This is a genomic window from Streptomyces sp. SDT5-1, from assembly GCF_052245995.1.
In the GTDB taxonomy this organism is placed as follows: Bacteria; Actinomycetota; Actinomycetes; order Streptomycetales; family Streptomycetaceae; genus Streptomyces.
Genome location: NZ_CM125963.1, coordinates 6,980,331 through 7,207,089 on the forward strand (window position 1 = coordinate 6,980,331; position 226,759 = coordinate 7,207,089).

The window sequence follows — 226,759 nt, forward strand, 5'->3', positions numbered from 1 at the left end:
CAGGCCGGATCGGGTGCCATCAACCAGTCCGGCGCGACGGCCTGCGACCGAGACATCTTTGACAGGGGAAGCCGGCTGTCAAGACACACACCTCCGGAACGTCCGCCCAGCTCACCGCTTTGATGTCACCGAGGTTCGGAACCAGCGGCCAATGCCGGGACAGGATCCGGGCCGGACCTGGATCGATCTCGGCGTGCCAGGCGACGGAGCCGCCGAGGACGGCCTGGACGCCGAGGTCGAGGCCGCCGTAGCCGGAGCACATGCTGCCGATTGGTGGTGCCGTGTCGAATTCGCAAGTGGTGCCAGGCGGCTCGAAATTCTTGTGTGAGACGCGACCTGTGGTGTCTGTCATGAAGGGACGCTCCGATGTGCCGGCCGAGCCAAGTGTCGTGTGGCGGGCGCAGGAGGTGGCGGGCAGTCGGTGTCCGGGCGGTGGGGGAGGCTGCGAGAGCGCGCGGCCTCGACCTGAGCCGAAGTCGGGGAGGCACGTTGATCCGAGAGAGCGGACCCCGGCTCCGTACCGCGGGCGATACACCAGCGACGCCGTAGGTCATCGAGGGGGCCGAGAGCGTGCAGCGCGTAGCCGATCAGCTGGCCCGGAGCGAGAGCTTCTTGTACGGCGAGCGCCCGCACCTGCTGGGCAGCGCTCGTGGCGGTGCGCGCGAGGGAGGCGGTGACCAACTGCTCCCCGACGTACTCGGCGGCACCCCCGCCGGCCAGGGGATCGCACAAGTGCCGCACTCGTTCGGCGTCGAGCGTGTTGTCGACCAGTGCGCCGCGTCGTTGGGCCTCCCACAGCACGGTCAGCTGGTCGATGGGCTCTCCGCGATGGTGCAGTGCTCCCAGAGCACGATAGATCTGTTGGTGCCCTGGTTCGGCAAAGTCGTCAGGGCGCAACCACCGCACCACGTCCATCAACTGATCCGGACGGGAGGCGAGACAGCCGAGGAGGAACTCCTCGTTGGCCAGGGCCTGGTCCGCAACTGGCTGGGGTGGGACGAACTGTGGGGCGACCGAGTCCGGCGGTGATACCGGACGTGGATCGGTTCCCCAGCGGTGGGCCAGCTCGGCAAGGACGTCGGAGAGTACCTGGGCGTGATGCGCTGTCTCCTCAGCTGTGCCGTTGCGCCGATCGGTGAGTGCGGCCTGATGCAGGCGGTCGGCGTGCAGCGCGACGCTCCGGTGGATGGCGCCCTCCAGCACCATCCGGCCGTACACCGGGGCATTTTCGGGGCGCGGGCAGGCGGACACCAACAGGTGCGGGAAGACGGCGGTGAGCCCGGGGACGTGGTGGGTCGCCTCCTGAACGGTGTCGGTGACCCAGGCCAGAGGCACCGGCCCGTCGCCGGCCGAGTTCGTCGCTGGGTGATCCTGCGACCGGAGCTTGAGCATGGCCGCGTACAGCGCCGCGTGGACCGGGCGCTCGAAGTGCTCCGGGCGCAGCCAATCGGCGAGGCGGCCGAGCTGGCCCGGGTCCAGGAACACCGCACCCAGGACGGCCTGCTCGGCATGGACGAGCGGAGTCACGAGCGCGCCTGGCGCGGGTTCCGCCGCTGAGGGTGGAGAGCGGCGACGGCCCGGTCGGCAGCGGCCAAGTCGACGGCGAACCGGTCGAGTTCGTCGGTGAAGGTCGGATCCGAGGCGCGGAGTGCACCGGAAGGGGCCATCAGCCACCAGCTGGTGCCGTGTCGGACAACGGGGGCGCCGGCGAGGTGATGGGATCGGCGGGTGGAAGGCCGGGCGGGGGTGGGATCGGGCATGGTGGTACCTCAAGAGGGGGCGGGGCCGGATGAGTTGCAGGTGGGCACGTCTGGTCTCGTCCGTGTCGGGCGAGCCGGCAGCGTGGTCATGCGGCCGGGCCGAAGTCGTCGCGGTGCAGTGTCTTGGCGAGCGCGCGGTTGGTGATGGCTGCGGTTTCCTTGGCGGAGGCGGAGCCGAGGGCATCGGCGTTCGGTTCCCGGTACCAGGGCTTGAGGTCGAGCAGGGCGGGGCGGATTCCGGTGGCGAGCAGGAGTGCGGAGCCCTTGGGCAGGGCGCGTATCGCGTCGGCGGGCAGTACGCGCTCCTGGCGGGTGGACACGGATGTCGACTTGCCGGATTCGCTGGTGGACACCGAGACGGTGCGTACCTCGTGGTCGCCGACGAGCCGGGAGAGCTTGTCGGCGAAGTCGGCGTCGTCGATGCCGGATCCGACGAGTTTGATGGTCGCGGCGGACCAGAGGGCGTCCATGCCAGCCTCGCCCCACACTCGTACGCCCTGGCGGTAGGACTGCAGGATCGTGACGGGGATGACACCTCGGCTGCCGAGGTGTGAGTAGAGGTCTGGGAGGTCGGCGATTTTGCAGACGTTGGCTGCCTCGTCGAGGATCGCGAGCATCGGGGCGTCGAGACGTCCGCCGTCGCGCTCGGCCTGGAGGACGGCCTCGCGCATCACCGCGTCGGCGGCGGCCGCGATGATCGCCGAGGCCGACCCGCCACCGTCCTTGGACAGCAGGAACAAGGTGTCCGTGCTGATGGCGAATGCCTCGGGCGTGAACTCCCGGACCTTCTGCGTCCCGCTCGGCGGGGTGACCCACGCCGCGATGTCCGGGTTGAGGAGGCAACTCGCGTACTGGCGGGCCGTTTCGAAGATTCCGTCACGCGTCTCGACGGCACCGGCGACGGTGCCGTGGAGCTGAGCGGCTACCGCGTCGAGCCCGGCGTCCTGGAGCAGGTCGATCGGGGTGCGGTCGGCGGGCGAGGCGAGCCAGGCCAAGGCATCAGTGATGGGCCGATGGCCGCGGGCGGCCGCGAGGAAGAGTGCGGTGAGGGTGTTCGCGGCGGCGGTGGACCAGAAGTCGCCCGCACTCGACTCGTTCACGGACGCGGTGACGAAGTGACCTGCCAGACGCCGGGCCCCAGTGAGATCGCGGGCGTCGGCGAGGATGTCCCACCACACCTCCTGCGGTGCGTGCGCGATCTGCTGCGGGTCGAACGTCCACACCGTTCCGACTTCGGCACGGGCGGCGGCCGTTGCGGTGAATGCGTCCCTGGCTGCCTTGTTGGAGGTCAGCAGGACCGGGCCCGGCGCGCGCAGGATCGCGGGTATGGCCAGCCCTGAGGTCTTCCCGGAGCGTGGCGCCATGATGGCGACGATCACGTCTTCCCAGGAGGAACGCACCTCTTGGCGTCCAGGGGAGAGGGAGCCGAGCAGGACCCCGCGGTCGTCGGGCGCGACGCCCTTGGCCTTCGTGCTCTTCAGGCTCGGCCGGAGCTCGACCGCCTTCGCCGCAATCTTCTTCGGAAGCAGATCGGCAAGGTCCCGATGGGAGGCCAGGCCCGTCGGATTGCCGCGATGCCGCAGCCACACCTTCACGCCGAGCAGCGCGGCGGCCAGGAGGACGAGCGTGGGAAGGACGTAGCAGCCGGCGATCACGGCTGGGCGGGCGAGGTGCGGCCAGACCTGGTCGGGGTGCAGCACGGACTCTGTGGGGCGGTAATCGACCCATGGGCCGCTGCCGAAGGTGTCGTTGAGGAGATTGCCGAAGAGCCAGGCCAGGCTTCCACCGGTGATGCCGAGCGCGGCGACGGCGATCAACAGGTACAGCAGGACGTCGGTGCCGGTGGTGGTCGAGGGTGTGCGGCTGGTGTGTGAACGTGGCAAGGCGCGGACCCATGAGGCGGTGTGGGGCAGGGGACGTGGTGGTGCCGGCGGCCTCTTCTGCTGATCACGAGTGGTGCCTCCTTGTGGCTGTGGGAGGGCGCTGTGCCCGAGTGACCCATCAGCGGCACCGGCCTGGCGTGGGAGCGGGCAGTGGCACGGCCGATGGTGTGTCGAGCGGCGCGGTGGCGGCATCGGGGCGCCGGGTGGTGGCTGGGGCGTAGTGGTTCGCGGCCTGGGCCTGCCAGCTCGGCCGTGGTGGCCGGTCGAGTGCCCGGAGCCGGTCAGTTGCGACGTGCAGATCCTCGCCGAGCGATACCAGCGTGGCGGCGGCATCGGTGAAGTCGTCTGCGAGGTCCCAACCGGCATCGGTGCCGGTCTCCTTCGCCTTTTCGGCGGCGGCTTCGAAGAACTCGCTGAGCCGGACCAGGACACCGTCGTCGGCATCGAGAACATGCTCGGTGAGACCAGCCGCAGCTTCAGCCGTTTCGGTGCCGTTGAGCTGGTCGGTCAGGTTGAGGATCTGGTGGCCGTACAGGAGCCGCCCCTGAGGGTCGGACGGTGTCCTCGTGACGCCGACGATCAGTTCGGGGCTGACGTCGACGCGGTAGCCGACTTCGGTGAGCATGCGAGCGGCGTGACTGGCCCTCTGGTTCTCGCGGGACTCACCGATGTCCCAGGGCAGTCGGTACCAGAAGGAGCGGATGGATTGTTCGTACTGGAATCCGGCGCGCTGCAGGAGGACGCGGGCGAGTCCGTCGCCGCCCTCGGCGATCACGTTGCCGTCGTCCTCGCGGGTGATGGTGACATCGGTGGCGGGCATGGTGTGCAACTCCGGCGTGGGGGCTCAGAAGTAGGGGTTCTCTGTCGGCCGCTCGCTCGTGGCAGCGGCCTCCAGTAGTTCGGGCAGGTCGGCGGGGTCGGCGCCGCGTTGGTCGATCCACCACCCGGCCCGGACCACTGGCTGTACGAGGTCCTCGATCGCTTCCCACTCGGCCGTGCTGGTCGTGCCCTCAATGACGAGCGCGGTGTAGGCGGCGGAGACGAGCTGATGGCGGCACCGGGCAGCCCAGGAGACGGCCTTCTCGCTGCCCTCCAACGGCGGCATGCGGTACTGCTCGGACCATGCCTGGGCCGCGCTCTGCTCAATAACCCGCTGATTGGCGAGCCACTCGGCCTTCGTGTCCGCGTCCTCGTCACGGGTGGCACGCCAGCAGTCGGTGCAGTCGCGCCCGGCGAGCCAGCGGGCGTACGCCGCCCGCCGGTCAGCGGGACGGCCGGAGAGATCGGCCTCGGAGGTGTGACCGCAGGCATGGTCGATGGTCCACAGTGTCTTGATGGCCATGGGTGGGACTCCTTAGAGAGAGGCTTCAGCGGCTGCGCTTGGGCGTGGGAGGGGTGTTGGGGGCAGGCGCTGCTGACGGCATCTGGCTTCGCACCGTGCTTGCAGGGAGGTGCGGCGAGGAGAGGCCTGCTGCCCGGGGGCGGTCGGCCGGCCAGGTCTCCGGGTGGGTCTCGGATGCCTCCGGGAGCCGCTCGCGAGCGGATGCGCCCGGTGTGGGTGGCAGGACTGCTTTGGGGTTGACGGCGACCGAGAGCCCGGCGTTCTGGAACTCGTGTGTGGCAGCGGCTACCGCGCGCACTGCCGTGTCGTGCGGGGTGCCCTCAGGGAGCAGATAGACATCGAGGGACTCGGAGTACTCGAAGTCGTGCTTGCGTAGAACTTCGTGGAGGAACGGGCGGTCGTCCGCGACGGCGGCGGCTACTCCGTGGGCCGATGTTATGCCGAAGGCGACATCGGGATCGAGCTGCAGATGCACTGGGGGCGACCTTCCGTGCGGGCGCTGTGTCAGCGGGTGTGAGTGGGCGGGGCAGCTGGTACGGAAGGCCGATGTGCCGCAGCGGAGGTCGGCGGGCAGGACATCGCGATTCCGTTGCGGGCGGGGGACGAGGCAGTTGCGGTCCTGGCCCGTGCAGAGACGCCGCGGGTGGGGGAGCCGAATGTCGCGTCGAAGGAGACGCTGTGGTGCGCTACTCGAAGAGACTGAACTGCTTGCGCGGCAAAGCGCTTTGGGGAACGGGCCGGGTCCGGCAGCGCGTAGAGGTGGCTTTGTGGAGACCACTCGAAGCCGATCCGTCGCAGGACGTGGTCAGTGACTGGGTGATCGTGTGACGTGAAGGCCACGACGCCATGGTGGGCATGGTGGGTGACGGCGATGTGCGGCAATGGGATCGTCACGAGAAACGCACCTTGCGGAGGGCCGGAATGTGGAACGACCCTGAGGGTGCGATTCACTTGGGGGTTTGGCGTTGCCGGAGATCTGCGCTAGTTCGGGCCAGCGGGTCAGCGCTACGACCCTTGGGGCGCTCCCATGACGGAGTAGCAGGCGGCCTTCTTACGCGCCGCGAACCCGCAGGGCGCGCGCTTCAGTGCCTGCCCGGGCCGCCAGGAGCCGACCGTTCGGCCCCGCGGGCAGGAGGAAGCGGCCCCCTCGGCCGTGGCTGTGAGTTCCTCGGCCCCAGGGCCAGTTCCTGCGCGAGAAGAGGTCGCCCCGTGCGGTCGAGGCGAGCGTCATGGCGTAGCTGTCCAGAGGTGTCCACGAGCGGAGCGGGAGGTGACTCCTGCCTCCTCTCGAAGCTCGCGCCGGGCGCACGCGGCCGCATCCTCGCCGGCCTCGCGTCGGCCGCCGGGCAGGAACAAGGAACCGGCCGCCATGCCGAGGGAGTACGAACTCGAGATCGTGACCTGCTGCTCATCGTCGATCGCGGCGACCACGGAGGCGTCACGGCTGGGGGCTTCGTTCATGGAGTTCGATCACTGTGGCGTGCCACCTGCTCAGCGCCCACGATGCTGGGGGTTGGCGGTGCCACTTGGCCGTCCGGGGACGTTGATGTCATCGGCTGATGTCACTCGGCAGAACGCTGGCGCGTTGCCAGTCGCCGCAGCCTACGGTGGCGCTGTCCCGCTGCGCGTTGCTGTTCCCAGAGTCTCCGTGCAGCTCCCGCAGATGGATGCACCACATGCAGTCGTCGCCGTCATGGGCGATCCGAGCCAGTAGACACCGGTCAGCTCGGTCATGACGTCCTGTGCCTCGATCTCGTTCACAGCCATGGTTGGCCCAATGACGTGTGCTCGTGTGGTGGCACTCGACTGGGCCAACCTTCACACCATCGGGAATTCGCTGCGCCGCTTTTGGCCGGGGCCCCAGGGGGGGGCGGCGAGGGAAACGATGTGGTCGCCCGTCGACTCTCGCAGTCGAGGATTTCTCTCCCCGCTTGGAAGTCACCTGCGGTGTACGGAGCCGTCGCGATTTCTTCCGGCGTAGGTTCAGCTGCCGTCGGGCTCTGCGTCCTCGGACTGGATCTGTGCTCTCATGCCCTGGAAGCTGGCGATGCGCTCGTTGGACTCGATCCTGAGGCGCTCCGTCTCAGCGTCCAGGGTGTTCTTCTGGCGCTGAGTGGTCGCCTCCAGCTTCGCTTTGGCGATGCCAGCGGCGGCGGTGAACGAGGCCGCCACAGCACCACCTGCCAGGATCTCATTGAGTAGCTCGGGTACAGCCTGGCGTTGGAGCGCCTCACCGGCATGCTCGACATGATGCTTGCGTGGCTTGGGATCACCCGGAAGCCTCACCATGCCAAGGAGGTTGCCGCCATCGCTTCCGGACCACAGCCATGGGTCGGCATCCTCTGGCCCTGCCGGGGAATCGCTCTCCCTCTTGCCTGCTTCCCGGGCGCGTGCCTCGTCGAGAACGCGCTTCAAGGTGGCATTGAATTCGACTAGGAGCTTTGCGTCTGGTCCGGCTTCCTTGAGCACTTGCATCGCGGGCGAGCCCGCCTCACGCCACTCGCGTCGAGCCGTATCGCTCAGTGCCGCCTTCAGCGTGGAGGGCTGGGGCAACGCGTCAGCCCGAATCAACGCTACTTCCAGTAGCGCTTCGACGATGAGTTGTTCCGCTGGCGTGCGAGGAAGATGTGTGTCAGCCACAAGCGTAGTCTGCCCCAAGTCCCCTTGCGGGGAAGCCCAGTTGTGAACCTTTGGGCTCGCGAGCCGCTTCATACCCCGATGCTTTCGGTGCCTGCCGGGTCGATGTCAGGCGTCGGGCTCGGCGTCCGCGGACTGAGCCTGAGGCCTCATGGCCCGGAGGTCCTCGATGCGCTCGTTCGACTCGATCCTGAGGCGTTCCGTCTCGGTGTCCTGATCGTTCTTCCGGCGCTGGGTGGTTGCCTCCATCTTCGCCTTGGCGATGCCTGTAAGAGCGGTAAAGGAGGCGGCCACCGCTCCGCCCGCCAGGACTTCGTTGACGATCTCAGGCTCGGCGCCGCGCTTGAGTGCCTCATCGGCGCTCTCAATGATGGACGCGCCATCGCTGTAGGTGACGTTCATTGAGCTGTCGGTCACATGGAAGATCACGCCATCGTCGTTGATGCCGTTGGCGTTGCCGACGACGAACGTGCCCGTCACGTCTCCCGTTCGGGTGCGAGGGCCCTCGTCGTCATCCTCCGAGTTGAGGGGTTGGTTCTCTTCAGCCACAAGAACAGTTTGCCTCAAACTCCCGTCGCACTGGAGCCGTTGGCGGCGTTCACTTGCGCCGCCCAGGTCGATGGTCCGGAAGGCCTGGGTGTCGCTCGGGCTGTAGTCCCTGAAGAGGCGGCTCTGCCCGAGCTGTCCGTACGACATCGCGTCGAGGGTGGATTTGGGCTTCGCCCGAAGACTGCCCCGCTGGCGTCCCTGATGCCGTAACGACCGCTACCTCAAGTCCTGCTCTGAACCCCCCAGTTCGCTGCATGCCCCAGCCACCTGGAGGAGATCATGTCCGGCATGAGCGGCGACAAGACGAAGAAGCGGCCCTGGTGGCACTGGACCCTCGCGGGCGCGGGCGCGGGCGCCTTCATCGTGCTCCTCGTTTGGGGCCCCTGGTGGATCGAAGGGCACCACCTCCGCGACGACAAGGGTGACCTGTACTCCAGCGCCGGGATCATTGTCACCGGCTTCCGCACCACCCTCGTCGCTATCGCTGCTGGTGGCTTCACCGCAGCCGGCCTCTGGTACACGCACAAAAAGCACGAACTTGAAGCCGACAGCCAAGTCACTGAACGCTACGTCGAAGCCGTCAAACTCCTTGGCTCCGACAACCTTCACGAACGCCTCGGCGGCATCTACAGCCTCGAACGCATCATGAAGGACAGCTATAGGGATCACCCAACCATCGTCGACGTTCTCTCGGCATTCATACGCACCAAGCTGCCGGAGGACCTGATTAAGGGGGTGGCCCCGGTGGTGCGTGGGTTCCCGCGGGAAGGCATGGTGATACATGGGGTCAAGCTGTTGCCCTCCGAGGAGGGAGAGCCGAAACGGCTCTGGCGGTTCTCCGAGGACGTAAAGGCCGCGTTAGACGTGCTGAATCGCCGGAGATTGGAGGATCGGAAAAAGTACAAGACTGATCTTGCTGGGGTGCAGCTTCAGGACTACGACTTGACCGGGGTGGATCTGCGGTACGCACACCTTGAGGGGTGCGGGCTCCCCGGCCATCTGACGGACACAGGTCTGTGTGGGGCGGCACTAAGGAAAGCGGACCTCCGGGGCGTGAGTCTGAGACTTGGGGATCTCACCGAAGTGGACCTGCGCGAGGCAAACATGGAGGGGGCGGACCTGAGTGGCGCAAGACTTGTCGGGGCGGACTTGCATATGGCTAACTTGTTCGGTGTGAAACTTTGCAAGGCGTTGTTGGTTGACGCAAATCTGGAAGGGACCTGTTTCAGGAAGGCGGACCTGAGCGGGGCAGATCTACAGAATGCAGACTTGCACGTGGCGGACCTGCGTGGGGCAAACCTTGAGGGTTCTCTCATGGCTGGGACGGACCTGACGATTGTTGCGGGGATGGAGCTGGAGCAGATCCTTCTCGCGTGCATCTATGAGTCAACTAAGTTGCCTGGCGAGGCGATCCGCGCCGATAGGCGCATTAGGGCTCGTATCGCACAATGTGAAATGAGGAGACGTGACGGCCTTGCGCCTCCACAATGGACGCCTGCAGAAGTCTGATGAGTCGGGCAACGCCTCGCTGCCCCACAAACGCAAAAATGCGGCCCCTCCGCCGAAACAGAGAGAGCCACTTGAGTTGTCGGGCGCGACCCGATACGAGATTGGATCTCCCGCAGGGTCAGGCCTTGTTGGGCACGACGTACGTGAACACCGAGGGCGCCCAGCACGGAGAGGATGACGGTGACAGGCCGGGCTGGGTGAGGCCATGCGGAGCCTGCGCACTCTGTTTTCTCAACTCTCCTGTGCTGCATGCCGGCTGTCAGTGTGAGGTGCAACAATCGGCACGTATTACAGGCACGAGACCCTTGACAGCTCATTGGCCCCTTCGGGGTGCGGCAAGAAGGAAAGTCCAGTTCACACACGTCTGGCTAGGGTGTGGGGCATGTCGTCGACGCCGAACCCCACGCACCCGCCGGTGCCTTTGGATGTTGCTGAGCGGACGTGGCGGCTCGTGGTCGACGAGGCCCACCATGTGCGGGCGAGTCCGGAGGAGGTTCGGCTGGCGGCGGTGGTGACGTTGGCGCGGGCCTCCGGTGGGCGAGCGCGGGTGGGGGAGTTGTACGCGCTCACGGTCGAAGACCTCGACGTTGTGGCCGGCCGGATCAGCGTGGTGCATCGGCGTCCGGGGCCGGCGGCCGGCCGCACCTACCGGCAGACGTACGCGCTCGACAAGGACGCGCTCACCGTCCTGAACCGGTGGTTGGCCGTGCGGGAGCGGGTGCAGTACGGGCCGATCGAGGGTGACCGGGTCCGGGCGCTGTTCGTGACGGTGCGGGCCGCGCATCGCCACGGGGTGCTGTACCACGCGGGGTTGCCGATCCATCCGCGCGGCATGCAGCAGTCGTGGGACCGGCTCATCGGGCGCCTGAACGCCCGGCACGCCGGGGAGGACGGCTTCCCGCTCCCGCGCCGGTTCGAACAGCTACGCCGTGCCTGGCGGTAGGCAGCCGCCTGCTGGGCGGGTTCGAACGTCCACGCAGGGTGCGGCGACGCGGCCGGGACAGGGGGAGTGGGTCAGGCTGCCATCCGGAAGTCGGTGTCGAAGAGTTCACGCTCGCGGGGATGCAGCAGGTGCTGGGTGATGAAGGAGCGGCCCGCGACCTTCCACAGCCCGCGTCCCTTGGTGAGTGCGGAGATGGCTTGCGTCTCGACACCTGTCAGCCCCAATAGGGCCGATGAGGCGGCGAGTTGGTCGGCCTCCTGGCGGTAGATGATGCGGGTGGAGCAGTCGGTGAGCAGGCCCTCGGCGAGGGCGCGTCCGCGTGATCCGGCGTCGCCTGCGGTGAGAAGGTCGGAGAGGCGGTGGATGATCATCATGTTGGCGATGCCGAGGCCGCGGGAGAGTTTCCACTGGCTCTGCATGCGTTCGAGCAGGGCGACGTGTCGCATGACGCGCCAGGCCTCGTCGTAGATGACCCAGCGGCGTCCGCCGGTGGGGTCGGCGAGGGCGGATTCCATCCAGGCCGAGGCGCAGGTCATGGCGAGGACGAGGGCGGTGTCGTCGCCGGCGCCGCCGAGGCGGGACAGGTCGATGGAGAGCATCGGGGCGTTCGGGTCGAACTGCACGGTGGAAGGGGCGTCGAACATTCCGGCCAGGTCGCCGTGGACGAGGCGGCGCAGGGCGTGGGCGAGGTCCTCGGCGGCGTGTCCGAGGCGGCTGGGTGTTTCGTCGAGCGCGGCGTCGAGGAGTTCAGGGGAGCCGAGAAGGTGTGCCACGTCGCCGAGGAGTGGTGTGGTGCCGGTGGTTTCGGCGTGTGCGACGACTTGGTCGAGTGCCACGTCGAGGGCGGTGTGTTCCATGGGGTGCAGTTCGCGGCGCAGAACGGTCTTGGCGAGTGAGCCGAGCAGGAGCAGGCGACGCTTGCGGACTTCGGCGTGCCAGTCCTCCTTGCTCACTCCGGCCGGACGTGCGGGCGCGTCCAGTGGGTTGAGGCGGCCGGGCAGGCCGGGGCCGAGAGTAATGCTCTGTCCGCCCAACTCCCGTGCCACATCGGTCCATTCGCCCTTGGGGTCGCAAGGTACGTAGATGCGGTAGCCGAAGGCGACGGCGCGTACCGCGAGGGACTTGGCGAGTGCGGACTTGCCCATGCCGATGACGCCGGCGAGCAGGATGTTGGGGTTGGTGAATCCGTCGAGGCGTCCGTAAAGGGCGAACGGGTCGTAGGTGAAGGCGGCTTCGGCGTGGACGTCGCTGCCGACGTAGATACCCTGGGCGCCGAGGCCGCCTTCGGCGAGGAAGGGGTAGGCGCCGGCGGCGACCGCGGTGGTCATCCGGTGGGCGGGGAGCTTGAGTGTTCCGCCGCGGGCAGAGGACGGGCCGGGGCGGCCGGTGGGTGGGTAGGTGGCGCGCAGGTCGGGGGCGAGTCCGGGTGCGGTCTGGCGGGGTTCGGGCCTGGCTGCCCTGCGGGCCTGGTCGCGGGCGCTCGCGAACTTCGTGCGGGCGGTGCGGGCGGTACGCCGGTCGGACTTGCGGGGGACGAAGAGCGGGCTGGCGCTGGCGCGGGTGGTGCGAGAGGGCATGGCGGTGGTGCTCCGGTGGTCAGTGGCGGGTCAGGCCGGTGAAGGGGTCGCGTAGATCGGTTGGGGTGTGATCACGGCGAACGCGGGCTGAGGTATTCAAGTGGCGCTTGCAGACGGTCAGCTCGGGGGCACCTTCGGGCAGCCGGGCCCGGCAGACCTCGCGGGTGGGGAGACTGCCGGTCTTCGGGTGCGGCGCGGCATGAAAGGCGGTGTGGAGGTGGTCGGCTGCCTGCCACAGCCGGATTCGGCATGCCCTGAGGTGATCGCCCTCTGCTGCGGCGACGGGGGTGGTGCGTTGGGCGTGGGCGTCGAGCAGGTCGTACAGGGCGATCACGTGGGCGTGCAGGGCATCCAGTTCGGCGCGTCCGGCGGCGATCGGGGCGACGGGCATATTGATGGCCCGGTGGAAGTCGAGCGCGGCGGTGGCGAACGGGACGAAGTCGGGAGCCAGGTCGGGCAGGGGCTCGGTCGGCATGAGGGGGCCCTTCGATTGAGCGCGGAGAAGGTGGTGCGCGGTGCGCTACGAGCGGGCGAGCGGCAGAGCGGCGTGAGTGAAGGCTTCGGCCTGTTGCCAGGTGAGCGGGCGCAGGTCGACGAGCGCGGCGACGGCTGCGGTCTCGATGGCGGCGCAGGCGGCGTTGAGCTGTTCGTCGCTGTCCGCGCTGACGGTGAGCAGACCGGTCAGGGCGATGTCGGCGTGCCCGGCGATGAGCTGGCGTTCGCGTTGCTTGATGTCGGCGTACTCGACCGAGTCCTCCTCGGAGTCGACCTGTCCCTTGCGGGCGCGTTCGGCCGCATCGGCGATGACGGTCGCCTTCTTGCGCTGCACGTCCTTGAGTGCGGCATCCAGGCTCTCGGGGCCGTAAGTGAGGGAGAGGCTGCGGCGGACCCCGGTGGTGAACAGGATCTGGTGCAGAAAGCCGGAACTGGTCTCGATGCGCGGCCAGTTCTCGATCCAGAACGTGGCGTGGTGGGCGGAGTCGGTCTGGATGCGATCCGGCTTCTCGACCAGGACCACGGGCCCGGCGGCGGCCGGGTCGGCCTGTGGACGGCCGGAGGAGGACCAGCGGTCCAGGGCGGCCGAGGACTGGGGGTCGTACGCGGTGCGGATCACGGCGGCGATCTCTGTAGCGGGCAGCCAACCGGACGGCATGAGGCCGCTGTTGCGGGCCGACTGGTCGAAGGTGACGGTGAGCTGGGACAGGACGGCGAAGGCGCCGGTCAGTCCGCCACCGGCCTGGTTGATCAGCCGTCGGGCCGCCTTGAGGTCGAGGGCGAGCGCGACGTACGCCTCGTGCGGAGCTGCGGCCGGGCCCGCGGCGGCCAGCAGGTCGGAGTAGATCGGCCCGGCCAGCGGGGTCTCGGCGTCGCCGTGCTCGTTCCAGTACCGGTTGAGGGCGTCGCCGGAGTCGGGGACGGTGCGCTCCAGGACCTGGACGCGGGCGATGTGCCCGGTGCGGGCGAGTGCGGCCAGGGTGCGGCCCCAGCCCGAGACGTTGCCGGACTGGCTGGTGGGGTCGAGGAGAGCGAAGGCTCGCGAGGAGACCTTGACTACGGCGGTGAGGGTGCCCTGGTGCGGATCGTGGATCGCGCCCAAGTATCCGCCTGGGGCGGTGACCACCCGCAACGAGGCGGCCGTACCCGGCAGATGCAGGAGTCCTTCGCGCTGGGGCCGGGTCGAGGGCCGAGAAAGCCAGAGGAGCTGGCCACGGAAGCGGCGCAGCGTGTAACGCATCGCGATCGGTGCCCAGTCGGCGAGTGCCCGGCCTCGATGGCGGATGAAGACGCCGGCCAGCACGAGCGCCCACAGCGGGGTGAGCGTCAGAGCCCCGGTCACGCCGGAGTAAAGCAGCACCGCAAGCAGGAGCAGCCCGGTGGCCGCGACCACGATCAGTTGCGCTGCGGAGAGGCGGAGCAGCACGCCTCGCCGGGAGCGGTGCGGGAACTTCACGGTATGGGGGCTGTCGGGATGGGGAGCGTCAGAGCGCATGGTGAAGCCGTCCTTGGAGGGCGAACAGAAGCGGACGAAGGAGAGAGGGGGCGAATGGGGCGGCCGGACCCAGGCGGGCGTCGGCCGCCCCGTCAGCGCCGGGCTAGGAGCCCGATCCGTTCGGCGGCGAGGGGTAGTTCCACTGCCGCGGCGTGGCATCGCCTTGTGGAGGTGGCCCGCTGCTGCGGTGCGGCGCCGGCGGATCCACGTGCGTGATCTGCGGTGGCGCGACGGACGCACCCGGCGGAGTGGGCGCGGATTCGGAAGCCTCCGCGCCCGGGCGGCGGATCAGCGGCTGACCGCGGTCACCGGTGGTGGCAGGCCGCCGGATGAGCGCCCGGCCCTTGTCACCGGAGGCGTTGGGGTCTTCGCCGAAGCGGAAGTGGGTCTGCTTCGGCGCATCGTCACCCGCGTCACCGGCCGGATTGATGCCTGAGCTCCCCCCGCCCGAGCCCTGGCCCGGCACGGTGGCCGGCCCCTGCGGAGCCCTCCCACCGGTGCCCGCCTGCATGGCGAGCTGCCCGGCGGTCTTCGCCGCCCCGGCCGCCACGGCCATGCCCGCGACACCGGTGCGGTGCAGATCGTCGTGGCCGCCACCGTCGGCCGCCCAGTGCACGAACTTGTACGTGGCGTACGGACACAGCAGCACCAGCACGAGAACGACCATCCCCGCCAGCGCATCCGACAGCGCGCCGAGCCCGTCGCTGGCCTGCGACTTGCCCATCGCGGAGACACCAATGAGGAACACGATCGTCATCAACAGCTTGGAGACGATCAGAGTGCTGGTGGCCTCGATCCAGCCGCGCCGCCACCGGCGCGCTACCTCCCAGCCACCACCCGCCCCGGCGAACACGGCGAGGGTGACCAGGACGAGGATGCCGACCTTGCGGGCGACCATCACCGCCCAGTACAGGAACGCGCCGACGGTGCAGCCGAGCGCGACGAAGGCCGGCGTGCCCCAGCCGAGCCCGTACATCGCCCCCAGCTCGTTCACCCGAACCACGCGGCGCATGGCCTCCTCGATGGAGGTGCCGGCCGCCTCGAACAGCCCGGTGCTCAGGGCATCGACGACGGTGAGCGCGATGGTGCTGCAGGCGATCGCGGCGAACGCGAACAGCACGCCGATGACCGTGCCGGATACCGCCTGAGCCAGGGCCCGCTCGTCGCGGCGCCAGGCGGCCCGGGTGAGCTGCATGCAGAACGTGCCGACGGTCAGGATCAAACCGATGGGCAGGATCAGCTCGTAGTTGTGCCGGAACCAGGCGGCGTTCAGGTCGATGGCGGTGGTCTGGTCGACGGCCTTGGTCGCCAGATTCGCAGCGGCCTGGGCCATCTCGCCCATCGACTTCGCGATCCAGGCACCGATCCCGTCGGTGACGGCCTCGCCGGTCGCGCCGGCCACACCGCCCACCGCGTCGCACACCGTGTTCATCAGGGGAAGGTCGCAGGCCGCCATCAGGGCACCTCCTTACGGGAGTTGAGGGCGCTCACGGCGCGACGTTCGGCAGGACAGCGGCCAGGGCGCAGTCCTGGTGCGGACGGCACTGAACGGCGAGGGTGGTGGAGCGGGACTCGACACCGCCACCGGAGCCCTTCCAGGTCAAGGTCTGCTTGCCGGTGACCGTGACGGCGTAGACGTACGCCTCGGTGATCGCGCCGGGATCCTGGTCGAGTGCGGTCTTGAAGGACTGCGGGAAGTGGCCTTCGTCGATGGTGGCACTGGCACGCTGCCGGTTGTCGTGCAGCCGCGACCACAACACCGCGCTGGGCACCTGGTCCTTCACCGAGGACCAGTCGGCGTACTTCTTGTCGTCCGTCATCCGGCGCTGGAGTGCGGCCAGGTGTTCAGCTCGGGAGAAGGAGCGGGTGTCGTACGTCCACAGGGACTTGGCGGCGGCCTTGGCGTAGGCCACCGGATCGCTGGTCTTGGGAGGCACGACCACCGCCGCAGTGGCGTGCGATTCGGTGGCCGGGGAAGTGGGCGTGGCAGAGGGCGACGCATGCGGGGAGGCCTTCGTGACGGCGGGCCCGTCGGGGCTCGTGAGATACGCGAACAGCCCTGCAACCGCCAGCAGAACGACCAGAACACCCGCACCGATCGCCGACCGTCGAACCACGGAGGACGGGCCCCGATACAGCCGTTCCTCGCCTGAGGCGAGACGCTTCTTCGACATCAGTGGACCTGCGTTCCCATCGCCGAGAAGAACGCCACGATGCCGTTGGCGGCGCCGAGCAGCAGCGCACACCCGGCCGCTACCACTGTGCCCTTCTTGCCGTTGGCCTCGGCCTGATGACCGCCGCTGTGGTGGCCCCAGGCCCAGACGATCGCGGAGATCGCGAGCGCGCCGACCACGGCTATGATCCCGAACAGATTGATACTGCCCACGACCTGCTTGAGGACGTTGAGCCCGGGAAGACCGCCCTCGCGCGGCGTTACGCCAGGGTCGTAGGCCAGGATCTGGGCGTGCTGGATGAGCTTCACTGGAACTCCAGGTCGGATTGTGGGCGTACGAGGCCCCGGAACGTGGGTGGAGCGGAGAGGTGCGGGGGAGGGAGGAGCCGGTCAGACGACCCGGCGGGCGGCGAGGACATCCGGTCGCCAGTCGGCCAGGGGCGAGATCTTTACGACGTCCCCGGTGTGCGGCGCCTGCAGGATGAGGCCGTGACCGACGAACATCCCAACGTGCTCAGGGACTTCGGCCGTGCCATGGGTGAACAGCAGATCGCCGGGCTTCAGCGCGTCGACGGTGACCTCCTTGCCCTCCTTGACCTGCGTGTACGTGGTCCGGGAGAGCGACACACCACCGGCCTTGTACGACGCTTGCATCAAGGACGAGCAATCACAGCGCCCCATCGGGTCACGTCCATGCGCATTACTGCACTCGCCACCCCACTGGTACGGCGTGCCGAGCTGGCCCAGACCCCAACGGATCGCTGTGCGCACCGACTTGGGCGCATTGGCAGGGACCTTGTAGCCCTTCGGTACGGAGCCGGTCGGGATCGCGCCGAACTGCCCCCCGTCCGCGCCGATTCCACACGCGTCGGCGTCCGAGTCGACTGACTGATCCTCGGGGCCCGTTCCGGCATGTGTGCCGGAGCCTGCTGTGGCGGACTGGGGCGCTGCGAGAGCCTTCTGTAGCGCCGTCGCCAGCGGTTCCCACTTCGCATACGCGCCGGGGAAGCCGCTCTGCTGGACCGCCTGTGCGGCCTGGGCGATGGTCATTGACTGCCACCCGGGAACCTTGAGCAGCGACTCGTAGAACTTCGTCGCAGCGTGCGCCGGATCCCGGACCTGCTCGGCGGACCCCCAGCCCTTGCTGGGCCGCTGCTGGAACAGACCGAGCGAATCGCGGTCCCCGTACGCGAGATTGCGAAGCCCCGACTCCTGCAAGGCGGTTGCCAGGGCGACGGCCTGGCCGCGAGAGGGAACCTTGAGCGCGACGCCGGCGCCCAAGATCGCTTTCGCGTTCGGTATCTGCTCGGCCGGATCCTCGAGACCGGGGACGAGGGCCGAGTGTTTCCCTCCGCGCGCGAGAGCCGATTTCACCTGCTTGCTGATCGCTGTGGCATCCACATCTCGCGCCCCATTGGAGGAACAGGCGGTGGATTCGGAGGCATGGGAACCGGCCATGGCGATGGCCGCAGGACCGATAAGGAGGAGCGGACCGAGAGCCACGGCCCCGATGATTACCGGGGTGGCCTTCACGTCCTGCCCCCGGATATCGAGTGCTTGAGCACGAGAGGCACCGCGGAAGACGGGCTCACCCGGGCGTGCTGCATCAGCAGCTCCTTACTCATAGACGGCGTGACACAGGCGTTCTCGTCGATAAGGCCACCCGTGCCGAGCCGATCAAAACTGTGTTGCTCCGGAAGCCAGGGCGAGGCTGATCAGGAGCGGGGAGTGAATAGATCCCCGCTCCTGAACGCCCTTCAATGAGGAGCGGCAGCCAGCCGCCCTCCTAATCTCACAAGCCACATAGAAGGCAACTCCCGCCGGGATGTCGGATCGATCGTCGAGTTCCGAAGATGTGAGCCCCTGGACGAATCGTCAGGCAACCGCACAGTTCAACTGGCCCGGAGCAGCGTCCCGTCCGCCCGATGAACATGGCGAGACTGTAGAGACGAAGGGCGGTCGCGCCAAACGCCCCCTTGAAAAGGGGGAAACGCTGGTTCGGGAGCGGCGAGAACGGCATTAGGTACGGCCGTGAACCCCAACTAATCTTCCGCTCACTGTGCAGCTGGCGTGCCCCCTACCTGCTGGAACCCGCCGCATCAGCGCACGCAATCCGATTTGCGTGCCCGCCGCTTCCGCGAAATGAGAGAAACACGCAATGTCTTACAACCTGCATCGAGGCGACGCACTGACCGCACTGGCCGGCATCCCCGACAACAGCGTCGACGCAGTCATCACCGACCCGCCCTACAACAGCGGCGGACGCACCAGCGGTGAACGCACCGGCCGCAGCGCCCGCGCCAAGTACACCTCCGGGGACGCCGAACACGACCTCGCCAATTTCCCCGGCGAGAACCGAGACCAGCGCTCCTACGGCTACTGGCTCACCCTCCTGCTCACCGAGTCATACCGGGCAACCATCGAGTCCGGCAGCGCGCTCGTCTTCACCGACTGGCGACAACTGCCCACCACCACAGACGCCTTGCAGGCCGCGGGCTGGACGTGGCGCGGCATCGCCAGCTGGCACAAGCCCGTCGCCCGCCCACAGAAGGGGCGACTCAAGCAGTCCTGCGAGTACATCGTCTGGGGCACCAAGGGCCCGGTCGACGCGCACCGCAACCCGGTGTACCTGCCCGGCCTGTACACCGCGAGCCAGCCCCGCAAGGAGCGCGTTCACATCACCCAGAAGCCCGTCGAGGTCATGCAGGAACTCGTGAAGATCTGCCCGCCCGGCGGCACGGTCCTCGACCCGTTTACCGGATCGGGCACGACCGGTGTTGCTGCCTTGCTCGAGGGCCGGAAGTTCGTCGGAGTGGAACTGTCCGACCACTACGCGGCCATTGCGGAACAGCGCCTTCGAGGCGTACCCACGCAGGATGACTTTGAGCTTGCCGGGCCTGAGAAATGACACCAAGAACAGGGACGCGTGCACGGTACGAGACAGGGCAGTTACTCCGTTCAGTCAATGGAGTAACTACACTGTCGTGTTGGAGAGTTACTCGCCCTCGATGCTGCGCCGGGTCATCCGTGCGGCACGGTCGAGGTCGGCGCGGGCGGCGATACGTACATCGACGGCGTCACCTTGCAGCCCAAGGTTGCCGAGTCCGCGAAGATCCCGGGTGAAGCCCTCACGCAATTCCACAACATCCGGGTTGAGACGCAGATTCACCACGAGCACCTTGTTACGCGGCTGAATGCGCACGGTGGCGACGTTCTTGATGCGCCGGTAGGAGAAATAGTGGAGCTGGGCCTCGCGTACCACGCCGCGGTGTGAGAGCAGCAACGCGTCGAGATCTGCGTACAGCTCGCGCAACTCTGATGGCGACGTGGCGAGGTAATGTTGGACCGACTTGGCAGTTGACGATCCTGTGCGCGTTGGCGTCGACATCTTGCCCCGAGCAATGGTCCGACTGCCGCCGGCCGCTGTGGCGAGCTGCAGAGCCACCGAGTCGCCGAAAACCCGGTACATACAAGGTCAATCCGGTGCGAGATCACCGCCACCGCCACCGTCTCGTGGTACGTGAACGCGCCGGCGATGCACACGACCCGTGGGGCGCTCCAGTCGATGCCTTGGGCGACTCCTTCGCCGAGCTTGTCCCTGACCAAGGTCTCGAACTCGTGGTGATGGTCCCGGAGCCAGCACAAGTACGAGAGCCCCTGAACGACGACGGCCTCGTCACGAGTTCGTTTGTACTCCACTTTACCGAGCACAGAAACTTGTGCACCGGCTCTGAACTGCGACGATTCATAGACTAGATGTCCGTGATGGCTAGTTGGGGCCGTTGCTGTAGCTCTTCCGTGCGGCCTCATAGGGCGGCTCGTCCACCAGGACGATGGACGAGTCCTGGGGCGGTCAACGGGACAGGATCAAGTTGCTGATCCCGAGAGCGGTCGCGGGCTTCGAAGCCAGTGACGCGCGGGGCTGGGGGCCGGCCTGAGTGCATTGCTTTCGTTGGCTGAGGTCATTGTCAGTGCCTGCCCTTAGCCTCCAGAGGCCAAGTCCCAGACATAGTGGGGGCGTTCACAGGCCCTGGGGAGGGTTCGTGCGTGCGTGCGAGGGCTGCGGTGAGCCATTGCCAGCGGGGAAACGGGCGGACGCTCGGTTCTGCGCCAGTGCGTGCTACTGGAAGAAACAGCGGGATGATCGAGCGGCGCAACGCCAACCGATTACGTGCCAGGCGCAGGGGTGCAACGAGGTTTTCACCCCAAGCCGGTCAGACCGGATCTATTGCTCCCGGGCGTGCAAGGTCCGGGTCAGCAGTCTCAGGGCCCGACCGAAGGTGTTAGCGAGGCTGAAGCACGAACGTCAGCAGCGGCGCCGCGGGCGGAGATGCGAGCGGTGCGACGGCCCGATCCCGGAGACGCGGCAGAACGGGGCAAGGTTCTGCGGTTCTGACTGCGCCGTCGGGTATCACCCGGTGCTGAAGCGGAAGCAGGTGATCGTTCCCCTGGAAGATTGCGTGTGGTGCGGCGGGGCGATCACGGACGACAAGCCCATCAACGCGATCTTCTGCTCGGACGTGTGTCGGGACGAGGTCCGCAGTGCTTCGCGGTATCGATTGTCGCGTGCCGACTATCACGAGTTGATCAAGAATCGCCGTTGCATGGAGTGCGACACCCGGATCCCTGAGTCCTCATCCATCCGGGCCCGATTCTGCCCGGGGCGGACCTGCTTCCAGCGCTTCAACATCCGGCGTTGGACCAAAGCCAACCGCGACCGTGTGAACGAACATGGACGCAATAGCTCCCAACGCCGTCGCGCCCGCTTGTTGCAAGTCGTAGTCGAGAGTTTCTCTCATCAATCGATCTTCGAGCGCGACGGGTGGGTTTGCCAGCTGTGCGGTGAGACCGTCTCTCCGGGGGCGAAGTGGCCCGACCCCAAGAGTGCCAGCCTCGATCATGTCATCCCTCTGGCCCGGCAGGGGGATCACACTCGAGCCAACGTGCAGCTTGCGCATCTCGTGTGCAACTTACGAAAGGCGGACAAGTTACTTGACGACTCTGCGTGATAAGCGAGATCGCGGCAAGGCCCGAAGATCACACTCCGTCGGCATTCTCGAGAATCTTTCCCTTGTGTTCCTGACCCCGTCCGGACAGGATTCCGATATCGCCATGACTTCCCGCCGTATCAGACGGTCTATCACTACTGGCGGCAGTGGCGGATCGAGGGCCGCTGGGAAGAGATCCTTACCGTGTTGCGGGCTCGGGAGCGTACTGGTCAAGGGCGTGAAGCAACTCCGAGCGCCGGGGTGATGGACAGCCAGAGCGTCAAAGCCACCGAGCGGGGTGGCTGGCATGGATACGACGGCGGCAAGAAGGTCCTGGGGATCAAGCGCCACCTCCTGGTCGACACCCTCGGCCTGGTCCTGGCGGTCTGCGTCAGCCCGGCGAACGTCAGTGATCGGGACGGCGCTTCGGTGCTGCTCGCCCGGTGTGCCGGGAAGTTCCCGCGGCTGCGGCACATCTGGGCAGATCAGGGTTACCGCGGCCGGGACTTCCTAGCCTGGGTCCAGGACGAAACCGGGATCACCATCGAGATCGTGCAGCGCAAGGACGGCGGCTTCCGCAGCCCCTGGGCCAAGGCCGATGCTCCACCGCTCGCGGTGCCAATGATTGCCGTGGTTCCTCGCCGCTGAGTAGCCGAGCGGGGTTTCGCCTGGCTGGGCCGATACCGGAGACTCTCCAAGGACTACGAGTACCTGGCAACCAGCCAGGAGAACGCGATCTACCTGGCCACGATCATGCTCCTACTCCACCGCGCCTGAGGAACCCTGCCCTGAGCGGGGTTTTTCAGACACCCACTTACTGAGTGTTTGGCACTGTTTCACAGCGATACATCGCGATTTGGTGGTCCCCGTCGATTGAGGCTGGAGGGGCTAGCGGGTAGACGGTTTGCGATGTGGCAGCAGAGGCATGTTTCGTTCCAGCACCTCCTGTCTCCTCCCAACTCGGCCCGGATCCTCGGCCTTTACCCCCTGGCCGGTCCGCTCGTCGCGCGGTACATCGGAAACATGGCTCCGCGCGACGGCTATCCCAGCGATCTGTCCGAGGAACGCTGGGAGTTGATCGCACCCGTCCTCTCCGCATGGCGGGCCCGGCGTCGTCGTGACGCTCTGGACATCGGCCGACCGCCCGAGCACGACCTGCGGCAGGTCATGAACGCGATCCTGTACGTGGACCGCACCGGCGTCCCCTGGTGTTACCTGCCCCACGACTTCGCCCCGTGGCCCACGGTGTACGGCTACTTCGCCAAATGGCAGCAGGACGGCGTCTTCGAGCAGCTCACCGGGCTGCTGCGGCGCCTGGTCCGCGAGGCGGAAGGACGCGACGGCGAACCGTCCGCCTGCGTGCTGGACTCCCAGACCGTCAAGACCTCCGCCAACGTGCACCTGGCCGACCAGGGCACCGACGCCGGGAAACGGATCATCGGCCGCAAACGCCACCTGGGCTGCGACACGATCGGCCTGCTGCTGACCGTGCTGGTCACCGCCGCGAGCGTCTCCGATACAGCGGCAGGTGTGACCCTCCTGTCCCGGATCGCCGCCGCCCACCCCAGCGTCAGAAAGGCCTGGGTGGACGCCGGCTACCGCACCACAGCCATCAACCACGGCGCCCGCCTCGGCATCGACGTCCACCCCGTCCAACGCGACCCCGGCACCAAAGGGTTCAAGGTCATTCCGAGACGGTGGACCATCGAACGGAGCATCGGCTGGCTCATGCACCACCGCCGTCTCGCCCGTGACTACGAGCGGCACCCGCACCGCTCCGAAGCCATGATCCACCTCGCGATGATCGACCTCATGGCCCGCAGACTCACCAACGAAGCCACGATGAACTGGCGCGGAACCTGACCAGGGATCAAACACCAATCAGCGAACCAAACACTCAGTTAGATGACACTCCTGCCCTGATTCTTCACCGGGCCGGTGTGCCGCAGAGATCAGTGACCGTGCAACGAGCCCTCTGTCGGTGACAGTTCGTACAGCTGTCTTGCGACAGAGAGCTGTAGATGAGGGGGTTCAGTGTCAACGATGGGAAGCGCCAACGGTCGTGGAGAGGCTGATTTCAGTGCTAGGACCCGACGTCTGCTCGCCCAGCGTGCTGCGTTCCGCTGCTCGAACCCCAGGTGCGGGGCGCTCACCATCGGCCCGGGGGCCACGGCAGAAGATGTCACCGACACGGGCACAGCTGCTCACATCTTTGCTGCTGCGGAACGCGGGCCCCGAGGGGTTGGCGGCCTGTCGGACGCAGAGCGATCCGACATCTCAAATGGAATTTGGCTGTGTGCGGCCTGCGGTCGTTTGGTGGATTCGAATGCAGGTAACGGATTCTCCGGATCGCTGCTCCGGAGCTGGAAGGACCTTCATGAACATCGCATTCGTATGGAGCAAGGCGGGCAATCTCAACCGTTCGGATGGGTTCAAACTTTAGAGGTCTTAAGTCACTACATCTTGATGCCCGGTGTAGTGAGGTTCTCGAAGTTGAACCTCCTATTCGGGATGAATAATTCGGGTAAATCGAAGCTGCTGCATATTCTTCGAGCGCTGAGCTATCCGCATTTGCTGATGGACAACCCTGCGAATCTTTCATGTGTCATCACTTGGTTCGATCCAGAGCTCCGGAAGGCGCTGGTTGAAGTCCGGGGCAGGTGGCTGGAATATCGGGTCGATGATCGTCGGGTGGCGCTGCCCCCTCGGCCTTATCGAGTACTTTCGTTGGGGCCGGAGGCCTATAATGGGCGATTTTTCAGGTGGAAGGCCTCCTCGGTTTCTGGGATTGCTGAATTCCTCGGAGTTGATCTTTGGGTAGCGCGAACCGTAATTTCAAATATGCCCAGTATGCTCCCAGGTGTGATAGATTGCGTCGCCTTTTGTGGGGATGATGTGAGGGTGTCCTATAGGGCAGACGCATTCGATCAGGAGAAAATAGGGAGCGTTGCAGTCTGGTTCTATGCCCTGGCTGTCTTCGCGGAGCTCCAAGCCCGAGTGGAGCCAACTATCCTTGTGCTGGATGAACCATTCGTTACCCTGCACTATGCAGCGCAACGGCACGTGCTGGATCTATTCGAGTCTGCGACGTGGACTTTCCAAGTGATCATGGCCGAGCACAGCTTGGTGGCCTACGAGCGTCGGCGTCATGGCTGGAGCACTACGGTGCTGGTGCCTGAAGGGGAGAGTCGGTCCCGCATCTCGCAGAAAAATGAGGACATCGAGCGCATCGGAGACGGGTGAGTGGCCGTGGCTAAACGTCGCTAGGGCGGGCCTTCTGCGGGGTGCCCAGGGCTCCAGGCGGACAGCTCTGCTGCTCGCAGAAAGCTAGTAGTGACGGGCGTCAGTCGAATTCAGTTCTCTGCTGGCGTGCCACGCGCGCTGGACGCCATCGAATCGGCTGACGGGGTTGCGTCCAGTGATCGCGACGTCTTTTCAATGCATATTCACGCCAGCACAAGCTGGGAAGGGTTGTGCGTCACACGGAAACTGTTCGTCGCCTGGCGCGAGTAAGGGCCACATAGAGCATGCGGTGATCCTCGTCCGTGGGAGTAAGTCCTCGAGCGAGTGATTGGATATCAGAATCCTCGAGTCGGACGCCAACGTGTTCCCATTCGCGCCCCTTGGCCTGGTGGCACGTGAGTCCGAGAATGTGCCTCACCGGATTCTGTAGGCGGGTTCGCAGGCTGTCGAGTCGCTCAAAGTGTACGCGATGCCTGCGAGGCATGCGTATATCCGACTCCGCGGCAATCGCAGAGTGGAGTTCAGTTAGGGCAAATTCGAGAGAATCGTCGCTCGTAAGTATCTGCAGGACTGTCTGAAGCCGTGGCTGCAGACGAGCGACGGATTCACGGCTCGCGATGCCTAATGTCGTGTATGCGTCACCGAGGTAGACGGTGTTCAAGCCGAACGTCTGGTTCGTCATCTCGTTGAGGAGCAGTGTCGCGGCAGCTTCTGGCGGTCTGCCAGTTGCTGACCTGAAGGCGAGCGGGAGCACGTGTGTGGAGGCCGCCCAGAGGGACCGCCACTCCCGGGCGAGGACCACATGTACGTTGTTCAGTTCTCCCGTTGGGATCAACACGCCTTTACCCGCCCTGAGTTCGGTGCTGAGGGACTTCTGCTCGGGGGAGGCCCAGCGGAATGAATGATGGAGGTAGCGCTGCTCAAAGCCTTCGGCTGCTAGGAAGCTTGGTACTGCGTCCGGCCTTGCGCCACGGAATCCATACAGGGCCTGCCAAGGGTCGCCGACCAGCGTGACATCCAGGCCGGCCTCGATCGCGAGTTTGACCACGCTCAAGTCGAGCAGGTTGGCGTCAAAGACTTCGTCCACGATCAGCGCGCGCGTGGTTGCGGCCAGGTGGCGGACCAGGGCACTTCGAACCATTTCGTCTGCCATTCCGGTTTCCAGTACCGTGCGGACGTCGTCATGAGTGCACTCGCCCGCCTCGACGGCTGCCGTGAAAGCGGCTGGGTCGACGGCATGTTCGCGCGGCGCGGCACGGACCGTTGTCGCACGCACCTCGTTGCCGTGCATTTGGATTATCGGTTGGCGGCGAGAGTCGCTGTGGGGAAGCCGCGCGCGCCATGAGTCGTGGACGAGCAGGTTGTGGTGCCCACCTGGCCAATGAACGATCTGTTCGTGCAGAAGGTGGGTAAGGAGGTCGCACATGATGGTGTCCAGCGTGACGATCCGGTGAGGCCAATGAAGGGCTGAATCGCCCCATCGGGTAAGGACACGGCTCCGCAGTTCAGCCGTGGCTGACCTTGTGAAGCTGACGGCGACGACTGCACGTGGGCCAGCGACCGGTTCGAAACGCTGAATTCCATACCGATGCGCCGAGACGGTGGTCTTTCCTGAACCGGGGGCTGCCTCGATGTACAGGCAGTTGGAAGTGGCGCCGATGGCAATGAGCTGCTCGGTCGTCAGGCTGCCCGTGCCGGGCTCAGGAGATGCCATGGTGTAGGGACCGTTCGTCTGGTGGGCTAGTACGGAAGGTCACTGTGGGCACGGTCAGGGGAGACGGAGTTTGACCGCCGGGCTGTAGAGAGGTCGTTCCATAGCTGATCTGCCAACGTGCGTCCCATCTCTGGATCGTTGAACTCCGCCGGTTCCGGCATGTTCGAGGGCTCAACGAGATCGGGTCCCCAGTCCGGCCAGAGATCTTCGGGCTCGAATGTGATAGACGTCAAGGAGAACGGGTCGTCAGCCTCGTCTTCGGGGTACCAGTCGGGTGGTTCCGGGACGGCCTGAGCCTCTGGGTACAGGAAAGCGAACAAGTCCTGCAGGTGAGGAGGTACGACGATGGGTTTGCCCATGTCGTTGGCCTCCATCAAGATGCCGGCGAGGGCGAGTGCGAACTCACCCTTCTTCTTGGCGGCCGGTCCGGCCGGGGTAGGCCAGCCGCCCGTTCCCACCCGTCGGCTCATGAACGCCTGGTAGATGCTTTCCTTGGTGATGATGTCGAGGCCGACGTGGATCTCATCGAGAGCCTGGGCGAGCAGGCCCTCGTTGCCCTCGGTGATGGAGGGCTCGAGCGTGGGATGGCTGATGAACGCGTCGACCACCGACGGATCGTGATCCGTCAGCCACTTAGGTCTCTCAGGTAGGCCGTCCAGAGGTTTGTCGCTGTCTCGAAGTATGGCCAACTTGGTGCACAACTCCTGGCCGCGTGTTGCGAGTAGGCGCACGGTCCAGGAACCGACCTTGGTGCCGACAGGCACGATGCTCAACGCTTCGATGAAGGACTGCCGGAGGGTATCCCGACCGGCCCACGCACGTCCGAACTCTCGGAGGATTGCTGCTTCGGTTACCCCTTCGACGAGCACCAGGCGTTCGGCGAACAGTGCGGCGGACCGGTTCGTATCCAGATGGAGCCGGGCCATGCGCAGAGTGCGCGCACGATCAGGCATTGGGATATGGGCGATGGTGCGGCACACCCTGCCTTCAGGAGCCTGGCGCACCACAACCAGCTGCTCCGGGTCGCATGAGGTGATGACGTCAGGTGCGTGGCTGGAAAGGATGACCTGCAGCTCTGGACGTTCCTTGACGGTTCGCCGTAGATAGCGCGTGAGCGCGTGCTGAAGCTGCGGGTGAAGATGGGCTTCGGGCTCTTCGATCACGACCGTGGCGTGGAACGGTGTACTGGGGAAGAAGGAGTCGTCGTTCGACTCGGCCTCGGCGCCGGCTTGCAGGAGGCGATCGCGGGCATGCTGAGCCGCTTCCTCGTCCGACTCAGCGTCCTCGGCCTCCGCGTCAGGCTCGGCAACGACTGGAATACGGGACGAATCTGGGATGGCAGCCAAGGTCACCGCGATGTGAAGCAGATTGACGTACCCGAGGCCAGACACCTCCAGAGGGCGCGCAGTCGAACGCCCTTCCATGACCGCGAGCATCAACTCAAGTACGCGAGCGAGGTACGCATCATCTATCACCTGGCCACGGACGTACGGGAACTGAGGGTTCACACCAGCCGACAATTCTGCGAGATGCCCGCGGATGCGCTGTTCGACGGCCTCGATGACGCTGTCCTTGGCCAGCGCTTCCAGAAGGTGGGAGGCGCGCACGCGCAGGGGCACGAGACTGCGGCTCCCATTAGACCGCTGTTGTTGGGCACGGAGTAGTTCGATCAGGATGCGGACCTCGCGGCGGGCGAGTTCGTCCAAGGGATGTCGTGCAGCCGGCAGGTAGATGAGCTTGAACGGCTCCAGGTCGTCAGCTGAACCTCCGAAGGCCTCCACCTTCGGTTTGATTACTCCCATTCGCCGCTTCAGCGACACGCTCCACTGCTTCGATACCGTGTCGGGCTGCGCGTGGCGCTGATAGGGATGCAGTAGCCCCAGAGCGCTCTCGTCCTCTCCGGGCGGGCTCATTGAGTATGCGATGTCGATCGAAGGCGAGACGTCGTCAGGCCCGAGCGCAGATGAGGCATGCCGTGGCAGAAACGGGAAACGACTGGGGTGCGCCAGGTATAGCGCGTCGGTGAGAGTGGTCTTACCTGCGCCGTTGGCGCCGATCAACACGCTGAAGCGGCCCGGTAGGTCGCATGCTAACTGGCCCTCAGCACTCGCTCGTAGACCGCTGACCGATACACGACTCAGGTACACCACGACTCCCTAGAAGCTTAAATGTTCGATAGAACATCATTGCTCACCTTTCGGACCTAGGGGAGGCCTACTCAGAGATCGAGGCGGTACGAGGATTCGATCGCCATCGCAGCAGGGTCAGGCCTGGTTCGTGCGGCTGGAGTCATGATTCGACCAAGGGTCGATGGTGCGGCTGGCTGATGCAATGGCGGGCGCCGTCGAGGTGAAGTCCGTGACTGGCCGTCGGTTTCTCCAGCGCCGCACCTTGCAAGGGGTCCATACGCTGCTGACCTCATGCGGCTTTCCTGCGCGCCCCGGCGAGAGGGGCTGTCGGGCGCGACGATCGGCGGCTTCTGGGCGTCACGGCGCTCCGTCTCTGGGTGAGGCATGTGAGGCGATAGATGTGGCTGAGTGGCAGCTCGATGCCGTGTTGAAGGCTAGGTGACTACCCGTCAGGCAAGTCAGCAATTGGTCAGCGTCGGTGCGACCAGAGTCGGCGACACCTTGCTACACGTGCACATTGCTCCCCCGTGCCTGTGCCCATCGTGACCTGTGTCTTTGCAGGTCAGGTGAGTACTCGTAGACTGGCCGTGCGCACGTATAGGAGAACCAGTCGTACCACTCGACGGCATTGCCGACGGAGGCGGCGAGGAGCTGTCTGACGGGGTGGGCGGGTGGCGCCGCGGTCTTGATCGTGTCTGTCATGATCCTGACGCTAACCACGGAAAGTGCCTGTTCACGAGTGGTTTGACGGAGTCGACACATTGATGTCACCCGGACCGCACCGCCGCGGTCGGAGAGCCGGGCGGGCCGCAGATCGATGGCGGCCCGCTCCCAGTGGTGGCACTGAGTGCCGCCATCGGGGTGCCAGTTCTCGTTCGTGCAGTCGGGGGCGCGCTCACTGCTGAGGTGCTTGAGGGGCCTGCATTTCTGCTCGGCCGCTGGAGGCGTGCGGAGGGGATTCAATGGCAGGGGGCTGGATTAGCGGCACTGGGTGTGCATACTGTGAGGCACTGAGTGCCAGGTCCGACATTGCACTCCGGCCGAGGGGCACGATCTGCTCCGGGCGGCGGTGCATGGGCCGTTCCGGTGTGTCGGTGGGCGCTTGGCCTCGATGGCGGCGGGCGCGCGATCCTTCCATGTACAAGTTCAGGCGCTCGTCCATGCGTATTTCCAGTCGAGTTGGAGGCAGGCCAATGACGGCAAGAACGGTGAACGGAGCGCCCTTGTGATCGTCGGAGTCCTCAAGGAGGCGCGGGCGGGTGAGAGCCGGGTCGCGGCCACGCCCGCCACGGTCGAGCAGATCCGCAAGCTGGGGTACGAGGTCGTCGTCGACGCGGGCGCGGGCCTTGCGTCGAGCTTCGCCGACAGTGCGTACGAGGCTGCGGGCGCGAGCATCGGCGACGCGGTCGGGGCGGATGTGGTGCTCGGAGTGAACGCGCCGAGCACTGCTCAGTTGGACGGGGTGCGTGCGGAGGCGACGGTGATCGCGCTGTTCTCGCCGGCCTTCGACGCGGAGATGGTCGAAGAGCTGGGGCGGCGACCGTTCACGGCGTTGTCGATGGACGCGGTGCCGCGGATCAGCCGGGCGCAGTCGATGGACGTGCTGTCGTCGATGGCGAACATCGCCGGATATCGGGCGGTGGTGGAGGCGGCGCACGAGTTCGGGCGGTTCTTCACCGGGCAGGTGACCGCGGCGGGCAAGGTGCCGCCGGCGAAGGTCCTGGTCGCGGGTGCGGGTGTGGCCGGCCTCGCGGCGATCGGCGCGGCGGGTTCGCTCGGCGCGATCGTCCGGGCCACCGACCCGCGTCCCGAAGTGGCCGAACAAGTAAGCTCGTTGGGCGGTGAGTACCTGTCGATCGCGTCGCGGGAGGCCGAGGTCTCGGCGACCGGTTACGCGAAGGAGATGGGCGACGACTACAAGGCGCGCGAGGTCGAGCTGTACGCCGCGCAGTGCCGCGAGGTCGACATCGTCATCACCACCGCGCTGATCCCCGGTCGTCCCGCGCCGAAGTTGATCACTGCCGAGATGGTGGCGGAGATGCGGCCGGGGTCGGTGATCGTCGACATGGCGGCAGCCAACGGTGGCAACGTCGAGGGCACCGTGAAGGGCGAGAAGGTCGTCACGGAGAACAGTGTGACGATCATCGGCTACACCGACCTGGCGGGCCGACTGCCCGCGCAGGCCTCGCAGTTGTACGGCACCAACCTTGTCAACCTGCTCAAGCTGATGACCCCGCAACAGGACGCGCAGCTGGTCCTCGACTGGGACGACCCGGTCCAGCGCTCCATCACCGTCGTACGCGAGGGCGAGTTGGCGTGGCCGGCTCCGCCGGTGCAGGTCTCGGCGGCCCCGGCTCCCGCGGCCTCGGCGCAGCCCGCCCAGGAGAAGCAGCCGGAACAGGCGCCCATGACGGCGAGGCAGCGGTTCGGCGGGGTTGCCGTCGGGGCCCTCGCGTTGTTCCTCGCGGCCGCGTTCGCGCCGCCTGCGCTGCTGCCGCACGTCACCGTCTTCGTCCTCGCGATCGTGATCGGTTACTACGTGATCGGCCATGTCCACCACGCGCTGCACACGCCGCTGATGTCGGTGACGAACGCCATCTCCGGAATCATCGTGGTCGGCGCGATGCTGCAGATCGGGCATACGAGCAGCACCGCCGTCATGGCGCTGTCGTTCGTCGCGATCCTTCTGGCCACCATCAATGTCGTCGGCGGCTTCGCGGTGACGCGTCGCATGCTGGCCATGTTCAGCAGGAGTTGAGATGACTGCGACCATTGCCGCACAGGCGGCCTACCTCGTCGCCGCACTGCTGTTCATCCTGGCGCTCGCGGGCCTTTCGAAGCATGAGTCGGCGCGCCTCGGCAATGCGTTCGGCATGCTGGGCATGGGGGTCGCGCTGGTCGCGACGCTCGTGCTCGCGACGGCCGGCGACCTCAGCGCCGCAGGCATCGGCCTCCTCGCCGTCGCGATGCTGATCGGCGCCGCGATCGGCCTGCAGCGGGCGCGCCAGGTCGAGATGACCGGGATGCCCGAACTCATCGCGCTGCTGCACTCGTTCGTCGGTCTCGCCGCGGTCCTCGTCGGCTGGAACGGATTCCTGGGCGTCGAGAACCACCCGGGCGGCGCCGAGGCCGCCTCCCTGGACGCGCTCGGCACGCTCGGCATCCACCACGCCGAGGTGTTCATCGGGGTGTTCATCGGCGCGGTGACGTTCACCGGCTCGATCGTGGCCAATCTGAAGCTCGCCGCGAAGATCGACGCGAAGCCGTTGATGCTGCCCGGCAAGAACGTCCTCAATGTCGGCGCGCTCGTGCTGTTCGCCGCGCTGACGGTGTGGTTCACGATCGCGCCCGCCCTGTGGCTGCTGATCGCGGTCACCGTGGTGGCGCTGGCGCTCGGCTGGCATCTGGTGGCATCGATCGGCGGCGGTGACATGCCGGTCGTGGTGTCGATGCTCAACAGCTATTCGGGGTGGGCCGCGGCGGCCTCCGGTTTCCTCCTGGAGAACGACCTGCTGATCGTGACCGGTGCGCTGGTCGGTTCGTCGGGTGCGTACCTCTCGTACATCATGTGCAAGGCCATGAACCGGTCGTTCCTGTCCGTGATCGCGGGTGGATTCGGCATCGAGGCCCCGTCGGGCTCGGACGTGGACTACGGCGAGCACACGGAGATCACCTCCGCCGGTGTCGCCGAACTCCTCGAGTCGGCGAGGTCGGTGATCATCACGCCCGGGTACGGCATGGCCGTGGCGCAGGCGCAGTTCCCGGTCGCCGAGCTGACGTCGAAGCTGCGGGCGAAGGGCGTGGACGTGCGGTTCGGTATCCACCCGGTCGCGGGGCGGCTCCCGGGGCACATGAACGTGCTGCTGGCCGAGGTGAAGGTGCCGTACGACATCGTCCTGGAGATGGACGAGATCAACGACGACTTCGCCGAGACGGACGTCGTCCTCGTGATCGGTGCCAACGACACGGTGAATCCGGCCGCGGCCGAGGACCCGGGCAGCCCCATCGCCGGCATGCCCGTGCTCAATGTGTGGAACGCGAACAAGGTCGTCGTGTTCAAGCGGTCGATGGCCTCCGGATACGCGGGAGTTCAGAACCCGCTGTTCTTCCGGGAGAACACCTCGATGCTGTTCGGTGACGCGAAGGACCGTGTCGAGGACATCCTGGGCGCGTTGGGTTCGCAGAGCCGACACGCGGGCGCCGGCGCTTCGGCGAAGGCGGCTGTGTGACCAGGCGGCGGTTCGCAAGGGCACAGCCGAGTCCTTGAGCCCCGCCGGACGACAAGAAGCCCCGAACCGGCCCGGTCCACGCACACCCAGCCGTGAACCGGGCCCGCGTCGAGCCAGGGGGCCAGCGCGCCATGGCTTCTGGAACGCGTCAGTTCAGGGACGGCTCGCTGGTGGCGGGCTTGCCCTCGCCGATGTCCGAAACGTCGACGTCGGCCTCGCACCCCTCCGGCATCTTGTCGGCCGACGTCGCGCACCTCGAGGAGTCAACGCCGGGCTTCGACCGATCCGCGTCTGGCTGACTCTTCTTCTCGGCGGACGGTGAGACGCCGGGTGAGGGGCTGCTGTCGGAAGAAGCCGAGCAGGCCGTCGATCCCAGCACGGTGCACAGGACTAGGACGGCAGAGGCTGCGGCGGTGCGAGTGCGCATGAAATCCCCCCCCCAACGCGGACGCTCTGGGCGTCCATCTCATCAGTTGCCCAACCATGCCACGTACGCTGCGCAGACGGGGTGGGAGAGCAGGCAATGTGTGGTCCGGGCTGAGAATCCGGAGGCGGAGGTTCTCAGCCGACGTGGACGTGCGGGCGGCGTTCGCGGTCCGGTTCGGCCTCGCGCAGGACCTCGCGGGTGACCGGGGCGATCTCGCCCTGGCCGAAGAGGAAGAAGCGCAGGAAGTTGGCGAGGGGGTTGCCCTCGGTCCACTCGAAGTAGATGTGCGGGGTGACGCCGGTGAGGTCGCGGGTGTGCAGCAGGAGGGCGGCGAGGCCGTTGGACACGGAGGAGGCCTCCACGGTGAGGACCCGGAAGCGGTCGTGCAGGACCTCTCCGCGCACCGTGAGGCCGGCCTCGAACTCGGACGGGTCGGTGATGGTGACCTCGACGAAGATGAAGTCCTCGGTACCGGAGATGTCGTTGTCGGCGCGGATCTGGTCCTTCTTCGCCCGGTACTCGTCGGCGTCGCGGTTGTCCGGCTCGTTGGCGATGAAGCGCGGCGTGCGCTTGCAGACGTCCCGTATGAAGCGCTCCGCCATGTCGTCCAACTCGACGTGCGTGACACGGAGTTCGAAGGCGCGGCCGAGGCGGGAGAGCAGGGAGATGAGGATGATGCCGGCGATGAAGCAGGCGCCGATCTTCACACCGTCCGGGCGCTCGATGATGTTGACGACGGTGGTGTAGAGGAAGACGGCGGCGATGACACCGAAGCCCACGGTCCAGCCCCGCTGGCCGGCCTTGCGCGCGGCGATGGTCACGGCGATGGCGGCGGAGCAGATCAGGACCAGGACACCGGTGGCGTAGGCGCCGCCCTGGGCGTCCACGTTCGCGTCGAACAGCCAGGTGACCAGGAACGCGACGAGGGTGAAGACGATGACCATGGGGCGCACGGCGCGGGCCCAGTGCGGGGCCATGCCGTACTTGGGCAGATAGCGCGGCATCAGGTTCAGCAGACCGGCCATCGCGGAGGCACCGGCGAACCACAGGATGAGGATGGTCGACGCGTCGTAGACGGTGCCGAAGGCGTTGCCGAGGTACTCGTGGGCCAGGTACGCGAGGGCGCGGCCGTTCGCCTTGCCGCCCGCCTCGAACTCGTCCTGCGGGATCAGCACCGTCGTGATGAAGCTCGTACAGATCAGGAACACGCTCATGATCAACGCGGCCGTGGTGAGGAGCTTCTTGGTGTCACGGACGCGACCCGCGGGCGCGGCCTCGGTGTCCTCCGGACCGCCCTTCACGTGCGGCATCACCGCCACACCGGTCTCGAAGCCGGACAGGCCCAGGGCGAGCTTGGGAAACACGACCAGGGCGACGCCGATCATGACGAAGACGTTGCCGTGCTCCTGGGTGAGGGCCGCGGTCCAGTCGGTCACGACATGGCCCGCGGTCACGACGTGCCACAGGCCGGTGATCACCACGACGACGTTGAGCGCCAGGTAGACGCCGACCAGGGCCGCGGCGACACCGATCGCCTCCAGGAAGCCCTTGAGGAACACCGCGCCGAGCAGCGCGATGAGGATCATCGTGATCAGCACCTGCTTGTCGTGCAGCGCCGATTCCAGATGCGGGTTCTCGACGAGGTGCGTGGAGGCGTCCGCTGCCGACAGCGTGATGGTGATCAGGAAGTCGGTGGCGGCGAAGCCGAGCAGCGTGAGGACGAACAGCTTGCCCTTCCAGAAGGACAGCAGCCGCGACAGCATCGCGATCGAGCCCTCGCCGTGCGGGCTCTCCTCGGCGACGCGCCGGTAGACGGGAAGCGCGCCCGCGAGCGTGACGACGACCAGGACGATCGTCGCGACGGGGGAGAGGAGTCCGGCGGCGAGCGCCGCGATGCCGGGCTGGTAGCCGAGCGTGGAGAAGTAGTCGACACCCGTCAGACACATGACCCGGTACCAGGGCTGCCCCTGGTGCTCCGCCGCGTCGGGCTTCGGCACGGAAGGCCGCCCCTTGCCCATGTCCGACAGGCCCTCCAGCATCCACGCGCGCAGGCGGCCGGATCGAGGGTGGTGGGTGGTCGACATGGAGGGTCCTTGCAGTTCAGAGACGTTCACTGGGCCGTGTCGGGGTACGGCCGGGCAAGCCTAAGCAGCCCGAAGGAGGCCCGGAGCCCCACAGGCGTCAGGGAACCGTCAAGATGGCGCGCGGGGGCGTCGTGTGCGTCACACCGGCCGAGCAGGGGCGGGCGGCGTCGCGGTCCTGACACATGCGTGTGCCCTCCCGCAGGGCGGGAGGGCACACGTGGGTGACCGGTCTAGCGGTCGTTGTCACGCAGGGAATCGCGCATGCCTTCGGCCTTGTCGCGGGCGCGGTCGACGCCTTCCTTGGCCTTGCCGCGGGCCTGGTCGGTCTTGCCCTCGGCCTTCATCCGCTCGTTGCCGGTGACCTTGCCGGTCATCTCCTTGGCCTTGCCCTTGGCCTTGTCCATGGCGCTGTTGTCGCCCATGACATCTCCTTGCGTGGGTTGTGCTGGGGGGATTGCCGTAACCGTATGAGCGCGAGGCGGAGGGCGCATCCGGAGCGGTTACCGAGAGTTGCCGAGGGGGAAGTGGCCCTTACCCTCGGGCGTGGGCGGGCCCGAGCGTCCCGGACATCCACTTCGCCGAGCGGGTGATGATCTCGGCGAAGTGGTTCGAGAGGATCTCGTAGTGCTGGCCCGGGTATTCGACGAGCTCCTTGGGGTCGGGGATGCGCGCGAACATCTCCCGTGCCTCCTCGACCGGCGCCACGGTGTCCTCGTTCGCGAGGATCATGAGAGTGGGCCGGGTGATGCGTTCCGCGTAGGCGCGGACCTCCATCTCGAAGAGGTGGTCCAGGGTCGAGATGGTGATGGCGTTCTTGAAGCTCGGCAGGTTGTGGATCATGTTCTCGACGAACTCCAGGCCCTCCTCGTCGCTGAACATGACGGGGTCGCCGGGCGCGGGCTCGCCGTGCAGCCGGATGGTGTGCGCCGGCTCGCCCTTGGCCCGCGCCAGCCGGTCGACGGGGATGAGTGCCTCCAACTCGGCGAGTGTGTCGGCAGGTTGGAGCGTTCGGGCGCTCCAGCCGCTGACCGGCGGGATGACCGCGCAGACGGCCTGTACGCGGGTGTCGGTGGCGGCGACGAACAGTGAGTTGGCGCCGCCGATGCTGATGCCCCACAGGCCGATGCGGTCGCCGTCGATGTCGTCGCGCAGGGTCAGCTGCGTGATGATGTGCCGCAGGTCGCGGCACTGCTGCCAGGGGTCGAACTGCTGGCGGGGCTCGCCGTCGCTGTAGCCGGTGCACCGGTGGTCGTAGGCGAGACAGGCGAGGCCCCGTGCGGCGAAGCCCTCGGCCTGGAACCTCATCGACTCGGCGGGGCCGCCGAGGCCGCTCTGGAGGATGACGACGGGCAGCGGCCCCTCGGTGTCGTCGGGGCGGGTCAGGAACCCCCGCAACGTGATGCCGTCAACGGTGAACTCGATGTCCTCGACGGTGGGCATGGTGTCTCCAGGTGGGTGTAGGTGTGTACGTGTGCGGGGTCAGCGGTTCGCGACCGGCAGGTCGTCGGGCAGGAAGTCGGCCTGCTGGAACGAGCGCGGGTCGGCCGACGCGCGGAAGACGGGCCATACCTCGGCGCGCATCTCGTCCTCGTAGGTGGCGATTTCCCCGGTCAGGTCCGCGCCGCCGTCGACCACCCGGCCCAGGGCTCGGGCCAGGGACGCGGCGTCGCGCAGCGCGGTGTTGGCGCCGGAGCCGAAGGACGGCGGCATCGCGTGGATGGCGTCGCCGAGGAAGGTGACGCGGCTCGTCTCCCAGGTGTCGACCGGGTCGAGGCGGCGGATGGACGTCGGGGCGAGGGTGGCCCTGTCCGCCCGCTCGACCAGCTCGACGACGCCGGGGTGCCAGCCGCGAACCGCCGCGCGCATCACGGAGTGCAGCTCGTCGACGGAGGCGTTCCACAGGTCGGGGGCGCCGGCCCGGCAGGGGTTCTCGTCCGTGAAACCGCAGTGGACCATCATGTACGGCTCCACGTGGTCGATGTCCGCGCCGGGAGCGAGTTCGGCGACGGCCTCGGCCACGAGGCGGCGCGGCTGCCAGGCACCGAAGGAGCAGTTCACGCCGTCCGGCGACGAAGCAAGCACGAAGCCGTCGAACAGGGCCGGCGGCAGCGAACCGACCAGGTCGTCCGTGAGCGGGACGCGAGCGGCGACGCTGCGCAGACCGGTGTCGACCGTCGGTACCTGCGGCAGCTTGCGGCGGCGGACCGGGGAGTGGATCCCGTCGGCGGCGACGAGGACATCGCCGGTGGCCGAGGTGCCGTCGGCGAACAACAGCCGCACTCCGGCGTCGTCCTCCTCGTAGCCGGTGACCGTGCGGTCGAAGTGGACGATGTCGCGCAGCCCGGTGTTCATGATCTGGCGCAGGGCGCGCCGGTCGACCGCGGTGTGCGGCCGGTCGGAGTCGTTGGGAGGGCCGATGTGCGGGCGGGCGCCGATCTCCTCGCACTGGCTGTCCAGCATGACGAACGCCTCGCGGCGCGGCCTCACGCGCGACGTCTGGAGGTACAGCTCGTAGAGGTGCTCCGGGAGACACTGCTCGAGCGCGGCGCCGCCGACGGCGTTCATGTGCAGCCGGTAGCCGGCTTGCACGATGCCGGGCGCCGACTCGTAGAGCGCGCAGCTGATGCCCGCCTTCCTGAGCCCCTGCGCGAGGCAGAGGCCTCCGATTCCCCCACCGGAGACGAGTACGTGGAACGGCGACATCAGCGGCCCTGCCCTTCGTGCGTCGTGAATGCGTCGACGCGGCGGGGCGGAAGGGCCCGCCGCGGTCGCGGAGCCCGGCGCGGCTGCGTCATCGGGCTCGCGACACCTAGTCTTGCCCCGCCCGAAGCCATCGGGGAAGCCGAATCTGCCGATGCCCGTCATAGATGAAACCGATGCCGTTCGACGGAGTGTGCCGTGAGCCCGGACCTCAATCTGCTCGTCTCCATGGATGCCCTGCTGCAAGAGAGGAGCGTGACCCGCGCCGCCCAGCGCCTCGGCCTCAGCCAGCCCAGCCTGAGTGCCGCCCTGGCCAAGCTGCGCAGGCACTTCGACGACGAACTCCTGACCCGCGTCGGCAACTCCTACGAGCTGACCGCCCTGGGTGAACGCCTCGCGGAGCAGACCTCGTTGGCGCTGGGCTGGACGGACCGGGTCTTCCAGACCAGGGCCGACTTCGATCCCGAGCATTCGGAGCACGAGTTCACGCTGGTCGTCGCGGACTGTCATCTGCCGCTGTTCGCACGGGTGTTGGCCGACCTCGTACAGGAGCAGGCGCCGAACGTGCGCCTGACGTTCCGCCACAGCACGGCGCAGTTCGTGAACCGGGCGTCCGAACATCTGCGGTCCGTGGACGCGATCGTGCTGCCCCAAGGCGTCCTGGTGAACATGCCGATGCTCCAGCTGTACCGGGACCGCTGGGCCTGCGTCGTCTCCTCCGAGACCACCGACCGCCCGCTCGACCGCGAGCAACTGTCCACGCGGCCCTGGGTGTTCGCCTACCAGCACCCGTTCTCCGCGCTGTCGATGATGCCGCGCCTGGCCGAGGAGGGCGTCCGGGTCCGGTCCTCGATCACCACGGAGGACTTCCTGGCCGTGCCCCACCTCGTACGGGGCAGCGAACGCATCGGCCTGATGCCCGAACGCCTCGCCCGGCTCACCCCCGCCGACTCCGGGGTGGCCATCGCCGAGCTCCCCTTCGAACTCGGTGACCTGCTGGAATCCCTGTGGTGGCACCCCGCCCACGAGCGCGACCCCGCCCACGCGTGGCTGCGGCGCATGGCTTCGCGGGCGGGGCGCGTCGTCGAGCGGTCCTGACGGGCCGCCGAGTCCGGGCTCGTCAGCGTCGGTGCTCCGCCGTCGGCCTGGGCGACGATCCTGGCGCCCGCGTCGCTGTGACGGCGTCGTCCCGGTCCGCCGTCCGGAACAGCCGACCCGGCCACCAGAACCACCGGCCGAGGTCGAGGGCGAGGGCCGGGACCAGGACCGTGCGGACCAGGAACGTGTCCAGGAGGACGCCGATGCCGACGATCACGCCCATCTGCGCCATGGTGACCAGTGGCAGGCCCGCGAACACGGCGAAGGTGGCCGCGAGCACGATGCCCGCCGAAGTGATGACACCACCCGTGCTGGTCAGGCCCTCCAGGACGCCGCGGGTGTGGCCGAGCCGGGTGGCCTCCTCCTTCACGCGGTGCATGAGGAAGATGTTGTAGTCGATGCCGAGGGCGACCAGGAACACGAAGCCCATCAGCGGGATCGACCAGTCGATGCCGGCGAAGCCGAGGACGTGCTCGAAGAGCAGGTTCGAGGCGCCGAGCGCGGCGAGGAACGACAGCACGACCGTCGCCAGGAGCAGCAGCGGTGCCACCAGGGCGCGCAGCAGCCAGATCAGCACGCCCAGGACGACGAGCAGCACGACCGGGATCACCGTGCGCAGGTCCCGGTCGGCGGCCCGCTGTGTGTCGAGGGTCTGCGCGGTCGTGCCGCCGACGAGCGCGTCGGCGCCTTCCACCGCGTGCACCGACGAACGCAGCGCGTCGACCGTGTTCTTGGCGGCCTCGCTGTCGGGGGCGTCCTTCAACACCACGGAGAGCGTGGTGAGTTGACCGTCCGGGGTGCGGTCGCCGTTCTCGACGCGGGCGACGCCGGGCGTCTCCGCCGCGGCGGTCCGCACCTGCGCCGCGCGTTCCGAGGCCGTGACGATCTTCGCGGGGTCCGAGGCGCCGGACGGGAAGTGCGCGGCGATGTGCTCCTGGGCGATCACCGACTCCGGCTTGTCCTGGAACATCTCGGACTGGCTGAGGCCCATGGTGATGCCGAGCGCGCTCAGGGCGAGGACACCGGTCGTGGCCACCGACATCATCCACGACCAGCGCGGCCGCCGGGCGAGCGCGCCACCGATCCGCGACCACACGGTGTGCGGCTTGCGGGCCGGGGTGCCGAGGCGCGGCACGAACGGCCAGAACACCCACCGGCCGCAGATGACGAGGAGCGCGGGCAGCACGGTCACCATGGCGAGGAACGCGCACACGACTCCGACCGCGCCCACGAGCCCCAGCGACCGTGAGGAGTTGATGTCGGCGAACGCCAGACAGGCGAGGCCCACCGCGATGGTGCCCGCCGACGCCAGGATCGCGGGACCGCTGCGCCGCAGGGCGACGCGCATCGCCGCGTGCCGGTCCTCGGTGCGGTGCAGCTCCTCGCGGTAGCGGGCGATGAGCAGCAGCGCGTAGTCCGTTCCGACGCCGAACACGAGGACCATGAGGACGCCGGCGCTCTGCGGATCGACGGGCAGGCCCGCGTACTTGGCGAGCAGATACGTCGTCGCCTGGGTGAGCGCGGCGGCGAAGCCGACCGAGAGCAGCGGGAACAGCCACAGGATCGGGCTGCGGTACGTGAGGAGGAGCAGGGCCGCGACGACGAGACCGGTGGCGATCATCAGCGTGGAGTCGAGGGTGTCGAACACCGCGACGGAGTCGGTCAGGGAGGCGGCGGGGCCGCCGACCTCGACATCGACGCCCGGCGGCGCGTGGGCGCCCGCCACGTCGCGCAGCTCGTCGACCTTGTCGGTGATGCCGTCACCGCCGTCCATGGGGACGACGGTCATCAGGGCCTTGCCGTCGACGGAGGGGAGCGGCGGAGCGATCCGGTGTCCGTCGGCGACGAACGGCGCGAAGTCGGAGACGTCCGCGCGTGCCTCCTTGCCCGCGGCCTCGACGGCGGCGCGGTCGGCGCCGGTGTAGACGACGACCGCGGCGGTCAGCTCGTCGGTGCGGAACTTCTCCAGCTCGGTGTTGACCCGCGCCGACTCCGCGCCCTTCGGCAGAAAGGCGTTCGGGCCGGTCTCCTCGACGTCGCCGAGCTTCCCGGCCAGGGGGCCGAGCGCCACGGCGACGATCAGCCAGGCGACGAGCACCAGCCATTTGGAGCGGCGTCCGCCGGGCGCGGTGGAGAGCCGCTTGATCCAAGCGGGCATGAGTGGTCTCCTTCAGGTGAGAGGTGGGTGTCTTGCGATGCGCTCGCGGGGCGTTGCTTCTCGTGCGTGCGGCCGGGAGTTGCCCCTCCCGGCCGCACCAGTTCCTGTTCCGCGGGTGCGGCTATTCGATCTCGCGCATCATCCGCTCCATCGACGCCAGTGACGCCTGGGCCTGCTCCTGCTGCTCCAGGGAGCGGCGGTGCAACTCGATGTTGTCCTCGAGGAGTTGCTGGTACTTGAGGGCCATCTGCTTGTACTGCTCCTCGCGGGCGGCCAGCATCCGCGCGCGCCACGTGGCGGCGATCTGCCAGACGACCACGATCAGGAAGAGGAAGGTGCCGGCGGCCCCGGCCACTCCTGCCCAGTCTCCGCCGTTCATCCCGTGCGCTCCTTCTGTGTCTTCTGCGTTGTCGGCCCGCCCTCGTCGGTGAGGCTCGGCGCGGCCGCCGCGATCACCTCGGGGGTGAGCGTGTACGTGAACGGGGTCAGCTCGTAGAACTTCATCGCCTTGCCGCTCTCCGAGAGCTCCAGCGTCCCGCTGACCAGACCGGCGGCCTCCAGGCGCTGCAGGTGCATGTGCAGCAGCGGGCGCCCCATGCCGATGTCGCGGGCGAGCGCGCTGACATAGTTGCGCCCCTGCGCGAGCGCCGCGACGATCCGTAGCCGGTGCGGGTTGCCGAGGGCGCCGAGCACCTTCAGCAACTCGTCGCCCGTGGGGGTCGACCGCTGTGTCATGCCGCCCCCTTCAGCCGTGCCGGAAGCCGTGTCGGACATCCCCAAACTCACCCTTCGCCGTGCCACCTGTCAAAGAAATCTGACACATATCAGGGACGGATGAGGGATCGATGGGGGGGAGGTCTCAGGGTTGCCTCAGGGAGCCGCCAGGGTCATTTGGTATACCATTTTGAATCGCACAGGAACGACGCAAGGAGAGACCCATGCGCGAGGCGGCAGCCCCCTCGGAACCCGCGAAGCTCGTCGGAGCCACGCTCGCCGACGGACGGCTCGTCGACGTCCGTATCGACGGTGGGCGGGTCCGCGAGGTCGTCGAGCATGTCGCCGGCGGGGCTCCCGCGCCCGGGTCCTTCGACCTGGGCGGCGCGCTGCTGCTTCCTGCGTTCGTCGACGGGCACGCGCACCTCGACAAGACGCTGCTCGGCGCTCCCTGGCGGCCGCACCGGGCCACCGACACGCTGCGCGAGCAGATCATGTCCGAGCGGGCCTCCCGCACCACGGAGCCGGTCCCGGTCGCCGAGCGGGCCACCGCGCTCGCCCGGCGCATGATCGCCATGGGCACGGGGCACGTGCGCTCGCACGTCGACGTCGACCCCGACGTCGGCCTCGACAACCTGCACGCGCTGCTCGGCGTGCGCGACGTGTTCCGCGACCGGCTCGGCCTGCAGATCGTGGCGTTCCCGCAGAGCGGGGTCGTCGCCGCGCCCGGCGTCGCCGACCTCCTGGACGCCGCGCTCGCCGAGGGTGCCGACCTCATCGGCGGCCTCGACCCGGTCGGCTTCGACGGCGACGCCGCGGGCCAGCTCGACGTCGTCTTCGGCCTCGCCGAACGGCACGGCAAGGGCGTCGACCTCCACCTCCACGACGGCGGCACGACCGGCACGGGGCAGCTGCGCGACATCGCCGCGCGCACCGCGGCGCTCGGCCTCGGCGGACGCGTCGCGGTCAGCCACGCGTACTGCCTCGGCGCCGTCGACGACGCCGAACTCGACCGCACCGCCAAGGCCCTTGCCGACGCGGGCGTCGCCATCATGACCAACGGGCCCGCCGGGCCCATGCCGCCCGTGCTGCGGCTGCGCGAGCACGGGGTGCGCGTCTTCGCGGGCTCCGACAACATCCGCGACACATGGTGGCCGTACGGCACCGGGGACATGCTGGAGCGGGCGACGATCATCGGCCTGCGCGACGGCCTGATGACGGACGAGGAACTCCGCGTGGCGGCCGACCTCGTGACGGTGGAGGCCGCCGCCGCGCTCGGCCTCGACGGCTACGGCATCGCCCCGGGCACCCGCGCCGACCTCGTCGCGATCGCCGCCTCATCCGTCCCGGAGGCCGTCGCGGACCACCCGCGCCGCGTCCTGGTCCTGCACGACGGCAAGGTGGTCGGCCCGGAACCGACGGACGCCTACCCGCACTTCGCGAGCCGCATGTCTCGGTGAGCCACGCGGCGGTTCCCTCTCTCGTCGCTGTCGCGGTCTCGTCCTGAATGACGGCAGGGCCATCGGTCTGGAACTGGTCGATGGCCAGCCGCGCTTCGCGGCCTCGTGTCCGGGTGAGACCCGAGGCGCGCAGCCTCATTCGAGGCCGTCGCGGCCTCGTCCCGCACGGCGGCGGGGGCGCGGGCCGGAAGCGGTCGACCGCGAGGTGCGGTCGGCCCTGGACAGGGCACCGCCCGACCGCACCTCGCGGCGGTCACCTCCGGTCGGCGACCGAGGCGGTGGCCCCGCAGGGGGCGTCCGAGATGGCGGCCCGCCGGGCAGCGGCCAAAGGGGCGGGAGGCGTCACGCCCCCGCCGCCCGCAGCAGCTTCGCGATCTCGGTGTAGCCGCGGCGTTCCGCGTGGTCGAGAGGGGTGACGCCGTCGCGGTCGGCGAGGGTGGGGTCGGCGCCGGCGTCGAGGAGGAGGGCGACGACCCGTTGGTGGTCGCGGGCGCCGTCGCCCAGGATGATCGCCTCCAAGAGGGCGGTCCAGCCGAGGTCGTTGACGTGGTCGACGTCGAGGTCCGTGGTGCGCAGCACCTCGCGGACGTAGTCGACGTGGCCGTGCTCGCCCGCCGGGATGAGTGACGTACCGCCGTACCGGTTGACCAGCGTGTAGTCCGGGTCGGCGGGGACGAGGGCGCGGGCCATGGCCACGCTGCCGGTCACCCCGGTGACCAGCCACGCGCTGTCGTCCTGGTCGTCCTGGGCGTCCGGATCGGCGCCCGCCGCGACGAGCGCCTTCGCCGCCGCGACATGGTCGTCGAGCGCGGCGAGCAGCAGCGGGGTGCGGCCCTCGCCGTCCCGGACCTCGGTGTCGGCGCCCGCGCGCAGGGCCGCGCGGACCGCGTCCGTGTCGCCGTCGTCCGCGGCCCGCAGCAGGTCGGCGGAGGCCTCGGGCGACCGCCCGGTGTCGGGCGCGGCGTCCGGCGCCGCGGTGCACGCCGTGGCGAACACCAGCGCGCCGGCCGCGATCAGTCCGCCTCGTCCGATGCGCATCGTGGTCCTCCGTCGGGTGGGGCCGTTCCGGTACCCCGATCCTCCGCCCCGCCGGGCCCGCGCGCCGCGGTCAACGGGAGGACCCCGATGTCGTCCGATCGGTCGATGCGACCGCCTCCCGGGCCCGCCTCACCCCCGCTCGTAGGAGATGACGGCCGTCGTGACCAGGCACGGGGCGGGCGGCACCATCTCCACGCGCAGGGTGCCGCGCGCGGCGTCGTAGTCGATGCCCTCGGTCTCGAACGTGCCCTTGCAGACGCTGCGTTGCGGGATCGCGAACGCCGTGGAGACGCGCCCGGTGACCGGCTTCCCGTCCAGCGGGCGGTCCAGGGTGACGTCCAGGACCTCCTTCGCGGCGTCGTTCGACGCGCACATCAGATGCGTGGCGTCGGTGAAGTCGCAGCCCTGGATGTTCGTGACCGGCTTGTCGAGCGAGATCTGCCCGGCCTGCGGGAGGTTCGCGCCGGGGGCGGGCGCGGCCGCGTTGAGGACCGGCGCGGGGAACACCTGGAGGCGGCTCATCGTGCCCCACTCGCCGGAAACCAGCCACTGTCCGTCCGGCGACACGGCCGCGAAGGAGTTGTTGAGCAGCTCGCCCGGGTCCAGGGCGTGCTCGTAGGTGGTGCGTTTTCCGGCCGGATCGGTGACCGCGAACATCTTCTTCGTCGCCGTGTCACCGCCCTGGTACGCGTCGAAGGCGTACCCGCGCGCCACGTCGGGATCGCCGACGTGCGTCCAGCCCTTGACGCGCAGCGACAGCGGGACCGACGCCAGGCCGCGGTACAGGAGCGAGCCGTCGGCGCGGGACGCCAGGCCCTGACCGTGCGTCAGCGTGCCGACGTGCGCGGTGCCGGTCTCGGTCCAGGTGGGCGTGGCGTACGCCGTGGTCGCGCCGAGTGTCAGGGCGCCCAGGGCCGTGCCGAGCGTCAACGCGAGACGTCTTCTGTACCGCTTCGTGTGCCGGGTCATGGGGTTCACCCTGCCTCATGGCCCGTACACGCAGTGGGGGTTCGCGCAGGCTGGCGCATTGTCGCCGTACGCCCGCGCCCACCCTCGTCCGGAGATGTAAAGGGTTGTAAAGGCGCCGTATAGGTGGAGTGACCTCAAACTCCCCTGCAATGCCCGGTGATTACCTGGCTGACGTGTCGTCATCACGCTGCGTGGCGGAATGAACTCCTCAGGGGTGTGACGCGTCTTACCCAAAACGAGACCTGGAAATTGGCTGGAGGTGTGACGCCGGAGAGTCACCATGCGCTTGACTTGGCGCACCCCCAACTAGGAGAGCTCATGCGACCGTTCGCACTGAACTATGCCCGCCCCACGCGAGAGGCAGAGGTCAGGGCACCGTACCTGTACGACGCAACGCTGCAGCTGAACGTGCTGGCCGACGGCGCAGTGGCCGCGCGCGACTACGCAGTGTTGCGAGAGTTCGCGGCCACGACCTCCACCGCGGGTTCGAAAACCCATTTCGACGACTGAACGGCCCAGCCGAAATGACCGTGCTGATCCTGACGAGTGAACAGGATGTGACGGCCGACATGGCCGTCGTCGAATTGAACGCCAATGGAATCCCGGTCCTGCGGCTCGACCCCGCCGAACTGCCCGGCGGCGCGGGCCTGTCGGGGGAGTTCGCGCACGGCGCGTTCCACGGGTACCTCTCGGTCGGCGGCCGGGTCGTCAGCATGGGCGGACTGCGCTCCATCTGGGTGCGCCGCCCCGGAACGCCCGCCGCCCGCGCCGGATCCGCATCCCCCTGGCTCACCGAGGAGACCTCCCAGTCCCTGTACGGCATGCTGCGGTGCACCGAGGCGCGCTGGATGAACCACCCCGACTCCGCCCGCCAGGCCCGCCACAAGCCGTGGCAGCTGTGGCTGGCCCGCGCCTGCGGACTGCCGGTGCCCGCCACGCTCATCACCACGTTCCCGCGCGCCGCCCGCGAGTTCGCCGAGCGCTACCCCGACCTGATCGTCAAGCCGGTCTCCGGCAAGCACCCCGACGACGGGCTCGCCGTGCCGACCACCCGGGTGCGCCCCGGCGAGGACTACGCGGACGTGGCCAACGGGCCGACGCTGCTCCAGCGCCGGGTGCGCAGGGCCGCCGACATCCGGCTGACCTGCGTAGGCGACCGGCTCTTCGCGGCGCGCGCGGCGAGTTCGCAGGAAGGGCCCGTGCCCGGCGACGAGAGCGGCGTGGACGACGTGCGCTTCGACGCCGCGGCAGGGCCCTGGCGCCCGATATCCGTGCCCCGGCGCGTCGCGGACGCGGTGCGGACCTATCTGGCCCGCGCGCAACTGGCGTACGGGGCGTTCGACTTCGCCGAGGACGCCGACGGCATCTGGTGGTTCCTGGAGTGCAACCAGTCGGGCCAGTTCGGCTTCATCGAGATCGAGACGGGCCAGCCCATCGGCCGCGCCGTCGCCCAGTGGCTCGCGGGCGAACCCCTCGGGCCCGTGCCGCCCGCGGGCGAGGACGGCGAGCGCACGCTCGGCGCGGGGTGTGGCTGACACGACTCCGCGAAGATCTTTACGCGGCGGCGGGGGAGGGGTACGAGAGGAGCATGACCGACGCCACCACCGTAGTCACCAGGCAGGGCACCCTGCGCGGCCGCACCGAGGACGGCATCGCCGCCTTCCTCGGAGTTCCCTACGCCGCCGCCCCGTTCGGCCCGCGCCGCTTCGCCGCGCCGCAGCCCGCCGAACCGTGGACGGGCGAGCGCGACGCCACGTCGTACGGGCCGACCGCGCCCAAGGCCCCGTACGCGCCGCCGTTCGACGCGCTGATCCCGGAGACCTCCCAGGACGGCGAGGACTGCCTGAACCTCAACGTATGGACCCCCGAGCCGGGCTCCGGCGCCCGCCTGCCCGTCATGGTGTGGCTGCACGGCGGCTCCTTCTCCAACGGCTCCGCGAACTCCTCCGGTTACCGGGGTGACGCCTTCGCCCGCGACGGCGTCGTCTTCGTCGGCGTCAACTACCGGCTCGGCGTGGACGGCTTCCTGCACCTGCCGGGCGCGCCCGACAACCGCGGGCTCCTCGACATGATCGCCGCGCTCGAGTGGGTGCGGGACAACATCGAGGCGTTCGGCGGCGACCCGGACCGCGTCACCGTCTTCGGCGAGTCCGCGGGCGGCGTCGCCATCGGCCGGCTGCTCGTCGAGCCGCGCGCCCGCGGCCTGTTCGCGCGCGCGATCCTCCAGAGCGGGGCCTGCCACCACTTCGTACGCCCCGACACCGCGCGCCGCATCGGGGAGCGGCTCGCCGCGAACCTCGGGATCGAGCACAGCGCGGAGGCGTTCGCCGCGGTGCCGCTGCCGGAGCTGATCGCGGCGCAGGGCGCGCTCTCGGACGAGTTCCGGCGGCGGCCCGACCCGGCGGTGTGGGGCGACGCGGCGCTCAACGGCATGGTGTACGAGCCGATCGCCGACGAGCACGTGATGCCGGGGCCCGGCCTCGGCGTGGACATCCTCGTCGGCAGCAACCGCGAGGAGAACCGGCTCTACATGGTGCCGACCGGGCGCTTCGACAGCATCAGCGAGGGGCGGGTGCAGCGGGGCGCCGAGGCCTTCGGCGCGGACCTCGCGGGGTACCGGGCGAGCCGGCCCGACGCGAGCCCCGGCGAACTCCTCGACGCCATCGTCACCGACTGGTTCTGGCGGATCCCCGCGGTGCGGCTCGCCGAGGCGGTGCCGGGCTCGCACGTGTACGAGTTCGCGTGGCGGTCGCCGCAGTACGACGGGCGGCTGGGGGCCTGCCACGCCCTGGAGCTCGGCTTCGTCTTCGACCGCGCCGACGACCCGGACTACGCGGCGCTCGCCGGCAAGGACACCCCGGCGGAGCTGGCCCGCGAGGTGCACGGCGCGTGGGTCGCGTTCGCCGAGTCCGGCGACCCGGGCTGGGCGGCGTACGACCCGGCGGGGGAGCGGGCGACGATGGTGTTCGACGCGGGCGCGAGCCGGGTCGAGGCGGACCCGCGGGCGGCCGAGCGGAAGCTGTGGGAGGGGGTGCGCTGAGGGCCGGGAACGCCCACGGAGTGGCGCGATAGTGTGCCCGGGTGACGACGCATTCGAACACCCCCGCAGGTTGGTACCCGGACCCCCAGGGCACGCCCCAGACGCTGCGGTGGTGGGACGGCGCCCAGTGGACCGAGCACACGCACGCCGCGCAGGCGCAGCCACCGGCCCAGGCGCAGGCACCGGCCCAGGCGCCGCAGCAGCAGGCTCCGGCGCAGCCGCAGTTCGCGCCGGGGCAGCCCCAGCAGCAGCCGCAGCAGTTCGCCCAGCCGCAGCCCCAGTCCCTGCACGAGCAGCAGGCGCGGGCGCGTGCCGCCGACGTGCAGCGGCAGGTGCAGCAGCAGGCGGGCGTCGCCGGGGCCGGACAGGGCGGCGGCACGCTGTTCACCGAGCCGGTCCTCGTCGTGAACCAGAAGGCCAAGCTGATCGAGCTGACGAACGAGTACAGCGTCATGGATCAGCACGGCAACCAGCTCGGCTCCGTCGTCCAGGTCGGCCAGAGTGCCATGAAGAAGGCGCTGCGGTTCGTCGCCAGCGTCGACCAGTTCATGACGCACCGGCTGGAGATCAGGGACGCGTACGGGCAGCCGCACCTGGTGCTCACGCGGCCCGCGAAGTTCATCAAGTCCCGGGTCCTCGTGGAGCGTCCCGACGGCTCGCCGGTCGGCGAGATCGTCCAGCAGAACGCCATCGGGAAGATCAACTTCGCCATGAACGCGAACGGTCAGCAGATCGGCGCGATCAAGGCGGAGAACTGGCGGGCCTGGAACTTCGCGATCGTGGACCACGCGGACCAGGAGGTCGCGCGGATCACGAAGACGTGGGAGGGGCTGGCCAAGACGATGTTCACGACGGCGGACAACTATGTGCTCCAGGTGCACTACCAGTTGCCGGAGCCGCTGTTGAGCCTGGTCGTCGCGACGGCTCTCACCGTGGATACGGCGCTGAAGCAGGACGCGCGAGGGTTCGGGTGAGCCGCTACGCGGTCACGGGGCTCTGCCCCCGCGGGCTCTCGTTCAACTGCGGGGCTTGAACGACCTGTGCTTGATGGGCGTGGGTCAGCAGGACCACCCCGCCCGTCGCGAGGACCGCGCCCGCTCCCGCCAGCGACCAGCCGGCCACCCCGCCCTGCAGATGCTCGCCGAGCAGGACCAGGCCGATGACGGACGCCGCCACCGGGTTCGACAGGGTGACCATCGCCAAGGGGGCGCCCAGGCCGCCGCGGTAGGCGGTCTGGGACAGGAGCAGGCCGCCCGCGGCGAAGGCCGCCACCAGGAGGGCCACCGCGATCACCCGGACGTCGAGCAGCGGGCCCGAGCGGTCCGTGACCGCCACCGTCACGGTCTGGGTGAGCGCCGACGCGACGCCCGACGCGACGCCGGACGCGGTCGCGTGGCGCAGGCCCGGCTTCGCGCCGCGCCGTGAGAGCACGCCGATCAGCGCGGCCGTCACCCCGGCGACGCCGAGCGCCTCGGGCAGCGAGAGCGTGTCGTCCGGGGCGGGGCCCGATGCCGTCACGAGCAGCGCGCCCAGACCCGCGAGGGTGAGGACGGTGCCGCGCCACTCGCCCGCCGTGACGTGCCGCCCCGCGACCCGCGCCCCCAGCGGCACCGCCGCGACGAGGGTGAGCGCGCCGAGCGGCTGGACCAGGGTGAGCGGCCCGTACTTGAGCGCCGCGACGTGCAGCAGCGCGGCCGAGGCGTTGAGCCCGACCGACCACCACCAGGCGCCCGTCCCGAGCAGCCGCAGCACGCCCGAGCCGGACGTGGCGGCCAGCCGCTCCTGGGCCACGGCCGCGGCGGCGTAGGCCACGGCGGAGACCAGGGAGAGCGCGACGGCGAGCAGGGTGGCGGTCATCGGGCCGCTCCGCTCATGGCCGATCCGGTGCCGGGCGCGGAGATCATCTCGACCGGTATGCGCGTGGGGGTCGCCGCGGCGAGCACATCGGCGGCCATGAGCCCGTCGGGGGCGGGCGTCCACGGCGTCGGCGTGCGGCGGGACTCCACGATGTGCGGGGCCGTCGCCGGGGCGGGCACCGGGAACAGGTGACGCCAGAAGCCGGTCGCGTCGATCGTGCGGGGCAGCCGGATCACCGCGAGCGCGGCGCCAAGCAGTGCGGTCGCCACGATGGTGTCGAGCCAGTAGTGGTTGGCGGTGCCGACGATCACCAGCAGTGTGACCAGCGGGTGCAGCAGCCACAGCCAGCGCCACCGCGAGCGGGTCGCGGCGATCAGGCCGATCGCGACCATCAGCGCCCACCCGAAGTGCAGCGAGGGCATCGCGGCGAACTGGTTGGCCATGGTGTCCGTGGCGGGCTTCGCGGCGTACACCGAGGGCCCGTAGACCTGCGCCGTGTCGACGAGGTGGGTGGCGGCGAGGAGCCGCGGCGGCGCCAGCGGAAACGTGAGGTGCAGCACGAGCGCGGCCGCGGTGAGCGCGGCGAGTACGCGGCGCGTCCACAGGTAGTGGCGCGGGCGGCGCAGGTACAGGAAGACCAGCAGCGCGATCGTCGCGGGGAAGTGCACGGAGGCGTAGTAGACGTTCGCGGCGTGCACCAGGACGTCGCTGCTCAGCAGCACGTCCTGCACCGCGCCCTCGCCGGGCAGGTGCACGGCACGCTCGAAGCTCCACACGTGGTCGGCGTTGTGGAACGCCTCGGCGGTGTGGCCGTTGGCCAGCTGCCGCCCGAGCTTGTAGACGAGGAAAAGTCCCACGACCAGCAGCAGCTCGCGTATCAGGGGTGGCCGGGCGGCGTGCTGCCCCGGCTCCCGCAGGTTCCCGTTCATCGATACGCCAGTGTACCGATACGCTGGCGTACCGGTACACTGGCGTATCGATAGGCCGGTGTGATCTCATCGACACTGCCGCCGACCCGAGGAGTGAGGGCCATGACGACGCGAGACCGGGCCACCGAAGCCACACCCATGGCCTCGCGCCGTTCCAAGATCAGCCCCGAGCGGGCGCAGGAGTTCTACGACGTGGTGCTCGAGCAGCTGCGCGCGCACGGATACGCGGCGCTCACCATGGAGGGCGTCGCCGCGCAGGCCTGTTGCAGCAAGTCGACGCTGTACCGGCAGTGGAAGACGAAGCCGCAGCTGGTGGCCGCGGCGCTGCGGGCGGGTCGCTGCGCGAAGTTCCGCACGGCCGACACGGGTACGCTCGCCGGTGACCTGGCGGCAGCGGCGCGCAACGCGGCGGCGCAGGCCAAGCCGGACACGGCGTTGATGCAGGCCCTCGGGCACGCGGCGCTCCAGGACGACGAGCTGAAGGGCGCGCTGCGCGAGGCGCTGATCGAGCCGGAGCTCGCGTCGGTGGAGGCGATGGTGGAGCGGGCCGTGGCGCGCGGGGAGATCGCCGCCGACCATCCGGCGCTGCCCTATCTGGCCGCGCAGCTCTTCGGAGTCATGCGCAGCCGCCCGATCCTGGAAGGGCGCGACGCCGACGCGGACTATCTGGTCCGCTTCGTCGAGAGCGCGCTCGTTCCGCAACTCGGCCTGACCCCGGAGGGTCGGGCCACCTGAACGGGAGGCCGCCGGTCGCAGGGATGACCGACCGGCGGTCTGCCCGCGCCGCACCGTGGGGACGGGGGCGGCGCGCACCCCCGGCCGGGCGGGTTCCTCCTTGAGCGGAGGGGGGCCCGCCCGGCCGCATGAGTGCGAGAGGTGGGCTCAGACGTTCTTGCCGCTGTCGCCGTCGCTGGTGACCTCGGCCTTCTTGATGCCCTTGACGATCTCGTCGATCGCGGAGGCGTCCGGGCCGTCCGACGACTTGTCGCTCCCGGTGCCGGGGACGTCGACGCCGGCCCGCAGCACGACGAGCTTGTCGGGGTTCGCGGGGGAGGGGAAGGCGACGGACTCCACCCAGGCGTCGACGCCCGACTTCGTCTTCACGCTCCAGCGCACCCGGTAGCCCTTCTGCCCCGCGACCGTGACCGCCTTCGCGAACACCTGCTTGTGCCCGGTGATGCCCTCGTACGTCTTGCCGCCGTACGACGACTTCGCGTTCGCGGCGATGTCCTCCTTCGCGGCGGCCTTCGCCGTCTTCGCGTCGAGCTTGAGGCGCTTCGCCGACGACGTGGAGACGCCGCCCTTGACGCAGGTCTCCTTCGCCGCGTTCGGGCACGGGTAGGGGCCGACCGTGACGCCGGCGAGGCCCATGCCGTCGGTGCCGGTCCAGTTCTTGATGACCGGGATCGCGACGCCGTTGCCGACGTCCGTCGCGTAGCCCTCGTCGAGCGGGGCGCGCGGCGAGGAGTTCGGGGAGTCCGGGTTCGGGCTCTCGACGGGGCCCTCCGGGGCCTCCGAGGGCGCGGGGTCCTTCGGGGCCTGCGAGCGGGAGCCCGCCTTGTCGCTCTTGCCGTCGTCGTCCCCGCCGGACGTCAGGGCGTAGACGCCGGTGCCGATGCCCGCGAGCACCACGACCGCGATGCCCGCCGCGATGGCGATCCGGCCCCGGCCGCGAGACGAGGGCAACGGGCCGGGGTGGGCCGGGTATTGGGGGTACGCCGGGTTCGTCCCCGGCGAGGTCGGCTGCTGCGCGAACGGCGCCGGGTGCTGCGGGGGCGCCTGCGGCAGCGGCGCCTGCTGCTGGGGTGCCGGGGGCTGCGGCTGCGGTTGCTGCGGCTGCTGCTGCGGCGGGGTGGTGGCGGGCCGCGTCTGGTCGGTCCAGCGGGCGCCGTCCCACCAGCGTTCGGTGCGCGGGCCGTTGGGTATCTGCCCGGGATCGGGGTACCAGCCTGCGGGAGTCTGCGACGTCATGGACGGAACAGTATGAGGCGCGGCTGAAAAGGACATGAGAGGGTCCGCCCCGCGGTCGGGATCGTTACCGGGACGGTCCGTGCCCCCCCCATCTCCGGCCAAATGTCACCGGCTGCCGCGACGCCCCACGAAGCGACGGCCTCCCGGTCTAGGCTCGTGACCAGGACGCCGATCCGCCCGTGCGGTCGGCCGCGATGGACACCGGGACGACAACGGGAGGCTCCGGGATGACCCAGGGACGGCACGCCGACGCCGCGCCCTCTGGCCCTCACCTGTGGGAGAGAGAGTCCGAACTCGACGTCGCGGCGCGTGCGCTCGACGACCTGTACGGCGGTTCAGCGGCCGCCGGCAGCCTCGTCGTCTACAAGGGGGAGGCGGGCATCGGCAAGACCGCCCTGCTCGCCCGCGTGCGCGAGATGGCGGCGGGCCGGGCCACCGTGTGGTCGGCGCGGGGCGGCGAGACCGTCACGTCCGTGCCCTTCAACGTCGTGCGCCAACTGCTCCAGCCCGCCCTGGTCGCGCTCTCCGAGGAGGAGGCCCGCGAGTACTTCGGGGACTGGTACGACATCGCGGGCCCCGCCCTCGGCATCGCCGAGCCCACCGGGCGCCAGGCCGACCCGCACGGCGTGCGCGACGGTCTCGTCGTCGCCGCCTCCCGACTGGCCCGGCTGCACTGGCCGTTGGTGCTGCTCATCGACGACGCGCACTGGGCCGACCTGGAGACCCTGGAGTGGCTCGCCGCGTTCGCCGAGCGCCTCGACGACCTGCCGGTCTTCGTCGTCGTCGCGCAGCGCGAGGCCGAGGACGAGCGGGCCGCCGCCTGCCTCGACGCGGTGGCCGCCGCCGCCAGGCCCGGCGCCGCCGCCCTGCGCGCGCTGACCCCCGGAGCCACCGCGGGCCTCACCCGCGCCACGCTCGGCGGGCACGCCGACGACCCGTTCTGCCGCGAGGTGTGGGCCGTCACCGGCGGAAACCCGTACGAGACCGTCGAGTTGCTGGCCAAGGTGCAGGACGCCGAGCTGAGCCCCGAGGAGGACTCCGCCGCCGAACTGCGCGCCCTGAACAAGTCGGCGCGCGGCCGCGGCCTCGTCAGCCGCCTCGAAGGGCTCGGCACCGAGGCCACCCGCTTCGCCTGGGCCGCCGCCATCCTCGGCACCCGTATCGAACCGGGCCTCGCCGCGCTGCTCGCCGGCATGAACCCCGAGCAGGCGGGCCGCTGCGCCGAGCGCCTGGTCACCGCCCGCATCCTCACCGAGGACACCTACGGGGACGCGGGCACGCTCGAGTTCGTGCACCCGCTGATCGCCTCCGCCGTCTACGACGCGATACCTCCGGCGACCCGCACCGCCATGCACGGACAGGCCGCCTGGGCCGTCACCGCCTCCGGGCACGGGCCCGCCGCGGCCTCCCGGCACCTGCTGGAAGTGCACCCGGACGACGACATCGAACTCGTCGAGCAGATGCGCGCGGCGGCCGGCGAACACCTCGCCGTCGGCGCCCCCGAGGCGGCCCGCCGCTGCCTGGAGCGGGCCCTCGAAGAGCCGCCGCTGCCCGAGATCCGCCCCGAGGTCCTCTACGAGCTGGGCTGCGCCACGCTCCTCACCTCGCCCGCCACCACCATCGGCCACCTCACCGAGGCGCTCGACGCGACACCGGGGCTCGACGGCGACCTGCGCGTCGACGCGGTGTGCCGGCTCTCCCAGGCCCTCGTCCACAACGACCAGTTGGAGGAGGCGCTGCGGCTCATCGACGACGAGGCCGAGCGCCTCGCGCCCGGCCACGCGCGGCTGCGCCTCCAGGCCATGCACTTCATGTGGGAGGGCATCCACTCCGGCGAGGAGGACTCGCCCGGCCGCTCGCGCCGCCTCGCCGAACTCGCGGACCGCCTCGCCGGACGCGACAACCCCGAGCGGGTCCTGCTGATGCTGCGCGCCTTCGACGCGATGACGCGCGGGGAGAACGCGGAGGAGGTCGTCGAGCGCTGCGACCGCGCGATGCTCAACGGCCGCCTCGCGCCGGGGCTCGGCTGGACCGACCCCGAGTGGGGCTTCGAGGTTCTCGCCATGCTCACCGTCTCGTACGTCTACGCGGACCGGCTCGACCGCGCCGAGAGCCTGTGCAGCGAGGCCCTGCGCACGTACGAGACGGCGGGCTGGAGCGGCGGACACCTCGCGCTCGCGCACGCCTTCGTCGGCTACGTGCACCGCAGGCGCGGCAGGCTCACCGACGCCGAAGCGTTCCTGCGCGAGGGGCTGCGGCTCGCCGACCGCGTCGGCAGGGGGCTGCCCATGCACTGGGACGCCGCCTGCATGCTCATCGACACCCTGCTCGCCCGCGGCAAGGCGGCCGAGGCCCAGGAGATCGCCGAGCGCTACTCCTTCGGCCCGCCCTACCCCTCGACCGTCGTGCTGCCCGACGCGCACTCGGTGCGTGGCCGGCTGCTGCTCGCCACCGGCCGGGTCGAGGAGGGCATCAACGAGCTGGAGACCGCGGCCAAGGCGGCCACCGCCCGCGGCGGCCACAACACCATCATGGCGCCGTGGGCCTGCGACCTGGCCCGCGCGCTCGCCCCCACCGACCCGCGCCGCGCCGCCCAACTCGCCACCGAGGCCCGCGTCCAGGCCGAGCGCTTCGGAACGGACACCGCCATCGGCGAGGCCCTGCGCTGCGCCGCCGCCCTGGAGACGGGCCAGAAGCAGCTGATGCTGTACGCGAAGGCGGTGACGTACCTGGAGGCGTCGCCCTGCGCGTACGAACACGCGGCGGCCCGCGTCGAGTACGGCATAGCGGCCCGCTCCCTCTCCGAGCTCAACCGCGGCCTCCAACTGGCCCGTGCCTGCGGCGCCGACGGCCTCGCGGCCCGCGCCCGCGAGGTCCTGGAGACGGGGCGGGGGCTGCGCTAGCGGATCTCAGCCGGCCCAGGCGGTGGCCAACTCCGCCTGGAATCCGGTGGGTTCGCGGCCGATGAGCTCGGCGAGCGTCGGGTCGACGGCGGTGAACTCGCCCGCCCGCGCCGCCGCGAAGATGCTCAGCATCAGGTCCGCGACCGGCTCGGGAACGCCGTGCGCGAGCGACCGCGCGCGGAACTCGGCGTCGGGGACGACGGTCCGGGTGAAGGGCCGTCCGGTGACGCGGGACGCCAGCTCGGCGACCGCGTCGAAGTCGAGCGCGGCCGGGCCGGTGAGCGGAGGGGTGGGGCCCTCGAAGCGGCCCTCGTCGGCGAGGATCGCGGCGGTGGCGTCGGCGAGGTCGTCGTGTCCCGTCCAGGCCACGGGGGCGTCGGCGGGCAGGGCGATGTCGCCGGTGGCGCGGGCGGACTCCAGGAAGCCCAGGGCGCTCGCGGCGTAGAAGCCGTTGCGCAGCGAGGTCCAGGGCAGGCCGGTGGCGCGCAGCAGGTCCTCCGTGCGGGCGTGGTCGCGGCAGGCCTGGAAGCGGGAGTCGTGGGCGGCGCCCATCTGGCTCGTGTAGAGGATGCGGCCGGCGCCCGCCTTCACGGCGGCGTCGATCGCGGTGCGGTGGCCCGCGACGCACTCCTCGCCCACGCGGTCGAGCGAGACGAGGAGCAGCTGCTCGGCGCCCTCGAAGGAGTGCGCGAGCGAGGCGTCGTCGTCGAAGCTGCCCTGCCGCACCCGGACGCCGCGCTCGGCGAGGTCCCGGGCCTTGCGGGGGTCGCGGACGCTGACGCCGACACGCTCGGCGGGAACCCGCTCCAAGAGGCGCTCGACGATGCGGCGGCCGAGCTTTCCGGTGGCTCCGGTCACGATGATCACGATGTTTCTCCCTGACTGTTTCCAGTGGAATCACTTCCACGGTAACACCGGAACTAACGGCGATAGCGAAAATTCGTTATCGTCGATACATGGTCACGCGCGACACCACCGAATCCCCCCGCCGACGCATCGTCGAGGCAGCCGTCGAACTGCTGGAGAGCGGCGGACCCGACGCCGTCAGCACCCGCGCCGTCGCCGCGGCCGCCGGAATGCAGCCCCCGGCCATCTACCGCCTGTTCGGCGACAAGGAGGGCCTGCTCGAGGCGGTCGCCGAGCACGGCTACGCGCAGTTCCTCGAGACCAAGCGGGCACGGCTCGACCCCGCGCCCGACGATCCGGTGGAGGAGCTGCGGCGCGGCTGGGACACGGTCGTGGAGTTCGGCGTCGCACGGCCCGAACTGTTCGCCGTGATGAACAGGGCCACCGGTCGCGCGTCCGACGCGGCGCACCGGGCGGGCCTGGAGATCCTGCACGGGCGGGTGCGCCGTCTCGCCGCCGCCGGCTGGCTGCGGGTCGACGAGGAACTGGCCGCGCAGATCATCCGGGCCACCGGCCAGGGCGCCGTCACCACCTGGCACGCCACGCCCGCCGAGCGCCGCGATCCGGCGCTGCTCACCGTGCTGCGCGAGTCGATGATCGCCGCGGTCACCCGGACCGAGGCGGTCCTGCCCGACGCGGAGTCGGGTCCCGCAGCCGCGGCCCGCGCGCTGCGCGCCGCACTGCCCGAGCGGACGCCGGCGCTGACCGGGGCGGAGGAGGCCCTGCTGCGGGAGTGGCTGACGAGGCTGGCCGAAGAGGCCTGAACTCCCGCAGTCGCGGGCCTACTTGCCGAGAATGCGGTCGAGTTCGGCGTCCAGGCGGTCCTGGATCTCGCGGTCGTAGGTGTCCGCGTGCGCGAGGGTCGGCTGTTCGCCGTCGAAGAAGCCGGCCGTGGCCTCGCCGCCCAACTCGCCGACGGCCAGGGCCAGTACGCCGCTCGCGCCGTCCTCGACCGTGTTGAGCGGGCCGACCTCGGCCTCGCGGACCATCGCGGTGTCCATGTACGTCGCCGGGTGGATGACGTTGACGTGCACGCCCGTGCCGGTCAGTTGGCGGGCGAGCGAGAAGGTGTGTGCGGCGAGGCCGAACTTGGCGCGGCAGTACGCCTCCGTGCCGCTGTAGCGCGTGCTCAGTTCGAGGTCGTCGAAGTCGATCGGGGCCTGGCCGAGCGAGCCGCAGTTCACCACGCGGGACGGCGCGTTGTCGCGGAGCGTGGGCAGCAGGGCGCGGGTGAGGGCGACCGGGGCGAGGAGGTCGACGGCGAACCGCAGCTCGTGCCCGTCGGCGCTCAGCTCGCGGCCGGAGCCGGGCGCGCCGGTGCCGACGCCCGCGTTGTTCACGAGGGCGTCCAGCTCCGGGTGGTCGGCGGCGACGCGGGCCCCGAGGTCGCGGACCTGGGCCAGCTCGGCCAAGTCCGCGACGTAGGCCTCGGCGCGGCCGCCCGCCGCCCGCAGCTCCTCGACGAGGGCCTCCGTACGTTTCTCGTCCCGGCCGTGGGCGAGCACGACGTGCCCGCCGCGAGCCAGCTCGAAGGCGAGGTACCGGCCGAGGCCGGAGGTGGCACCGGTGATCAGGATTGTTGCCATGCGTCCAGGCTAGGCGCCGGACGTCACGGCCCTACGCAAGGCCCTCCTCGGCGAGTACGCGCTGGGCGACGCCGAACGCGGAGTTGGCGGCGGGCACCCCCACGTACACCGCGCACTGCTGCACCACGGCGCCGATCTCCTGCGGGGTGAGGCCGTTGCGCAGCGCCGCGCGCACGTGCATGCCGAACTCGTCGAGGTGGCCGTGGGCGACCAGCGCGGTCAGCGTGATCATGCTGCGTTCGCGGCGGGCGAGGGTGGGGTCGGTCCAGATCTCGCCCCACGCATAGCGCGAGATGAAGTCCTGGAACCCGGCCGTGAACGGCGTCTGCTTGGCCTGCGCGCGGTCCACGTGCGCGTCCCCGAGCACCTCGCGGCGCACCACCATGCCGCGCTTCGCGGGCCGGCCGAGGTGCGTGCGCAGCAGTCCGACGACCGCATCGGGGCGTTCGGCGGGGGCGAGGTGGGAGGCCCCGGCCAGCTCGACGAGTTCGCTGCCCGGCACGGCGTCGGCGATCTCGCGCAGGTGTGCGGGCGGGGTGGCGGGGTCCTCGCGGCCCGCGACGAGGAGGGTGGGCACGGTGATGTCGGCGAGGCGGTCGCGCAGGTCGAAGGCGGCGAGGGCGTCGCAGCAGGCGGCGTACGCGTCCGGGTCGGCGTCGCGGTTGTCCTGCACGAGGCGTTCCACGGTGAAGCCGGGGGTGAACCAGCGGGACGGCGCGGTCTCGGCCACGCCCGCCGTGCCCTCCTTGCGGACGAGGGCGGCCCGCTCCTCCCAGTTCTTCGCGCCGCCGAAGTGGGCGGAGGAGCAGAGGACGGCGAGGCTGGTGAGGCGTTCGGGGTGGTGCACGGCGAGGTGCAGGCCGACGGCGCCGCCGAGCGATACACCGGCGTAGGCGAAGCGGTCGACGCCGAGGTCGTCGGCGAGGGCGAGCACGAGGTCGGCGAGGTCTCCGACGGTGGCACCGGGCTCGATCAGGCCGGGGTCGGACCCGCCGTGGCCGGGGAGGTCCCACCGTACGACGCGGTGCGCGGACGACAGTTCGGGCGCGACACCGTCCCACAGGGCGGTGCTCGTCCCGAGGGAGGGGCCGAGGATCAGCGCGGGGGCGCTGGGCGAGCCCTCTTCGTGGTGGTGGAGACGGGGTGCGGTCATGGGTGGGCTCCCGGTGGTCGTCGAGGGTCGACTTGAGCTGGCGTGGTGTCGTTCGTCGTCGGGTTGCGGTCGTACGTGGCTGGGTGCGCAGTTCCCCGCGCCCCTGGGGATCCGGGGTTGCGGTCCCCGTCGGGTGGCGGTGGTGCGTGGTTGGGCGCGCAGTTCCCCGCGCCCCTGGGGAGTCGGGGACGCGGTCGTGCGGAGGTGGGCGCGAAGCGGCCCTTCAGGGGCGCGGGGAACTGCGCGAGCGCAACGCCGGGGTGGTGGGGCGTGCGGGTGGGCGCATCGGATCCGGTCCGCCCCCGGCCACTGGCAGGCGCCCGCAGGGATTTCGGGAAGGGGCGGGGTGGGGGAACGTCATCGGCGCGTGAGCGCCCGGTCCACCAACGCCCCCGCCGCCCCGACATAGCGCGACGGATCCGTCAGCTCGGACACGTTCACATCGGCGTCCTTGAGCGCCGGCTCGTCCGCGAGGACATCCGCCAGGGCCCGGGACTCCTCCCGGGCCCGCCGCGAGGCGGACGCCAGGAGCTCCTTCGCCGGACCACGCCCGAGCACCGCCGACAACTCCGCCGACAACCGCTCCGACACGATCGCCCCACCGGTCGTCGACAGGTGCGCGTGCATCACGTCCGCCCGCACGACCAACCCGTCGACCAGCTCGGAGGCGTCCCGCGCCGCCCCGCCGACCACCCGCAACAGCTCCCGCAACGAGGACCATTCGGCGTGCCACGCCCCCGCGGGACGTTCGTCCTCCGCGGCCACGGAGGCGTACAGCGTCGCCGCGAGCCCCGGCGCCCGCCGCGCCGCCGCGGCGACGAGCGTGGCACGTACCGGGTTCGCCTTGTGCGGCATCGCGGACGAGCCGCCGCCCGAACCCTCGGCCAGCTCACCGATCTCCGTACGGGAGAGGACGAGCACGTCCGCCGCGATCTTGCCGAGCGCCCCCGCCGCGAAGGCCAGCGCCCCCGCCAGATCCGCCACCGGCGTCCGCAGCACGTGCCACGGCAACTCCGGCTCGGCGAGGTCGAGTTCGGCGGCGTACGCGGCGATCAGCGCGAGCGGATCGTCCGCCCCGTACGCCCCGAAAGCCGCCAACGTGCCCGCCGCGCCGCCCAGTTGAACGGGAAGCGACGTCCGCACGGTCCGCAGGCGGTCCCGTGCGTCCAGGATCAGCGAGCGCCAGCCCGCCGCCTTGAGCCCGAACGTCGTCGGCACGGCGTGCTGCGTGAGCGTACGGCCCGGCATGACCGTGTCCCGGTGCGCCCTCGCCAGGCCCGCCAACGCACCCTCCGCGGCGGAGAGTTCGCCGAGAAGCGCGTCCAGCGTCCGCGTCGCCACCAGCATCAGCGCCGAGTCCAGGATGTCCTGGCTCGTCGCGCCCCGATGCACGTACGGGCCGTGCTCAGCGGGAACCGCCGCCGTGAGGTCCGCGACCAGCGGGATCACCGGGTTGCCGCCGCCACGCGAGCGCGTCGCGAGGTCCCGCGCGTCGAAGCGGTCGGCGACGGCCGCGGCCGTCACCGCGTCGGCGGCCTCCGCGGGTGCGAGGCCGAGCGTGGCCTGCGCCCGCGTGAGGCCCGCCTCCGCGTCCAACAGAGCCTGAAGGAAGGCCTCTTCGGACGTGGTGCGCTCGGTGGGCGCACCCTCGCTGCCGGGGTCGAACAACGTCACGTGAACTCCAGGAAGACCGTCTCGCCCTCGCCCTGAAGGCGGATGTCGAAACGGTACGTGCCGTTGGCCTCCGGCTGTGCGATCAGCGTGTCGCGCCGCTCGGCGTCGACCTGCTGGAGCACCGGGTCCGTCGCCAGGGCCTCGTCACCCGCGAAGTAGATCCGCGTGTAGAGGTGGTGGAGCAGACCGCGGGAGAAGATCACGACGGCGAGGTAGGGCGCCGAAGCGCCGCGTGCGCCGGGGCGCAGTGTGCGCACGGCCCAGTGGCCGTTCGCGTCCGTCTCGATGCGGCCCCAGCCGGTGAACTCCACGCCGTTGCGGCCCAGGTAGCCGCCGGTGAACGGCTGGCGGCGCATCGAACCGTCGATGGTCGAGGCGTTGCCCTCGGGGTCCGCGCCCCAGATCTCGACGAAGGCGTCGGGGACCGGGTCGCCGTTGCCGTCGTAGACGTAGCCGTGCACGGCGACCGTGTCCGGGTGGCCGACGGGCGCGATGTCACCGCCGCCCTCGAAGGGCAGCGCGTAGCCGTACCAGGGGCCGACCGTGTGCGAGGGGGTCGGCTGCACGGTCTCGGGGTTGTTGAGGTCGATCTTCGTCATCGCTGGTCAGCGCCCTTCTTCCATCCAGGTGGCGTGCGGGCCGTCGAGGACGATGTCCCACTGGTAGCCCATCGAGAACTCCGGAACCGACTTCTCGTGCACGTACGTGGCGATCAGGCGCTGGCGCGCCGCGTCGTCGGTCACGGACTGGAGGATCGGGTCGTACGGGAACAGCGGGTCGTTCGGGAAGTACATCTGCGTCACCAGGCGCTGGGTGAACGCGGAGCCGAAGACGGAGAAGTGGATGTGCGCGGGGCGCCAGGCGTTGGTGTGCTGCGCCCACGGGTACGGGCCCGGCTGGATGGTCGTGAACTTGTACCAGCCGTCGTCGTCGGTGAGCGTGCGGCCGACGCCCGTGAAGTTGGGGTCGAGCGGCGCGTCGTGCACCTCGATCTTGTGCGCGTAGCGTCCGGCCGAGTTGGCCTGCCACAGCTCGATGAGCTGACCGCGCAGCGGCCGCCCGTCGCGGTCGACGAGCCGGCCCTCGACGGTGATGCGCTCGCCGATGGGCTTGCCCGGGTGCTGGATCGTCAGATCGTTGTCGATCTTCGTGATGTCGCGCTCGCCGAAGGCGGGTGCGGTCAGCTCGATCAGCTCCGGGTCCTTGGCGACGTCGATGTTGATCGGCGGCTGCTTGGGGTGCCGGAACGTGGAGGAGCGGTACGGGGCGTAGTCGCGCCGCGGGTGGTGCTCGACGGGCGCGCCCTCGGCGAGGCCCTTGTAGTAGGCCTCGCGCTTGGCGGCGATCTCGGCGTCGATGTCGTGCTGGGTGAGAGCCATGAGGGGCGGGTCCTTCCTAACGTTCCAGGACGAGGGCGAGGCCCTGGCCCACGCCGATGCAGAGCGTGGCGACGCCGACGCCTGAGCCCTTGCGGGCGAGCTGGTGGGCGACGGTGCCGGCGAGCCGGGCGCCGGACGCGCCGAGCGGGTGGCCGAGCGCGATGGCGCCGCCCTGCGGATTGAGGACCGCCGGGTCGAACTCGGGCCATTCGGCGACGCAGCCGAGGACCTGCGCGGCGAACGCCTCGTTCAGCTCCAGGGTCGACAGGTCGTCGAAGCCCTTGCCCGCCTTGGCGAGCGCCCGGTTCGTCGCCTCGACGGGGGCGAGCCCGAAGTAGTGCGGGTCGATCGCGGAGACGCCGGTCGCGGAGATCCGGGCGAGCGGCTCGCGCCCGGTGGCCTTCAGGCCCTCCTCGTCGACGAGGAGCAGCGCGGCGGCGCCGTCGTTCAGCGGCGAGGCGTTGCCCGCCGTGACCGTGCCACCGTCCTTGCGGAAGGACGGCTTGAGCTTGGCCATCGCTTCGAGGGAGGTGGAGGCGCGCACGGACTCGTCGGCGGAGACCACCGACGGGTCGCCCTTGCGCTGCGGGATCGTGACCGGCGCGAGTTCGGCGTCGAAGAGGCCGTTCTTCTGCGCGGCGGCGGCCTTCTGGTGGCTGGCGAGCGCGAACTCGTCCTGCTGCTCGCGCGTGATGCCGTGCTTGTCGGCGATCAGCTCGGCCGACTCGCCGAGCGACACCGTCCACTGCGGCTCCATCTTCGGGTTGACCATGCGCCAGCCCAACGTGGTGGAGTACATCGTGGTGTTGGTGGCCGGGAACGGCTTGTCGTTCTTCGGCAGCACGTAGGGCGCGCGGGTCATCGACTCGACGCCACCGGCCACGGCGATGGACGCGTCGCCGACGGCGATGGCGCGGGCCGCCTGCACCACGGCCTCGAGTCCGGAGGCGCACAGCCGGTTCACGGTGACACCCGGCACCGAGGTCGGCAGCCCGGCGAGCAGGCCCGCCATGCGGGCGACGTTGCGGTTCTCCTCGCCCGCGCCGTTCGCGTTGCCGAAGTACACGTCCTCGATCCGGGACGGGTCCAAGTCCGGTGTACGGGCGGCCAGTTCACGGATCGCGTGCGCGGCCAGGTCGTCCGGGCGGACGGCGGCGAGGGCGCCGTTGTAGCGGCCGATGGGGCTGCGGACGGCGTCGACGATGTAGACGTCCTTGACGGTGCGGCTCACTTGGCTGCCTCCGGGATGCGTACCTTCGCGGCGGTCTTCTCGACGACCTCGTCGGCAGTGACGCCGGGCGCCGGCTCGACGAGCTCCAGGCCGTCCTCGGTCACGTCGAGCACGGCGAGGTCGGTGATGATGCGGTCGACGCAGCCCTTGCCGGTCAGCGGCAGCGAGCACTCCTCGACGATCTTCGGGGAGCCGTCCTTCGCGGTGTGCGTCATGGTGACCAGGACGGTGCGGGCGCCGTGCACGAGGTCCATGGCGCCGCCGATGCCGGTGATCATCTTGCCGGGCACGGCCCAGTTGGCGAGGTCGCCGTTCGCGGAGACCTGCATGGCGCCGAGCACGGCGACGTCGATGTGGCCGCCGCGGATCATCCCGAAGGAGAGCGCGGAGTCGAAGAAGGAGGCGCCGGGCAGGACGGTGACCGTCTCCTTGCCCGCGTTGATCAGGTCGGGGTCGACGGCGTCGTCGGTGGGGTACGGGCCGGTGCCCAGGATGCCGTTCTCGGACTCCAGGATCACCTCCACGTCGCCGCCGAGGTAGTTGGGGATCAGCGTCGGCAGGCCGATGCCGAGGTTCACGTACTGACCGTCGCGCAGCTCGCGTGCGGCGCGCGCGGCCATTTCCTCACGGGTCCAGGACATGGTTACTCACTCACCGTCCGCTTCTCGATGCCCTTGTCGACGGCCTGTTCGGGCGTCAGGGCGATGACGCGCTGCACGAAGATGCCCGGCAGGTGCACGGCGTCGGGCTCGATCTCGCCCGGCTCCACCAGCTCCTCGACCTCGGCGATCGTGATCTTTCCGGCCTGGGCGGCGAGCGGGTTGAAGTTCCGCGTGGACTTGTTGAAGACCAGGTTGCCGTGCCGGTCGCCCTTGGCGGCGCGGACGAGCGCGAAGTCGGTGCGGATGCCGCGCTCCAGGACGTACTCGATCCCGTCGAACTCGCGGACCTCCTTGGGCGGCGAGGCCTTCGCGACGCCGCCGTTTCCGTCGTAGCGCCAGGGGAGTCCGCCGTCGGCGACCTGCGTGCCGACGCCGGCCGGGGTGTAGAAGGCGGGGATGCCCGCGCCGCCCGAGCGCAGCCGCTCGGCGAGCGTGCCCTGCGGGATCATCTCGACCTCGATCTCACCGGCCAGGTACTGCCGGGCGAACTCCTTGTTCGCGCCGATGTACGAGCCCGTGACGCGGCTGATCCGGCCGGCGCTCAGCAGGACGGCGAGGCCGGAGTCCATGGCGCCGCAGTTGTTCGACACCACGGAGAGGTTCCCGGTGCCCTGCTCGTACAACGCCTTGATCAGCACGTTCGGTACGCCGCTCAAGCCGAACCCGCCGACCGCGAGCGACGCACCGTCGCCCACGTCGGCGACGGCCTGTGCGGCCGTGGCGACAACCTTGTCCATCCCTGCCAGCCTCATCTCCGCGAAGTGCTCGAGAAATGCTCAGGGCACTGAGCGTTTCTGGGTGCGGCTCACGTTGCCACTGGGTGTGTGAACCGTCAAGAGTTCCCAGGGAAAATGGCGTATGGACTCGACAAGCGGTCGCCGGTTGCCGGATCCTTGCTCAGTGCACGGCCGTGTTCAGCGGCGCAACGACAGCAGACGGAGGACCGCCATGGCCGCGGTGGACCTGACCACCCATCCCGGGCATCTCGCCCGGCGGCTCCAGCAGGCCCACTATCTGCTGTGGAACACGATGGTCTCCGAGGAGATCACATCCCCCCAGTTCGCGGTGCTCAACGCGCTGGTGGCCGAGCCGGGGCTCGACCAGCGCACCGTGGGGGAGCGGGTCGGTCTCGACCGCTCCACCATCGCCGAGGTGATCACCCGGCTGACCCGGCGTGAGCTGGTCGACAAGGTGCGCGACCCGCAGGACGGCCGCCGCTGGCTGCTGCGCCTCACACCCGACGGGCTGCGCACGCACAAGAAGCTGTCCGTGCGCACGGCCCGCATGAACCAGATCTTCCTCGCCCCGCTCGACGCCGACGAGCGAGCGGTCTTCTTCGACCTGATCCAGCGGGTGTGCGACGCGGCGGAGGGCCTGCGGCACCCGGGCGAGGTGGTCGCCGCGGAGGCGTAGGCCCGCACGCCCCGCGGGCGCGGGCGCGGCGGGCATCACCCCTTCGCGAGCACCACCCACACCGGGCCCGGGGCGAACGGGACGCTGAAGGCCGTGCCGTCCGCCGGGGTCGGGCGGCGCCACGTCGCCTCGTGGGCACGGCCGTCGCGGAGGACCAGCGCCGTGCCGTCGCCGACCGTCCGGGACAGCGGTGTCGTGCTGCCCGAGCGGTCGTGGAAGCGGGACGGCTCGACGGCGACGTACTGGACGACGACCGTCGGGGCCGAGAGGCGCTTGCCGGACGCCGTGGTCGCGGGGCGGCCGTCCATGCTCACCAGCCAACGGCCCTGCGATGCCGACCAGTCGAACGTGAAGCGGGCCGCCGGAAAGCGCGCCGTGTGCGTCGTCTCGGCCCGCCCGCCCTTCGGGGGCCGTTCCGCGAACTCGAAGCCCGCCAGGGTGCCCGCGGCGACGCCCGCCGCCGGATCGCCCAGCTTCGCGGGCCGCAGGTACAGATTGTGCGGCGCCGGCTTGTCGGAGCCGCGGAAGTACGCGCCGTCCGCCGTGCCCGGCGGCACCGCGCGGATCGGCGCCGCGTCGATCGAGGGCCGCAGCGCGCTCTGGGCACCCGAGTAGGCGAGCGTCGGCCGGTCGAACTGGCGCAGCAGCTCCAGGTCCGTCTCGCGCGCGCTGCGCACCGGGCCGACCACCTCGGGCAGCCGCGAGCCGAACACCGCCATCAGCCGGCTGAGCCCCGCCTCGACCTGCTCCACGTACACGAGGTCGGCCTCGTCGATCCCGGTCTGCGGCCGCGCCGCCCCCACGTTGTCGATCTTCACGGCGAGCACCGGCGCCCGCGTCGACGGCGAACTCCCGCCCCCGGGCAGCCTGCTCGCCGTACAGGCCGCCGCGAACACCCCGAGAGCCCCGACCACGACCGTGCGCCTGCGCATATCGTCCACGCACTGTGACTACCCGCGGGCGCTCAGCGCAGCACATCCCCCAGGTCGAACTTCACGGGCTCCTCCAGCTGCGCGTACGTACAGCTCTCCGGCGTACGGTCCGGGCGCCAGCGGCGGAAGCGGGCCGTGTGCCGGAACCGGGCGCCGTTCTCCATGTGCTCGTACGCCACCTCGGCCACGAGCTCAGGGCGCAGCGGGATCCAGGACAGGTCCTTCTTGCCCGTCCAGCGGCTGGTGGCGCCCGGCATCCGGCGACTCTCGTGCGCCGCCTCGTCCGTCCACGCCGCCCACGGGTGGCCCTCGGCCGGCAGCTCCATCCGCAGCGGCTCCAGCTCGGCCACCAGCTCCGTGCGGCGCTTCATCGTGAACGCCGCGCACACCCCGACGTGCTGGAGCGCGCCCCCGTCGTCGTACAGGCCGAGGAGCAGGGAGCCGACGACCGGGCCGCTCTTGTGGAAGCGGTAGCCGGCGACCACGCAGTCCGCCGTCCGCTCGTGCTTGATCTTGAGCATGACGCGCTCGTCGGGCCGGTAACGCAGGGTGAGCGGCTTGGCGACGATCCCGTCGAGGCCCGCGCCCTCGTACTGCTCGAACCACTTCTGCGCCAGGTCGGCGTCGGTCGTGGCGGGCGCCAGGTGCAGCGGCGGCGTCGCGCCCGCGAGGGCCTGTTCCAGGAGCGGTCTGCGGTCGGACAGCGGCAGCTCCACCGTGGACTCGGAGCCGAGCGCCAGCACGTCGAAGGCCACGAAGGAGGCGGGGGTGCGCTCGGCGAGGGTGCGGACGCGGGACTCGGCCGGGTGGATGCGCTCGGTGAGCGCGTCGAAGTCGAGGCGGCCGTCCCGCGCGATCACGATCTCCCCGTCGAGCACGCAGCGCTCCGGGAGCCGCTCGGCCAGCGCCTCCACCAGCTCGGGAAAGTACCTGGTCAGAGACTTGGTGGTGCGGCTCGTCAGCTCGATCTCGGGACCGTCCCTGAACACGATCGCCCGGAAGCCGTCCCACTTCGCCTCGTAGTGCATCCCGGCGGGGATCCTGGCGGTGGACTTGGCAAGCATCGGCTTGACCGGCGGCAGCACGGGAAGATCCATGCACCGATTCTGTCGCGAGTGTGCCCGGATCGCCCGGTATGCGGTTTACGTCCTTTCGGCCTAGCGTGAGCGCATGGGCGGCAAGGGCGCGGCAGTGGAGCTGGAAGCGGGCGGACGGTCGGTACGGCTGTCCAGCCCGGACAAGGTGTTCTTCCCCGACGGGGGCACGCAGACGTACACGAAACTCGACGTCGCGAACTACTTCCTCGCGGTCGGCGACGGCATCCTGCGCGCCCTGCGCGACCGCCCCACCACCCTGGAGCGCTACCCCGACGGAGTGACCGGCGAGTCCTTCTACCAGAAGCGCGCGCCGAAGAACCTGCCCGACTGGATCCCCACCGCCACCATCGCCTTCCCCTCGGGCCGCACCGCCGACGAGATGTGCCCGACGGAGGTCGCCGCGGTGCTCTGGGCCGCCCAGTACGGCACCCTCACCTTCCACCCCTGGCCGGTGCGGCGCGGCGACCTCGACCACCCCGACGAGCTGCGCATCGACCTCGACCCGCAGCCGGGCACCGACTACGCGGACGCCGTGCACGCCGCCCGCGAACTGCGCGCGGTGCTCCACGACTTCGGCGGCCTCGTCGGCTGGCCCAAGACCTCCGGCGGGCGCGGACTGCACGTCTTCGTGCCCATCGAGCCTCGTTGGACGTTCACCGAGGTGCGGCGTGCCGCGATCGCCTGCGGGCGTGAACTGGAGCGCCGCATGCCCGAGTTCGTCACCACGGCGTGGTGGAAGGAGGAGCGCGGCGAGCGGATCTTCGTCGATTACAACCAGACGGCCCGCGACCGCACCATCGCCTCTGCCTACTCGGTGCGCGCCCGCCCGCACGCCCCCGTCTCCGCGCCGCTCACCTGGGACGAGCTGGGCGACGCGCTGCCCCGTGACTTCGACATCGTCACCATGCCGAAGCGGTACGCCGAACGCGGCGACGTGCACGCCGACATGGACAAGGAGCGCTACCGTCTCGACGCCCTCCTGGAGCTGGCCGACCGCGACGGCAAGGACCGCGGGCTCGGCGACCTGCCGTACCCGCCCGAGTATCCGAAGATGCCGGGCGAGCCCAAGCGGGTGCAGCCGAGCCGCGCCCGGCACGAGGAGGGCGACGTCGGGTGACCGCGCCTACAGGTCGGCGGCCCGGTGCGTCACGCGACCGCCGAGCACCGTCAACCGGACGGGGACGTCGGGGAGTTCGGTCGCCGGTGCGGCGACCGGATCCGCCCCGAAGGCCGTGAGGTCGGCCCGGAACCCGACGGCGATCCGCCCCGCGCTCCGCTCCTCACCCGCGGCGTGCGCGGCGTTCACGGTCATCGCCCGCAGCGCCTCCGCGCCGGTCAGCGCCTGCTCGGGCCCGTGCGGCGGCAGCGCGAGATCCCGCGTCGGCCGCCGGTGCCGCGCCCCCGCCATCACACCGAGCGGCGGGTACGGCGCGATCGGCCAGTCCGAGCCGAGCACCACGGTCGCGCCCGCGTCCCACAGGTCCCGGCAGCGCCAGGCCCGCCCCGCCCGCTCCTCGCCGAGCCGCCGCGACCAGTTGTCCGTGTGGTCGGCCCGCGTGAAGTCGCAGCAGTGCGTGGGCTGCATCGAAGCGATCACGCCGAGCTCGGCGAACCGCCGCACCGTGTCGTCCGGCACCGTCTCGATGTGCTCGACGCGGTGCCGTACGTCGCCGGGGGCCCCGGCCCGCGCCTTCTCCACGGAGTCGAGCGCGTGCCGCACCGCCGCGTCCCCGATGGCGTGCGTCGCCGTGGGCACACCCGCGCCGTGCAGCGCGGCGACGACCTCCGTGTACGCGGCCGGATCGGGCCAGAACGCGTGCGTCGACTCGCCGTGGCAGTCGGGCCGCTCCAGCCACGCGGTGCCGTTGTCGATGGTGCCGTCCATGAACAGCTTCACACCGTCGACGGACCACAACGCGCCGCCCTGTGACTGGAGTTGGATCAGCTCGCGCACCGCGTCGGCGTCCGCGCCCGGCTGACACCAGGGCGCGACCCGCAGCCGCACGGCCAGCTCCCCGGCCGCGTCCAACTCCTCGTACAGCTCGATGCTGTCCCCGTTGGCGTCCATGGCGTGCCCGCCGGTGAGCCCGCTCGCGGCCATCTCCCGCAGCGTCCGCGCGAGCCGCTCGCGGCGCTCGGCGCGGGTGGGCCGGGGCGCGGCCCGCTCGACCAGCTCGCACGCGGCGTCCTCCAGGAGCAGCCCGGTGGGCCGCCCGTCGGCGTCGCAGACGATCTCGGCGGCCTGGTCGAAGGTGCGCGGCCCGTCGACCCCGGCGAGTTCGAGGGCGCGGGGGCTCGCCAGCATCGAATGGGCGTCGAAAAGCTGGAGCAGCGCGGGGACCCCGTCGAGCACGGGCGCCAGCGCGGCGGCCTCCACGGGCCGGTCCCCGAACACGTTCGGGTCGAGCCCCCAGGCGTGCAGCCACGCCCCGTCCGCCAACGACTCGCGGGCGCGCGCGAGTTCACGCCGTACGTCGTCGACGCTCTCGCACCGCGACAGGTCGACCCCGGCGGTCAGCTCGGCCCCGGACACGGGATGCATGTGCCCGTCGACGAGCCCGGGTGTCACGACGGCGCCCTTGAGGTCGACGACGACGGTGCGGGGCCCGGCGAGCGCCCGCACCTCCCGGTCGTCGCCCAACGTGGTGATCACGCCACCGCCGGCGGCCAGCGCGGTGTGCGCGCCGCTCCCGCCGTCGACGGGGTCGAGGAACCGACCGTTGAGGAGTATCAGATCGGGGTGGTGCATCGTGCAGATCTCCTTGCGAGTGGAGTGCGGTCCGGTTCAGCCCCTCCGGCGATCGAGGAGCGGGGTCCGGGGCGGCGCCCCGCGACCGTGACGCCGTTGCGGATCTACGAGTCCAACGCCCCCTCGGGGAGCCCCAGTTCACGCTCGGCGAGCCGGAACGCCATCCGTGCGACCGCCGGAGGCAGGGTCGCCAGATCCGCCCCCGCGTTCGCCCCGAGCCCGTCGAGGACGACCAGGATCTGCATCGCCACGACCTCCGGATCGGCCGTCCGGAACTCCCCGCGCGCAACGCCGTCCGCGAGCAGCCCCGTGAGCCGCCCCCGCCAGTCCGCCTCCTGCTCCTCGACGCGGACCCGCAGCGAATCCCGGTACCGGCTCAGGTGCCGTGCGTTGATCCACAGCCGGCTGATGTCGTCCCACGCGGGGCCCGCGGTCTGCGCGAGGAACCGCCCGAGCCGTTCCCGAGCGGACGTGTCCGCGCCGCCCTCGGGGAGCAGCGCGTCGAGCTCGCCCGCCGCCGCGCTCCCGAACGCCTCCGCGACCAGCTCCTCGGCCGAAGGGAAGTAGTGGCTGACGAGCCCCGGACGCACGTCGAGCTCCTCGCCGATGCGCCGTAGCGTCACGCACTCCAGACCTTCGGAAAGCGCAACCGCAGCGGCTTTCGCAACGATTTCCGCACGTCTGGCGGCCGGAGATTTTCGAATTCGCTTGCGCTCAACGCTTGACGACATGCCCGTCACGTTATTGAGTGTGCGACCAATAAGCAAGCAAGCAGCAGGTGGGACACGACCAGCACCCCGGAGGGCCCATGGCGTCCACGCTCCCCGATCCGTACCCGGGCACCGAAGGCACGGACGGCACCGCGCAGCCCCCGCCCGACGCGGACCGGGCCGCGGCCTCCCGCATCGAGGCCCACGGCATCGACCACATCCCCGACTCCGAACGCCGTGGCAGGGCCCGCGACCTGTTCTCGGTCTGGGCCGCCGGCGGCATCAACTACCTCAGCCTCGTCGTGGGCGGCGCCCTGATCCTGATGGGCCTGAGCCTGTGGCAGGCGCTCGCCGTGCTGGTCGTCGGCAACCTGTTCTGGATCCTGACCGGCTGGCTCTCGGTCTCGGGCCCCGCGGCGGGCGCACCGAGCGAGGTCATCACCCGCGCCCTCTTCGGCGTCATCGGCAACCGCGTGAACAACGCGATCGTCGGCTGGGTGATCTCCGTCTGCTACTTCGCGCTGAACCTGTCGGCCGCCGCCGTCGCCGCGTTCTCGCTGGTCGCACGGGTCGGCATCCCGGTCAACACCGGAGTGAAGGCCGCCGTCATCGTGGTCATCGCGGCGCTCACCCTGACCATCAGCGTCTACGGCCACGCCCTGATCATGAAGCTGTACCTGCCGATCACGCTGGTCCTCGCCGCCGCCTTCGTCGTGGTCGCCGTCGTGGTGTTCCGGCACGCCGACTTCGGCTACGTACCGCCGCACCACCTCACCGGCGTCGACCTGTGGGCCACGGTGCTCGCCGGTGTCACCCTCATCGCGTCGGGACCGCTGTCGTACACCACCAGCGCGGACTTCTCGCGCTATCTGCCGCGGACGACACGGAAGCGGGCCATCGTCGGCTGGACCGCGCTCGGCGGCTTCCTGCCGGGCGTCGTGGTGTCGGCGCTCGGCGTGCTCGCGGCCACGACCGTCGACATGACCGACCCGCAGGCGGCCCTGGAGAAGATCCTGCCCGGCTGGTTCACCCCGGTGTTCCTGCTGGCCCTGGTCCTCGGCACCATCGCCATCAACGCCCTGACCGCGTACAGCGCGGGGCTCGCGCTCCAGGCCGTCGGGCTGCGCATCCGACGCTCCGTCAGCGTCCTGTTCGACGGCACGGCCGCCGTCGCGCTCACCCTCTACGGACTGCTCGTCTCGAACTTCCTCGACACGGTCAGCAATGTCATGCAGCTGACCGTCATCCTGCTCGGACCGAGCATGACGATCTACGCCACCGACATCGTGCTGCGTCGCAACCGCTACGACGGGGTCGCGCTCACCGACGAGTCGCCCGGCAGCCCCTTCTGGTACCGGGGCGGTGTCAACTGGGCGGGCGCGTTCTCCCTGTTGGCGGGCGCCGCGGCGGCCGCGCTGTGCGTGAACACCCTCTACTTCACCGGCCCCGTCTCCGCCGCCCTCGGCGACGTCGACCTCGAACTGCCGGTCGGCATGGTGGTCTCCTGCCTCTGCTACACGCTCACGATGCGCCGCTCGGTGGCCTCGCGTGACGTGACCGCCTCGTGACGCGATTCTCGCTCATCCCGCACAACCGGCTCTGGACAGTGCCTACCGCCAGGTAGAGCATCGGTGCCACCTACACCTGGCACTGATCGCCGACCGTCGAGGGAGCCGCGTTGAGCAAGGACCGTACGTACGACTACGTCATCGTCGGGGCCGGGTCGGCCGGTTGCGTGCTCGCGGGACGGCTCTCCGAGGACCCCTCCGTCAAGGTCGCCCTCGTCGAGTCAGGCCCCCGCGACCGCAAGACCGAGATCCGGATCCCGGCCGCGTTCCCGAAGCTGTTCAAGACGCTGTACGACTGGGACTACGCGACGACGAAGCAGTCGGCCCTGGGCGACCGGGAGTTGTACTGGCCGCGCGGCCACACGCTGGGCGGCTCGTCCGCCATCAACGCGATGATGTGGGTGCGCGGCCACCGCGCCGACTACGACGCCTGGGGCGAGGCCGCCGGATCCCCGTGGTCGTACGACGAGTTCGTCCGGTACTTCCAGCGCGCCGAGAGCTGGCAGGGCGAGGCGCGCGAGGACTCCGTGTACGGCACCCAGGGCCCGCTGCACATCTCGCCGCCCCGCCACCCGAACCCGACCACGGCCGCGTTCCTCGACGCCTGCCGCGCCCAGGGCCTCAGCGAACTCGACGAGTTGAACGGGCCCGACCACTCCGGCTTCGCCGTCACCCCGCTCAACCAGTACAAGGGCCGCCGCTGGAGCGCCGCCGACGGCTACCTCAAGCCCGCCGCCCGCCGACCCAACCTCGACATCTACACCGGCGCCCGCGTCACCCGCATCGACTTCGACGGCACCCGCGCCGCCGGTGTCGTCGCCTCCGGGATACCCGCCGGCGCCCTGCGCGCCACCCGCGAGGTCATCCTCTCCGCGGGCGCCATCAACTCGCCGAACCTCCTTCAGCGGGCGGGCATCGGCGACCCCGACACCCTCGCGGCGGCCGGCATCGACACCCTCGTCGCCTCCCCGGACGTCGGGCGCCACCTCCAGGACCACCTGATGTACGCCCTCAACGTCCGCGCCGCGAAACCGATCACCCTCACCGGCGCCGACTCTCCCGCCAACATCGCCCGGTTCCTGCTCGGCGGGCGCGGACCGCTCACCTCGAACGTCGGCGAGGCCGTCGCCTTCCTCGCCACGAAGCCGGAACTCGACGCGCCCGACATCGAGTTGATCTACGCCCCCGTGCCCTTCGTCAACCACGGCCTCGAGGAGCCGACCGAGCACGGGCTGACCGTCGGCGTGATCCTGCTCCAGCCGCAGAGCGAGGGCCGGATCACCCCGGGGCCCGAGGGCGAGCCGCTGATCGACCCGGACTACCTGGCCCACGAGGACGATCTGCGCACCCTCGTCGCCGGGGTGCGCCGCGCCGAGGAACTCCTCGCCGAGAGCGCCCTCGCCGCCCACCACACCGGGCCGATGGGCGGCTACCCCGGCGTCGTCGACGACGAGACGCTGACCCGCTCGGTGCGCGCGAGCGCCGAGACCCTCTACCACCCGGTCGGCACCTGCCGGATGGGCTCCGACGAGGGCTCGGTCACCGACCCCCGGCTCCGGGTGCGCGGCACCACGGGGCTGCGCGTCGTGGACGCGTCCGTCATGCCGCGCATCACGCGCGGCCACACGCACGCGCCCACGGTCGCCCTCGCGGAGCGGGCCGCCGACCTGATCCGCGAGGACGCCACCAAGTAGCGCTGCTCGAACGGGAGTTACGAGCCGACGCTCACCGTGAACCGGCGCGGATTGCCGTCGTGCGCCGCGCCGGACACGTCCGGCTGCCCGTCGGCCTGCACGTCGTCGTACGGGAACGCGTAGCCGATGGGGGAGTTGGCGTGCACGATGCGCGACCAGTGGTTGGTCGTGGCGTCCTGGTAGTAGTCCGCGGACGTCACGCCGTTCGGCTGCTCGGCGTGCGTGAGCATGATGCTGCGGTTGAACCCGGCGGCGAGGCGGGACAGGATGCCCTTCTTGTCGTCGGAGTCGTCCGGGTTGTTGGCGAACGGGCCGTGGTTGCAGGTGAAGATGTCCTTCGACTGGGGCTTGCTGAAGGTGTGCCCGCCGTTGAAGGTGAGGGTGTCGCCGCTGACCCGGCCCGTGAACGTGCCGCGCCCGCCCTGGAGGTCGATCTTCAGGTCGGTCGAGGCGTACTTCTCCCACACCTTGTCGATGTAGCCGTTCCACACGTCGCGGAACGGCATCTCGTCCGGCTTGTCGAAGTAGGGCGCCATGAGGTTCTGCGGGGAGATCACGCGCAGCACCTTGCCGTCGTCGCCCTTGATGACGAGCTTGTCCCAGGGCTGCCCGTCCTTGGCTGCCTGCGCCGCGAGATCGGAGGCGATCTTGTCGACCGCGCCGTCGGGCAGCGGGGCGACGGTGTGCGTGGCGTCGCCCTCCAGCTTCAGGCCGATGGGCAGCGCCGTCACCAGGTCGACGTAGCTGATGTTGGCGTACAACTGGTCGGCGTTGAAGGTGAATTCGCAGAACGACCAGGTCTTGCCGTAGTTCGGGTCCTCCTTCGTGGCGAAGGCCGGCTCGACGAGCGAGGGGCCCGGGTTGACGAAGAAGTCGAGCTTGTCGTCGCGGACGAAGTAGACGCGCGCGCCGTACATCCGGGGCAGCGTCACCACCTTCGGCTCGGAGCCGGGGGCACCGAGCGGGATGGCGCAGTCGACGGGCAGCGGGGTCTGCGGGGCGCCCGGCTCCTCGGGGTGGTAGACGCTGCCGTCGGCGCGCAGCAGCACCCAGTTGCCGCTGCCGTCCTCGTGTCCGGTGACGTACGCGTGCACGGTGCCGGTCAACGACGTGTTCTGGAGGGCGAGTTCACAGGTGGCCGGTGCGGCGCCCGCGGTCCAGGAGGGAACGGTGAGCGCGGCGGCGGTGGTGACGAGGCCGGCTCCGGCGCTGGCGAGAAATATTCTGCGCGAGATCACGATGCGCACTCCCTGAATGTGGGGGGTGTGTGGGGGAGCCCCACTGTGGCGAGGGTGACTCGTGACGTCAATACTTCGCGCAGGGAGCGCTCCCACCTTTTGTTTGCGTTCAATTTTTGAAGGCGGAGGGTTCGGTTCCTCTGGTCTGAACCAGCGCAGGTCAGCGTGGTGCCAAGGCGATTGTCAGTGCCCGGTGGAAGACTCGGCAGTCCGGAAGAGAAACCCTCGACGAGGAGGGCAGGACCCATGATCACTACGGAGTTCGTGGACGGCGCGCCGAACTGGCTGGACCTCAGCACCCCCGATCTGGACGGCGCGATCTCCTTCTACGGCGGCCTGTTCGGCTGGACGTTCCTGTCGGCGGGCCCCGAGGCCGGCGGGTACGGGATGTTCCAGCACGAGGGCAGGACGGTCGCCGGAGCCATGACCGTCACGCCCGACCAGGGCGAGCCCGGCTGGACGGTGTACTTCCAGAGTGCGGACGCGGACGCCACGGCGAAGGCGGTCGAGCAGGCCGGGGGCAGCGCCCTGCTGCAGCCGATGGACGTCTTCGACCTGGGCCGCATGGCCGTCTTCGCCGACCCGGCGGGCGCCCCCTTCGGCATCTGGCAGCCCCGCAAGAACAAGGGGCTCGAATACATCAGGGACGACGGCGGGCTGAACTGGGTGGAGCTGTACGCGCCGGACGTGGCAGCGGCGAAGCGGTTCTACGGGTCGGTCTTCGACTGGGGCGCGTTCGACGTCGAGTTCCCCGGCGGCAGCTACACGACGATCAACCCTCCGGGCACGGACGAGAACGCGATGTTCGGCGGCCTCGCCAAGCTCGACAGCGACCCGGCGGAGGCGCAGGCGGGCCCGCACTGGACCGTCTACATCCATGTCCCGGACGTGGACGCGACGGCGGACCACACCCAGTCCCTGGGAGGCACCGTGCGCTCCGAGCCGGTCAGCATCCCCGGCGTCGGCCGCATCGCCCGGCTCGCCGACCCGTCGGGGGCTACGTTCGCCGTGCTGAAGGGGGACCCAGACCAGCAGTGACCCGCCAGCCCGCCGTGCGCGCCGGATGCCCGATCGCCGTCCGTTGATGGCGCGTTGATCAAACGTTTTTCGGCGGGCGGCACACTGACCGGCATGTACGCGAACACGACCCTCACGCCTGCCGGCCCCACCTGGCAGGACCAGGCCCTGTGCGCCCAGACCGGTGCCGAGTTCTTCTTCCCCGAGCCGGGCAGCTCGGTCCGCGAGGCCAAGACGATCTGCGGCCTGTGCCCGATCCGGCAGAGCTGCCTCGAGTACGCCCTCACACACGATGAGCGGTTCGGTGTGTGGGGCGGACTCTCGGAGAAGGAGCGGCACCGGCTCAAGAAGTCCTGACCCCCGCCGGACGCCGTGAACCGGCGGGGGCCGACGGAATGTAGGGATATTCGGTGGGACCGCCCGGTGGCGGCAGGCAGACTCGTCGCATGTCCGACGCACGCATGACCGCCGCCGCCCGCCTCCTCGACGCCCTCGACCCGCTGCCCTTCCCGGCGCGGCTGCGGGAAACCGCGCGGCGGGCCGGGGAGCTGGCGGCGAGTGGTGAACTGGCCGATGTCCTCGCGGAGCTGGACGCCGGGGGCAGCCACGAGCGGAGCGTCGGCGCGCTGCTCGCCTGCGTCGGGCGCGACGCCGACTGGGTCGCGGGCCATCTCGCCGACCCCGACCCGTTCGTGCGCGGGCACGCCCTGCGCGCGGCCGACGGCCTCGACGTGCCCGACGCCGCGTTCGAGAGCGCGCTGCGCGACGCGCCCGAGGTCGTCCGCCGCGGGCTGCTGCGCTCCCTCGCGAGCGGCCGGCGTCCCGCGCTCGCCGACCGGTGCGTCGAGCGGGTGCGCGCGGAGTGGGGTGACGCCGAGGCAGCGAGATTGCTGACCGGCTGCTCGCCGAACGTCGTCGCGCGGCTCCTGCCGCATGTGTTCCACGCCGTGATGAGCTGGCGGCCGCTCGTCAGGCGGTACCACGGACTCGTCCTGGACGTCGCCGAGGAGCAGCTGTCCGGGCTCCCGGCGGGCGCCCGCGACGGCTGGTTCGGGCGGTACGCGCGAATGCTCGTCGCCGTCGCCCCGGCCGCCCCGCTGCGCGCGCTCGACCTCCTCGACGCCTACCCGCCCACCCGCTTCCCTTCCCTGCTCGGCCGCTGCCTGGACGTATGGGCGAAGGCCGCGCCCGAGCGGGTGCTGCGGATGTACGCGGGGCCCTGGCGCAGGACGCTCCCCGGCCCGCGCCGGCTGAGCCCCGCCGCCCTGCGCGCCCTGGCCCGCTCCGGGGCGCCGGAACTCGCCGACCACGCCCGTGCGCTCGCGCGGCACCCCGGTGACCTCGCCGCGCTCCTGGGGGCCCAGGCGCCGTCCGCCCGCTGGGCGACGTACGAGACGGCGATGGCCGGGCGGGGCGCCGCGCAAGAAGGCGTGCCCACCGAACTGCTCGACGTCCTGCCCCGCAGGCACGCCGCCGACGTGGCACGGCAGGCCGCCGAGACGGCCCGCACGCAGGGCGCCGACTGGACCACCGTGCTCGGCGCCGTGTCCTGTCTGCCGCCCGACGAGGCCCGCGAGCCGCTCGGCGCCGCCACGCGCAGGCCGCGCGCCGAGGACCGCGCCGTGGCCTGGCCGCTGCTGGTGCGCAACATCGCCCGCGCCGGCGATCCGGCCCGCATGACGGAACTGGCCCAGGAGTTGGCGGGACGGCTGCGCAACGAGCAGGACCCGGTGCGCCGCGCCGCCCTCCAGGCCGTCGCCGACGACGTGCACCCCGCGCTGTGGGCGCCGGACGCGCTGCCGCACCTGAGCGGCCTCGTCGCCGACGCCCTGCAGGCGCGCGACCGCTCCTACGCGACGACCGGCGCGCTGTCCCGGCTCGCTCTCGGCGTCCTGCGTGAGCACGCGGCGGACGAGATTCCCGTGCACACCGACTGGGCGCTCGGTGTCCTCGTCGACCTGCACGGCCACAGCGGCGGCGTCGACCTCGGCCGCCTCGACCGCACGCTGCGCCGCGGCCAGGAGCACCAGGTGTACGCGGCGCTGCGCGAGCGCATCGACGCCGAGGTGGAGAAGGGTGAGTACCGGCTCGTCCTCGCCCTGGCCCGCGCCACGGGCCGCCGCGCCGCGGGGATGGTGGGGCTTCAGGAACTGCTGGGGCACGCCGTCGAGCACGGCAACAACGCGACGGTCCGTTCGGCGATCGAGCTGTGGCTGGAGCCGCCCGCGACCCGCGACGAACGCGCCGCGCGCGTCCTCGACCTCGAACCGTCCGCCGCCGAACTCGGCTGCGTGGCCCGTGTGGTGGCGTACCGGCGCACGGATCTGCTCGACCGCTTCCTCACCGACCGGCCGCCGTACGGGCGCTTCCTGGCCGACAAGAGCGCATGGGCCTTCCCGGTGGGCGGGTCTGCGGTACGACGCTGGCTGCCTCGCCAACAGCGGGCGTACCTGCGGCAGTTGAAGCGGCTCGCGGGCGACGCGGGGGTGCGGCACTGGCGCCGCAGCGCCGCGATCCACAGCGCGGCCGACGTTCCCGAAGGGGGACGCGACCTGCTCAGGAAGTGGGCCGGCGCCTCGGACGTCACGCTCGCCGAGGCCGCCATCGCGGCGCTCGGCCGCACCGGCGAGGACCTGGAGCCGCTGCTCGGCCACGCCGGAGGCGACCGGGCCAGGGTCGCCGTCTACGCCGCGACGCAGGCCTCCCGGCACGTCCGCCCGTCCGAACTGGCGCCCCTGCTCGACGCGTTGCTGACCGGACCAGGCAAGAAGATCACCAGCCGTAAGGAGGGCGCACGCCTCGCCGCGACCCGGCTGCCCGCGCCCGACGCCGCCCGGCTGCTCGCCCGCGCCTGCGCGGCACCGGACGCCCACCGCGACGTCCGCGCCGCCTGTGTCGCCTTCGCCGCCCGGGGCCTGCTCGGCGAGGAGCCGGCCTGGGAGATCCTCGCGGACGCCGTGCGCGAGGGCCGGGAGCCGGTGGTGCGCGACGCCGCGCTGCGGCAGACGCCGCTCGACGTCGCCGGGGAGCACCGCGAGCGGTACGCGGCACTGGTCGCCGCCGTCGCGGGCACGGACGACGACGAACTCGCGGCCACGGCCCTCGCCGCGCTCGCGCGCTGGTCCGCGTGGTCGCCGCGGGCACCGGAGCTGTTCGCCCGCGCTCTCGGCGACGTGGAGCGCCGATCGCCGGCGCTGTGGCGCACGGCCGCCGCGGGACTTGTCGGGGAGGCCGCCCGCACACCGCGGGGGACGGACGCGCTGCTCGCCGCGCTCGCCGCCCTCATGGACCACGGGCCCGAGCCGGACGCGGGGGAGGAGCGGGACCGTCCCGCGCACCGCAGGGTCGAACACGTCGCCGGACTCCTCGCCGACCGGGCGCCGCACGAGGCGGCGCTGCGGCCCACCGTCCGGTCGGTGGCGCGGCGGCTCGCGGAACGGGACCCGTTCGTGGCGTCGGCCGCGCGCGTGCTGCTCGGCGCGGTGGACCTCGCGGACCCGGAGCCCGGACTGCGCGAGCTGGCCGCCCTGCACGCCGACCGCCCCGCACTCGCCGCGCGCACGGCGGACGGCCTGCGGGGGAGGCTCCGCCGCGAGGACGCGGTGGAGGCGGAGCTGGACCGGGTGGCCTGCGCCCTCGCCGCGTCCGGCACGTACGCGGAGGGCCTGTTCGCCTGGGCGATCGCGGCGGCGGCCGGGGAACGCGCCGGCTGGCCCGCGGTGTGGCGGGCCCACGTGGTCGCGCTGCGCGCCCACCCGTGCGCGGACGTCCGCGATGCCGCGTCGCGGATCAGTACGGCGCCGTAGTGGCGGGGTCGGGAGGTTGCGCCTGCCCGGCCCCACGCCACGGGGCTCCGCCCCGGACCCCGCGCCTCGATCGCCGGCGGGGCTTTCTGGTTGGGGTCAGGCCGACGCCGCCCGCGCAGCCATCCGGGCCTTGCGGGCCGCCAGCTTCTCGTCGAACTTGGCGGCCTCGGTGTCCAGGCCGTTCATGAACAGGCCCAGTTCCTCCTGGGCCTTGACGCCCTCGGGGCCGAGGCCGTCGATCTCCATGACCTTGAGGAAGCGCAGGACGGGCTGGATCACGTCGTCGTGGTGGATGCGCAGGTTGTAGACCTCGCCGATCGCCATCTGCGCGGCGGCGCGCTCGAAGCCGGGGATGCCGTGTCCGGGCATCCGGAAGTTCACGACGACGTCGCGGACGGCCTGCATGGTGAGGTCGGGGGCGATCTCGAACGCGGCCTTCAGGAGGTTGCGGTAGAAGACCATGTGCAGGTTCTCGTCCGTGGCGATGCGGGCGAGCATGCGGTCGCAGACCGGGTCGCCGGACTGGTGCCCGGTGTTGCGGTGCGAGATGCGGGTGGCCAGCTCCTGGAACGAGACGTAGGCGACCGAGTGCAGCATCGAGTGCCGGTTGTCCGACTCGAAGCCCTCGCTCATGTGCGACATGCGGAAGTTCTCGAGCTGGACGGGGTCGACGGCGCGCGAGGCGAGCAGGTAGTCGCGCATCACGATGCCGTGCCGGCCCTCCTCCGCCGTCCAGCGGTGCACCCACGTGCCCCAGGCGCCGTCGCGGCCGAACAGGGAGGCGATCTCGTGGTGGTAGCTGGGGAGGTTGTCCTCCGTGAGCAGGTTGACGACGAGGGCGATGCGGCCGACTTCGGTGACCTGGGACTGCTCCTTGGACCAGGCCTCGCCGTCCTCGAAGAACTCGGGGAAGTTGCGGGCGTCGGACCACGGCACGTAGTCGTGCGGCATCCAGTCCTTGGCGACCTTGAGGTGCCGGTTGAGCTCCTGCTCGACGACTTCTTCCAGCGCGTAGAGAAGGCGGGCGTCGGTCCATGTGGTCGACGAGCCGAGGCGGGGGGAGATGACGGTCACGGGGGCTCCTGGGGGACGGAGGTAATGCGAGCGGAGATACCTACGGTGTCGTAGGTTACGTTGCCGTAGGTTAAGCGCCCCATAAAGGCCGTGGTTACGTGTGGAGGTCCCGCAGTCGAACTGAGAGGCAGGTCACACAGCCCTCCAGCTTTTCGAACTCGGAAATGTCCACCAGAACCGGCTCGTATCCGAGATCGGCGAGCAGCTCCGCCGACTTCGGCGCGCTGTCGGCCATGAGCAGCCGGTCACCGCCGAGCTGCACCACGTGCGCCCCCGCCTCCTCCGGCACCGGCAGGAAGCGCGGGAACAGCTCGGGGTGCTCCACCAGCGGCGGATGCCCGATCACGGTGCCGTCGGGCAGCGCCGTCACCGCCGACTTCAGGTGCAGCACCTTGCTGAGCGGGACGGCAACCACACGGGCGCCGAGCGGCTCGAAGACGGCGCGCAACTGCTGCACGCCCGCCGCGTTCGTGCGCCCACCGCGCCCGACGTAGATCGTGTCGCCGATCTTCAGTACGTCGCCGCCGTCGAGAGTGCCCGGCTCCCACACCCAGTTGACGGAGCAGCCGAGCCGCGCCACCGCCTCCTCGACGCCCGGGGTCTCGGGGCGGCGGGACTCGGCGCCCGAGCGCGTGATCAGCGCGACGTTGCGGAACATCACGACCGTGTCCTCCACGAACACGGCGTCGGCGCACAGGTCGACCGGCTCGACCAGGAACGTCTCCCAGCCGTGCGCCTCCAGCGCGTCGACGTAGCCCTTCCACTGCTCCTGCGCCTTCGCGGCATCGACAGGGGTCCGCTCGATGTGGGTGACGAGCCCGTCCGCGAGGCGCGGGCCGGGGCGGCGGACGAGGGCCTTCTTGCTGGGCACGGCGGTCTCCATGGCGAAGAAAAGGGGTGACGGCGCACATCATGCACAGGACGACACGTGTCGCGGAATCCCCTGTCACGCGGCCGTCACGTCCCCCTCACCGGGCCCGACCCCGCCCGCGACGGCCCGCCGCAGGTGCTCGGCGGTGAACGAGCCGTCCGCGCGGAGCAGTTGGGCCGGTGTGCCCTCGAACAGCACGCGTCCGCCGTGCCGGCCGCCCTCGGGGCCCAGATCGACGATCCAGTCGGCCCGCCGGACCACGTCGAGGTTGTGCTCGACGACCAGGACGGTGTTGCCCGCGTCGACGAGCCGGTCGAGCAGCGCCACGAGCCCGTCCACGTCCGACATGTGCAGGCCGGTGGTCGGTTCGTCCAGGACGTACGTCGCGGCGGTGCGGTGCAGTTGCGTGGCCAGCTTGATGCGCTGGCGCTCGCCGCCCGACAGCGTGCTGAGCGGCTGGCCGAGCGTGAGGTAGGTGAGGCCGACGTCGCGCAGGGCGTGCAGGCGGCGGGCTACGCCCTTGTCGTCGAGGGCGGCGAAGTAGTCGAGCGCCTCGGCGGCCGTCATGTCGAGCACGTCAGCGACCGACCGGCCGCGCACGGTCAGGCCGAGCACCTCCTGCTTGAAGCGCCGCCCGCCGCAGGCCTCGCACACCGTGGTCACCGGGTCCATGAAGGCGAGATCGCTGTGGATGACGCCGCGCCCCTCGCAGCGCTCGCAGGCCCCGCCCGAGTTGAAGCTGAACAGGCCCGGTTCCGTGCCCGTCTCGCGCGCGAACACCTTCCGTACGGTGTCCATGATCCCGAGGTACGTCGCCGGAGTGGAGCGCCCCGAGATCCCGATGGACGACTGGTCGACGACCACCGCCTCCGGATGCACGGCGCGGAACGCTCCCGACACCAGCGAACTCTTCCCGGAGCCCGCGACCCCGGTGACGGCCGTGAGCACCCCGGTCGGCACCCGCACGGTGACGTCCTTGAGGTTGTGCAGGCGGGCGTCGGCGATCTCGATGTGTCCCGTGGGCGTGCGCGGCCGCTCCTTGACGCCGCCCGTGCGGCGCAGGCAGCGGCCCGTGAGCGTGTCCGCGCGCCGCAGCGCGTCCGGCGTGCCCTCGAACACCACGCGCCCGCCGTCCGCTCCGCCCGCCGGGCCCATGTCGACGACGTGATCGGCGACGGCGATGACGTCCGGGTCGTGCTCGACGACGAGCACGGTGTTGCCCTTGTCGCGAAGGCGCAGCAGCAGATCGTTGAGCCGCCCCACGTCGCGCGGGTGCAGCCCGACGCTCGGCTCGTCGAAGATGTACGTCATCCCGGTCAGGCTGGAGCCCAGGTGCCGCACGGTCTTCAGGCGCTGGCCCTCGCCGCCGGAGAGCGTCGACGTCTCCCGGTCCAGGCTGAGATAGCCGAGGCCGATCGCCTCGATGCGCTCCAGAGCGGTGACGGCGGCGTCGGCGATCGGCCCGGCCACCGGGTCGTCGACGCGGCGAAGGACCGGGATCAGCTCGCTCACCTCCATGCGCGCGCACTCCGCGATGGACAGGCCCTCGACGCGGGTGGCGAGCGCGGCGGCGTTCAGGCGCGCGCCCTCGCACTCCGGGCAGGTGCCCTCGGTCAGGAACCGGCCGACCAGATCGCGCGTGCGCTGGCTGAGCGTCGACAGGTCCCGGTTGAGGTACAGCCGCTCGAAGCGGTCGGCGAGCCCCTCGAAGTCGATGTCCCGGCGCCCGCCGGTGTTCGCGACGTTGACCTTCGTGCCCCGCCCGCGCATCAGGAACTCCCGTTCGGCGGCGCTGAACTCCCGCACGGGTTTGGCGGTGTCGAGGTCGGTGGTCTCGGTGTACGTCTGCCCCTGCCAGGTGCCGACGGCGAACGGCGGGAACAGGATCGCGCCGCCCGCGAGGGACTTCGACGGGTCGAGGATGCGGTCCCAGTCGGGTCGCACGGTGCGCCCGAGCCCGTGGCACCGCGGGCACATCCCGCTCGGGTCGTTGAACGAGTACGCGGTCGCGGGGCCCGCGCTCGGCGTCCCGTGCCGCGAGAACAGCACGCGGATCACCGAGTACACGTCGGTCATGGTGCCGACCGTGGACCGCGAGTGCCCGCCGACCGGCCGCTGGTCGACGACGATCGCGGGCGTCAGCTCCTCCAGCGCGTCCGCGTGCGGCTTCTCGAATTTGGGCAGCCGGTTGCGGACGAACCAGGGGTACGTCTCGTTGAGCTGGCGCTGCGACTCCACGGCGATGGTGTCGAAGACGACGGAGGACTTCCCGGACCCCGACACCCCGGTGAAGACGGTGAGCCGCTCCTTGGGGATGCGCAGGGTGACGTCCCGGAGGTTGTTCTCGCGGGCGCCGACGATGTGCAGGTACGTCATGCCGACGACGCTAGGCGGAATACCCGACAGCTTCTGTCGGGTATTCCGCCCATTCTTACGCGGCTTCGGCTTCTTACGCGGCTTCGGCGTCGAGGTGCAGCCGTCGCGTGATGCCGATCGACTCCAGGAACCGCAGGTCGTGGCTGGCCACGATCAGGGCTCCCTCGTACGACTCCAGGGCCGACGTCAGCTGGGCCACGCTCGCGAGGTCCAGATTGTTCGTCGGCTCGTCCAGCATCAGGAGCTGCGGGGCCGGCTCCGCGAGCATCAGCGCGGCGAGCGTCGCCCGGAACCGTTCACCTCCTGACAGCGTCCCGGCGAGCTGGTCCGCCCGCGCTCCCTTGAACAGGAAGCGGGCGAGCCGCGCCCGCACCCGGTTGTTCGTGGCGTCCGGCGCGAACCGTGCCACGTTCTCTGCGACGCTCAGCCCGTCGTCCAGGACGTCGAGCCGCTGCGGCAGGAAGCGCAGCGGCACATGCGCCTCGACCTCTCCCTCGGTCGGCGCGAGCTCGCCCGCGATGGTGCGCAGGAGCGTCGTCTTGCCCGAGCCGTTCGCCCCGAGCAGCGCGATCCGCTCCGGCCCGCGCACCTCGAACTCGCCCGCGACGCGCGCCCCGTACACCGTCGTGACGTTGTGCAGCGACAGCACGGAGCGGCCCGGCGGCACGGCCGTGAACGGCAGGTCGACGCGGATCTCGTCGTCGTCCCGTACCGCCTCCACCGCCTCGTCGAGACGCTCCTTTGCCTCGGCCAGCTTCTCCTCGTGCAGGATGCGGTGCTTGCCCGCGGAGACCTGCGCCGAGCGCTTGCGCAGCTTCATCACCGCTCTCGGCTCGCGCTTGGTGTCGTACATCTTCTGCCCATACCGCTTGCGCCGCGCCAGGGCGACATGGGCCTCGGTCAGCTCGCGCTTCTGCTTCTTCCAGTCGGACTCGGCGACCCGCACCATCCGCTCCGCCGCCTCCTGCTCGGCCGCGAGCACCTCCTCGTACGCGGAGAAGTTCCCGCCGTACCAGGTGACCTCGCCGTCCCTGAGGTCGGCGATCTGGTCGACGCGGTCGAGGAGTTCACGGTCGTGGCTGACCACGATCATGACCCCGGACCAGCCCTCCACGGTCGCGTACAGGCGCTCGCGGGCGCGCACGTCGAGGTTGTTGGTGGGCTCGTCGAGCAGCAGTACGTCCGGGCGGCGCAGCAGCAGCGCGGCCAGGCGCAGGAGCACGGACTCGCCGCCGGAGACCTCGCCGATGGTGCGGTCGAGGTCGACGTGGCCGAGACCGAGCTCGCCGAGCATGGCGCGCGCCCGCTCCTCGACGTCCCAGTCGTCGCCGACCGCGGTGAAGTGCTCCTCCCGTACGTCGCCCGACTCGATGGCGTGCAGGGCGGCACGGGTGTCCGCGATGCCGAGCGCCTGGTCGACGCGGAGGGCCGTGTCGAGGGTGACGTTCTGCGGCAGGTAACCGATCTCGCCCAAGACCTGCACGGTGCCCTCGGCCGGGGTCAGCTCGCCGGCGAGCAGCTTCAGGAGGGTCGTCTTGCCCGACCCGTTGACGCCGATGAGTCCGGTGCGGCCGGGGCCGAAGGAGACCTGGAGCCCCTCGAAGACGGGGGTGCCGTCGGGCCAGGTGAACTCAAGGCCGGTGCAGGCGACGGAGGCGGGGGTGGCGTGGGAGAAACTCTGGGGATGTGACATGAGGCGGCCTCGCGGTTGCTCGGTGGGAACGGGATGCAACGCGTTCGAGACACCGCGGCGGCAGGTCGGGCCTGCTGGCGGAGGACGGCTCGGGAGACCGAGGTCGCACACACGACGGCGCGGACACGCGACAGAAAGGCGTGTCGGGCGGCGGTGTCTCAGGACCTCAGTGGAGCAACGTCCTTCTCCGATCGACGGCAACAGAACCGTCGACCACGGTAGAAGCCCCCGGTGGGGCCGTCAAAGGATTTAATGCCGGCGGCTTCAGCAGGCGTCCCGCAGCAGCTCCTCCAGGTCCGCGTCCACGTCCACGTGCGCCGCCTCCTCGCCGAACGGCACCAGGTCCGTCGTCTCCGCCAGGAAGCGGCGCAGCTCGCCGGTGCGGATGTGCACGATCGCCGTGCCCTCCACCGCGTGGAACTCGAGCACCGTGCGGTCGTACCCGTACGGCTTGACCCGCACGTCGCCCGCGCCCGCCGGGCTCGCCACCCCGATGGAGAGCAGCTCGCGGGCGAAGGTCCAGCTCACCGGGACGCCTTCGAGGGTCGCCGGGGCCGGGAAGGACATGCGCACGGCGAACGGGTCGCGCACGTCGTAGCGCAGGGTCGCCGGAATGTGCGCCATGCGCGGCGCGGCGGCGACGAGACGGGCCTCGACGGCTTGCTCGATGACGGACAACGCCTGCTCCCTTGTGACGGCTGGACGGTGGGACCACTGCACGGCCTCACTTGAATAGACGGCGGAACGAAGCAATCCGTGCGCCTGAAGCCGGTCGAAATTCGAGTGACCTCTGTCACCGGTTTCAACCCTGGTGCCGATGTGACGGTCGGCACCATCGGGGGAGCGGAGGCGAGATGTGACGCGGCGGCGCGGTTCAGCCCGCGGGCTGCCGGAACGGTGCGAGCGCGGGCGCCGTCTTCGTCGCCCGGAACTCGGTGATCCGGTACGCGCAGGCGCCGTCGACCACGAACGGGTCGCCCGCGGTCAGCTGCTCCATCGCCGCCCGGTCCTCGCCGACCGCCAGGATCACGCCGCCCTCGCGCGGCTCCTTGCGCCCCGAGGCGAGGAAGACGCCCGCCGCGTACTGCTCGTCGAGCCAGGCGACATGCGCGGGAAGAAGGGCATCGATGCGCTCGAGAGGGGCCGTGTACGTCAATTCCAGTACAAACATGATCGGGAGACTACTCGCACCCTTGTGGCGTCCGTTGAAGTGTGCATGATCTACGGCTATGGCTACCGCCAAGGAGAACGCGGCGATCGGGCTGCGGGCGCTGCGCAAGTCGTTCGGCGAGGTGCACGCCGTCGACGGGGTCGAACTGGACGTGGCCGAGGGCGAGTTCTTCTCCCTGCTCGGTCCTTCGGGCTCGGGCAAGACGACCGTGCTGCGGCTCGTGGCGGGGTTCGAGAAGCCGTCGAGCGGCACGATCCACCTCGCCGGCGAGGACGTGACCCGGCGCGCGCCCTTCGAGCGCGACGTCACCACTGTCTTCCAGGACTACGCCCTGTTCCCGCACATGAACGTCGAGCAGAACGTCGCGTACGGGCTCAGGGTGCGCGGCGTCCCGCGCCGCGAGCAGGCCGAGCGGGCCCGCGCCGCCCTTGAGTCCGTGCGCCTGGAGGGCTTCGGCGCGCGCAGACCGGGACAGCTCTCCGGAGGGCAGCGCCAACGCGTCGCCCTGGCGCGGGCGTTGGTGGTGCGCCCGCGCGTGCTGCTGCTCGACGAGCCGCTCGGCGCCCTCGACCTCAAGCTGCGCGAACAGATGCAGACCGAGCTGAAGGAGCTCCAGCGCGAGGTCGGCATCACGTTCGTCCTCGTCACCCACGACCAGGAGGAGGCCCTCGCGCTCAGCGACCGCGTCGCCGTCCTCAACGCCGGACGCGTCGAACAGGTCGGCACACCACGGGAGTTGTACGAGCACCCGGCCTCCGCCTTCGTCGCGTCCTTCGTCGGCACCTCCAACACGCTCACCGGCGCCGCCGCCGAACTCCTCGTCGGGAAACCCGGCACGTACGGCGTCCGCCCCGAGAAGGTCCGGCTCCTCGACGCAGACGCGGAGCCGGACCCCGACCACGACCACAGCGAGGTGCGCGGCACCGTCGCCGACGCCGTGTACCTCGGCGACTGCACCCGCGTCGTCGTCGACACCGACGCGGGCGTCCGCTTCGTCGTCGTACGCCAGAACGCGGGAGCCGGGGCCGAAGCGCCCGCGCCGCCCGGCGCCCGCGTCCTGCTGCGCTGGCACCGCCGCCACAACGTCCCTCTGCACCAGGAAAGTTGACCCACCTCGACGACCAGGGAGTGTGCACGTGCGAGCGACCCGGACCCTGATGGCCGCGACGGCGCTCGGCGGGCTGCTGCTCGCCACCGCCTGCGGCTCCTCCGACGACGGCGGCGGCGCGAAGGGCGCGCCCGGCGGCCGGGGCTTCACCCCGCCGAAGATGTCCGCCCCGAAGTCCCTCGGCAAGACCGAGGGCAAGCTCAACCTGATCGCCTGGGCCGGCTACGCCGAGGACGGCTCGAACGACCCCAAGGTCGACTGGGTGCACCCCTTCGAGAAGAAGACCGGCTGCCAGGTGAGCACGAAGACCGCCGGCACCTCCGACGAGATGGTCAACCTGATGAAGACGGGCCAGTACGACGCCGTCTCCGCCTCAGGCGACGCCTCCCTGCGCCTGATCGCCTCAGGCGACGCCGCCCCGGTCAACACCGATCTCGTACCGCACTACAAGGACATCTTCCCCGGCCTGAAGATGCAGCCGTGGAACTCGGTGAAGAAGGTCGCCTACGGCATCCCGCACGGCCGCGGCGCCAACCTCCTCATGTACCGCACCGACAAGGTGAAGCCCGCGCCCGACTCCTGGAAGGCCGTCTTCGACGACGCCGGACGGCACAAGGGGCACGTCACCGCCTACGACTCGCCGATCTACATCGCCGACGCCGCGCTCTACCTCATGAAGACGAAGCCCGACCTCGGCATCAAGGACCCCTACGCGCTCGACCAGAAGCAGTTCGACGCCGCCGTGAACCTGCTGAAGAAGCAGAACGCGAACGTCGGCGAGTACTGGAGCGACTACCTCAAGGAGATCTCCGCCTTCAAGAGCGGCGACTCCGTCGTCGGCACCAGCTGGCAGGTCATCGTGAACACCGCCCAGAGCGAGAAGGCCCCGGTGAAGGCCGTTCTTCCGACGGAGGGCGCCACCGGCTGGTCCGACACCTGGATGGTCTCCGCGAAGGCCGAGCACCCCAACTGCGCCTACAAATGGCTCGACTGGATCGTCTCGCCGAAGGTGAACGCACAGGTGGCCGAGTACTTCGGCGAGGCGCCCTCCAACGCCAAGGCGTGCGAGGAGACCAGCGACCCCAAGCACTGCGCCACGTTCCACGCCGACGACGCCGCGTACTGGAAGAAGGTGCACTTCTGGACCACGCCCATCCCGCAGTGCCTCGACGGCCGCACCGACACCAAGTGCGTGCCGTACGCGAAGTGGGTGCAGGCCTGGACCGAGATCAAGGGCTGACGTGCCGCCGGCCTCGAAGCGGGCCGCCGGGGCGCTGCACCGCAGCCCCCGGCTCCGCCTCTCCCTGCTGCTCGCCGCGCCCCTCACCTGGCTGGTCGTCGCCTACCTCGGCTCGCTCGCGGTGCTGTTCCTGTCCGCGCTGTGGACCACCGACCCGTTCACCTCCGACATCGTGCGGACGTGGACGCTCGACAACTTCGAGGCGCTGTTCACGACCGGGGTGTACCGGCAGGTGGCGCTGCGCAGCGTCGGCGTCGCGCTCGGCGTCACCGTGCTGTGCGTCGTCGTCGCGTTCCCCATCGCCTTCTTCACGGCGCGCGTCGCGCGGCCCCGGTGGCGCCCGCTGCTCGTCGTCGCGATCCTCACTCCGCTGTGGGCGAGCTACCTCGTCAAGGCGTACGCGTGGCGCGTCATGCTCGCCCAAGGCGGCCTGCTCGACTGGCTGTTGAGGCCCTTCGGCCTGGGCGCCCCCGGCTACGGGCTCGTCGCGACCGTGCTCGTCCTGACGTACCTCTGGCTGCCGTACATGATCCTGCCGATCCACGCCGGCCTCGAACGCGTCCCCGACAGCATGCTCGACGCCTCGGCCGACCTCGGCGCCCGCTCCTGGCGCACCTTCCGCACGGTGCTGCTGCCGCTGGTGCTGCCGTCGGTCGCCGCGGGCTCGGTGTTCACGTTCTCGCTCAGTCTCGGCGACTACATCGCCGTGCAGATCGTCGGCGGCAGGACACAGCTGATCGGGAACCTCGTCTACTCGAACATCACGCTCGACCTGCCGCTCGCCGCGGCGCTCGGCACCGTGCCGGTCGTGGTCATCGTCCTCTACCTGCTGGCGGTGCGCCGCACCGGCGCGCTCAGCAGCCTCTGAAGGGGGCCGCAGATGCACCTGTCCCGCCCGGCCCGCGTCGCGCTGCGCGTCGGCGCCGTCGTCGGCTTCACCGTCATCTACGTCCCGCTGCTCCTGGTCGTCGTCAACTCGCTCAACCCGGACCGCAGTTCGGGCTGGCCGCCGCCCGGGGTCACCTTCGAGTGGTGGCGCGACGCCTGGCACAGCGCGGGCGCGCGGGACGCGCTGTGGACGTCGGTGAAGGCGGGCGTCGGCGCCACGGCGATCGCCCTCGTCCTCGGTACGCTCGTCGCCTTCGCGGTCTCCCGCCACCGGTTCTTCGGCCGCGAGGCGATCTCCTTCGCGGTCGTCCTGCCCATCGCGCTGCCCGGCATTGTCACCGGCGTCGCCCTCAACACGGCCTTCCGCACGGTCCTCGAACCCCTCGGCATCGGGCTGGGCCTGTTCACGGTGGTCGTCGGCCACGCCACGTTCTGCGTGGTGGTCGTCTTCAACAACGTCGCGGCCCGGCTGCGCCGCCTCACCGGCACGTACGAGGAAGCCGCGATGGACCTCGGCGCCGACACCTTCCGGACCTTTCGCGACATCACGTTCCCGCTGATGCGGTCCGCGCTCGCGGCGGGCGGCCTCCTCGCGTTCGCGCTGTCCTTCGACGAGATCGTGGTCACGACGTTCACGGCGGGCGCGGGCGTCCAGACGCTGCCGATCTGGATCTTCTCCAACATGGCCCGCCCCCAACAGGCCCCCGTCGTCAACGTCGTGGCGGTCGTCCTGGTGCTGCTCTCCGTGATCCCGGTGTACGTCGCCCAGCGGCTGTCGTCGGACACTGCGGCGGGCAGCAGGGTGTGACCAGGGCTTGTTAGGTGACCCTAACTTAACGTCGTATAGGGTTCGGGAATGCATGAGTACCAGGAGCTGCGCTCCCCGGAGCAGCTGCGCGAGATCCTCGGCGAACCGTGGCCCATCGTGATCGACAAGGTGCACACGGAGCTCACCGCGAAGGACCGGGAGCTGCTCGCCCGCTCACCGTTCTGCCTCGTCGCCACGTCCGACGCGGACGGCAACTGCGACACCTCGCCGCGCGGCGACGCGCCCGGCTTCGCGCACGTCGTCGACGACCGCACGATCGCCCTGCCGGACCGGCCGGGGAACCGGCGCGGCGACAGCTTCCACAACATCCTTCAGAACCCGCACGCGGGCCTGCTCTTCCTGATACCCGGCGCCAAGGACGTCCTGCGGATCAACGGCCGCGCCCGCGTCCTCACCGACGCCCCCTTCTTTCCCGACATGTCCCTCAAGGGCGTCCCCCCGACCCTCGCCCTCCTCCTCCACATCGACGAGATCTACCTCCACTGCCCCCAGTCCCTGAACCGGGCGGGACTGTGGCGTCCGGAGACGTGGGAGGGGGCGGAACAGTAGGCTGACGGCGTGGGACGGGAAGCGCCGGACACGGGCGAAGGAGGTACGTCATGACCGCCGAGATGGTCGCACCGGACTGGATGCACACGCCGATCAGTGCGGAGCAGTACGACTCCTGGACCGAGGAGCAGTGTGCCGGCATCGAGGTCGTGGACGGGATGGTCGTGGTGAGCCCCAGCGCGTCCAAGCGGCACAATCGGCTCGCCCGCATCCTGGCCAACGCCCTGGACGCCGCCGCGGGCGCGGACTGGAACGCCGACACCGACTTCGACGTGCGCCTGCAGGACGTCCCCCTCACCAACAGGCGACCCGATGTCACCGTGTACCGGGCCGACACCATCGACCTCACGCCTACCCGCCCCGAACACGTGCTCCTCGTCGTCGAGGTTGTCTCGCCCGGGTCGGAGACCACCGACAGGATCGTCAAGGTCGACCAGTACGCGAAGGCCGGCATCCCCTTCTACTGGCGCATCGAACAGGCCGTCACCGGCCTGCCTATCGTCTACACCTACGTGTTGGACCCCGCGAACAAGGCCTACCGGGACGGTGACGTGTTCACCGGCACGGTCAAGGCCACCGCGCCCTTCGAGGTGACGGTCGACCTCGGAGCCCTGTGAAGCCCGCCTAGACTTGCCCGCGTACGCATGCCGGGGAGCGGGACAGGAGTGGACAGTGGTCGCAGGGGCCGGGCGGTTCGAGGATCCGTCGGGTGAGGTGCTCGCCGAGGCGGCCGAGGCGTTCGCGCTGCTCGCGTCGCCCGTGCGGCTGCACATGGTGTGGGCCCTCGCGCAGGGCGAGAGCGACGTGAGCGGGCTCGCCGAGCGGGTCGGCGGCGCGCTGCCCGCCGTCAGCCAGCACCTGACGAAGCTGAAGCTCGCCGGCCTCGTGCGCTCGCGCCGCGAGGGCCGCCGCCAGGTGTACTACGTCGACGACCCCGAGGTCGTCAGCGTCGTCCACCTCATGATCGGCCAGCTCACCGAGCGCGCCGAGCAGGCGAAGGCGCCGGTGCGCCGCCTGCGTGGCGCCGGGGCCTGAAGGCCGGGCCGTGGCCGTCTCCGACCCGGCCGCGCGGACCGCTGCGCTGCCGCACCCCCGCCCGGCCCCCACGGCACCGACCGCCCTCCAGACCCTGCGCGCCCTGGACACGGGTCCGCGCGGACTGACCACGGCACAGGCCGAGGAACGGCTCGCCCGGCACGGCGGCAACACCCTGCCCACCGCCCGGCAGCCGTCCTGGCCGCTGCGGATGTGGCGCAGCCTGCGCGATCCGTTCACCACGGTCCTGTTCTGCCTCGGCCTCGTCTCGGCGCTGGTCGCCTCCTGGGGTACCGCCTGCGTCATCCTCGCCCTGGTCGTGGTCAGCAGCGTGCTGCGCGCCCACGGCGAGTACCGCGCCGACCGCGCGGGCGCCGGACTGCGCGAGCTGGTGGCGGGCACCGCGAGCGTCCAGCGCCGCGACCACCCCGACGACGAGCCGCGCGTCCGCGAGACACCGGTCGACGACCTCGTGCCGGGCGACGTGGTGCGCCTAGCCCCCGGCGCCCTGGTCCCCGCCGACGTACGCCTGCTGAAGGCGCGGGGTCTGACCGTGCACCAGGCGGCGCTCACGGGGGAGTCCGCGCCCGTGCCCAAGGAGCCGGCCGACCTGCCCGAAGGGGACGGCGAGGGGCATCTCGTCTTCCAGGGCAGCAGCGTCGCCTCCGGCAGCGGCACCGCGGTCGTCGTCGCGACCGGCGCCGAAACCCGGTTCGCCGCCGTGCACCGCACCCGCCGCGAACGCCCGTCGAGCGCCTTCGACCGCAGCGTGCACGGCATATCGTGGGTGCTGATCCGTTTCATGCTGCTGACGCCGCCGCTCGTCCTGATGGCGAACGCGGCGGTGCGCGGCCGGGGCCTGGAGACCCTGCCGTTCGCCGTGGCCGTGGCGGTCGGCCTCACACCGGAGATGCTGCCGGTCATCGTCACCATCTGCCTGGCCCGCGGCGCCGCCCTCCTGGCCCGCTCGCACGGCGTGATCGTGCGCCGCCTGCCCGCGCTGCACGACCTCGGCGCCGTCGACGTGCTGTGCGTCGACAAGACCGGCACCCTCACCCGCGACCGGCCCGCCGTCGACCCCGACCGCACGGACCCGGAGGCGCTGCACTGGGCGGGCGCCTCCGCGTGGTGGACCCTCCAGACCGCCGAACTCACCGACCCCGACCCGCTCGACGAGGCGCTCCTCGCGGCGACGGGCCCCGACGACTGGGACGCGTACGACGGGGTCGACGCGCTGCCCTTCGACCCGGTGCGCCGCCTGGCCACCGCCGTCGTGAAGGAACCCGGAACGCTCGGCGTGCACGTGCTCGCCGTGAAGGGCGCCGTCGCCGAGGTCCTGGAGCGGTGCGCGCTCGACGAGGACGAGCGGGCCGCGCTGCACCGGCGGGCCGCGGACCTCGCGGCGCAGGGCGTCCGGCTCCTTGCCGTGGCCACGGCCGAGCGCGCCGCCCGCGCCCGCGGCTACACCCCTGCCGACGAACGCGGACTGACCTTCCGCGGCTTCGTCGCCTTCCACGACGCCCCGGCCGAGACCGCGCACGACGCCGTGGCCGCCCTCGGCGAGCGCGGCGTCACCGTCAAGGTGCTCACCGGCGACCACCCGGCCACCGCCACCCGCGTCTGCCGTGACGTCGGCATCGATCCCGGCGACGTCGTCGTCGGCGCCGACATCGACCACCTCGACGACGAGCGGCTCGGGGAACTCGCCGACCGCACCACCGTCTTCGCCCGTTGCACCCCCGAGCACAAGGCCCGCGTGATCACCGCCCTGCGCGGCCGCGGCCACACCGCAGGCTTCCTCGGCGACGGCGTCAACGACCTGCCCGCGCTGCGCGCCGCCGACGTCGGCGTGTGCCCCGCGGGCGGCGTCGACGTGGCCCGCGAGAGCGCCCACGTCGTCCTCGCCGACAAGGACCTCACCGCCCTGGAGCACGCCGTCGTGGCGGGCCGGCACTCCAGCGCCAACATCGCCTCGTACCTGCGGATCACGCTCTCGTCGAACCTCGGCAACGTGATCGCGATGCTCGCGGCGGGCCTGCTCCTTCCGTTCCTGCCGATGCTGCCGCCGCAGGTCCTCGTGCAGAACCTGTGCTTCGACGCCGCCCAGCTCGCGCTCGCCTTCGACCGGCCGCGCCCCGCCGTGCTGCGCCGCCCCACCGAACTGCGGCCGCGCCCCTTCCTGCGCTTCATCACCGGCTTCGGCGTCATCGGCGCGCTCGCCGACATCGCGACCTTCGGGGCGCTCGCGCTGTGCCTGCCCGGCTCCCTGGACCTCGGCGACCAGCAGGGCTTCCACGCCGGCTGGTTCACCGAGAACCTGCTGACCCAGGCCCTCGTGATGCTTCTGCTGCGCACGGGACGGCAGGCCGCGGAGGGCAGGACGCCGGGCCCGGTGCGCTGGGCCGCGACGGGGCTCGCCGCCGTCGGCATCCTGCTGCCGCTGACCCCGCTCGGCCCCTGGCTCGGCGTCTCGGGCCTGCCGCCGCTGTACTACCCGCTGCTCGCGGCGGTCCTCCTCGTGTACGCGCTCGCGCTGGTGCTGCTGCGCCGCCGCGGGCTGCGCGCGGGTCAGCCGTAGGACAGGTGGGAGCAGATGTTCTCGTCGGCCGAGCGCGCCCCGTCCGCCACCTGGGAGGGCACGGCGGTCGGCGCCGGTGAGCCCTCGGTGCCCGGCTTGTAGTCCGCGCCGAGCACCACACCGATGCCGGGGGCGGTGCCCGCGGCGAGCTCCGCGTCGGGGAAGAGCCGGGCGACGGCGGAGGCGTGGGCCTTCTCGCCGGGGCCGTAGGTGATGGTCGTGGTGGGGCGGGCCTGGTCGGCCGCGTTGCCGGTGGCCGTCACCGTGAAGCCGTGCCCGGTGAGCGCCTTGGCGGCCTCGGCGGCGAGGCCCGGGGTGGCGGTGCCGTTGTAGACGGCGACGGAGACGCCCTCCCCTGACACGGACACCGCCTCGCTGGGGGAGGGCGAGGCCGAGGCGCCGGCCGCGGCCTTCTTGCCGCCCTTCTTCCCGCTCGCGTCCTTGCCGTCGAGGGTGCGGTCCTCCTTGAGCGCCGCCCACAGCGCGTCCGCGTCCGGGTGCACGACGGCGACGCGGTCACCTTCGTACTTCCAGGGGATCGTGACGAACTTCGTGTTGTGCAGGTCGACGTTCTTGAGCGACATCGCGAACGCGAGCAGCTTGTCGGCGGAGCCGAGGCCCGGGTCGACGGTCATCGACTTCGTGGCGGCGTCGGCGAGCGGCAGCAGCTTGGTGGGCGTGAATCCGTCGCTCTTGATCTTCTTGATGAGGCTGGAGACGAACGACTGCTGGCGCTGGATGCGGCCGATGTCCGAGCCGTCGCCGATGCCGTGCCGGATGCGGACGTAGTCGAGCGCCCGCTGTCCCGCGACGGTCTGCTCGCCCTTCTTGAAGATGCGGTCGCCGCGCGTGGCCCGGTTCGGGTTGAGGTCCTTCTGGTAGACATCGTTCGGCAGGCACACGCGGACGCCGCCGACCACGTCGGTGAGCTGCGAGAAGCCCTTGAAGTCGACGACGACGGTGTGGTCGACGCGCAGCCCCGTCAGCTCCTCGACGGTGTTCTGCGTGCAGGCCGGGTTGCCCTCCGCCGTCTGTCCCGTCGTGTACGCCGCGTTGAACATCGTGTCCGTACGGGTGCTGCTCCAGGTCCCGTCGGGGAGCTTGCACGGCGGGATCGTGACCAGGGTGTCGCGGGGGATGGAGACGCCGACGGCGTGCCGGTGGTCGGCGTAGACGTGCAGCAGGAACGCGGTGTCGGAGCGGCCGATGTCGTTCTTGTCGCCGCCGCCGAGGTCGCTGTTGCCACCGGTGCGCGCGTCGGTGCCGATCACCAGCACGTTCTCACCCTTGGACGAGTCGGCCGCGGGCCGGTTCCTCGACAGTCCGTCGGCGCCGAACGTGTCGATGTTGCCGTTCAGCTTCAGGTACAGCCAGCCCGCCCCGCCCGTGATGAGCACGAGGAACGCGAGCCCCGTGACGAGCGTGATCGAAAGTCGGCTGCGCTTGCGCCGTCGCCCCATAGCAGTGCCCTTGCTCCCGGTCCGCTCGTTGGTTGTACAGTTGCGCAATGTAGCAAGCGCGGCTGTGGGGACCTCACGTCCACCCCGTCCGCGGTCCGACCACGAGCAAGAGGTGGACCCATGTTCCGTAACGCACTGGAGCCCTGGCACCTGTTGGTCCTGGGCGTCGTGATCATCGTGCTCTTCGGCTCCAAGAAGCTGCCGGACACCGCACGCTCCCTGGGCAAGTCTTTGCGCATCCTCAAGAGCGAGACGAAGGCCATGAAGGAGAGCGACGAGACCGCGGCACCACTTTAAGCATTGCGCAACTGTTCGAAATGATGTGGAGGTAGCAGCAGTGGGAGTTTCCCTGAGCAAGGGCGGCAACGTGTCGCTCAGCAAGGAGGCGCCGGGCCTGACCGCGGTGACGGTCGGCCTCGGCTGGGACGTGCGCACGACGACGGGTGCCGACTACGACCTCGACGCGAGCGCCCTGCTGTGCGACACGGCCGGGAAGGTGCTCTCGGACGGGCACTTCGTCTTCTACAACAACCTCACCAGCCCGGACGGCTCCGTCGAGCACACCGGGGACAACCTCACCGGTGAGGGCGAGGGCGACGACGAGAGCGTCAAGGTGAACCTCGCCGGGGTGCCCGCCGAGGTCGACAAGATCGTGTTCCCGGTGTCCATCCACGACGCCGAGGTGCGCGGCCAGAGCTTCGGCCAGGTCCGCAACGCGTTCATCCGCGTCGTGAACCAGGCGGGCGGCGCCGAGATCGCCCGCTACGACCTGTCGGAGGACGCCTCCACCGAGACCGCCATGGTCTTCGGCGAGCTGTACCGGCACGGCGGCGAGTGGAAGTTCCGCGCCGTCGGCCAGGGCTACGCCTCAGGTCTGCGCGGCATCGCCCAGGACTTCGGCGTCAACGTCTGACGCCGCCGGTCCCACGCGCCGCCTCCCCCGCTCGCCGGGGCGGGCGGCGCGCCCGTACGACGCACTCCTCGACCGCCCGATCAGAAAGCACCGCATGTCCGTGAATCTGGCCAAGGGCCAGCAGATCAGCCTCAGCAAGGACACCGGCGACGCCCTGACCCTCGTGCGCATGGGCCTCGGCTGGCAGGCCGCACCGCGCAAGGGCTTCCTCGCCAAGCTGACCGGCGCCCGCGAGATCGACCTCGACGCGTCGGCCGTGCTCTTCGCCGGGAAGCGCCACGCCGACGTGGTCTTCTTCCAACGCCTCATCAGCCAGGACGGCTCGGTGCGGCACAGCGGCGACAACCTCGTGGGCGGCACCGGGCAGGCCGACGACGAGTCCATCGCCGTCGACCTGTCGCGGGTGCCCGCCGAGGTCGACCAGATCGTCTTCACCGTGAACTCGTTCACCGGGCAGACCTTCGCCGAGGTCGGCAGCGCGTACTGCCGCCTCGTCGACGAGACCACCGGAGAGGAACTCGCCCGCTACACCCTGGACGGCGGCGGCCACCACACCGCGCAGATCATGGCCAAGGTGCGGCGCGAGGGCTCCGGCTGGCAGCTCAGAGCGATCGGGGAGCCGGCCGCCGGCCGGACCTTCCAGGACCTGCTGCCGGCGATCACCTGCCACCTGTGAGCCTGACGGCGGTCCCGGCCCCGGCGCGCACGAGCGCGCCCAAGGGCCGGGACGCGTTCCACGACAACGCCAAGTACCTCGCGATCGTGCTGGTCGCGATGGGGCACGCGTGGGAGCCGCTGCGCGACGACAGCCGGGCCGCGGCCGCGCTCTACATGACGGTCTACGCGTTCCACATGCCGGCGTTCATCGTCATCTCCGGCTACTTCTCGCGGTCCTTCGACGCGAGCCCCGGCCGACTGAAGCGGCTGATCACCGGGGTGGCGGTGCCGTACGTCGTGTTCGAGGTCGCCTACACGTTCTTCAAGCGGACGGCGGGCGACGACCCCGGCTACCCGATCAGCCTGCTCGACCCCTGGTACCTCACGTGGTTCCTGATCGCGCTGTTCGTGTGGCGGCTCACCACGCCGCTGTGGAAGGTGATCCGGTGGCCGCTGCCGTTGGCGCTCGCCATCGCGGCGCTCGCCTCCGTGTCGCCCAGCATCGGTGACGACCTGGACCTGCAGCGCGTCCTGCAGTTCCTGCCGTTCTTCGTGCTCGGCCTCGTCCTGAGGCCCGAGCACTTCCAGTTGGTGCGCCGCAAGGAGGTGCGGATCCTGGCGGTACCGGTGTTCGCCTCCGCGCTGCTGTTCGCGTACTGGGCGGTGCCGCGGATGAACTCCGCGTGGTTCTACCGCCGGGACAGCGCCCAGGAGTTGGGCGCGCCCGGCTGGACCGGTGTCGTCATGACGCTGGCCATGTTCGGCTGCTCGGCGATCCTCACCGCGTGCTTCTTCGCGTGGGTCCCCGGCCGCAGGACGTGGTTCACGGCGCTCGGCGCGGGCACCCTGTACGGCTATCTGCTGCACGGCTTCCTGGCCAAGGGCTCGCGCTTCTGGGACTGGTACGAGCCGGCCTGGGTGCACACCCCGTGGGGCGAGGTCGTCGTGACGCTCGTCGCGGCGGTCGTGATCACCGCGCTGTGCACATCACCCGTGCGACGCGTGTTCAGATGCGTGATGGAGCCGCGGATGGAGTGGGCGTTCAGGCGGGACACCGCACGGCAGCGCGCGTGATCTAGGGTCTCGGCATGAAGACGATCACGGGGGTCCCGGATGGCCGGCCCACCGCCGAGGCGGCGGCGCGCGCCGTCCAGGACGAGCTGCGCGACCGTGTCGTACGGGACGAGACTGGGCCGCCGCCCGGCACCGGCACGGTCACCGGTATCGACGTCGCGTACGACGACGGGCGCGGCGTCGTCGCGGCGGCCGCCGTCGTCCTGGACGCGGCCACGCACGCCGTGGTCGAGGAGGCGACGGCCGTCGGCGAGGTCGCCTTCCCCTACGTGCCCGGCCTGTTGGCGTTCCGCGAGATCCCGGCGGTCGTCGGCGCGCTCGAGGCGCTCACCGTCGACCCCGGGCTCGTCGTCTGCGACGGCTACGGGCTCGCGCACCCGCGCCGCTTCGGCCTGGCGAGCCACCTCGGGGTGCTCACCGGGCTGCCCACGATGGGCGTCGCCAAGAACCCGTTCGTCTTCTCGCACGGGGAGTTGGGTGAGGAACGGGGGAGCGCGGCGGCCCTGCTCGACGGCGCCGACGAGGTCGGCCGCGCGCTGCGCACGCAGGACGGCGTGAAACCCGTCTACGTGTCGGTGGGCCACCGGATCTCGCTCGACAACGCGTGCGCGCACGCGTTGTCGCTCACGCCGACGTACCGCGTCCCGGAGACGACCCGGCGGGCCGACCGGCTGTGCCGGGACGCGCTCGCCGCGCTCAGCGCTCGGCCGCGACCCGGAACGTGATGCCGGCCGCCGTCAGCCGCTCGATCAGGGCGTCGCCCATGGCCTCGACGGTGGTCACCTGCCCGGCCGCGTACGGGAGTTCGTCCTGGGCGAGGCAGAGCGCGGACTCGGCGAGCATCTTCGCCGTCTCGCCGTAGCCGGGGTCGCCGCCCGCCACCTCCGTGTAGACGCGGCGCCCGCCGCCCTCGCCCACGAACCGCACCGTGAACCAGCTCTTCGCGCGGCGCGCCTCGTCAGGACCCTCGCCCGGCTTCAGGCGCCCGCCCAACCAGCGCCGCACCGGCGGCACCTGGGCGGCGCCGAACAGCGCGCCCATGCCCACGACGCCGCCCACCGCGAACGGCAGCGTCTTCACCGCCGCGTAGTGCCGGTAGCGGAAGTCCGGGCCGTAGCGCTCCAGGGCGCGCGCCGAGCGCTGCACGATCTGCGGGTCGATGGTCGGCAACGGCAGGGCCCACGCGCCGAGTTCCTTGGCGTAGCGCGGGGTGCCGGTCGGGGCGTACGCGGTGCGGTCGAGGGGACGGGGTTCGTTCCGGCGCCGCTCCTGCTGCGCGGCGAGCATCTGCCGGGCCCGCGAGAACTGGTTCAGGGCGGAGTTGAAGGTGCCGCCGGAGAACGTCGCGTTGGACCGTACGAAGCCGTCGACGCGCAGCGGCACGTCCTCCGGGAGTTGCTTGACGGTGAAGTACGCGCCCAGGTCGTGCGGGACCGAGTCGAAGCCGCAGGCGTGCACGATGCGGGCGCCGGTGTCGCGGGCGCGCGCGTCGTGGCGCACGTACATGAGGTCGACGAACTCGGGCTCGCCCGTCAGGTCCACATAGTCGGTGCCCGCGTCCGCGCACGCGGCGACGAGCCCCTCGCCGTACTCCAGGTACGGGCCCACGGTCGTGGCCACCACCCGCGTGTTGGCGGCGAGTTCGCGCAGCGTGGCCCGGTCGGCGACGTCAGCGCGCTCCAGCGGCAGCACCGCGCACTCGGGGTTGATCTCGGTCAGCCGCTCCCGCAGCCGCTCCAGCTTCGTGGTGTCGCGCCCCGCGATCGCCCACCGCAGCCCCTCGGGCGCGTGGGCCGCGAGGTACTCGGCGGTGAGCACCCCCACGAACCCCGTCGCACCGAACAGCACCACGTCGTACGTCCTGCCCACCTCGTTCATGCCACCCCTCACCCGTCTCGCACGCCGATGTCGGTGGCCGAGGCTAACGTGACGGGTGGTGCGTCAGCAGGAGGGCCCCCTCCGAGGAGGCGGCGGCCGACGGTTCAGGCGCCCCGTGCGCCGGCCGCGAGGGCCCCGAGGTCGACCGTCTCGTCGGGCGAGGGCTTCTCGGGGCGCACGGCCTTGCCGTAGTCGCTGAAGGTGGCGCTGTTGGGGCTCCTGCCGCCGGACTCCGTGGTGCGCAGGACGTACGGCTCGCCCTCTGCGGCGACGTAGAGCGAGAGCGTCCCGCCCTCTGCGGACCTCTTCGTGAGCTTCAGCGCCTTCGTGCCGTCGACGCTGGTCGTGCCGCTCTTCTTCAGGCCCCTGCGCTGGGACTTGTCCTCGTCCATGGACGCGACGAGGCTCTGCTTGTCGCACAGGTTCTTGGTCATCGCGTCGGACGCCGGGGTCTTCACCCACTTGTCCTCGAGTTTCGGCACGACCTTGTCGGCCCCGGGCTGCCGTTTCAGCGCGGCCTGCCAGTACTTCCGGTCGCCGCGCAGGTAGAGCGTGCCGTCGAGGTGGCGTACGTCGGCCCGCGTGCCCGCCACGGTGACGGTGCCCTCGCAGTTCTTCCGCCGGTCCACGGCGAGGTCGACGGCGACCTCGCCGCCCGACTCCTGCCGCGTGGTGCCCTTCACGTGCATCGAGTCGGCCTGCCGCGTCGCCCGTACCGCGTCCGCGGCGATGCGGTCGGCGCTCTTGCCCGCGAAGGCGTCGTCCGGCGCCTCCTTGTCGCCGCCGCAGCCCCCGAGCCCCAGGGCCGCGACCCCGGCGACGACCGTCAGTGCCATCGCTCGCCTGCTGTGCGCCACTTCGTCTCCCTCCGTGGTTCGGCACGTTGCGTGAGACGTCACCGACTACCCCTCGCGTCCGAACGGTCACCGGAAGGGAGGCCGCCACTTGGGGCGGCCGGGGCGGAATGGCCGGTACCGGGCCGTGCGGGAGGGGGAAATTGGCTAAGCGCTTGCTTGTCGGGGGTTGTGCTGAGCCTGGCGGGTTCATAGCATCACTGGTGTTACATCAGTAGTGTCACAAGCTGGGGGCGTGGCGGGATGGCAGTGGCAGGGACCGGGAGCGGGCACGGGCCGCTGGCCGGGGTGCGTGTGGTGGAGCTGGCCGGAATCGGGCCGGGGCCCTTCGCCGCGATGCTCCTCGCCGACCTCGGGGCCGACGTCGTACGGGTCGACAGGCCGGGCGGTCAGGCGCTCGGGCTGCCCCCGGAGTTCGACGTGACGAACCGCAACAAGCGGTCCGTGGTCGTCGACCTGAAGGCGGCGGACGGCGCCGAGCGGGTGCTCGCGCTCGCCGAGCGGGCCGACGTGCTCATCGAGGGGTACCGGCCGGGCGTCGCCGAGCGGCTCGGCGTCGGACCCGACGACTGCCGCGCCCGCAATCCGAAGCTCGTCTACGGGCGGATGACCGGCTGGGGCCAGGACGGGCCGCTCGCCCAGCGTGCGGGCCACGACCTCGGGTACATCGCGCTGACCGGAGCCCTCGGCATGACCGGCGACCCCGACCGCCCGCCGGTGGCCCCCGCGAACCTGCTCGGCGACTACGCGGGCGGCTCGCTCTACCTCGTCGTCGGCATCCTCGCCGCCCTCCACCACGCCCGCGACACGGGCGCCGGGCAGGTCGTCGACGCCGCGATCGTCGACGGCACCGCCCACCTCTCCACGATGATCCACGGGATGCTCGCGGCCGGCGGCTGGCAGGACCGGCGCGCCGCCAACCTCCTCGACGGCGGCGCCCCGTTCTACGGCACGTACGAGACCGCCGACGGCCGGTACATGGCGGTCGGCGCCCTCGAGCAGCAGTTCTACGCCGAGTTCGCCGAGCTGCTGGGTCTCGGCGAGGCCGCCGACGCGCGCAACGACCTGTCCCGCTGGGGCGAGCTGCGCGCCGCCGTCGCCGCCCGCTTCAAGGAACGTACGCGCGACGAGTGGACGGCCGTCTTCGAGGGCTCGGACGCCTGCGTCGCCCCCGTGCTCGGCCTCCAGGAGGCCCCGCGCCACCCGCACCTCGCCGCCCGCGGCACCTTCGTCGACCACGGCGGCATCACCCAGCCCGCCCCCGCGCCCCGCTTCTCCGACACGCCCACCAGCGTCCACTCGGGCCCCGCCCAGCCCGGCGCCGACACCGCAGACGTCGCGCTCGACTGGGACGTACCGGCCCTGAACGAGCCCACCACGAAAGGCAGTTGATCGCGAGCATGGAACGACGCCTGTTCAGCGCCGAGCACGAGGCGTTCCGCGAGACCGTGCGCACCTTCCTCGCCAAGGAGGTGACGCCGCACTACGAGCAGTGGGAGAAGGACGGCATCGTCTCCCGCGACGCGTGGCTCGCCGCCGGGCGCCAGGGCCTGCTCGGCCTCGCCGTGCCCGAGGAGTACGGGGGCGGCGGCAACGCCGACTTCCGCTACCCGGCCGTGCTCGCCGAGGAGTTCACGCGCGCGGGCGCCGCGGGCCTCGCCGTCGGCCTGCACAACGACATCATCGGCCCGTACCTCACCTCGCTCGCCACCGACGAGCAGAAGCGGCGCTGGCTGCCCGGATTCTGCGACGGCTCGCTCATCACCGCCATCGCGATGACCGAGCCCGGCGCCGGGTCCGACCTCCAGGGCATCCGCACCACGGCCGAGGACAAGGGCGACCACTGGCTGCTCAACGGCTCGAAGACCTTCATCTCGAACGGCATCCTCGCCGACCTCGTCATCGTCGTCGCCAAGACGACCCCCGAGGGCGGCGCGCACGGCCTCTCCCTGCTCGTCGTCGAGCGCGGCATGGAGGGCTTCGAGCGCGGCCGCAACCTCGACAAGATCGGCCAGAAGGCCCAGGACACCGCCGAGCTGTTCTTCAACGACGTCCGCGTCCCGAAGGAGAACCTGCTCGGCGAGCTCAACGGCGCGTTCATCCACCTGATGACGAACCTCGCGCAGGAGCGCATGGGCATCGCCGTCGCCGCGATCGCCGCCGCCGAGCACCTCCTGGAGATCACCACCCAGTACGTGAAGGAGCGCGAGGCCTTCGGCCGGCCGCTCGCCACGAAGCAGCACATCCGCTTCGAGATCGCCGAGATGGCCACCGAGTGCGCCGTCACCCGCACGTTCCTCGACCGCTGCATCGAGGACCACTCGGACGGGCGACTCGACGCCGTGCACGCGTCGATGGCGAAGTGGTGGGCCACCGAGCTCCAGAAGAAGGTCGCCGACCGCTGTCTGCAACTGCACGGCGGCTACGGCTACATGACCGAGTACCGCGTCGCGAAGGCCTTCACCGACGGGCGCATCCAGACCATCTACGGCGGCACGACCGAGATCATGAAGGAGATCATCGGCCGTTCCCTGCTCGCCTGACCTCCCGACCCCGCCGACCCCTCGACGCCCAGCACGGCACCCTCAGCGAAAGGCACCTCCCGTGACCACAGACGCGTACGTATACGACGCGATCCGCACCCCGCGCGGCCGCGGCAAGGCCAACGGCTCCCTGCACGGCACCAAGCCGATCGACCTGGTCGTCGGCCTGATCCACGAGATCCGGGCACGCTTCCCCGACCTGGACCCGGCCGCCGTCGACGACATCGTGCTCGGCGTCGTCAGCCCCCTCGGCGACCAGGGCTCCGACATCGCGCGCACCGCCGCCATCGCGGCCGGCCTGCCGGACACCGTGGCCGGCGTGCAGGAGAACCGCTTCTGTGCCTCGGGCCTCGAGGCCGTCAATCTGGCCGCGATGAAGGTCCGTTCGGGCTGGGAGGACCTCGTCCTCGCCGGCGGCGTCGAGTCGATGTCCCGCGTCCCGATGGGCTCCGACGGCGGCGCCTGGGCGATGGATCCGATGACGGCGTACGAGACCGGGTTCGTGCCGCAGGGCATCGGCGCCGACCTCATCGCCACCATCGAGGGCTTCTCGCGGCGCGACGTCGACGAGTACGCCGCGATGTCGCAGGAGCGGGCCGCCGCCGCGGTGAAGGACGGCCGGTTCACCCGCTCGATCGTGCCGGTCAAGGACCGCAGCGGGCTCACCGTGCTCGACCACGACGAGCACCTGCGCCCCGGCACCACCGCCGACTCGCTCGGCAAGCTGAAGCCGTCGTTCAAGGACATCGGCGACCTCGGCGGCTTCGACGCCGTCGCGCTCCAGAAGTACCACTGGGTCGAGAAGATCGACCACGTGCACCACGCGGGCAACTCCTCCGGCATCGTCGACGGCGCCTCGCTCGTCGCCATCGGCTCCCGCGAGGTCGGTCAGCGCTACGACCTGACGCCGCGCGCCCGCATCGTCTCCGTCGCGGTCTCCGGCTCCGAGCCGACCATCATGCTCACCGGACCCGCGCCCGCCTCCCGCAAGGCGCTCGCCAAGGCCGGACTGACCATCGACGACATCGACCTCGTCGAGATCAACGAGGCGTTCGCCGCGGTCGTGCTGCGCTTCGTGAAGGACATGGGCCTGTCCCTGGACAAGGTCAACGTCAACGGCGGCGCCATCGCACTCGGCCACCCGCTCGGCGCCACCGGCGCGATGATCCTCGGCACCCTCGTCGACGAGCTGGAGCGCCAGGACAAGCGGTACGGCCTGGCCACGCTGTGCGTCGGCGGCGGCATGGGCATCGCCACCATCGTCGAGCGCGTCTGACCCCTCGTCCCGAAACCCCTTACGGAGCTACGCAGATGACCGAGAGCACCACCATCCGCTGGGAGCAGGACGACACCGGCATCGTCACGCTCGTCCTGGACGACCCCAACCAGTCCGCGAACACCATGAACCAGGCGTTCAAGGACTCCATCGCCGCGATCGCCGACCGCGCCGAGGCCGAGATCGCCGCGAACCCCGACGCGATCCGCGGGTTCATCTACACCTCCGCGAAGAAGACCTTCTTCGCGGGTGGTGACCTCAAGGACATGATGAAGGCGGGCCCCGAGGACGCCCAGTCGGTCTTCGAGACCGGCACCGGCATCAAGAACTCGCTGCGCCGCATCGAGACCCTCGGCAAGCCCGTCGTCGCCGCCATCAACGGCGCGGCCCTGGGCGGCGGTTACGAGATCGCCCTCGCCAGCCACCACCGCGTCGCCCTCGACGCGCCCGGCTCCAAGATCGGCCTGCCGGAGGTCACGCTCGGCCTGCTCCCCGCGGGCGGCGGCGTCACCCGCACCGTACGCCTCATGGGCATCGCCGACGCGCTCCTCAAGGTGCTGCTCCAGGGCACCCAGTACAACCCGCGGCGCGCCCTGGAGAACGGCCTGATCCACGAGGTGGCCGCGACCCGCGAGGAGATGCTGGAGAAGGCGAAGGCGTTCATCGACGCCAACCCCGAGTCGCAGCAACCCTGGGACAAGCCCGGCTACCGGATCCCCGGCGGCACCCCGTCGAACCCCAAGTTCGCCGCGAACCTGCCCGCCTTCCCGGCCAACCTGAAGAAGCAGCTGGGCGGCGCCCCCTACCCGGCCCCGCGCAACATCCTGGCGGCGGCCGTCGAGGGCTCCCAGGTCGACTTCGAGAACGCCCTCGCCATCGAGGCCCGCTACTTCACCGAGCTGGTCACGGGCCAGACGGCGAAGAACATGATCCAGGCGTTCTTCTTCGACCTCCAGGCCGTGAACTCCGGCGCCAACCGCCCCAAGGGCGTCGAGCCCCGCAAGGTGAACAAGGTCGCCGTCCTCGGCGCCGGCATGATGGGCGCGGGCATCGCCTACTCCTGCGCCCGCGCGGGCATCGAGGTCGTCCTCAAGGACGTCACCGACGAGGCCGCCGCCAAGGGCAAGGGCTACTCCGAGAAGCTGTGCGCCAAGGCCGTCAAGCGCGGCCGCACCACCCAGGAGAAGGCCGACGCGCTGCTGGCCCGCATCACCCCGGCCTCCGACCCGCAGGCCGTGGCCGGCTGCGACGCCGTCATCGAGGCCGTCTTCGAGGACCCGGCGCTCAAGCACAAGGTGTTCCAGGAGATCCAGGACATCGTCGCCCCCGACGCGCTGCTCTGCTCCAACACCTCGACGCTGCCCATCACCACGCTCGCCGAGGGCGTCGAGCGGCAGGACGACTTCATCGGCCTGCACTTCTTCTCGCCCGTCGACAAGATGCCGCTCGTCGAGATCATCAAGGGCGAGCGCACCGGCGACGAGGCCCTGGCCCGCGCCTTCGACCTCGTACGGCAGATCAACAAGACGCCCATCGTCGTCAACGACTCGCGCGGCTTCTTCACCTCGCGCGTCATCGGGCACTTCATGAACGAGGGCATCGCCATGGTCGGCGAGGGCATCGAGCCCGCGTCGGTCGAGCAGGCGGCGGGTCAGGCCGGCTACCCGGCCAAGGTGCTCTCCCTGATGGACGAGCTGACCCTCACCCTGCCCCGCAAGATCCGCGAGGAGACGAAGGCCGCGATCGTCGAGGCCGGCGGCACCTGGGAGACCCACCCGGCCGAGGCGGTCATCGACCGCATGGTCGACGAGTTCGGGCGTCCCGGCCGCAGCGGGGGAGCGGGCTTCTACGAGTACGGCGAGGACGGCAAGCGCGCCGGTCTGTGGCCGGGGCTGCGCGAGCACTTCACCAAGCCCGGCACGGAGATCCCGTTCGAGGACATGAAGGAGCGGATGCTCTTCTCCGAGGCCCTCGACACGGTCCGCCTCCTCGAGGAGGGCGTGCTCACGTCCGTCGCCGACGCCAACATCGGCTCCATCTTCGGCATCGGCTTCCCCGGCTGGACCGGCGGCGTGCTCCAGTACATCAACGGCTACGAGGGCGGCCTGCCCGGCTTCGTCGCCCGCTCCCGCGAGCTGGCCGAGCGCTACGGCGACCGGTTCCTGCCGCCCGCGCTCCTGGTGGAGAAGGCGGAGAAGGGCGAGACGTTCAAGGACTGACGTCCCGCGCGGGAGGCGGTCAGCGCTCGGCGCGGAACGCCTCCCGCAGCTCCTCCTTGAGCGAGCGCTGGAAGGCGGTCAACAGCGCCTGCACCACCAGCGGCTGCATATGGGCCGACAGCGACTTCACGTCCTGCTCGGCCCTCTGCGACACCTCGGAGCGGAACAGCCGGGCCAGCTCCTGCGCCGCCCCGCGCGAGTGCTCCACCAGGACCTCGCGCGAGGCCAGGATCGCGTCGAGCGACAGCGGTACGTCGAGGAGCTGCACGCCGAGCCTCAGCTGACCGGTGTCGCAGCGGAAGGTGTCCTCGCCCTCCGTCGTCAGCACGTCCATTGTCGCGAGCCGCGTCAGGTCCTCGTCGGACAGCTCCCGGCCCGCGTGCCGCTCCAGCTCGGCGCGGGTGAGCGTCTCGACCGTGTCGGGGGCCCAGCTCGCCACCACCGCGCGGTGGATCGCGAGGTCCTGCGCGCTGAGGTCGGCGGGCAGCTGCTCCAGGTAGCGCTCGATCGCGGCCAGCGTCATGCCCTGGTGCTGCAGCTCCTCGATGAGCGCGAGCCGGGCGACGTGCTCCGGCCCGTAGTGCCCCACCCGGCGCGGCCCGATGACCGGCGGCGGCAGCAGGCCCCGCGTGCTGTAGAAGCGGATCGTGCGCACCGTGACGCCCGCGCGGGCCGCCAGCTCGTCGACGGTGAGGGTGGGGGCCTGAGTGTCCGTCGTCATCTTCGCCTCTCGCTGCGATCCAGGTGCAACAGTATTGCTGAGACACCGACGTTGTGAAACCCGAAAGAGGCGGTCGAAGGGGCGGACGACGCCATATACGCCCCCTCCGGTTCCACGTCCAGAGGCGTCCCGTCATGTGAGAAGCGCCGCTATGTGATCTCCGCCACCGCGTCAGGGGAGATCTTCGGGGAAGGTGCACCGACGGTCCGCACGCTGTCAGGGGCGATGCGGGCCGAAGCACGTTCCGGACCCCGGTGACCCCCACGTCACCGGGCACCACAGAGTGGAACCCCTCTCGTGAGCAAGGACGCCGTCAACACGGCCATGGACGCATCGCGCACAGATGCGTCCCAGGCGCCCGCCGACGCGGGCGACGCCGGCTACAGCAAGGCCCTCAAGAGCCGCCACATCAACATGATCGCCATCGGTGGCGCGATCGGCACCGGGCTCTTCCTCGGTGCCGGAGGGCGACTGCACGACGCGGGCCCCGCCCTCGTCTTCGCCTATCTGATCTGCGGGATCTTCGCGTACTTCGTCGTGCGCGCCCTCGGTGAAATGGTCGTCTACCGGCCCTCTTCCGGTTCCTTCGTGTCGTACGCGCGCGAGTTCCTCGGGGAGAAGGGCGCCTACGTCGCCGGGTGGATGTACTTCCTTAACTGGTCGATGACGGGTATCGCGGACATCACCGCGGTCGCCCTCTACACCCAGTACTGGAGCGCCTTCACGAGCATTCCGCAGTGGGTGCTCGCGCTGATCGCCCTCGCGGTCGTGCTCGCCGTGAACCTCGTCTCGGTGAAGTACTTCGGCGAGATGGAGTTCTGGTTCTCGATCATCAAGGTGGCCACCCTCGTGGCCTTCCTGTTCGTGGGCATCTTCCTGGTCGCCACCCAGCACCCCGTGGACGGCCACACACCGGGCCTGCACATGATCACGGACAACGGCGGCTGGATGCCCAGCGGCACCATGGCCGTGGTCCTCGTGATGCAAGGTGTCGTCTTCGCGTACGCCGCCCTCGAACTGGTCGGCGTCGCGGCGGGCGAGACCGCCGAGCCGCAGAAGGTCGTCCCGCGCGCGGTGAACTCGATCATGTGGCGCGTCGGCCTGTTCTACTGCGGTTCGGTGCTGCTGCTCGCGCTGCTGCTGCCGGCCACGACGTACAGCTCCGGCGAGAGCCCCTTCGTGACGCTGTTCTCGAAGCTGGGCGTCGGCGGCGTCGGCGACATCGTGAACCTGGTCGTGCTGACCGCGGCCATGTCCTCGCTGAACTCCGGCCTCTACTCGACCGGCCGCATCCTGCGCTCCATGGCCATGTCGGGCTCCGCCCCGAAGTTCACCGCCAAGATGAACCGCAACCAGGTGCCCTTCGGCGGCATCCTGCTCACCGCGGGCGTCGGCGTCCTCGGCGTCGGCCTGAACTACCTGCTGCCCGCCGACGCGTTCGAGATCGTCATCGAGATCTCCTCGATCGGCATCATCGGCACCTGGGTCATGATCATGGTCGCCCACCTGGCGTTCGTCCGCCGGGCCAAGCAGGGCCTGGTCGAGCGCCCGAAGTTCCGGCTGCCGTTCTCGCCCGTCACCGAGATCGTCACGATCGTCTTCCTGCTCTCCGTGCTCGGCCTGATGTGGAACGACGCCGAGACCGGCCGCAAGACGCTCATGCTGATCCCGGTCGTCGCCGTGCTGCTCTTCATCGGCTGGTTCCGGGTGCGGCGCAACGTCGACCGCATCGCGACGGACGAGCTCACCAAGGTGGCCGACGGCGAGTAGCCGCCGATCCTGGCCTCCCGGTTCCGGGGCCCCACGTGCCACAGGGCGCGTTGGGGCCCCGTGCCGTGGGGGTAGGACACAGGCATGGCGTTGGCTCCGTGGGACGTACAAGTGAAGATCGGGCAGCTGGCCGCGTTCGCCGCGGCCGTCGCGACGACGCTGTTCAGATCCGCCCGTCGGCGCCGCTCCCGCGGCACGGCCGCCCCGCCGAAGGCGCCGGCGCCGCCGACCCCGCTCCCGGCCCAGGTCGTCCCCTGCCGCGCGACCGCCACCACGGCCGCCGCCGTCACCGACCTGTGCACCTGCGTCTCGGAACTCGCCTCCGACCTGGCCAAGCGCTACGCGGACGACGGCCGCCGGCCACCCGCCCCGGACGCGCATACTTGATCGGAGACAGGCAGGCTCCGTACGCGCCACGAGGAGCGGCACCCCCATGAAGCAGCACGACCCGGACCCGCCGCCGCCACCGGTGGGCGGCATCCTCTGGGACACCGCGGGCGACATCCGCGCCCTGCTCGCCCTGCCCGCCGCGTTCGTGCTCCAGGTCGCGCACCCGGCCGTCGGCGCGGGCGTCGACGACCACTCGGTGTTCCGCACCGACCCCTGGGGCCGCGGCGAGCGCTCACTGACCTCGGTGATGCTCTGGGTCTACGGGGGAGAAGCCGCGGCGGAGGAGGGGCGCAGGCTGCGCCGACTCCACCGCACGATCCGGGGCACCGACCCGCACGGCCGCCGCTACCACGCCCTCACTCCGGCCTACTACGCCTGGGTGCACGCGACCGGCTACCCCGTCTCCCGCTACGCGCGCCGCTACTTCGCCGAGCCGTTCACACCCGAGGAGGACCGGCGGTTCTACGAGGAGTGGCTGATGGTCGGCCGCATCCTCGGCATCCACGACCGTGACATGCCGCAGACGCCGGAGGAGTTCTGGCCGTACTACCGCAAGATGCTGGCGGAGGAGGTCGAGCGCAACGCGGTGGTCGCCGAACTCACGAACCCGACCCGCGCCCTGCCGCCCCCGCCGGGCCACCATCCGCTCCTGAGGTTCCTGTGGCCCGTCCTCCGCCCGGCCCTCACCCGCTCGATGAGCTTCCTGTCCGTCGGCCTCCTCCCGCCGGAGGCACGGGAGGCCATCGGCCTCCCGTGGACCCCACGTCAGGAACGGCGCCTGCGGCATGTGGCGGCGTTGGTACGCCTGGTGGCGCCGAGGCTCCCGGAGCGCTTCCGGTATCTTCCACTGGCGCGCCGGGCGAGATCCGCCGGTACTTCTCCTTCGAACCCCTAACGCTCCGCGTGCACCCCGTTCGTGGCGGCGATCCGCTTCCACGACTTGGGCTGCGCCGGAGCGGAGGCCGCGGCCGGCTGAGCCGGCTTGACCGGCTGATACAGCCACGTGTCGAACAGGTCGCCCAGCCGCTCCCCGGAGACCTTCTCCGCGTACGCCTGGAAGTCGGAGACGGTCGCATTGCCGTACGCGTGCTCCTTGGGCCAGCCCTTCAGGATCGCGAAGAAGTCCTTCTCGCCGACCTTGTTGCGCAGTGCCTGGATCGCCAGCGCGCCCCGGTCGTACACGGCCGCGTCGAACTGGTTCTCGGGGCCCGGGTCGCCCGGCTTGACCGTCCAGAACGCGTCGTCCGCCGGGTGCTGCGCGTACGTGTAGTCGGCGAGTTCCTGGGCCGTGCCCTCGCCCTCCTTCTCCGACCACAGCCACTGGGCGTAGCGGGCGAAGCCCTCGTTGATCCAGATGTCCTTCCAGCCGCGCACGGAGACGCTGTCCCCGTACCACTGGTGCGCCAACTCATGAACGACAACGGACACATTGGACCCATTGGCGAACTGCTTCGGCGAATAGAACGGCCGCGTCTGCGTCTCGAGCGCGAAACTGGACGGCACGTTCGGCACGTACCCGCCCAGCGCCTCGAACGGGTACTTCCCGTACACCGACTCCAGCCACTCGGCGACCTCGGTGGTCCGCTCCACGCTCGCCTTGGCCGCGCCCTCGTTCGCGCCGAGGTCCTTGCTGTAGGCGTTGACGACGGGCAGACCGTCGGCGGTCCTGTCGGTGGTGATGTCGAACTTGCCGACGGCCAGCGTGGCGAGATAGGTGGCCTGCGGGTGGGCGGAGCGCCAGTTGAAGCGCGTCCAGCCGAGCTTCGAACTCTGCGACTGCAACGTCCCGTTGGAGATCGCCTGCGTCCCGTCCGGCACGGCCACCGACACGTCGTACGTGGCCTTGTCGAGCGGGTGGTCGTTGGAGGGGAACCACCAGGCGGCCGCCTCCGGCTCGTTGGCCGCGACGCCGCCGTCCGGGGTGCGCTGCCAGGACGTGAAGCCCCAGAGCTTCACGTCGGACGGCTTGCCCGCGTACTTCACGACGACGGTGAACGGCGTGCCCTTCGGCAGCCCGGCCGCCGGACTCACCTGGAGCTCCTGCTCCCCGGCCTTGGCGAACGCCGCCTTCTTCCCGTTGACCCGGACCTCGCTCGCGGTGAGCCCGAAGTCGAGGTCGAAGCGGGACAGGTCCTGTGTGGCGGAGGCGAGAATCGTCGCCGTGCCCTCCAACAGGTCCGTCCTCGGCTGGTACTTGAGGCGCAGGTCGTAGTGGGAGACGTCGTACCCCCCGTTCCCGTACGTCGGGTAGTAGGGATCGCCGATCCCCGGAGCCCCCGGCTGGAAGTCGGCGGCCGAGGCCGGGATCGCCAGCATCAACGAGGCCGCGAACGCGCCGGGGACGATGAATCTGCGGTACACGAGAACTCCAAGTCATAGGAAACACGCGCAACGTGCGGCCACGGCCGGATCACGCCCGTGCCCACCCCACCGACCCTATTCAGCCCCCGCACCCCCGGCCATGTCCATGGCCCCTCCAGCCACACGATCGTCATCCGGCCGACATGTGTCTTTCCGCCCCACGGACATGACGTCACCCGCTACGGCCCTCTGTCGCCGAGGAAGCGACCCGTGTACCTTCCGCGCCATGCCGATACCTGTCAGACGCAGCCATCGCAGACCTCGCCGCTGGAGATCCCTCGCGGTCGTCGTCGTCACCGCACTGCTGGGCGCGCTCGTCGCCACCGGGACCGCCGCGTCGGCCGCCACCGCGAAGCCGACCGAGTCCAAGCCCGTCTACTCCTACGCGGACGCCGTCCGCGAGTCCGTCTGGGTCGACACCCGGCTCGACGGGGACGGTGACGGGAAGTCCGACCGGGTCGCCGTCGACATCGTCCGGCCCCGCGAAGCCGCCGCCCAGGGCCGCAAGGTCCCCGTGATCATGGACGCGAGCCCGTACTACTCCTGCTGCGGGCGCGGCAACGAGAGCCAGAAGAAGACGTACGACGCGAACGGCAACGTCGTACAGATGCCGCTCTTCTACGACAACTACTTCGTGCCCCGCGGCTACGCTTTCGTCGGCGTCGACCTGCTCGGCACCAACCGCTCCGACGGCTGTGTCGACGTCGGCGGTGCCTACGACATCGGCTCCGCGAAGGCCGTCGTCGACTGGCTCAACGGACGGGCCAAGGGCTACACCACACGGGCGGGAACCGAACGCGCCAAGGCCGACTGGACCAACGGCCGCACCGGCATGATCGGCAAGAGCTACGACGGCACGGTCGCCAACGGCGTCGCCGCGACCGGCGTCGAGGGCCTGGAGACGATCGTGCCGATCGGCGGCATCTCCTCCTGGTACGACTACTACTTCCAACAGGGCGCCCCGCTCTACGACTCCGGCCCCGAGTGGCTGTCCGACTACGTCGAGAGCCCGGCCGCCCGCGAGCGCTGCGCCGCCGTGCAGAAGCGACTCGTCGACGAGGCCCCGAGGTCAGGCGACTGGACCGGGCTCTGGCAGGAGCGCGACTACGTCAAGGACGCCGACAAGGTGCGCGCCAGCGTGTTCGTCGTGCACGGCATGCAGGACCTGAACGTCCGCGCCAAGCACTTCGGCCAGTGGTGGGACGCCCTCGCCGAGAACGGCGTCCAGCGCAAGATCTGGCTCGCGCAGACCGGCCACGTCGACCCGTTCGACTTCCGCCGCGCCGCCTGGGTCGACACCCTGCACCGCTGGTTCGACCACGAACTCCTCGGCTACGACAACGGCATCGACCGCGAGCCCATGGCCGACATCGAGCGCACCCCGGACCACTGGACCACCGACAAGGTCTGGCCGCCCCGCTCCACCGACACCACCGCGCTGCGCCCCGCCAAGGGCGACAAGCCGGGCGTCGGAACGCTCGGCCTCAAGGGCGCCTCCGGCACCGAGACGTTCACCGACAACCCGGCGCTGAGCGAGACCGACTGGGCCGCGAAGATCGACAGCCCGACCCCCGACAAGGCCGGCTTCATCAGCCGCCCGCTCTCCAAGGACCTGCGCCTGTCCGGCTCGTCGAAGGTGACCGTCACCGCCCGCTCGACGACCACCAGCGCGCACGTGAGCGCCGTCCTCGTCGACCTCGGCCCCGCCACGATCCGCGACTACGCGGGCGCCGGCGAAGGCATCACGACCGGCACGGACCGCAGCTGCTGGGGCCCGAGCACCAGCGGCGACAGCTCCTGCTTCCTGAACACCCCGACCGCGACCACCGACGTCAACTCGACGATCTTCAGCAGGGGTTGGGCCGACCTCGGCACCGCGAACGACCCGCAGCACGGCACCCCGCTCACACCCGGCAAGCCGTACACCCTCACCGTGCGGCTCGCCGCGAGCGACCACGTGATTCCCAAGGGCCACCGGCTCGCCCTGATCGTCGCCGGCACCGACAAGGACCTCATCGACCCTCCGGCCACCAAGCCGACCCTGAGCCTCGACCTCGCCCGCACCGCCGCCCGCGTCCCCGTCGTCGGAGGACCCGGCGCCTTCGCGGCCGCCACCTCGGGCTCGACCACCGCCACCCCCCATTCGACCGAGGCCGAGGGCGTCAGCCCGTACCGTCTCGACCGTCCAGTACCGGGAGGCAGCACCCGATGAGAGCACGACCCCGCACCCTCGCCCTGGCCACCGCCGTCGCGGCCCTCGCCGCGCCCCTCGTGGTGACGGGCCCCGCCAGCGCGAGCGGCGCCGCCACGGCCCCGCCCCGCACCGGCTTCGAGGAGACCCGCGGCGCCCGCTGGACCACCCAGGCCGAGGAGAAGCAGCTCCTCGCCACCGCAGACAAGGCCTCCGACCAGGTGTCCGTCTCCCGCATCGGCGAGACGAAGCAGGGCCGCCCGCTGAACCTCGTCCGCATCGGACAGCAGCGCACCGCCAACACGGTGCTGCTCATCTGCTCCCAGCACGGCAACGAGCCGTCCGGACGCGAGGCCTGTCTGACGAAGATCCGCGACCTGGCGTACACCAAGGACAAGGCGACCCAGCGTTTCCTGTCCCGTACGACCCTGCTCGTCGTGCCCACCGCCAACCCCGACGGCAACGCCGCCGACACCCGCGGCAACTCCGACGGCATCGACATCAACCGCGACCACATCGCCCTCAAGACCGCGGAGGCGCGCGCCATGGCCGCCGTCATCCGCGACCGGCGGCCGGACGTCATCTACGACCTTCATGAGTACGGGGCGACCCCCAAGTACTACGACAAGGACCTCTTCGACCTCTGGCCGCGCAACCTCAACACCGACGCCGCCGTGCACGACGAGGCCGAGTCCCTCTCCCTCGACTACGTGCGCCCTGCCGCCAACGACGCCGGATACTCCACCGGCACGTACGGCATCTGGACCGACCCCGTCACCGGCGACCCGATCAAGCAGACCGCGGGCGACGGGCAGGAGCGGATCCTGCGCAACGTCTCCGGGGTCAAGAACTCCGTCGGGCTGCTCATCGAGAGCCGCGTCGACCCGGGCACCCCCGCGGAGGAGGCCGACCCGGCGCTCGTCAACCAGCGGCGCCGCGACTCCCAACTCGCCGCGCTCGGCGGACTGTTCCGATACACCGACGAGCACCGGGGCGCGATCGAGGCCGCCACGACGGCCGCCCGCGCCAAGGGGTTCACCGACCGCGGACCCATCTACGTAGGTGGTGCGGACAACGATCCCGCGGAGGCGTCCGAGACCATCCAGGACCCGCCCTGCGGCTACCGCCTGAACGCGGAGCAATACGCCGAGTTCAAGGACGAATTGGCGCTGCACGGCCTCACCGTCCAAAAGTCGGGAAGCGGCGCCTTCGTACCGCTTCGCCAGTCCGAACGGGCCCTGGTCGCGCTGCTCCTGGACGCCCGCGCGCCGTATCACTTGACGGAAGGAGAGCCCGACACACGCTGCTGATCGGGTTACGGGAGTGTCTGGTGTGGTAGGTCGTAGTGGGTGACAAGCCCTCAGAAAACTCCCAGCGATGCTCCCGTCCCCGAGGAGGGAGCGACCGGTGAGCGGAGCCCCGCCACGGACCGGATCGTGTTCGGCGTCACCGCCGTGCTCACTCTGGCCTTCGTGGTCTGGGGCGCCGCGGCCACCGACAGTCTCGAGAGCGTCTCCGACACGCTGCTCAGTGGCCTGATGCACAACGGCGGATGGGCCTTCGTGCTCGCCGCGACCGGCTTCGTGGTCTTCGCCCTGTGGCTCGCCATGAGCCGCTACGGCAAGATCCCGCTCGGCGCGGAGGGTGAGGAGCCCGAGTTCCGCACCGTCTCATGGATCGCGATGATGTTCAGCGCGGGCATGGGCATCGGCCTGATGTTCTACGGAGTGAGCGAACCGCTCGCGCACTTCACGACGCCGCCGCCGGGCACCGATCCCGCGGACGCCGCCGAGGGCATGGAAATCGCCATGGCCACGACGCTGTTCCACTGGACGCTGCACCCGTGGGCGATCTACGCGGTCGTCGGCCTCGCCATCGCCTACAGCACGTTCCGGCGCCGCAGGCGGCAGACCATCTCGTCCGTCTTCGTTCCGCTGATCGGCGAGAAGCACGCGCACGGCTCGTGGGGCCGCGTCATCGACATCCTCGCGATCTTCGCGACGCTGTTCGGCTCCGCGGCCTCCCTCGGCCTCGGCGCGCTCCAGATCGGCGCAGGATTCAAGGCGGCCGACTGGATGGACGACGTGAGCACGGGACTCCTCGTCTCGATCATCGCGGTCCTCACCGTCGCGTTCGTCGCCTCGGCCGTCTCCGGTGTGGAGAAGGGCATCCAGTGGCTGTCGAACATCAACATGGTGCTCGCGCTGCTGCTCGCGGTGTTCCTCTTCGTCGCCGGGCCGACGATCATGCAGCTCGACATGCTGCCCACGTCCCTCGGCGCGTACCTCGACAACTTCGCGCAGATGATCGGCCGCACCGAGGCGTCGAGCGGCAAGGGCGTCGCCGACTGGCTCAGCAGCTGGACGGTCTTCTACTGGGCGTGGTGGATCTCCTGGTCGCCGTTCGTCGGCATGTTCATCGCGCGCATCAGCAAGGGCCGCACGATCCGCCAGTTCGTCGGCGGCGTGATCCTCGTGCCCTCGACCGTCAGCCTGCTCTGGTTCGCGATCTTCGGCACCACCGCGATGACCCTGAAGGACGACGGCAAGCTGGCCGGCGCCGACACCCCGGAGACCCAGCTCTTCGGCGTGCTCCAGGAGTACCCGCTCGCCACGGTCACCGGCCTGCTCGTCATGATCCTCGTCGGCATCTTCTTCGTGTCCGGCGCGGACGCGGCCTCGATCGTCATGGGCACCCTGTCGCAGAAGGGCGCGCTCGAACCGGCCAAGTTCGTCGTCATCTTCTGGGGCGTCGTGACCGGCGCCGTCGGCGCGATCATGCTGATGATCGGCAACGGTTCCGGGGACGCACTCACCGGTCTGCAGAACCTGACGATCCTCGTGGCGGCGCCGTTCGTCATCGTCATGATCGGCATGTGCTGGTCGCTCCTGCGCGACCTGCGCGCCGACCCGCTCATGGTCCGCGGCGAGATGGGCATCGAGGTCGTCGAACAGGCGGTCGTCGCAGGCCACGAGAAGTACGGCGGCGAGTTCGAGATCCGCATCGGCCCCGGCAGCAGCCTGGAGACCGAGGGCGACCCGATCGGCAAGCACCACGACGACTAGGACGCACACATAACGAACGGTATGGGGGCGTGGCCCGGACTCCGGACCACGCCCCCACCCGTGTCACCGGCTCAGCCGGCCGCGGCCAGCTCCGCGGCCTCCTCGGCGCAGCCCCAGGCCACGGTCACCCCGGCGCCGCCGTGCCCGTAGTTGTGCACCAGCGTCCGGCCCGCGCCCCGCTCCTCGCGCTCGATGCGCACCGCGGGACGCGAGGGGCGCAGACCCACCCGGTGCTCCAGGATCCGGACGTCCGCCAGCTCGGGGCGGACCGCGGCGCAGCGCTTCACGATCTCCTCGGCGGTGGCCGGATCCGGCTCGAGCGACCAGGCGTCCTCCTGCGCGGTGCCGCCGAGCAGCAGTCGGCCCGGCTGCGGCAGGAAGTACGTCGTCGCGGCGGAGGCCGGGTCGGCGGCCGTGAACCAGGTGTCGATCCCCGGGTTCTCCGCGATCACCAGCTGGCCGCGCACCGGGCGCACGGAGTCGTCCGGCACGAGTTCGCGGGAGGCGAGGCCCGTGCAGTTCACGACGGTCGGAGCGGCCTCGAACGCCTCGTCGAAGGAGGCCACCGTGCGCGGCTCGACCGCGACGCCCGCCTCGGCCAACCGGTCGCGCAGCCACGCCAGATGGGCCGGCATGTCGATCAGGGGGAGCCGCGCGGCCAGGCCCTCCGGGGTGTCGCGGAGGCCCGCCACCTCGCCGGCCCACGCGCCGAGCCCGTCGATCCGCGAGTCGCCGTGCACACCGTCGACGAGGCGTACGCCGGTCTCCTCCGGGCGCGCCGCCCACTCCTCGTAGCGCCGCAGCGAGGTCAGCGACCAGGCGCCCACCTTCGCTGTCGGATCGATGCGGTACGGCCACCACAGGCCGCCCGCGACCGCCGACGTCGTCCGCTCGGCCAGGTCCCGCGACCAGACGCGCACCGGGCGCCCGCGCCGGGCGAGTTCCAGGGCGGTGGACATGCCGATGACGCCGCCGCCGACCACGATCACTTCACTGCCGCTGTCACTGATCATCCCTGGACGCTAACGGAATCCGGCATGCCGCGCTCACACCGGGCGGCGGCTGGGAATACTCGCCTCATGGCTGCCGACGACTACGCGACCTTCGGCCTGGCACCGGCGATGCGCGCCGGTGGAGTCCTCGCGGACGGGGACTATCAAGTCCACCGGGACTTCGTGGACTTCATCGTCGACGGCCGCCCGCTGCTCTTCCAGCTCTCCGACCTCGACGCGGTGTCTCCGCTCGCCGCCGACATCCCGCCCGCGATCTTCGCACACCATGTGCGGCGGCTGCTCCTGGAGGCGGAGGCGCCGCTGCCCGGCGGGCGGTGGGTGATCTACGGGTGCCCGGAGTGCGAGGGCATCGAGTGCGGGGCGGTGACGGCGGTCATCGAGAAGGGCGGGGCGGACGGGGCGGACTACGTCTGGCGGGACTTCGCCTGGCAGACCGACGACCGGGTCGACCTCGAACTCAACGGCTACCACGGGATAGGGCCGTTCCGCTTCCGCGGCGACGAGTACCGGGCGGTGCTCGGACGGCTCCTCGACGGAGAGGCGCCGCACGTGCCGCAGCGCCGCAAGGTGCTCCTGATCGGGGCGCGGGTCGCCGTACTGGCCCGGCTCGCGGCGGCGCTGCGCACCATCGGCGTCGGGGCGGACATCACGCACGACGCGACCGGCGTCCCGCCCGACGAGCTCCGGTCGTACGGGGTGGTGGCCTTCGGCAGGGCGGTGGACGAGGCGCAACGGGCGGCGGTCCTACGGGAGTTCGAGCGCGCCGGAGTGGACGTCGTGCGCGTGGACGGCCTCGCGCCCATCGTCCCGCTCCTGGTGGCCCAGATCGAGAGCGCGCTCGACCGGGGCCCGGAGGAGCAGCGCCGCCTGACGCGGCTTGTGGCGGCGGACGGCGAGGCAGGCGTCGAGGTCACCTCCACGTGCCGCGTCCGCATCACCACGTACCGCCTGGACCGCCTCTCCCGCACCCACACCCACGAGCCCTTCGACGACGTCCTCCCCCCGGGCCGCCACCGCATACCGCTCCCGCGGAGTTCGACGCGCGGCGAATCCTTCGTGGTGGCCCGCACCCCGGACACCGTCCTGACGACCCGCATGGAACGCTGAGCCGTTACCCCTACGGGGGCGACAGCCCGCCCCCTTGCGCAGCCCACCCGCCCCTACGCCTCGGGGCTCCGCCCCGGGCCCCGCGCCTCAATCGCCGGCGGGGCTGTCATGCCGAACCGTCGTTACGCCCGCGCAGCCCACCCGTCCTTACGCCTCGGGGCTCCGCCCCGGCCCCCGCTGCTCAATCGCCGCAGGGGCTTGAATTACCCACCTGCACCGCCCCGACCAGCCCCCCCCGTCGCCCGGCCCCGTGACTCCGCCGCCCAAGATCCCACCCACCCGCCCCCTCCGGGGGCGTCGGCCCGACGGGGTGCCGCCCCTGCCACGGGCAACCGCAACGGCTACGGCTAGCCGTCCCCGACTTGGGCAACATGCCTCCCCCAGACTCCGTCCGGGGGGACCCCAGGGCGGCAGGGTGGGCAAGGCGGCGCCCGGTGCAGCCCGCACCCGCGTCAGGCGCCGACCACGGCTCGGCAAACGACGACCCCGGTGCCGCGCAATCGGACGGTAGGCGTCGACCACGGTGCGGCGACGAACCCCGGTGCCGCGCGACAATCGCCGCGTGCGCCGCCACGGCACAGGGAAGCACCCCGGCGCCACCACGCCACCCGGTCCAACGCCCCCGCTAGGATCACCCCCCTGATGACCGCGACACTCGTAGCCAAGAATCTCGCCGCAGGCCACGGCGACCGTTCGTTGTTCGGTGGGCTCGACCTCGTCGTCGCGCCCGGGGACGTGATCGGTCTCGTCGGGGCGAACGGCGCAGGAAAGTCCACGCTGCTGCGGCTCCTGGCCGGCCTCGCCACCCCCGAGGACGGCGACGTACGGCTCTCCCCGCCGACCGCCACCGTCGGCCACCTCCCGCAGGAGCCCGACCGCCGCCCCGGCGAGACGATCCGCGCGTTCCTGGCCCGCCGCACCGGCGTCGCGGAGGCGCAGCGCGTCATGGACGAGGCCACCCAGGGCCTCGTCGACGGCGCACCCGGGGCCGACGACGCGTACGCCACCAGCCTCGAGCGCTGGCTGAGCCTCGGCGGCGCCGACCTCGACGAACGCGCCGACGAGGTCGCGCAGCAGCTCGGCCTCGACGTCGCCCTCGACCAGACGATGACGTCCCTGTCCGGCGGCCAGGCCGCCCGCGCGGGCCTCGCCTCCCTCCTCCTGTCCCGCTACGACGTCTTCCTCCTCGACGAGCCGACCAACGACCTCGACCTGGACGGCCTGGAGCGCCTGGAGACGTTCGTGCGCGGCCTGCGCGCCGGCACCGTGGTCGTCAGCCACGACCGCGAGTTCCTCACCCGTACCGTCACCAAGGTCCTCGAACTCGACCTCATCCAGCAGCAGATCAACCTCTACGGCGGCGGCTACGACGCCTACCTGGAGGAGCGGGACGTCGCGCGCCGCCACGCGCGCGAGGAGTACGAGGAGTACGCCGACAAGAAGGCTGCCCTCGAAGGCCGCGCCCAGATGCAGCGCGCCTGGATGGACAAGGGCGTCAAGAACGCGCGCCGCAAGGCCACCGACAGCGACAAGATCGGCCGCAAGTTCCGCAGCGAGGCCAGCGAGAAGCAGGCCGCGAAGGCCCGGCAGACGCAGAAGATGATCGAGCGCCTCGACGTCGTGGACGAGCCCCGCAAGGAGTGGGAGCTGCGCATGGAGATCGCGTCGGCGCCGCGCTCGGGCGCGGTCGTGGCGTCCCTGCGCGACGCCGAACTGCGGCGCGGCGACTTCGCCTTCGGCCCGGTCTCCGTACAGATCGACTGGGCGGACCGCGTAGCGATCACCGGGGCGAACGGTTCGGGGAAGTCGACCCTGCTCGCCGCGCTCCTGGGCCGGATCCCGCTCGACTCCGGTCACGGCACGCTCGGTTCCGGCGTGGTCGTCGGCGAGGTCGACCAGGCCCGCGCCCTGTTCCACGGCCCGGAGACGCTCCTGGAGGCGTTCGGCGCGGCCGTCCCCGCGATGGAACCGGCCGACGTCCGTACGCTGCTCGCCAAGTTCGGCCTGAAGGCGGACCACGTGCTGCGCCCCGCCGCGACCCTCTCGCCGGGCGAACGCACCCGCGCCGCGCTCGCCCTCCTCCAGGGCAGGGGCGTCAACCTGCTGGTCCTGGACGAGCCGACGAACCACCTCGACCTCCCGGCGATCGAGCAGCTGGAGTCGGCCCTCGCCGGTTACGAGGGCACGCTCCTCCTGGTCACGCACGACCGCAGGATGCTGGACGCCGTCCACACGACGAGGCGCCTGGAGGTGGCCTCCGGCAAGGTGGCGGAGGCCTGAGAACGGGCGGAGGGGGCTGTGCGGTCGACCGCACAGCCCCCTCCGTTCGAGCCCCTGTCGCTAGGCCAGCCCCGCCTTGCGCAGCGCGTCCGCCATCGCCGAGTTCGCGGGAGCCGGCGCCGGACGGCCCCTGCCGCCACCGGAGCCGCCGGAACCACCGGAACCGCCCCGGCCGCCCTGCCGGTTCTGCCGCGGCGGCTTGCGGTCGCCGCCCCGGTCACCGCGCGGGCCGCGGTCGCCGCGCTCACCGCGTCCCCCGGCCCCGCCGGAGGCCTTCTCGTCGTCGAGCCGCAGCGTCAGCGAGATCCGCTTGCGCGGCACGTCGACGTCGAGGACCTTCACCTTCACGATGTCGCCGGGCTTCACGACGTCCCGCGGGTCCTTGACGTACGTACGGGAGAGCGCGGAGACGTGCGCGAGGCCGTCCTGGTGCACGCCGACGTCGATGAACGCCCCGAAGGCGGCCACGTTCGTGACGACGCCCTCCAGGATCATCCCCGGCTCCAGGTCGGAGATCTTCTCGACGCCCTCCTTGAAGGTGGCCGTCTTGAAGGCGGGCCGCGGGTCGCGCCCCGGCTTCTCCAGCTCCTTGAGGATGTCCGTCACCGTCGGCAGACCGAACGTCTCGTCCACGAAGTCGGCGGGCTTCAGCGAGCGCAGCGTCCCCGTGTCGCCGACCAGCGAGGCGACCTCGCCGCCCGTCGACTTCGCCATCCGGCGCACCACCGGGTACGCCTCCGGGTGCACGGACGACGCGTCCAGCGGGTCGTCGCCGCCGCGGATGCGCAGGAAGCCCGCGCACTGCTCGTACGCCTTCGGGCCGAGCCGGGCGACGTCCTTGAGGCCCTTGCGGTTGGTGAAGGGTCCGTTCGCGTCGCGGTGCGCCACGATGTTCTCGGCGAGCCCCGAGCCGATGCCGGACACGCGCGCGAGGAGCGGCGCGGACGCGGTGTTCACGTCCACGCCGACGCCGTTCACACAGTCCTCGACCACGGCGTCCAGCGAGCGCGACAGCTTCACCTCGCTGAGGTCGTGCTGGTACTGGCCGACGCCGATCGACTTCGGGTCGATCTTGACCAGCTCGGCGAGCGGGTCCTGGAGGCGGCGCGCGATGGAGACGGCCCCGCGCAGCGAGACGTCCATGTCGGGCAGCTCCTGCGAGGCGAACGCGGACGCCGAGTACACGGAGGCGCCCGCCTCGCTCACCATCACCTTGGTGAGCTTCAACTCCGGGTGCTTGGCGATGAGTTCACCGGCGAGCTTGTCGGTCTCGCGGGACGCCGTGCCGTTGCCGATCGCGATCAGGTCGACCGCGTGCTCCTTGGAGAGCTTGGCCAGCTTGGCGATCGCCTCGTCCCAGCGGTTGGCCGGCACGTGCGGGTGGATGACGTCGGTGGCGACGACCTTGCCCGTGGCGTCGACGACCGCGACCTTCACGCCCGTACGGAAACCGGGGTCGAGGCCCAGCGTCGCGCGCGTGCCCGCGGGGGCGGCGAGCAGCAGGTCCCGCAGGTTCGCCGCGAACACCTTGACCGCCTCGTCCTCCGCGGCGGTGCGCAGCCGGGTCCGCAGGTCGAGGCCGAGGTGCACCTGGATGCGCGTGCGCCAGGCCCAGCGGACCGTGTCCGCCAGCCACTTGTCGCCCGGCCGCCCCTGGTTCCTGATCCCGAACCGGTCGGCGATGATCGGCTCGTACGAGGAGGCTCCCTCCTCGACGGCCTCCTCCGGCTCCAGGGCGAGCTCCAGCACGTCCTCCTTCTCGCCGCGCAGCATCGCGAGGACGCGGTGCGAGGGCAGCTCGGTGAAGGGCTCCGCGAAGTCGAAGTAGTCGGCGAACTTGGCGCCGGCCTCCTCCTTGCCGGGCTTCACCTTCGCCGCGAGCCGGCCGCGCCCCCACATGCGCTCGCGCAGCTCGCCGATCAGGTCGGCGTCCTCGGAGAACCGCTCGGTGAGGATCGCGCGGGCCCCGTCGAGCGCGGCCTGCGCGTCGGCGACGCCCTTGTCGGCGTCCACGAACGCCGCGGCGGCGGCCTGCGGCTCCACCGACGGGTCGCCGAGCAGCCCCTCCGCCAGCGGCTCGAGCCCCGCCTCGCGCGCGATCTGCGCCTTCGTGCGCCGCTTCGGCTTGAAGGGCAGGTAGATGTCCTCCAGGCGCGCCTTGGTGTCGGCGGCGCGGATCTGGGCCTCCAGCTCCTCGGTCAGCTTGCCCTGCTCGCGCACGGAGTCGAGGACGGCGGTGCGCCGCTCCTCCAGCTCGCGCAGGTACCGCAGCCGCTCCTCGAGGGTGCGCAGCTGGGCGTCGTCGAGGGACTCGGTCGCCTCCTTGCGGTAGCGGGCGATGAAGGGCACCGTCGAGCCGCCGTCAAGCAGCTCGACCGCGGCCTTCACCTGCCGCTCCCGTACGCCGAGCTCCTCGGCGATCCTGCTCTCGATGGACCCGAGCCCGGATCCAGCAGTGGTGCCAACTGTGGGTGTCGCCACGATTCCCGTACCGCCTATGTCGACTGAGGTTGCGCGGCAATTGTGGCAGGTGGCACCGACACTCGGGGATCAGGGCGGCTAGACGCGGCGCGCGCCTCCGGACCGCGATGCGCCTCCGAACAGGCGGGCGAGTGCGCGGAACGGCAAGGTCACGACGGTCGCGATGGCCCCGGCGATCTGGCGCAGGACGTCGGCGATGGCACGGAACATGCGGATTCTCCTCTCGTGTGTCCCGGCCACGTCTCCCGGCGGCCGGAACACCCGAGTACCTCGCTGAGCGCCGCGCAGACCTCAGGCGGCCTTCCCGATCAGATCGGCGGGGAAGGCCCCGTTGCCGAGGGCCGCGCCGACGAACTCCGTCGCGAGTTCGGTGAGGCGGGCGACGCCGGTCTCGCCGAGGTGGTCGTAGGGCGCGCGGTCGAGGGCGTCGGTGCGGTGCTCGATCTCCGCGCGCAGGGCCACGCCCTCCTCGGTGAGCGTCAACTCCTCGTCGGCGGTCAGCAGTCCACGCGCGCGGAGCCGCTCGGCCGCGGCGTCGTACTCGGCCCTGTCCCAGCCGCGGGTGGCCAGCAGCCACTTGGGGGCCATGCCCTTGCCGGTGGCGACGTGGCTGACGAGGGCCTCGACCGGGTCGAGCTCGGCGCCGAGGAGGACGGCGATGTGCCCGTCGCCGCGGTGCTCGCGCAGCAGCGTGGTGGCGTGCCAGTACGCCAGGTGCGGGGCGTCGGGCACGTCGAGGTCGGCGTGGGCGGCGTACAGGGGGCGGGCGTGGCGGGTGCACGCCTCGGTGGCGCGCAGCGCGAGTTCGGCGGCCTCGGCCATCTCGGGGGAGGCGATCCGCTCCTCGCCGAGGAGGCGGCGCAGCGTCGAGTCGACGGCACGCGCGCGTGCCGCGAGCACCGCCTCCGGGGAGGCGGTCTCCCACACGGCGGGCACGTGCCGGGCGACCAGTTCGTGGTTGAAGTTGTAGAACGTCGAGGTCACGGTGCCGGCTCCGACGGCGCCCATCGGGGCGGACCGCGCGGCGAGGTAGGCGGCGCTGGAGTCGGTCACGCCGATGGCGGCCAGCTCCTTGCCCAGGTCGGGCGAGAAGTAGTGCGTGGAGTGGAACGGGTTGAGCACGTTGTGACAGCGGCGGGCGGCGCGCAGGCGGGGGTCTGTGGTCATGTCCGTACGTTACCGACCAGTCGGTACGAGCGGGAGTACGGGTGCCCGGCCCATGGCAGAAAAGGTGGGGAAGTCGTCATTGCGGCCATGACGGCGCGGCCCGAAGAATGAGCCGCATGCCGCCGCGAACCGTCCTGGTCCTCCTCTTCGACGACGTGCAGAGCCTCGACGTCACGGGTCCCGTCGAGGTCTTCTGCGGCGCGGGTGACGGCTACCGGATCCGCACCGTCTCGCTCGACGGCGCCCCCGTCCGCACCTCCAGCGGCCTCACCCTGACCCCGGACCACGCCCTCGCGGACGCGCCCGCCGCGCACACCCTCCTGGTCCCCGGCGGCGAAGGCACCCGCGACCCGGACCCGCGCCTCATCGCCTGGCTGCGCGAGCGGTCCCCGCACGCCCGGCGCACCGTCTCGGTGTGCACCGGCGCGTTCCTGCTGGCGCGCGCCGGGCTCCTGGACGGCCGCCGCGCCACGACGCACTGGGCGTACTGCGACGCCCTCGCCCGCCACCACCCGGACGTCACCGTGGACCCCGACCCCGTCTACGTACGGGACGGCCACGTGGCGACGTCGGCGGGCGTGACCGCGGGCATCGATCTCGCGCTCGCCCTCGTCGAGGAGGACCACGGCAGGGGCCTCGCCCTGGAGATCGCCCGCGCCCTCGTCGTGTTCCTGCGGCGTCCCGGGAACCAGGCCCAGTTCAGCACCCAGCTGGCCGCCCAGACGGCCCGCAGGGAGCCGTTGAGCGAGGTGCAGCGGTGGATCACCGAGCACCCGGGCGCCGACCTCTCCGTCCCGGCGCTCGCGGCGCGCGCCCGGCTCTCGCCGCGCCACTTCGCCCGCGCCTTCCGTGCCGAGACGGGCCTGACGCCGGGCCGCTACGTCGAGCGCGTCCGCGTCGAGCACGCCCGCCGCCTCCTGGAGGACACCACGGGCGGCGTCGAGGAGATCTCCCGGTCCAGCGGCTACGGCACACCGGAGGCCATGCGCCGCGCCTTCCTCAAGACCCTCGGCACCTCACCGGCCGAGTACCGCCGCCGGTTCCACGCGCCCGTCGGCCCGTGACCGGCCCGAACCGAAAGGCACGCCATGCAGATCGCCATCGCCCTCTACGAACGGTTCACCGCGCTCGACGCCATCGGCCCGTACCAGACCCTGGGCGGCATCCCGGGCGCCGACGTCGTCTTCGTGGCCGAGCGGACCGGGCCCGTGCGGGACGACTCGGGGCGCCTCGCGCTCGTCGCCGACAAGACGTTCGACGAGGTGCGGGCCCCCGACGTGGTGGTCGTGCCCGGCGGCCCCGAGCCGAGCGACCAGACCGCCGAGGGCCCGCTCCTGGACTGGCTGCGCTCCGTCGACGCCACCACCACCTGGACGACGTCCGTGTGCACGGGCTCCCTCGCGCTCGCCGCCGCGGGCCTGATCGAGGGCCGCGAGGCCACCTCGCACTGGCTGGCCCTGGAGGAGCTGGAGCGACTCGGCTCCAAGTCGACAGGTCGACGTGTGGTCTTCGACGGCAAGTACGTCACCGCCGCCGGTGTCTCCTCAGGCATCGACATGGGCCTCGCGCTCGCGGGCCGGATCGCCGGCGACGAGACCGCGCAGGCCATCCAGCTGATGACCGAGTACGACCCGCAGCCGCCCTACGACGCGGGTTCTCCCGACAAGGCACCCGCCCACCTCGTGGCGATGTTCCGCCAGGAGCGCTGAGCCTCAGGCGTCCACGGTCCACGCGAACCGCGGCGCCCTGCGCTCCAGGAACGCCGCCACGCCCTCCGCCGTCTCCCCGCCCGCGCGCGCCTGCTCGGCCCAGTGGGCGTCGCGGTCGGTGCGGCCGGTGACGAACTCCTTGGCCGCGGCCTGGGTGAGCTGGGAGCGGGCGGCCAGGGTGCGAGTGAACTCCGCGACCCGGTCGCCGAGTTCCGCCCCGGGCAGCACCTCGTCGACGAGTCCCGTGCGCAGCGCCCGCTCGGTGCCGATCAACTCGCCCGAGAACAGCAGGTACTTGGCGGTGGCCGGGCCCACGAGCGACGTGAGGCGGCGCGTGGAGGACGCCGGGTAGACGATGCCGAGCTTGGCGGGCGTCACCCCGAACCGCGCGCCGTCGGCGGCGAAGCGCAGATCGCAGGCCGCCGCCAACTGGCAGCCGCCGCCCACGCAGAACCCGCGCACCACGGCGAGTGTCGGCTTGGGGAACGCGGCGAGCGCGTCCTCCGCGGCGACCGCGAGCCCCTGCGCGGCGCCCTCGCCGAGAGTCGATATGTCGGCACCGGCGCAGAACGTGTCGCCCGCTCCGGTGAGCACGAGGGCCCGTACCTCCGGGTCGCCCGCGAGCCGTTCGAGGAGCGGCGGCAGGGATGCCCACATGGCGTCGGTCATGGCGTTGCGCTTGGCCGGATGGTCGATCACGACGGTCGCGACGCCCTCGGCGACGGTGTGCGTGAGCTGAGGCGGGGACGGCGGGGGCACGGTGGACATGGCGGGATGCTAGCCGGGCCCAGGGGGCGCGCGGCGCGTGGGTGGCGCGCGGACGACCGGGAGGCGGCTCGTAGAACAACCTGAAGACGGTGCAAGTCGGACGTGACAGCGTCAGGAGTGATCACGTTCTTTGCTTGATCAACCATCAGCGATCAAATGCCGTCGATACCCGCTGACTTCTGGTCAGTGCCCCGGCACGGAGCAGGTGATTCCCAACACTCGAAGCGTGGTGACAATCGAGCGCAAGGGCGGCGACCTGACAATGAGCGACCACGGGTGGGGGTCCCGCCCACGTCCTCAGGACACGGGGGGAGCGCCCCCCGAACGTCCGGCGGACGGGCCGCTCCCGTACGAGGGGGTCTGGCGGTTCACGACGCAGGCGGTCGACGCCTCGGTGCCGCAGGCCCGCCGCGCGGTGCGCGAACTGCTCGGCCGGCAGGGCGTGCCCGCCCCCGACGACCTGGTGCACGGGCTGCTCGTGATCGTCTCCGAACTCGTCACGAACGCGGTGAAGCACGCCGCCGTGATCTCGCCGATGCTCGCCGTGGAGGTCGCCGTCGGGCCCGAGTGGGTACGGGTGTCCGTCGAGGACGAACACCCGTACAAGCCCACGGCCCTGGAGGCCACCAGCGGTCAGACGGGCGGGCGCGGACTGCTGCTCGTCCGCGAGATCACCGCCGAGGCGGGCGGCGTCTGCGACGTGACGAGCACGGCGAGCGGGGGCAAGGTGATCTGGGCCGCCCTGCCCCTCAAGCCCGAGACGGCTACCAGCCCGCCGACTGGCCCGTCAGCTCCCTTACCGCGGGGCGCGCCGCGTCCAGGACCGTCATGAACCAGGCGGAGAACGGGTCCTTGGCGTGCCGCTCCGCCAGCTCGTCGGCCGTCACGAACGCCGTCGCCCCGACCTCCTCCGGGTCGGGGTCGAGCGAGGCCTGCACCAGGCCCACGAACAGGTGGTTGAACTCCTGCTCCACCAGGCCCGACTCCGGGTCCGGGTGGTTGTAGCGCACCGTGCCTGCCTCGGCCATCAGCGACGGCGAGACGCCCAGCTCCTCGAACGTGCGGCGGGCGGCCGCGGCGAACGGGGCCTCGCCCGGGTACGGGTGGCCGCAGCAGGTGTTCGACCAGACGCCGGGGGAGTGGTACTTGCCGAGCGCCCGCTGCTGGAGCAGCAGCCGCCCCTGCTCGTCGAAGAGGAACACCGAGAACGCTCTGTGCAACTGGCCGGGCGGCTGGTGCGCCGAGAGCTTCTCCGCCGTGCCGATCGTCCTGCCGTCCTCGTCGACGAGTTCCAGCAAGATCGCTTCTCCGGTGCCGTTCGACGACGTGTGCGTCGTGGGGGCAGGTGTGATCGGCATACCCATCCTTTGTTTCGGTCCTCGAACCAAGTCTGCCGTACGGGACCGACAGCCCCCGTGCTGCGCGGCCCCGCAAGTCCCGCCCGGCCGCGCGACCGGGCGTGACCACCGTAGGCGCGGATCAGACGCCGAATGCGGTCGGGTAGGTGATCGTGCCCCGCGGGAGCTGCCCGGAATCGTCCTCTTCATCCAGAACGAGCGCCATCATCGCCTCGTCCGGCACATCGAAACCGGGCCGGATGCCGTACGCCGAAGCGGGCGTGAAACCGAACCGCGGGTAGTACTCCGGATGCCCGAGGACCAGGACGATCCGCTCCCCACGCGCGCGTGCCGCCTCCAGCACCGCGCGTACGACGGCCGATCCGGCGCCCGAGCGCTGGTACCGCGGCAGCACGGCACAGGGCGCGAGAGCGGCGGCGGGCGCGCCGTCCACGGTGCAGCGGGTGATCAGGGCGTAGGCGGCGACGGTGCCGTCCGGGGCCTCGGCGACGTACGACAGGCCCTCCAGCCAGGCGTCCGGATCGTCGCGCAGGGCGTCGACGAGGTCGGCCTCGGCCTCGGTGGGGAAGGCGGCGGCGTTGACGGCGTGCACGGCCGCGCGGTCGCCGGGGGTCTCGGGTCGGGTGCGCCAGGTGTTCATCTTTGGCCAACGTATCACCGGGACCCCTGATCGGAGGGTGCCGAAAGGGCTCTCGGGAGGCGAACCGGCCGGAACTGTGAGTGTCTTGATGGTGACGGGATGTGCATCCGTCGTCGAGCTTTCGTCTCACTCAACCCACTTCAAGGAGTCTTCATGAAGTCCATGATCAAGCTGGGTCTCACGGCAGCTGCGGCCGGCGTCGCCGTCCTCGGGACGGCGGGCATCGCGAGCGCGGACAGCGACGCGTTCGGTGCCGCTCAGAACTCGCCGGGCGTGGCCTCCGGCAACGTGATCCAGGTGCCGGTGCACATCCCGGTCAACGCGTGCGGCAACTCGCTCAACGTCGTCGGCCTGCTCAACCCGGCCTTCGGCAACGTCTGCGCCAACAAGTGACGCACGCCGCCCGCTGATCCCGGGCGCGGAAGGGCCCCGGCCGACGACGGCCGGGGCCCTTCCCTGTGCGGCGGGGCGTCAGTGGCAGAGCTTCGCCTCGTGCTCCGCGTGGCCGGTCGGCTCCAGCTGGAACGTGCAGTGCTCCACGTCGAAGTGGTCGCCGAGGCACCCCTGCAGCTCGTGCAGCATCTTCTCGTGGCCGATCGAGCCCAGCATGTCCGTGCTGACGACCACGTGCGCCGAGAGCACCGGCATCCCCGAGGTGATCGTCCAGGCGTGCAGATCGTGCACGTCCTCGACGCCGGGCAGCGCCAGGATGTGCGCCCTGACCTCCGCCATGTCGACGCCCTTGGGCGCCGACTCCAGCAGGACGTTCAGCGTCTCGCGCAGCAGCTTCACCGTGCGCGGCACGATCATCAGGCCGATGACCAGCGAGGCGATCGGGTCGGCCGGCTGCCAGCCGGTGGTCAGGATGATCGCGGCGGAGATCAGCACCGCGAGGGAGCCGAGCGCGTCCGCGGCCACTTCGAGGAAGGCGCCCCGCACGTTCAGGCTCTCCTGCTGCCCCTTCACCAGGAGGGACAGCGAGATCATGTTCGCCACCAGGCCGATCACGCCGAACACGATGGTCTGCCCGCCCGCCGTCTCGGCCGGCTCGATGAACCGCTCGATCGCCTCGTACAGCACATAGCCGCCGACGCCGAGCAGCAGCAGACAGTTGGCGAGCGCGGCGAGGATCTCGGCGCGCGCGTAGCCGAAGGTGCGCTGGTCGCTCGCCGGGCGGTTGGCGAAGTGGATCGCGATCAGGGCCATCGCGAGCCCCAGCGCGTCGGTCGCCATGTGGGCGGCGTCGGCGATCAGGGCGAGCGAGTCGGCGACGATGCCGCCGACGATCTCCACCACCATCACGGTGAGCGTGATCGTCAGCGCGACGCGCAGCCGCCCCCGGTGCGCGGCGGCGGCCGTCCCGCTCGTCGGCCCGTGGCTGTGCCCGTGGTCGTGATCGTGGCCGAGGCCCATCGAAACCCCCTCTGATTCGGCCGCCCTGGTCGGGGGCGACGATCACAGTGAACTACGGGTAGGGGGTATCCGCAAACATGGCGCTGAACACCGTTGTCATGTGCCCTGACCTGCGTAAACACCGCACGTGCGAGTACGCAGGTCAGGGCGCGGGAGTGATCACTTCCCGGTCGCCTCGGGGTGCCGCAGACACCAGCCGGCCCACGCCGACTCGACCATCTCGCGCACGCCGCGACGCGCGCTCCAGCCCAGCTCCTTCTCGGCGAGCGCGGAGGAGCCGACCGCGCGCGGCGCGTCGCCGGGGCGGCGCGGCTCGACGATCGCGGGGGTGTGGTCGCCCGACACGTCCGCGATCACGTCGATCAGCTCGCGCACGGAGGCGCCGATGCCGGTCCCGATGTTCAGCGTCAGGTCCCCGCTCGCGTCGGGACGCGCGAGGCGGCGGGCCGCGGCGAGGTGCGCCTCGGCGAGGTCGGCGACGTGAATGTAGTCACGCACGCACGTGCCGTCCTCGGTCGGATAGTCGTCGCCGAAGATCCGCGGGGCCTCGCCGCGCGTGAGCCGGTCGAAGACCATCGGGATCACGTTGTAGACGCCGATGTCCGCGAGCTCGGGCGCGGCGGCCCCCGCCACGTTGAAGTAGCGCAGGCAGACCGTCGCCATGCCGCGCGCGTGCCCGGTCGCCCGCACCAGCCACTCGCCCGCGAGCTTCGTCTCGCCGTACGGGTTCACCGGCGCGGTCGGGGTCGACTCGGTGATGAGATCCGTCACGGGGATGTCCGGATTGCCGTACACCGCGGCGGAGGAGGAGAACACGAAGCGGCGCACGCCCGCGTCCGCGACCGTCTCCAGGAGCGCGGCGAGCCCGCCGACGTTGTCCCGGTAGTACAGCTCGGGCTTCTCCACCGATTCGCCGACCTGCTTGTGCGCCGCGAGGTGCACGACACCCGTCACCTCGTGCTCCGCGCACACCCGCGCCACCAGTTCGGTGTCCAGGGCCGAGCCCCGCACCAGCGGAATCGCCTCGGGAAGCCGCGCCGGCACCCCCGAGGTCACGTTGTCGAGGACGACGACCCGCTCGCCCGCATCCGTCATGGTCCGCGCCACATGGGCCCCGATGTAACCGGCTCCGCCGGTGATCAGCCACGTCATGGCGCACCACCCTATGACCGATGGGCGTTACCCCGGGTTACGGTCGACGGTCGACCCTGGTTTGTGGCCCGCGTGCTTGATCGTCAATGATGAGCGCGCGGTCGGCCCGGCGCAGACCGCGCGAGACAGGGGCCAATCGGTCGGTAAACGGGCAGCGAACGCCCGGTTGCGCCATCCGATAGCCTCTGCCGACATGCCGCCCGGCCGCCCCGAGGGCCTGTGCCGGGCGATCCACCATGCATGAGCCCGGCGCGCCCTCGCGCCGGCACAAGGAGTGAGTTCGTCTGTCGACCGCCATCGTCACCGGTCCGCCGGTCCCCGGCTCGTCCCTGGAGGGCGACCTGCGGGAACTCGGCTTCGACGTGCGGCTCGCCCCGGACACCGCGGACGCCGAAGCGGCGCTCGCCACCGTCCCAGGCGACCAGCGGGTCGCGGTCGTCCACGCGGGATTCGTGGGCCACGTCCACGCCCTGCGCCTGGGCCTGACCGACCCGCGCTTCCCCGCGTCGGCGATCCCCGGCGCGGTGACCGCGCAGCCCGCCGCCCGCCAGGCGCTGACCCGCGCGGTCGCGCGCACCGGCGTCGACCCGGACGTCGTGGCCAAGAGCCTGGAGACGGACGGCACCGACGTGCACCGCCCCGAGCTCGGCGAGCTCGTCGCCGCGGTGCCCGCCGACCCGCAGGCCCGCAACGAGGCCCGGCAGGCGCTCGCCGCCGTCGACGACGAGGCGATCCGGCTGCGCACCGCGGTCAAGGCGCGCGACGGCTTCTTCACCACCTACTGCATCAGCCCCTACTCCCGGTACATCGCGCGCTGGTGCGCGCGCCGGGGGCTCACGCCGAACCAGGTCACGACCGCATCGCTGCTCGTCTCGCTGATCGCCGCCGCCTGCGCGGCGACCGGCACCCGCGGCGGCTTCGTCGCGGCGGGCGTGCTGCTGCTCGCCTCCTTCGTCCTGGACTGCACCGACGGCCAGCTGGCCCGCTACTCGCTGCAGTACTCGACGATGGGCGCCTGGCTCGACGCCACCTTCGACCGCGCCAAGGAGTACGCGTACTACGCGGGCCTCGCGCTCGGCGCCGCCAACGCGAGCGGCGGCGGTGACGACGTATGGGCGCTCGCGCTCGGCGCGATGGTGCTGCAGACCGGCCGGCACGTGATCGACTTCTCGTTCAACGAGGCGAACCACGACGCCGAGGCCAACACGAGCCCCACCGCCGCCCTCTCCGGAAAGCTCGACTCCGTCGGCTGGACCGTCTGGGCCCGCCGCATGATCGTGCTGCCGATCGGCGAGCGCTGGGCGCTCATCGCGATCTTCACGGCGCTCACCACGCCGCGCGTCACCTTCTACATGCTGCTCATCGGTTGCGCGCTGGCCGCCTGCTACACCACCGCGGGCCGCGTCCTGCGCTCGCTGACCCGCAGGGCCCGGCGCACCGACCGCGCCGCGCGGGCCCTGCGCGACCTCGCCGACTCCGGGCCGATCGCCGAACTCGTCGGCAGGGCCGCCAAGGCGTCCGCCGCCCCCGTGGTCGCCGCTGTCGGCGCCGCGGCCGTCGTCGCCGTGAGCGCGCTCACCGACTTCGGCAGCGCCTGGCCGGTCCTCGCCGCGGCCGTGTACTGCGTCACGTCCGGCGTCGCCGTCGCCCGCCCCCTCAAGGGCGCGCTCGACTGGCTCGTACCCCCGATCTTCCGGGCCGGGGAGTACCTCACGATCCTCGTCCTCGCCGCCCGCGCGGACGTCCAGGGCGCCCTGCCCGCGGCTTTCGGACTGGTGTCGGCGGTCGCCTACCATCACTACGACACGGTGTACCGCATCCGCGGCAACGCCGGGGCCCCTCCGCGCTGGCTGGTGCGGACGATCGGCGGGCACGAGGGCCGGACCCTGGTGGTCACGGTTCTCGCCGCGCTGCTCACCCCCACAGATTTCCCCCTCGCGCTCACGGCGTGCGCCGTGGCCGTGGCACTCGTGGTGCTCGCAGAGAGCATCCGCTTCTGGGTCCTCTCCGCTCGCCGCGGAGAGCCCGCCGTACACGATGAAGGAGAACCCGCATGATCGGCCTCGTCCTGGCCGCCGGCGCCGGCAGCCGGCTCCGCCCCTACACCGAGACGCTCCCCAAGGCGCTCGTGCCCGTCGTGGGCGAGGGGACCGAGAACGAGCTCTCCGTACTCGACCTCACGCTGAAGAACTTCGCCGAGATCGGCCTCACCGAGGTCGGCATCATCGTCGGCTACCGCAAGGAGGTCGTCTACGAGCGCAAGGAGGCGCTCGAGGCGAAGTACGGCCTGAAGCTCACGCTCATCGAGAACGACGTGGCCGAGAAGTGGAACAACGCCTACTCCCTGTGGTGCGGCCGTGACGCCATGAAGCACTCGGTGATCCTCGCCAACGGCGACACCGTGCACCCGGTCTCCGTGGAGAAGACGCTGCTCGCCGCCCGCGGCGACGGCAAGAAGATCATCCTCGCGCTCGACACGGTCAAGGACCTGGGCGAGGAGGAGATGAAGGTCGTCGTCGACCCCGCCAAGGGCGTCCAGAAGATCACGAAGCTGATGGACCCGTCCGAGGCCACCGGCGAGTACATCGGCGTCACCCTCATCGAGGGCGAGGCCGCCGACGAGCTGGCCGACGCCCTGAAGGCCACCTACGAGCGCGACCCGCAGCTGTACTACGAGGACGGCTACCAGGAGCTCGTGAACCGCGGCTTCCAGGTCGACGTCGCCCCCATCGGCGACGTGAAGTGGGTCGAGATCGACAACCACGACGACCTCGCCAAGGGCCGGGAGATCGCGTGCCAGTACTGACGAGACTCATCCCCTCGCCGGTCGTCGTCGACATTCGGCCGGGGGCGCTCGACGACCTCGCCAAGGTCCTCGCCGACCAGAGGATCTCGTCGTCCACGGGGCGCCTGGCCATCGCGATCAGCGGTGGTTCGGGCGCCGCCCTGCGGGCTCGCCTCGAGCCCTCGTTGCCCCGCGCCGAGTGGTTCGAGGTCGGCGGCGGCACCATCGACGACGCGATCAAGCTCGCCGACGACGTCAAGAAGGCCGGTCGCTACGACGCGATCGTCGGCCTCGGCGGCGGCAAGATCATCGACTGCGCCAAGTTCGCGGCCGCGCGCGTCGGCGTGCCGCTGGTCGCCGTCGCGACGAACCTGTCGCACGACGGCCTGTGCTCGCCCGTCGCGACCCTCGACAACGACGCGGGTCGCGGCTCCTACGGTGTGCCGAACCCGATCGGTGTCGTGATCGACCTCGACATCATCCGCGAGGCCCCGGTCCGCTTCGTGCGCTCCGGCATCGGCGACGCCCTCTCCAACATCTCCGCCGTCGCGGACTGGGAGCTGGGCGCCCGCGAGCGCGGCGAGGACATCGACGGCCTGGCCGCCGCTATGGCCCGGCAGGCGGGCGAGGCGGTGCTTCGCCACCCCGGCGGCGTCGGCGACGACGACTTCCTCCAGGTGCTCGCCGAGGGCCTGGTCCTCACCGGCATCGCCATGTCGGTGTCCGGCGACTCGCGGCCCGCCTCCGGCGCCTGCCACGAGATCAACCACGCCTTCGACCTGCTCTTCCCCAAGCGCGCCGCCAGCCACGGCGAGCAGTGCGGCCTGGGCGCGGCGTTCGCGATGCACCTGCGCGGTGCGCGTGAGCAGTCCGCGTACATGGCCGAGGTGCTGCGCAGGCACGGCCTGCCGGTGCTGCCGGAGGAGATCGGCTTCACCCCGGACGAGTTCGTCAAGGTCGTGGAGTTCGCTCCGCAGACCCGCCCGGGCCGCTTCACGATCCTCGAGCACCTGAACCTCTCCACCGACCAGATCAGGGACGCCTACGCCGACTATGCAAAAGCCATCGGTAGCTGAGCTCCGCCCGGTCGTTCACCCCGCCGGGGTGAAGGACCGCCGGAGCGGTGAGCACTGGATGGGCCGGCTCTACATGCGCGAGGTCTCGCTGCGTGTCGACCGCCACCTGGTGAACACCAAGGTCTCGCCCAACCAGCTGACCTACCTGATGACCGTCTGCGGCGTCCTGGCGGCCCCGGCGCTCCTGGTGCCGGGCATCTGGGGCGCGGTCCTCGGCATCGTCGCGGTGCAGCTGTACCTGCTGCTCGACTGCGTCGACGGCGAGATCGCGCGCTGGCGCAAGCAGTACTCGCTGACCGGCGTGTGGATGGACCGGGTCGGCGCGTACCTCACCGACGCCGCCGTCCTGGTCGGCTTCGGGCTGCGCGCAGCCGACCTGTTCGGCACGGGCCGCATCGACTGGCTGTGGGCGTTCCTCGGCACGCTCGCCGCGCTCGGCGCCATCCTGATCAAGGCGGAGACCGACCTGGTCGGCCTCGCGCGCGCCGCGGGCGGCAAGGAGCAGGTCAAGGAGTCCGCCTCCGAGATGCGCTCATCCGGCATGGCCCTGGCCCGCAGGGCCGCGGCCGCGCTCAAGTTCCACCGGCTGATCCTGGGCATCGAGGCGACGCTGCTGATCCTGGTCCTCGCGATCGTCGACCAGATCCGCGGCGACCTGTTCTTCTCGCGCCTCGGCGTCGCGGTGCTCGCGGGCATCGCGCTGCTCCAGACGCTGCTGCACCTGGTGTCCATCCTCGCGTCGAGCAGGCTCAAGTGAGCGGCGGACCCAAGCGGGCGAAGGTCGGCGCGGTTGTCATCACCATGGGCAACCGGCCGGCCGAGCTGCGCGCCCTCCTCGACTCGGTCGCCAAGCAGGACGGCGACCCGGTCGAGGTGGTCGTGGTCGGCAACGGCTCGCCGGTCCCCGACGTCCCCGAGGGCGTACGGACCGTCGAGCTGCCCGAGAACCTCGGCATCCCCGGCGGACGCAACGTCGGCATCGAGGCCTTCGGGCCCTCCGGTTCCGACGTCGACATCCTGATGTTCCTGGACGACGACGGGCTGCTGCCGCTGACCGACACCGCGGAGAAGTGCCGCGAGGCCTTCGCCGCCGACCCGAAGCTCGGCATCGTCAGCTTCCGCATCGCGGACCCGGACACCGGCGAGACCCAGCGCCGGCACGTGCCGCGCCTGCGCGCCGCCGACCCGATGCGCTCCTCGCGCGTGACCACGTTCCTCGGCGGCGCCAACGCCGTCCGTACGCGGGTCATCGCCGAGGCGGGACCGCTGCCCGCTGAGTTCTTCTACGCCCACGAGGAGACCGACCTCGCATGGCGTGCCCTCGACGCGGGCTGGATGATCGACTACCGCGCCGACATGGTCCTGCACCACCCGACCACGGCCCCGTCCCGGCACGCGGTCTACCACCGCATGGTGGCCCGCAACCGGGTCTGGCTGGCCCGCCGCAATCTGCCCGCCCTCCTGGTCCCCGTCTACCTCGGCGTGTGGCTGCTGCTCACCCTCGCCCGCCGGCCCTCGGGCCCGGCGCTGAAGGCATGGCTGGGCGGTTTCAAGGAAGGCTGGACGACCCCCTGCGGGCCCAGGCGCCCCATGAAGTGGCGTACGGTGTGGCGGCTGACCCGACTGGGCCGACCCCCTGTCATCTGACAAGCTCGTGCCTGACGGCATGCGGGCCGCGATCCGGCCCCTCGCCCCCGTGCCATGACCGACCAGGCCGCTCTTTTGAAGACGAAAGTTCCTCTTGTGAGTGAGACAACGCATGACGCCGGTGTCGCGGTGAGCGCGCCCCCGTCGCCCGACGACGGGCTCTCCCGGCGCGAGCTCGCCGCCAAGTACGGCTTGTCCGTCAGCGGTGCCCGCCCCGGCCTGTTCGAGTACGCGCGGCAGCTGTGGGGCCGGCGCCACTTCATCCTCGCCTTCTCGCAGGCGAAGCTGACGGCCCAGTACAGCCAGGCCAAGCTCGGCCAGCTGTGGCAGGTCGTGACGCCGCTGCTGAACGCCCTCGTCTACTACTTGATCTTCGGCCTGATCCTGGGCGCGAACCGGGGCATGTCGCACGACGTGTACATCCCGTTCCTGGTGACGGGCGTGTTCGTCTTCCACTTCACCCAGAACTCGGTGATGTCGGGCGTCCGCGCGATCTCGGGCAACCTGGGCCTGGTGCGCGCGCTGCACTTCCCGCGCGCCTCGCTGCCCATCTCGTTCGCCCTCCAGCAGCTCCAGCAGCTGTTGTTCTCGATGATCGTGCTGTTCATCGTGGCCTGCGCGTTCGGCAGCTACCCGAGCCTGTCCTGGCTGCTGATCGTCCCGGCGCTCGTGCTCCAGTTCCTCTTCAACATGGGCCTTTCGCTGATCATGGCGCGGGCCGGCGCGAAGACCCCGGACCTGGCGCAGCTGATGCCGTTCATCATGCGTACGTGGATGTACGCGTCCGGCGTCATGTTCTCCATCCCGATCATGCTCAAGGACAGGCCGGGCTGGATCGCCGACGTGCTCCAGTGGAACCCGGCCGCGGTCTACATGGACCTGATGCGCTACGCGCTGATCGACGGCTACGGCGGCGACAACCTGCCGCCGCACGTGTGGGCCCTGGCCCTCGGCTGGGCCGTGGTCGTCGCGGCGCTCGGCTTCGTCTACTTCTGGAAGGCAGAGGAGCGGTACGGCCGTGGCTGACCTCGACAATCCCACCGACGCCCGCATCCCGACGGTCATCGCGGACGAGCTGCACATCGTCTACCGCGTCAACGGCGCGAAGACCGGCAAGGGCAGCGCCACCTCCGCGCTGAGCCGCATCCTCAAGCGCGGCGAGGAGCGCGGCGTGCGCAAGGTGCACGCCGTCAAGGGCGTCTCCTTCACGTCGTACCGCGGCGAGGCCATCGGCCTCATCGGGTCGAACGGCTCCGGCAAGTCGACCCTGCTGCGCGCCATCGCGGGCCTGCTGCCCGCCGAGAAGGGCAAGGTCTACACGAACGGCCAGCCCTCGCTGCTCGGCGTGAACGCGGCGCTGATGAACGACCTCACCGGCGAGCGCAACGTGATCCTCGGCGGACTCGCCATGGGCATGTCCCGCGAGGAGATCAAGTCGCGCTACCAGGAGATCGTCGACTTCTCCGGCATCAACGAGAAGGGCGACTTCATCACGCTGCCGATGCGGACGTACTCCTCCGGCATGGCCGCCCGCCTGCGGTTCTCCATCGCGGCTGCCAAGGACCACGACGTGCTGATGATCGACGAGGCGCTCGCCACCGGCGACCGCAAGTTCCAGAAGCGCTCCGAGGCCCGCATCCGCGAGCTGCGCAAGGAGGCCGGCACGGTCTTCCTGGTGAGTCACAACAACAAGTCCATCCGCGACACCTGCGAGCGCGTCCTGTGGCTCGAGCGCGGCGAACTGCGTATGGACGGTCCGACGGCCGAGGTACTCAAGGAGTACGAGAAGTTCACGGGCAAGTAACCGCCCGCCCTCGGACCACGTCATATGAGGCCCCACCGGCTTCCGCCCGGTGGGGCCTCTGATATGCCTGTAGATACCAAGCATTTGGCGATCAAGGTCAAGGGTGGGTCAACTTCCTTGCCCTGAAGGAATCTTGGCGTCAATCGGTGTGTTGTTGTGATGTGCAGAACACCCCGACGCGAGAGCGGGCGTTGTACAACGTAAGCTGTACCGGCCCTTATTCGCGGCAAGTGGGGCGATAAGGCGCGACATCCCGACCTCGCCGGGGTTGGGAGGCCGTGCGGACGGCCGGGCGGCGTGTCCGAAATGAGATGCATTGGGTCCGCAGTGTAGAACGGGAGTCGTGACGGCAATGGCTATGGAAACTCTCCAGCTCCGCGGGGCTTTCGCCGTCCTCGGGGAAGTGGGCCGCACCCGGTGAGCGCGCGCCCCCGAGTGCGTCCCGGGAGCCCTGACGGATCAGCGAGCCCGGTGAGCGCCACGCTCGACAAGGCCGCCGAGGAGAACTTCCCGGTGGCCCCGTTCTTCCTGCCCCGGGCCTGGCGCGACGATCTGATGGCCGTGTACGGCTTCGCCCGCCTGGTCGACGACATCGGGGACGGCGACCTCGCCCCCGGCGGCGCCGACGCCCGGCTGCTCGGCGTATCACCCGATCGGGCGGACGACAGGCTCGCGATGCTGGACGCCTTCGAGGCCGACCTGCGGAAGGTCTTCGACGGCACCCCGGGACACCCGCTCCTGAAGGCCCTTCAGCCCACCGTCAGGCGCCGCTCGCTCACCCCCGAGCCGTTCCTCGGCCTGATCGCCGCGAACCGCCAGGACCAGCTGGTGAGCCGCTACGAGACGTACGACGACCTGCTCGCCTACTGCGAACTGTCCGCCAACCCGGTCGGCCGCCTCGTCCTGGCCATCACCGACACCGCGACGCCTGAGCGGATCCGCCTCTCGGACGCGGTCTGCACCGGGCTCCAGATCGTCGAGCACCTCCAGGACGTGTCCGAGGACCTGGGCCGCGACCGGATCTACCTGCCGGCCGAAGACCTGAAGAAGTTCCACGTCGAGGAGGCCGACCTCGCCGCGCCGACCGCGGGCGCATCGGTGCGCGCGCTGGTCGCGTACGAGGCCGAACGCGCCCTCGGCCTGCTGAATGAAGGCACCCCGCTGGTGGGTAGCGTCCACGGCAGGCTGAAGCTGCTGCTGGCAGGGTTCGTGGCAGGGGGGAAGGCGGCGGTCCACGCGATCGCCGCCGCTTCGTACGACGTGCTTCCTGGACCACCCAAACCCACCAAGGCGCGATTGCTGCGCCAGGTGGGAGCGACTCTGCGAGGAGAGGGGTGAGCAAGACCGTGGAGTCTGACCAGACCGTGTCGGCGCCGGTGCTCGCCGCATACAGCTACTGCGAGACCGTCACCGGGCAGCAGGCCCGCAACTTCGCGTACGGGATCCGCCTGCTGCCGACCGCGAAGCGGCGCGCCATGTCGGCGCTCTACGCGTTCTCGCGCCGCGTCGACGACATCGGCGACGGGGGCCTGGAGCCCGACATCAAGGCCCACCGGCTCGACGAGACGCGGGCGCTGCTCGGCCGCGTGCGCGACGGCAAGGTCGAGGAGGACGACACCGACCCGGTGGCCGTCGCGCTCGCCCACGCGGCGGACCGCTTCCCGATTCCATTGGACGCGCTCGACGAGTTGATCGACGGTGTTCTGATGGACCTGCGCGGCGAGACCTACGAGACCTGGGACGACCTCAGGGTCTACTGCCGGTGCGTCGCGGGCGCCATCGGCCGGGTCTCGCTCGGCGTGTTCGGCACCGAACCCGGCGCGCGTGGCGTCGAGCGCGCCTCGGAGTACGCCGACACGCTCGGGCTCGCGCTCCAGCTCACCAACATCCTGCGCGACGTGCGCGAGGACGCCGCCGACGGGCGCACCTACCTGCCCGCCGACGACCTCGCGAAGTTCGGCTGCTCCGCCGGCTTCCATGGCTCCGTGCCGCCCGCCGGATCGGACTTCGCCGGGCTCGTGCACTTCGAGGTGCGCAGGGCCCGCGCCCTGTTCGCCGAGGGCTACCGGCTGCTTCCCATGCTCGACCGGCGCTCCGGCGCCTGCGTCGCCGCCATGGCCGGCATCTACCGCCGCCTCCTCGACCGCATCGAGCGCGACCCCGAGGCCGTGCTGCGCGGCCGCGTCTCGCTGCCCGGCCGCGAGAAGGCCTACGTCGCCGTGCGCGGCCTGTCGGGGCTCGACACCCGCACCGTCGTGCGCGGCGTCCCCAGGAGGCGCGCCTGATGGACATCGCGGGCCAGGCTGACATGGCGAGAACCAAGCGGCGGGCAACCCTCCGCCGCGGCGCCGCGTCCCTGCATGCAACGGTCGGTCGCGTGTTCGCCACAGCTGTCGAACCCGGCCCCACGGGGGCCGTACGCACCACCGAGGGCACCACCCAGGGGGAGGGCGCATGAGCGGCGGGACCACGCCATCGGACGCACGCGAGGCGGACGCCGCCGCGGACCGCACGCGGCCCACCGCGGTGGTCGTCGGCGGTGGGCTCGCGGGGATCACGTCCGCGCTCGCCCTCGCCGACGGCGGCATGGACGTCACCCTCCTCGAAGGGCGGCCCCGGCTCGGCGGCCTCGCGTTCTCCTTCAAGCGCGGCGACCTCACCGTCGACAACGGCCAGCACGTCTACCTGCGCTGCTGCACCGCCTACCGCTGGTTCCTCGACCGCGTCGACGCGGCACCGCTCGCGCCCCTGCAGGAACGACTCGACGTGCCCGTCCTCGACGCCGAACGGAACCGGCTCGGCCGGCTGCGGCGCACCGCGCTGCCCGTGCCGCTGCACCTGGCCAAGAGCCTCGCCACGTACCCGCACCTGTCGCTCGCCGAGCGGGCGGCCGTCGGACGCGCGGCGCTCGCCCTCAAGTCCCTCGACCCGGCGGACCCCGCGCTCGACACCCAGGACTTCGGGTCCTGGCTCGCCGCGCACGGCCAGTCGCCGCGGGCCGTCGAGGCGCTGTGGGACCTCGTCGGCGTGGCGACCCTGAACGCGGTGGCGGGGGAGTCCTCGCTGGGGCTCGCCGCCATGGTGTTCAAGACCGGGCTGCTGTCCGAGCCCGGCGCCGCCGACATCGGGTGGGCCACGGTGCCCCTCGGTGAACTCCACGACACCCTCGCCCGCAAGGCGCTCGACTCCGCGGGCGTACGCACCGAACTCCGTACACGCGTCACCTCCATCTCCCGTACGGACAACGGGCGTTGGGCCGTGGAGGTTCCCGCGGGCCCCGACGGCCCCGGCGAGGTGCTGCACGCCGACTCCGTGGTGCTCGCAGTACCGCAGCGCGAGGCCCACGGCCTGCTGCCCGACGGCGCCCTCGACGACGCCGACCGGCTCCTCGACATCGGGACCGCGCCGATCCTCAACCTGCACGTCGTCTACGGCCGCAAGGTCCTCAAGCGGCCGTTCTTCACCGCGGTCGGCTCGCCCGTGCAGTGGGTCTTCGACCGCACCGACGCCTCCGGCGTCGCCCGCACGCTGCCCGGCGCCCAGTACCTCGCCGTCTCCCAGTCGGCCGCGCAGGACGAGATCGACGCCCCCGTCGCCGAGCTGCGCGAGCGGTACCTGCCCGAGCTGGAGCGGCTGCTGCCCGCCGCGCGCGGCGCCACGATCCACGACTTCTTCGTCACCCGCGAGCGGACGGCGACCTTCGCGCCGACTCCCGGCGTCGGCGCCCTGCGGCCCACGGCCCGCACCAATGCCCCCGGCCTGTACCTGGCCGGCGCGTGGACCGCCACCGGGTGGCCCGCGACCATGGAAGGCGCTGTCCGCAGCGGCACCACAGCCGCCGACGCGGCGCTCGCCGCGCTCGGCCGCCCCCGCGGCCATCTGTACCGGGAGGCGGCGTGACGTACGAACTTCCCACGGTGGACGTGACCACCGACCTTCCCACGGTGGAAGAGCCGACAACGGCAAATCCGGTAACACAAGGAGAGACTGTGCCACCTGTGCCCTCGGCCCCAGAGGCTGCCGACGCGGTGGACGTGACCGCGCTTCTGGAGCGCGGCCGAACCCTGGCCACCCCCGTGCTCAAGGCGGCGGTGGACCGCCTGGCACCCCCGATGGACACCGTCGCCGCCTACCACTTCGGCTGGATCGACGCCGCGGGCAACCCGGCCGACGGCGACGGCGGCAAGGCCGTGCGCCCCGCCCTGGCCGTGCTGTCCGCGCAGGCCGCGGGCGCGGACCCGGAGGTCGGCGTGCCCGGCGCCGTCGCGGTCGAGCTCGTCCACAACTTCTCGCTGCTGCACGACGACCTGATGGACGGCGACGAGCAGCGCCGCCACCGCGACACCGTGTGGAAGGTGCACGGGCCCGCCCAGGCGATCCTCGTCGGCGACGCCCTGTTCGCGCTGGCCAACGAGGTCATCCTGGAGCTGGAGACCGTCGACGCGGGCCGCGCCACGCGCCGCCTGACCACCGCGAGCCGCGCCCTCATCGACGGCCAGGCGCAGGACATCGGCTTCGAGCACCGCGAGCGCGTCAGCGTCGTCGAGTGCCTGGAGATGGAGGGCAACAAGACGGGCGCCCTGCTCGCCTGCGCCTCCTCCATCGGCGCGGTACTCGGCGGCGCCGACGACGCCACCGCCGACGCCCTGGAGAAGTACGGCTACCACCTCGGCCTCGCCTTCCAGGCCGTCGACGACCTGCTCGGCATCTGGGGCGACCCCGAGTCCACCGGCAAGCAGACCTGGAGCGACCTGCGCCAGCGCAAGAAGTCCCTGCCGGTCGTCGCGGCCCTCGGCGCCGGAGGCCCGGCCTCCGAGCGGCTCGGCGAACTGCTCGCGGCCGACGCAAAGGACGTTGACTTCGACACCTTCACCGAGGCGGACTTCGCCGCCCGCGCCGCCCTCATCGAGGAGGCCGGCGGGCGCGAGTGGACCGCCGAAGAAGCGCGGCGCCAGTACGCCGTCGCCCTCGAAGCCCTGGACTCCGTCCAGATGCCAGCCTCGGTGCGCGCCCAGTTCGTGGCGCTCGCCGACTTCGTCGTCGTACGAAAGAGATGATCACTATCGGCCGCATATGACTCGCAGTCGCCGGCCGGTGTCCCGCCAGGGCTCCGGCCGACGGTTACCCAGCATCAGAATCACTGCATGAAGGGATAGCCATGACAGCGACGACCGACGGAAGCACCGGAGCCACGGCCCCGCAGGCGACCTCGGCCACCACTGCCCAACTGACCGACACGACCCCCGGGGCGGCCGGGACACAAGCCGCCGCAGGCCGAGCCATACAGCGCGCCACGGACTTCCTGCTCGCGCGGCAGGACGACCGGGGCTGGTGGAAGGGCGACCTCGACACCAATGTGACGATGGACGCCGAAGACCTGCTGCTGCGCCAGTTCCTCGGCATCAGGGACAAGGCCACCACCGACGCCGCCGCCCTGTTCATCCGCGGCGAGCAGCGCGACGACGGCACCTGGGCCACCTTCTACGGCGGCCCCGGCGACCTGTCCACCACCATCGAGGCGTACGTCGCGCTGCGCCTGGCCGGTGACTCCCCGGACGACGCGCACATGGCGAAGGCGTCCGCGTGGATCCGCGAGCGCGGCGGCATCGCCGCGAGCCGTGTGTTCACCCGGATCTGGCTCGCCCTGTTCGGCTGGTGGAAGTGGGACGACCTCCCCGAACTCCCGCCCGAGCTCATCTACTTCCCCAAGTGGATGCCGCTCAACATCTACGACTTCGGCTGCTGGGCCCGGCAGACCATCGTGCCGCTCACCGTCGTGTCCGCGAAGCGCCCGGTGCGCCCCGCGCCGTTCCCGCTGGACGAGCTGCACACCGACGCGAACGACCCGAACCCGGCCAAGCCCCTTGCCCCGGTGGCGAGTTGGGACGGCGCGTTCCAGCGCCTCGACAAGATCATGCACGGCTACCACAAGGTGGCCCTGAAGCGGCTGCGCAAGGCCGCCATGAACTCCGCGGCCCGCTGGATCATCGAGCGCCAGGAGAACGACGGCTGCTGGGGCGGCATCCAGCCACCCGCCGTCTACTCCGTCATCGCGCTCCACCTGCTCGGCTACGACCTCGACCACCCGGTCCTCAAGGCCGGCCTGGAGTCCCTCGACCGGTTCGCCGTGTGGCGCGAGGACGGGGCCCGAATGATCGAGGCCTGCCAGTCGCCCGTGTGGGACACCTGCCTGGCGACCATCGCGCTCGCCGACGCGGGGCTGCCCGCCGACCACCCCGCGCTCGTCAAGGCCGCGGGCTGGATGCTCGACGAGCAGATCGACCGGCCCGGCGACTGGTCGGTGCGCAGGCCCGCCCTCGAACCCGGTGGCTGGGCCTTCGAGTTCCACAACGACAACTACCCCGACATCGACGACACCGCCGAGGTCGTGCTCGCCCTGCGCCGCGTCGCCCACCCCGACACGGCGCGCGTCGAGAGAGCCATCGAGCGCGGCGTGCGCTGGAACCTCGGCATGCAGTCGAGGAACGGCGCGTGGGGCGCCTTCGACGTCGACAACACCAGCCCGTTCCCCAACCGGCTGCCGTTCTGCGACTTCGGCGAGGTCATCGACCCGCCGTCCGCCGACGTCACCGGGCACGTCGTCGAGATGCTCGCCGTCGAGGGTCGCACCAACGACCCGCGCACCCGGCGCGGCATCGAGTGGCTGCTCGCCGAGCAGGAGGACAACGGCGCGTGGTTCGGCCGCTGGGGCGTCAACTACGTCTACGGCACCGGCTCCGTCGTCCCCGCCCTGACCGCGGCCGGCCTGCCCGCCTCGCACCCCGCGATCCGGCGCGCCGTCGCCTGGCTCGAGTCGGTGCAGAACGAGGACGGCGGCTGGGGCGAGGACCTTCGCTCGTACCGCTACGAGGACTGGAAGGGCCACGGCGCCTCCACCGCCTCGCAGACCGGGTGGGCGCTGCTCGCGCTGCTCGCGGCGGGGGAGCGGGAGTCCAAGGCCGTCGAGCGCGGGGTCGCGTACCTCGCGGAGACCCAGACCGAGGACGGCACCTGGGACGAGCCGTACTTCACCGGCACCGGCTTCCCCTGGGACTTCTCGATCAACTACCACCTGTACCGGCAGGTGTTCCCGCTGACCGCGCTCGGCCGGTACGTCAACGGCGAGCCGTTCGGCGACAAGGGCGCCGCCACCAAGGGGAGCTGATGACCGCATCGCCGGTGGCCCGCCCACCGGAGTCCGCGCCGCTGCTGGTCGCCTGCGCGCTCGGCATCGAGCACCTCGCGCTGCGCAGCGGCAGCCGGGCCGGCGCCACGGGCCCCGTGACCGTGCTCCGTACGGGCATGGGGCCCACGGCCGCCGAGCGCGCCGTGACCGACGCGCTGGGCGAGCCCGTGCTGCGCGACGCGGCCGTGCTCGCCACCGGGTTCTGCGCCGGGCTCGCGCCCGGCATGCACCCCGGCGACCTGGTCGTGGCCGAGGAGACCCGCGACGCGCACGGCGCCACGCCGTGCGCGGGCACGGAGCTCCTCGTCAAGGAGCTGGTGCGGGCCGTGCCCGGAAAAACCGTGCACACCGGGCCGCTGACCGGCTCCGACCACGTGGTGCGCGGCCACGAGCGCGGCGAGCTGCTCGCGACCGGCGCCATCGCCGTCGACATGGAGTCGGCCGCCACGCTGCGGGCCGCCGGCCGCGCCGGAAGGCGTCCGGTTGCCGCCGTACGGGTGGTCGTGGACGCTCCAGAACATGAACTCGTCAGGATCGGCACGGTTCGCGGTGGACTATCGGCTTTCCGTGTCCTTCGTGCCGTCCTTCCCGCCTTTTTTGAATGGCACCGTTCTTTGCTGCTCCCTCGGAGGTGAGCCCAGATGGCCATGCCGCTTCGCCAGTCCATCAAGGTTGCGACATATCTCGCTGAACAGAAGATCCGCCGGCGGGACAAGTTTCCGCTCATCGTCGAATTGGAGCCGCTTTTCGCCTGCAACCTGAAGTGCGAGGGCTGCGGAAAGATCCAGCACCCGGCCGGGGTGCTCAAGCAGCGCATGCCGGTCGCCCAGGCCGTCGGCGCCGTCCTCGAATCGGGCGCACCGATGGTGTCCATCGCCGGCGGCGAGCCGCTGATGCACCCTCAGATCGACGAGATCGTGCGCCAGTTGGTCGCCAAGAAGAAGTACGTCTTCCTGTGCACCAACGCGATGCTGCTGCGCAAGAAGATGGACAAGTTCACGCCGTCGCCGTACTTCGCCTTCACGGTGCACATCGACGGCATGCGGGAGCGTCACGACGAGTCCGTCGCCAAGGAAGGTGTCTTCGACGAGGCGGTCGAGGCGATCAAGGAGGCCAAGCGGCGCGGCTTCCGGGTCACCACGAACTCGACCTTCTTCAACACGGACACCCCGCAGAACATCATCGAGGTGCTCAACTACCTCAACGACGACCTGAAGGTCGACGAGATGATGATCTCGCCCGCGTACGCCTACGAGAAGGCGCCCGACCAGGACCACTTCCTGGGCGTCACGCAGACCCGGGAGCTGTTCAAGAAGGCGTTCACGGGCGGCAACCGGCGGCGCTGGCGGCTCAACCACTCGCCGCTGTTCCTCGACTTCCTCGAGGGCAAGGTCGACTTCCCGTGCACCGCGTGGGCCATCCCCAACTACTCGCTCTTCGGCTGGCAGCGCCCCTGCTACCTGATGAGCGACGGGTACGTGCCCACGTACAAGGAGCTCATCGAGGAGACCGACTGGGACGCCTACGGGCGCGGCAAGGACCCGCGCTGCGACAACTGCATGGCGCACTGCGGGTACGAGCCGACGGCCGTGCTCGCCACGATGGGCTCGCTCAAGGAGTCCATCCGCGCCATGTCGGAGACCGTCGCCGGGAACCGTGGGTGAGCGCGTCATGAACGGAGAGCCTGTCTCACTGGGCCTCCCCGAGGTGCCGGTCCGGCCCATCTCCGAACGGCGAGTGAGCCGTCGGATCCAGGTCGGACCGGTGGCCGTGGGAGGCGGCGCACCCGTGTCCGTGCAGTCGATGACCACGACGCGCACGTCCGACGTCGGCGCGACGCTCCAGCAGATCGCCGAGCTGACCGCCTCCGGCTGCCAGATCGTGCGCGTCGCGTGCCCCACCCAGGACGACTCGGACGCGCTCGCGACCATCGCCCGCAAGTCCCAGATCCCGGTGATCGCGGACATCCACTTCCAGCCGAAGTACGTGTTCGCCGCCATCGAGGCGGGGTGCGCGGCGGTGCGCGTGAACCCGGGCAACATCAAGAAGTTCGACGACCAGGTCAAGCAGATCGCGCAGGCGGCGAACGACCACGGCACGCCGATCCGAATCGGGGTCAACGCCGGATCGCTCGACAAGCGGCTGCTCCAGAAGTACGGAAAGGCCACCCCGGAGGCGCTGGTGGAGTCGGCGCTGTGGGAGGCGTCGCTCTTCGAGGAGCACGGGTTCCGTGACATCAAGATCTCGGTGAAGCACAACGATCCCGTGGTGATGGTCAACGCGTACCGGCAGCTCGCCGCCGCCTGCGACTACCCGCTGCACCTCGGTGTCACCGAGGCGGGGCCCGCGTTCCAGGGCACCATCAAGTCGGCGGTCGCCTTCGGGGCGCTGCTCTCCGAGGGCATCGGCGACACCATCCGGGTGTCCCTGAGCGCCCCGCCGGTCGAGGAGGTCAAGGTCGGCAACCAGATCCTGGAGTCGCTCGGCCTCAAGCCCCGCCGCCTGGAGATCGTGTCCTGCCCGTCCTGCGGGCGCGCGCAGGTCGACGTGTACAAGCTCGCCGACGAGGTGACAGCGGGCCTGGAGGGCATGGAGGTGCCGCTGCGGGTCGCCGTCATGGGGTGCGTGGTCAACGGTCCGGGCGAGGCCCGCGAGGCCGACCTCGGGGTCGCATCCGGCAACGGCAAGGGCCAGATCTTCGTCAAGGGCGAGGTCATCAGGACCGTCCCCGAGTCGAAGATCGTCGAGACGCTGATCGACGAGGCGATGAAGATCGCCGAACAGATGGAGAAGGACGGCGTCGCGTCGGGAGCGCCCGACGTCACCGTGAGCTGAGTTCTGTAGTACGGACGGGAAGGGGGCTCGAGCGTGACGATTCTGGAAACGATCCGGGGGCCGCGCGACCTGAAGGCACTGAGCGAGGAGGAGATCGGCGAACTGGCCCACGAGGTCAGGGAGTTCCTGATCCACGCGGTCGCGAGGACGGGGGGACACCTCGGGCCGAACCTGGGCGTGGTGGAGCTGTCCATCGCGCTGCACCGGGTCTTCGAGTCGCCGGTCGACCGCCTCGTGTGGGACACCGGCCACCAGAGCTATGTGCACAAGCTTCTGACGGGCCGCCAGGACTTCTCCAAGCTGCGCGGCAAGGGCGGCCTCTCCGGCTACCCGTCCCGCGAGGAGTCCGAGCACGACATCGTGGAGAACTCGCACGCGTCCACCGCGCTCGGCTGGGCCGACGGCCTCGCCAAGGCACGCGAGGTGCAGGGCGAGCGCGGACACGTCGTCGCCGTCATCGGCGACGGCGCGCTCACCGGCGGCATGGCCTGGGAGGCACTCAACAACATCGCGGCCGCCAAGGACCGGCCGCTGATCATCGTCGTCAACGACAACGAGCGCTCCTACGCGCCCACCATCGGCGGCCTCGCCAACCACCTGGCGACGCTGCGCACCACCGACTCGTACGAGAAGGTGCTCGCCTGGGGCAAGGACGTGCTCCAGCGCACGCCCGTCGTCGGGCACACCGTGTACGAGTCGCTGCACGGCGCGAAGAAGGGCTTCAAGGACGCGTTCGCGCCGCAGGGCATGTTCGAGGACCTGGGCCTGAAGTACGTGGGCCCCATCGACGGCCACGACGTCGGTGCCGTCGAGTCCGCGCTGCGGCGCGCGAAGCGCTTCCACGGCCCCGTCCTCGTGCACTGCCTGACGGAGAAGGGCCGCGGCTACGAGCCGGCGCTCGCCGACGAGGCCGACCGCTTCCACACCGTCGGCGTCATGGACCCGCTCACCTGCGAACCCCTCGCCCCGTCCAACGGGCCCTCGTGGACCTCGGTGTTCGGCGACGAGATCGTCCGCATCGCCCGCGCGCGCGAGGACGTCGTCGCGATCACCGCGGCGATGCTGCACCCCGTCGGACTCACCAGGTTCGCCGAGGAGTTCCCCGAGCGGGTCTGGGACGTCGGCATCGCGGAACAGCACGCCGCCGTGTCCGCCGCGGGCCTCGCGACGGGCGGCCTTCACCCGGTCGTCGCCGTGTACGCCACGTTCCTCAACCGGGCCTTCGACCAGCTCCTGATGGACGTGGCCCTGCACAAGTGCGGAGTCACCTTCGTGCTCGACCGGGCGGGTGTCACCGGCGCCGACGGGCCGTCGCACAACGGCATGTGGGACATGTCCGTGCTCCAGGTCGTGCCAGGACTGCGGATCGCCGCGCCGCGCGACGCCGACCAGCTCCGCGCGCAACTGCGGGAAGCGGTCGCGGTCGACGACGCGCCGACCATGCTGCGCTTCCCCAAGGAGTCGGTGGGCGCGCCCATCCCTTCGGTCGACCGGATCGGCGGCATGGACGTACTGCACCGCACCGAGGGCGCGCGGGTGCTGCTCGTCTCGGTCGGCGTGATGGCGCCGGTGTGTCTCCAGGCGGCCGAACTCCTGGAGGAGCGCGGCATCCCCTGCACCGTCGTCGACCCCCGGTGGGTCAAACCCGTCGACCCCGACCTCGCGCCACACGCCGCCGCGCACCAACTCGTCGCCGTCGTCGAGGACAACAGCAAGGCGGCAGGCGTCGGATCGGCCGTCGCGCTCGCCCTCGGAGAGGCCGAAGTCGACGTCCCCGTACGGCGGTTCGGCATCCCCGAGCAGTTCCTGGCGCACGCCAAACGGGGCGAGGTGCTCGCCGACATCGGCCTGACGCCCGTCGACATCGCGGGCCGGATCGCGACCAGCCTGAGTCCGGCCGTGGACAAGGAGACCCACGCATGAGCAAGGAGTTCGACCTCGGCACGCTGCTCGCCGAGCGCGGCGCCGAACGGTACGAGCTGCACACCAAGTACCTCAACCACCAGCTGCCCAAGATGCTGCACACCATCGGCTTCGACAAGGTCTACGAACGGGCCGAGGGCGCGCACTTCTGGGACGACGAGGGCAACGACTACCTGGACATGCTCGCCGGCTTCGGCGTCATGGGCCTGGGCCGCCACCACCCCGTCGTACGCAAGGCGCTGCACGACGTGCTCGACGCCTCGCTCGCCGACCTGACCCGGTTCGACTGCCAGCCGCTGCCGGGCCTGCTCGCCGAGAAGCTGGTGGCGCACAGCCCTCACCTGGACCGGGTGTTCTTCGGCAACAGCGGTACGGAGGCGGTGGAGACGGCGCTCAAGTTCGCGCGGTACGCCACCGGCAGGCCGCGCATCCTGTACTGCACGCACGCCTTCCACGGCCTGACGACCGGCTCGCTCTCGGTGAACGGGGAGGACGGCTTCCGCGACGGCTTCGCCCCGCTGCTGCCCGACACCCCCGTCCCGCTCGGCGATCTCGACGCGCTGGCGCGGGAGTTGAGGAAGGGCGACGTCGCCGGGCTCATCGTCGAACCCATCCAGGGCAAGGGTGTCCACGAGGCACCGCCCGGCTATCTGCGGGCCGCGCAGGAACTCCTGCGCAAGCACAAGGCGCTCCTGATCGCGGACGAGGTGCAGACCGGCCTGGGCAGGACCGGCGACTTCTACGCCTACCAGCACGAGGACGGCGTCGAACCCGACCTGGTGTGCGTGGCCAAGGCGCTCTCCGGCGGCTACGTGCCCGTCGGCGCGACGCTCGGCAAGGACTGGATCTTCAAGAAGGTCTACTCGTCCATGGACCGGGTCCTCGTCCACTCGGCGAGCTTCGGCTCCAACGCGCAGGCGATGGCGGCGGGCCTCGCGGTCCTCTCGGTCATGGAGGACGAGCAGATCGTCGCCAACGCCCGCGCCATGGGCGAGCTGCTGAAGTCCCGCCTCGCCGGTCTCGTCGACCGCTACGAGCTGCTCAGCGACGTACGCGGCCGCGGCCTGATGATCGGCATCGAGTTCGGCCGGCCGACGTCGCTGAAGCTGCGCAGCCGGTGGACGATGCTCCAGGCGGCGCGCAAGGGACTGTTCGCGCAGATGGTCGTGGTGCCGCTGCTCCAGAAGCACCGGATCCTCACCCAGGTCTCCGGCGACCACCTGGAGGTCATCAAGCTGATCCCGCCGCTCGTGGTGGACGAGGCCGACGTGGAGCGTTTCGTCGAGGCGTTCACGGCGGTGATGGACGACGCGCACAGCGGCGGCGGACTGATGTGGGACTTCAGCAAGACACTGATCAAGCAGGCGGTCGCCAACCGCTGAGATCCCGCCTGGCGGGCTTTGCCTCTGAGGCAAGAAAGTTGCCGCAGGGGCACGGCTCTGGCTGAATCGACAGCATGAGCCCTGCCCTCCCGCCGGACGAGGCGGACGGTGCGGAGGTTCCGGAACCCCCGGAACTTCCCGCCGTCGCGCCCCAGCTCCGCGCACTGCGCCGGCGCGCCGCCCTCACCCTGGAGGCCGCCGCCGGATCCGCCGGTCTGTCCCCCGCGCACCTCTCGCGCCTGGAGACCGGACAGCGGCAGCCTTCGCTGCCGATGCTGCTCTCCCTCGCCCGCATCTACGGTACGACGGTCTCCGAGCTGCTCGGCGAGACCCCGGCCGACCGGGACGCGGTCGTGCGCGGCGCTGCCATGGACCGCACCGAGGCGGGCGGTTGGACGTACCAGCAGGCCGGATCGCCTGGCCGCGGCATGCAGGCCCTGCGGGTCCACGCGCCGTACGGCTCCCAGGGCGACGTCGTGCGTGTGCACCCAGGCGAGGAGTGGCTGTACGTCTTGTCCGGCCGGCTCCGCCTGCGGCTCGGCGACACCTCCTACCGGCTCGACCCGGGGGACAGCTCCCACTTCGACTCGCTGACCCCGCACCGGATCGCCGCCGTCGACCCGGGCGGCGTCGACTTCCTCTTCGTCCACACCCTGCTGCAGAGCCCGACGGCCGCCCTGTGTCTCGGCCCGGCGGGACCGGTGAAGGAGACCCGCCATGGCTGAGACCACCGACCCGAAGCCCCGCCGCCAGATCGAGGACAAGATGCCGCGCGGCATCCTGGTCCGCGTCCTCGTGTACGTCTTCGCGGGCCACGGCCTGGCGGCGTTCATCTATCTGCTGTTCACGCTGGGCGGGAACCGCTGAGGGCGGACCCCGCTAGTCGAGCAGCCGCTCGCGCAGCCGCTCGCGGGTGGCGGGGCTCAGCTTGAGGCCCACCTCCAGGTAGCGGTCGGTGCTGCCCCACTGCTCGTCGATGGTCTCCAGGCCCGCGTTCAGGTACTCGACGCGGGCGTCGAAGAGCGGGCTGAGCAGCTCCATGATCTCGGGGGAGTAGGCGTCCTTCGAGGTGGCCGTGCGGTGCACCTTGTAGCGGCGGTGCTTCTCGTTCGACTTGAGGTAGTCCGCCTCGATGGCGTCGCGCTCCACGCCCACCGCGAGGAGCGTCACGGCGATCGACAGGCCGGCGCGGTCCTTGCCCGCCGCGCAGTGCATCAGCGCGGGCAGGCTGTCCTCGGCGAGGGCGTGCAGGACGCGGCTGTGCTCGGCGGTGCGTTCCTTGATCATCGTGCGGTAGGACTCGACGAGCCGGTTCGCGGCGCGGCCCTCCGACAGGATCGAGCGGAGCTGCTCGATGTCCCCGTCGCGGACCATGGCCCAGAACTCGGCGCCGTCGGCCGGGTCGTTCAGCGGCATGTTCACATTGCGCACGCCGGGCAGCTCTACGTCGGCGCCCTCGAGCTTCTGGTCGGCCGCGTTGCGGAAGTCGAAGACCGTGTGCAGGCCGAGCGAGGAGAGGAAGCTCGCGTCCTCGGCCGTGGCGTGGGCGAGGTGACCGCTGCGGAACAGCACACCCTGGCGCACGCGCCGGCCGTCCACCGTGGGCAGGCCGCCCACGTCGCGGAAATTGCGCACTCCGGTCAGCTCGGGCTCGGTGGACGGTGCGTGCTGCGTCACAGGGGCTCCTCCCGTTCGATGCACCGGCGTTGGGTCGCCGGCGGGCGCGCTTCTGACGATACGACATCGGTTCCACAGGCAACCATCTGTCCGATTCGCTCGAATTTGTGCCAACTGTTCGTGAATCGAAGGGGCTTGTAGGCGTTGGCGTGACCGGCCTCATGTTCGTGACGCTGTGTGGCGACGGGCCGGGATCGCCTCCCCGGTAAATACCGAAGGTATGGCGTTGGTAAAGGGAGGAATGTCGACGCAGGGTTACGCAGGGCGGCCTCCAAAACCCAAGGAATTGCGGCCGCACGTGAATTCGGCAGTTGTCGACGCCATTGCGGTTCGCCTACGGTCACCAATCACTCCGGTCGGAACGCCTAGTCCTGCCGCCGCCCGGATCTCTCATCGACAACCCGTCACGGCAGGAGCGGGGGACCCACACGCACGACGCCGCGTAGGGGATTTCCCCAAGCGGCTAGGGGTGAAGCCGTTGCCCGCATCCCGGGCGCGGCCGGGCATCTCCAGCCCGAACCCGACAGCTCACCTCGTAGGCGACGGAGAGGAAATTCAGCATGCCCGCAAAGGGAAAGCACCGCCTTTCGACCTCCCGCCGCATCGCCCGCGTCGCCGCCGTCGCCTCCGCCGGTGGAGCCGCCGTCGCGCTGCCGCTCATGGGGGCCACCGGCGCCCAGGCCGCCACCTCCGGCGGCACCGCCGACGTGCAGACGTACACCGTCAAGGCCGGTGACACGCTCTCGAAGATCGCCAAGGCGCAGCACGTCGAGGGCGGCTGGAAGAAGCTGTACGAGGACAACAAGGACACCGTCGGCCCGGACGCCGACCGCATCGAGATCGGTGCGAAGCTCACCATCGGCGGCGCCTCCGAGGCCTCCGCCAAGGGCACGGCCGACGCCACGCAGACCAGCGCCAAGAGCGCCACCACCGCCTCCGGCGACTACGTCGCGCCGGTCGACGGCGCCCAGGGCCACGGCTACGGCAACTCCGGCTCCATGTGGTCCAGCGGCAGCCACACCGGCGCCGACTTCTCGGTCCCGACGGGCACCGCCGTGAAGGCGATCACCGACGGCACCGTCGTCTCCGCCGGCGACGGCGGCGCGTACGGCAACCAGGTCGTCATCGAGCACGCCGACGGCCACTTCTCGCAGTACGCCCACCTGTCCTCGATCGCCGTCGCCCAGGGCGACAAGGTGACCGCGGGCCAGGAGATCGGCAAGTCCGGCGCGACCGGCAACGTCACGGGCCCGCACCTGCACTTCGAGGTCCGCACCACCGCCGACTACGGCTCGGACATCGACCCGATCGCGTACCTGAGCGAGCACGGTGTGAGCGCCTGACGCACCGCTCGACGCGAAGCCTGAAACACGGCCCAGCGGCTCGTCGACCCGCTGGAATCGGCGCCCGGGATCCCCTCCCCGGGCGCCGATTCGCGTTCCCGCGCTTATTCCCCGATGCGCGAGTGGGCTTTCTCACCACCCGTCAACCCCTACCTACGATGGCGTAGGTCACTTTTCACGCGCGAAGATACGTGGTCGTGGCAAACGAATCGAGAGCACTCACGGACTCACCCAACGGCGCGACGATCCGGTCCTTCGCGGCCGTCGGAGACAGCTTCACCGAGGGCGTGGGCGACCCCGGCCCCGACGGGAAGTTCGCGGGCTGGGCCGACCGGCTCGCCGTCCTCCTCGACGACCGCGTCCCCGAGGACACCTTCAAGTACGCGAACCTGGCCGTGCGCGGAAAGCTCATCGACCAGATCGTCGCGGATCAGGTCCCCAAGGCGGTCGAGCTCGCCCCCGACCTGGTGACCCTGGTCGCCGGCGGCAACGACATCATCCGGCCCGGCACCGACCCCGACGACGTGGCCGAGCGCTTCGAGAAGGCCGTCGCCCGGCTCACCGACGCCGCCGGCACCGTCATGGTGGCCACCGGCTTCGACACCCGTGACGTGGCCGTGCTCAAGCACCTGCGCGGCAAGATCGCCACGTACAACATGCACGTGCGGGCCATCGCCGACCGCTACGGCTGCCCCGTGCTCGACCTGTGGTCGCTGCGCAGCGTGCAGGACCGCAGGGCCTGGGACGAGGACCGTCTGCACCTGTCGCCCGAGGGGCACACCCGGGTCGCGCTGCGCGCCGCCCAGACGCTCGGCCTCGAGGTGCCGGCCGACCCCGAGCAGGCCTGGCCGCCGCTGCCGCCGCGCGGCACGTTCGAGGTGCGGCGCGACGACATCCACTGGGCGCGCGAGTTCCTGGTGCCGTGGATCGGGCGCCGACTGCGCGGCGAGTCCTCCGGTGACCGCGTGCAGGCCAAGGGCTTCGTGGACCCGCACGCCGTGAAGGCGCACCTCCAGTCCGCTTCCTGAAGCGTCCCGAGGTTTTACGGGAAGGCGCTCGGGAGGAGGTCCGGGGTGACCCCTCTCAGCGCCCCGCCCCCGTCAACTCGGCCCGCTCCAGGCCGAGTTCGCGGGCGAGCGCCTCGTCGACCCACTCCTGCATCCGGGTCCGCGACACCGCGGCGGGCCGGCCCTCGTACGCCGTCAGCTGCACCGCGAGGCCGTCGAGCAGCGCGGTGAGGCGCAGCGCCGCCCCCATCGGGTCGGCGCAGACGAACTCCTCCGCCGCCACCCCCTCGGCGATCACCTCCGCGAGCGCCGCCTTCCACTGCCGGTCGAGGTCCCGCGTGACCTCCCGCAGCGCGGGCTCGCGCAGCGCCGCGGCCCAGCCCTCGATCCACAGCCGCCACCCCTTGGCCTGCCCGGTCGGCGCGTACCAGCGCACCGCGGCCCGCAGCCGCTTCAGGGCCGTCGTGCGGCGGCCGAGCAGCCGGCGCAGATGGGCCAGGTCGCTCTCGGCCGCGTGGGCGAACGCGGCGGCGACGAGCTTCTCCTTCGTCGAGAAGTGGTACAGCACCAGCGCGTTGCTCACGCCGAGCGCCGACGCCACGTCGGCGATGCGCACGGCGGAGACCCCGCGCGCCTCGATCTGTTCGATGGCGGCTCCCAGCAGCTCTTCCCGCCGCTCGGCCACGCTCAACCGGACTCTGGTCACGCCGCAAGCCTAGTTGTTCCCGTGCGCCGGGTTGTTGTCGTGCACGACTCTTGACGCCGCTCCGTCGTAGAGGTCACAGTCGCGTCACGTTCCACTACTGACTGGCCATTCAGTCAATAAGTCGGCCAACCGGGGGTAAGCGCCGCCCCAGCAAGAACCCCCGTAGTGCCGTCTGTGCTGTTCTCGTGCCGTTCTCGCCAGGAGCCATCGTGACCCAAGCGCCATCCCTTTCGCCGACCCCGCCCGCCGGGGACGAGCCGGACCTCTCCGAAGGCTGGGGCGAGCAGCGCTCACGGCTGCGCAAGGACCTGCGCCGTCTCGACGTGCTGTTCTTCCTCATCTGCACCCTCGTCGGCCTCGACACCATCGGCTCGGTCGCCGCCCAGGGCCCGCAGGGGCTCACCTGGATGGTCATCCTGGCCGTCGTCTTCTTCCTGCCCTACGGGCTGCTCGTCGCCGAACTCGGCTCGGCCTTTCCCGTGCAGGGCGGCCCGTACGTATGGACGCGGCTCGCCTTCGGCCGCCTCGTCGCGGGCGTCAACCAGCTCCTGTATTGGATCTCCAACCCCGTCTGGGTCGGCGGCAGCCTCTGCATCATCGCGCTGACCACCTGGGAGGAGTTCTTCACGCCGCTGCCCGGGGTGTGGAAGTACGTCGCCGGGTTCGTGTTCATCTGGGGCGGCGCGCTCGCCGTCGTGCAGTCCGTGCGCATCGGCAAGTGGGTGCCCATCGCGGGCGCCGTCGCGCGCGTGGTGCTGCTCGGCTTCTTCCTCGTCTCCGTCGTCGTCTACGCCGCAGAGAACGGCGTGCACGCCCTTCCGGCAGGCGAGTTCACCCCGACGTACGCCGGTTTCGTGGCGCTCGTCCCGGTCCTCATCTTCAACTACGTGGGCTTCGAACTGCCCAGCTCCGCCGCCGAGGAGATGAAGAACCCGCGCCGCGACATCCCGCTGTCCATCCTGCGCTCGGGCCTCGCCGCCGTCCTCCTCTACGGAGGCCCCATCCTCGGCATCCTGTTCGTCCTGCCCAGCGAGGAGATCGGCAGCCTCGGCGGCTTCATCGACGCCTGCAAGGCCGTCTTCACCGTCTACGGCGGCTCCATCGCGGCCGACGGCACGGTCACCCTCACCGGGCTCGGCTCCGTCTTCGGCGGCATCGCCGCGGCCGGACTCATCATCGGCCTGCTCACCTCCGGTGTCACCTGGGCGATGGGCGCCCACCGCGCGCAGGCCGTGGCGTGCGCGGACGGCGCAGGACCGGCCTGGCTGGGCCGCATCTCCGAGAAGCACGGCACGCCGGTGCGGGTCAACATCCTCTCCGCCGTGCTCGGTTCGATCCTGTTCGTCGTCGCCCTCAACCTCACCGGCGGCGACGGCGAGAAGTACTTCGCCGCGGGCCTGGGCCTGACCATCAGCACGACGTTCATCTCCTACGTCATCACGTTCCCGAGCCTCGCCGTGCTCCGCCGCAAGTACCCCGACCAGGAACGTCCCTACTCCGTGCCGGGCGGCCGCGTCGGAGCGTGGATCGTGGCCGCGCTGGCCACCGGCTTCGTGGCGTTCACCGTCGTCGTCCTCATCTGGCCCGGCTTCGGCGTGGGCTGGTTCGGCACGTCGGGCAACCCGGCGGACTCCCTGCCCGAGTCCTTCGCGGGCGAACGCCTCCCGTACACCCTCAGCCAGGTCCTTCCGCTGCTCCTGTTCGTGGTGATCGGCCTGATCTTCTACGCGACCGGGGCGCCGGCGCGGCGCAGGGCGCGCGCGAACGAACGAGCGTGACGGAACGACGGAACGACCGAAAGGGCTCCCACCTCGCGGGTGGGAGCCCTTCGGGCTGTGTGTCGGTCGGGTTGGTTCGGTCGGGCCCTGTCAGTGCCCGACGACCGCGTGCCCGTCCAGGGCGATCGCGCCGCCGGGGTGCACGAGCAGCGGATTGACCTCCAGGTCGGCCAGCTCGGGATGGTCGGCCGCGGCCCGCGCCACCGCGCACACCGCCGCGACCGCCGCCTCCAGATGAACGGCGGGGGCCCCGCGCCACCCGGTCAGGAGCGGCGCGTGCCGCAGTTCGAGCAGCAGCGCACGCGCGCGTGCCGGAGCGAGCGGGGCGAGGGCCAGGGCGGTGTCGGCGTGCAGCTCGGCGGTGACACCGCCCGCGCCGACCATGACGACGGGCCCGAACGCCGCGTCCCTGCGCACACCGACGATGAGTTCCCGCGCGTACGGGGGAGTGGCCATCGCCTCGACCGCGTAGCGCTCGGCGCCCGTGGCTTCCCGCATCCGCGCGAACGCGGCCCGCAGCGCGGACTCGTCCGCCAGATGCAGCGCGACACCGCCCGCCTCCGTCTTGTGCGCGAGCCCCATCGCCTTGAGCACCAGCGGATATCCGGTGCGGTGCGCGGCCTCCACCGCCGCGTCCGCGTCCGACACGAACTCCGCGGTGGGGAAGGCGACCCCGTACGAGGCGAGCAGCTCCCGCACCCGCTCGTAGCCCCCGTCCTCGACCTCGTACGCCGCCGGGGGCCCGGTCCGCTCCTCGGGGAGGCGCGGCTCCGCGGACGCCAGGCGCACGGCGCCCGCCAGGGCCTTCGCGGCCTGCTCGACGCGTTCGTGCACCGGGACGCCGCGCTCCCGCAGGACGGCGAGCGCCGGCGTGTCGCGGGCCATAGTGTGCACCACAAGGGCCCGACCGGACGCGTCCGCCGCGTCGGCGAGGGCGTGCGCGATCTCGCACTCGCGGTCGGCCTGCGCCGGGTTGGCGCTCGCGTAGTCCCCGAAGTAGCCGGTGAGCACGACCGTGTCCGCGTCCCCGCCGTGCAGCAGTGTGGCCGCCACGCGCGCGTAGGCGGCCAGGTCCTGCTCGCCCGCCCCGGCCAGGTCGACCGGGTTGGCGCGGCCCGCGCCGGGCGGCAGCTGCGCGCCCAGGGCGGCCACGGTGTCCGGGGCGAGCGCGGGCACATCGAAGCCGTGCGCGGCGAACGCGTCGGCGGCCAGCGCGCCCTGCCCGCCGCTGTCCCCGATCACGGCGATCCGGTGCGGTGGGGCGGGTGTGGCGCTGGGTGGGAGGTCGGTGGGCGGGGGTGGGGTTTCGTGGCGGTGGGGGGAGGGGCGGGAACGTACGAGGGAAGGGGGTGGGGTCATCAAGTGGAGGGCCGTGTCGACGAGTTCGCCCGCCGAGTCCAGGAGGAGGGCGCCGGCGTCGCGGCAGACCGCGGCCACCGTCGCGTGCGGGCTCACCAGGGCGCCCGTGTGGGAGGCGGCCGCGCGGCCCGACGCCGCGCTGCGGCCCACGGTCAGGAGCAGGACCGGCTTTCCCGCCGCGTGGGCGGCCGCCAGGACGTCCGCGAGGCGGCGGCCGTCCCGGAAGTCCTCCACGTACGCCGCGATCGTTCTCGTGGGCGCGTGGGCGATCAGCGACTCCAGGGCGTCGGCGGCGTCGATGTCGCGTTGGTTGCCGAGCGACACGAAGCGCGAGAAGCCGGCGCCCGCGCGGGCGAGGTGGCGGCCGATCTCCAGGGCCAGATTGCCGCTCTGCGAGACCAGGCCGAGGCCGCCGGTCGGGAAGTCGCCCCAGCTGAGCCGGAGTTGGCTCGTCGTGTCGACGATGCCCATGCAGTTCGGGCCGAGCAGTCGGGCGCCGTGCGAGGTGACCAGGTCCGCTAGCGAGTGCTCCTCGGCCGTGCCCGAGGTGATGACCGTGAAGCAGCGGGCGCCGGCGTCCAGGCCCTCCTGGACGACCGGGCGCACCTGGTGGGGTGGGACCGCGACCACGACGTGCTCGGGCGGCGCGGTCAGTGCGGACAGGGCGGGGCGGAACGGTTCGCCCTGGAGGTGGCCGCCCTTGTGGTTGACCAGGTGGACCGTGCGCCGGCCCCGTCCCGTCAGGGCGCCCGTGGCGAGCCAGTAGCCCCACTTCTCCGGGTTGTCGGACGCGCCGACGACCGCGACGGACGCCGGGTCGTACAGCGCGTCCAGGCTGCTTGTCGTCGTCACCTGTACCACCCGAACCTCTCCGCGAGGATCGGCAGCCGGTCCGCGACGATGGCGTGCGCCGCGGCCCTCGGGGTCGTGCCGTCCCCCTCCGCGCGCGCGAGCATCTGGTCGATCAGCGCGCGCATGGAGCGCCGCGTGTAGGCGAACGCCTCGTCCGCGTCGGCGCCGATGTCGCCGAACAGGGTCCACCACCACCAGGCGTTCGTACCGGAGTTGACGACGACATCGGGGAGCACGGTGATGCCGCGCCGGGTCAGCAGCTCCTCGGCGTCCGGGAGGACCGGCATGTTCGCGGCCTCGACGACCCAGCGGGCCGTGATCCGCTCCTGGTTCGCCGCGTCGATCGCGTACGACACGGCCGCGGGCACGAGCACGTCCGCGTCCGCCGACAGCCAGGCGTCACCGGGCAGTTCGCGGTCCTCGGGGCGCAGCAGCTCGCGGTCGACCGTGCCGTAGGCGTCGCGGGCCGCGAGCAGCGCCTCCACGTCGAGCCCGGAGTCGTTGGCGATGGTGCCCTTCAGGTCGGCCACGGCGACGACGGTCAGCCCCGCGCGCGCGAGGAAGCGGGCCGTGGCGCCGCCCATGGTGCCGAGCCCCTGAAGCGCCACACGGGTGCCCTCGTACGGCACCTGGGCGCGGTCGAGCGCCACGAGGACGGCCTCCGCGACGCCGCAGCCGCCCACCAGCTCGTCCAGGCCGATGCCGTCGACGTCCACCGCGAAGGCGTCCGCGAGCCGCTGCCTCGCCGCCTCCTCGTCGTCCAGGAGCGGGTACACGGCCTGGATGGACGACACGAGGCCCGCCTCCGCCGCCGCCTTGTCGACCAGGTCCTGGGTGAGCCCGAGGTCCTCGCCCGTCGTCCAGAAGGACTCGATGTACGGGCGCATCGCCTTCAGGTAGCGCACGAGGACCCCGTACGCCTCCGGGTCCTGCGGGTCGCAGTCGATGCCACCCTTGGCGCCGCCCAGCGGGATGTACCGGCCCTCCGGGTTGTAGTGCAGCGCCTCCTTCATCGTCATGCCGCGCGCGAGCCCCGCGACCTCGTCGAGCGAGCAGCCGGCCCGCATGCGCAGGCCACCGCTGGAGACGCCGCGCACCAGGCGGTCGACGACGAGGTAGCCGTTGCGGCCGGTGACGTGGTCGGTCCAGGTGAGCTGGGTGAGGGGGGCCGTAGGAGTCGTCGGAGTCGTCGGGGGAGTGGCGGTGGTGGCGGGCGTGGGCGGCGTGGGGGCGGTCATGCGGTCTCCTCAGGAACGACGATCAGGGTGGGGGTGGGAGTGGTCAGGGCGGTGCTCAGCGCCTTCGCGAGCTCCTCCGGGGTACGGGCCGTCGCGCCGTGCCCTCCGTAGGCGCGCGCGAGCGCGGGCAGATCCACGCGCGCGTGGTCGACCGCGAGCGGGGCGTCGCCGCGGGCCTTCATCTCGTCGCGGATCTCTCCGTAGCCGGAGTTGTCGAACACGACGACGGCCAGGGGCTGTTGGAGCGCGGCGGCCGTGGCCAGCTCCTGGACGGAGAACTGCAGCCCGCCGTCGCCGCTCAGCGCGACGACCTGACGCTCCGGGTGCGCGGCCTTGGCGCCGATCGCGGCGGGCAGCGCGTAGCCGAGCGTGCCGAACCCGGTGGGGTGCAGATAGCGGGCGCGCGGGCCCAGGGTGAGGTGCGGCAGGGCGCCGTAGTAGCAGCACTGGGCGCTGTCGGAGGTGACGATCGCGTCCGGGGCGAGCGCGTCGCGGATCGCGTCCAGGAAGGGCAGCCAGTGCGCGTCCCGGGGCTGCGACTCGGCGTTGCGGGCCGCTTTGAGGGCGGCGGTTTCGGCGTGCGCGCGCACGGGGTCGGCCGCGCGCGCTTCTCGGGTCTCCTGCACGAGGGCGTCGAGCGTGGCCGCGGCGTCACCGACCAGCGGCACGTCCGCGGGGGAGCCGCCCGCGTACATCTGCGCCGCGTCGATGTCCACACGGATCAACCGCCCTTGGAAGGGCGGCAGTTCAGTGACCCACGTGTCGGACTCCGCCAGCTCGGTGCCGACCGCGAGGACCGCGTCGCGGGTGGTCAGCCACTCCTGGACGGCCGGGCTGTGCAGGGACACGCCGAGCGAGAGCGGGTGCTGCTCGTCGACGATCGCCTTGCCGTTCGCCGTGGTGACCACCGGGGCGGCCAACTGCTCGGTGAGCGCCAGGCATTGACCCGCCGCGCCGCGCGCCCCGCCACCGAGGACGAGCGCGGGACGCTCCGCCTCGCGGAGGAAACGCGCTGCCTCCTTGAGAAGCGCGGTGTCGGGGACGCGCGGCGCGGCCGGGGGAGCGGTGCGGGGCGCGCCCGCGGGCTCCTTCGCCTCCAGGAGGTCGAGCGGAATCTCGATGTGGGCCGGGCGCGGCCGCTCCGAGCGGAACAGCGTGAACGCGCGGGCCACCGCGACCCCGATCTCCGCCACCGAGGACACCCGGTGGCTGAAGGCGGCCACGTTCCGCAAAGCCTCGGTCTGGCTGCGCATTTCGTGCAGCAGCCCGGTCGACTGGCGCGGGTGGCGCAGCGGCATCCCCGGCGACACCACGAGCAGCGGCACGCTGTCCGAGTAGGCCTGTCCGACGGCCGCCGCGATGTTCAGGAGCGCGGGCCCTGTGGTGGTGATCGCCACGCCGGGCGTGCCCGTCACGCGCGCGTACGCGTCCGCCGCGTAACCGGCGCCCTGCTCGTGGCGCGGTGCGACGTGCTCGACGCCGTAGGCCGCCAAGTGGCCGTAGATCTCCAGGTTGTGGGTGCCCGGGATGCCGAAGGCGCGGGTGACGCCGTGCGCGGCGAGGGCGCGGACGAGCGCCTCGCCGCCGGTGAGGCGGGTGGGGTCCGCCGTGGGGTGGGGACTGTGACGCGGTATCGCGGCGGGTTCGTGCTGAGTGGTCACAGGGACCTCGCAATGATCAGGCGCATGATGTCGGACGTGCCCTCCTCGATCTCCTCCAACTTGGCGTCGCGCATCCACTGTTCGACCGGGAACTCGCGCGAGTAGCCCCAGCCGCCCAGCGTCTGCACGGCCGCCCAGGTGCAGTACGCGGCGGTCTCCGACGCCGTGAGCTTGGCCATCGCCGCCTCCGTGGTGGCGGACTTGCCGGCGTCCAGGCGGCGGGCCGCGCGCCAGGTCATCAGGCGCGACTGCTCGATGCGGGTGCGCATGTCGGCGAGGCGGAACGCGACCGCCTGGTGCTCGACGATCGGCTTGCCGAACTGCACGCGCGTGCGCGCGTAGTCGCGCGCGAACTCGTAGGCGGCGCGGGCGACTCCGGTGGCGGCGGCGCCCAGGACGACCCGCGAGATGTCGAAGGTGCGCATCAGGCCGACGAATCCCTGGCCCTCGTCGCCGAGCCGGTTCTCCTCGGGGACGAACGCGTCCGAGAAGAAGATCTCCCGGCAGACGATGGCGCGCTGGCCCATCTTGCGCATCGGCTCGCCGAAGGTGACGCCCTCGGTGTCCTTGGGCACCAGGAAGGCGCTCACGCCGCGCGAGCGCCGGGTGGGGTCCGTCTTGGCGAACACCACGTAGCGGTCGGCCTCTCCGGCGTTCGAGATCCACGCCTTCTGGCCGTTGAGCAGATAGCCGCCCTCGGTGCGGTGTGCCGCCGTCGTGATGGACGCGGCGTCCGAACCGGCGCCGGGCTCGGTCGTGGCGAGCGCCGTCATCGGGGTGTCGGGGCCCGCGAGCGGGGTGAGCCAGGTGCGCTGCTGTTCCTCGGTGCCGAGCGCGAGCACCGGGTCGGCGAAGAAGCCGTTGGAGCAGAGGAGATTGCCGATGCCCAGGTCGCCGACGCACAGCTCCTCCTGGACCAGGACCTGCGTGAACACGTCGGTGAAGCCGCCTCCGCCGAACTCCTCGGGGAGCATGAAGCCGGTGATGCCGACCTTGGCCGCCTTGCGCCACAGGTCCCAGGGAGTCTCGACGTCCGCCTCGTCGACGGCACGCGCGCGGGGCCTGATCTCCTCGGCCGCGAACGTCCGGGCGAGGTCGACGACGGCGTGCTGTTCGGGAGTGAGCGGGACCAGTTCGGTGGGGAGTTCCGACACGGTGCCTCCTGACGACATTACTGAATCGTCGGTCAGTATCCGGAGTCGTCGAGAGCGCTGTCAATCGAACTGTTACTGAATGCTGGATCAGTTTGTGGGAGGCGCTCGGGCGTGGGTGCGGCGAGGCGCTCGGGTGTGGGGTGAGGGTGGCAGTAAGAGACGCCCGTCACGCGGACGGGAATGCGGGCACACGGCGGGCGCCCGGTGCGTTGTCAGTGGTGCCGCACATAATGAGAAACCTGATCGATCAATGGGAGGCGCCGTGTCACGTTCTCTGACTTCCGGTCTGCGCTCGCTCCAGCCCGACGCCTTCGGCGCCGAGCCCACCGGGGCCCGGCTCGACCGCATCCGCCGGTCACCGAACTTCGCGGACGGCTCCTTCCAGAACCCGGAGGGCGCCCGCACCCGGCCCGACGGCTCGATGCTCGACTTCGCGAAGGTGTACTTCCGCAAGGAGGACCGCGCTCGCCGCGCGCCCGCGGGCACGGTGCCCGTGCACGCCACGACCCTGGCCGACCTGTCGAAGCCGGCCCCGAGCGGACTGCGCGTCACATGGATGGGGCACTCCAGCGTCCTCGCCGAGATCGACGGAGTGCGGGTGCTGTTCGACCCGGTGTGGGGCGAGCGCTGTTCCCCGTTCGCCTTCGCGGGCCCCAAGCGGCTGCACCCCGTGCCGCTGCCCCTCGCCGCGCTCGGCCCGGTCGACGTGGTGGTGATCTCGCACGACCACTACGACCACCTCGACATGCCCACCATCAAGGCGCTCGCCCACACCGACACCGTCTTCGCCGTGCCGCTCGGCGTCGGCGCCCACCTGGAGCACTGGGGCGTGCCCGAGGACCGGCTGCGCGAGCTGGACTGGCACGAGTCGACCCAGGTCGGGGGCGTGACCCTGACCGCGACCCCGGCGCGCCACTTCTGCGGCCGCGGCCTGCGCAACGCGCAGCACACCCTGTGGGCGTCCTGGGTCGCCCAGGGCCCCGAGCACCGGGTCTTCCACAGCGGTGACACCGGATACTTCGCCGGCTTCAAGGACATCGGCGCCGAGCACGGCCCATTCGACGTCACGATGATCCAGATCGGTGCCTACTCGGAGTTCTGGCCCGACATCCACATGACCCCTGAGCAGGGCATCCAGGCCCACCTCGACCTTCAGGGCGGTCCCGTGTCCGGGCCGATGCTGCCGATCCACTGGGGCACGTTCAACCTCGCGCCGCACGCCTGGCCCGAGCCCGGCGAGGGCACCGTCACCGCAGCCCGCAGGGCCGCCGCGCGCATCGCGCTGCCCCGGCCGGGCGAGCCCTTCGAGCCGGGCGCCGACGAGCTGCCCTCCGAGCAGTGGTGGCGCGCCGTCGCGACGGAGCCGCAGGGCGGGTGGCCGGTGGCCGGTCCCGTGCCGGGAGCGGAGGAGATCGTCATCGCGCGGTAGGCGTGGTCCCCGGTGGGTGCTACGCCGTCCGGACCGCCCGCAGGACCGTGTCGCGGTGGTGGTGGGTGCCGGGCGGGGCCGGGGCGGTGCGCGGGCGGGTCTCGTCGACCTCGACCTTCCAGGCGCGCCCGTCCTCGGTGCTCTCGGTGAGGAGCGCCGCGATGTCCTCGGCCCAGTAGTAGTCGGCCGGGTCGAACTCTGCGGTCACCTCCGGAGCCTGCGTCAGGTCCGCGAGGGCGTGCGTGACGAACAGCAGCGTGCCGCCGGGCGCCACCGCGTCGACGATCCCGCGCGCCGCCGCCGAGCCCGATGCGCGCAGCAGCGGGAAGTACTGCACGGTCACCAGGTCGAAGGCCCCCGCGGGCGGCGGCGTGACGGCGAGGTCGGCGCGCGCCCAGGCGATCCGGTCCTCCACGTCGGCCCCCGCCGCGGCAGCCCGCCGCAGCGCCACTTCGGAGACATCGACCGCGGTGACCCGCCAGCCGCGCCGGGCCAGCCACAGGGCGTCGCCGCCCTCGCCGCAGCCGACGTCGAGCGCCTGGCCGGGCCGCATGTCGCTCACCTCGTCTACCAGCACGCCGTTCGGATTGCCGCTGAAGAGCTGCTCGCTGGCGCGGTAGCGCTCGTCCCACTCCTGTGCGGTGTCGTTGTCCATGGCGCTCGGCCTGCCTCTCACTGGTGTGTGCCGCCGTCGACTGTGTGTCCCGTCGACGCCAAGGTCGCTCCGCCCTCCCGTTCGGGCAAACTTCTTTGCGGAAAACGCAAAAGCGGGGCACCGTGGACGTATGAGCGACGACGTCGACGGAGTGCTGGCCGCGGTCGGACCGAGGCTGCGGGAGCTGCGCAAGCGCAGGGGCGCCACTCTGACGGCCCTGTCCGAGACCACCGGAATCCCGATCAGCACCCTCTCCCGCCTCGAGTCGGGACAGCGCAAGCCCGGACTGGAGCTTCTGCTGCCGCTCGCGCGGGCCCACCAGGTGTCGATCGACGAGCTGGTCGGCGCCCCGGACGACCTCGATCCGCGCGTGCACCCGAAGCCGATCGTCCGCAACGGCGCCACGATCGTCCCGCTGACCCGCAAGCCCGGCGGCCTCCAGGCGTTCAAGCAGATCCTCCCGGCGGGCCTGACCACCGGCCGCGAGCCCGAGCCGCGCTCCCACGAGGGGCTACCACTGGCTGTACGTCCTGAAGGGGCGGCTGCGCGTCCTCCTCGGCGATCAGGACGTCGTGCTCACGGAGGGCGAGGCCGCCGAGTTCGACACCCATCTGCCGCACTGGTTCGGCAACGCGGACGACCGCGCCGTGGAGTTCCTCAGCATCCTCGGACCGCAGGGCGAGCGCATGCACATCAGGGCGCGCTTCAGGCCGGACGAGCCGAGTGAACCCGTGTGAGAGACCCGGGCGCCCCGCGATGAATTCCGCCTCCGGTCCCGGTCTCCCCTGATGAACATCAACGACACGGAGGCATGGCATGAACAAGATCACCGGATCCGCTCCTGAGCGGGCATCCGTGCTCGACAAGCAGTTCACCGCGACGCTCCGGAAGAGCCCGAACAAGGGCGGCTGGATCTACGTCGTGTGGCCCGAGTCCGTGGAGTTCTTCGGCACCCGCGGCCTCGTGAAGGTGCGCGGCACCATCGACGGCCGGCCGTTCCGCAGCTCGTTCATGGCCCTCGGCGACGGCACGCACAAGCTGCCGGTGAAGGCGGACCTGCGCGAGGCGATCGGCAAGGACGAGGGCGACACCGTCACCGTCCGACTCCTGGAGCGACTGAACGGCTGAACGCCCGAACGGCTGAGCAGGTGAACGCCCGTGCGGGCGCACCCCGGCAACGTATTCGGTCGTAGGTGCGAGCACTCATACCAGAGCGGGACCTGGACCGCCGGAGTTTGTCAACTGCCCCTCGCGTATATGCCGTTGGCGACTACCGTGTGTGCTCGCCGCGCGACGCCCGGTCGCGCTGACCGCTGTCTTTGCACCGTTGTCTTCTCATCCGTCGAGCCACCCCCACTGAGGTCGTCGTATGTCCCAGCTCCGCCAGCCGGCCGCCCGCGCAGACCGCCGCGAAGGCGGTCGGCACGGCAGGCCGGCCGGGCGGGCCGCGCCGCACCCGACCGAGACGCACATACGGTCCCAGCTGCTGCGCATCGCCGTCCTGCCGCCGCTCGCGGTGGCCCTCGGCGCGAGCGCGGCCGTGCTGTTCGTGCTCCAGCACACCGGCCTTCGGCCCAGCATCACCCTGTGGGCGGTGCTGGGCGGCGCCTGCCTGGTGACGGTCGCCGGCATCGTGATCGCCGCCATCGCGGCCCGGCGCGCCGCCGCCTCCGTACGGGACCGGCTGCTCGCGCTGCGCCAGAGCGTCGCGCACGGTCAGGCCGAACTGCGCGGGCTCGTCGAACAGTTGCGCAAGGGCGAGGACCCGCCCCCGCGCCGCGCCCCCGCCGTCCGCGCGCCCGGCGGCGACGACTTCGACCGGCTCGCCGCCGACCTCGCGCGCGGCCACGACATCGCCGTCACCGCCGTCGTCCAGGCCACCCAGCTGTCCAGCCAGACCGGCAGCCGGCAGAAGGTCGAGGTGTTCGTGAACCTCGCCCGACGCCTCCAGTCGCTGGTGCACCGGGAGATCAGCCTCCTCGACGAGCTGGAGAACCAGGTCGAGGACCCCGACCTGCTCAAGGGCCTCTTCCACGTCGACCACATGGCCACCCGCACCCGACGGCACGCCGAGAACCTCGCCGTGCTCGGCGGCGCCGTCTCCCGCCGCCAGTGGAGCCAGCCCGTCTCCATGACCGAGGTGATGCGCTCCGCGATCGCCGAGGTCGAGCAGTACTCGCGCGTGAAACTGGTGCCGCCCATCGACGGCACCCTGCGCGGGCACGCCGTCGCCGACTGCATCCACCTGCTGGCCGAACTCGTCGAGAACGCCACGGTGTTCTCCGCTCCGCACACCCAGGTCCTGCTCCGCGCCAACCAGGTGACCTCCGGGCTCGCCATCGAGGTGGAGGACCGCGGCCTGGGCATGCCGGTCACCGAGCAGAACAAGATGAACACGCTGCTCAGCGACCCCGACCAGGTCAACGTGGCGAGCCTCCTCGCGGACGGCCGCATCGGCCTGTTCGTGGTCTCGCAGCTCGCACGGCGGCACGGCATCACGGTGCGCCTCCAGACCAACATCTACGGGGGAGTGCAGGCGGTCCTCGTCCTGCCCCAGGACCTGCTCGGCGGCGAGGACGACACGAACCCCGGCGGCGTACGGATCCAGCACGTGCGCAAGGCCGCCGCCGCGGCGACCGCGGACAGCGTGCTCGGCTCCGAGCACGCCCCGCCGTCGCAGAACGGCCATCGGCCGGGCCCGCCGCCCACCGGCGCGAACCCGGGCGGCACGCGCCCGGCACCGCAGGGCGCCCCGGCGAACGCGCCGGTCGCCGCCCCGCGCACCCCGCCCGCCAACCACCCACCTGTCACCACCCGGCCCGCCAACGCCCCCGCCCCCCAGCCCCCTTCGCCCACCCCCGACCCGACCACCACCGGCACCTACGCCGCCGTGCCCCGGCAGACGACCATGGGGACGCCCCCGGCGGGCACCCCCATCGCCCAACCGCCCGCGACCGCGCGCCCCGGTGCCCACGCCCCCCTCCCGCAGCGCATCACGGGCGACGCACGCCCCACGCCCGCCGACGCGCTCCCCGGCATCCGCCCCGAGGCCCGCGAGGCGGCGGCCCACGCCGAACCCCAGGTCACGGCCCGCCCCGAACCCTTCGTCCAGAGTTCCGCCGGCCGCCCCCAACTGCCGCGCCGCAGGGCCCAGGAGCACATCGCCCCGCAACTGCGCGGCGGCCCGGCGCCCCGCCAGGACGACGCGCCCCACGCCCTCCACGACCCCGGCCTCATGGCCGCCTTCCAGCGCGGCATCACGCTCGCCGAGTCCGCCGAACCCCGCGCCCCCGGCGAGGCAGCCCCCGGCGACGGAGGACCGCCCGCGCAGCGGGAGCCGGACCCCGGCGAGCAGGGCGGCGGCGCCCCCGCATGACCACAAGAACCACGACGACGCACCCGCCCCCGCCCCGCCGTCCCCCCACCCGACAGCACCACACCCAGCAGTCCACCAAGGAGTCGATCCCCCATGGCGAGCGATGTGCCGACGGGTCATGTGTCCGATCTCGACTGGCTGATGAGCGGCCTCGTCCAGCGCGTTCCCCACACCAACAGCGCCGTACTGCTGTCGTCCGACGGCCTCGTCAAGTCCGTGCACGGGCTCGACGCCGACAGCGCCGACCACATGGCGGCCCTCGCCTCGGGCCTCCACTCGCTCGGCCGCAGCGCGGGCATCCGGTTCGCCGACGGCGGTGACGTACGGCAGGTGGTGGTCGAGCTCGACTCGGCGCTGCTGTTCGTGTCGACCGCGGGCTCCGGCACCTGCCTCGCGGTGCTCGCCGGGCGCGAGGCCGACGCGGCGGTGCTCGGCTACGAGATGGCGATGCTCGTCAAGAGCGTGCGCCCCTACCTGGTCACCGCTCCCCGGCAGCCGTCCGCCGAGCCCACGGCGATGAGGAATTGACGGTGGCGGCCCCGCAGGACGGGCCTTGGCTGGACGGCGCCGCGGGCCGGCTCGTGCGTCCGTACGCGATCAGCAACGGACGCACCCGGCCGAGCACGTCGATGGATCTGCTCACCCATGTCATGGCCACCGGGGCGACCCCCCTCGGCTACCTGGGTCCCGAGCACAGCCAGGCGCTCGACCTGTGTGCGCAACCCACATCGGTCGCGGAGATCGCCGGTCATCTGAAGCTGCCGGCGGGAGTGACCAAGGTGCTCCTGTCCGACCTCGTCGACTGCCAGGCGGTCACCACGAAGCCCCCCACGTTCCACGACAACCCCACTGACCGGTCCCTACTGGAGGCAGTGCTCGATGGACTACGACGACAGCTCTGACCCGTTCCCCACCGCACTGAAGATCCTGGTCGCGGGCGGGTTCGGCGTGGGCAAGACGACCTTCGTGGGGGCCGTCAGCGAGATCGCTCCGCTCAGCACCGAAGAACTGCTCACCACGGTCAGCGCGGACACCGACAACCTCGACGGCATCGAGAACAAGGTCGAGACGACCGTCGCGATGGACTTCGGGCGCATCACCCTTGACCCCGAGCACGTGCTCTATCTGTTCGGCACGCCGGGCCAGGAGCGCTTCTGGTTCATGTGGGACGAGCTGTCCGAAGGGGCGCTCGGCGCGGTGATCCTCGCGGACACGCGCCGCCTGGAGGACTGCTTCGCCGCCGTCGACTTCTTCGAGGAGCGCGGCATGGGGTTCATCGTGGCGATCAACGAGTTCGACGGTGCCTACCGCTACGAGCCCGAGGAGGTGCGCGCCGCCATCGACCTGGACCCGGCGGTGCCCGTCGTGCGCTGCGACGCGCGGATCTCCAGCTCCGGGATCCAGACCCTGCTCACCCTCGTACGCCATCTGCTGGCCCACGCCCCCGCGACCACCGGTTACGGAGCCCACACATGACGTACGACGCGAGCAGGCGGCTGCTGCTGACCCCGCAGGACAAGGAGGGCGCCGAGCGGGCGGGGCGGTTGCGCAGGCTCGATCTGGGGCAGCGGGCCGAGCCGGTGTTCGACCGGTTCGCGGACCGCCTCGCCGAGGTCACGGGCGCGCCGTACGCGATGGTCAACTTCATCGACGAGAACCGGCAGTTCTTCGCTGGCCTGCACACCCCCGAGGGCACGCACCGGGGCGGCGAACTGGCCGCGTCGGCCGCGAAGTCGGTGGCGTCGGAGGCCCGGTACATGGCGCGTGACCACGGCTACTGCCCGCATGTGGTGGTGCGGCGCAAGGCGCTCGTCCTGGAGGACGTGTGCGACTACCCGCGGTTCGCGGGCAATCCGGTGGTCGACGAGATCGGGATCCGCTCGTACCTCGGCGCGCCGCTGATCGACGAGCGGACCGGGATGGCCCTCGGCACGGTGTGCGCGGTCGCGCGCGAGCCCCGCCCGTGGGGACGGGCGGGGCTCGCGACCATCAAGTCGATGGCGGTGGAACTGATGGAGCTGGTACGCGGCCGGGGCGACCTGCTCGGTTAGGCGCGCACGGAACGGGCGGCGTCCCGGCGCTGCTTGGCGTATCCGCCCGCGGCGAGCGCGACGACGAGGATCGCGGACACGAACAGCTGGTTGCGGCCGTCGGCGGTGCTCGCCATCACGACGAACACACCGGCGATCGCGGCCAGGGCCACCCAGGTCAGATACGGGAAGCCCCACATCTTCACGGTCAGCAGCTCGGGCGACTCGCGCTCCAGGCGGCGCCGCATCTTGAGCTGCGCGAGGCAGATGAAGACCCAGCCGACGAGGATGGCGACGCCGGTGGTGTTCATCAGCCAGGTGAACACGGTGTCGGGCCACCAGACGCCGGCGAACACCGCGAAGAACCCGAAGAGGCAGGACGCGAGCACGGCGGCCACCGGGACGCGCCGGTGCACGCGGGCCAGGAAGCGCGGGCCGAGGCCGCGGGAGACCAGCGAGTAGGCCATGCGGGACGAGCCGTAGATGTTGGCGTTCATCGCCGACAGCAGGGCGACAAGGATGACGACCTGCATGATCGTGCCGGCGGCCGGGATGCCGAACTCGTTCAGGACGGTGACGTACGGGCCGTCGGCGGCGACGTCCGGGTCGTTCCACGGCACCAGGGCGACGACGAGCGCCATCGACCCCACGTAGAAGAGCGCGATGCGCCACACGGCGGTGCGCACGGCGCGCGCCACGTTCTCGCGGGGCTTGTCGGACTCGGCGGCGGCGATGGACACGGTCTCCAGGCCGCCGTACGCGAAGACGGCGGTGAGCACGCCGGCGATGAGGCCCGAGCTGCCGGTGGGGAAGAAGCCGCCCTGTCCTGTGAGGTTCGAGGCGCCGGGGGCGTCCCCGAAGACACCGAAGATGCCGAGCACGCCGAGCACGAGGAACGCGCAGATCGCGGTGACCTTCAGCGCGGAGAAGAAGAACTCGAACTCGCCGAAGTTCCGCACGGCGGCCAGGTTGCTCAGGCAGAAGAACACCATGAAGACGGCGACCCAGCCGTAGGCGGGCAGGAACGGCACCCAGCCGTGCATGATCTGCCCGGCCGCCGTCGCCTCCGCGGCGACGCCGCACGTGAGCATGACCCAGTACATCCAGCCGGAGGTGGCCCCCGCCCAGGCGCCGAGTTCGCGCTCGGCGTGCACGGAGAACGAGCCGGTGGCAGGCCGCGCGGCGGACATCTCGCCGAGCATCCGCATCAGCAGCATGACCACGGCGCCCGCGCCCGCGAACAGCAGGACGACGGCGGGCCCCGCGGCGGCGATCCCGGCACCGGACCCCACGAAGAGGCCCGCGCCGATGACGCCGCCGAGGGCGATCATCGAAAGGTGCCGCTGCTTGAGGCCGTGGCCGAGTTCGGTGCCGGTGGCGGGGTCGTCGACGTCGTGCGCGGTGGCGCCGACATCGGTCCCCTCCTGCGGCCGTTCCGTGACGGTGGTCCGTGTCATGGTCGTGCCTGTTCGCTATCTGAGACGTGTGGAAGTGCGGCGAGCAGTATGCGACCTGGTGGGAGCCACTGCGTCCAGTGTCCGTTATTCGGACACGCCGTTCGGTGGGCGGTGCGCGTCAGAGACGACCGTCACCCGGAACCAGCGCCTCGCACCCCTCGCAGAGTGTCAGCTCGATCCACCGGCTCTCGCGCAGCGACCCGTCGGCGCCGCAGCGCTCGCAGACGGATTCGCTGCGGACGGCGAAGAAGTCGGTGATGGCGCGCAGGCGTGAGCGCTCGGCATCCGTCCAGTTGCCGCCGCCCGGTGTCCACGGTCGCGGAAACGCCTGGAAGGAGAGCGTCGCCCACTTCTGCTTCACGGCCAAGAGTTCGTACTCGGGGAACTGGGCGGCGACCGCCTGATGGCACTCGAGCGCCAGATGCCACCAGCCGGGGCCGACGTCGATGAGGCCGGAAGGGTCTCGCAGGTGTTTCCGGAGCGGCGCCAGCACAGGACGTCCTTTCGGGGTTGCGGAAGCCTTAGCGAAATGCCGTTCGGCGAGCGTGCGTCGGCCCGTTCCCGTGGCCCAACCCCACCGGCCTGAAGGAAAGCTGGGGCGGCGGTTAAGAAAAGCTCGATGGACCCGGCGGCTCGCTTACGGAAGAGTCTGGGGCGGCGGCGGTGCATCCGGGACCTATCCGGAGGTATGCCGCATCGCACCCATCACCACCCACTCTCCCTCGCACACGGGTCGCTTCGTGCTGCCCGCGTGCGCGACGACAGGAGTCGAACCGTTGAAGGCGCTGGTCAAGGAGAAGGCCGAACCGGGCCTGTGGCTGACGGACGTCCCCGAGCCCGGCATCGGCCCCGGTGACGTACTGATCAAGGTGCTGCGCACCGGAATCTGCGGCACCGACCTGCACATCCGCGGCTGGGACGGCTGGGCCCAGTCCACCATCAGCGCCCCGCTGGTCGTGGGCCACGAGTTCGTCGGCGAGGTCGTCGAGACCGGCCGGGACGTGAGCGACATCGCCGTCGGCGACACGGTCAGCGGCGAGGGCCACCTGGTGTGCGGAAAGTGCCGCAACTGCCTCGCCGGACGACGCCACTTGTGCCGCGCCACCGTCGGCCTCGGCGTCGGCCGCGACGGCGCCTTCGCCGAGTACGTGGCGCTGCCCGCCTCGAACGTGTGGGTGCACCGCGTCCCCGTCGACCTCGACGTCGCCGCGATCTTCGACCCGTTCGGCAACGCCGTGCACACCGCCCTGTCCTTCCCGCTGGTCGGCGAGGACGTGCTCATCACCGGCGCCGGTCCGATCGGCCTCATGGCCGCGGCCGTCGCCAAGCACGCGGGCGCCCGCAACGTCGTGATCACCGACGTCAGCGACGAGCGCCTCGACCTCGCCCGCAAGGTCGGCGTCAGCCTCGCCCTGAACGTCGGGCGCTCCACCATCGCGGACGGGCAGCGCGAACTCGGCCTGCGCGAGGGCTTCGACGTCGGCCTGGAGATGTCCGGCAACCCCGTCGCGATGCGCGACATGCTCGCGAACATGACCCACGGCGGCAAGATCGCCATGCTCGGCCTGCCGTCCGAGGAGTTCGCCGTCGACTGGGCCCGCATCGTCACCTCGATGATCACCATCAAGGGCATCTACGGCCGCGAGATGTTCGAGACGTGGTACGCGATGTCGGTCCTCCTGGAGGGCGGCCTCGACCTCGCCCCGGTGATCACCGGCCGCTACGCCTACACCGACTTCGACGCGGCGTTCGACGACGCGGCGAGCGGCCGCGGCGGCAAGGTCATCCTCGACTGGACCGCCTGAGCCCCAGCGCCTCGTCTCCTCCGAACTCCCCGCCTCCTTAAGGACTTACGTCATGTTCGACAACGTACGCGCCGACCTCCAGGCCACCCTCGACGAGATCGAGGCCGCCGGCCTGCACAAGCCCGAGCGGGTCATCGGCACCCCGCAGTCCGCCACCGTCGACGTCACCGCGGGCGGCCGCCCCGGCGAGGTGCTCAACTTCTGCGCCAACAACTACCTGGGCCTCGCCGACCACCCCGACGTCATCGCCGCCGGCCACGCGGCGCTCGACCGCTGGGGCTACGGCATGGCCTCCGTCCGGTTCATCTGCGGCACCCAGGAGGTGCACAAGGAGCTGGAGGCGCGCCTGTCCGCCTTCCTCGGCCAGGAGGACACGATCCTCTACTCCTCCTGCTTCGACGCCAACGGCGGCGTGTTCGAGACCCTCCTCGGCGCCGAGGACGCGGTGATCTCCGACGCCCTCAACCACGCCTCGATCATCGACGGCATCCGCCTCTCCAAGGCCCGGCGCTTCCGCTACGCCAACCGCGACATGGCCGACCTGGAGGCGCAGCTCAAGGCGGCGTCCGGAGCCCGCAGGAAGCTGATCGTCACGGACGGCGTCTTCTCCATGGACGGCTACGTCGCGCCGCTCACCGACATCTGCGACCTCGCCGAGCGCTACGACGCCATGGTCATGGTCGACGACTCGCACGCGGTCGGCTTCGTCGGCCCCGGCGGCCGCGGCACCCCCGAGCTGCACGGCGTGATGGACCGGGTCGACATCATCACCGGCACCCTCGGCAAGGCCCTCGGCGGGGCGTCCGGCGGCTACGTGGCGGCGCGCGCCGAGATCGTCGCGCTGCTGCGCCAGCGTTCGCGCCCGTACCTGTTCTCGAACAGCCTCGCCCCGGTGATCGCCGCCGCGTCCCTGAAGGTGCTCGACCTCCTGGAGTCGGCGGGCGACCTGCGCGAGCGCCTCGCGGAGAACACCAAGCTGTTCCGCACGCGGATGGCGGAGGAGGGCTTCGACATCCTCCCGGGCGACCACGCGATCGCCCCGGTGATGATCGGCGACGCCTCCGTCGCGGGCCGCATGGCCGAGCTGCTCCTGGAGCGCGGGGTCTACGTGATCGGCTTCTCGTACCCGGTGGTCCCGCAGGGGCAGGCCCGCATCCGCGTCCAGCTGTCGGCGGCGCACTCGGCGGAGGACGTGAACCGGGCGGTGGACGCCTTCGTCGCGGCCCGCGCCGAGCTGGGCTGACGCCGCCCGCGCGGGCGTTGTCGGACCCGTTTGGGAGAATCACCGCATGATCGAAGCGCGGCGGCTGCACATCCTCCGTGCGGTGGCCGACCACCGCACCGTGACGGCCGCTGCCGCCGCGCTGTACCTGACGCCGTCGGCGGTCTCGCAGCAGCTCACGGCGCTCGAGCAGGAGACGGGCCACAAGCTGGTCGAGCGCGGCGCGCGCGGCGTCCGTCTGACATCGGCGGGCGAGATCCTGCTCACGCACACGAACGCCGTGCTGGCCCAGCTGGAGAAGGCCGAGGCCGAGCTGGCGGCGTACAGCACGGGGGAGGCGGGCACGGTCACGCTCGCCTCCTTCGCGACCGGCATCGGCCTGGTGGTCGGCCCCGCGCTCGCCCGCCTCGCGCGGACCGCGCCCGGCATCCGGGTCCGCGTCCAGGACGCCGAGGGCGACGCCAGCCTGCCGATGCTGCTCGACCGTCGGATCGACGTGGCGGTCGCCGTCGAGTACCGGGGTGCGCCGGGCGCCGACGACGACCGCATCACGCGCGTGCCGCTGTACGCGGAGCCGTTCGACGCGGTCCTGCCGGTCACGCACCGCCTCGCGTCCGCGGAGTGGGTGCCGGTCGCCGATCTCGCCAAGGACACCTGGATCGGCCCGTACCCCGGCAACCCCTGCCACGACGTGGTGGTCCTTGCCTGCGAGCACGCCGGGTTCTCCCCGCAGTTCGAGCACTCGTCGGACGACTTCCGCGCCGTCGTCGCGCTCGCCTCCGCGGGCGCGGGCGTGGCGCTCGTCCCGCGCTCGGCGCTGCATGGCGTGGACCTCACGCAGGTCGTGGTCCGCCCGATCGACGGCGTGGCCCCGGCCCGCAAGGTCTTCGCGGCGGTGCGGCACGGGGCGGAGGAGCACCCGCTGATCAGACCGGTGCTCGAGGCGTTGGGGGAGGCGGCGGCGGACTGAGTCCGCCGGGGCAGGCCCCTTTACGTAACACGGCTGTCTCATATCTGGGATACCGTGCCGAATATGAGACGCGACGAGAGTGATCCGCCGTCGAGCGGCGCCACCGACCCGGAACCGGACCCCGTCGACGCCCGACTCGGTGCCCGCCTCGCCGAGCTCCGGGCCGAACGAGGCTGGTCCCTGGGCGAGTTGGCCGACCGCAGCGGCATCAGCCGGTCCACCCTGTCCCGCGCCGAGCGCGCCGAGATCAGCCCCACCGCCGCCCTCCTCAACCGCCTCTGCGCGGTCCACGGCCGGACCATGTCGCAGCTCCTGAGCGAGGTGGAATCCACCCCCGCCCAGGTCGTACGCGCCGCCGACCAGCAGGTCTGGCACGACGGCTCCACCGGCTTCGCCCGCCGCTCCGTCTCCCCGCCGCTGGCGGGCCTGCGCGGCGAAGTGGTCGAGGGCGCGCTCGAGCCGTACGCCGACATCGCCTACGACCGCCCGCCCGTACCCGGCCTCGAACAGCACATCTGGCTGCTCCAAGGACGCCTCGACCTCACCGTCCAGGGCGAAACGCACCACCTGGAGACGGGCGACTGCCTCCGCTTCCGCCTCTGGGGCCCCACCCGCTTCCACTGCCCGGGCCCCGACCCCGTCCGCTACGCCCTGGTGGTGATCCTCCCGTGACGCTCACCTGCACCCGCCTCACGCCCGCCGAATTCCCCGCCTACGTGGACGAGTTGGGCTCCCTCCTGGCCGACGTCGTACAAGGAGGCAGCTCGCTCGGCTTCCTGCACGGCCTCACACCGAGCGAGGCGGCCGACTGGTGGCGCGCGTACGTCGGCCCGTCCGTGGAACACGGAAGCACGGCCGTATGGGTGGCGACGGACACCGACGGAGCGTCCCGCCGCTGCGTCGGAACGATCTCGCTCGCCTTCACCGAGAAGCCCAACGGCCGCCACCGCGCCGAAGTGGTCAAGCTGATGGTGCACGGCAGCGCCCGCGGCACCGGCCTCGGCCGCACCCTCCTCACGACCGCCGAACGGGCCGCCGCCGAGGCGGGCATCACCCTCCTGGTCCTCGACACCGAGACCGGCAGCCCGGCCGAGAACTTCTACCGCAAGGCCGGCTGGGACGAGGTCGGCGTCATCCCCGACTACGCCGCCGACCCGGCCGGGGTGCTGCGCCCCACGACCCTGTTCCACAAACGGCTCCGACCGCTCGTGCCGGTGGCCGATCCACAGGAATGAGGGCCTACGGTGCGGGGGAGATGCAGGCCAGCACGCATCCGTCCCGCCGCAGGGCCGTCAGGACCGTTCGAGAGGGAGTCGCCAGCATGACCGCCACCGACCCGACGTACACGACGAGCGCGCTCAGCACCGGCGACGGCGCCGCCGTGGCCACGTACACCTGGCTGCCCGAAGGCGGCAGGCCCCGCGCCTTCGTGCAGATCGCGCACGGCGCCGCCGAGCACGGACTGCGCTACGACCGGTTCGCCCGCCACCTCACCTCCCACGGCTACGCGGTCATCGCGTCCGACCACCGCGGCCACGGCGCCACCGCCCAGTCCACGGGCGGCTACGGCGTGACCGACGACGGCGACCCCGAGACCACCGACGCGTGGGTGTCGATCGTCGACGACCTCAAGGCCATCGGCGACCAGGCCCGCGCCGTCCACCCGAACGTCCCGTTCGTCCTGCTCGGCCACAGCCTCGGCTCGCTGCTCGCGCGCGACTACGCGCAGCGGTACGCGGACGACCTCGTCGGCGTGATCCTCTCCGGCACCTTCCGCTCCCTGCCCGGCGCGGACAACGAGGGCGACATGGCGGCACTTGAGGCCGAGATCGCGAAGGGCGGGCGCGCGGCCCCCTCGCCGTACGTCGGCAACCTCTTCGCCTCCTTCAACGACCCGTACGAGCACCGCACCGGCTTCGAGTGGCTCTCGCGCGACGAGGCGGAGGTCGACAAGTACGTCGCCGACGAGCGTTGCGGCTTCGACTTCTCGGCGGGCCTCGCCCTGGACTGGGTCCGCGCCGTGCGCCGCATCAACGACCCCGCCAACCTCGCCCGCATTCCCGACGACCTGCCGATCCACATCGCCGTCGGCACCGAGGACCCCTGCAACCAGCGCATGACCCTCGTCCACGAACTCCTCGAGGACCTCCGCTACGTGGGCGTCACCGACCTCACCTGGAAGGGCTACGAGGGCGCCCGCCACGAGATCCTCAACGAGACCAACCGCGACGAGGTCCAGGCGGACCTGGTGGCGTGGCTGGACAAGCGCGTGCCGTGACCGCGAGCGGGGCGTCCTCCGCGGATCCCGGGCATTGTCAGTGGCGTTGGCTACCGTTCGTCGCATGCTGGACGCCGAGGATGTACGCACCGTAGCCCTGTCCCTTCCGGACACGACCGAGAAGGTCGCCTGGAGCATGCCCACGTTCCGGGTGGCGGGGAAGATGTTCGCCACGCTGCCCGAGGACGAGACGTCGATAGCGGTGCGCTGCCCCAAGGAGGAGCGCGACGAGCTGGTCCTGGCCGAGCCGGACAAGTTCTGGATCGCCGACCACGAGGCGTCCTTCGCCTGGGTGCGCGTCCGGCTCGCCGCCCTGGAGGACACGGCTGAGCTGCGCGACATCCTCGCCGACTCCTGGCGGCAGGCCGCCCCGTCCCGACTCCTGGACGCACACCCCGAGTTGGGCCTGCCACGTGCAGGATGAAACCACGTGAGGCGGCCCACATCCGCGTGGCATGATCCGCTCGCGAGGGCGGGCCGCGCGCGTGCGGCGCCGCGTCACGGGTTCGAGGATCGGGGTGCATGGATGGCCGACCGCGCGGTCGACGGCAAGGACGGCGAGGTCGCGTCCCGGCGCGGCACCTGGACCCGCGACTTCGCCCTCTTCTTCACCGCGAGGGGAGTCGCCAAGCTCGGCGACAGCATGCTGCCGGTGGCCCTCGCGGCGGGCCTGCTCCAGTACGGGTACGGGGCGGGCGCGGTCGGCCTCGCCATGGCCTCGTCGGTGGCCTGCTTCGCCGGCCTGGTCATCTTCGGTGGAGTGCTGGCGGACCGCTTCAACACACGCCTGCTGATGACCGGCGCCGACCTCGTACGCCTGGTCACGCAGTCCCTCGCGGCCGTCATGTTCTTCACCGGGCACGTGGTGCTCTGGCAGATCTGCGCCATCGGCGCGATCAACGGCGCGGCGGCCGCGGTCTTCCAGCCCGGCGTGGCCGGCACGGTGCCGCGCCTGGCGTCCGACGTCCAGGCGGCGAACGGCGCGATCCGCGTGGCGGAGTCCGGCGCACAACTGGCGGGCCCCGCGGCCGCGGGCATGCTCGTCGCCCTTGCCGCCCCCGGACTGGTCTTCGCGGCCCACGCGGCGACGTACGCGGTGAGCGCCGCCTGCCTGCTCCTGCTGCGCCTGCCACCGATGGTGCGAGACACCGGCATGGCGCGCCCGCGCGGCGCCTTCCGCTCCGAACTCGTCGAGGGATGGCGGGAGTTCAGATCCAGACGCTGGCTCTGGGGCGTGATCTCGGTCTGGTGCGTCCTGATGATAGGAGCGTGGGGCCCTGCCGTCCCCCTGGTGGCCGTCCAGGTCACGCAGGAGCACGGATCGGGCGCGTACGGCCTCGTGAACTCGGCACTCGGCGCGGGCACCGTCATCGGCGGCGTCCTCGCCCTGCGGGTGCGCCCGCGCCGCATGCTGCGCGCGGGCGCCCTGGCCCTCTTCGGCTTCGCCCTGTTCCCGGCGACGGCGGGCGCGGGCCTCGGCGTGCCGTGGATGATGGCGGGCTGCGCGGTGGCCGGGGCCGGCATGTCGTTCTGGGGCGTGATGTGGGCGACGAGCGTCCAGACCCAGGTCCCGCGCGAGGTCCTCAACCGCATCCACGCCTACGAGGTAGCCGGCTCCATCGCCATGCAGCCGGTGGGCCAGGCCCTGGCGGGCCCGGCGGCGGCCACGTTCGGCACGCACGAGGTGCTCCTCGCGGGCGGCGTGATCACGCTCCTGGTGGCGACGACGATGATCTCGGTCCCGGCCATCAGAGACCTGGTCAGGGCGGACGCCGTCCCCCTCGTCTCTACGCCGGTGCGGGGGAGACGCGGCCGCGCAGAAACCCACTGATCCGCTCCCGCAGCGCCGCCGGATCGAGCCCGTGCCCGGCGATGTGCTCCTCGACGCTCCCGTATCGCCGCAGCTCCCGCCGCCCGACACCCAGCCCCAGCACACGGTGCGGCACATCGACGAGCGCGTCATTGACAGCACCGGTGGAGGTCCCGGCGAGATACGGCTCGACGAGCACGACGTCGGCGGACTCCTGCCCCTCGACGGCCCGCCTCAGCCCGGTCCCATCGAGGGGCCGCACGGTGGTCGCGTACAGCACGGAGACATCCATCCCCTCGGTGGCGGCGAGCACGTTGTCGAGCATGGGCCCGACGGCGACGACGACACCGCCCCGCCCTTCGCGCACGGTCAGCAGCCGCTCACCGTCGACGGGCAGCGCCTCCCGATTGCTCTGCGTGGAGAGCCGCACGTACTCACGCGACTGACTGACGACGTCCTGCCCGGCCCCGACGGCGTGCCGAAGCAACACATCGGCCTCATCGGGATGCCCCGGCACATGCACCCGCCACCCGTCGAGCGTGTCGAGCAGCGCGACATCGCCGGGCGCCATGTGCGTAAACCCACCGGAGGACACGTCGTACGACGCCCCGGCGCTCACGAGCACACCTCCCACCCCCTGATGCTGGAAGTCCAACTTCACTTGCTCGAAGGGCCGCTCGACGAGAAAGCTCGCGAAGGTGTGCATCACGGGCCGCATCCCGGCGAGCGCGAGCCCGGCACCGGCCCCCACGAGCAACTGCTCCCGAATCCCGACGTTGATCACCCGCCCGGGATGCCGCTGAGCGGCCCCGACAAAGGGCGCGGCCCCGATCTCGGCGAGCACGACGGCGACGCGCTGATCCTCGTCGAGGATCTGGCTGAGAACGGGGGCGAACCGGTCACGCATGGTGTCCATGGCAGCTTCTACCTTCCGGTGAGGGCGAGTGACGGAGAGGAGAGGGGAGCGGGGGTCACGCCAGCTTGGGCTCGACGCGAGCCACGACGACGTGCGGCCGCCCGGGGTGGGGCGCGGTGAACGCCTGATACAGGGCCTCGTGATCGCGCCCGTCGACGGTGACGGTGGACCACCCGGCGGCCTCGAACCGCGCGGCGATCCCGCCGGCGCGGCCGTAGGTGGCGGAGAGGTTGTCGACGACGACGGTGTGCAGCCGCTCGAGCCCGAAGGCGCCGGCGAAGGCGATGGCCTCGTGGTTGCTGCCCTCGTCCAGCTCGGCGTCACCGACGAGGGCCCACACGGCGGGTTCGTCGAGCCCCTGGGCCCGCAGCCCGAGCGCGGTCCCGACGGCGATGGGCAGCCCGTGCCCCAGGGACCCGCTCCCGATCTCGACACCGGGCACGAGCACCCGGTCCGGGTGATGCCCGAGCGGCGACTCGTACGCCCCGAACCCGCTCAGCCACTCCTCGGGCACGAAGCCCTTGGCGGCGAGCACGGCGTAGTAGGCCATGGGCCCGTGCCCCTTGGACAACAGGAACCGATCCCGCGCGGGGTCGTTTTCTGCTCCTGGCCGGACCCGCAGTACGCGGTCGTACAACACCCACAACACATCGAGGGTGGAGGTGGCGGCGGGCCCGTGCTTCTCGTCGCCGGTCATGAGACTCATGAGCCGAGGCAGGTCCTGGTACCGCTCTGCATGCCTGAGGTCACTCGTTGTGGACGTCATGCATGCAGCCTGCAACCTCAAGTTTGCTTGAGGTCAACCCCTGCCTCCGGCCGTGCCGCACCGAAAGCGATGCACGACCACTGCCCCGAGTGCGGTATGGTTTCTGTGCGCGTTCGGCCAGCGGGGAAACCGCAGGTCAACGGGTACCGGGACGTGGCGCAGCTTGGTAGCGCACTTGACTGGGGGTCAAGGGGTCGCAGGTTCAAATCCTGTCGTCCCGACAGTTCGGACGATCGAACGTCGCAGGTGAAGGGCCGTTTTCGAACGGCCCTTTTTCTGTTGCTCCCACGCTCCCGGTGGGAGCGTGGCGAGTGGGATCGGGCTCCCACTGTCCCTTTGTCTGTTTGCTCCCACTCGGGCCGATGTGCGCATATTCGATTCCTTGCGTGCCAGCGCGCTCAGAATCATCAACCTGGGGCGAGACGAGCCCGCTGTTCCGGGCCAGTAAGCAGGCCAAGCAGACCGCGGTCGAGCTCGGCGTCCACGGTGGCGGGGCTGATCCGCGGGGCTCGGAATCACCGGTGCAGAGCCAGCCGGGCATTTCGACAAGATCCAGATCTCGCCGACTGGGTACGCCCACGTACCGCCGAGGGCAACACGGCGCTGAGCGCCACGCGGCGCTGCCCGGACTGTGCGCGGCAGGTCAGTCCTTGACGACCAGGAGTCAGCCGACAGTGCAACCAACCTGTCACCCGGGGCTGGCGAGCCAGCCCCACAGGTCGGCGGCTTTGTATCGTAATGCTGTATTGGGCAAGTGGCAGCGACTAATTGAGCTCAACAGGGGTGGAGGGCCTCGTGTCAGGGAGTCGAGATGTGGGTGCGGAAGAGTTGATGGAAGTCACGCACGACGCGGGCCGAGCTCGCAGTCTGCGACGTGCGCTGGACAGTCTGCGGGCCGGCCCCGATCCGAAACTTCGGGAGATGGCTTCTGCGGTGCTGCGCGGTGAGCTGACGGCCCAGCAGGCGTTCACCGATCGGGAGTACACCTCCGCTCTGTTCGCGGGCGCTGCTGAGGTCCGCCGTGCCGGAGAGCGGCGTTCCGCTTCCGACGTGGATGAAGCCGGAGCCCGTTTCGCGGCCTGGCAGAGAGGGCGAGATGCCGAGGACGAGCGCGAGCGTGCCGAGCAGGAAGCCGCGCGGCGGAACCCGGGCCCGCGCCTGCTGCCCAAGCACCGTGCCAATCCGGGAGCCTGATAGGCAATTCGAACTGCACCTCACGTTGCGCGCCGCCCATCTTCCTTGGTTTTGACGGGGCTTGAGCACCCTTACGTTCCGTAAGTCGTCTCTCGTAGTAATGTTCGAACCTCGCTGAGTGGTCTTGAGAGGCCTACCCAAGTGCCGAGGGGAACGGGGATGGGAGTCGTACTGCCCGACGAGGCGGCCTGGGTGCTGGACCTCATCGGGGTGGAGTGGCCCAATGTCGACGAGGACGACTATCGGGACATGGCCGATGGTCTGCGTTCCTTCGGGGCCCAGGTGCGGGAGAGCAAGGAGTCCTCGGAGCGCTTCGTCCGGGAGTTCCTGGAGAACAACGAAGGGCCCGCGACCGCCGCATTCGAGCGGCACTGGGGCAAGGTCAGCGGCACGCATCTGGAACGTCTTGCCGAGGCTGCGGACCTCGGCGCCATAGCCTTGGACGGTGCGGCGGTCGCCGTGGCCGGAGCCAAGGTGGCGGCCATCGTCCAACTGGGCATCCTCGCCGCGGAGATCATCGCCGCACAGGCTGCCGCGCCGTTCACGCTCGGGCTCTCCGAGGTCGGCGCCCTCGGCGCCACCCAGGCCACTCGACTGATTGTCAGGCGACTGCTCAAGGAAGCGGAACATCTCCTGGTCGAGGAGCTCATGGCCGTCGTCACAGGTCCCGTCTACTCCGCCCTCGGTGCGATGGCCACCGATCTCGTGATCCAGGTCGGCTCGAACGCCGTCGGTCTGCAGGACGGATACAGCGCGGGGAAGACTTTGCATGCCGGGGGAGCCGGCCTTTCCGACGGCTTGGACTCTGCCGCCGGTACGCTCACCGGGCGTGGAGGTGCCGAATGAGCGGCACCATACGCAACGACAAGGAGTTACACGACCGACTGGCCGACCGAATAACCTCCCAGGCCGATGAGCACGAGACCGGTGCCCGCCCCCACCTGCGGCGCAGTCGCGCCGGGCTGGACCGAACACGCGGTCGCGGCGCGATGGCGGCGGCCGTCGAGAGCGGTGCGGAAAAGATACTGCGGGCCATCGAGGATGCCGAGGACGAGCTGCACAGGCACTTGCAGGATGTGTCCAAGGGTGTACGGGCGATGGGCGAGAACCACGCCCGCAACGACAAGGCCATCGAGACGATGCTGAACAGCATCGTCACCCGCTCCCGCGACCAGGATGCCGTCCGGGACGGAGGCGGTATCGGCAAGGACCGCCCGGACTCGACGAAGGACCCGCACAAGGTCTCCCTCGAGTGGCAGCCAGGTATGCCCAAGGCGGCCTTCGAGCGGAAGGCGAAGGCCCTGCAGCGGCTCGGCGAGGAGGGGCACCTTTTCAAGTTCAAGGGCAGGACCCAGGACTACCGCGACCAGGAGATCACCAAGAAGTACAAGGGTGCCTTGGAAGCACTGATCCGAAGGAACCACAAGGACGACCCGGAGTTCGCCGAGGACGCCGCGAAGACCGCCCGCAATATGCAGCCCGACCACGTCAACGAGCTCCAGACCGGCGGCCCGGATTCATGGCGTAACCTGCGAATGCTCGACCGGACCACGAACTTCCAGATCGGCACGCAGCAGATACGCCCGCAGATCAAGGACCTACCGGACGGCACTCCAATCGACATCGATATCAAATGGTGGCCAGATGACTAGCGCGAATCCGGGATCGTCCCGCCTGAACGCCACGGTGGACCTTCTGCGTACAGCGCTTGCACAGAGCACGGATGTGCTCCAGTTCACGCTCGGCGGGAGTATCGACGAGGAGACGGCGGCCGTCGCGCAGGCCGACGGGGTGCCGCGTGACTTCGTGGACTTCTGTCGGGTGCTTGACGGCGTGAGCTGCGGGCCGAACATGCAGCTCTTCGGCCTGGAAGAAGCCGAGGAGCACCAGTTCTACTGCGGACCGGTGGCCGACTCCCCGCTGGAGCTGTCCCCGGAAAAGCTGTTCTGTGTCGGGCTGCTTAACGACGTTCCGCTCTTCCTCGACCGCGCGGACGGCAGCGTTCTTGGCGTCTCGTCGGAGCACTCGGAGTGGGTCGACGCGGAGCGTTTCGAGCCACTCGCACCAGGGTTGGAGGACTTCTTCCTGGATCGACTGGCCGGCCCGGAGTACGTGCGGTTTGCGTCGATCGACGACGAGTTGGTGGAGTATGACGACTGGATGAAGTTGCTGCGTCGGGCCGGTCTCGCGGACTGATCCAGGCTGGCTGCCGTGCCTGCGCTGGGCTTGGCAGACGAGCGCAGGACGAAGATGAAGGGGAAACAGAGGACGCATGGCGACCCATGAAGAGATGACAGAGCTGTTCGGCGTGGACCGTGTGGTCACGTTGGACCGCGCTGTCGCCGATGAGCACGAAATCTCCGGGGCCGACGCCGAGGCGCTGTGCGATGTCGGTGTACCGGTGTTCGTTGACGTCCTGTTTACTTTGGACACCGCGGACGAAGGGCCCGACCCTTTCACAGTCGTACCCGTGGCAGCGGGCGGCAAGGATAATCGCATCCTTGTTCTCGGTGGCCCGACCGACGATCCTGAATTGCGGTACTGCCTCGACATGGAGCGCGGCTACGTGATCCTCATGTCTTTCGGTGAACAGCCGCAAGCGGAGATCGTCAACCGGACTCTCGCTGATTTCGTCGAGTTCCTGTACCGCTTCGCACTGCGCACGAAGCACCTGGAGTACGCCCCGCCGAAGGACCGGGCCCCGTACACGGAGAAGCTCGTGGAGTATCTGCGGGCGCGCGACAAGTACGCGTTTGCGCAGCCGGACAGCTGGTGGTCGATGGTCTTCGAGCAAGTCGGCTGACCCTGGTGGTCCAGTACAGCCTCCGCAATGGCCGTTGCCGGTCAGGTGGCCACGACCGTCCTGATGCGTGATTCGAGCAGAGCCGTCGAGGTGTCCTGGGCCTTGCTGAGGTGGCTAAGGGATGCCGTGCGGCAGGGACCCGGTGTGGAGCAGACCTCGGCTGATGCCCGAACCCGGGCGGCCGGTGGCCGGGCGCGGGTGGGAGAGTTGTAGCAGATCACCGTCGACGACGTTGGCCCGGCAGCGGGCACGGTCGGGGTGTGGCACGCGCGGTCGGGGCCCGCGGCCGGAGCGTGGTCATGACCATGCGCACGTGCACGTACGTCCGATTGACGACACCCGTAACGGACAAATCCCCGGAGCCGAAGAGCACTACTACTATGACCGTTCCACTCATTCCAGCAGACCCTGAACCGCTCCGTCGGCTCTACGGTGACTTTCCGAGCCTGGGCGAATTCCGGCTTCGTTCGATCAATCTCGACTGGCGAGGACCTTCGCTCGCTCTCCGCGTCGATCTTCCCGACTTCCCTGTACACCCGCCCGAGGAATGGGTGACGCAAGACTGCGATGTGGTGCAGTGTCACATTCACTTTGCGGCAGTCGAAGACCTCGATCTGCAGGAGTGGAATCCACCGACGAAGGCACAGCTCACGGCGGCGCCTACGGAGCAGCCGCGGATGCTTGACGTGTCCGTCCACGGCCCCGGCGTCCTGCTCCGGTTCCGTAGCCACGAGTCCGTGGTCATCAGCCATATCAGCGCCTTCCGTGCCGGCCCCGACGCGTCCGACGAGGTCCCCCATCACTTCCTGAGCAAGCTCGACGCGCGCCGCTTCTCGATGCTGCCTGGCACCCACGAAAAGACTTACTATGCACGTTGACAGCTGGGCTCAACTCCTCACTGATCCGCACCCCATGACGGACCTGTACGACTCTCCGCCCGATCTGAGCCGTTGCGACATCTTCTACGTACATATCGACGAGCGAGAGAACTCTGTGACGCTGGGCTTCGACACATCGGATCTCCCAGCACGCCCCCTTCCTGAATGGCAGGAAAGGGACTTCAACGCCTTCGAGTTCCACCTGCGGTTCAACTCGGTCTCAGAACTGCGTGTGTCGGGATGGTCCGCGCCAGCGCTGAAGTCGGTACTGATGTCCGCTGGCGACGACGGCAGGCTGAGCTTCTCTGCGAGCGGACCCGAGTCGCTACTCGAATTCGCGGCGGGGCAGGTAGAGGTTGCCCGTACCCGCACCTACCTCGCCTCACCAGCGCCCTGACCACGATGCGCAGACGGGCACGGTGAGCCGCCCCGTGGAGGCCGGCGCCCCGGTCACCGCGAGCGTGTTGCCCGACGCCCGACCCCGGCCGGCACACGCACAAGTGCGGAACGAATGAGGCGCCGCGACCGTGCCGCCCCCACAGCGGCCGCGGTCGCGGCACCGGTCCACGGTGTCCGAGCCGGCCGGCTCAGACGGAGAAGCGCTCCTTCGCGAGGAGGGGGCGTACCCGTGAGGCGAAGTCGCCCGTGCGGAAGGGCTGTTGGAGCAGGCCGGGGCTCAGTTCCTGGGCGAGGGCGGCCGCGATCATGCCCTGGTCCAGGGCCAGCACGAAGTCGCTGACCCGACCCGTCTTCACGTTCACCGAGTCCCGGAAACCGTAACGGGAGTCGTACGCACCGAAGTCCGCGTCGAGCGCCTTGAGGTTCGCGACGGCCTCCGCTCGGGCGTACGGCAGCGCGAGGAAGGAGGCGTGCGGGGTGACGACGCCGAGGGAGTTGTAGCCCTCCTCCTGCATGCCGAGGGCGTCGACACCGTACTCGCGGTAGCCGCCCTCGGGGATGTTGGCGGGGGAGAAGCCCCAGTAGCCGTACGCCGCCTCCTCCAGGCCGTGCTCGATCTGGCCGCGGACGTAGCGGGTGTGCGTCGTGCCCCACGAGCGCGGGGACCACTGCGCCTCCGGCACGAACAGCGGCACCATCAGCGCCTCGAACATCGAGCCACCCCACGTGGGCACCACCTTGCGGCCCCGGTACGTGTAGTGGCCCTGCCACACGCGGACGCCGTCGAACGTGCCGTACGAGCCCTCGGGTTCCTGCTCCTGGCCCGCTCCCGGCAGCAGCGTGCGCGACAGGTGCCAGTAGTGCTCGGACGGAAGGCCGCCGTCGGCGATGCCGAGGTAACTCGCCATCCGGGGCTCGGTGTTGAGGGCGCCGTAGTGGTGTCCCGTCGGCTCGCCCTTGCCGGGCTTATCGGGCCAGAAGCCGCCGCGGAGCTGGCCGGGGCCCGCGACCGGGTCGGCCGCGTCGTAGGGCGTGTAGTAGTAGGACCAGTCGGCGTCGGCCAGCAGCTTCGCGACGCGGGGACGCAGTGCCGGGGAGGCGTGGGCGGCGATGCGCAGGCCCGTGACGAGCCAGGCGTTGTCCACCGACGACAGGAACGGGCGGACGGGGTCACCCGTCTCCGGCCAGGACGTCAGGAGCGAACCGTCGTGGGCGTCGTACCAGTTGAACCAGAAGCCGTGCGCCCGCTCCAGCTTCTCGACCGCCGCGACGGTCCTCGCGAGCCGCCGTTCCATGGTCTCCCGGTCGATCACACCGAGCCCGCCGGCAGCGGCCGTCGACCACAGCCCGCAACCGATGTTCGTCGGCGAGGTCTGCACGGACGGCACCGGGGCGCCGGACCCGCTCACGTCGGCCTTGTCCGTGACGAGGCCGAGGTCGGTGGTCATCGCCTCGATCGAGCGGTACGTCGAACGGAACCAGGTGTGCAGCAGCGACGGAGCGGGGGCGGCGGGGGCGGCCGAGGCGAACGGCGTCGCGCCCAGCGTCAGGGCGGCGCCACCGGCGCTCGCCGCGGTCAGGAACGTACGGCGGTCCATGAAGGTCCTTCTTCCGAAAGGGCGGACGTGGAAGGGAAGTTCGTGGTGCTCGTGTGGGGGAGTGGGGTGGTGTGGAGTGGGCGGGGGCGGCACACGTCAGGGGTGTGCCGCCCCCGCCCGGCGGCCCGCGGGGTCAGGATCGCGGGCCACAGGGGCGGGACAACGGGGGCTTGGTCCCCACCCCGGGTCGGTGGTCGGGCCTCGCGGCAACGTCCGTGCCCGGACCGCCGCTCGCGGTCACAGGCGCGGCAGGGCCCGCTCCCGGCCGAGGCCGCCCAGCCAGTGGGCGGCGGGCTTGGGCGTACGGGCGAAGGTCTCGCGGTCCCAGCCGATGAGGCCGAACGTCGCCTTGTAGGTGCCCCACTCGTAGTTGTCGAGGGCGCTCCAGGCGAGGTATCCGCGGACGTCGAGCCCGTCGTCGAGGCAGGCCGCGACGGCGTCGAGGGCGCCCGCGTAGTAGTCGACGCGGCGCTGCTCGTCGTCCGTGGCGATGCCGTTCTCGGTGACGATCAGCGGGGTGTCCGGGCCGATGACCTCGGCGGTGTGCCGCAGCGCGTGGCCGACGGCCTCGGGGTAGTACTCCCACGTCGTGAGCGTGCGCTCGGCGTCCGCCGGGGCCGGGACGGGCCCGTCCGTGCCGATCTTCGTGCGGGTGTAGGACTGCACGCCGATCCAGTCGTCGCCGCGTGCCGCCTCGATGAAGATGTCCTCGCGGGGGTGGCGGTACGCGGCCGTGACCTCCTCGGCACCGGGCAGTGCCTGGTAGACCTGGTTGGCGATGGTCCAGCCCACCTGGATCTCCGGGTTGATGGCACGCACCACCTTCACCGCGGCGTGGTGTGCCGCGATGACCGCGTGCGTGGTCTCCTCGTCGGGGAAGGGCAGACCGGCGGGCGGGAAGCCCTGGTCGCCGCGCTTGGCGAGCCCGGCCATCACGGCGATCATGTTCGGCTCGTTGAGGGTGCACACGTGGCGGACACCGTCCGCGATGATCGGCGCGCACTCCTCCACGTACCGCGCGAACAGCTCGACGGCGCCCTCGGCGGTGAAGCCGCCCAGGTCCTCGAACCACTGCGGGATCGTGAAGTGGTGCAGGGTGACGTTCGGGCGCAGGCCGCGGGCGAGCGCGCCCTCGACCATGCGGCGGTAGTGGGCGATCTCGGCGCGCGAGAAGTGTCCGCGGGCCGGTTCGATGCGGGCCCACTCGACGCTGAACCGGTAGTCGGTGAAGCCGAGTTCGGCCAGCAGGTCCATGTCCTGCTCCCAGCGGTGGTAGCTGTCGCAGGCGTCCAGGCTCGGCTCCTGGATCCCGGCCGCCGGGTCGTGCTCCTTGCGCCACCAGTCGCTGTTGATGTTGTTGCCCTCGATCTGGTGGGCGGCGGTGGAAGCACCCCACAGGAAGCCGTCGGGGAAGGGCGTGCGGGCAGGGGTGGGCGTCATGGTGGTGCCTGTCTTTCTACGTGCGGGTGGCGTGTGGAGGGGCCGGTCACTTCATGACCGCGGAGTGACGGGTCACTTCATGCCGGCGGTGGCGATGCCCTGGGTGAAGTGCCGCTGCAGGACGGCGAAGACGAGCAGCACGGGCAGGACGACGAGCAGCGAGCCCGCCATGAGCATTCCGTTGCCGCCGCCGACCGTGCGGTTGGGGTCGTTGGCGAACGTCGCGAGGGCCACCGGGAGGGTGTACTTGTTGGGGTCGTTGGTCGCGATGAGCGGCCAGATGAAGTTGTTCCAGGACCCGAGGAACGTGAAGATCGTCAGCGTCGCGAGGGCCGGCTTGACCAGCGGAAGGACGATGCGCCAGAAGATGTACCACTCGCCCGCGCCGTCCATCCGGGCCGCTTCGAGCAGCTCGTCGGGGATGGACTGCATGAACTGCCGCATCAGGAAGACACCGAAGGCGCCGGCGGCGAAGGGCAGCACCAGACCCGCGTAGGTGTCCAGCAGGTTCAGCTGGTTGATCAGGACGAACAGCGGAAGCACCATCAGGTTCGCCGGCACCATCAGGGCGGCGAGCACGATGCCGAAGACCTTCGAGCGGCCGCTGAAGTTCAGCTTGGCCAGCGCGTAGCCGAGCATCGAGCAGAACAGCAGATTGCACACGGTCACGAGGACCGCGACGATCACCGAGTTCAGGAAGTACCGCGGCATGTCGAGCTGGGCGAGCAGATCCTGGAAGTTCCGCAGCGTCCACTCGGACGGGATCCACACCGGCGGGCTCGCGGTGAGGTCCTTCTTGGTCTTGAAGGCGCTGAGCGCCATCCAGAGGAAGGGTGTGGCCATGATCAGGAGGCCGAGCGAGGCGACGACGTACAGCAGGGGCTTGCGGGCCCGGCCGTCGGGGCGGCGGCCGGTCGTCGGGGTGGCGGCGCTCATTTCGTGTTGTCCTTCATCAGTCGCAGCTGCAGCACCGTGATGCCCATGATCACAACGAAGAGGACGTACGCCATCGCGCTCGCGTAGCCCATGTTGAAGAAGCTGAAGCCCTGCTTGTACATGTCGAGCGACACGGTCAGCGTGGCGTTGGAGGGGCCGCCCTGGGTCATCACGAACGGCTCCTCGAAGACGTTGAGGTAGCCGATCGTGGTGATGACCGTGGCGTACAGCAGCGTCGGGCGCAGCAGCGGCACCGTGATCCGGCGCAGTTCCTGCCAGGCGCTCGCCCCGTCGAGCCGGGCGGCCTCGCGGACCTCCGTCGGGATGGCCTGCAGGCCGGCGATGATCAGGACCATCACGGTACCGAGGTTGCGCCACACCGCCATCAGGATCAGCGACGGCATGGCCCAGGTCTCGGAGCCGAGGAAGTCCGGTGCGGTGAAGCCGAGTTCGTCACCGAGTCCGGCGATGAGGCCGTCGGACGGGTCGAGCACGAACCGCCACACGATCGCCACGGCGACGATGGTGGTGACCACGGGGGCGTAGAAGCCGACGCGGAAGAAGGTGCGGGCCCGGTCGATCCCGTTGTTGAGCAGCACCGCGACGAACAGCCCGAGACCGATGGTCAGCGGCACTCCGACGACCACGAAGTACGCGGTGTTGAACAACGCCCGCAGGAACTGGTCGTCGCTGAACAGCTTCACGTAGTTGTCGAAGCCGATGAACTTCGCGTCGAGCGGCTGCCGGACGTTGCGCTGAGCGAAGTCGGTGAAGCTCATCACGAGCGTCGCGATGATCGGGAAGAGCATGAAGACCGCGAACAGCGCCAGGAACGGAGTGGAGAACAGCCAACCGGCCAGGTTCTGCTTCCCCATCGAGCGTTTCCTGCGCCGCTTCGTGCCGCCGCCGTCCTGGGGGCCGCCGTCCGGAGCCTTGACGGCTCCGGACGGCGCGGGGGTGGGTGTCGTGGTGGACATGGTCCGTCCTTCGGGCTTCCGGCGTCCTGCGCACGTCCGGGGCGGGGAGTGCGCGGGACGCCGGGGTGGGGGAGTTGCTTCACGAGGCGGCGACCACCGCCGCCTCGACGGTGCGGCTACTTCTGCACGAGGCCTTCGATCTCGGTGTTGGCCGCGTCGAGCGCGCTCTTCGCCGAGGCCTTGCCCTGGGTGACCTTCTCGATCGCGGTGTCGATCTTCGAGGTGATCTCGGTCCACTTGGGCTGGGCCGGGGAGGCCTTCGCCGACTCCATCTGGGTCTTCCAGACCTTCATGTCCGGGTCGGCGGCCAGCTCGCCGGACTTCCAGGCGTTGACGTTGGCCGGGAGGTCCTTGGTGCGCTCGTACCAGTCGGCCTGGCCCTTGGTGTCCGTGAGGTACTTCACGAGCTCCTTGGCGGCGGCCTTGTGCTCGCTGTCCGCGGAGATCGTCAGCGCCGAGCCGCCCGCCATCGAGGCGGAGGTCTCGTCGGCGGGCACGTTGGCGACGGCCCACTTGCCCTTGAGGTCCGGGTAGTTGTCGGCCAGCAGACCCATGTGCCACGGGCCGCCGAAGAACATCGGTACCGAGCCGTTGTTGAAGTCCTTGGTCACGTCGTAGCCCGGACGCACGGACTTCTCGCTCAGGCCCTTCTTGAAGTAACTGCCGTAGTTCTCAAGGGCCTTGACGGCCTGTGGGCTGTTGGCGACGACCTTGCCGTCCTCGGTGACGAGTTCGCCGCCCGCCGAGTACAGGAACTGGTAGAAGCTCTGCACGGTGTCGAGGCCGCCCGGCTGGATGGACAGGCCCCACTTGGTGCCGGCCTTGTCCTGGTACTTCTCGGCGGCCTGCTGGAGCTCGGTCATCGTGGCCGGCGCCTTGTCGATGCCGGCCTTCTTCGCCAGGTCGGTGCGGTAGTAGAGCGCGCGGGTGTCGACGTACCACGGCACGCCGTAGGTGTCACCGTCGTACTGGCCCTGCTTCCAGCCGGCCGGGAAGTAGTCCTTCTCCTTGAAGGTCTTGGTGTCGACCTTCTCCAGGGCGCCCATGTCCGCGAACTCGGTGAGGTAGCTGCCGCCCATCTGCATCACGTCGGGCAGCTTGTTCGCCGCGGCGGCCGAGACCAGCTTCTGGTGGGCGACGTCCCAGCCGATCGGGGTCACCTTGACCGTGATGTTCGGGTTCGCCTTCTCGTAGACCTTGGCGACGTCGGCGAGCTTCTCACCCTCGGTGCCCATGGCCCACACCGTGAGCGTCTGCTTCGCGTCGGCCTTGACCTGGTCGCCGCCGGAGCCGCCGCAAGCGGTCAGGGTGAGTGCGGACGCCAGGGTGACGCCGATCGCGGCGGTGGTGGCTCGGCGGTTCATGGACGGCTCCTCCTTGAGCGGACCGTGGAATGTAAGCGCTCTTTGTAAGCGCATACATCACTCTGTAAGAACGCTTTCGATGTGGCAAGAGGGGCGTGGTCACACTCTCGTAACGGCAGTGACATCACGGGAGAGTCATCAAGCGGAAGGCGTCCCGTGGCATCAAGAGGTAGACGTCACGTGACATCAAGGGGAGACACCACATGGCATCAAGGGGACACCACATGGCATCAAGGGGAGACATCACGTGCCATCAAGGGGCAAGCGGGGCCACCTCCAGAAGGTCATACCTCCTGATCTAAGGTCTCGGCCATGACCAACGGCACAGTCGACGACGGCGACCGCTCGGCCCGTGACTTCGCGCACGACTTCCCCTTCGACCCCGCCTACGGCCGGACGTTGAACGAGCTGCTGCGCGTCCCCGCGCCAGATGCCCCCGCCGACTTCGACGCGTTCTGGCGCTCGCGCTACGAGGCGGCCCGCGCGGTGGACCCGAAGCCCGAGGTCGGACGGCTCGTCGAGGAGCGGGACGGCGCCCGGATCCATGAGGTGTCGTACACCTCGGTCGGCGGCGTCCGGCTCGGCGGGTGGCTCGTGCTGCCCGCCGAGGGGGAGGCGGAGCACGGCTTCGTCGTGGGACACGGCTACGGAGGCCGCGACCAGGTGGGCCCCGACGTACCGCTGCCGTTGCCCCGGTCCGCGGCGATCCTGCCGTGCGTGCGCGGCATGGCGGACCGCGGCCTGCTGCCCGGCGTGCCGTCCGTCGCCGCGGAGCACGTCCTGCACGGGATCGCCTCGCGTGACACCTACGTCATCGGCGAGTGTGTCGCCGACCTGTGGTGTGCCGCGGCGGCGCTGCTGGAGCTGGTGCCGGAGCTGAACGGTCCCGACCCGCGCCTGGGATACCTCGGCGTGAGCTTCGGTGGCGGGCTCGGTGCCCTGGCGCTGCCGTGGGACGAGCGGTTCGCCGTGGGACAGCTGACCGTGCCGACGTTCGGCAACCACCCGCTGCGGCTGACCCTGGACTGCGTCGGCAGCGGGGCGGCCGTCCGCCGGTACCACGCGGAGCACCCCGAGGTCGTCGACGTGCTGAGCTACTTCGACGCGGCGACGGCGGCCGGCCGGCTGGGCAAGCCGGTGCTGGTGGCGGCGGCACTCTTCGACCCGTCGGTGCCGCCGCCCGGCCAGTTCGCCGTGTACAACGCGCTCGCCGGGGCGCGGGAGCTGAGGGTGCTGGAGGCCGGGCACTACGAGTACGAGGGCACGCGGCAAGAGCAGGCCGGACTGGACGCCGCCACCGCGGACTTCTTCGCCCGCGTGCTGAGGTGAGGTGAGGGGGTGAGGTGAGGGGGGTGGGGTGAGGGGACGACCTGGGGTGTCACGGCGCCCCAGGCGTGGACCCGACCGGGGGTCTACTTCACGTGCCCCGCGCACCCGCAGCTGGCCCGGCGCACGACCGACACCGGCAACACCTTCGAGACCGGACTGTGGGCCCGCCGCCCGGTCAGACGGCGGACCAGCAGCTCCACCGCCTCCTCGCCCATCTGCCGCATCGGCTGGTGCACGGTGGTGAGCGCGGGCCGCACCAGGCGGCCGAGCGCGATGCCGTCGAAGCCGGTGACCGCGATGTCCTCCGGCACCCGCACACCCCGGCGCTCGAAGGAGTGCAGGGCGCCGACCGCCAGCTGGTCGTTGGCGAACAGCACGGCCTGCGGCCGCTCACCGGGCCTGTCGAGCAGGGCGTCGGCGGCGCGGGCGCCCTCGGCCTGCGTCATCATGCCGACGCTGACGTCGGGTTCCTCGGGCGCGGGGATTCCCGCGGCGCGGCAGGCCTCCACGTACCCGCGGAAACGGGCCCGTACGTCCGGAGAGTCCTCGGCGGCGCCGACGTAGGTGAGCCGGCGCAGCCCGTGGTCCTCGATGAGGTGGCGGGTGAGCTCGCGCTGACCGTCGGCGTTGGCGACCTCGACGTGGTCCAAGTGGTCGAGGACGTCGGGCTCGCGCGGCCCGGCCAGCATGACCACCGGCTGGCGCTGCGCGATGACCTCCAGGTCCTCCGTCGGCACGGTGCGGGCCATCACGGCGAACCCGTCGGACCGGCCCGCCACCTTCGCCACCTGGCTCTCCGGGCCGCCCTTGGGGGAGGCCGCGATCAGCAGCGCGTACCCGTGGCGGCGCGCGGCCCGTTCCATGCCGCGGATGATCTGGTCGGCGTAGAGCACCGCGGCGTCGTCCTCCACCTCGTCGCCCGGGCCGTGCCCCACCTCCGACTCGACGTCCGGGTCGGAGTAGTCGGGCAGGCACAGGCCGAGCACGCCCGTGGAACGGCTGGCGAGGCCGCGGGCGTTGCCGCTGGGTACGTAGCCGAGCTCACGGGCGGCCGCGAGGACCCGCTCGCGGGTCTGGGCGCGGACCGTGTCGGGTGTGCGGAACACGCGGGACACAGTGGCAATGGACACGCCGGAGCGTTCGGCGACGTCGTACACCGTGGGGGCTGTGCTCACTGGGTGGAATCCCCCGAGTCCGTTGCGGCCCAGCAGGGGCCTGAGTCTATGAAAGCGCATTCACTTTAGGCGGATGGCGTCGGTGGGGCAAGGGAAGTCGATCACGAAGCGCCTCGTGTGCACACCTCCGGGCGGGGGCCCCGGTCCAGAGCCGTCCGCGGCGCTCGCTCGCCGGGAGCTCGCCCTTCCACGCCGTTCGGCCGTCGGCGGAGCGCAGGACGCGTGTCGATTGCCGGCTCTGGAACAGCCGGGCGGTGTGGGTGTGCCGGATCGTCGTGTAGGCGCCCACGGAGGGGATGTCGAGGTCCGTACCGCCCCTCGGACCGCCAGCGTTCCTTGCCGTCGTCGGCGTTGAGGCAGATGACGCCGTCGGGGGTGGGCGGGACGAAGCCGTCGGGGGCGGACACCGGTTCGGGGGGGCGGTCCCCGGTGGGGGCCTCACCCTTGAAGGTCCCTTCTCCCTGCCGGGGCGGACGTCGATGGCCATGGGGGCGGCTGCGTTCGCCCTTGAGGTGGGGGAGCAGGAGGGGGCCGGACAGCGGGGCTGCCGGGGCCCTCTCCTCGATGCTGCCGGAGGCACGGTCGTGACCTCGGCCAGGGGGACGCGCCACTTCTCCTTTCCTGCGCGGGCACCGAGGACGAGAACGATGCGCTTCTGGGTGGCCTTGTCGCGGAAGAGGACGGCATCATCCGTGTGCTGCGGCGCGCTGATGCCCCACAGCTTCCTTCCGGTCGCTGCGCCGAGCGCCGTCGAGCCACCCTTGTTTCGCAGGGGGAGGGGAGCCATGCCGGAAGAGTTCCGGGTCGATGTCGAGGAGTTGAGCGGGTTCGCTACCCGGTTGGACGAGTGCACGTCCGAGAAGGGTGCGGCCGATCAGCAGATGGACCGTATTGGCGACGGCGCCCGCCAGACCGTGCTCAGCATCGTCCCCCGAACAATCCCGCCCGCAGCGTAGGTGGGCCAGGGGTGAGCAGGGACTGGCGTCCTGCGGTCAGTCGGCGCCACCGGCTGCCGAACCTCTTTCGTTGCGCGGCCTGGCGTGGGGCGGGCGGCGCAGGTGCGCGGTGGACGGATCGGCCGCCGACGGATGGACAACGGATGGACAAGCGCACGGCAGTCCCTGGCGGGACACGGTGGATCTTGGCCGTGACGCAACCGCCGGCCCCATTGGTCCCCGGGTGGGCCCCAGGAGCCGCTCAAGTGCACTGCCCGTCAAGCGATCCCGTCCGCTGCTTCAGGGCCGGTCGGCCGCGTCAGCTGCGTCGAGGTTCGCCGGTTCTGCTTGATGTGGGGAGCCCCGTGCCCACCCTCACCGTCTCGGATCTGCACGTGGTGATGTGCTGTGCGCGGTGCACTGTCACCTGTACGCGGTGCTGAGCTGCACTGTTTCCTGGGGAGTCGAACCCCCGCGTTGCTCTTCACGCGCCAGGAGTGGGCCGGAAACCGCCGACCCTCGGTGTGTGCACGCCTCCGACACGATTACCTGCTCCACATCGTCATGCCCTCCGATGGCTGCCTAGTCCAGCAGGTCAACCTCCCAGTTCGCGCGCTGGATACGCACGTCGATCTCGCGGATCTCGCGTGCGAGGACATCGGACTGCGTGCGCAGTTCGGCGACCGAGAGCGCGGAGAGCATCACCAGCTCGGAGCGCAGCTGTCGGCCGTATCCCCGGTTGCCCGACCCTGCAGCCGAGTCCGCCGCCTTGGTGATGACTGAGTGGCGAAGGCGCAGCACGTCCCGGCGCGCGAGCGCGTCGGTGAGCGTGCTGTTCTCGTCGATCCGCACTGTGGCGTTGGTGCGGTTGATCCGCTGGATCAGGAGCTCGAGGCGGTCCAGGACCTCGCCGACCTCGGTCAGCAACTGCGGCGCGTCCTCTGCGGGCGTCTCGCCCTCCTGATAGCGCGCGTTGTCGACGATGCGTGCCCGCAACTGCTCGACCCGACGTGTCGCGTCCGCCCGCTCCGCCAGGGCCTCGGCCAGCTTCATTGGATCCACCCCCGCTCGTTGTTGGTCCGGCCGACTTTACGGACGTGCCCCCTGCGAAACCACGGAATATTCAACGTCCGGCCCGATGCGCGGAGTAGGCAGCGATACCTGCGCTGTAACCACACCCAGGTGTAACGGCTTGTCGCCTCGGGGGCATCGCCAGTGGCAGGTGACAGGCTTGCGGGATGCTGATCGAGGGATACGACGAAGGTCCGTTGGCTGCCGGGGAGTCACTTCTGACGCGCCCCGGGTTCTGGTCGAACTACCTGCTGGAGATTTCCGCTGGCGGGACGAGTGATGAGCGTCCTGTCCCGGAATGGTTCGGCGATGACGGCGCTGACACGGAAGCCTTGTCCGAGATCCTCATGGACCCCGAATGGTGGCCTGTGTTCAGGGTGCCTGCCTCGAGCGGCCCCGGAATCGTCGTGGTCTACCGCAACTTGGTGGGCGATTACGGCACCGACTTCCTACTCTTCCCTGAAGACCAAAGCGTCGCGAGACGGATCGCAGGCGGGGAGGGCGAGCTGTCAGGAACCGGGCTGACCTGGCAGGATCTGCTGAATATCGCGGACAACCCAGCGCCCGGCGCCGCCGGGGTCAGCGATCCCGACGCTCGCCTGCTTTTGATTCTTCCCCTCCTTGGCGATCCGGATGTTGCGGAGGGAGCCTCTGCAAGAGTCAGCGCCGCCCTCATCGCGGTCGGGGCCCCGCAGGGCACCGCATCCAGCACTGCGGACCATCTGCTCGGTCGCCTGATGAGCAGAGCGTGGCACGACCCCACATGGGGCTCACCCCTGAGCGACAGTTGAACCTGCTGCCGAAAGGGAAGAACTACCGCTATCCCACGGCACGCAACAAGTGGTCATGGACGCCGACACGCGCCTGGTCGTCATGGTCGGCCGATCTCTTCGGGGTAACCGCCACGACTCTCGCTGCTGTGCAGAACCCGGCGCTGGAGCTGGTGTCGGCAACACCAAGACCATTGCCGACGGAGGCTGCCAACGCGCAGGGCTGGTCGTCCAGCACCACAGAACGAAGGGCGAGGACCTTCCAGCCTGGAAGGAGGATCACAACCGCTACCAAGGGCGGGTTCGGGCCCGTAATGAGCACACCTTCGTCCGCATGAAGGGCCGGATAGACGAACGGCCGTAGTGGCAAGCGGCCGTGCCGCTACGCGTCCGAGAGCATTACGGACAGCCTTTAGGTGGAGCTGCCCGTACTTGTGCGGCTCTTGAGGTGGCTGATCAACGTGCGGAGTGTTGACCAGGCGTCGACGGCGGTGTCATTCCCCACACCGCTGGCGGAGGGCATTCTTACCGGCGTACGTGATCCGGTCCCGGGTCGATGGTGGCGTCGGCGCGAGATGCCTGAAAAGGGTCAACTGGCCTTCGGCTCCGTCATGGTGGGCAGTCCGGGGGAGGGGGCACCCCCGTCCCGGCCGATCTCCCGCGCAGCGGCTACGTAGGCGCGCACTCCCGGGTCGCGCTCGTCGGGGCGCCAGCACAGCGCCGTACGGGTCTCCTCGACATCGCTCAGTGGTACGAAGGTGACGCCCGGGCGCTGGTAGTGCGATGCGGCCGCGGCGGCAGCGAGGCAGAGCCCGCGTCCGGCGGCGCACAGGTCCAGCAACTCGTCGAAGTCGCTGGCCCGTGGACCGCGCGCGGGGCTGGAGCCGTCGGCCCGCGGGTCGACCAGCCACCAGTCGGTGGCGCTCTGCGGCGCCTCGGCGAGGATGAGGAAGACATCGTCGTTGGTCTCCTCGATGCTGACCGCGTCGCGTCCGGCCAATCGGTGGCCGGACGGAACTCCGAGCAAGCGCGGCCGGCGTCCGACCGTGACCCAGCGGACGGACGGCCCGGTCGGAGGCAACGGCTCTGGCAGGTACAGCACGTCCAGGCTGCCCTCGTGCAGAGCCGCGAGGGCGCTGTCGATGCCGGTCCGCCGGGTGGTCACCTGCACGTCAGGATGGCGCTCGGCCATCCGCGCCATGGCCGCGGCACGCTGCTCGTCGGCCGCGGCCGCGAAGACTCCGACCCGCACCGTGCCCGGCGGCGCTGCGGCCTGCGCGGCAGCCCAGAGGGCCACCGTCTCGTGTGCCTGGGTGGCGGCCCGCGCCAGCGGCAGAAACTCCCGTCCGGTGGGCGTGAGTTCGACTCCTTGCCGGGTCCGGGTGAACAGCCGCGCGCGTACGAGCCGCTCCAGGCGGGTGATCTGCTGGCTGAGCGAGGGCGGGGCCAGATGCAGCCGCTGCGCGGCTCGCCCCATGTGCCCCTCCTCGGCGAGGGCCACGAAGTAGCGCAGGGCGTGCGCGGACACGTCCACCGGCTGGCTCCTTCCCGCCCAGCCGCCCGATGCGAGCCGGCCGGCCCTGTCCGCGGCCCACTGGATGACCTGGGCTCTTAGGACGTGCCGAACGGTACACAGCCAGATCCTTCTTGCCCAGGCCCCGGAGCGATGAGCACTGTTCTGCCCAGACGATCAGTGGCCAACGGTGTCCATGCCGACGTCCCCACGAGCCGGCCGGGTGCCACGAGCAAGGAGTCTCTCGTTCATGTGTGACCTGCCCGCAACCGCGTCCTGTGCCGACCCCGGCGAGGCCACTGTCGCGAAGCGTCGAGGCCCGTCGCGCCGCGGCGTCGTAGGGGCCCTCGCCGCAGCCGTGACGGCCGGGGGACTGCCCGGCCTGACGGCGACCGCCACCGCGTCCACCGCCGCGAGCCGTACCTCCACCCCGTCCGGCTCCGAGCCACTGTCGCTCACTCTGCTCGGGACGCTCGGCGGATCGCCGCCGCTGGCCGCGCGGTTCGGCATCTCCAGCGCACTCGTCGTCAACGGACGCACCTACGTGGTCGACTGCGGACGCGGCGCCGTCAGCCAGTACATGCGCGCCGGCCTGTCGATGCCGTCGCTGGCGGGCATCTTCCTCACCCACCTCCACGCGGACCACACCGCCGACTACTTCAACTTTCCTCTCCTGAGCGCCGGGGTCGAGGGCAAGCAGGGTTTCCAGTCGACGGTCGACGTGTACGGGCCGGGCCCCTCCGGCCTCGCCTCCCGGGTCGCGGACGCGGCAGGCGCCACCCCGGGAATCGCCGAGCTGACCCGGCTGGCGAGTCGGGCCTCCGCCGCCTCCACGACGTTCTTCCTCGCCGAACACCTCGGCATCGACCCGGTGACGCTGCTCGACGTCCATGAGGTGATGCCGCCCGACTCGGCCGGCGCGTCGTCGGCGCACACGGCGCCGACCGGCATGGCGCCCTTCACCGTCATGGAGAACGACGACGTCAAGGTGTCGGCGATCCTGGTGCCGCACGGAGCGGTCTACCCGGCGTACGCCTACCGGTTCGACACCGAGTACGGCAGCGTCGTCTTCTCCGGTGACACCGGCCCGACACCCAACATCCCCCGACTGGCCAAGGACGCGGACATCCTGGTGCACGAGACGGCGGACATGGCGGTCCTGCCCGAACTGGGCTACCCCACGGCCGCGATCGACCACATCCGCGCCGTGCACACCGACGTCACGCTGCTGGGCGGCATCGCCGCCGAGGCGGGCGTGCGGACCCTCGTGGCCAGCCACCTCACGCCGGGAGATCCGACCGTGCTGTCCGACGCGCAGTGGCGCAAGTCCCTGCGCGCCAGCGCCCGCGAGGCCGACTTCCGCGGCGCCATGATCCTGGGAGAGGACCTCATGCGGGTCCCGATCCCGTCCGCCCGTCGCAGCTGACATCCACACACAACAGTCGTACGACCCGAACGGATCGGCCCGGGCCTACCCGCCGAGCGACACGATCGACACGGACGTCTCCCCGTCGGGTGCCTCGTAGGTGACGGTGTCACCCGCGCGGTGGCCCAGCAGGGCGCTGCCGAGGGGGCTGTCGTACGTGACCATCGTCGGGTTCCGCGGCTCCGCGACCTCGCCGATGTCGACGGTCGTGGTCGTGTTGTCGGCGAACCGCAGGGTGACGGTGCTGCCCATGCCGACCTCGACGGTCGAGGGTGGACCCGCGTCGTCGGCCTGGCGGAGCCGCACGGTGATCTCCTCGATGCGGTCGTCGAGGCGTCCGATCACGTCCAGGCGCCGCAACTCGTCGGCCTGGTCGGCGCGGTCGCCCGTATCGGGGTTGTCCTGCAGCGTCGCCGCGTCCGCGTCGCGCTCGGCGCGCAAGTCGGCGAGTTCCTGCTCCAGCGCGCGGCGTGCCGCGGCGCTGATCGGCTGCGGTTCTCCGGTCATCACTGCTCCCGCGTACGGAGGCCGAGCGGCCCGCTGCTCCGTGGGGCGCGGCCCGTGCCGTCAGCTTTCGTAGTCACTGGGCGGAAAGGCCTCGCGCTGCGCACGCGTCTTCTTGCCCGATGACACCTCGCCCCGGTCGACTTCACGGTCGACCTCGGCCTGCGCCTCTTCGTACTGTTCGCGGGAGCTCTTCCGCGCCGTGTCGTGGAGGCCCACGGCGCGCTCGTCCTCGCGCGTGCGGCGCTCGAGTTGTTCCGTGTCGGGGCGCACGGGCATGCCCCGGCCGTGGGCCGTGTTCGGGTTGCCTTCGACTTGCTTGTTGGACTTGTGGTGACCCGACATGTGTCCTCCTTGGCGCTCCCCGGGCACCAGGGGTACTCGGGGTGATGCGGCGGCATCGGGGATCCGTACAACTCAATCGCGATGTCCGCATGGTCGCAAACGGAGGGGCACGGACGCGGCGACCTGCTGGTCTCCGCGCCTCGCGAAGGCCGCCGCGGTACGCGGTTCCCCAGGCGGCAAGAGGGATGCCGGAGCAGCCCGGTCCGTGGCGCCTCAGCCCATCCGGCGGGCGTCGACGGCGTCGTCACCGAAGGACGCCGTGAGTGCCCGCGCGATCAAGTCGGGCAGGTTGGTGTGTCCGTCGTCTTCGACCCAGCGCGTCAGCGCCGTGTGCATCGCGGCGATGCAGGCACTGGCCACCGCCTGGGCCTGGAACGCGGCGTCGGGGTCGGCCGAGTCGTCCCCGAGGGCATCGACGACGGCCCGTTGCAGCGCGTACTGGCTGTCCAAGTGCCGCGCCCGTAGCGCAGGCGTGGAGACCATGAGCCGGAGGCAGTCCAGCAGGAACCGTTCGTTCGCTGCCTGTTCGTCTCCGGTGCCGCTCGTCGAGGCCGTGGCCGCGGCGATGAGCGCGTTGCCGATGCGGCGGACCAGGGGTTGCGTCGCGGACGACGCCGCAACGTGCTCGGCGATGAGCTGGGCCGGCTGGTCGATGAGGACGAGGTCTTCCTTGGTGGGGAAGTGCCGGTACACGGTCATCGCGGAGACGCCGACGGCATCGGCGACGTCCGCCACCGTTACCGCGTCGTAGCCGTGCTCGGTGAACAGTCGCACCGCGTGTGTCTGGATCAGGCGCCGTGTCTCGGAACGTCGTTGTTCCCGCAGGGTTGGTTGCTGCTCTCTCACGTGTTAGACACTACCATCATGTTAGTCACTAACATTCGGATGGGGTGGGGGCATGGGCGATCTGATGGGCAGGACTGCTCTGGTGACGGGTGCGTCGCGCGGCATCGGACAGGCGATCGCGGGTCGGCTGGCAGCTGAAGGAGCCACGGTCGTCGTGCACTTCGGCACGGACGAGGCCGGGGCCGCGGCAACGCTCGACGCGATGGAACGGGCCGGTGGAACCGGCTTCGCCGTCCGGGCCGAACTGGGCGTGGACGGCGATGTCGAGACACTCTTCGCCGCCGTGGAGGCCGGCTTGGGCGGTCGGCCGCTGGACATCGTCGTCAACAACGCGGCGGCCGCACCGGCCGGCGCGCTCGGCGTCACGACGCGAGCAGAGTTCGACCACTTGTTCGCGGTGAACGTCCGGGCGCCGTACTTCATCATCGAGCGTGCGCTGCCTCTGCTGCGCGAGGGCGGCCGGATCATCTCGATCTCGTCGGTGGCGACCCGGATGGCCAACTCGTCCCAGACGTCCTTCGCCATGACGAAGGGCGCGATCGAGACGATGACGAAGACCCTCGCCGGTCAACTCGGCCCTCAGGGGACAACGGTGAACGCGGTCGCTCCCGGGGCCACCAGGACAGCGAGCAACGGAGCTGTCTTCGACGCGCCGGGCCTCACCGAACAGATCTCGGGCATGACGGCACTCGGCAGGCTGGGCGCGCCCGACGACGTAGCCGATGTGGTCGCCTTCCTCGCCTCCGATGCCGCCCGCTGGGTCACCGGGCAGATCCTCGACGCGAGCGGTGGCCTGTTCCTCGGCCCACGCGTCTGATCGGCAAAGACCCACAACGCCCACCAGGGCTCCGAGGCGGAAGCGCCCCCTTCGCGGCCCCGGCCCGTCGAGCGGCGCCCACAGGGCTCACACGTCCTCTGCCCGAACCACCTCGACCCCGCGCTCCACGAACGCCGCCACCTGCCCGTCCGTCGCCCCGCTGTCCGTCACCAGCGTCCACCTGGGCGGCAGGGCGGCCCAGGCGTGGAAGGGGGCGTGGCCCAGTTTCGCCGCGTGGGCGAGGACGTAGACCTGGGCGCCACGGCGTGCCATGAGTTCCTTGAGGCGGGTCTGGCGGAGGTCGGCCTCGCAGATGCCGCCGTCGGCCGTGACGCCGTCGGCGGAGAGGAAGACCCGGTCGAAGGTCATGCGTTCCAGGGCGGCTTCGGCGAGTGGGCCGACGAACGACTGGCTCACGGGGCGGAGGGTGCCACCCAGGCACTCGACGTGGACCGAGTCGACGTCGCTCAGTTCGAGCAGCGCGGTGACGCCCGTCGTCGCCACGGTGAGGTCCTCGGCGGTGCGCAGTTCGTGCGCCAGGGCGCCGACCGTGGAGCCGGCGTCGAGGAGGACCGACTCGCCCGTCTGCACTTGTGCCGCCGCCCAGTGCGCGATGGCGCGCTTTTGCGCGTACGCCTCGCCGGAACGCTGGCGCAGCGAGGTCTCCGGATGGGCGCTCACCGCCATCGCGCCGCCGTAGGTGCGGGCGAGGCGGCCCTCGGAGGTGAGGCGGGCCAGGTCGCGGCGGATGGTGGAGGCGGTGACGCCGAAGCGCTGCGACAGCTCCTCGACGCTGGCCAGCCCCGTGGTGTTGGCGAGCCGGAGGATGTCCTCGCGTCGGGTGGCGGACGTGGTGGGCGACATCGCGTTGTCCTTCGCGGTCTTCTCGTGATTCAGCGGGCGGTGGACATTTCGGCGGCCTGCCGCAGCGCCTCGATCATGCTACCGGCCTCGGCGCGGCCCGTACCGGCGATGTCGAACGCGGTGCCGTGGTCCACGGAGGTGCGGATCACCGGCAGGCCGACGGTGAGGTTGACGCCCGCCTCGATGCCGAGGACCTTGACCGGGCCGTGGCCCTGGTCGTGGTACATCGCCACGATCAGGTCGTAATCGCCGCGCGAGGCGAGGAAGAAGGCGGTGTCGGCGGGCAGCGGGCCGCGGGCGTCGATGCCCTCGGCGCGCACCTTCTCCAGAGCCGGGACGATCTTCTCGTCCTCCTCGCCGTAGCCGAACAGGCCGTTCTCCCCGGCATGCGGGTTGATGCCGCACACCCCGATGACGGGGTTCGGGTTCCCGGAGCGGACCATCGCCTCGTGGCCGCGGCGCACGGTGCGCTCCACCAGGCCCGGTTCGATGCGGTTGACGGCGTCGATCAGGCCGATGTGGGTGGTGACGTGGATGACCTTCACCTTCTCGGTGGAGAGCATCATCGACACCTCGTCGACCCCGGTGAGGTGTGCCAGGAGTTCGGTGTGCCCGGGGTAGATGTGTCCGGCGGCGTGCAGGGCGGCCTTGTTGAGCGGTGCGGTGCAGATGCCGTCGATCTCGCCTGCGACGGCCAGGTCGGCCGCGCGCTTGATGTATTCGTACGCCGCGTTGCCGGCCTCGGCGGACAGTTCGCCCCAGGGCAGGTCGGCGGGGAGCAGGCCGAGGTCGATCACGTTGATGCGGCCGGGGGTGAACTCGGCGTCGGCGGGCGCCTTCACCGTCACGACCTCGCAGTCGACGTCGAGGAGAGCGGCGGCCTGCCGCAGGCGTCCGGCGTCGCCGATCACGACGGGGCGGCACCGGCCGAGCGTGAGGGGGTCGAGCACCGCCGGGACGATCACCTCGGGGCCGATGCCGGCGCCGTCGCCCATGGTCAGGCCGATGAGGGGGAGGGGCTGCTGCGCGCTCATGGGGTTGCGCGTGCTCAAGGGGGTGCGCGCGCTCATGGGGTCGTGCGAGCTGATGGGGTTGTGCGTGCTCATGGGATTGCTCAACTCCGTTGGTCGGTGGTGCTGTCGGGTGGGGAGCGCTGTCAGGCGTGCGCGGGGCGCAGGGCGTCGACGATGCGTCCGAGCGAGTCGGCGTCGCCGAAGCTGCCGGGGCGGGTCACGACCGAGCGGCCGTCGGCGGTGCGGGAGTGGACGGCGCCGTGGTGGATCTCCGCGACCGGTCGCAGCGCCGTGATGCGCATCGCGTCGAGGACCCGGCGGGCCGTTTCGCCGCCGGTGAGTACGAGGTCGGGGGTGTGGGGGAGCGCGGCGGCGGTGCGGGCGAGCCCGGCCACCAACTCCCGTGCGGCCTCGGGGCGCACGCCGCCCGAGCCGTCGATGGACAGGACCGTGACGCCGCGCGGGTCGAGGGGCGGAAGCGGAACCGGTGACCGGTCCCGGGTGGTGAGCGTGTCGGGGTGCAGGGGGAGGTGTTGCGCGCCGTCCTTCTCCAGATGCGCGATCTGCGCAACGAGTCCGGGCTCGGCGCTTCCCGCGACGACCAGGAGGGGGCGTCCGGCGGCCGCGGCGGGCGGCTCCGGCATCCCGGTTCCCAGGATGCGACCGAGCGCCGCGGCCAGCCCGCCGCTGCCCAACAGGCGTATGCCCGAACCAAGTTGCAGCGCGGCGGTGGCGACGGCGTCCAGGTCGGCGTCGGTCTCCGCGTCGCACACCGGGTGCAGCCCGCGCCCGGCAAGCTCGGCCAGGCGCTCCGCGAGGCGGCGGGGTTCCCGGCGTACGACATCCAGCGGGACGACTGCCGTCGGAAGCGGCGCGAGGGCCTGCGCGACCGACCGCGGCGGCGCGCACCCTTCTTCCGCGCGCCAGGCGTCGGTCTCGTGCAGCGGTACGCCGCCGATGCGGAGGACGCCGTCGCGCACGGTCCTGCCGCCGACCGGGAGCGCCGTCGCGATCACCAACGCCCGCGCGCCCTCGGCGAACGCCCCGGCCTCGGCGCCGACGTTGCCGCGCAGCAGCGAGTCGCACTTCTTGTACCAGGTCGTCGCTCCGGAGTCGGCCTCGGAGCCGGACCCGGCGTGCGCCGCGAGCGCCGTGCGCACGGCATCCGCCGCCGCCGTGCCCGGAAGCTGACGCGAGTCCAGGTCCACCACGACGGCCTCGCCGTCCGGCGGCGCCGTCGTCGCCGAGGGGTGCAGGCGGAGCAGCGTGGGCTGCCGCAGGAGCGCGGCCACCTCCGCGGCGCCCGACAGGTCATCGGCGAGCGCCACCACTGGGGGCGCGGTCTTGCGAGCGTGCACGAAAACCTCCTCTTGCGGCCCGGGGTTCGGCGCAGGCGTGACGGCGGACCGCGGCGTCGGCGAGCTCCGGGTGGGTCCAGATCATGGCATGCGATGCGCGATTCGCGCGAGACCATTGCGTGAAACGCGCAATCGTGCGAGCGTTCCTCCACGCACCAACCGGCCCCTCCCGCACGTAGGCCGCACACCGGCCCCGTACCGGCTTCCCGTACCGGAAGGAATCCCCAGTGAACACCGGCACGCTCCCCGCCCCCGAAGGGACACAGCTCCCGAACGTCCCCGTGGTCCTGTCCCGCCTCGTCCTGGGCACCATGACGTTCGGCGACACGGTCGACCGCTCCGGAGCGGCCGCCATGCTGGACGCCGCGCTCGACGCCGGGATCACCGGCGTCGACACCGCCAACGGCTACGCGGGCGGCGAGAGCGAGCGGATCCTCGCCGACCTGCTGCCCGGCCGCCGCGACCGGATCGTCCTCGCCACCAAGGCCGGTATCCCGCACCCCGACCAGGGCGACCACGCCCCGCTCTCCCCGGCCGGCCTGCGCGCCGCCCTCGAAGGCAGCCTCGAGCGGCTGGGCACCGACCACGTCGACCTCTTCTACCTGCACCAGCCGGACCGGCGCACGCCGCTCGCCGACACCCTCGCCACCGTCGCGGAATTCGCCGCCGAGGGGAAGATCCGTGCGCTCGGTGTCTCCAACTATGCCGCCTGGCAGATCGCCGAACTCACCCGCACCGCCGACGAGACCGGTGCCCCGCGTCCCGTCGTCGCCCAGCAGCTGCACAACCTGCTCGCCCGCCGCATCGAGGACGAGTACGCCGAGTACGCGCAGGTCAGCGGTTTGCGCACCATGGTCTACAACCCGCTCGGCGGTGGACTGCTCACCGGCCGCCACCGCTTCGAGCAGGACCCGGCCACCGGCCGCTTCGGCGACTCCAAGCTCGCCGCGATGTACAAGCAGCGGTACTGGAACGAGGACCTGTTCGCCGCCGTCGCCCGCCTCACGAAGATCGCCGAGGACGCCGGGATCCCGCTCACCGAACTCGCCCTGCGCTGGCTGATGGACCGCCCCACCACCGACGCGCTCCTCCTCGGCGGTTCCAGGACCGAGCACCTCCACGCCAACATCGCCGCCGCCCAGGCGGGCCCGCTCCCCGCAGACGTCACCGAGGCCTGCGACGCCGTCGGTGCCACCCTGCGCGGCCCGATGCCGGCCTACAACCGGTAAGCACCTCCACCTCCCCGTTTCCTTCCAGGAAAGAGCCGCACCATGACCTCCGCCGCCGAATTCACCGCCGCTCTGCGCAACCGCGAACGCCTCATCGGTTACTGGTCCTTGCTCGACTCGCCCGTCGCCGCCGAGCGACTGGCCCGGATCGGCTACGACTATCTGGCCTTCGACGCCCAGCACGGCCTGTTCGGCTACCAGGGCCTGCTGAACAACCTCATCGCCACCGACACCCGCGGCTCCTCGGCCGTCGGCATGGTGCGCGTCGAGGCCAACGACCTCACGTACATCGGCCGGGCCCTCGACGCCGGCGCCGCCGCCGTCATCGTGCCGCTCATCGACACCCCGCAGGACGCCGCCGACGCCGTGGCCGCCGTCCGCTACCCGCCGCACGGCCGCCGCTCCTACGGCCCCATGCGCGCCCAGCTGCGCATCGGTCCCAACCCGGCCGACACCCACGAGCAGACCGCCGTACTCGCCATGATCGAGACGGCGGACGGCCTCGCCAACGTCGAGGAGATCTGCGCCACCCCCGGCCTCGACGGCGTCTACGTCGGCCCCTCCGACCTGCGCCTCGCCATCGGCGGAAAGACCTCCACCGACCCCGACGTGGCCGACGAGTTCGAGCAGGCGCTCACCCGCGTCCGCAAGGCCGCCGAGGCCGCGGGCATCGCCGCCGGCATCCACAACGCCGACGGCGCGAGCGCCGCCCGCCGCTTGGCCGAGGGCTACACCTTCGCCACCGTCGCCGCCGACGTCGTCCACCTCCAACAGGCCGCCACCGCCCACCTCGACGCCGCCCGGGGCACGGGAGCATGAGCGCCGCCACCACACTCATCACCACGCCGACCTTCGCCCGGCACGCCGCGGAGCCATGGCAGCTGCTCGCCGACGGCGGCGCGGGACCCGTCCGCCCCGGCGAGGACACCGCGCTGCCGCCCGACGAACTGCTCCGCCACCTCGCGGACGCGGACGCACTCATCGTCGGCATGGACACCATCACCGCCGAAGTCCTCGACGCCGCACCGAAGTTGAAGGTCGTCGCCAAGCACGGCGTCGGCACCGACACCATCGACCTGGACGCGGCGCGCGAGCGCGGCATCCCCGTGGTGTGCGCGCCCGGAACCAACTCCCGGGCCGTGGCCGAGTACACCTTCGGCCTGATCCTCGACGCCACACGTGGCATCACCGCCTCGCACACCGCCGTGGCGGCCGGCGGCTGGCCCAAGCACTTCGGGTGCGAACTGCACGGCCAGAACCTCGGCATCGTCGGCTTCGGACGCATCGGCCGCCTCGTCGCCGGCTACGCCCACGCCTTCGGCCTGCGCGTCCTCGCCCACGACCCGCACATCCCCGACGACGCGCTGCGTACGGCCGGCGCCGAACCGGCCACGCTCGACGCCCTGTTGGCCGCCGCCGACCTCGTCACCCTGCACCTGCCGCCCGCCGCCGCACCCCTGTTGACCGCGCGGCGCCTGGCCGTCATGAAGCCGGGCGCCGCCCTGGTGAACGCCGCGCGCGGCGGCCTCGTCGACGAGAGCGCGCTCGCCGACGCGCTCCACTCCGGGCACCTGTCGGCCGCCGCGCTCGACGCCTTCACCACCGAACCCCTCCCCGCCGACCACCCCCTGCGCACCGCCCCGCGCACCGTCCTCACCTCCCACATGGCCGCCTGCACCCCACAGGCCAACCGCGCCATGGGCGTGACGGTCGCCGAGGACATCCTGCGCGTCCTGTCCGGCCGGGAACCGCTGCACCCCGCGAGCTGAGACCGCCGCCGAACCTCCGGCACCCCTGCCGCACGTCAGGCCCCTTCCTTCCCCTTCCCTGCCCTTCGTCTGTCCTTCCGCTCTCCTTCCGCTCCTCCCGGCGACGGCGCCGGGCCCAGCAAAGGACCACCGCCATGACCACCCGAGACATCGCGGCCCCCCAGCCGATACCGCAGGCCGACCCGTACGCCCTGCGCCCCGAGGACACCAGACCGGCGCCCACCTCCTTTCGGGGGCGGCTGCGCCACCTCGGCCCCGGCTTCGTGCTCTCCGCCGCCGTCGTCGGCTCCGGCGAACTGATCACCACCACCTCGCTCGGCGCCAAGGCCGGGTTCGCACTCCTGTGGCTGGTCGTCGTCTCCACCGCCGTCAAGGTCTGGGTCCAGATGGAACTGGCCCGCTGGACCATCCTCAACGGCCGCACCGCCCTGGAGGGCTACCGCGAGGTCGGCCCCCGCATCGGCCGCCTGGGCTGGATCAACTGGCTCTGGATCGGCATGGACTTCGCCAAGATGTTCCAGCGCGGCGGCATCATCGGCGGCACGGCCGCCGCCTGCTCAGTGCTGTGGCCGGTCGTCGGCGAACCGCTGAGCACCGGCTCGCTGACTGTGTGGGCCGTCGTGGTCACCCTGATCGCCATCGGTCTGCTCCAGTCCGGCAAGTACGGTCTGGTCGAGCGGGCCTGCATGGTCTCCGTCATCGTCTTCACCCTGGTCACCGTCAGCCTCGCGGTCGGCCTTCCCGGTACGGAGTTCGGCTACGGCGCCCCCCAGCTCGCGGGCGGATTCAGCTTCGAGATCCCCGCCGGCACCGTCGGCATCGCCCTCGCCGTCTTCGGTATCACCGGCGTCGGCGCCGACGAGATGACCACGTACACGTACTGGTGCATCGAGAAGGGCTACGCCCGCTGGACCGGCCCCGACGACGGCAGCGAGGAGCGGGCCCGCCGCGCCGAGGGCTGGATCAAGGTGATGCGCCTGGACGTCCTCGCCGGCCTCGCCGTGTGCGTCCTGTGCACCCTGTCCTTCTACCTCATCGGCGCCGCCGTGCTGCACCCGCAGGACCTGGTCCCCGAGGGCAACGGCATGATCACCACGCTCTCGCGGATCTACACCGACACCATGGGCCCCTGGGCCGAGTACTTCTTCCTCGTCGGCGCCGTCGCCGTCCTGTTCTCCACCCTGATCGGTTCCACCGCCTCCGTGCCGCGCCTGTGGACCAACACCCTCGGCATGCTCGGCGTCATCGACTGGAAGAACGTCCGCAGCCGCACCCGCACGATCCGCATCCTCACCTGGTGCCTGCCGCTCGTGTGGACGTGCTTCTTCCTGTGGGTCCAGTCCCCGGTCCTCATGGTCCAGATCGGCGGCATCGGCGGCGGCATCTTCCTGCTCGCCGTGGTGATCGCCGTTTGGTGCCTGCGGTACACGGGCGTGCCGCGCCGCTTCCACAGCAACCCCTGGACGACCGCCGCCCTCGTCGTCAGCAGCGTCGCGATCCTGTGCGTCGGCGTGTACGGGGTCCTGGAGACGGTGGGCGTCGTCTCGGGCGGATGACCCGTTGCCCACATCTTCGTAACTCCCTTCCTTCTCACCCCACTTGTCGACCGAGGAGCCGCCATGGCCGCTTCCGCCCCCGCCCCCACTCCTGCCCCGCTGCGTCCCGTGCCCGACGACCCCGACCGCCAGGAGACGTTCCTGCCGGCGCCCACCGCCCAGGCGCACGCCGCCAACCTCATGCCGCTGGCCGACGGTTCGCTCGGCTGTGCCTGGTTCGGCGGCACCCAGGAGGGCATGCCGGACATCCACATCTGGTTCTCGAAGCTCGGTGCCGACGGCGCCTGGACCGACCCGGTCCGGGTCACCTCGGACACGGAGCGCTCCGAGCAGAACCCCGTGCTCTTTCCCACCCCCGACGGCGAGTTGTGGCTGATCCACACCGCGCAGGTCGCCGGCAACCAGGACACCGCCGAGGTACGTGTCACGGTCTCCAGGGACGACGGAGCCACCTGGTCCCCGGCCCGCACCCTCGCCCCCGCCTCAGCGGAGGGCGGCGTGTTCGTCCGGCACCCGGTCCATGTCATGGACTCGGGCCGCTGGCTGCTGCCCGTCTTCCACTGCCCGCGCCCGGCGGTCGGCCGCTGGCGCGGCGACGAGGACACCAGCGCCGTCCTCTCCTCCGACGACAAGGGCGCGACCTGGCAGCACCACGCCGTCCCGTACAGCACGGGCTGCGTCCACATGAACATCGTGCCGCTCGACGACGGCACCCTGCTCGCCCTCTTCCGGCGGCGCCAGGCCGACACCATCCACCTGAGCCGCTCGACCGACGGCGTGACATGGACCGAGCCCGTACCGACCGAACTTCCCAACAACAACTCCTCGATCCAGGTCACCGCCCTGCGCGACGGCCGCCTCGTCGTCGCCCACAACGCCAGCAGCGCGGCCGACGCGACCGCCCGCCGCACCTCCCTCTACGACGAGATCGACGACGACGGAGGCCTGGCCGGAGCCGGGACGCCGGGGCCCGAACAGCCCGCGGGCGCCGCCTTCTGGGGAGCACCCCGCGCCCCCATGACCCTGGCGCTGTCCGAGGACGGCGGACACACCTGGCCGCACCGCCGCGACGTCGAGACCGGTGACGGCTACTGCCTGACCAACAACTCCCGTGAGGGCCTGAACCGGGAGCTGTCCTACCCCTCCCTCACGCAGACCGCCGACGGTGCCCTGCACCTCGCGTACACCCACCACCGCCGGGCCATCAAGCACGTCCGCGTCACCCCGCGGTGGATCACCTCATGACGACCGGCTGGCCTTCTTCCAGGACCGCACTCGTACCGGATGCCGACCTCGCAACGGAGCAGGAGCACCCATGGGCACCGAAATGAACACAGCGGCCGACTCCGCGCCGCGGACGACGGAAACCAACTCCACGGGCAGGCAGGCGAGTTCGCAGCCCCGCTGGACGGGATGGGTGCGCAATCTCGGCCCGGGCATCATCGTCGTCATGTCCTGGCTGGGCACGGGCGACTTCATCAACGCGTCCGTGGCCGGCTCCAACTTCGGCTACGCGCTGGTGTGGACGCTGCTGATCGGGACGCTCTCCCGCTACTTCATCGTGTCCGCGATGGCCAAGTACCAACTGTGCAACGCCGTCGGCGACGAGACGATCCTCGACGGGTACGGGCGCGTGTGGAAGGGTTTCCCGGTCGGCATCGGGGTGACGACCTGCATCCTCGGGTTCGTCTACGTGTCGTTCCTGACGCTGGCCGCCGCGACCGCGCTGAACGAGGTCTTCTCCTACGTCCTGCCGCTCGGCACGTGGGGCATCCCGCTGTGGGCCGTCGTCACCACGGTCGCGGCCTTCGTGATCACCTCGCGCAGGAACGGGCACTTTCGCAGCCTGGAGATCGTCTCGCAGCTCACCATGGCCGTCCTGGTGGCCTGCTTCCTGTGGGCCCTGATCGGCACCGGCGTCGACTTCGGGAGCCTCTTCGGCGGCCTGTTCTTCGAGATGCCGAAGGGTGAGGCGGGGTACATCACCGCGGCGAGCACCGCGGTCGGCCTGATCGGCGCCGTCGGCGGCTCGGCGGCCAACCTCCTCTACCCCTACCTCCTGCACGAGAAGGGCTGGAAGGGACCGGAGCACCGCAACACACAGCGCCTCGACCTCGGCTTCAGCACCATGGTGATGTTCGGCCTCGTGCTCGCCGTGTGGGTGGTGGCTGCCGAGACCCTGCACGGCACGGGCGCGAGCGTCTCCGACGCGAGCGGCCTCGCCCGGATGATGGAGAAGGCCATCGGCCCGGCGGGCCCGCCCGTCATGTGGGTCGCGATCTTCTTCACCGTGTTCAACAACATCGTGACGCAGCCCCGGGTGTTCGCCCGGATGCTCGTCGAGTCCCTGCACAAGTCGAACCCGGCGCGCGTGGACCGCATCAAGGCCCGCCGCGACCTGACGGGCGTGGACGACAAGGAGATCTTCTCCTACGACCGCCTCTTCTGGATCCTGCTGACCGTCATGCTGGTCGTGCCGATCGTCTTCTCCCTGCCCTCGATGCCGGGCATGGTCATCGTCACGATGCTCGGCAACTCCATCAACGTGGTCACCGTGCCCGCCATCATCATCGGCCTGATCGTGATGACCTCCCGACGCGACCTCATGACACCGGGCCACGCCAACAAGTGGTGGGAGACGACGATCCTCGTCGCGATCGGCCTCGTGGGTCTCTGGGCAACGTACGAACTCGTCCTCAGCATCGCCAACGGGCTCGGTTGAGGGGCGGACTCCGGCAATGGTGTCGGGGGAGCCCGGGGGGGCTTCTGGGCCGGTCTGATCTGAGATTTCGCTGACCTGTGGAGAGCTGGTGACGAAGGGTGAGGATCTCTGCCTCTATTTCGCGGTCGCTCGTCGGCAGCAACCGCAGTGCGGCGAACTTATTAGTGACGGCCGGGTGTGCGGGCTAAAGCAGGATGAAGGATTCCGCTCATCGGCAAATATATTCATGAGCTGCATGGGCGGCTATTTTGACAGGTGTAGGTTCTCCGTCGTCCGTGTGTCACCGTATGGTTATTCTGCAGAGAACCAGCAGATATCGCCACTGTCTGGCAGGGCGGGTAGTTCCTTCATTTCGTTGGCGATGCGGCTAATAGCCTCGCCCTTCGTGCCAGGCCAGGGAATGAACGGGCGATCTTGCGATTCAGTTAGGTCGCCCGGAACGACACCAGCATCGTACATGTCGCTGACGAGCCTCAAAGTCAGTGTCTTTTGCATTTCAAGTCCTACACCAGGCCCGAGGACCGTGCCTACGGCACCGCTCACAACTGAAAAGCCGACCCAGTCATCTCTCCCGTACTGGATGAGGTAGTTGAGTTCCCTCGTATACTTACCATGGTCGCACATGTCACTCCGCGCCTTGAGGTATGTGAAATCTCTTCATATTCAGCCCGTCAACACCGTTGTAGTCAATAGTTGCCCCACCGGACCTACTGAAAGGACGATAGGTCACCGTAGCCTTTGGATCATCCGAGAGATGCCAAACCTCGATGTCTCCCTTGGGGGTCGGCTTGACGTCAGGTTGCCCGAGCTTGGCGTGCAAGTCACCCCGAATTTCACCTAGCTGTTGCTCACTGACCATCCGGACGCCGGTGGCGTCCTCTTCCCCCAGCAGGCGTCCATGGTCTCCAGTGGCGGTGGCACGCGCGGCATCGTGCTTCGCTTGCTCCTCCGGCGGCAGACACTTGAGTCCCCACGGGTCCAGCCATGACAGGGGGTTACTTACATACCCGTGGTGGTTGTCAGATGGCTCGAGGCCGAGAGGGTCAGGGGCGAGGTAACGAGCGGCTTCGGGGTCGTAGTAGCGCTGGTTGTTGTAGTGAAGGCCGGTTTCGGTGTCAACGTACTGGCCGGGGAAGCGTAGAGGGCAGTCGACGGTATCGGTCGTCGTGGCAGTGGCGAAGGGCGTACCCCACAACGTCGTGCGCTGTTGCCATTCGATCTCGCCGTCAGGGGTGACGAGTTCCGACGGGGTGCCGACCAGATCGGTGACGATCGCGTGGAAGCGCGTGTCGACGTCGGCCTGGGTGAGGGTCTGGGCCAGGGGGCGGTGCGTGCCCGGGGTGTAGTCCCAGGTGGTGACGGTGCCGTCGGCGGTGGTTTGTTCGGCCAGGCGGGTGTCGTCCCAGGTGAAGTGGACGGACCCGATGCATTTGCCCGTATCGTCGAGGCGATGTTTGGCGATGCGGCGGCCTGTGGGGTCGTACGTGTACCGCCAGCGTGTGCCGTCGGGCGTGGTCGCTTCGGTGAGGCGGTCTTCAGTGTTCCAGGCGTACGTCTACGTGCGCTTCTGGCCGTTGAGGAGCCTGCGTGTGCGATGGATCAGGCGGCCCTGGGCGTCGTACGTGTAGTGAGTGCGACCGGCGCGGTGGAGCAGCGTGCCGGCCGTTTCGCGTGGGCCGTCGGAGTACTTGGTGGCGGGAGTTGCGGCCGAGTTGAGGTTGCCGGTGGAGTCGTATGCGTAGGACTCGCTCCAACCGGCTGCGTGGACTGCGGTGGCCCGGCCAGTGGGAGTCAGCTTGAAGCGGCGGGCGCCGGTGGTCGTGCCGGATTCGGTAATTTCGGTGAGGTAGCCGTCTGCACGGTAGGTGTAGCTGCGGTGCTGGAGTGGGGCGGTGTCCAGGTCGTGGGCGTGCAGGGACTGGGTGCTGAGGTGGCCCGCGGCGTCGTAGGTCTGGAGGAAGAAGGCGTTGTCGTCGACCGTGCGGGTGATCTCGTTGCCTGCGGCGTCGTAGCCGAAGTCGAGTCGGTGGCCGGTCGAGCTCGACAGTGCCTTGGGGTTGTTGCCGGAGCCGTAGGCCCAGGTGGATACGTGGCCGCTCGGGGTGGTACGGGACGTGCGGCGACCGAGAACGTCGTAACCGTATGTCGTGGTGTGACCGTTGACTGTCTCCGACAGGACGCGGCCGAGTGGGTCGTGGGTATAGGCGACGGCTGTGTCCGGGTTGGACATGGCGGCCAGCTGTCCGCCGGGCGCGTAGGTGAACGTGGTGTGGCGGCCGTCGCCCGTGTGGCGTGCGGTGACGCGGCCGAAGCTGTCGCGCGTATATGTCTCGGTTTCGCCCGCGCCGTTGGTGCGCGATGCCAGTCGGCCTGCCGCGTCGTGGGTATAGATGAGAGTGCGGCCGTTGAAGTCGGTCTCGGCGCGTAGAAGTCCGGCTGCGTCGTAGGAGTAACTCCAGTGCAGCCCAGCTGGATTGGTGACCTGAGTGAGGCGCAGCTCGGTGTCGTACGTGAAGGTGAATTCGGCGCCGTCCGCGTCGGTGCGACTGGTCGGCAGGTCGAAGTGCGTGTAGGCGTGCTCTGTGGTGTGTCCGGCACGGTTGGTGTGCGCGAGGAGGTTACCTTCGCCGTCCCAGGTCCACGTATCGCATGTGCCGTCGGGGTGTCGACGCGACAGCGGCTTGCCTTCGACGGACCAGGTGGTGAGTGTCGTGCAGCCACGGGCATCGGTGACGGTCACCGGGCGGCCGAAGGCGTCGCGGGTGGCGGTCGTGGTGTGGCCGTCCGCATCGGTGACTGCGAGGGGCAGGCCCGCCGCGTCGTTGGTGATGTGGCGGGTGTGGCCCAGCGCGTTGGTGACCGCGACCAGGTGCCCGAGTGCGTCGTACGCGTAGGTGGTGGTCGCGCCCGTCGGGTCGGTGGTCGAGAGGCGGTTGCCGTGGATGTCGTACGTGTAGTGCCAGGTGGCGCCGCCCGGCTGGGTGACCTGCACCGGTTGGTGCAGTGCGTTGTACAGGGCCGAGGCGCGGCTGCCGTCCGGCAGCAGCACGCCGGTGAGGTTTCCTTCCCCGTCGTGCTCATAGCGCGTGGTGTGCCCGAGCGGGTCGATCACCGCGCTCAGGTGGCGGCCGTCCGCCGTCCATTCCTGCGACGTCGTGTTGCCCAGGGGGTCGGTGGTGCGTAGCAGCTTGTTGCGCTCGTCATACTCGTACAGTGTCGCGTGGCCGAGGGAGTCGGTGTATGTCGTGCGGCGCAGGGCGGGTTCGTAGCGGAAGGTTCCGGACCACATGCCGTCGGGGCCGAGGGTGCGCAGGACGCGGCCGGTGTGGTCGTAGACGTAGGCGAAGGTGGTGCCGTTGCGGTCGGCCCAGGACGTGATGCGGTCGGCTTCGTCGTAGGTGAAACGCAGGGGTGTGCCGGAGGAGTTGGTGACTCCGGTGAGATTGCCGAGTGCGTCGTACTCGTAGCTGACGATCAGTGCGTCGGCCAGGCGCAGGGCCGTGATGCGCGGGAGGTCGGGGTGGGTTTCGACGGTGACGTGATAGCCGCCGGAGTGGCGGATCGCGGTCGGGCGGCCGGTCTCGGTGTCGTAGTCGAGGTCTATGCGGCGTCCGGCGCGGTCCTCGATGGCCGTCAACGGGCGGCCGGTGTGCGGGTGTTCGGTGAAGTGGAGGGTGCGGCCGGTCTGCGTGTCGGTGAGGTGGAATTCGTCCTCGTCGTCGCGGTGCAGAGGCCATCGGACGCCGTGGGTGGGGTAGACGGTCTCGCCGGGATCGGGCAGCGGGTAGGCGAGCAGCATGCCGTCCGCTGCCGCGAACACGACAGTGTCCTCGTCGACCTCGAGGTGTTGGTCGAGTGTGGCGGCCCAGGAGCGGCCGAACCAGCCGCCGGCTCCGTAATTGGACAGGTGGGTGCGGGTGAGGACGAGTTGGAGGGCGCCGGGCAGGGCGAGATCGGTGTGGGTCAGCGACATCTCGCCGGTGGCGATGTCGACCGGCTCGCCCGCCTTGCACTTGTCGCCGTCCGCACGGCACACGTCGTCCGGGCGGGTGTCGGTGTCCTCGCGGCCCTTGCCGTCACGGCGCAGGTTGGACACTCGGTCGGCGACCCGGTCAGCGGCCCGAGCGCCGCGAGTGGCGGCGGCACTGGCGCCACCAGTGGCCAGGGCGACAGCGGCATCGGGCAGGATGCGTCCCACCCAGCGGGCAGGTTCGCTCTTGAGGGTGTCCCAGTCGGCGACGGACTTGGCGAACTCGACGGGATGCTGGGCCCCATACAGCATGCCGTCGGCGGCGCTGGCCAGCGTCATGCCCCAGCGGGAGGGGTGAACCAGGGTGTTGGTGAGCTGCCCAACGCCTTCGAGGCCTTCGTAGCCGCCCTTGAGGAGGTTCTTCCCGCCCGCCGAGCAACTTGCTGAACCAGCCCGGTTCGTCCGGGGCCGATTCAGCTGCCGAGTCGAGGTGCTTCTTGGCGCGGTGTGCGGCTTCTTCTACCTGCTCGCGCAGCTTGTCGACCTGGGCCTGGCAGTCGGCCATTGCTGCCGCGCCGGGGTCGGTCTCCGGAGGCCGTGTGGGTAGTGGATCGGCATCGCGGTCGACGGCGACGTTGTATTCGTCGACGTCCTGCTGGTGCGTGCGCGATGCCCGACGGGCATCGGCCGCGTCTTCGATGATCGGCCGTACTTTGTGCTGGGCCTCGGCGAGCACGTCGGCGTAATCGGCGACGGCCTTGGCGGCCCGGTCGAAGGACTCGTGCGCGGTGTCCAGAGTGTCGGGGATGTGGCGTACCGCGGAGCGGAAGTCCATCGCCGCGGCGCCCTGCCACTCACTCTCGTCCACCGTGCGCAGCCGCAGTTTGGCGTCGGCGAAGGCTCCGGCGTAGGCGCGCAGCGTCGCCCGCAGAGTCTCCAGCTGTTCGACGTCGCCGGGTATGAGGTCCTTCGGGGTGCTGTCTGCAGTGATCGTGCCGCTCATCCGAATGCCCAGTCCTCGAAGCTCTGCTGCCAGCCGTCGGCGCTCTTCTCCCAGCCGGGCTTGTTCCCGGGCAGGTCCGGGTGGGTTTGGTCGTACTGCCATTGGCCGACTGGTCCGGAGGGCAGTGAGGCGAGGTTCTCGGCGGTGGGCGTGAAGTTCTCGATGCCCAGTTCCTCGGCCTGTTCATAGCCGGAGATGGTCTCGTTCAGCTTGTCGACGATGTCCTCGGAGTACTTGATCAGCTCGCCCATGCCGTAGTCCCAGGACTCCAGAAAGCCGTCGACCGCCGAGGTGACGACCTCCGAGCCGGCGTGCGTGGCGTGGGAGGCGATGTCGCTTTTCTTGGCGCGCACATCCTTTGCTGCGACCATCGACTCCTCCAGCGGTGCCACGGTGCGCCGCAGGGCGGAGATCTCGACCTTGTAGCCGTCACTCACGGGGATCACTCACCCCGCTGGGCTCCATGTTGTCCGTGGCATCGGGACGCAGCGGGTCCAGCAGTTCGGCCGGCAGCAGTTGCGGTGCCCTCCCGGCCAGGTCGACGACCAGGCCGTGATCCTCGGGCAGCAGTGTCATCAGGTCCTCACCCAGAGTGGAGAACCATTCGCACGCCCCGGCGTAGCGGGCCAGCTCCGCCACGGATGAGAATGCCGCGACGAGCGGCCCTTCCGGTCCTGCGACCGCAAGAAACCCGGGCTGCTCGCCACGCTGGAAATACCAGCGGCCCCGCAGTAGTGCCTCTCGTATCTCGCCGGGCAACTCCGCCTCGGCCGTCCCCCGACCTGCCATGTGCACCATCAAATCATGGGCGCGCGAGGCGTCGGCCTTGTGGGTCGCTCCGAGCTGCGGTCCTGGGCGAACGTCTCCGTGATGCGATGCCGGGGAGGGGCTTCCCACGGGCGAACAGTTGTCTCCGGGCGTCGTGTCGCAAGGCCCGATGGTAGGGCCGATACCGGCCCCTGACAGTCGTTGGTGTCTCCCGTACGCTTCCCCCTGCTGTGTGCCGCAATAGGGGGACATTGGGGGCTTTCGTGCTCGAGGCGAAGCAGCATCAGGGCAAGTTCGGCGAAGACTACGTCCGTGTGCTGGCCTCCGCGGCAGGGCTGATCGTCATCCAAGGTGATCTCGATGCGGACGGGGTCGACCTCGGGTTCCGCGCCACCGGCCGCTACGGACGGACCATGTCTCCCACGGTCGAGGCTCAGGTCAAGACGTGGTCGAGGCCGTCCGTGTCGAACGGGCACCTGAACTTCCGCGGGCTCAACGAGCGGCAGTTCAACAAGCTCGCCGGGCCTGACTTCACCGTGCCCCGGTTTCTGTTCGTCATCTGCGTACCCGCCGACAAGCAGGCGTACGCGGCCATGAGCACCGACGGTGTGCTGCTGCGTCACCTCGGCTACTTCGTCTCGCTGCGCGCCGAGGAGCCGATCAAGGACCCCGACAAGAAACTGAAGCGGCTGGTCAGAGTTCCGACAGCGAACGTGCTCACCGCCGCCGCACTGCGCCGGCTCACCGAGACCCAGGCCGACTGGTAGGGGAACCGATGACGATTCCGCTGAAGGTCGACGACATTTCCAGCTATCTGGCGGACACGGGGTGGGAGCGGGATCCACAAGGTTGGCGCGGAGCGAGTGTCTGGCAACACCCGGGCGACTACGAGGTGTTGGTGCCCGCTCGCGACGGCATGGGCGACAGCGACCGGCGCGTACAGGACATCCTGCGCTGTCTGGGTGCGCTGGAGGAGAGGCCGGTCGGCGACATCGCCCTGGAGATCGCCCGACCGCAGCTGGACAAGCAGTCCTTCCGCACGTTTCCCGTCGGCCACGACCCCGGCTACACCTCGCTGCTCCAGGGTACGCAGACGGTTCTGGGTGTCCTCAACGTCCTGAGGGCGGCGGCCCGCACCGTCGTGCAAGGGCCGCACTTCGCCTTCGCAGGACGGCAACCAGGCGTGGTGGGCGACCTCTTGCGCGCGGCCGAACTCGGCCCCTCCCGCGCCGGGAGCTACATCGTCGAGGTCCGGGTGGCGGCGGACGCGACGGCCCGAACCCCCAGTGGGGAGCAGGTCACCGGCCGGGCCGTGCTGGTCCAGATGCTCGAGGCGGTGAGCGCCGCCCAGGCAGCCGT

The 226,759-nt window shown here is 70.7% G+C and carries 208 protein-coding genes, 1 tRNA gene, 3 pseudogenes and 1 riboswitch (2 of these 213 only partly in view); of the genes and pseudogenes, 116 read left to right on the plus strand and 96 right to left on the minus strand.

Going from position 1 to position 226,759, the window contains the following annotated elements:
- From ACTWJ8_RS31995 to ACTWJ8_RS32035, 9 genes are all read right to left on the minus strand, one after another.
- Nucleotides 1-27, minus strand: the 5' portion of a protein-coding gene (locus ACTWJ8_RS31995; RefSeq protein ID WP_443265057.1) for a DNA cytosine methyltransferase. 882 nt of this gene lie to the left of the window's left edge; only the first 27 of its 909 coding nucleotides appear in the window; the start codon lies at nt 25-27; its stop codon lies off the left edge, out of view.
- A complete protein-coding gene (locus ACTWJ8_RS32000; protein WP_443261063.1) occupies nt 20-352 on the minus strand; it encodes a DNA cytosine methyltransferase in 333 nt (110 codons plus the stop codon). The genes ACTWJ8_RS31995 and ACTWJ8_RS32000 overlap by 8 nt, the downstream gene beginning before the upstream one ends.
- Nucleotides 349-1,527 (minus strand): DnaB-like helicase N-terminal domain-containing protein, encoded by a 1,179-nt coding sequence (locus ACTWJ8_RS32005; RefSeq protein ID WP_443261064.1) that lies wholly within the window; start codon nt 1,525-1,527, stop codon nt 349-351. The genes ACTWJ8_RS32000 and ACTWJ8_RS32005 overlap by 4 nt, the downstream gene beginning before the upstream one ends.
- A 319-nt stretch (nt 1,528-1,846) precedes the next feature.
- Nucleotides 1,847-3,643: a type IV secretory system conjugative DNA transfer family protein gene (locus ACTWJ8_RS32010; protein WP_443261066.1), complete on the minus strand. Its 1,797-nt coding sequence runs from the start codon at nt 3,641-3,643 to the stop codon at nt 1,847-1,849.
- 118 nt (nt 3,644-3,761) lie between these two features.
- Nucleotides 3,762-4,463, minus strand: a complete 702-nt coding sequence (locus ACTWJ8_RS32015; RefSeq protein ID WP_443261067.1) for a hypothetical protein — start codon at nt 4,461-4,463, stop codon at nt 3,762-3,764.
- A gap of 24 nt (nt 4,464-4,487) precedes the next feature.
- Nucleotides 4,488-4,985 (minus strand): hypothetical protein, encoded by a 498-nt coding sequence (locus ACTWJ8_RS32020; protein ID WP_443261068.1) that lies wholly within the window; start codon nt 4,983-4,985, stop codon nt 4,488-4,490.
- Between the two features lie 1,227 nt (nt 4,986-6,212).
- Complete coding sequence (locus ACTWJ8_RS32025) at nt 6,213-6,446, minus strand: NUDIX hydrolase (RefSeq protein ID WP_443261069.1); 234 nt, start codon at nt 6,444-6,446, stop codon at nt 6,213-6,215.
- Nucleotides 6,447-6,968: 522 nt separating this feature from the next.
- The gene (locus ACTWJ8_RS32030; protein ID WP_443261070.1) at nt 6,969-7,625 is read right to left on the minus strand and encodes a hypothetical protein; all 657 of its coding nucleotides are present in this window, start codon (nt 7,623-7,625) and stop codon (nt 6,969-6,971) included.
- Nucleotides 7,626-7,730: 105 nt separating this feature from the next.
- Entirely contained in the window at nt 7,731-8,318 is a 588-nt protein-coding gene (locus ACTWJ8_RS32035) for a hypothetical protein (RefSeq protein WP_443261071.1), read from the minus strand.
- Nucleotides 8,319-8,459: 141 nt separating this feature from the next.
- Here ACTWJ8_RS32035 and ACTWJ8_RS32040 point away from each other — a divergent pair, with 141 nt between their 5' ends.
- The gene (locus ACTWJ8_RS32040) at nt 8,460-9,680 is read left to right on the plus strand and encodes a pentapeptide repeat-containing protein (protein ID WP_443261072.1); all 1,221 of its coding nucleotides are present in this window, start codon (nt 8,460-8,462) and stop codon (nt 9,678-9,680) included.
- A gap of 382 nt (nt 9,681-10,062) precedes the next feature.
- Complete coding sequence (locus ACTWJ8_RS32045; protein WP_443261073.1) at nt 10,063-10,623, plus strand: tyrosine-type recombinase/integrase; 561 nt, start codon at nt 10,063-10,065, stop codon at nt 10,621-10,623.
- A gap of 71 nt (nt 10,624-10,694) precedes the next feature.
- Here the strand turns inward: ACTWJ8_RS32045 and ACTWJ8_RS32050 are convergent, their stop codons facing one another.
- From ACTWJ8_RS32050 to ACTWJ8_RS32080, 7 genes are all read right to left on the minus strand, one after another.
- On the minus strand, nt 10,695-12,200 hold the full coding sequence (locus ACTWJ8_RS32050; protein WP_443261074.1) for an ATP-binding protein: 1,506 nt from the start codon (nt 12,198-12,200) through the stop codon (nt 10,695-10,697).
- Nucleotides 12,201-12,219: 19 nt separating this feature from the next.
- On the minus strand, nt 12,220-12,675 hold the full coding sequence (locus ACTWJ8_RS32055) for a DUF6238 family protein (RefSeq protein WP_443261076.1): 456 nt from the start codon (nt 12,673-12,675) through the stop codon (nt 12,220-12,222).
- A gap of 45 nt (nt 12,676-12,720) precedes the next feature.
- Nucleotides 12,721-14,190 carry an SCO6880 family protein gene (locus tag ACTWJ8_RS32060; protein WP_443261077.1) on the minus strand — a complete coding sequence of 490 codons (1,470 nt, stop codon included), beginning with the start codon at nt 14,188-14,190 and terminating at the stop codon, nt 12,721-12,723.
- A gap of 103 nt (nt 14,191-14,293) precedes the next feature.
- A complete protein-coding gene (locus ACTWJ8_RS32065) occupies nt 14,294-15,646 on the minus strand; it encodes an SCO6881 family protein (protein WP_443261079.1) in 1,353 nt (450 codons plus the stop codon).
- A gap of 31 nt (nt 15,647-15,677) precedes the next feature.
- Nucleotides 15,678-16,127, minus strand: coding sequence for a hypothetical protein (locus ACTWJ8_RS32070; RefSeq protein ID WP_443261080.1), 450 nt, complete (start codon nt 16,125-16,127; stop codon nt 15,678-15,680).
- 236 nt (nt 16,128-16,363) lie between these two features.
- Nucleotides 16,364-16,672 carry a DUF6112 family protein gene (locus ACTWJ8_RS32075; protein WP_443261081.1) on the minus strand — a complete coding sequence of 103 codons (309 nt, stop codon included), beginning with the start codon at nt 16,670-16,672 and terminating at the stop codon, nt 16,364-16,366.
- Between the two features lie 81 nt (nt 16,673-16,753).
- The gene (locus ACTWJ8_RS32080; RefSeq protein WP_443261082.1) at nt 16,754-17,896 is read right to left on the minus strand and encodes a C40 family peptidase; all 1,143 of its coding nucleotides are present in this window, start codon (nt 17,894-17,896) and stop codon (nt 16,754-16,756) included.
- Nucleotides 17,897-18,521: 625 nt separating this feature from the next.
- On the opposite strand from ACTWJ8_RS32080, the gene ACTWJ8_RS32085 reads away from it, so the two are divergent.
- Nucleotides 18,522-19,271, plus strand: a complete 750-nt coding sequence (locus ACTWJ8_RS32085) for a DNA-methyltransferase (RefSeq protein WP_443261083.1) — start codon at nt 18,522-18,524, stop codon at nt 19,269-19,271.
- Between the two features lie 87 nt (nt 19,272-19,358).
- Here the strand turns inward: ACTWJ8_RS32085 and ACTWJ8_RS32090 are convergent, their stop codons facing one another.
- Nucleotides 19,359-19,808: a hypothetical protein gene (locus ACTWJ8_RS32090; RefSeq protein ID WP_443261084.1), complete on the minus strand. Its 450-nt coding sequence runs from the start codon at nt 19,806-19,808 to the stop codon at nt 19,359-19,361.
- Between the two features lie 973 nt (nt 19,809-20,781).
- Between ACTWJ8_RS32090 and ACTWJ8_RS32095 the strand changes: the two genes are divergently transcribed.
- The 5 genes and pseudogenes from ACTWJ8_RS32095 (at nt 20,782) to ACTWJ8_RS32115 (ending at nt 24,594) form a co-directional block, all read left to right on the plus strand.
- Entirely contained in the window at nt 20,782-21,372 is a 591-nt protein-coding gene (locus tag ACTWJ8_RS32095; RefSeq protein ID WP_443261085.1) for an HNH endonuclease, read from the plus strand.
- Between the two features lie 27 nt (nt 21,373-21,399).
- A complete protein-coding gene (locus tag ACTWJ8_RS32100) occupies nt 21,400-21,999 on the plus strand; it encodes an IS5 family transposase (protein ID WP_443265058.1) in 600 nt (199 codons plus the stop codon).
- A gap of 18 nt (nt 22,000-22,017) precedes the next feature.
- A pseudogene (locus ACTWJ8_RS32105) lies at nt 22,018-22,128 on the plus strand (IS5/IS1182 family transposase); the annotation flags it as partial.
- A 246-nt stretch (nt 22,129-22,374) separates the two neighbouring features.
- A complete protein-coding gene (locus tag ACTWJ8_RS32110; RefSeq protein WP_443261086.1) occupies nt 22,375-23,214 on the plus strand; it encodes an IS5 family transposase in 840 nt (279 codons plus the stop codon).
- Between the two features lie 180 nt (nt 23,215-23,394).
- Nucleotides 23,395-24,594 carry a hypothetical protein gene (locus ACTWJ8_RS32115; RefSeq protein WP_443261087.1) on the plus strand — a complete coding sequence of 400 codons (1,200 nt, stop codon included), beginning with the start codon at nt 23,395-23,397 and terminating at the stop codon, nt 24,592-24,594.
- Nucleotides 24,595-24,829: 235 nt separating this feature from the next.
- Here the strand turns inward: ACTWJ8_RS32115 and ACTWJ8_RS32120 are convergent, their stop codons facing one another.
- Entirely contained in the window at nt 24,830-26,308 is a 1,479-nt protein-coding gene (locus ACTWJ8_RS32120; protein WP_443261088.1) for a UvrD-helicase domain-containing protein, read from the minus strand.
- A 26-nt stretch (nt 26,309-26,334) separates the two neighbouring features.
- A complete protein-coding gene (locus ACTWJ8_RS32125; RefSeq protein WP_443261089.1) occupies nt 26,335-28,458 on the minus strand; it encodes an ATP-dependent nuclease in 2,124 nt (707 codons plus the stop codon).
- Between the two features lie 1,204 nt (nt 28,459-29,662).
- Between ACTWJ8_RS32125 and ACTWJ8_RS32130 the strand changes: the two genes are divergently transcribed.
- Nucleotides 29,663-31,195, plus strand: coding sequence for a Re/Si-specific NAD(P)(+) transhydrogenase subunit alpha (locus ACTWJ8_RS32130; RefSeq protein ID WP_443261091.1), 1,533 nt, complete (start codon nt 29,663-29,665; stop codon nt 31,193-31,195).
- A gap of 1 nt (nt 31,196) precedes the next feature.
- The gene (gene pntB / locus ACTWJ8_RS32135; protein WP_356373755.1) at nt 31,197-32,666 is read left to right on the plus strand and encodes a Re/Si-specific NAD(P)(+) transhydrogenase subunit beta; all 1,470 of its coding nucleotides are present in this window, start codon (nt 31,197-31,199) and stop codon (nt 32,664-32,666) included.
- A 561-nt stretch (nt 32,667-33,227) separates the two neighbouring features.
- Here pntB and ACTWJ8_RS32140 read toward each other — a convergent pair.
- From ACTWJ8_RS32140 to ACTWJ8_RS32155, 4 genes are all read right to left on the minus strand, one after another.
- The gene (locus tag ACTWJ8_RS32140; protein WP_443261092.1) at nt 33,228-35,177 is read right to left on the minus strand and encodes an APC family permease; all 1,950 of its coding nucleotides are present in this window, start codon (nt 35,175-35,177) and stop codon (nt 33,228-33,230) included.
- Between the two features lie 230 nt (nt 35,178-35,407).
- Complete coding sequence (locus tag ACTWJ8_RS32145; protein ID WP_356373753.1) at nt 35,408-35,599, minus strand: CsbD family protein; 192 nt, start codon at nt 35,597-35,599, stop codon at nt 35,408-35,410.
- Between the two features lie 109 nt (nt 35,600-35,708).
- Nucleotides 35,709-36,617 (minus strand): alpha/beta hydrolase, encoded by a 909-nt coding sequence (locus ACTWJ8_RS32150; RefSeq protein ID WP_443261093.1) that lies wholly within the window; start codon nt 36,615-36,617, stop codon nt 35,709-35,711.
- A 39-nt stretch (nt 36,618-36,656) separates the two neighbouring features.
- Nucleotides 36,657-37,880, minus strand: a complete 1,224-nt coding sequence (locus ACTWJ8_RS32155) for an FAD-dependent oxidoreductase (RefSeq protein ID WP_443261094.1) — start codon at nt 37,878-37,880, stop codon at nt 36,657-36,659.
- 195 nt (nt 37,881-38,075) lie between these two features.
- Between ACTWJ8_RS32155 and ACTWJ8_RS32160 the strand changes: the two genes are divergently transcribed.
- A complete protein-coding gene (locus tag ACTWJ8_RS32160) occupies nt 38,076-38,975 on the plus strand; it encodes a LysR family transcriptional regulator (RefSeq protein ID WP_443261095.1) in 900 nt (299 codons plus the stop codon).
- Nucleotides 38,976-38,997: 22 nt separating this feature from the next.
- Here ACTWJ8_RS32160 and ACTWJ8_RS32165 read toward each other — a convergent pair whose 3' ends face one another.
- From ACTWJ8_RS32165 to ACTWJ8_RS32175, 3 genes are all read right to left on the minus strand, one after another.
- On the minus strand, nt 38,998-41,133 hold the full coding sequence (locus ACTWJ8_RS32165) for an MMPL family transporter (protein ID WP_443261096.1): 2,136 nt from the start codon (nt 41,131-41,133) through the stop codon (nt 38,998-39,000).
- Nucleotides 41,134-41,254: 121 nt separating this feature from the next.
- Nucleotides 41,255-41,512, minus strand: a complete 258-nt coding sequence (locus ACTWJ8_RS32170) for a hypothetical protein (protein ID WP_356373748.1) — start codon at nt 41,510-41,512, stop codon at nt 41,255-41,257.
- Nucleotides 41,509-41,868, minus strand: a complete 360-nt coding sequence (locus ACTWJ8_RS32175) for an ArsR/SmtB family transcription factor (RefSeq protein ID WP_443261097.1) — start codon at nt 41,866-41,868, stop codon at nt 41,509-41,511. The genes ACTWJ8_RS32170 and ACTWJ8_RS32175 overlap by 4 nt, the downstream gene beginning before the upstream one ends.
- 203 nt (nt 41,869-42,071) lie before the next feature.
- On the opposite strand from ACTWJ8_RS32175, the gene ACTWJ8_RS32180 reads away from it, so the two are divergent.
- The gene (locus tag ACTWJ8_RS32180; protein WP_443261099.1) at nt 42,072-43,307 is read left to right on the plus strand and encodes an amidohydrolase family protein; all 1,236 of its coding nucleotides are present in this window, start codon (nt 42,072-42,074) and stop codon (nt 43,305-43,307) included.
- Between the two features lie 342 nt (nt 43,308-43,649).
- Here the strand turns inward: ACTWJ8_RS32180 and ACTWJ8_RS32185 are convergent, their stop codons facing one another.
- Both ACTWJ8_RS32185 and ACTWJ8_RS32190 read right to left on the minus strand, forming a co-directional pair.
- Complete coding sequence (locus ACTWJ8_RS32185; RefSeq protein WP_356373745.1) at nt 43,650-44,345, minus strand: ankyrin repeat domain-containing protein; 696 nt, start codon at nt 44,343-44,345, stop codon at nt 43,650-43,652.
- 129 nt (nt 44,346-44,474) lie between these two features.
- On the minus strand, nt 44,475-45,314 hold the full coding sequence (locus tag ACTWJ8_RS32190; protein WP_443261100.1) for a hypothetical protein: 840 nt from the start codon (nt 45,312-45,314) through the stop codon (nt 44,475-44,477).
- Nucleotides 45,315-45,632: 318 nt separating this feature from the next.
- On the opposite strand from ACTWJ8_RS32190, the gene tgmA reads away from it, so the two are divergent.
- Genes tgmA through ACTWJ8_RS32210 form a run of 4 tightly spaced genes read left to right on the plus strand, consistent with a single transcriptional unit; the run spans nt 45,633 to nt 49,328 of the window.
- Nucleotides 45,633-45,824, plus strand: coding sequence for a putative ATP-grasp-modified RiPP (gene tgmA / locus ACTWJ8_RS32195; protein ID WP_356373743.1), 192 nt, complete (start codon nt 45,633-45,635; stop codon nt 45,822-45,824).
- Between the two features lie 14 nt (nt 45,825-45,838).
- A complete protein-coding gene (gene tgmB / locus ACTWJ8_RS32200; RefSeq protein ID WP_443261102.1) occupies nt 45,839-46,849 on the plus strand; it encodes an ATP-grasp ribosomal peptide maturase in 1,011 nt (336 codons plus the stop codon).
- A 53-nt stretch (nt 46,850-46,902) separates the two neighbouring features.
- On the plus strand, nt 46,903-48,354 hold the full coding sequence (locus ACTWJ8_RS32205; RefSeq protein WP_443261103.1) for a carboxylesterase/lipase family protein: 1,452 nt from the start codon (nt 46,903-46,905) through the stop codon (nt 48,352-48,354).
- 41 nt (nt 48,355-48,395) lie between these two features.
- The gene (locus ACTWJ8_RS32210; RefSeq protein ID WP_443261104.1) at nt 48,396-49,328 is read left to right on the plus strand and encodes a phospholipid scramblase-related protein; all 933 of its coding nucleotides are present in this window, start codon (nt 48,396-48,398) and stop codon (nt 49,326-49,328) included.
- 4 nt (nt 49,329-49,332) lie between these two features.
- On the opposite strand, the gene ACTWJ8_RS32215 is transcribed toward ACTWJ8_RS32210, so the two are convergent.
- Together ACTWJ8_RS32215 and ACTWJ8_RS32220 are read right to left on the minus strand one after the other, a co-directional pair.
- On the minus strand, nt 49,333-50,211 hold the full coding sequence (locus ACTWJ8_RS32215) for a hypothetical protein (protein WP_443261105.1): 879 nt from the start codon (nt 50,209-50,211) through the stop codon (nt 49,333-49,335).
- Nucleotides 50,208-51,140 carry a phosphatase PAP2 family protein gene (locus ACTWJ8_RS32220; RefSeq protein WP_443261106.1) on the minus strand — a complete coding sequence of 311 codons (933 nt, stop codon included), beginning with the start codon at nt 51,138-51,140 and terminating at the stop codon, nt 50,208-50,210. The genes ACTWJ8_RS32215 and ACTWJ8_RS32220 overlap by 4 nt, the downstream gene beginning before the upstream one ends.
- 102 nt (nt 51,141-51,242) lie before the next feature.
- Between ACTWJ8_RS32220 and ACTWJ8_RS32225 the strand changes: the two genes are divergently transcribed.
- Nucleotides 51,243-51,875, plus strand: a complete 633-nt coding sequence (locus ACTWJ8_RS32225) for a TetR/AcrR family transcriptional regulator (protein WP_443261107.1) — start codon at nt 51,243-51,245, stop codon at nt 51,873-51,875.
- A gap of 147 nt (nt 51,876-52,022) precedes the next feature.
- Here ACTWJ8_RS32225 and ACTWJ8_RS32230 read toward each other — a convergent pair whose 3' ends face one another.
- On the minus strand, nt 52,023-53,111 hold the full coding sequence (locus ACTWJ8_RS32230) for a DUF2510 domain-containing protein (RefSeq protein WP_443261108.1): 1,089 nt from the start codon (nt 53,109-53,111) through the stop codon (nt 52,023-52,025).
- 227 nt (nt 53,112-53,338) lie between these two features.
- On the opposite strand from ACTWJ8_RS32230, the gene ACTWJ8_RS32235 reads away from it, so the two are divergent.
- Nucleotides 53,339-56,014, plus strand: a complete 2,676-nt coding sequence (locus ACTWJ8_RS32235) for an ATP-binding protein (protein WP_443261110.1) — start codon at nt 53,339-53,341, stop codon at nt 56,012-56,014.
- A gap of 6 nt (nt 56,015-56,020) precedes the next feature.
- On the opposite strand, the gene ACTWJ8_RS32240 is transcribed toward ACTWJ8_RS32235, so the two are convergent.
- Nucleotides 56,021-56,881 (minus strand): SDR family oxidoreductase, encoded by an 861-nt coding sequence (locus tag ACTWJ8_RS32240; RefSeq protein WP_356373734.1) that lies wholly within the window; start codon nt 56,879-56,881, stop codon nt 56,021-56,023.
- Nucleotides 56,882-56,970: 89 nt separating this feature from the next.
- On the opposite strand from ACTWJ8_RS32240, the gene ACTWJ8_RS32245 reads away from it, so the two are divergent.
- Entirely contained in the window at nt 56,971-57,684 is a 714-nt protein-coding gene (locus ACTWJ8_RS32245; protein ID WP_356373733.1) for a TetR/AcrR family transcriptional regulator, read from the plus strand.
- An 18-nt stretch (nt 57,685-57,702) separates the two neighbouring features.
- Here ACTWJ8_RS32245 and ACTWJ8_RS32250 read toward each other — a convergent pair whose 3' ends face one another.
- The 8 genes from ACTWJ8_RS32250 to ACTWJ8_RS32285 all read right to left on the minus strand — a co-directional run bounded on the left by ACTWJ8_RS32250 (nt 57,703) and on the right by ACTWJ8_RS32285 (nt 65,342).
- On the minus strand, nt 57,703-58,506 hold the full coding sequence (locus tag ACTWJ8_RS32250) for an SDR family NAD(P)-dependent oxidoreductase (RefSeq protein WP_443261111.1): 804 nt from the start codon (nt 58,504-58,506) through the stop codon (nt 57,703-57,705).
- A gap of 31 nt (nt 58,507-58,537) precedes the next feature.
- Nucleotides 58,538-59,659 carry a bifunctional 3-oxoadipate enol-lactonase/4-carboxymuconolactone decarboxylase PcaDC gene (gene pcaDC, locus ACTWJ8_RS32255; protein WP_443261112.1) on the minus strand — a complete coding sequence of 374 codons (1,122 nt, stop codon included), beginning with the start codon at nt 59,657-59,659 and terminating at the stop codon, nt 58,538-58,540.
- A gap of 357 nt (nt 59,660-60,016) precedes the next feature.
- A complete protein-coding gene (gene pcaB, locus ACTWJ8_RS32260; RefSeq protein WP_443261113.1) occupies nt 60,017-61,333 on the minus strand; it encodes a 3-carboxy-cis,cis-muconate cycloisomerase in 1,317 nt (438 codons plus the stop codon).
- The gene (pcaG, locus tag ACTWJ8_RS32265; protein WP_443261114.1) at nt 61,330-61,932 is read right to left on the minus strand and encodes a protocatechuate 3,4-dioxygenase subunit alpha; all 603 of its coding nucleotides are present in this window, start codon (nt 61,930-61,932) and stop codon (nt 61,330-61,332) included. The genes pcaB and pcaG overlap by 4 nt, the downstream gene beginning before the upstream one ends.
- 6 nt (nt 61,933-61,938) lie before the next feature.
- Entirely contained in the window at nt 61,939-62,712 is a 774-nt protein-coding gene (pcaH, locus tag ACTWJ8_RS32270; protein ID WP_356373728.1) for a protocatechuate 3,4-dioxygenase subunit beta, read from the minus strand.
- Between the two features lie 16 nt (nt 62,713-62,728).
- Nucleotides 62,729-63,943, minus strand: coding sequence for a thiolase family protein (locus tag ACTWJ8_RS32275; protein WP_443261115.1), 1,215 nt, complete (start codon nt 63,941-63,943; stop codon nt 62,729-62,731).
- Nucleotides 63,940-64,584, minus strand: coding sequence for a CoA transferase subunit B (locus tag ACTWJ8_RS32280; RefSeq protein WP_356373726.1), 645 nt, complete (start codon nt 64,582-64,584; stop codon nt 63,940-63,942). The genes ACTWJ8_RS32275 and ACTWJ8_RS32280 overlap by 4 nt, the downstream gene beginning before the upstream one ends.
- Nucleotides 64,585-64,586: 2 nt before the next feature.
- The gene (locus tag ACTWJ8_RS32285) at nt 64,587-65,342 is read right to left on the minus strand and encodes a CoA transferase subunit A (protein ID WP_443261116.1); all 756 of its coding nucleotides are present in this window, start codon (nt 65,340-65,342) and stop codon (nt 64,587-64,589) included.
- Between the two features lie 211 nt (nt 65,343-65,553).
- Between ACTWJ8_RS32285 and ACTWJ8_RS32290 the strand changes: the two genes are divergently transcribed.
- A complete protein-coding gene (locus ACTWJ8_RS32290) occupies nt 65,554-66,018 on the plus strand; it encodes a MarR family winged helix-turn-helix transcriptional regulator (protein ID WP_443261117.1) in 465 nt (154 codons plus the stop codon).
- Nucleotides 66,019-66,053: 35 nt separating this feature from the next.
- On the opposite strand, the gene ACTWJ8_RS32295 is transcribed toward ACTWJ8_RS32290, so the two are convergent.
- Together ACTWJ8_RS32295 and ACTWJ8_RS32300 are read right to left on the minus strand one after the other, a co-directional pair.
- Entirely contained in the window at nt 66,054-66,950 is an 897-nt protein-coding gene (locus tag ACTWJ8_RS32295; RefSeq protein ID WP_443265060.1) for a DUF3048 domain-containing protein, read from the minus strand.
- A 32-nt stretch (nt 66,951-66,982) separates the two neighbouring features.
- Entirely contained in the window at nt 66,983-68,047 is a 1,065-nt protein-coding gene (locus ACTWJ8_RS32300; RefSeq protein WP_443261118.1) for an ATP-dependent DNA ligase, read from the minus strand.
- A gap of 73 nt (nt 68,048-68,120) precedes the next feature.
- Between ACTWJ8_RS32300 and ligD the strand changes: the two genes are divergently transcribed.
- Entirely contained in the window at nt 68,121-69,164 is a 1,044-nt protein-coding gene (gene ligD / locus ACTWJ8_RS32305; RefSeq protein WP_443261119.1) for a non-homologous end-joining DNA ligase, read from the plus strand.
- A gap of 6 nt (nt 69,165-69,170) precedes the next feature.
- Here ligD and ACTWJ8_RS32310 read toward each other — a convergent pair whose 3' ends face one another.
- On the minus strand, nt 69,171-70,796 hold the full coding sequence (locus ACTWJ8_RS32310) for an amidohydrolase (protein ID WP_443261120.1): 1,626 nt from the start codon (nt 70,794-70,796) through the stop codon (nt 69,171-69,173).
- A 104-nt stretch (nt 70,797-70,900) separates the two neighbouring features.
- Nucleotides 70,901-71,527, minus strand: a complete 627-nt coding sequence (locus ACTWJ8_RS32315) for a TetR/AcrR family transcriptional regulator (RefSeq protein WP_443261121.1) — start codon at nt 71,525-71,527, stop codon at nt 70,901-70,903.
- Between the two features lie 77 nt (nt 71,528-71,604).
- On the opposite strand from ACTWJ8_RS32315, the gene ACTWJ8_RS32320 reads away from it, so the two are divergent.
- Together ACTWJ8_RS32320 and ACTWJ8_RS32325 are read left to right on the plus strand one after the other, a co-directional pair.
- Nucleotides 71,605-73,074 carry a purine-cytosine permease family protein gene (locus ACTWJ8_RS32320; RefSeq protein WP_443261123.1) on the plus strand — a complete coding sequence of 490 codons (1,470 nt, stop codon included), beginning with the start codon at nt 71,605-71,607 and terminating at the stop codon, nt 73,072-73,074.
- Nucleotides 73,075-73,184: 110 nt separating this feature from the next.
- The gene (locus ACTWJ8_RS32325; protein WP_443261124.1) at nt 73,185-74,768 is read left to right on the plus strand and encodes a GMC family oxidoreductase; all 1,584 of its coding nucleotides are present in this window, start codon (nt 73,185-73,187) and stop codon (nt 74,766-74,768) included.
- Nucleotides 74,769-74,785: 17 nt separating this feature from the next.
- Here ACTWJ8_RS32325 and ACTWJ8_RS32330 read toward each other — a convergent pair whose 3' ends face one another.
- On the minus strand, nt 74,786-76,006 hold the full coding sequence (locus ACTWJ8_RS32330; protein ID WP_443265062.1) for a glycoside hydrolase family 64 protein: 1,221 nt from the start codon (nt 76,004-76,006) through the stop codon (nt 74,786-74,788).
- A 246-nt stretch (nt 76,007-76,252) separates the two neighbouring features.
- Between ACTWJ8_RS32330 and ACTWJ8_RS32335 the strand changes: the two genes are divergently transcribed.
- The 3 genes from ACTWJ8_RS32335 (at nt 76,253) to ACTWJ8_RS32345 (ending at nt 80,829) form a co-directional block, all read left to right on the plus strand.
- Nucleotides 76,253-77,044: a VOC family protein gene (locus ACTWJ8_RS32335; protein WP_443261125.1), complete on the plus strand. Its 792-nt coding sequence runs from the start codon at nt 76,253-76,255 to the stop codon at nt 77,042-77,044.
- Nucleotides 77,045-77,137: 93 nt separating this feature from the next.
- Nucleotides 77,138-77,380: a WhiB family transcriptional regulator gene (locus ACTWJ8_RS32340; protein ID WP_356373715.1), complete on the plus strand. Its 243-nt coding sequence runs from the start codon at nt 77,138-77,140 to the stop codon at nt 77,378-77,380.
- Between the two features lie 89 nt (nt 77,381-77,469).
- A complete protein-coding gene (locus ACTWJ8_RS32345) occupies nt 77,470-80,829 on the plus strand; it encodes a hypothetical protein (protein WP_443261126.1) in 3,360 nt (1,119 codons plus the stop codon).
- 96 nt (nt 80,830-80,925) lie between these two features.
- On the opposite strand, the gene ACTWJ8_RS32350 is transcribed toward ACTWJ8_RS32345, so the two are convergent.
- The 6 genes from ACTWJ8_RS32350 to ACTWJ8_RS32375 all read right to left on the minus strand — a co-directional run bounded on the left by ACTWJ8_RS32350 (nt 80,926) and on the right by ACTWJ8_RS32375 (nt 88,014).
- Nucleotides 80,926-81,903 (minus strand): acyl-ACP desaturase, encoded by a 978-nt coding sequence (locus ACTWJ8_RS32350; RefSeq protein ID WP_356373713.1) that lies wholly within the window; start codon nt 81,901-81,903, stop codon nt 80,926-80,928.
- Between the two features lie 94 nt (nt 81,904-81,997).
- Complete coding sequence (gene ddaH, locus ACTWJ8_RS32355) at nt 81,998-82,774, minus strand: dimethylargininase (RefSeq protein ID WP_356373712.1); 777 nt, start codon at nt 82,772-82,774, stop codon at nt 81,998-82,000.
- Nucleotides 82,775-82,849: 75 nt separating this feature from the next.
- Nucleotides 82,850-85,150, minus strand: a complete 2,301-nt coding sequence (locus tag ACTWJ8_RS32360) for an excinuclease ABC subunit UvrA (RefSeq protein WP_356373711.1) — start codon at nt 85,148-85,150, stop codon at nt 82,850-82,852.
- Nucleotides 85,151-85,223: 73 nt separating this feature from the next.
- On the minus strand, nt 85,224-86,843 hold the full coding sequence (locus tag ACTWJ8_RS32365; protein WP_443261127.1) for an ABC-F family ATP-binding cassette domain-containing protein: 1,620 nt from the start codon (nt 86,841-86,843) through the stop codon (nt 85,224-85,226).
- A 264-nt stretch (nt 86,844-87,107) separates the two neighbouring features.
- A complete protein-coding gene (locus ACTWJ8_RS32370) occupies nt 87,108-87,467 on the minus strand; it encodes an SsgA family sporulation/cell division regulator (RefSeq protein WP_356373877.1) in 360 nt (119 codons plus the stop codon).
- Nucleotides 87,468-87,717: 250 nt separating this feature from the next.
- Nucleotides 87,718-88,014 carry a YciI family protein gene (locus ACTWJ8_RS32375; protein ID WP_356373709.1) on the minus strand — a complete coding sequence of 99 codons (297 nt, stop codon included), beginning with the start codon at nt 88,012-88,014 and terminating at the stop codon, nt 87,718-87,720.
- A gap of 58 nt (nt 88,015-88,072) precedes the next feature.
- On the opposite strand from ACTWJ8_RS32375, the gene ACTWJ8_RS32380 reads away from it, so the two are divergent.
- Genes ACTWJ8_RS32380 through mgtA form a run of 8 tightly spaced genes read left to right on the plus strand, consistent with a single transcriptional unit; the run spans nt 88,073 to nt 96,241 of the window.
- Entirely contained in the window at nt 88,073-89,122 is a 1,050-nt protein-coding gene (locus ACTWJ8_RS32380) for an ABC transporter ATP-binding protein (protein ID WP_443261128.1), read from the plus strand.
- A 28-nt stretch (nt 89,123-89,150) separates the two neighbouring features.
- Complete coding sequence (locus ACTWJ8_RS32385; RefSeq protein WP_443261129.1) at nt 89,151-90,362, plus strand: ABC transporter substrate-binding protein; 1,212 nt, start codon at nt 89,151-89,153, stop codon at nt 90,360-90,362.
- Nucleotide 90,363: 1 nt separating this feature from the next.
- Entirely contained in the window at nt 90,364-91,230 is an 867-nt protein-coding gene (locus ACTWJ8_RS32390; RefSeq protein ID WP_443261130.1) for an ABC transporter permease, read from the plus strand.
- A 12-nt stretch (nt 91,231-91,242) separates the two neighbouring features.
- Nucleotides 91,243-92,058: an ABC transporter permease gene (locus tag ACTWJ8_RS32395; RefSeq protein ID WP_356373706.1), complete on the plus strand. Its 816-nt coding sequence runs from the start codon at nt 91,243-91,245 to the stop codon at nt 92,056-92,058.
- A gap of 48 nt (nt 92,059-92,106) precedes the next feature.
- The gene (locus ACTWJ8_RS32400) at nt 92,107-92,628 is read left to right on the plus strand and encodes an MSMEG_1061 family FMN-dependent PPOX-type flavoprotein (RefSeq protein ID WP_356373705.1); all 522 of its coding nucleotides are present in this window, start codon (nt 92,107-92,109) and stop codon (nt 92,626-92,628) included.
- A 50-nt stretch (nt 92,629-92,678) separates the two neighbouring features.
- The gene (locus ACTWJ8_RS32405) at nt 92,679-93,245 is read left to right on the plus strand and encodes a Uma2 family endonuclease (protein WP_443261131.1); all 567 of its coding nucleotides are present in this window, start codon (nt 92,679-92,681) and stop codon (nt 93,243-93,245) included.
- Nucleotides 93,246-93,300: 55 nt separating this feature from the next.
- On the plus strand, nt 93,301-93,663 hold the full coding sequence (locus tag ACTWJ8_RS32410) for an ArsR/SmtB family transcription factor (protein ID WP_356373703.1): 363 nt from the start codon (nt 93,301-93,303) through the stop codon (nt 93,661-93,663).
- Complete coding sequence (gene mgtA, locus ACTWJ8_RS32415; protein WP_443261132.1) at nt 93,647-96,241, plus strand: magnesium-translocating P-type ATPase; 2,595 nt, start codon at nt 93,647-93,649, stop codon at nt 96,239-96,241. Before ACTWJ8_RS32410 ends, mgtA begins: the two co-directional genes overlap by 17 nt.
- Here the strand turns inward: mgtA and ACTWJ8_RS32420 are convergent.
- Nucleotides 96,232-97,701: an LCP family protein gene (locus tag ACTWJ8_RS32420; RefSeq protein ID WP_356373702.1), complete on the minus strand. Its 1,470-nt coding sequence runs from the start codon at nt 97,699-97,701 to the stop codon at nt 96,232-96,234. The two genes, mgtA and ACTWJ8_RS32420, sit on opposite strands and share 10 nt — an antisense overlap.
- A 120-nt stretch (nt 97,702-97,821) precedes the next feature.
- On the opposite strand from ACTWJ8_RS32420, the pseudogene tatA reads away from it, so the two are divergent.
- The 5 genes and pseudogenes from tatA to ACTWJ8_RS32445 all read left to right on the plus strand — a co-directional run.
- Nucleotides 97,822-97,983, plus strand: a pseudogene (gene tatA, locus ACTWJ8_RS32425) (Sec-independent protein translocase subunit TatA); the annotation flags it as partial.
- 55 nt (nt 97,984-98,038) lie between these two features.
- Nucleotides 98,039-98,614 carry a TerD family protein gene (locus tag ACTWJ8_RS32430; RefSeq protein WP_356373701.1) on the plus strand — a complete coding sequence of 192 codons (576 nt, stop codon included), beginning with the start codon at nt 98,039-98,041 and terminating at the stop codon, nt 98,612-98,614.
- Between the two features lie 94 nt (nt 98,615-98,708).
- Complete coding sequence (locus ACTWJ8_RS32435) at nt 98,709-99,290, plus strand: TerD family protein (RefSeq protein WP_443261133.1); 582 nt, start codon at nt 98,709-98,711, stop codon at nt 99,288-99,290.
- A complete protein-coding gene (locus ACTWJ8_RS32440; protein ID WP_443261134.1) occupies nt 99,287-100,345 on the plus strand; it encodes an acyltransferase family protein in 1,059 nt (352 codons plus the stop codon). The genes ACTWJ8_RS32435 and ACTWJ8_RS32440 overlap by 4 nt, the downstream gene beginning before the upstream one ends.
- A 14-nt stretch (nt 100,346-100,359) precedes the next feature.
- Nucleotides 100,360-101,070: an endonuclease V gene (locus ACTWJ8_RS32445; RefSeq protein WP_443261135.1), complete on the plus strand. Its 711-nt coding sequence runs from the start codon at nt 100,360-100,362 to the stop codon at nt 101,068-101,070.
- On the opposite strand, the gene ACTWJ8_RS32450 is transcribed toward ACTWJ8_RS32445, so the two are convergent.
- The gene (locus tag ACTWJ8_RS32450; protein WP_443261137.1) at nt 101,042-102,223 is read right to left on the minus strand and encodes a saccharopine dehydrogenase family protein; all 1,182 of its coding nucleotides are present in this window, start codon (nt 102,221-102,223) and stop codon (nt 101,042-101,044) included. The two genes, ACTWJ8_RS32445 and ACTWJ8_RS32450, sit on opposite strands and share 29 nt — an antisense overlap.
- A 104-nt stretch (nt 102,224-102,327) precedes the next feature.
- Nucleotides 102,328-103,080, minus strand: coding sequence for a hypothetical protein (locus tag ACTWJ8_RS32455; RefSeq protein ID WP_443261138.1), 753 nt, complete (start codon nt 103,078-103,080; stop codon nt 102,328-102,330).
- A 240-nt stretch (nt 103,081-103,320) separates the two neighbouring features.
- On the opposite strand from ACTWJ8_RS32455, the gene ACTWJ8_RS32460 reads away from it, so the two are divergent.
- From ACTWJ8_RS32460 to ACTWJ8_RS32475, 4 genes are all read left to right on the plus strand, one after another.
- Nucleotides 103,321-104,469 (plus strand): CaiB/BaiF CoA transferase family protein, encoded by a 1,149-nt coding sequence (locus tag ACTWJ8_RS32460; protein ID WP_443261139.1) that lies wholly within the window; start codon nt 103,321-103,323, stop codon nt 104,467-104,469.
- An 8-nt stretch (nt 104,470-104,477) separates the two neighbouring features.
- Complete coding sequence (locus ACTWJ8_RS32465; RefSeq protein ID WP_443261140.1) at nt 104,478-105,620, plus strand: acyl-CoA dehydrogenase family protein; 1,143 nt, start codon at nt 104,478-104,480, stop codon at nt 105,618-105,620.
- Nucleotides 105,621-105,681: 61 nt separating this feature from the next.
- The gene (locus ACTWJ8_RS32470) at nt 105,682-106,896 is read left to right on the plus strand and encodes an acetyl-CoA C-acetyltransferase (RefSeq protein WP_356373694.1); all 1,215 of its coding nucleotides are present in this window, start codon (nt 105,682-105,684) and stop codon (nt 106,894-106,896) included.
- Nucleotides 106,897-106,931: 35 nt separating this feature from the next.
- Nucleotides 106,932-109,115: a 3-hydroxyacyl-CoA dehydrogenase NAD-binding domain-containing protein gene (locus ACTWJ8_RS32475; RefSeq protein WP_443261141.1), complete on the plus strand. Its 2,184-nt coding sequence runs from the start codon at nt 106,932-106,934 to the stop codon at nt 109,113-109,115.
- A 19-nt stretch (nt 109,116-109,134) separates the two neighbouring features.
- On the opposite strand, the gene ACTWJ8_RS32480 is transcribed toward ACTWJ8_RS32475, so the two are convergent.
- Nucleotides 109,135-109,836: a MerR family transcriptional regulator gene (locus ACTWJ8_RS32480; RefSeq protein WP_356373692.1), complete on the minus strand. Its 702-nt coding sequence runs from the start codon at nt 109,834-109,836 to the stop codon at nt 109,135-109,137.
- A 297-nt stretch (nt 109,837-110,133) separates the two neighbouring features.
- On the opposite strand from ACTWJ8_RS32480, the gene ACTWJ8_RS32485 reads away from it, so the two are divergent.
- The 3 genes from ACTWJ8_RS32485 to ACTWJ8_RS32495 all read left to right on the plus strand — a co-directional run bounded on the left by ACTWJ8_RS32485 (nt 110,134) and on the right by ACTWJ8_RS32495 (nt 112,891).
- Entirely contained in the window at nt 110,134-111,606 is a 1,473-nt protein-coding gene (locus ACTWJ8_RS32485) for an amino acid permease (protein WP_356373691.1), read from the plus strand.
- Between the two features lie 84 nt (nt 111,607-111,690).
- Nucleotides 111,691-111,993: a hypothetical protein gene (locus ACTWJ8_RS32490; RefSeq protein ID WP_356373690.1), complete on the plus strand. Its 303-nt coding sequence runs from the start codon at nt 111,691-111,693 to the stop codon at nt 111,991-111,993.
- Nucleotides 111,994-112,039: 46 nt separating this feature from the next.
- The gene (locus ACTWJ8_RS32495) at nt 112,040-112,891 is read left to right on the plus strand and encodes an oxygenase MpaB family protein (protein WP_443261142.1); all 852 of its coding nucleotides are present in this window, start codon (nt 112,040-112,042) and stop codon (nt 112,889-112,891) included.
- On the opposite strand, the gene ACTWJ8_RS32500 is transcribed toward ACTWJ8_RS32495, so the two are convergent.
- Nucleotides 112,888-114,357, minus strand: coding sequence for a M1 family metallopeptidase (locus ACTWJ8_RS32500; RefSeq protein WP_443261143.1), 1,470 nt, complete (start codon nt 114,355-114,357; stop codon nt 112,888-112,890). The two genes, ACTWJ8_RS32495 and ACTWJ8_RS32500, sit on opposite strands and share 4 nt — an antisense overlap.
- 226 nt (nt 114,358-114,583) lie before the next feature.
- Here ACTWJ8_RS32500 and ACTWJ8_RS32505 point away from each other — a divergent pair, with 226 nt between their 5' ends.
- Genes ACTWJ8_RS32505 through ACTWJ8_RS32515 form a run of 3 tightly spaced genes read left to right on the plus strand, consistent with a single transcriptional unit; the run spans nt 114,584 to nt 119,613 of the window.
- Complete coding sequence (locus ACTWJ8_RS32505; RefSeq protein WP_443261145.1) at nt 114,584-116,569, plus strand: Xaa-Pro dipeptidyl-peptidase; 1,986 nt, start codon at nt 114,584-114,586, stop codon at nt 116,567-116,569.
- Nucleotides 116,566-117,858 carry a M14 family metallopeptidase gene (locus ACTWJ8_RS32510; RefSeq protein ID WP_443261146.1) on the plus strand — a complete coding sequence of 431 codons (1,293 nt, stop codon included), beginning with the start codon at nt 116,566-116,568 and terminating at the stop codon, nt 117,856-117,858. The genes ACTWJ8_RS32505 and ACTWJ8_RS32510 overlap by 4 nt, the downstream gene beginning before the upstream one ends.
- Nucleotides 117,859-117,897: 39 nt before the next feature.
- Nucleotides 117,898-119,613 (plus strand): BCCT family transporter, encoded by a 1,716-nt coding sequence (locus ACTWJ8_RS32515; protein ID WP_443261147.1) that lies wholly within the window; start codon nt 117,898-117,900, stop codon nt 119,611-119,613.
- 71 nt (nt 119,614-119,684) lie between these two features.
- On the opposite strand, the gene ACTWJ8_RS32520 is transcribed toward ACTWJ8_RS32515, so the two are convergent.
- Nucleotides 119,685-120,626: an FAD-dependent oxidoreductase gene (locus tag ACTWJ8_RS32520; RefSeq protein ID WP_443261148.1), complete on the minus strand. Its 942-nt coding sequence runs from the start codon at nt 120,624-120,626 to the stop codon at nt 119,685-119,687.
- A 66-nt stretch (nt 120,627-120,692) separates the two neighbouring features.
- Between ACTWJ8_RS32520 and ACTWJ8_RS32525 the strand changes: the two genes are divergently transcribed.
- Together ACTWJ8_RS32525 and ACTWJ8_RS32530 are read left to right on the plus strand one after the other, a co-directional pair.
- On the plus strand, nt 120,693-121,733 hold the full coding sequence (locus tag ACTWJ8_RS32525; protein WP_443261149.1) for an oxidoreductase: 1,041 nt from the start codon (nt 120,693-120,695) through the stop codon (nt 121,731-121,733).
- A gap of 642 nt (nt 121,734-122,375) precedes the next feature.
- Complete coding sequence (locus ACTWJ8_RS32530) at nt 122,376-124,013, plus strand: ABC-F family ATP-binding cassette domain-containing protein (protein ID WP_443261151.1); 1,638 nt, start codon at nt 122,376-122,378, stop codon at nt 124,011-124,013.
- A gap of 60 nt (nt 124,014-124,073) precedes the next feature.
- Here ACTWJ8_RS32530 and ACTWJ8_RS32535 read toward each other — a convergent pair whose 3' ends face one another.
- From ACTWJ8_RS32535 to ACTWJ8_RS32545, 3 genes are all read right to left on the minus strand, one after another.
- Nucleotides 124,074-126,494 (minus strand): Tex family protein, encoded by a 2,421-nt coding sequence (locus ACTWJ8_RS32535; RefSeq protein WP_443261152.1) that lies wholly within the window; start codon nt 126,492-126,494, stop codon nt 124,074-124,076.
- Between the two features lie 78 nt (nt 126,495-126,572).
- A complete protein-coding gene (locus tag ACTWJ8_RS32540; RefSeq protein ID WP_443261153.1) occupies nt 126,573-126,704 on the minus strand; it encodes an LPFR motif small protein in 132 nt (43 codons plus the stop codon).
- Between the two features lie 81 nt (nt 126,705-126,785).
- Nucleotides 126,786-127,661, minus strand: a complete 876-nt coding sequence (locus ACTWJ8_RS32545) for an SCO6745 family protein (RefSeq protein WP_443261154.1) — start codon at nt 127,659-127,661, stop codon at nt 126,786-126,788.
- 116 nt (nt 127,662-127,777) lie between these two features.
- On the opposite strand from ACTWJ8_RS32545, the gene ACTWJ8_RS32550 reads away from it, so the two are divergent.
- Both ACTWJ8_RS32550 and ACTWJ8_RS32555 read left to right on the plus strand, forming a co-directional pair.
- Entirely contained in the window at nt 127,778-128,725 is a 948-nt protein-coding gene (locus tag ACTWJ8_RS32550) for a GlxA family transcriptional regulator (RefSeq protein WP_443261155.1), read from the plus strand.
- Between the two features lie 24 nt (nt 128,726-128,749).
- Nucleotides 128,750-129,370, plus strand: coding sequence for a DJ-1/PfpI family protein (locus ACTWJ8_RS32555; protein ID WP_356373678.1), 621 nt, complete (start codon nt 128,750-128,752; stop codon nt 129,368-129,370).
- Nucleotides 129,371-129,373: 3 nt separating this feature from the next.
- Here the strand turns inward: ACTWJ8_RS32555 and ACTWJ8_RS32560 are convergent, their stop codons facing one another.
- Nucleotides 129,374-130,138: an enoyl-CoA hydratase/isomerase family protein gene (locus ACTWJ8_RS32560; RefSeq protein ID WP_443261156.1), complete on the minus strand. Its 765-nt coding sequence runs from the start codon at nt 130,136-130,138 to the stop codon at nt 129,374-129,376.
- A gap of 262 nt (nt 130,139-130,400) precedes the next feature.
- On the opposite strand from ACTWJ8_RS32560, the gene ACTWJ8_RS32565 reads away from it, so the two are divergent.
- Nucleotides 130,401-130,970: an ATP-binding protein gene (locus ACTWJ8_RS32565; RefSeq protein ID WP_443265064.1), complete on the plus strand. Its 570-nt coding sequence runs from the start codon at nt 130,401-130,403 to the stop codon at nt 130,968-130,970.
- Here the strand turns inward: ACTWJ8_RS32565 and idi are convergent.
- Both idi and ACTWJ8_RS32575 read right to left on the minus strand, forming a co-directional pair.
- The gene (gene idi / locus ACTWJ8_RS32570; protein ID WP_356373676.1) at nt 130,903-131,496 is read right to left on the minus strand and encodes an isopentenyl-diphosphate Delta-isomerase; all 594 of its coding nucleotides are present in this window, start codon (nt 131,494-131,496) and stop codon (nt 130,903-130,905) included. The two genes, ACTWJ8_RS32565 and idi, sit on opposite strands and share 68 nt — an antisense overlap.
- 121 nt (nt 131,497-131,617) lie before the next feature.
- Nucleotides 131,618-132,136, minus strand: a complete 519-nt coding sequence (locus tag ACTWJ8_RS32575; protein ID WP_443261158.1) for a GNAT family N-acetyltransferase — start codon at nt 132,134-132,136, stop codon at nt 131,618-131,620.
- A 153-nt stretch (nt 132,137-132,289) separates the two neighbouring features.
- On the opposite strand from ACTWJ8_RS32575, the gene ACTWJ8_RS32580 reads away from it, so the two are divergent.
- Complete coding sequence (locus ACTWJ8_RS32580; RefSeq protein WP_443261159.1) at nt 132,290-132,529, plus strand: chaplin; 240 nt, start codon at nt 132,290-132,292, stop codon at nt 132,527-132,529.
- 78 nt (nt 132,530-132,607) lie between these two features.
- On the opposite strand, the gene ACTWJ8_RS32585 is transcribed toward ACTWJ8_RS32580, so the two are convergent.
- On the minus strand, nt 132,608-133,549 hold the full coding sequence (locus ACTWJ8_RS32585) for a cation diffusion facilitator family transporter (protein WP_356373674.1): 942 nt from the start codon (nt 133,547-133,549) through the stop codon (nt 132,608-132,610).
- 159 nt (nt 133,550-133,708) lie between these two features.
- Complete coding sequence (galE, locus tag ACTWJ8_RS32590) at nt 133,709-134,701, minus strand: UDP-glucose 4-epimerase GalE (RefSeq protein ID WP_443261160.1); 993 nt, start codon at nt 134,699-134,701, stop codon at nt 133,709-133,711.
- Nucleotides 134,702-134,985: 284 nt separating this feature from the next.
- On the opposite strand from galE, the gene ACTWJ8_RS32595 reads away from it, so the two are divergent.
- From ACTWJ8_RS32595 to ACTWJ8_RS32690, 20 genes are all read left to right on the plus strand, one after another.
- Nucleotides 134,986-136,758 carry a DUF5941 domain-containing protein gene (locus tag ACTWJ8_RS32595; protein WP_443265066.1) on the plus strand — a complete coding sequence of 591 codons (1,773 nt, stop codon included), beginning with the start codon at nt 134,986-134,988 and terminating at the stop codon, nt 136,756-136,758.
- Nucleotides 136,755-137,507 carry a phosphocholine cytidylyltransferase family protein gene (locus tag ACTWJ8_RS32600; protein WP_443261161.1) on the plus strand — a complete coding sequence of 251 codons (753 nt, stop codon included), beginning with the start codon at nt 136,755-136,757 and terminating at the stop codon, nt 137,505-137,507. Before ACTWJ8_RS32595 ends, ACTWJ8_RS32600 begins: the two co-directional genes overlap by 4 nt.
- On the plus strand, nt 137,495-138,562 hold the full coding sequence (locus ACTWJ8_RS32605) for an iron-containing alcohol dehydrogenase family protein (RefSeq protein WP_443261162.1): 1,068 nt from the start codon (nt 137,495-137,497) through the stop codon (nt 138,560-138,562). The genes ACTWJ8_RS32600 and ACTWJ8_RS32605 overlap by 13 nt, the downstream gene beginning before the upstream one ends.
- Complete coding sequence (locus ACTWJ8_RS32610) at nt 138,540-139,319, plus strand: CDP-alcohol phosphatidyltransferase family protein (RefSeq protein WP_356373670.1); 780 nt, start codon at nt 138,540-138,542, stop codon at nt 139,317-139,319. Before ACTWJ8_RS32605 ends, ACTWJ8_RS32610 begins: the two co-directional genes overlap by 23 nt.
- A gap of 44 nt (nt 139,320-139,363) precedes the next feature.
- Nucleotides 139,364-140,209 carry a glycosyltransferase family 2 protein gene (locus tag ACTWJ8_RS32615; RefSeq protein WP_443265068.1) on the plus strand — a complete coding sequence of 282 codons (846 nt, stop codon included), beginning with the start codon at nt 139,364-139,366 and terminating at the stop codon, nt 140,207-140,209.
- A gap of 96 nt (nt 140,210-140,305) precedes the next feature.
- Entirely contained in the window at nt 140,306-141,235 is a 930-nt protein-coding gene (locus ACTWJ8_RS32620; RefSeq protein WP_443261163.1) for an ABC transporter permease, read from the plus strand.
- On the plus strand, nt 141,228-142,013 hold the full coding sequence (locus tag ACTWJ8_RS32625; protein ID WP_443261164.1) for an ABC transporter ATP-binding protein: 786 nt from the start codon (nt 141,228-141,230) through the stop codon (nt 142,011-142,013). Before ACTWJ8_RS32620 ends, ACTWJ8_RS32625 begins: the two co-directional genes overlap by 8 nt.
- Before the next feature lie 435 nt (nt 142,014-142,448).
- A complete protein-coding gene (hpnC, locus tag ACTWJ8_RS32630; RefSeq protein WP_443265070.1) occupies nt 142,449-143,351 on the plus strand; it encodes a squalene synthase HpnC in 903 nt (300 codons plus the stop codon).
- Nucleotides 143,348-144,298, plus strand: a complete 951-nt coding sequence (gene hpnD, locus ACTWJ8_RS32635) for a presqualene diphosphate synthase HpnD (protein WP_443261165.1) — start codon at nt 143,348-143,350, stop codon at nt 144,296-144,298. Before hpnC ends, hpnD begins: the two co-directional genes overlap by 4 nt.
- Nucleotides 144,298-144,471 carry a DUF6380 family protein gene (locus tag ACTWJ8_RS32640; RefSeq protein ID WP_443261166.1) on the plus strand — a complete coding sequence of 58 codons (174 nt, stop codon included), beginning with the start codon at nt 144,298-144,300 and terminating at the stop codon, nt 144,469-144,471. The genes hpnD and ACTWJ8_RS32640 overlap by 1 nt, the downstream gene beginning before the upstream one ends.
- Nucleotides 144,468-145,913: a hydroxysqualene dehydroxylase HpnE gene (hpnE, locus tag ACTWJ8_RS32645; RefSeq protein WP_443261167.1), complete on the plus strand. Its 1,446-nt coding sequence runs from the start codon at nt 144,468-144,470 to the stop codon at nt 145,911-145,913. Before ACTWJ8_RS32640 ends, hpnE begins: the two co-directional genes overlap by 4 nt.
- A 44-nt stretch (nt 145,914-145,957) precedes the next feature.
- Nucleotides 145,958-147,070 carry a polyprenyl synthetase family protein gene (locus tag ACTWJ8_RS32650; protein WP_443265072.1) on the plus strand — a complete coding sequence of 371 codons (1,113 nt, stop codon included), beginning with the start codon at nt 145,958-145,960 and terminating at the stop codon, nt 147,068-147,070.
- 101 nt (nt 147,071-147,171) lie between these two features.
- A complete protein-coding gene (gene shc, locus ACTWJ8_RS32655; protein ID WP_443261168.1) occupies nt 147,172-149,178 on the plus strand; it encodes a squalene--hopene cyclase in 2,007 nt (668 codons plus the stop codon).
- Nucleotides 149,178-149,834: a phosphorylase family protein gene (locus ACTWJ8_RS32660; RefSeq protein ID WP_356373662.1), complete on the plus strand. Its 657-nt coding sequence runs from the start codon at nt 149,178-149,180 to the stop codon at nt 149,832-149,834. Before shc ends, ACTWJ8_RS32660 begins: the two co-directional genes overlap by 1 nt.
- 6 nt (nt 149,835-149,840) lie before the next feature.
- Nucleotides 149,841-150,863, plus strand: a complete 1,023-nt coding sequence (hpnH, locus tag ACTWJ8_RS32665) for an adenosyl-hopene transferase HpnH (protein ID WP_356373661.1) — start codon at nt 149,841-149,843, stop codon at nt 150,861-150,863.
- Nucleotides 150,864-150,870: 7 nt separating this feature from the next.
- Complete coding sequence (gene ispG, locus ACTWJ8_RS32670; protein WP_443261169.1) at nt 150,871-152,034, plus strand: flavodoxin-dependent (E)-4-hydroxy-3-methylbut-2-enyl-diphosphate synthase; 1,164 nt, start codon at nt 150,871-150,873, stop codon at nt 152,032-152,034.
- A gap of 33 nt (nt 152,035-152,067) precedes the next feature.
- Entirely contained in the window at nt 152,068-153,957 is a 1,890-nt protein-coding gene (gene dxs / locus ACTWJ8_RS32675) for a 1-deoxy-D-xylulose-5-phosphate synthase (protein ID WP_443261170.1), read from the plus strand.
- Nucleotides 153,954-155,339, plus strand: coding sequence for an aspartate aminotransferase family protein (locus ACTWJ8_RS32680; protein WP_356373658.1), 1,386 nt, complete (start codon nt 153,954-153,956; stop codon nt 155,337-155,339). The genes dxs and ACTWJ8_RS32680 overlap by 4 nt, the downstream gene beginning before the upstream one ends.
- Before the next feature lie 74 nt (nt 155,340-155,413).
- Nucleotides 155,414-156,064 (plus strand): helix-turn-helix domain-containing protein, encoded by a 651-nt coding sequence (locus tag ACTWJ8_RS32685; RefSeq protein ID WP_356373657.1) that lies wholly within the window; start codon nt 155,414-155,416, stop codon nt 156,062-156,064.
- On the plus strand, nt 156,057-156,206 hold the full coding sequence (locus tag ACTWJ8_RS32690) for a DUF6126 family protein (protein ID WP_356373656.1): 150 nt from the start codon (nt 156,057-156,059) through the stop codon (nt 156,204-156,206). The genes ACTWJ8_RS32685 and ACTWJ8_RS32690 overlap by 8 nt, the downstream gene beginning before the upstream one ends.
- A 12-nt stretch (nt 156,207-156,218) precedes the next feature.
- Here ACTWJ8_RS32690 and ACTWJ8_RS32695 read toward each other — a convergent pair whose 3' ends face one another.
- Nucleotides 156,219-157,016, minus strand: coding sequence for a tyrosine-protein phosphatase (locus tag ACTWJ8_RS32695; protein ID WP_356373655.1), 798 nt, complete (start codon nt 157,014-157,016; stop codon nt 156,219-156,221).
- Between the two features lie 384 nt (nt 157,017-157,400).
- A riboswitch (cyclic di-AMP (ydaO/yuaA leader) is annotated at nt 157,401-157,573 on the plus strand.
- Nucleotides 157,574-157,576: 3 nt separating this feature from the next.
- On the opposite strand from ACTWJ8_RS32695, the gene ACTWJ8_RS32700 reads away from it, so the two are divergent.
- Together ACTWJ8_RS32700 and ACTWJ8_RS32705 are read left to right on the plus strand one after the other, a co-directional pair.
- On the plus strand, nt 157,577-158,359 hold the full coding sequence (locus ACTWJ8_RS32700; RefSeq protein ID WP_443261171.1) for a M23 family metallopeptidase: 783 nt from the start codon (nt 157,577-157,579) through the stop codon (nt 158,357-158,359).
- 245 nt (nt 158,360-158,604) lie between these two features.
- Nucleotides 158,605-159,387: an SGNH/GDSL hydrolase family protein gene (locus ACTWJ8_RS32705; protein WP_443265073.1), complete on the plus strand. Its 783-nt coding sequence runs from the start codon at nt 158,605-158,607 to the stop codon at nt 159,385-159,387.
- Between the two features lie 55 nt (nt 159,388-159,442).
- Here the strand turns inward: ACTWJ8_RS32705 and ACTWJ8_RS32710 are convergent, their stop codons facing one another.
- Nucleotides 159,443-160,072, minus strand: a complete 630-nt coding sequence (locus ACTWJ8_RS32710; RefSeq protein WP_443261172.1) for a TetR/AcrR family transcriptional regulator — start codon at nt 160,070-160,072, stop codon at nt 159,443-159,445.
- Between the two features lie 209 nt (nt 160,073-160,281).
- Between ACTWJ8_RS32710 and ACTWJ8_RS32715 the strand changes: the two genes are divergently transcribed.
- The gene (locus tag ACTWJ8_RS32715) at nt 160,282-161,850 is read left to right on the plus strand and encodes an APC family permease (RefSeq protein ID WP_443261173.1); all 1,569 of its coding nucleotides are present in this window, start codon (nt 160,282-160,284) and stop codon (nt 161,848-161,850) included.
- A gap of 90 nt (nt 161,851-161,940) precedes the next feature.
- Here ACTWJ8_RS32715 and ACTWJ8_RS32720 read toward each other — a convergent pair whose 3' ends face one another.
- The 4 genes from ACTWJ8_RS32720 to ACTWJ8_RS32735 are packed head-to-tail and all read right to left on the minus strand — an operon-like array spanning nt 161,941 to nt 168,114.
- Entirely contained in the window at nt 161,941-164,061 is a 2,121-nt protein-coding gene (locus ACTWJ8_RS32720; protein WP_443261174.1) for an acetate--CoA ligase family protein, read from the minus strand.
- Entirely contained in the window at nt 164,058-165,299 is a 1,242-nt protein-coding gene (locus ACTWJ8_RS32725; RefSeq protein ID WP_443261175.1) for a Glu/Leu/Phe/Val dehydrogenase dimerization domain-containing protein, read from the minus strand. The genes ACTWJ8_RS32720 and ACTWJ8_RS32725 overlap by 4 nt, the downstream gene beginning before the upstream one ends.
- Nucleotides 165,296-166,960 (minus strand): 5-guanidino-2-oxopentanoate decarboxylase, encoded by a 1,665-nt coding sequence (locus tag ACTWJ8_RS32730; protein WP_443261176.1) that lies wholly within the window; start codon nt 166,958-166,960, stop codon nt 165,296-165,298. Before ACTWJ8_RS32730 ends, ACTWJ8_RS32725 begins: the two co-directional genes overlap by 4 nt.
- Complete coding sequence (locus ACTWJ8_RS32735; protein WP_443261178.1) at nt 166,957-168,114, minus strand: acyl-CoA dehydrogenase family protein; 1,158 nt, start codon at nt 168,112-168,114, stop codon at nt 166,957-166,959. The genes ACTWJ8_RS32730 and ACTWJ8_RS32735 overlap by 4 nt, the downstream gene beginning before the upstream one ends.
- Before the next feature lie 250 nt (nt 168,115-168,364).
- Here ACTWJ8_RS32735 and ACTWJ8_RS32740 point away from each other — a divergent pair, with 250 nt between their 5' ends.
- Nucleotides 168,365-169,543, plus strand: coding sequence for an MBL fold metallo-hydrolase (locus ACTWJ8_RS32740; RefSeq protein ID WP_443261179.1), 1,179 nt, complete (start codon nt 168,365-168,367; stop codon nt 169,541-169,543).
- A gap of 19 nt (nt 169,544-169,562) precedes the next feature.
- Here the strand turns inward: ACTWJ8_RS32740 and ACTWJ8_RS32745 are convergent, their stop codons facing one another.
- A complete protein-coding gene (locus ACTWJ8_RS32745) occupies nt 169,563-170,198 on the minus strand; it encodes a class I SAM-dependent methyltransferase (RefSeq protein ID WP_443261180.1) in 636 nt (211 codons plus the stop codon).
- Nucleotides 170,199-170,328: 130 nt separating this feature from the next.
- On the opposite strand from ACTWJ8_RS32745, the pseudogene ACTWJ8_RS32750 reads away from it, so the two are divergent.
- The 7 genes and pseudogenes from ACTWJ8_RS32750 to ACTWJ8_RS32780 all read left to right on the plus strand — a co-directional run bounded on the left by ACTWJ8_RS32750 (nt 170,329) and on the right by ACTWJ8_RS32780 (nt 175,625).
- Nucleotides 170,329-170,935, plus strand: a pseudogene (locus ACTWJ8_RS32750) (helix-turn-helix domain-containing protein).
- Between the two features lie 79 nt (nt 170,936-171,014).
- Entirely contained in the window at nt 171,015-171,326 is a 312-nt protein-coding gene (locus tag ACTWJ8_RS32755) for a DUF1905 domain-containing protein (protein ID WP_443261181.1), read from the plus strand.
- 241 nt (nt 171,327-171,567) lie between these two features.
- Nucleotides 171,568-173,574, plus strand: coding sequence for an ATP-binding protein (locus ACTWJ8_RS32760; protein WP_443261182.1), 2,007 nt, complete (start codon nt 171,568-171,570; stop codon nt 173,572-173,574).
- Nucleotides 173,575-173,667: 93 nt separating this feature from the next.
- Nucleotides 173,668-174,102 (plus strand): roadblock/LC7 domain-containing protein, encoded by a 435-nt coding sequence (locus ACTWJ8_RS32765; protein ID WP_356373642.1) that lies wholly within the window; start codon nt 173,668-173,670, stop codon nt 174,100-174,102.
- 2 nt (nt 174,103-174,104) lie between these two features.
- Nucleotides 174,105-174,476 (plus strand): DUF742 domain-containing protein, encoded by a 372-nt coding sequence (locus tag ACTWJ8_RS32770; protein ID WP_356373641.1) that lies wholly within the window; start codon nt 174,105-174,107, stop codon nt 174,474-174,476.
- A complete protein-coding gene (locus ACTWJ8_RS32775) occupies nt 174,454-175,050 on the plus strand; it encodes a GTP-binding protein (RefSeq protein WP_356373640.1) in 597 nt (198 codons plus the stop codon). The genes ACTWJ8_RS32770 and ACTWJ8_RS32775 overlap by 23 nt, the downstream gene beginning before the upstream one ends.
- Entirely contained in the window at nt 175,047-175,625 is a 579-nt protein-coding gene (locus tag ACTWJ8_RS32780; protein WP_356373639.1) for a GAF domain-containing protein, read from the plus strand. Before ACTWJ8_RS32775 ends, ACTWJ8_RS32780 begins: the two co-directional genes overlap by 4 nt.
- Here ACTWJ8_RS32780 and ACTWJ8_RS32785 read toward each other — a convergent pair.
- Entirely contained in the window at nt 175,622-177,061 is a 1,440-nt protein-coding gene (locus ACTWJ8_RS32785) for an amino acid permease (protein ID WP_443261184.1), read from the minus strand. The genes ACTWJ8_RS32780 and ACTWJ8_RS32785 overlap by 4 nt on opposite strands.
- A 118-nt stretch (nt 177,062-177,179) precedes the next feature.
- Nucleotides 177,180-177,554 carry a hypothetical protein gene (locus tag ACTWJ8_RS32790; protein WP_356373637.1) on the minus strand — a complete coding sequence of 125 codons (375 nt, stop codon included), beginning with the start codon at nt 177,552-177,554 and terminating at the stop codon, nt 177,180-177,182.
- Nucleotides 177,555-177,837: 283 nt separating this feature from the next.
- Here ACTWJ8_RS32790 and tdh point away from each other — a divergent pair, with 283 nt between their 5' ends.
- From tdh to ACTWJ8_RS32830, 8 genes are all read left to right on the plus strand, one after another.
- Entirely contained in the window at nt 177,838-178,866 is a 1,029-nt protein-coding gene (gene tdh, locus ACTWJ8_RS32795; protein ID WP_356373636.1) for an L-threonine 3-dehydrogenase, read from the plus strand.
- Nucleotides 178,867-178,918: 52 nt separating this feature from the next.
- Entirely contained in the window at nt 178,919-180,109 is a 1,191-nt protein-coding gene (locus ACTWJ8_RS32800; RefSeq protein WP_443261185.1) for a glycine C-acetyltransferase, read from the plus strand.
- A gap of 46 nt (nt 180,110-180,155) precedes the next feature.
- Nucleotides 180,156-181,058 carry a LysR family transcriptional regulator gene (locus tag ACTWJ8_RS32805; RefSeq protein WP_356373634.1) on the plus strand — a complete coding sequence of 301 codons (903 nt, stop codon included), beginning with the start codon at nt 180,156-180,158 and terminating at the stop codon, nt 181,056-181,058.
- Between the two features lie 63 nt (nt 181,059-181,121).
- On the plus strand, nt 181,122-181,730 hold the full coding sequence (locus ACTWJ8_RS32810; RefSeq protein ID WP_356373633.1) for a helix-turn-helix domain-containing protein: 609 nt from the start codon (nt 181,122-181,124) through the stop codon (nt 181,728-181,730).
- Nucleotides 181,727-182,293, plus strand: coding sequence for a GNAT family N-acetyltransferase (locus ACTWJ8_RS32815; protein WP_356373632.1), 567 nt, complete (start codon nt 181,727-181,729; stop codon nt 182,291-182,293). The genes ACTWJ8_RS32810 and ACTWJ8_RS32815 overlap by 4 nt, the downstream gene beginning before the upstream one ends.
- 86 nt (nt 182,294-182,379) lie before the next feature.
- Nucleotides 182,380-183,336 (plus strand): alpha/beta hydrolase, encoded by a 957-nt coding sequence (locus tag ACTWJ8_RS32820; protein ID WP_356373631.1) that lies wholly within the window; start codon nt 182,380-182,382, stop codon nt 183,334-183,336.
- A gap of 64 nt (nt 183,337-183,400) precedes the next feature.
- Nucleotides 183,401-183,760 (plus strand): MmcQ/YjbR family DNA-binding protein, encoded by a 360-nt coding sequence (locus ACTWJ8_RS32825; protein ID WP_356373630.1) that lies wholly within the window; start codon nt 183,401-183,403, stop codon nt 183,758-183,760.
- Between the two features lie 102 nt (nt 183,761-183,862).
- Nucleotides 183,863-185,167 carry an MFS transporter gene (locus ACTWJ8_RS32830; protein ID WP_443261186.1) on the plus strand — a complete coding sequence of 435 codons (1,305 nt, stop codon included), beginning with the start codon at nt 183,863-183,865 and terminating at the stop codon, nt 185,165-185,167.
- On the opposite strand, the gene ACTWJ8_RS32835 is transcribed toward ACTWJ8_RS32830, so the two are convergent.
- Nucleotides 185,124-186,062, minus strand: coding sequence for a transketolase (locus tag ACTWJ8_RS32835; RefSeq protein ID WP_443261187.1), 939 nt, complete (start codon nt 186,060-186,062; stop codon nt 185,124-185,126). The two genes, ACTWJ8_RS32830 and ACTWJ8_RS32835, sit on opposite strands and share 44 nt — an antisense overlap.
- Before the next feature lie 55 nt (nt 186,063-186,117).
- Nucleotides 186,118-186,828 carry a thiamine pyrophosphate-dependent enzyme gene (locus ACTWJ8_RS32840; RefSeq protein ID WP_443261188.1) on the minus strand — a complete coding sequence of 237 codons (711 nt, stop codon included), beginning with the start codon at nt 186,826-186,828 and terminating at the stop codon, nt 186,118-186,120.
- Nucleotides 186,829-186,975: 147 nt separating this feature from the next.
- Between ACTWJ8_RS32840 and ACTWJ8_RS32845 the strand changes: the two genes are divergently transcribed.
- The 9 genes from ACTWJ8_RS32845 to ACTWJ8_RS32885 all read left to right on the plus strand — a co-directional run bounded on the left by ACTWJ8_RS32845 (nt 186,976) and on the right by ACTWJ8_RS32885 (nt 192,100).
- Nucleotides 186,976-187,049: transfer RNA gene (locus ACTWJ8_RS32845), tRNA-Pro, on the plus strand.
- A gap of 592 nt (nt 187,050-187,641) precedes the next feature.
- Nucleotides 187,642-188,022, plus strand: coding sequence for a hypothetical protein (locus tag ACTWJ8_RS32850; protein ID WP_443261189.1), 381 nt, complete (start codon nt 187,642-187,644; stop codon nt 188,020-188,022).
- Nucleotides 188,023-188,181: 159 nt separating this feature from the next.
- The gene (locus ACTWJ8_RS32855) at nt 188,182-188,868 is read left to right on the plus strand and encodes a WXG100-like domain-containing protein (protein ID WP_443261190.1); all 687 of its coding nucleotides are present in this window, start codon (nt 188,182-188,184) and stop codon (nt 188,866-188,868) included.
- Nucleotides 188,865-189,674 carry a hypothetical protein gene (locus ACTWJ8_RS32860; protein ID WP_443261191.1) on the plus strand — a complete coding sequence of 270 codons (810 nt, stop codon included), beginning with the start codon at nt 188,865-188,867 and terminating at the stop codon, nt 189,672-189,674. Before ACTWJ8_RS32855 ends, ACTWJ8_RS32860 begins: the two co-directional genes overlap by 4 nt.
- On the plus strand, nt 189,667-190,218 hold the full coding sequence (locus ACTWJ8_RS32865) for a hypothetical protein (RefSeq protein ID WP_443261193.1): 552 nt from the start codon (nt 189,667-189,669) through the stop codon (nt 190,216-190,218). The genes ACTWJ8_RS32860 and ACTWJ8_RS32865 overlap by 8 nt, the downstream gene beginning before the upstream one ends.
- Nucleotides 190,219-190,294: 76 nt before the next feature.
- Complete coding sequence (locus tag ACTWJ8_RS32870; protein WP_443261194.1) at nt 190,295-190,825, plus strand: SUKH-4 family immunity protein; 531 nt, start codon at nt 190,295-190,297, stop codon at nt 190,823-190,825.
- Nucleotides 190,826-190,988: 163 nt separating this feature from the next.
- Nucleotides 190,989-191,237: an HNH/endonuclease VII fold putative polymorphic toxin gene (locus tag ACTWJ8_RS32875; RefSeq protein ID WP_443261195.1), complete on the plus strand. Its 249-nt coding sequence runs from the start codon at nt 190,989-190,991 to the stop codon at nt 191,235-191,237.
- Nucleotides 191,206-191,703, plus strand: a complete 498-nt coding sequence (locus ACTWJ8_RS32880) for an Imm50 family immunity protein (RefSeq protein WP_443261196.1) — start codon at nt 191,206-191,208, stop codon at nt 191,701-191,703. The genes ACTWJ8_RS32875 and ACTWJ8_RS32880 overlap by 32 nt, the downstream gene beginning before the upstream one ends.
- 34 nt (nt 191,704-191,737) lie before the next feature.
- The gene (locus ACTWJ8_RS32885; RefSeq protein ID WP_443261198.1) at nt 191,738-192,100 is read left to right on the plus strand and encodes an Imm50 family immunity protein; all 363 of its coding nucleotides are present in this window, start codon (nt 191,738-191,740) and stop codon (nt 192,098-192,100) included.
- A 190-nt stretch (nt 192,101-192,290) separates the two neighbouring features.
- On the opposite strand, the gene ACTWJ8_RS32890 is transcribed toward ACTWJ8_RS32885, so the two are convergent.
- From ACTWJ8_RS32890 to ACTWJ8_RS32910, 5 genes are all read right to left on the minus strand, one after another.
- Nucleotides 192,291-193,700 carry a glucoamylase family protein gene (locus ACTWJ8_RS32890; RefSeq protein ID WP_443261200.1) on the minus strand — a complete coding sequence of 470 codons (1,410 nt, stop codon included), beginning with the start codon at nt 193,698-193,700 and terminating at the stop codon, nt 192,291-192,293.
- A 237-nt stretch (nt 193,701-193,937) separates the two neighbouring features.
- Complete coding sequence (locus tag ACTWJ8_RS32895; RefSeq protein WP_443261201.1) at nt 193,938-195,140, minus strand: glycoside hydrolase family 1 protein; 1,203 nt, start codon at nt 195,138-195,140, stop codon at nt 193,938-193,940.
- A gap of 72 nt (nt 195,141-195,212) precedes the next feature.
- Nucleotides 195,213-196,076: a carbohydrate ABC transporter permease gene (locus ACTWJ8_RS32900; RefSeq protein ID WP_443261202.1), complete on the minus strand. Its 864-nt coding sequence runs from the start codon at nt 196,074-196,076 to the stop codon at nt 195,213-195,215.
- On the minus strand, nt 196,073-197,053 hold the full coding sequence (locus ACTWJ8_RS32905) for a carbohydrate ABC transporter permease (protein WP_443261203.1): 981 nt from the start codon (nt 197,051-197,053) through the stop codon (nt 196,073-196,075). Before ACTWJ8_RS32905 ends, ACTWJ8_RS32900 begins: the two co-directional genes overlap by 4 nt.
- 116 nt (nt 197,054-197,169) lie before the next feature.
- On the minus strand, nt 197,170-198,417 hold the full coding sequence (locus ACTWJ8_RS32910) for a sugar ABC transporter substrate-binding protein (RefSeq protein ID WP_443261204.1): 1,248 nt from the start codon (nt 198,415-198,417) through the stop codon (nt 197,170-197,172).
- A 312-nt stretch (nt 198,418-198,729) separates the two neighbouring features.
- Between ACTWJ8_RS32910 and ACTWJ8_RS32915 the strand changes: the two genes are divergently transcribed.
- Nucleotides 198,730-199,746: an acetylxylan esterase gene (locus ACTWJ8_RS32915; protein WP_443261205.1), complete on the plus strand. Its 1,017-nt coding sequence runs from the start codon at nt 198,730-198,732 to the stop codon at nt 199,744-199,746.
- An 83-nt stretch (nt 199,747-199,829) separates the two neighbouring features.
- Here the strand turns inward: ACTWJ8_RS32915 and ACTWJ8_RS32920 are convergent, their stop codons facing one another.
- On the minus strand, nt 199,830-200,921 hold the full coding sequence (locus ACTWJ8_RS32920; RefSeq protein ID WP_443261206.1) for a LacI family DNA-binding transcriptional regulator: 1,092 nt from the start codon (nt 200,919-200,921) through the stop codon (nt 199,830-199,832).
- 785 nt (nt 200,922-201,706) lie between these two features.
- Between ACTWJ8_RS32920 and ACTWJ8_RS32925 the strand changes: the two genes are divergently transcribed.
- A complete protein-coding gene (locus ACTWJ8_RS32925; RefSeq protein WP_443261207.1) occupies nt 201,707-201,877 on the plus strand; it encodes a hypothetical protein in 171 nt (56 codons plus the stop codon).
- A 561-nt stretch (nt 201,878-202,438) separates the two neighbouring features.
- Here the strand turns inward: ACTWJ8_RS32925 and ACTWJ8_RS32930 are convergent.
- Entirely contained in the window at nt 202,439-202,909 is a 471-nt protein-coding gene (locus ACTWJ8_RS32930; protein WP_356373611.1) for a DIP1984 family protein, read from the minus strand.
- Between the two features lie 185 nt (nt 202,910-203,094).
- Between ACTWJ8_RS32930 and ACTWJ8_RS32935 the strand changes: the two genes are divergently transcribed.
- Nucleotides 203,095-203,718: a hypothetical protein gene (locus ACTWJ8_RS32935; protein ID WP_443261208.1), complete on the plus strand. Its 624-nt coding sequence runs from the start codon at nt 203,095-203,097 to the stop codon at nt 203,716-203,718.
- Nucleotides 203,719-204,286: 568 nt separating this feature from the next.
- Here the strand turns inward: ACTWJ8_RS32935 and ACTWJ8_RS32940 are convergent.
- Nucleotides 204,287-205,231: a LysR family transcriptional regulator gene (locus tag ACTWJ8_RS32940; RefSeq protein ID WP_443261209.1), complete on the minus strand. Its 945-nt coding sequence runs from the start codon at nt 205,229-205,231 to the stop codon at nt 204,287-204,289.
- A 229-nt stretch (nt 205,232-205,460) separates the two neighbouring features.
- Between ACTWJ8_RS32940 and ACTWJ8_RS32945 the strand changes: the two genes are divergently transcribed.
- On the plus strand, nt 205,461-206,636 hold the full coding sequence (locus ACTWJ8_RS32945) for an MBL fold metallo-hydrolase (RefSeq protein WP_443261210.1): 1,176 nt from the start codon (nt 205,461-205,463) through the stop codon (nt 206,634-206,636).
- 45 nt (nt 206,637-206,681) lie between these two features.
- Here ACTWJ8_RS32945 and ACTWJ8_RS32950 read toward each other — a convergent pair whose 3' ends face one another.
- The 3 genes from ACTWJ8_RS32950 to ACTWJ8_RS32960 all read right to left on the minus strand — a co-directional run bounded on the left by ACTWJ8_RS32950 (nt 206,682) and on the right by ACTWJ8_RS32960 (nt 208,259).
- A complete protein-coding gene (locus ACTWJ8_RS32950) occupies nt 206,682-207,143 on the minus strand; it encodes a GreA/GreB family elongation factor (RefSeq protein ID WP_443261211.1) in 462 nt (153 codons plus the stop codon).
- A gap of 60 nt (nt 207,144-207,203) precedes the next feature.
- Nucleotides 207,204-207,485, minus strand: coding sequence for a hypothetical protein (locus ACTWJ8_RS32955; protein WP_356373606.1), 282 nt, complete (start codon nt 207,483-207,485; stop codon nt 207,204-207,206).
- Nucleotides 207,486-207,698: 213 nt separating this feature from the next.
- The gene (locus ACTWJ8_RS32960; protein ID WP_443261213.1) at nt 207,699-208,259 is read right to left on the minus strand and encodes a TetR/AcrR family transcriptional regulator; all 561 of its coding nucleotides are present in this window, start codon (nt 208,257-208,259) and stop codon (nt 207,699-207,701) included.
- Nucleotides 208,260-208,383: 124 nt separating this feature from the next.
- Between ACTWJ8_RS32960 and ACTWJ8_RS32965 the strand changes: the two genes are divergently transcribed.
- Nucleotides 208,384-209,148 (plus strand): SDR family NAD(P)-dependent oxidoreductase, encoded by a 765-nt coding sequence (locus ACTWJ8_RS32965; RefSeq protein ID WP_356373604.1) that lies wholly within the window; start codon nt 208,384-208,386, stop codon nt 209,146-209,148.
- A gap of 87 nt (nt 209,149-209,235) precedes the next feature.
- Here the strand turns inward: ACTWJ8_RS32965 and ACTWJ8_RS32970 are convergent, their stop codons facing one another.
- Genes ACTWJ8_RS32970 through ACTWJ8_RS32980 form a run of 3 tightly spaced genes read right to left on the minus strand, consistent with a single transcriptional unit; the run spans nt 209,236 to nt 212,383 of the window.
- Nucleotides 209,236-210,012, minus strand: coding sequence for a DeoR/GlpR family DNA-binding transcription regulator (locus ACTWJ8_RS32970; protein WP_356373603.1), 777 nt, complete (start codon nt 210,010-210,012; stop codon nt 209,236-209,238).
- A gap of 29 nt (nt 210,013-210,041) precedes the next feature.
- Nucleotides 210,042-211,118, minus strand: a complete 1,077-nt coding sequence (gene pdxA / locus ACTWJ8_RS32975; protein WP_356373602.1) for a 4-hydroxythreonine-4-phosphate dehydrogenase PdxA — start codon at nt 211,116-211,118, stop codon at nt 210,042-210,044.
- Between the two features lie 50 nt (nt 211,119-211,168).
- Nucleotides 211,169-212,383: a four-carbon acid sugar kinase family protein gene (locus ACTWJ8_RS32980; protein WP_443261215.1), complete on the minus strand. Its 1,215-nt coding sequence runs from the start codon at nt 212,381-212,383 to the stop codon at nt 211,169-211,171.
- Nucleotides 212,384-212,610: 227 nt separating this feature from the next.
- Here ACTWJ8_RS32980 and ACTWJ8_RS32985 point away from each other — a divergent pair, with 227 nt between their 5' ends.
- From ACTWJ8_RS32985 to ACTWJ8_RS33010, 6 genes are all read left to right on the plus strand, one after another.
- Nucleotides 212,611-213,612: an aldo/keto reductase gene (locus tag ACTWJ8_RS32985; RefSeq protein ID WP_356373600.1), complete on the plus strand. Its 1,002-nt coding sequence runs from the start codon at nt 212,611-212,613 to the stop codon at nt 213,610-213,612.
- Between the two features lie 42 nt (nt 213,613-213,654).
- Nucleotides 213,655-214,431, plus strand: a complete 777-nt coding sequence (locus ACTWJ8_RS32990; protein WP_356373599.1) for an HpcH/HpaI aldolase family protein — start codon at nt 213,655-213,657, stop codon at nt 214,429-214,431.
- On the plus strand, nt 214,428-215,381 hold the full coding sequence (locus tag ACTWJ8_RS32995) for a phosphoglycerate dehydrogenase (protein WP_443261216.1): 954 nt from the start codon (nt 214,428-214,430) through the stop codon (nt 215,379-215,381). The genes ACTWJ8_RS32990 and ACTWJ8_RS32995 overlap by 4 nt, the downstream gene beginning before the upstream one ends.
- Before the next feature lie 134 nt (nt 215,382-215,515).
- The gene (locus tag ACTWJ8_RS33000) at nt 215,516-216,937 is read left to right on the plus strand and encodes an Nramp family divalent metal transporter (protein WP_356373597.1); all 1,422 of its coding nucleotides are present in this window, start codon (nt 215,516-215,518) and stop codon (nt 216,935-216,937) included.
- 63 nt (nt 216,938-217,000) lie between these two features.
- Entirely contained in the window at nt 217,001-218,182 is a 1,182-nt protein-coding gene (locus ACTWJ8_RS33005; protein WP_443261218.1) for a sialidase family protein, read from the plus strand.
- A gap of 70 nt (nt 218,183-218,252) precedes the next feature.
- Entirely contained in the window at nt 218,253-219,659 is a 1,407-nt protein-coding gene (locus tag ACTWJ8_RS33010) for an Nramp family divalent metal transporter (protein ID WP_443261219.1), read from the plus strand.
- Between the two features lie 291 nt (nt 219,660-219,950).
- Here ACTWJ8_RS33010 and ACTWJ8_RS33015 read toward each other — a convergent pair whose 3' ends face one another.
- The 6 genes from ACTWJ8_RS33015 to ACTWJ8_RS33040 all read right to left on the minus strand — a co-directional run bounded on the left by ACTWJ8_RS33015 (nt 219,951) and on the right by ACTWJ8_RS33040 (nt 225,421).
- On the minus strand, nt 219,951-220,154 hold the full coding sequence (locus tag ACTWJ8_RS33015; protein WP_443261221.1) for a hypothetical protein: 204 nt from the start codon (nt 220,152-220,154) through the stop codon (nt 219,951-219,953).
- A 130-nt stretch (nt 220,155-220,284) separates the two neighbouring features.
- Nucleotides 220,285-220,854 (minus strand): RHS repeat-associated core domain-containing protein, encoded by a 570-nt coding sequence (locus tag ACTWJ8_RS33020; protein WP_443261223.1) that lies wholly within the window; start codon nt 220,852-220,854, stop codon nt 220,285-220,287.
- A 360-nt stretch (nt 220,855-221,214) separates the two neighbouring features.
- On the minus strand, nt 221,215-223,857 hold the full coding sequence (locus tag ACTWJ8_RS33025) for a DUF6531 domain-containing protein (RefSeq protein ID WP_443265075.1): 2,643 nt from the start codon (nt 223,855-223,857) through the stop codon (nt 221,215-221,217).
- Nucleotides 223,772-224,632 (minus strand): putative T7SS-secreted protein, encoded by an 861-nt coding sequence (locus ACTWJ8_RS33030; RefSeq protein ID WP_443261224.1) that lies wholly within the window; start codon nt 224,630-224,632, stop codon nt 223,772-223,774. The genes ACTWJ8_RS33025 and ACTWJ8_RS33030 overlap by 86 nt, the downstream gene beginning before the upstream one ends.
- Complete coding sequence (locus ACTWJ8_RS33035; protein WP_443261225.1) at nt 224,629-225,069, minus strand: hypothetical protein; 441 nt, start codon at nt 225,067-225,069, stop codon at nt 224,629-224,631. Before ACTWJ8_RS33035 ends, ACTWJ8_RS33030 begins: the two co-directional genes overlap by 4 nt.
- Nucleotides 225,062-225,421 carry an SseB family protein gene (locus tag ACTWJ8_RS33040; protein WP_443261226.1) on the minus strand — a complete coding sequence of 120 codons (360 nt, stop codon included), beginning with the start codon at nt 225,419-225,421 and terminating at the stop codon, nt 225,062-225,064. The genes ACTWJ8_RS33035 and ACTWJ8_RS33040 overlap by 8 nt, the downstream gene beginning before the upstream one ends.
- Before the next feature lie 242 nt (nt 225,422-225,663).
- Here ACTWJ8_RS33040 and ACTWJ8_RS33045 point away from each other — a divergent pair, with 242 nt between their 5' ends.
- Nucleotides 225,664-226,167: a DUF4365 domain-containing protein gene (locus ACTWJ8_RS33045; protein WP_443261227.1), complete on the plus strand. Its 504-nt coding sequence runs from the start codon at nt 225,664-225,666 to the stop codon at nt 226,165-226,167.
- A gap of 8 nt (nt 226,168-226,175) precedes the next feature.
- Nucleotides 226,176-226,759, plus strand: partial view of a hypothetical protein gene (locus tag ACTWJ8_RS33050; protein WP_443261228.1) — the 5' portion only. It continues 523 nt past the right edge of the window; the window shows 584 of its 1,107 coding nt (coding positions 1-584); it begins with the start codon at nt 226,176-226,178; its stop codon lies off the right edge, out of view.

Coding starts and splice junctions, on each gene's coding strand:
- ACTWJ8_RS32000 (WP_443261063.1), bottom strand. CDS start 352: ATGACAGACACCACAGGTCGCGTCTCACACAAGAATTTCGAGCCGCCT.
- ACTWJ8_RS32015 (WP_443261067.1), bottom strand. CDS start 4,463: ATGCCCGCCACCGATGTCACCATCACCCGCGAGGACGACGGCAACGTG.
- ACTWJ8_RS32020 (WP_443261068.1), bottom strand. CDS start 4,985: ATGGCCATCAAGACACTGTGGACCATCGACCATGCCTGCGGTCACACC.
- ACTWJ8_RS32025 (WP_443261069.1), bottom strand. CDS start 6,446: ATGAACGAAGCCCCCAGCCGTGACGCCTCCGTGGTCGCCGCGATCGAC.
- ACTWJ8_RS32035 (WP_443261071.1), bottom strand. CDS start 8,318: ATGTCGTACGGACAGCTCGGGCAGAGCCGCCTCTTCAGGGACTACAGC.
- ACTWJ8_RS32040 (WP_443261072.1), top strand. CDS start 8,460: ATGAGCGGCGACAAGACGAAGAAGCGGCCCTGGTGGCACTGGACCCTC.
- ACTWJ8_RS32045 (WP_443261073.1), top strand. CDS start 10,063: ATGTCGTCGACGCCGAACCCCACGCACCCGCCGGTGCCTTTGGATGTT.
- ACTWJ8_RS32050 (WP_443261074.1), bottom strand. CDS start 12,200: ATGCCCTCTCGCACCACCCGCGCCAGCGCCAGCCCGCTCTTCGTCCCC.
- ACTWJ8_RS32055 (WP_443261076.1), bottom strand. CDS start 12,675: ATGCCGACCGAGCCCCTGCCCGACCTGGCTCCCGACTTCGTCCCGTTC.
- ACTWJ8_RS32060 (WP_443261077.1), bottom strand. CDS start 14,190: ATGCGCTCTGACGCTCCCCATCCCGACAGCCCCCATACCGTGAAGTTC.
- ACTWJ8_RS32065 (WP_443261079.1), bottom strand. CDS start 15,646: ATGGCGGCCTGCGACCTTCCCCTGATGAACACGGTGTGCGACGCGGTG.
- ACTWJ8_RS32085 (WP_443261083.1), top strand. CDS start 18,522: ATGTCTTACAACCTGCATCGAGGCGACGCACTGACCGCACTGGCCGGC.
- ACTWJ8_RS32110 (WP_443261086.1), top strand. CDS start 22,375: ATGGCTCCGCGCGACGGCTATCCCAGCGATCTGTCCGAGGAACGCTGG.
- ACTWJ8_RS32115 (WP_443261087.1), top strand. CDS start 23,395: ATGGGAAGCGCCAACGGTCGTGGAGAGGCTGATTTCAGTGCTAGGACC.
- ACTWJ8_RS32120 (WP_443261088.1), bottom strand. CDS start 26,308: ATGGCATCTCCTGAGCCCGGCACGGGCAGCCTGACGACCGAGCAGCTC.
- pntB (WP_356373755.1), top strand. CDS start 31,197: ATGACTGCGACCATTGCCGCACAGGCGGCCTACCTCGTCGCCGCACTG.
- ACTWJ8_RS32140 (WP_443261092.1), bottom strand. CDS start 35,177: ATGTCGACCACCCACCACCCTCGATCCGGCCGCCTGCGCGCGTGGATG.
- ACTWJ8_RS32145 (WP_356373753.1), bottom strand. CDS start 35,599: ATGGGCGACAACAGCGCCATGGACAAGGCCAAGGGCAAGGCCAAGGAG.
- ACTWJ8_RS32150 (WP_443261093.1), bottom strand. CDS start 36,617: ATGCCCACCGTCGAGGACATCGAGTTCACCGTTGACGGCATCACGTTG.
- ACTWJ8_RS32155 (WP_443261094.1), bottom strand. CDS start 37,880: ATGTCGCCGTTCCACGTACTCGTCTCCGGTGGGGGAATCGGAGGCCTC.
- ACTWJ8_RS32165 (WP_443261096.1), bottom strand. CDS start 41,133: ATGCCCGCTTGGATCAAGCGGCTCTCCACCGCGCCCGGCGGACGCCGC.
- ACTWJ8_RS32170 (WP_356373748.1), bottom strand. CDS start 41,512: ATGAACGGCGGAGACTGGGCAGGAGTGGCCGGGGCCGCCGGCACCTTC.
- ACTWJ8_RS32175 (WP_443261097.1), bottom strand. CDS start 41,868: ATGACACAGCGGTCGACCCCCACGGGCGACGAGTTGCTGAAGGTGCTC.
- ACTWJ8_RS32180 (WP_443261099.1), top strand. CDS start 42,072: ATGCGCGAGGCGGCAGCCCCCTCGGAACCCGCGAAGCTCGTCGGAGCC.
- ACTWJ8_RS32185 (WP_356373745.1), bottom strand. CDS start 44,345: ATGCGCATCGGACGAGGCGGACTGATCGCGGCCGGCGCGCTGGTGTTC.
- ACTWJ8_RS32190 (WP_443261100.1), bottom strand. CDS start 45,314: ATGACCCGGCACACGAAGCGGTACAGAAGACGTCTCGCGTTGACGCTC.
- tgmA (WP_356373743.1), top strand. CDS start 45,633: ATGCGACCGTTCGCACTGAACTATGCCCGCCCCACGCGAGAGGCAGAG.
- tgmB (WP_443261102.1), top strand. CDS start 45,839: ATGACCGTGCTGATCCTGACGAGTGAACAGGATGTGACGGCCGACATG.
- ACTWJ8_RS32205 (WP_443261103.1), top strand. CDS start 46,903: ATGACCGACGCCACCACCGTAGTCACCAGGCAGGGCACCCTGCGCGGC.
- ACTWJ8_RS32215 (WP_443261105.1), bottom strand. CDS start 50,211: ATGACCGCCACCCTGCTCGCCGTCGCGCTCTCCCTGGTCTCCGCCGTG.
- ACTWJ8_RS32220 (WP_443261106.1), bottom strand. CDS start 51,140: ATGAACGGGAACCTGCGGGAGCCGGGGCAGCACGCCGCCCGGCCACCC.
- ACTWJ8_RS32225 (WP_443261107.1), top strand. CDS start 51,243: ATGACGACGCGAGACCGGGCCACCGAAGCCACACCCATGGCCTCGCGC.
- ACTWJ8_RS32230 (WP_443261108.1), bottom strand. CDS start 53,111: ATGACGTCGCAGACTCCCGCAGGCTGGTACCCCGATCCCGGGCAGATA.
- ACTWJ8_RS32235 (WP_443261110.1), top strand. CDS start 53,339: ATGACCCAGGGACGGCACGCCGACGCCGCGCCCTCTGGCCCTCACCTG.
- ACTWJ8_RS32245 (WP_356373733.1), top strand. CDS start 56,971: ATGGTCACGCGCGACACCACCGAATCCCCCCGCCGACGCATCGTCGAG.
- ACTWJ8_RS32250 (WP_443261111.1), bottom strand. CDS start 58,506: ATGGCAACAATCCTGATCACCGGTGCCACCTCCGGCCTCGGCCGGTAC.
- pcaDC (WP_443261112.1), bottom strand. CDS start 59,659: ATGACCGCACCCCGTCTCCACCACCACGAAGAGGGCTCGCCCAGCGCC.
- pcaG (WP_443261114.1), bottom strand. CDS start 61,932: ATGACGAAGATCGACCTCAACAACCCCGAGACCGTGCAGCCGACCCCC.
- pcaH (WP_356373728.1), bottom strand. CDS start 62,712: ATGGCTCTCACCCAGCACGACATCGACGCCGAGATCGCCGCCAAGCGC.
- ACTWJ8_RS32280 (WP_356373726.1), bottom strand. CDS start 64,584: ATGTCCTGGACCCGTGAGGAAATGGCCGCGCGCGCCGCACGCGAGCTG.
- ACTWJ8_RS32285 (WP_443261116.1), bottom strand. CDS start 65,342: ATGGACAAGGTTGTCGCCACGGCCGCACAGGCCGTCGCCGACGTGGGC.
- ACTWJ8_RS32290 (WP_443261117.1), top strand. CDS start 65,554: ATGGCCGCGGTGGACCTGACCACCCATCCCGGGCATCTCGCCCGGCGG.
- ACTWJ8_RS32295 (WP_443265060.1), bottom strand. CDS start 66,950: ATGCGCAGGCGCACGGTCGTGGTCGGGGCTCTCGGGGTGTTCGCGGCG.
- ACTWJ8_RS32300 (WP_443261118.1), bottom strand. CDS start 68,047: ATGGATCTTCCCGTGCTGCCGCCGGTCAAGCCGATGCTTGCCAAGTCC.
- ligD (WP_443261119.1), top strand. CDS start 68,121: ATGGGCGGCAAGGGCGCGGCAGTGGAGCTGGAAGCGGGCGGACGGTCG.
- ACTWJ8_RS32310 (WP_443261120.1), bottom strand. CDS start 70,796: ATGCACCACCCCGATCTGATACTCCTCAACGGTCGGTTCCTCGACCCC.
- ACTWJ8_RS32315 (WP_443261121.1), bottom strand. CDS start 71,527: ATGTCGTCAAGCGTTGAGCGCAAGCGAATTCGAAAATCTCCGGCCGCC.
- ACTWJ8_RS32320 (WP_443261123.1), top strand. CDS start 71,605: ATGGCGTCCACGCTCCCCGATCCGTACCCGGGCACCGAAGGCACGGAC.
- ACTWJ8_RS32335 (WP_443261125.1), top strand. CDS start 76,253: ATGATCACTACGGAGTTCGTGGACGGCGCGCCGAACTGGCTGGACCTC.
- ACTWJ8_RS32340 (WP_356373715.1), top strand. CDS start 77,138: ATGTACGCGAACACGACCCTCACGCCTGCCGGCCCCACCTGGCAGGAC.
- ACTWJ8_RS32345 (WP_443261126.1), top strand. CDS start 77,470: ATGTCCGACGCACGCATGACCGCCGCCGCCCGCCTCCTCGACGCCCTC.
- ACTWJ8_RS32360 (WP_356373711.1), bottom strand. CDS start 85,150: ATGACGTACCTGCACATCGTCGGCGCCCGCGAGAACAACCTCCGGGAC.
- ACTWJ8_RS32365 (WP_443261127.1), bottom strand. CDS start 86,843: ATGTCACATCCCCAGAGTTTCTCCCACGCCACCCCCGCCTCCGTCGCC.
- ACTWJ8_RS32370 (WP_356373877.1), bottom strand. CDS start 87,467: ATGGCGCACATTCCGGCGACCCTGCGCTACGACGTGCGCGACCCGTTC.
- ACTWJ8_RS32375 (WP_356373709.1), bottom strand. CDS start 88,014: ATGTTTGTACTGGAATTGACGTACACGGCCCCTCTCGAGCGCATCGAT.
- ACTWJ8_RS32380 (WP_443261128.1), top strand. CDS start 88,073: ATGGCTACCGCCAAGGAGAACGCGGCGATCGGGCTGCGGGCGCTGCGC.
- ACTWJ8_RS32395 (WP_356373706.1), top strand. CDS start 91,243: ATGCACCTGTCCCGCCCGGCCCGCGTCGCGCTGCGCGTCGGCGCCGTC.
- ACTWJ8_RS32400 (WP_356373705.1), top strand. CDS start 92,107: ATGCATGAGTACCAGGAGCTGCGCTCCCCGGAGCAGCTGCGCGAGATC.
- ACTWJ8_RS32405 (WP_443261131.1), top strand. CDS start 92,679: ATGACCGCCGAGATGGTCGCACCGGACTGGATGCACACGCCGATCAGT.
- ACTWJ8_RS32420 (WP_356373702.1), bottom strand. CDS start 97,701: ATGGGGCGACGGCGCAAGCGCAGCCGACTTTCGATCACGCTCGTCACG.
- ACTWJ8_RS32435 (WP_443261133.1), top strand. CDS start 98,709: ATGTCCGTGAATCTGGCCAAGGGCCAGCAGATCAGCCTCAGCAAGGAC.
- ACTWJ8_RS32445 (WP_443261135.1), top strand. CDS start 100,360: ATGAAGACGATCACGGGGGTCCCGGATGGCCGGCCCACCGCCGAGGCG.
- ACTWJ8_RS32450 (WP_443261137.1), bottom strand. CDS start 102,223: ATGAACGAGGTGGGCAGGACGTACGACGTGGTGCTGTTCGGTGCGACG.
- ACTWJ8_RS32460 (WP_443261139.1), top strand. CDS start 103,321: ATGGCAGTGGCAGGGACCGGGAGCGGGCACGGGCCGCTGGCCGGGGTG.
- ACTWJ8_RS32465 (WP_443261140.1), top strand. CDS start 104,478: ATGGAACGACGCCTGTTCAGCGCCGAGCACGAGGCGTTCCGCGAGACC.
- ACTWJ8_RS32475 (WP_443261141.1), top strand. CDS start 106,932: ATGACCGAGAGCACCACCATCCGCTGGGAGCAGGACGACACCGGCATC.
- ACTWJ8_RS32480 (WP_356373692.1), bottom strand. CDS start 109,836: ATGACGACGGACACTCAGGCCCCCACCCTCACCGTCGACGAGCTGGCG.
- ACTWJ8_RS32490 (WP_356373690.1), top strand. CDS start 111,691: ATGGCGTTGGCTCCGTGGGACGTACAAGTGAAGATCGGGCAGCTGGCC.
- ACTWJ8_RS32495 (WP_443261142.1), top strand. CDS start 112,040: ATGAAGCAGCACGACCCGGACCCGCCGCCGCCACCGGTGGGCGGCATC.
- ACTWJ8_RS32505 (WP_443261145.1), top strand. CDS start 114,584: ATGCCGATACCTGTCAGACGCAGCCATCGCAGACCTCGCCGCTGGAGA.
- ACTWJ8_RS32510 (WP_443261146.1), top strand. CDS start 116,566: ATGAGAGCACGACCCCGCACCCTCGCCCTGGCCACCGCCGTCGCGGCC.
- ACTWJ8_RS32520 (WP_443261148.1), bottom strand. CDS start 120,626: ATGATCAGTGACAGCGGCAGTGAAGTGATCGTGGTCGGCGGCGGCGTC.
- ACTWJ8_RS32525 (WP_443261149.1), top strand. CDS start 120,693: ATGGCTGCCGACGACTACGCGACCTTCGGCCTGGCACCGGCGATGCGC.
- ACTWJ8_RS32530 (WP_443261151.1), top strand. CDS start 122,376: ATGACCGCGACACTCGTAGCCAAGAATCTCGCCGCAGGCCACGGCGAC.
- ACTWJ8_RS32540 (WP_443261153.1), bottom strand. CDS start 126,704: ATGTTCCGTGCCATCGCCGACGTCCTGCGCCAGATCGCCGGGGCCATC.
- ACTWJ8_RS32545 (WP_443261154.1), bottom strand. CDS start 127,661: ATGACCACAGACCCCCGCCTGCGCGCCGCCCGCCGCTGTCACAACGTG.
- ACTWJ8_RS32550 (WP_443261155.1), top strand. CDS start 127,778: ATGCCGCCGCGAACCGTCCTGGTCCTCCTCTTCGACGACGTGCAGAGC.
- ACTWJ8_RS32555 (WP_356373678.1), top strand. CDS start 128,750: ATGCAGATCGCCATCGCCCTCTACGAACGGTTCACCGCGCTCGACGCC.
- ACTWJ8_RS32560 (WP_443261156.1), bottom strand. CDS start 130,138: ATGTCCACCGTGCCCCCGCCGTCCCCGCCTCAGCTCACGCACACCGTC.
- ACTWJ8_RS32565 (WP_443265064.1), top strand. CDS start 130,401: ATGAGCGACCACGGGTGGGGGTCCCGCCCACGTCCTCAGGACACGGGG.
- idi (WP_356373676.1), bottom strand. CDS start 131,496: ATGCCGATCACACCTGCCCCCACGACGCACACGTCGTCGAACGGCACC.
- ACTWJ8_RS32575 (WP_443261158.1), bottom strand. CDS start 132,136: ATGAACACCTGGCGCACCCGACCCGAGACCCCCGGCGACCGCGCGGCC.
- ACTWJ8_RS32580 (WP_443261159.1), top strand. CDS start 132,290: ATGAAGTCCATGATCAAGCTGGGTCTCACGGCAGCTGCGGCCGGCGTC.
- ACTWJ8_RS32585 (WP_356373674.1), bottom strand. CDS start 133,549: ATGGGCCTCGGCCACGATCACGACCACGGGCACAGCCACGGGCCGACG.
- galE (WP_443261160.1), bottom strand. CDS start 134,701: ATGACGTGGCTGATCACCGGCGGAGCCGGTTACATCGGGGCCCATGTG.
- ACTWJ8_RS32600 (WP_443261161.1), top strand. CDS start 136,755: ATGATCGGCCTCGTCCTGGCCGCCGGCGCCGGCAGCCGGCTCCGCCCC.
- ACTWJ8_RS32610 (WP_356373670.1), top strand. CDS start 138,540: ATGCAAAAGCCATCGGTAGCTGAGCTCCGCCCGGTCGTTCACCCCGCC.
- ACTWJ8_RS32615 (WP_443265068.1), top strand. CDS start 139,364: ATGGGCAACCGGCCGGCCGAGCTGCGCGCCCTCCTCGACTCGGTCGCC.
- ACTWJ8_RS32640 (WP_443261166.1), top strand. CDS start 144,298: ATGGACATCGCGGGCCAGGCTGACATGGCGAGAACCAAGCGGCGGGCA.
- hpnE (WP_443261167.1), top strand. CDS start 144,468: ATGAGCGGCGGGACCACGCCATCGGACGCACGCGAGGCGGACGCCGCC.
- shc (WP_443261168.1), top strand. CDS start 147,172: ATGACAGCGACGACCGACGGAAGCACCGGAGCCACGGCCCCGCAGGCG.
- ACTWJ8_RS32660 (WP_356373662.1), top strand. CDS start 149,178: ATGACCGCATCGCCGGTGGCCCGCCCACCGGAGTCCGCGCCGCTGCTG.
- hpnH (WP_356373661.1), top strand. CDS start 149,841: ATGGCCATGCCGCTTCGCCAGTCCATCAAGGTTGCGACATATCTCGCT.
- ispG (WP_443261169.1), top strand. CDS start 150,871: ATGAACGGAGAGCCTGTCTCACTGGGCCTCCCCGAGGTGCCGGTCCGG.
- ACTWJ8_RS32680 (WP_356373658.1), top strand. CDS start 153,954: ATGAGCAAGGAGTTCGACCTCGGCACGCTGCTCGCCGAGCGCGGCGCC.
- ACTWJ8_RS32685 (WP_356373657.1), top strand. CDS start 155,414: ATGAGCCCTGCCCTCCCGCCGGACGAGGCGGACGGTGCGGAGGTTCCG.
- ACTWJ8_RS32690 (WP_356373656.1), top strand. CDS start 156,057: ATGGCTGAGACCACCGACCCGAAGCCCCGCCGCCAGATCGAGGACAAG.
- ACTWJ8_RS32700 (WP_443261171.1), top strand. CDS start 157,577: ATGCCCGCAAAGGGAAAGCACCGCCTTTCGACCTCCCGCCGCATCGCC.
- ACTWJ8_RS32725 (WP_443261175.1), bottom strand. CDS start 165,299: ATGACCGCCCCCACGCCGCCCACGCCCGCCACCACCGCCACTCCCCCG.
- ACTWJ8_RS32740 (WP_443261179.1), top strand. CDS start 168,365: ATGGGAGGCGCCGTGTCACGTTCTCTGACTTCCGGTCTGCGCTCGCTC.
- ACTWJ8_RS32745 (WP_443261180.1), bottom strand. CDS start 170,198: ATGGACAACGACACCGCACAGGAGTGGGACGAGCGCTACCGCGCCAGC.
- ACTWJ8_RS32755 (WP_443261181.1), top strand. CDS start 171,015: ATGAACAAGATCACCGGATCCGCTCCTGAGCGGGCATCCGTGCTCGAC.
- ACTWJ8_RS32760 (WP_443261182.1), top strand. CDS start 171,568: ATGTCCCAGCTCCGCCAGCCGGCCGCCCGCGCAGACCGCCGCGAAGGC.
- ACTWJ8_RS32765 (WP_356373642.1), top strand. CDS start 173,668: ATGGCGAGCGATGTGCCGACGGGTCATGTGTCCGATCTCGACTGGCTG.
- ACTWJ8_RS32775 (WP_356373640.1), top strand. CDS start 174,454: ATGGACTACGACGACAGCTCTGACCCGTTCCCCACCGCACTGAAGATC.
- ACTWJ8_RS32780 (WP_356373639.1), top strand. CDS start 175,047: ATGACGTACGACGCGAGCAGGCGGCTGCTGCTGACCCCGCAGGACAAG.
- ACTWJ8_RS32785 (WP_443261184.1), bottom strand. CDS start 177,061: ATGACACGGACCACCGTCACGGAACGGCCGCAGGAGGGGACCGATGTC.
- ACTWJ8_RS32800 (WP_443261185.1), top strand. CDS start 178,919: ATGTTCGACAACGTACGCGCCGACCTCCAGGCCACCCTCGACGAGATC.
- ACTWJ8_RS32805 (WP_356373634.1), top strand. CDS start 180,156: ATGATCGAAGCGCGGCGGCTGCACATCCTCCGTGCGGTGGCCGACCAC.
- ACTWJ8_RS32810 (WP_356373633.1), top strand. CDS start 181,122: ATGAGACGCGACGAGAGTGATCCGCCGTCGAGCGGCGCCACCGACCCG.
- ACTWJ8_RS32820 (WP_356373631.1), top strand. CDS start 182,380: ATGACCGCCACCGACCCGACGTACACGACGAGCGCGCTCAGCACCGGC.
- ACTWJ8_RS32825 (WP_356373630.1), top strand. CDS start 183,401: ATGCTGGACGCCGAGGATGTACGCACCGTAGCCCTGTCCCTTCCGGAC.
- ACTWJ8_RS32830 (WP_443261186.1), top strand. CDS start 183,863: ATGGCCGACCGCGCGGTCGACGGCAAGGACGGCGAGGTCGCGTCCCGG.
- ACTWJ8_RS32835 (WP_443261187.1), bottom strand. CDS start 186,062: ATGGACACCATGCGTGACCGGTTCGCCCCCGTTCTCAGCCAGATCCTC.
- ACTWJ8_RS32840 (WP_443261188.1), bottom strand. CDS start 186,828: ATGACGTCCACAACGAGTGACCTCAGGCATGCAGAGCGGTACCAGGAC.
- ACTWJ8_RS32855 (WP_443261190.1), top strand. CDS start 188,182: ATGGGAGTCGTACTGCCCGACGAGGCGGCCTGGGTGCTGGACCTCATC.
- ACTWJ8_RS32860 (WP_443261191.1), top strand. CDS start 188,865: ATGAGCGGCACCATACGCAACGACAAGGAGTTACACGACCGACTGGCC.
- ACTWJ8_RS32865 (WP_443261193.1), top strand. CDS start 189,667: ATGACTAGCGCGAATCCGGGATCGTCCCGCCTGAACGCCACGGTGGAC.
- ACTWJ8_RS32870 (WP_443261194.1), top strand. CDS start 190,295: ATGGCGACCCATGAAGAGATGACAGAGCTGTTCGGCGTGGACCGTGTG.
- ACTWJ8_RS32875 (WP_443261195.1), top strand. CDS start 190,989: ATGCCCGAACCCGGGCGGCCGGTGGCCGGGCGCGGGTGGGAGAGTTGT.
- ACTWJ8_RS32880 (WP_443261196.1), top strand. CDS start 191,206: ATGACCGTTCCACTCATTCCAGCAGACCCTGAACCGCTCCGTCGGCTC.
- ACTWJ8_RS32885 (WP_443261198.1), top strand. CDS start 191,738: ATGACGGACCTGTACGACTCTCCGCCCGATCTGAGCCGTTGCGACATC.
- ACTWJ8_RS32890 (WP_443261200.1), bottom strand. CDS start 193,700: ATGGACCGCCGTACGTTCCTGACCGCGGCGAGCGCCGGTGGCGCCGCC.
- ACTWJ8_RS32895 (WP_443261201.1), bottom strand. CDS start 195,140: ATGACGCCCACCCCTGCCCGCACGCCCTTCCCCGACGGCTTCCTGTGG.
- ACTWJ8_RS32900 (WP_443261202.1), bottom strand. CDS start 196,076: ATGAGCGCCGCCACCCCGACGACCGGCCGCCGCCCCGACGGCCGGGCC.
- ACTWJ8_RS32905 (WP_443261203.1), bottom strand. CDS start 197,053: ATGTCCACCACGACACCCACCCCCGCGCCGTCCGGAGCCGTCAAGGCT.
- ACTWJ8_RS32910 (WP_443261204.1), bottom strand. CDS start 198,417: ATGAACCGCCGAGCCACCACCGCCGCGATCGGCGTCACCCTGGCGTCC.
- ACTWJ8_RS32915 (WP_443261205.1), top strand. CDS start 198,730: ATGACCAACGGCACAGTCGACGACGGCGACCGCTCGGCCCGTGACTTC.
- ACTWJ8_RS32925 (WP_443261207.1), top strand. CDS start 201,707: ATGCCGGAAGAGTTCCGGGTCGATGTCGAGGAGTTGAGCGGGTTCGCT.
- ACTWJ8_RS32930 (WP_356373611.1), bottom strand. CDS start 202,909: ATGAAGCTGGCCGAGGCCCTGGCGGAGCGGGCGGACGCGACACGTCGG.
- ACTWJ8_RS32935 (WP_443261208.1), top strand. CDS start 203,095: ATGCTGATCGAGGGATACGACGAAGGTCCGTTGGCTGCCGGGGAGTCA.
- ACTWJ8_RS32945 (WP_443261210.1), top strand. CDS start 205,461: ATGTGTGACCTGCCCGCAACCGCGTCCTGTGCCGACCCCGGCGAGGCC.
- ACTWJ8_RS32950 (WP_443261211.1), bottom strand. CDS start 207,143: ATGACCGGAGAACCGCAGCCGATCAGCGCCGCGGCACGCCGCGCGCTG.
- ACTWJ8_RS32955 (WP_356373606.1), bottom strand. CDS start 207,485: ATGTCGGGTCACCACAAGTCCAACAAGCAAGTCGAAGGCAACCCGAAC.
- ACTWJ8_RS32965 (WP_356373604.1), top strand. CDS start 208,384: ATGGGCGATCTGATGGGCAGGACTGCTCTGGTGACGGGTGCGTCGCGC.
- ACTWJ8_RS32970 (WP_356373603.1), bottom strand. CDS start 210,012: ATGTCGCCCACCACGTCCGCCACCCGACGCGAGGACATCCTCCGGCTC.
- pdxA (WP_356373602.1), bottom strand. CDS start 211,118: ATGAGCACGCACAACCCCATCAGCTCGCACGACCCCATGAGCGCGCGC.
- ACTWJ8_RS32990 (WP_356373599.1), top strand. CDS start 213,655: ATGACCTCCGCCGCCGAATTCACCGCCGCTCTGCGCAACCGCGAACGC.
- ACTWJ8_RS32995 (WP_443261216.1), top strand. CDS start 214,428: ATGAGCGCCGCCACCACACTCATCACCACGCCGACCTTCGCCCGGCAC.
- ACTWJ8_RS33000 (WP_356373597.1), top strand. CDS start 215,516: ATGACCACCCGAGACATCGCGGCCCCCCAGCCGATACCGCAGGCCGAC.
- ACTWJ8_RS33005 (WP_443261218.1), top strand. CDS start 217,001: ATGGCCGCTTCCGCCCCCGCCCCCACTCCTGCCCCGCTGCGTCCCGTG.
- ACTWJ8_RS33010 (WP_443261219.1), top strand. CDS start 218,253: ATGGGCACCGAAATGAACACAGCGGCCGACTCCGCGCCGCGGACGACG.
- ACTWJ8_RS33015 (WP_443261221.1), bottom strand. CDS start 220,154: ATGCAAAAGACACTGACTTTGAGGCTCGTCAGCGACATGTACGATGCT.
- ACTWJ8_RS33030 (WP_443261224.1), bottom strand. CDS start 224,632: ATGAGCGGCACGATCACTGCAGACAGCACCCCGAAGGACCTCATACCC.
- ACTWJ8_RS33040 (WP_443261226.1), bottom strand. CDS start 225,421: ATGGCAGGTCGGGGGACGGCCGAGGCGGAGTTGCCCGGCGAGATACGA.